Annotated in this window: 222 protein-coding genes, 2 tRNA genes, 1 riboswitch and 2 other annotated features (2 of these 227 cut by a window edge); of the genes, 42 read left to right on the top strand and 182 right to left on the bottom strand. The window is 37.1% G+C overall.

Going from position 1 to position 230,686, the window contains the following annotated elements:
* The 4 genes from IGJ76_RS07560 to obgE all read right to left on the bottom strand — a co-directional run.
* Nucleotides 1-368: the 5' portion of an SDR family NAD(P)-dependent oxidoreductase gene (locus IGJ76_RS07560; protein ID WP_071868984.1), read on the bottom strand. The gene continues 421 nt to the left of window position 1, outside the view; only the first 368 of its 789 coding nucleotides appear in the window; the start codon lies at nt 366-368; the stop codon falls past the left edge of the window.
* Nucleotides 365-1,309 (bottom strand): ribonuclease Z, encoded by a 945-nt coding sequence (gene rnz, locus IGJ76_RS07565; protein WP_075491705.1) that lies wholly within the window; start codon nt 1,307-1,309, stop codon nt 365-367. Before rnz ends, IGJ76_RS07560 begins: the two co-directional genes overlap by 4 nt.
* 155 nt (nt 1,310-1,464) lie before the next feature.
* Nucleotides 1,465-2,055: a DUF1269 domain-containing protein gene (locus tag IGJ76_RS07570; RefSeq protein WP_071868986.1), complete on the bottom strand. Its 591-nt coding sequence runs from the start codon at nt 2,053-2,055 to the stop codon at nt 1,465-1,467.
* Nucleotides 2,056-2,345: 290 nt separating this feature from the next.
* Nucleotides 2,346-3,659 (bottom strand): GTPase ObgE, encoded by a 1,314-nt coding sequence (gene obgE / locus IGJ76_RS07575; protein WP_067482346.1) that lies wholly within the window; start codon nt 3,657-3,659, stop codon nt 2,346-2,348.
* Nucleotides 3,660-3,957: 298 nt separating this feature from the next.
* On the opposite strand from obgE, the gene gap reads away from it, so the two are divergent.
* The gene (gap, locus tag IGJ76_RS07580) at nt 3,958-4,968 is read left to right on the top strand and encodes a type I glyceraldehyde-3-phosphate dehydrogenase (protein WP_067482348.1); all 1,011 of its coding nucleotides are present in this window, start codon (nt 3,958-3,960) and stop codon (nt 4,966-4,968) included.
* Between the two features lie 106 nt (nt 4,969-5,074).
* On the opposite strand, the gene IGJ76_RS07585 is transcribed toward gap, so the two are convergent.
* Nucleotides 5,075-6,007, bottom strand: a complete 933-nt coding sequence (locus tag IGJ76_RS07585) for an alpha/beta hydrolase (RefSeq protein WP_067482350.1) — start codon at nt 6,005-6,007, stop codon at nt 5,075-5,077.
* Nucleotides 6,008-6,362: 355 nt separating this feature from the next.
* Nucleotides 6,363-7,457, bottom strand: a complete 1,095-nt coding sequence (locus IGJ76_RS07590; RefSeq protein ID WP_067482352.1) for a DUF871 domain-containing protein — start codon at nt 7,455-7,457, stop codon at nt 6,363-6,365.
* A 188-nt stretch (nt 7,458-7,645) separates the two neighbouring features.
* Between IGJ76_RS07590 and IGJ76_RS07595 the strand changes: the two genes are divergently transcribed.
* Entirely contained in the window at nt 7,646-8,389 is a 744-nt protein-coding gene (locus IGJ76_RS07595) for a peptidylprolyl isomerase (protein ID WP_071868989.1), read from the top strand.
* Nucleotides 8,390-8,464: 75 nt separating this feature from the next.
* Here IGJ76_RS07595 and fabZ (IGJ76_RS07600) read toward each other — a convergent pair whose 3' ends face one another.
* Nucleotides 8,465-8,905, bottom strand: coding sequence for a 3-hydroxyacyl-ACP dehydratase FabZ (gene fabZ / locus IGJ76_RS07600; RefSeq protein WP_067482356.1), 441 nt, complete (start codon nt 8,903-8,905; stop codon nt 8,465-8,467).
* 240 nt (nt 8,906-9,145) lie between these two features.
* Between fabZ (IGJ76_RS07600) and fabI the strand changes: the two genes are divergently transcribed.
* Nucleotides 9,146-9,901, top strand: coding sequence for an enoyl-ACP reductase FabI (gene fabI / locus IGJ76_RS07605; RefSeq protein ID WP_067482358.1), 756 nt, complete (start codon nt 9,146-9,148; stop codon nt 9,899-9,901).
* Between the two features lie 145 nt (nt 9,902-10,046).
* Here fabI and IGJ76_RS07610 read toward each other — a convergent pair whose 3' ends face one another.
* Complete coding sequence (locus tag IGJ76_RS07610; RefSeq protein ID WP_430596533.1) at nt 10,047-11,099, bottom strand: branched-chain amino acid aminotransferase; 1,053 nt, start codon at nt 11,097-11,099, stop codon at nt 10,047-10,049.
* A 113-nt stretch (nt 11,100-11,212) separates the two neighbouring features.
* Here IGJ76_RS07610 and IGJ76_RS07615 point away from each other — a divergent pair, with 113 nt between their 5' ends.
* The gene (locus tag IGJ76_RS07615) at nt 11,213-12,130 is read left to right on the top strand and encodes a mechanosensitive ion channel family protein (RefSeq protein WP_071868991.1); all 918 of its coding nucleotides are present in this window, start codon (nt 11,213-11,215) and stop codon (nt 12,128-12,130) included.
* Between the two features lie 254 nt (nt 12,131-12,384).
* Here IGJ76_RS07615 and IGJ76_RS07620 read toward each other — a convergent pair whose 3' ends face one another.
* The 10 genes from IGJ76_RS07620 to IGJ76_RS07665 form a co-directional block, all read right to left on the bottom strand.
* Entirely contained in the window at nt 12,385-12,786 is a 402-nt protein-coding gene (locus IGJ76_RS07620) for a hypothetical protein (RefSeq protein WP_231885382.1), read from the bottom strand.
* Between the two features lie 365 nt (nt 12,787-13,151).
* A complete protein-coding gene (locus IGJ76_RS07625; RefSeq protein ID WP_067482364.1) occupies nt 13,152-13,730 on the bottom strand; it encodes a lytic polysaccharide monooxygenase in 579 nt (192 codons plus the stop codon).
* Nucleotides 13,731-13,920: 190 nt separating this feature from the next.
* Complete coding sequence (gene cbpB, locus IGJ76_RS07630) at nt 13,921-14,421, bottom strand: cyclic-di-AMP-binding protein CbpB (protein ID WP_067482366.1); 501 nt, start codon at nt 14,419-14,421, stop codon at nt 13,921-13,923.
* A 111-nt stretch (nt 14,422-14,532) separates the two neighbouring features.
* Entirely contained in the window at nt 14,533-15,045 is a 513-nt protein-coding gene (locus IGJ76_RS07635; protein ID WP_067482368.1) for a metallophosphoesterase, read from the bottom strand.
* Nucleotides 15,046-16,404, bottom strand: a complete 1,359-nt coding sequence (gene rph / locus IGJ76_RS07640) for a ribonuclease PH (protein WP_067482370.1) — start codon at nt 16,402-16,404, stop codon at nt 15,046-15,048. It abuts the gene before it with no gap.
* Nucleotides 16,405-16,407: 3 nt separating this feature from the next.
* The gene (racE, locus tag IGJ76_RS07645) at nt 16,408-17,247 is read right to left on the bottom strand and encodes a glutamate racemase (RefSeq protein WP_430596534.1); all 840 of its coding nucleotides are present in this window, start codon (nt 17,245-17,247) and stop codon (nt 16,408-16,410) included.
* A 138-nt stretch (nt 17,248-17,385) separates the two neighbouring features.
* Complete coding sequence (locus IGJ76_RS07650) at nt 17,386-18,042, bottom strand: amino acid ABC transporter permease (RefSeq protein WP_067482374.1); 657 nt, start codon at nt 18,040-18,042, stop codon at nt 17,386-17,388.
* Between the two features lie 14 nt (nt 18,043-18,056).
* Nucleotides 18,057-18,704 (bottom strand): amino acid ABC transporter permease, encoded by a 648-nt coding sequence (locus IGJ76_RS07655; RefSeq protein WP_067482375.1) that lies wholly within the window; start codon nt 18,702-18,704, stop codon nt 18,057-18,059.
* 11 nt (nt 18,705-18,715) lie between these two features.
* A complete protein-coding gene (locus IGJ76_RS07660; protein WP_067482377.1) occupies nt 18,716-19,531 on the bottom strand; it encodes a transporter substrate-binding domain-containing protein in 816 nt (271 codons plus the stop codon).
* Nucleotides 19,532-19,548: 17 nt separating this feature from the next.
* Complete coding sequence (locus IGJ76_RS07665; RefSeq protein WP_067482379.1) at nt 19,549-20,286, bottom strand: amino acid ABC transporter ATP-binding protein; 738 nt, start codon at nt 20,284-20,286, stop codon at nt 19,549-19,551.
* 254 nt (nt 20,287-20,540) lie between these two features.
* Here IGJ76_RS07665 and trpS point away from each other — a divergent pair, with 254 nt between their 5' ends.
* Nucleotides 20,541-21,551 carry a tryptophan--tRNA ligase gene (gene trpS, locus IGJ76_RS07670; protein ID WP_067482381.1) on the top strand — a complete coding sequence of 337 codons (1,011 nt, stop codon included), beginning with the start codon at nt 20,541-20,543 and terminating at the stop codon, nt 21,549-21,551.
* A 131-nt stretch (nt 21,552-21,682) separates the two neighbouring features.
* On the opposite strand, the gene pheT is transcribed toward trpS, so the two are convergent.
* The 6 genes from pheT to IGJ76_RS07700 all read right to left on the bottom strand — a co-directional run bounded on the left by pheT (nt 21,683) and on the right by IGJ76_RS07700 (nt 35,090).
* On the bottom strand, nt 21,683-24,100 hold the full coding sequence (gene pheT, locus IGJ76_RS07675; RefSeq protein WP_067482384.1) for a phenylalanine--tRNA ligase subunit beta: 2,418 nt from the start codon (nt 24,098-24,100) through the stop codon (nt 21,683-21,685).
* 6 nt (nt 24,101-24,106) lie between these two features.
* Nucleotides 24,107-25,150 carry a phenylalanine--tRNA ligase subunit alpha gene (gene pheS / locus IGJ76_RS07680; RefSeq protein WP_067482386.1) on the bottom strand — a complete coding sequence of 348 codons (1,044 nt, stop codon included), beginning with the start codon at nt 25,148-25,150 and terminating at the stop codon, nt 24,107-24,109.
* Nucleotides 25,151-25,200: 50 nt separating this feature from the next.
* Nucleotides 25,201-25,419 (bottom strand) — a binding site (T-box leader).
* Nucleotides 25,420-25,467: 48 nt separating this feature from the next.
* A complete protein-coding gene (locus tag IGJ76_RS07685; RefSeq protein ID WP_067482388.1) occupies nt 25,468-25,809 on the bottom strand; it encodes a winged helix-turn-helix transcriptional regulator in 342 nt (113 codons plus the stop codon).
* A 64-nt stretch (nt 25,810-25,873) separates the two neighbouring features.
* Nucleotides 25,874-29,587, bottom strand: a complete 3,714-nt coding sequence (addA, locus tag IGJ76_RS07690; RefSeq protein ID WP_067482390.1) for a helicase-exonuclease AddAB subunit AddA — start codon at nt 29,585-29,587, stop codon at nt 25,874-25,876.
* Nucleotides 29,584-33,117, bottom strand: a complete 3,534-nt coding sequence (locus tag IGJ76_RS07695) for a PD-(D/E)XK nuclease family protein (protein WP_368026784.1) — start codon at nt 33,115-33,117, stop codon at nt 29,584-29,586. Before IGJ76_RS07695 ends, addA begins: the two co-directional genes overlap by 4 nt.
* A gap of 506 nt (nt 33,118-33,623) precedes the next feature.
* Nucleotides 33,624-35,090 (bottom strand): peptide MFS transporter, encoded by a 1,467-nt coding sequence (locus tag IGJ76_RS07700; protein ID WP_270607528.1) that lies wholly within the window; start codon nt 35,088-35,090, stop codon nt 33,624-33,626.
* A gap of 377 nt (nt 35,091-35,467) precedes the next feature.
* Here IGJ76_RS07700 and IGJ76_RS07705 point away from each other — a divergent pair, with 377 nt between their 5' ends.
* Nucleotides 35,468-36,064: a nitroreductase family protein gene (locus tag IGJ76_RS07705; protein WP_067482395.1), complete on the top strand. Its 597-nt coding sequence runs from the start codon at nt 35,468-35,470 to the stop codon at nt 36,062-36,064.
* Nucleotides 36,065-36,315: 251 nt separating this feature from the next.
* Here the strand turns inward: IGJ76_RS07705 and IGJ76_RS07710 are convergent, their stop codons facing one another.
* Complete coding sequence (locus IGJ76_RS07710) at nt 36,316-36,798, bottom strand: hypothetical protein (RefSeq protein ID WP_067482396.1); 483 nt, start codon at nt 36,796-36,798, stop codon at nt 36,316-36,318.
* A gap of 137 nt (nt 36,799-36,935) precedes the next feature.
* A complete protein-coding gene (locus IGJ76_RS07715) occupies nt 36,936-37,133 on the bottom strand; it encodes a hypothetical protein (RefSeq protein ID WP_067482398.1) in 198 nt (65 codons plus the stop codon).
* A 388-nt stretch (nt 37,134-37,521) separates the two neighbouring features.
* Here IGJ76_RS07715 and IGJ76_RS07720 point away from each other — a divergent pair, with 388 nt between their 5' ends.
* From IGJ76_RS07720 to IGJ76_RS07730, 3 genes are all read left to right on the top strand, one after another.
* Complete coding sequence (locus tag IGJ76_RS07720) at nt 37,522-38,283, top strand: C39 family peptidase (protein ID WP_430596535.1); 762 nt, start codon at nt 37,522-37,524, stop codon at nt 38,281-38,283.
* A 66-nt stretch (nt 38,284-38,349) separates the two neighbouring features.
* Nucleotides 38,350-38,763, top strand: coding sequence for a hypothetical protein (locus IGJ76_RS07725; protein WP_067482402.1), 414 nt, complete (start codon nt 38,350-38,352; stop codon nt 38,761-38,763).
* 63 nt (nt 38,764-38,826) lie between these two features.
* Nucleotides 38,827-38,899 (top strand) — tRNA-Gln (locus IGJ76_RS07730).
* A gap of 83 nt (nt 38,900-38,982) precedes the next feature.
* On the opposite strand, the gene IGJ76_RS07735 is transcribed toward IGJ76_RS07730, so the two are convergent.
* Nucleotides 38,983-39,354: a YxeA family protein gene (locus IGJ76_RS07735; RefSeq protein ID WP_430596536.1), complete on the bottom strand. Its 372-nt coding sequence runs from the start codon at nt 39,352-39,354 to the stop codon at nt 38,983-38,985.
* 249 nt (nt 39,355-39,603) lie between these two features.
* Here IGJ76_RS07735 and IGJ76_RS07740 point away from each other — a divergent pair, with 249 nt between their 5' ends.
* On the top strand, nt 39,604-39,789 hold the full coding sequence (locus tag IGJ76_RS07740) for a hypothetical protein (RefSeq protein ID WP_071868999.1): 186 nt from the start codon (nt 39,604-39,606) through the stop codon (nt 39,787-39,789).
* 609 nt (nt 39,790-40,398) lie between these two features.
* Here IGJ76_RS07740 and IGJ76_RS07745 read toward each other — a convergent pair.
* Both IGJ76_RS07745 and IGJ76_RS07750 read right to left on the bottom strand, forming a co-directional pair.
* Nucleotides 40,399-40,587 (bottom strand): hypothetical protein, encoded by a 189-nt coding sequence (locus tag IGJ76_RS07745; protein WP_067482407.1) that lies wholly within the window; start codon nt 40,585-40,587, stop codon nt 40,399-40,401.
* A 17-nt stretch (nt 40,588-40,604) separates the two neighbouring features.
* Nucleotides 40,605-40,868, bottom strand: coding sequence for a hypothetical protein (locus IGJ76_RS07750; protein WP_067482409.1), 264 nt, complete (start codon nt 40,866-40,868; stop codon nt 40,605-40,607).
* Nucleotides 40,869-41,031: 163 nt separating this feature from the next.
* On the opposite strand from IGJ76_RS07750, the gene IGJ76_RS07755 reads away from it, so the two are divergent.
* Nucleotides 41,032-41,289: a glucose uptake protein gene (locus IGJ76_RS07755; protein ID WP_430596537.1), complete on the top strand. Its 258-nt coding sequence runs from the start codon at nt 41,032-41,034 to the stop codon at nt 41,287-41,289.
* A 159-nt stretch (nt 41,290-41,448) separates the two neighbouring features.
* On the opposite strand, the gene IGJ76_RS07760 is transcribed toward IGJ76_RS07755, so the two are convergent.
* Together IGJ76_RS07760 and IGJ76_RS07765 are read right to left on the bottom strand one after the other, a co-directional pair.
* Nucleotides 41,449-41,766 (bottom strand): hypothetical protein, encoded by a 318-nt coding sequence (locus IGJ76_RS07760; protein ID WP_067482413.1) that lies wholly within the window; start codon nt 41,764-41,766, stop codon nt 41,449-41,451.
* An 18-nt stretch (nt 41,767-41,784) separates the two neighbouring features.
* Nucleotides 41,785-42,219 carry a universal stress protein gene (locus tag IGJ76_RS07765; RefSeq protein ID WP_067482415.1) on the bottom strand — a complete coding sequence of 145 codons (435 nt, stop codon included), beginning with the start codon at nt 42,217-42,219 and terminating at the stop codon, nt 41,785-41,787.
* A 350-nt stretch (nt 42,220-42,569) separates the two neighbouring features.
* Between IGJ76_RS07765 and IGJ76_RS07770 the strand changes: the two genes are divergently transcribed.
* Nucleotides 42,570-43,181 (top strand): LysM peptidoglycan-binding domain-containing protein, encoded by a 612-nt coding sequence (locus IGJ76_RS07770; protein ID WP_071869456.1) that lies wholly within the window; start codon nt 42,570-42,572, stop codon nt 43,179-43,181.
* 90 nt (nt 43,182-43,271) lie between these two features.
* Here IGJ76_RS07770 and IGJ76_RS07775 read toward each other — a convergent pair whose 3' ends face one another.
* The 8 genes from IGJ76_RS07775 to IGJ76_RS07810 form a co-directional block, all read right to left on the bottom strand.
* Nucleotides 43,272-43,517 (bottom strand): GlsB/YeaQ/YmgE family stress response membrane protein, encoded by a 246-nt coding sequence (locus tag IGJ76_RS07775; RefSeq protein WP_067481318.1) that lies wholly within the window; start codon nt 43,515-43,517, stop codon nt 43,272-43,274.
* Nucleotides 43,518-43,560: 43 nt separating this feature from the next.
* Entirely contained in the window at nt 43,561-44,109 is a 549-nt protein-coding gene (locus IGJ76_RS07780; protein ID WP_082294077.1) for an Asp23/Gls24 family envelope stress response protein, read from the bottom strand.
* 12 nt (nt 44,110-44,121) lie between these two features.
* Entirely contained in the window at nt 44,122-44,310 is a 189-nt protein-coding gene (locus IGJ76_RS07785) for a DUF2273 domain-containing protein (protein ID WP_075492220.1), read from the bottom strand.
* 11 nt (nt 44,311-44,321) lie between these two features.
* Complete coding sequence (gene amaP, locus IGJ76_RS07790; protein WP_430596538.1) at nt 44,322-44,882, bottom strand: alkaline shock response membrane anchor protein AmaP; 561 nt, start codon at nt 44,880-44,882, stop codon at nt 44,322-44,324.
* 279 nt (nt 44,883-45,161) lie between these two features.
* Complete coding sequence (locus tag IGJ76_RS07795) at nt 45,162-45,923, bottom strand: formate/nitrite transporter family protein (RefSeq protein WP_067481312.1); 762 nt, start codon at nt 45,921-45,923, stop codon at nt 45,162-45,164.
* A gap of 212 nt (nt 45,924-46,135) precedes the next feature.
* Nucleotides 46,136-51,913, bottom strand: coding sequence for a hypothetical protein (locus tag IGJ76_RS07800; protein WP_430596539.1), 5,778 nt, complete (start codon nt 51,911-51,913; stop codon nt 46,136-46,138).
* A gap of 66 nt (nt 51,914-51,979) precedes the next feature.
* Nucleotides 51,980-52,495 carry a hypothetical protein gene (locus tag IGJ76_RS07805; protein ID WP_071869441.1) on the bottom strand — a complete coding sequence of 172 codons (516 nt, stop codon included), beginning with the start codon at nt 52,493-52,495 and terminating at the stop codon, nt 51,980-51,982.
* Between the two features lie 84 nt (nt 52,496-52,579).
* Nucleotides 52,580-53,200, bottom strand: a complete 621-nt coding sequence (locus tag IGJ76_RS07810) for a hypothetical protein (protein WP_086270882.1) — start codon at nt 53,198-53,200, stop codon at nt 52,580-52,582.
* A gap of 592 nt (nt 53,201-53,792) precedes the next feature.
* On the opposite strand from IGJ76_RS07810, the gene IGJ76_RS07815 reads away from it, so the two are divergent.
* Nucleotides 53,793-54,092, top strand: a complete 300-nt coding sequence (locus IGJ76_RS07815; RefSeq protein ID WP_075492224.1) for a bacteriocin immunity protein — start codon at nt 53,793-53,795, stop codon at nt 54,090-54,092.
* A gap of 511 nt (nt 54,093-54,603) precedes the next feature.
* Here the strand turns inward: IGJ76_RS07815 and IGJ76_RS07820 are convergent.
* Nucleotides 54,604-55,677 carry an LPXTG cell wall anchor domain-containing protein gene (locus tag IGJ76_RS07820; RefSeq protein WP_430596540.1) on the bottom strand — a complete coding sequence of 358 codons (1,074 nt, stop codon included), beginning with the start codon at nt 55,675-55,677 and terminating at the stop codon, nt 54,604-54,606.
* Nucleotides 55,678-56,037: 360 nt separating this feature from the next.
* Between IGJ76_RS07820 and IGJ76_RS07825 the strand changes: the two genes are divergently transcribed.
* Complete coding sequence (locus tag IGJ76_RS07825) at nt 56,038-56,517, top strand: DUF3955 domain-containing protein (RefSeq protein WP_075492250.1); 480 nt, start codon at nt 56,038-56,040, stop codon at nt 56,515-56,517.
* Nucleotides 56,518-56,724: 207 nt separating this feature from the next.
* Here the strand turns inward: IGJ76_RS07825 and IGJ76_RS07830 are convergent, their stop codons facing one another.
* The 3 genes from IGJ76_RS07830 to IGJ76_RS07840 all read right to left on the bottom strand — a co-directional run bounded on the left by IGJ76_RS07830 (nt 56,725) and on the right by IGJ76_RS07840 (nt 58,722).
* Nucleotides 56,725-57,159 carry a GNAT family N-acetyltransferase gene (locus tag IGJ76_RS07830; RefSeq protein ID WP_075492254.1) on the bottom strand — a complete coding sequence of 145 codons (435 nt, stop codon included), beginning with the start codon at nt 57,157-57,159 and terminating at the stop codon, nt 56,725-56,727.
* Between the two features lie 150 nt (nt 57,160-57,309).
* Complete coding sequence (locus IGJ76_RS07835; protein WP_067481306.1) at nt 57,310-57,654, bottom strand: metal-sulfur cluster assembly factor; 345 nt, start codon at nt 57,652-57,654, stop codon at nt 57,310-57,312.
* A 141-nt stretch (nt 57,655-57,795) separates the two neighbouring features.
* Nucleotides 57,796-58,722, bottom strand: a complete 927-nt coding sequence (locus tag IGJ76_RS07840; protein ID WP_067481354.1) for a YitT family protein — start codon at nt 58,720-58,722, stop codon at nt 57,796-57,798.
* 178 nt (nt 58,723-58,900) lie between these two features.
* On the opposite strand from IGJ76_RS07840, the gene IGJ76_RS07845 reads away from it, so the two are divergent.
* Entirely contained in the window at nt 58,901-59,392 is a 492-nt protein-coding gene (locus IGJ76_RS07845) for a YajQ family cyclic di-GMP-binding protein (RefSeq protein WP_067481304.1), read from the top strand.
* Nucleotides 59,393-59,921: 529 nt separating this feature from the next.
* Here the strand turns inward: IGJ76_RS07845 and IGJ76_RS07850 are convergent.
* Nucleotides 59,922-62,270 (bottom strand): helicase C-terminal domain-containing protein, encoded by a 2,349-nt coding sequence (locus tag IGJ76_RS07850; RefSeq protein ID WP_430596541.1) that lies wholly within the window; start codon nt 62,268-62,270, stop codon nt 59,922-59,924.
* A 339-nt stretch (nt 62,271-62,609) separates the two neighbouring features.
* Between IGJ76_RS07850 and IGJ76_RS07855 the strand changes: the two genes are divergently transcribed.
* The 5 genes from IGJ76_RS07855 (at nt 62,610) to IGJ76_RS07875 (ending at nt 67,741) form a co-directional block, all read left to right on the top strand.
* Nucleotides 62,610-63,236 (top strand): MBL fold metallo-hydrolase, encoded by a 627-nt coding sequence (locus IGJ76_RS07855; RefSeq protein ID WP_067481300.1) that lies wholly within the window; start codon nt 62,610-62,612, stop codon nt 63,234-63,236.
* A 23-nt stretch (nt 63,237-63,259) separates the two neighbouring features.
* Nucleotides 63,260-63,964 carry a histidine phosphatase family protein gene (locus IGJ76_RS07860; RefSeq protein ID WP_075492097.1) on the top strand — a complete coding sequence of 235 codons (705 nt, stop codon included), beginning with the start codon at nt 63,260-63,262 and terminating at the stop codon, nt 63,962-63,964.
* A gap of 164 nt (nt 63,965-64,128) precedes the next feature.
* Nucleotides 64,129-64,962 carry an undecaprenyl-diphosphate phosphatase gene (locus IGJ76_RS07865; protein ID WP_067481296.1) on the top strand — a complete coding sequence of 278 codons (834 nt, stop codon included), beginning with the start codon at nt 64,129-64,131 and terminating at the stop codon, nt 64,960-64,962.
* A gap of 195 nt (nt 64,963-65,157) precedes the next feature.
* The gene (locus tag IGJ76_RS07870; RefSeq protein ID WP_067481294.1) at nt 65,158-67,086 is read left to right on the top strand and encodes a heavy metal translocating P-type ATPase; all 1,929 of its coding nucleotides are present in this window, start codon (nt 65,158-65,160) and stop codon (nt 67,084-67,086) included.
* A gap of 199 nt (nt 67,087-67,285) precedes the next feature.
* Nucleotides 67,286-67,741 carry a DUF441 domain-containing protein gene (locus IGJ76_RS07875; RefSeq protein ID WP_067481293.1) on the top strand — a complete coding sequence of 152 codons (456 nt, stop codon included), beginning with the start codon at nt 67,286-67,288 and terminating at the stop codon, nt 67,739-67,741.
* Nucleotides 67,742-67,819: 78 nt separating this feature from the next.
* On the opposite strand, the gene IGJ76_RS07880 is transcribed toward IGJ76_RS07875, so the two are convergent.
* A complete protein-coding gene (locus IGJ76_RS07880) occupies nt 67,820-68,467 on the bottom strand; it encodes a DUF1361 domain-containing protein (protein ID WP_082904056.1) in 648 nt (215 codons plus the stop codon).
* A gap of 141 nt (nt 68,468-68,608) precedes the next feature.
* On the opposite strand from IGJ76_RS07880, the gene IGJ76_RS07885 reads away from it, so the two are divergent.
* The 3 genes from IGJ76_RS07885 to rpsT all read left to right on the top strand — a co-directional run bounded on the left by IGJ76_RS07885 (nt 68,609) and on the right by rpsT (nt 69,863).
* On the top strand, nt 68,609-68,737 hold the full coding sequence (locus tag IGJ76_RS07885; RefSeq protein WP_256869128.1) for a hypothetical protein: 129 nt from the start codon (nt 68,609-68,611) through the stop codon (nt 68,735-68,737).
* 179 nt (nt 68,738-68,916) lie between these two features.
* Nucleotides 68,917-69,186: a hypothetical protein gene (locus IGJ76_RS07890; protein ID WP_067481291.1), complete on the top strand. Its 270-nt coding sequence runs from the start codon at nt 68,917-68,919 to the stop codon at nt 69,184-69,186.
* A 422-nt stretch (nt 69,187-69,608) separates the two neighbouring features.
* Nucleotides 69,609-69,863 (top strand): 30S ribosomal protein S20, encoded by a 255-nt coding sequence (rpsT, locus tag IGJ76_RS07895; protein WP_067481289.1) that lies wholly within the window; start codon nt 69,609-69,611, stop codon nt 69,861-69,863.
* Between the two features lie 235 nt (nt 69,864-70,098).
* Here the strand turns inward: rpsT and holA are convergent, their stop codons facing one another.
* From holA to IGJ76_RS07985, 18 genes are all read right to left on the bottom strand, one after another.
* Complete coding sequence (gene holA, locus IGJ76_RS07900; RefSeq protein ID WP_067481287.1) at nt 70,099-71,142, bottom strand: DNA polymerase III subunit delta; 1,044 nt, start codon at nt 71,140-71,142, stop codon at nt 70,099-70,101.
* 34 nt (nt 71,143-71,176) lie between these two features.
* The gene (locus IGJ76_RS07905) at nt 71,177-73,477 is read right to left on the bottom strand and encodes a DNA internalization-related competence protein ComEC/Rec2 (RefSeq protein WP_430596542.1); all 2,301 of its coding nucleotides are present in this window, start codon (nt 73,475-73,477) and stop codon (nt 71,177-71,179) included.
* A complete protein-coding gene (locus IGJ76_RS07910) occupies nt 73,464-73,946 on the bottom strand; it encodes a ComE operon protein 2 (protein ID WP_067481282.1) in 483 nt (160 codons plus the stop codon). The genes IGJ76_RS07905 and IGJ76_RS07910 overlap by 14 nt, the downstream gene beginning before the upstream one ends.
* Nucleotides 73,947-73,964: 18 nt before the next feature.
* A complete protein-coding gene (locus tag IGJ76_RS07915) occupies nt 73,965-74,633 on the bottom strand; it encodes a helix-hairpin-helix domain-containing protein (RefSeq protein WP_067481280.1) in 669 nt (222 codons plus the stop codon).
* A 204-nt stretch (nt 74,634-74,837) separates the two neighbouring features.
* On the bottom strand, nt 74,838-75,881 hold the full coding sequence (locus IGJ76_RS07920) for a SepM family pheromone-processing serine protease (protein ID WP_067481278.1): 1,044 nt from the start codon (nt 75,879-75,881) through the stop codon (nt 74,838-74,840).
* Nucleotides 75,871-76,362, bottom strand: coding sequence for a pantetheine-phosphate adenylyltransferase (coaD, locus tag IGJ76_RS07925; protein WP_067481276.1), 492 nt, complete (start codon nt 76,360-76,362; stop codon nt 75,871-75,873). The genes IGJ76_RS07920 and coaD overlap by 11 nt, the downstream gene beginning before the upstream one ends.
* The gene (gene rsmD, locus IGJ76_RS07930; protein WP_067481274.1) at nt 76,359-76,919 is read right to left on the bottom strand and encodes a 16S rRNA (guanine(966)-N(2))-methyltransferase RsmD; all 561 of its coding nucleotides are present in this window, start codon (nt 76,917-76,919) and stop codon (nt 76,359-76,361) included. Before rsmD ends, coaD begins: the two co-directional genes overlap by 4 nt.
* A gap of 125 nt (nt 76,920-77,044) precedes the next feature.
* The gene (locus IGJ76_RS07935; RefSeq protein ID WP_067481272.1) at nt 77,045-77,383 is read right to left on the bottom strand and encodes a YlbG family protein; all 339 of its coding nucleotides are present in this window, start codon (nt 77,381-77,383) and stop codon (nt 77,045-77,047) included.
* Nucleotides 77,373-77,804 (bottom strand): YlbF family regulator, encoded by a 432-nt coding sequence (locus IGJ76_RS07940; protein ID WP_067481350.1) that lies wholly within the window; start codon nt 77,802-77,804, stop codon nt 77,373-77,375. Before IGJ76_RS07940 ends, IGJ76_RS07935 begins: the two co-directional genes overlap by 11 nt.
* Entirely contained in the window at nt 77,794-78,921 is a 1,128-nt protein-coding gene (locus IGJ76_RS07945) for a CAP-associated domain-containing protein (RefSeq protein WP_284590422.1), read from the bottom strand. Before IGJ76_RS07945 ends, IGJ76_RS07940 begins: the two co-directional genes overlap by 11 nt.
* Nucleotides 78,922-78,948: 27 nt before the next feature.
* The gene (locus IGJ76_RS07950) at nt 78,949-82,377 is read right to left on the bottom strand and encodes a pyruvate carboxylase (protein ID WP_430596543.1); all 3,429 of its coding nucleotides are present in this window, start codon (nt 82,375-82,377) and stop codon (nt 78,949-78,951) included.
* A gap of 21 nt (nt 82,378-82,398) precedes the next feature.
* Entirely contained in the window at nt 82,399-83,565 is a 1,167-nt protein-coding gene (locus tag IGJ76_RS07955; protein WP_067481268.1) for an FtsW/RodA/SpoVE family cell cycle protein, read from the bottom strand.
* Nucleotides 83,566-83,567: 2 nt separating this feature from the next.
* Nucleotides 83,568-83,870, bottom strand: coding sequence for a YlaN family protein (locus IGJ76_RS07960; RefSeq protein ID WP_086270880.1), 303 nt, complete (start codon nt 83,868-83,870; stop codon nt 83,568-83,570).
* Nucleotides 83,871-84,059: 189 nt separating this feature from the next.
* Nucleotides 84,060-85,808 (bottom strand): DNA helicase RecQ, encoded by a 1,749-nt coding sequence (recQ, locus tag IGJ76_RS07965; RefSeq protein WP_349702558.1) that lies wholly within the window; start codon nt 85,806-85,808, stop codon nt 84,060-84,062.
* Between the two features lie 247 nt (nt 85,809-86,055).
* Nucleotides 86,056-87,885, bottom strand: coding sequence for a translational GTPase TypA (gene typA, locus IGJ76_RS07970; RefSeq protein ID WP_067481262.1), 1,830 nt, complete (start codon nt 87,883-87,885; stop codon nt 86,056-86,058).
* 200 nt (nt 87,886-88,085) lie between these two features.
* The gene (locus IGJ76_RS07975) at nt 88,086-88,850 is read right to left on the bottom strand and encodes an inositol monophosphatase family protein (RefSeq protein WP_067481260.1); all 765 of its coding nucleotides are present in this window, start codon (nt 88,848-88,850) and stop codon (nt 88,086-88,088) included.
* A gap of 5 nt (nt 88,851-88,855) precedes the next feature.
* Nucleotides 88,856-89,131, bottom strand: a complete 276-nt coding sequence (locus IGJ76_RS07980) for a UPF0223 family protein (RefSeq protein ID WP_067481258.1) — start codon at nt 89,129-89,131, stop codon at nt 88,856-88,858.
* A 192-nt stretch (nt 89,132-89,323) separates the two neighbouring features.
* Entirely contained in the window at nt 89,324-89,935 is a 612-nt protein-coding gene (locus IGJ76_RS07985) for a CPBP family glutamic-type intramembrane protease (RefSeq protein WP_067481256.1), read from the bottom strand.
* A 173-nt stretch (nt 89,936-90,108) separates the two neighbouring features.
* On the opposite strand from IGJ76_RS07985, the gene IGJ76_RS07990 reads away from it, so the two are divergent.
* Both IGJ76_RS07990 and IGJ76_RS07995 read left to right on the top strand, forming a co-directional pair.
* A complete protein-coding gene (locus IGJ76_RS07990) occupies nt 90,109-90,282 on the top strand; it encodes a hypothetical protein (RefSeq protein WP_430596544.1) in 174 nt (57 codons plus the stop codon).
* A complete protein-coding gene (locus IGJ76_RS07995; protein WP_430596545.1) occupies nt 90,272-91,003 on the top strand; it encodes a hypothetical protein in 732 nt (243 codons plus the stop codon). Before IGJ76_RS07990 ends, IGJ76_RS07995 begins: the two co-directional genes overlap by 11 nt.
* 113 nt (nt 91,004-91,116) lie before the next feature.
* On the opposite strand, the gene IGJ76_RS08000 is transcribed toward IGJ76_RS07995, so the two are convergent.
* From IGJ76_RS08000 to IGJ76_RS08090, 19 genes are all read right to left on the bottom strand, one after another.
* Entirely contained in the window at nt 91,117-93,264 is a 2,148-nt protein-coding gene (locus tag IGJ76_RS08000; RefSeq protein WP_270344824.1) for a pectate lyase-like adhesive domain-containing protein, read from the bottom strand.
* A 314-nt stretch (nt 93,265-93,578) separates the two neighbouring features.
* Nucleotides 93,579-93,899 (bottom strand): hypothetical protein, encoded by a 321-nt coding sequence (locus IGJ76_RS08005; protein WP_067481249.1) that lies wholly within the window; start codon nt 93,897-93,899, stop codon nt 93,579-93,581.
* Nucleotides 93,900-93,908: 9 nt separating this feature from the next.
* Nucleotides 93,909-94,676: a class A sortase gene (locus tag IGJ76_RS08010; RefSeq protein ID WP_071869201.1), complete on the bottom strand. Its 768-nt coding sequence runs from the start codon at nt 94,674-94,676 to the stop codon at nt 93,909-93,911.
* Nucleotides 94,663-94,992: a hypothetical protein gene (locus IGJ76_RS08015; RefSeq protein WP_430596546.1), complete on the bottom strand. Its 330-nt coding sequence runs from the start codon at nt 94,990-94,992 to the stop codon at nt 94,663-94,665. The genes IGJ76_RS08010 and IGJ76_RS08015 overlap by 14 nt, the downstream gene beginning before the upstream one ends.
* The gene (locus IGJ76_RS08020) at nt 94,989-96,410 is read right to left on the bottom strand and encodes a hypothetical protein (RefSeq protein ID WP_071869199.1); all 1,422 of its coding nucleotides are present in this window, start codon (nt 96,408-96,410) and stop codon (nt 94,989-94,991) included. The genes IGJ76_RS08015 and IGJ76_RS08020 overlap by 4 nt, the downstream gene beginning before the upstream one ends.
* Before the next feature lie 27 nt (nt 96,411-96,437).
* On the bottom strand, nt 96,438-97,505 hold the full coding sequence (locus IGJ76_RS08025) for a DUF916 and DUF3324 domain-containing protein (protein WP_083571985.1): 1,068 nt from the start codon (nt 97,503-97,505) through the stop codon (nt 96,438-96,440).
* A 70-nt stretch (nt 97,506-97,575) separates the two neighbouring features.
* A complete protein-coding gene (locus tag IGJ76_RS08030) occupies nt 97,576-98,160 on the bottom strand; it encodes a WxL domain-containing protein (protein ID WP_430596547.1) in 585 nt (194 codons plus the stop codon).
* A gap of 1 nt (nt 98,161) precedes the next feature.
* Entirely contained in the window at nt 98,162-98,554 is a 393-nt protein-coding gene (locus IGJ76_RS08035) for an LPXTG cell wall anchor domain-containing protein (RefSeq protein WP_071869197.1), read from the bottom strand.
* A 14-nt stretch (nt 98,555-98,568) separates the two neighbouring features.
* Nucleotides 98,569-100,722: a MucBP domain-containing protein gene (locus tag IGJ76_RS08040; protein WP_284590418.1), complete on the bottom strand. Its 2,154-nt coding sequence runs from the start codon at nt 100,720-100,722 to the stop codon at nt 98,569-98,571.
* Between the two features lie 169 nt (nt 100,723-100,891).
* Nucleotides 100,892-101,038, bottom strand: a complete 147-nt coding sequence (locus tag IGJ76_RS08045) for a hypothetical protein (RefSeq protein ID WP_270344820.1) — start codon at nt 101,036-101,038, stop codon at nt 100,892-100,894.
* On the bottom strand, nt 101,022-102,350 hold the full coding sequence (locus IGJ76_RS08050) for a glycosyltransferase family 2 protein (RefSeq protein WP_270344819.1): 1,329 nt from the start codon (nt 102,348-102,350) through the stop codon (nt 101,022-101,024). Before IGJ76_RS08050 ends, IGJ76_RS08045 begins: the two co-directional genes overlap by 17 nt.
* Nucleotides 102,351-102,573: 223 nt before the next feature.
* A complete protein-coding gene (locus IGJ76_RS08055) occupies nt 102,574-104,040 on the bottom strand; it encodes a helix-turn-helix domain-containing protein (protein WP_270608541.1) in 1,467 nt (488 codons plus the stop codon).
* A 425-nt stretch (nt 104,041-104,465) separates the two neighbouring features.
* A complete protein-coding gene (locus tag IGJ76_RS08060) occupies nt 104,466-106,388 on the bottom strand; it encodes a BglG family transcription antiterminator (protein WP_430596548.1) in 1,923 nt (640 codons plus the stop codon).
* A gap of 87 nt (nt 106,389-106,475) precedes the next feature.
* Nucleotides 106,476-108,419, bottom strand: a complete 1,944-nt coding sequence (locus IGJ76_RS08065) for a PTS fructose transporter subunit IIABC (RefSeq protein ID WP_067481229.1) — start codon at nt 108,417-108,419, stop codon at nt 106,476-106,478.
* Nucleotides 108,420-108,626: 207 nt separating this feature from the next.
* Nucleotides 108,627-109,601 (bottom strand): tagatose-bisphosphate aldolase, encoded by a 975-nt coding sequence (gene lacD / locus IGJ76_RS08070; protein WP_176694878.1) that lies wholly within the window; start codon nt 109,599-109,601, stop codon nt 108,627-108,629.
* 73 nt (nt 109,602-109,674) lie between these two features.
* Complete coding sequence (gene lacC, locus IGJ76_RS08075; RefSeq protein ID WP_086270871.1) at nt 109,675-110,607, bottom strand: tagatose-6-phosphate kinase; 933 nt, start codon at nt 110,605-110,607, stop codon at nt 109,675-109,677.
* 15 nt (nt 110,608-110,622) lie between these two features.
* Entirely contained in the window at nt 110,623-111,138 is a 516-nt protein-coding gene (gene lacB, locus IGJ76_RS08080; protein ID WP_067481225.1) for a galactose-6-phosphate isomerase subunit LacB, read from the bottom strand.
* Nucleotides 111,139-111,161: 23 nt separating this feature from the next.
* Nucleotides 111,162-111,590, bottom strand: coding sequence for a galactose-6-phosphate isomerase subunit LacA (lacA, locus tag IGJ76_RS08085; protein ID WP_430596549.1), 429 nt, complete (start codon nt 111,588-111,590; stop codon nt 111,162-111,164).
* Between the two features lie 17 nt (nt 111,591-111,607).
* Entirely contained in the window at nt 111,608-112,393 is a 786-nt protein-coding gene (locus IGJ76_RS08090; protein WP_075491362.1) for a DeoR/GlpR family DNA-binding transcription regulator, read from the bottom strand.
* Nucleotides 112,394-112,564: 171 nt separating this feature from the next.
* On the opposite strand from IGJ76_RS08090, the gene IGJ76_RS08095 reads away from it, so the two are divergent.
* The 4 genes from IGJ76_RS08095 to IGJ76_RS08110 are packed head-to-tail and all read left to right on the top strand — an operon-like array spanning nt 112,565 to nt 115,137.
* Nucleotides 112,565-113,050 carry a PTS sugar transporter subunit IIA gene (locus tag IGJ76_RS08095; protein WP_067481219.1) on the top strand — a complete coding sequence of 162 codons (486 nt, stop codon included), beginning with the start codon at nt 112,565-112,567 and terminating at the stop codon, nt 113,048-113,050.
* Nucleotides 113,051-113,064: 14 nt separating this feature from the next.
* A complete protein-coding gene (locus IGJ76_RS08100; RefSeq protein ID WP_067481217.1) occupies nt 113,065-113,367 on the top strand; it encodes a PTS sugar transporter subunit IIB in 303 nt (100 codons plus the stop codon).
* Between the two features lie 17 nt (nt 113,368-113,384).
* Nucleotides 113,385-113,687 carry a PTS sugar transporter subunit IIB gene (locus IGJ76_RS08105; RefSeq protein ID WP_075491361.1) on the top strand — a complete coding sequence of 101 codons (303 nt, stop codon included), beginning with the start codon at nt 113,385-113,387 and terminating at the stop codon, nt 113,685-113,687.
* A 40-nt stretch (nt 113,688-113,727) separates the two neighbouring features.
* The gene (locus IGJ76_RS08110) at nt 113,728-115,137 is read left to right on the top strand and encodes a PTS galactitol transporter subunit IIC (protein ID WP_071869277.1); all 1,410 of its coding nucleotides are present in this window, start codon (nt 113,728-113,730) and stop codon (nt 115,135-115,137) included.
* Nucleotides 115,138-115,582: 445 nt separating this feature from the next.
* On the opposite strand, the gene IGJ76_RS08115 is transcribed toward IGJ76_RS08110, so the two are convergent.
* The 18 genes from IGJ76_RS08115 to purC form a co-directional block, all read right to left on the bottom strand.
* Nucleotides 115,583-116,335: a DeoR/GlpR family DNA-binding transcription regulator gene (locus tag IGJ76_RS08115; protein ID WP_086270870.1), complete on the bottom strand. Its 753-nt coding sequence runs from the start codon at nt 116,333-116,335 to the stop codon at nt 115,583-115,585.
* 149 nt (nt 116,336-116,484) lie between these two features.
* Nucleotides 116,485-117,891 carry a dihydrolipoyl dehydrogenase gene (lpdA, locus tag IGJ76_RS08120; RefSeq protein ID WP_067481212.1) on the bottom strand — a complete coding sequence of 469 codons (1,407 nt, stop codon included), beginning with the start codon at nt 117,889-117,891 and terminating at the stop codon, nt 116,485-116,487.
* 7 nt (nt 117,892-117,898) lie between these two features.
* Complete coding sequence (locus tag IGJ76_RS08125; protein WP_071869278.1) at nt 117,899-119,524, bottom strand: dihydrolipoyllysine-residue acetyltransferase; 1,626 nt, start codon at nt 119,522-119,524, stop codon at nt 117,899-117,901.
* A 19-nt stretch (nt 119,525-119,543) separates the two neighbouring features.
* A complete protein-coding gene (locus IGJ76_RS08130) occupies nt 119,544-120,521 on the bottom strand; it encodes an alpha-ketoacid dehydrogenase subunit beta (RefSeq protein ID WP_071869279.1) in 978 nt (325 codons plus the stop codon).
* A gap of 2 nt (nt 120,522-120,523) precedes the next feature.
* A complete protein-coding gene (gene pdhA / locus IGJ76_RS08135; protein ID WP_067481205.1) occupies nt 120,524-121,633 on the bottom strand; it encodes a pyruvate dehydrogenase (acetyl-transferring) E1 component subunit alpha in 1,110 nt (369 codons plus the stop codon).
* Between the two features lie 443 nt (nt 121,634-122,076).
* Nucleotides 122,077-123,501 carry a PLP-dependent aminotransferase family protein gene (locus IGJ76_RS08140; RefSeq protein WP_067481203.1) on the bottom strand — a complete coding sequence of 475 codons (1,425 nt, stop codon included), beginning with the start codon at nt 123,499-123,501 and terminating at the stop codon, nt 122,077-122,079.
* Between the two features lie 61 nt (nt 123,502-123,562).
* The gene (wecB, locus tag IGJ76_RS08145) at nt 123,563-124,699 is read right to left on the bottom strand and encodes a non-hydrolyzing UDP-N-acetylglucosamine 2-epimerase (protein WP_067481201.1); all 1,137 of its coding nucleotides are present in this window, start codon (nt 124,697-124,699) and stop codon (nt 123,563-123,565) included.
* Between the two features lie 177 nt (nt 124,700-124,876).
* Nucleotides 124,877-125,854, bottom strand: a complete 978-nt coding sequence (gene guaC, locus IGJ76_RS08150) for a GMP reductase (protein WP_067481199.1) — start codon at nt 125,852-125,854, stop codon at nt 124,877-124,879.
* Between the two features lie 285 nt (nt 125,855-126,139).
* Nucleotides 126,140-127,054 carry an aldo/keto reductase gene (locus IGJ76_RS08155; protein ID WP_071869280.1) on the bottom strand — a complete coding sequence of 305 codons (915 nt, stop codon included), beginning with the start codon at nt 127,052-127,054 and terminating at the stop codon, nt 126,140-126,142.
* A 77-nt stretch (nt 127,055-127,131) separates the two neighbouring features.
* On the bottom strand, nt 127,132-128,421 hold the full coding sequence (purD, locus tag IGJ76_RS08160; protein ID WP_067481195.1) for a phosphoribosylamine--glycine ligase: 1,290 nt from the start codon (nt 128,419-128,421) through the stop codon (nt 127,132-127,134).
* Between the two features lie 24 nt (nt 128,422-128,445).
* On the bottom strand, nt 128,446-129,981 hold the full coding sequence (purH, locus tag IGJ76_RS08165; protein WP_430596550.1) for a bifunctional phosphoribosylaminoimidazolecarboxamide formyltransferase/IMP cyclohydrolase: 1,536 nt from the start codon (nt 129,979-129,981) through the stop codon (nt 128,446-128,448).
* Entirely contained in the window at nt 129,978-130,556 is a 579-nt protein-coding gene (purN, locus tag IGJ76_RS08170; protein WP_218657859.1) for a phosphoribosylglycinamide formyltransferase, read from the bottom strand. The genes purH and purN overlap by 4 nt, the downstream gene beginning before the upstream one ends.
* Nucleotides 130,553-131,596, bottom strand: coding sequence for a phosphoribosylformylglycinamidine cyclo-ligase (gene purM, locus IGJ76_RS08175; RefSeq protein WP_067481188.1), 1,044 nt, complete (start codon nt 131,594-131,596; stop codon nt 130,553-130,555). Before purM ends, purN begins: the two co-directional genes overlap by 4 nt.
* Nucleotides 131,597-131,618: 22 nt before the next feature.
* A complete protein-coding gene (gene purF / locus IGJ76_RS08180) occupies nt 131,619-133,058 on the bottom strand; it encodes an amidophosphoribosyltransferase (RefSeq protein ID WP_071869283.1) in 1,440 nt (479 codons plus the stop codon).
* Nucleotides 133,043-135,265, bottom strand: coding sequence for a phosphoribosylformylglycinamidine synthase subunit PurL (purL, locus tag IGJ76_RS08185; RefSeq protein ID WP_430596551.1), 2,223 nt, complete (start codon nt 135,263-135,265; stop codon nt 133,043-133,045). Before purL ends, purF begins: the two co-directional genes overlap by 16 nt.
* Nucleotides 135,266-135,943: a phosphoribosylformylglycinamidine synthase subunit PurQ gene (gene purQ, locus IGJ76_RS08190; protein WP_430596552.1), complete on the bottom strand. Its 678-nt coding sequence runs from the start codon at nt 135,941-135,943 to the stop codon at nt 135,266-135,268.
* A gap of 1 nt (nt 135,944) precedes the next feature.
* A complete protein-coding gene (gene purS, locus IGJ76_RS08195) occupies nt 135,945-136,199 on the bottom strand; it encodes a phosphoribosylformylglycinamidine synthase subunit PurS (protein WP_067481176.1) in 255 nt (84 codons plus the stop codon).
* 44 nt (nt 136,200-136,243) lie between these two features.
* Entirely contained in the window at nt 136,244-136,960 is a 717-nt protein-coding gene (gene purC, locus IGJ76_RS08200) for a phosphoribosylaminoimidazolesuccinocarboxamide synthase (RefSeq protein ID WP_086270869.1), read from the bottom strand.
* Nucleotides 136,961-137,216: 256 nt separating this feature from the next.
* On the opposite strand from purC, the gene IGJ76_RS08205 reads away from it, so the two are divergent.
* Complete coding sequence (locus tag IGJ76_RS08205) at nt 137,217-137,588, top strand: hypothetical protein (RefSeq protein WP_067481170.1); 372 nt, start codon at nt 137,217-137,219, stop codon at nt 137,586-137,588.
* Between the two features lie 123 nt (nt 137,589-137,711).
* Here IGJ76_RS08205 and purB read toward each other — a convergent pair whose 3' ends face one another.
* From purB to IGJ76_RS08250, 9 genes are all read right to left on the bottom strand, one after another.
* Complete coding sequence (gene purB, locus IGJ76_RS08210) at nt 137,712-139,007, bottom strand: adenylosuccinate lyase (RefSeq protein WP_067481167.1); 1,296 nt, start codon at nt 139,005-139,007, stop codon at nt 137,712-137,714.
* Nucleotides 139,008-139,020: 13 nt separating this feature from the next.
* Complete coding sequence (purK, locus tag IGJ76_RS08215) at nt 139,021-140,142, bottom strand: 5-(carboxyamino)imidazole ribonucleotide synthase (protein ID WP_172843728.1); 1,122 nt, start codon at nt 140,140-140,142, stop codon at nt 139,021-139,023.
* Nucleotides 140,135-140,617: a 5-(carboxyamino)imidazole ribonucleotide mutase gene (purE, locus tag IGJ76_RS08220; RefSeq protein ID WP_256869131.1), complete on the bottom strand. Its 483-nt coding sequence runs from the start codon at nt 140,615-140,617 to the stop codon at nt 140,135-140,137. The genes purK and purE overlap by 8 nt, the downstream gene beginning before the upstream one ends.
* A 172-nt stretch (nt 140,618-140,789) precedes the next feature.
* A complete protein-coding gene (locus IGJ76_RS08225) occupies nt 140,790-142,097 on the bottom strand; it encodes a nucleobase:cation symporter-2 family protein (protein ID WP_071869287.1) in 1,308 nt (435 codons plus the stop codon).
* Between the two features lie 2 nt (nt 142,098-142,099).
* Nucleotides 142,100-142,681 carry a xanthine phosphoribosyltransferase gene (locus IGJ76_RS08230; protein ID WP_095803717.1) on the bottom strand — a complete coding sequence of 194 codons (582 nt, stop codon included), beginning with the start codon at nt 142,679-142,681 and terminating at the stop codon, nt 142,100-142,102.
* Nucleotides 142,682-142,801: 120 nt separating this feature from the next.
* A riboswitch (purine riboswitch) is annotated at nt 142,802-142,899 on the bottom strand.
* 309 nt (nt 142,900-143,208) lie between these two features.
* Nucleotides 143,209-143,892 (bottom strand): hydrolase, encoded by a 684-nt coding sequence (locus tag IGJ76_RS08235; protein ID WP_067481155.1) that lies wholly within the window; start codon nt 143,890-143,892, stop codon nt 143,209-143,211.
* A 20-nt stretch (nt 143,893-143,912) separates the two neighbouring features.
* On the bottom strand, nt 143,913-144,530 hold the full coding sequence (locus IGJ76_RS08240; RefSeq protein ID WP_067481152.1) for a glycoside hydrolase family 73 protein: 618 nt from the start codon (nt 144,528-144,530) through the stop codon (nt 143,913-143,915).
* Nucleotides 144,531-144,538: 8 nt separating this feature from the next.
* On the bottom strand, nt 144,539-145,375 hold the full coding sequence (locus tag IGJ76_RS08245; protein WP_067481149.1) for a M15 family metallopeptidase: 837 nt from the start codon (nt 145,373-145,375) through the stop codon (nt 144,539-144,541).
* A 22-nt stretch (nt 145,376-145,397) separates the two neighbouring features.
* Nucleotides 145,398-145,928, bottom strand: coding sequence for a hypothetical protein (locus tag IGJ76_RS08250; protein WP_067481146.1), 531 nt, complete (start codon nt 145,926-145,928; stop codon nt 145,398-145,400).
* A gap of 173 nt (nt 145,929-146,101) precedes the next feature.
* Between IGJ76_RS08250 and IGJ76_RS08255 the strand changes: the two genes are divergently transcribed.
* Nucleotides 146,102-147,058 (top strand): Gfo/Idh/MocA family protein, encoded by a 957-nt coding sequence (locus IGJ76_RS08255; RefSeq protein WP_071869289.1) that lies wholly within the window; start codon nt 146,102-146,104, stop codon nt 147,056-147,058.
* Nucleotides 147,059-147,245: 187 nt separating this feature from the next.
* On the opposite strand, the gene IGJ76_RS08260 is transcribed toward IGJ76_RS08255, so the two are convergent.
* Nucleotides 147,246-148,211, bottom strand: a complete 966-nt coding sequence (locus tag IGJ76_RS08260) for an aromatic acid exporter family protein (RefSeq protein ID WP_071869290.1) — start codon at nt 148,209-148,211, stop codon at nt 147,246-147,248.
* 108 nt (nt 148,212-148,319) lie between these two features.
* Here IGJ76_RS08260 and IGJ76_RS08265 point away from each other — a divergent pair, with 108 nt between their 5' ends.
* Nucleotides 148,320-148,910 carry an FUSC family protein gene (locus tag IGJ76_RS08265; RefSeq protein ID WP_071869291.1) on the top strand — a complete coding sequence of 197 codons (591 nt, stop codon included), beginning with the start codon at nt 148,320-148,322 and terminating at the stop codon, nt 148,908-148,910.
* Between the two features lie 67 nt (nt 148,911-148,977).
* On the opposite strand, the gene IGJ76_RS08270 is transcribed toward IGJ76_RS08265, so the two are convergent.
* Together IGJ76_RS08270 and IGJ76_RS08275 are read right to left on the bottom strand one after the other, a co-directional pair.
* Nucleotides 148,978-150,471 carry a flotillin family protein gene (locus IGJ76_RS08270; protein WP_071869292.1) on the bottom strand — a complete coding sequence of 498 codons (1,494 nt, stop codon included), beginning with the start codon at nt 150,469-150,471 and terminating at the stop codon, nt 148,978-148,980.
* Nucleotides 150,472-150,484: 13 nt separating this feature from the next.
* Entirely contained in the window at nt 150,485-151,009 is a 525-nt protein-coding gene (locus tag IGJ76_RS08275; RefSeq protein WP_067481131.1) for an NfeD family protein, read from the bottom strand.
* 183 nt (nt 151,010-151,192) lie between these two features.
* Here IGJ76_RS08275 and IGJ76_RS08280 point away from each other — a divergent pair, with 183 nt between their 5' ends.
* Both IGJ76_RS08280 and IGJ76_RS08285 read left to right on the top strand, forming a co-directional pair.
* Nucleotides 151,193-151,873, top strand: coding sequence for a DNA/RNA non-specific endonuclease (locus tag IGJ76_RS08280; protein WP_071869293.1), 681 nt, complete (start codon nt 151,193-151,195; stop codon nt 151,871-151,873).
* Nucleotides 151,874-151,881: 8 nt separating this feature from the next.
* The gene (locus IGJ76_RS08285; protein WP_075491350.1) at nt 151,882-152,244 is read left to right on the top strand and encodes a hypothetical protein; all 363 of its coding nucleotides are present in this window, start codon (nt 151,882-151,884) and stop codon (nt 152,242-152,244) included.
* Between the two features lie 90 nt (nt 152,245-152,334).
* On the opposite strand, the gene nagA is transcribed toward IGJ76_RS08285, so the two are convergent.
* The 4 genes from nagA to IGJ76_RS08305 all read right to left on the bottom strand — a co-directional run bounded on the left by nagA (nt 152,335) and on the right by IGJ76_RS08305 (nt 156,155).
* Entirely contained in the window at nt 152,335-153,483 is a 1,149-nt protein-coding gene (gene nagA / locus IGJ76_RS08290) for an N-acetylglucosamine-6-phosphate deacetylase (RefSeq protein ID WP_067481122.1), read from the bottom strand.
* Between the two features lie 75 nt (nt 153,484-153,558).
* The gene (locus IGJ76_RS08295) at nt 153,559-154,395 is read right to left on the bottom strand and encodes a helix-turn-helix domain-containing protein (protein WP_067481119.1); all 837 of its coding nucleotides are present in this window, start codon (nt 154,393-154,395) and stop codon (nt 153,559-153,561) included.
* Nucleotides 154,396-154,618: 223 nt separating this feature from the next.
* On the bottom strand, nt 154,619-155,836 hold the full coding sequence (locus IGJ76_RS08300; RefSeq protein ID WP_067481116.1) for a pyridoxal phosphate-dependent aminotransferase: 1,218 nt from the start codon (nt 155,834-155,836) through the stop codon (nt 154,619-154,621).
* A 142-nt stretch (nt 155,837-155,978) separates the two neighbouring features.
* A complete protein-coding gene (locus tag IGJ76_RS08305; protein ID WP_169819340.1) occupies nt 155,979-156,155 on the bottom strand; it encodes a hypothetical protein in 177 nt (58 codons plus the stop codon).
* A gap of 70 nt (nt 156,156-156,225) precedes the next feature.
* Between IGJ76_RS08305 and IGJ76_RS08310 the strand changes: the two genes are divergently transcribed.
* Nucleotides 156,226-156,308, top strand: a tRNA-Leu gene (locus IGJ76_RS08310).
* 133 nt (nt 156,309-156,441) lie between these two features.
* Here the strand turns inward: IGJ76_RS08310 and IGJ76_RS08315 are convergent.
* The 13 genes from IGJ76_RS08315 to IGJ76_RS08375 all read right to left on the bottom strand — a co-directional run bounded on the left by IGJ76_RS08315 (nt 156,442) and on the right by IGJ76_RS08375 (nt 172,219).
* On the bottom strand, nt 156,442-157,212 hold the full coding sequence (locus IGJ76_RS08315; protein WP_067480960.1) for an ABC transporter permease: 771 nt from the start codon (nt 157,210-157,212) through the stop codon (nt 156,442-156,444).
* Nucleotides 157,205-158,140 carry an ABC transporter ATP-binding protein gene (locus IGJ76_RS08320; RefSeq protein WP_430596553.1) on the bottom strand — a complete coding sequence of 312 codons (936 nt, stop codon included), beginning with the start codon at nt 158,138-158,140 and terminating at the stop codon, nt 157,205-157,207. The genes IGJ76_RS08315 and IGJ76_RS08320 overlap by 8 nt, the downstream gene beginning before the upstream one ends.
* A 146-nt stretch (nt 158,141-158,286) precedes the next feature.
* A complete protein-coding gene (locus tag IGJ76_RS08325; RefSeq protein ID WP_075491349.1) occupies nt 158,287-158,559 on the bottom strand; it encodes an ArsR/SmtB family transcription factor in 273 nt (90 codons plus the stop codon).
* Nucleotides 158,560-158,738: 179 nt separating this feature from the next.
* Nucleotides 158,739-158,903 (bottom strand): 50S ribosomal protein L33, encoded by a 165-nt coding sequence (gene rpmG, locus IGJ76_RS08330; RefSeq protein ID WP_002293909.1) that lies wholly within the window; start codon nt 158,901-158,903, stop codon nt 158,739-158,741.
* A gap of 225 nt (nt 158,904-159,128) precedes the next feature.
* A complete protein-coding gene (locus IGJ76_RS08335) occupies nt 159,129-161,282 on the bottom strand; it encodes a peptidoglycan D,D-transpeptidase FtsI family protein (RefSeq protein WP_430596844.1) in 2,154 nt (717 codons plus the stop codon).
* A gap of 301 nt (nt 161,283-161,583) precedes the next feature.
* Nucleotides 161,584-162,423, bottom strand: coding sequence for a MurR/RpiR family transcriptional regulator (locus IGJ76_RS08340; protein ID WP_067480948.1), 840 nt, complete (start codon nt 162,421-162,423; stop codon nt 161,584-161,586).
* Between the two features lie 156 nt (nt 162,424-162,579).
* A complete protein-coding gene (gene thrS / locus IGJ76_RS08345; protein ID WP_067480945.1) occupies nt 162,580-164,520 on the bottom strand; it encodes a threonine--tRNA ligase in 1,941 nt (646 codons plus the stop codon).
* A gap of 65 nt (nt 164,521-164,585) precedes the next feature.
* Nucleotides 164,586-164,789, bottom strand: a binding site (T-box leader).
* 51 nt (nt 164,790-164,840) lie between these two features.
* Nucleotides 164,841-165,020, bottom strand: coding sequence for a 2-hydroxymuconate tautomerase (locus IGJ76_RS08350; RefSeq protein WP_067480942.1), 180 nt, complete (start codon nt 165,018-165,020; stop codon nt 164,841-164,843).
* A 989-nt stretch (nt 165,021-166,009) separates the two neighbouring features.
* Nucleotides 166,010-167,020: an esterase/lipase family protein gene (locus tag IGJ76_RS08355; protein ID WP_075491347.1), complete on the bottom strand. Its 1,011-nt coding sequence runs from the start codon at nt 167,018-167,020 to the stop codon at nt 166,010-166,012.
* A gap of 1 nt (nt 167,021) precedes the next feature.
* Nucleotides 167,022-168,020 carry an alpha/beta hydrolase gene (locus IGJ76_RS08360; protein WP_413123932.1) on the bottom strand — a complete coding sequence of 333 codons (999 nt, stop codon included), beginning with the start codon at nt 168,018-168,020 and terminating at the stop codon, nt 167,022-167,024.
* Nucleotides 168,021-168,075: 55 nt separating this feature from the next.
* Nucleotides 168,076-169,191: an MFS transporter gene (locus tag IGJ76_RS08365; protein WP_430596554.1), complete on the bottom strand. Its 1,116-nt coding sequence runs from the start codon at nt 169,189-169,191 to the stop codon at nt 168,076-168,078.
* A 120-nt stretch (nt 169,192-169,311) separates the two neighbouring features.
* A complete protein-coding gene (locus IGJ76_RS08370) occupies nt 169,312-170,145 on the bottom strand; it encodes an AraC family transcriptional regulator (RefSeq protein ID WP_430596555.1) in 834 nt (277 codons plus the stop codon).
* Between the two features lie 295 nt (nt 170,146-170,440).
* Nucleotides 170,441-172,219, bottom strand: coding sequence for a heavy metal translocating P-type ATPase (locus IGJ76_RS08375; protein WP_271026795.1), 1,779 nt, complete (start codon nt 172,217-172,219; stop codon nt 170,441-170,443).
* A gap of 230 nt (nt 172,220-172,449) precedes the next feature.
* On the opposite strand from IGJ76_RS08375, the gene helD reads away from it, so the two are divergent.
* Nucleotides 172,450-174,729: an RNA polymerase recycling motor HelD gene (gene helD / locus IGJ76_RS08380; protein ID WP_095803721.1), complete on the top strand. Its 2,280-nt coding sequence runs from the start codon at nt 172,450-172,452 to the stop codon at nt 174,727-174,729.
* On the opposite strand, the gene IGJ76_RS08385 is transcribed toward helD, so the two are convergent.
* The 25 genes from IGJ76_RS08385 to fabT all read right to left on the bottom strand — a co-directional run bounded on the left by IGJ76_RS08385 (nt 174,726) and on the right by fabT (nt 193,850).
* Complete coding sequence (locus IGJ76_RS08385) at nt 174,726-174,911, bottom strand: hypothetical protein (RefSeq protein WP_140444147.1); 186 nt, start codon at nt 174,909-174,911, stop codon at nt 174,726-174,728. The genes helD and IGJ76_RS08385 overlap by 4 nt on opposite strands.
* A gap of 226 nt (nt 174,912-175,137) precedes the next feature.
* Nucleotides 175,138-175,782 carry a hypothetical protein gene (locus IGJ76_RS08390; protein ID WP_067480921.1) on the bottom strand — a complete coding sequence of 215 codons (645 nt, stop codon included), beginning with the start codon at nt 175,780-175,782 and terminating at the stop codon, nt 175,138-175,140.
* Between the two features lie 196 nt (nt 175,783-175,978).
* Entirely contained in the window at nt 175,979-176,698 is a 720-nt protein-coding gene (locus IGJ76_RS08395) for a YebC/PmpR family DNA-binding transcriptional regulator (RefSeq protein ID WP_067480918.1), read from the bottom strand.
* Nucleotides 176,699-176,832: 134 nt separating this feature from the next.
* Nucleotides 176,833-177,999, bottom strand: coding sequence for a nucleotidyltransferase (locus IGJ76_RS08400; protein ID WP_067480916.1), 1,167 nt, complete (start codon nt 177,997-177,999; stop codon nt 176,833-176,835).
* Nucleotides 178,000-178,077: 78 nt separating this feature from the next.
* On the bottom strand, nt 178,078-178,818 hold the full coding sequence (locus IGJ76_RS08405; RefSeq protein ID WP_067480913.1) for a class I SAM-dependent DNA methyltransferase: 741 nt from the start codon (nt 178,816-178,818) through the stop codon (nt 178,078-178,080).
* A gap of 1 nt (nt 178,819) precedes the next feature.
* On the bottom strand, nt 178,820-179,203 hold the full coding sequence (rsfS, locus tag IGJ76_RS08410) for a ribosome silencing factor (protein ID WP_231885363.1): 384 nt from the start codon (nt 179,201-179,203) through the stop codon (nt 178,820-178,822).
* A 2-nt stretch (nt 179,204-179,205) separates the two neighbouring features.
* Nucleotides 179,206-179,793 carry a bis(5'-nucleosyl)-tetraphosphatase (symmetrical) YqeK gene (gene yqeK / locus IGJ76_RS08415; protein WP_067480910.1) on the bottom strand — a complete coding sequence of 196 codons (588 nt, stop codon included), beginning with the start codon at nt 179,791-179,793 and terminating at the stop codon, nt 179,206-179,208.
* Entirely contained in the window at nt 179,783-180,430 is a 648-nt protein-coding gene (locus IGJ76_RS08420; protein WP_067480907.1) for a nicotinate-nucleotide adenylyltransferase, read from the bottom strand. Before IGJ76_RS08420 ends, yqeK begins: the two co-directional genes overlap by 11 nt.
* 13 nt (nt 180,431-180,443) lie before the next feature.
* Nucleotides 180,444-180,755, bottom strand: a complete 312-nt coding sequence (gene yhbY / locus IGJ76_RS08425; RefSeq protein WP_067480904.1) for a ribosome assembly RNA-binding protein YhbY — start codon at nt 180,753-180,755, stop codon at nt 180,444-180,446.
* Nucleotides 180,756-180,770: 15 nt separating this feature from the next.
* The gene (yqeH, locus tag IGJ76_RS08430) at nt 180,771-181,880 is read right to left on the bottom strand and encodes a ribosome biogenesis GTPase YqeH (protein WP_430596556.1); all 1,110 of its coding nucleotides are present in this window, start codon (nt 181,878-181,880) and stop codon (nt 180,771-180,773) included.
* Entirely contained in the window at nt 181,877-182,404 is a 528-nt protein-coding gene (locus IGJ76_RS08435) for a YqeG family HAD IIIA-type phosphatase (protein ID WP_067480898.1), read from the bottom strand. The genes yqeH and IGJ76_RS08435 overlap by 4 nt, the downstream gene beginning before the upstream one ends.
* Before the next feature lie 206 nt (nt 182,405-182,610).
* On the bottom strand, nt 182,611-183,342 hold the full coding sequence (locus tag IGJ76_RS08440) for an amino acid ABC transporter ATP-binding protein (protein ID WP_067480895.1): 732 nt from the start codon (nt 183,340-183,342) through the stop codon (nt 182,611-182,613).
* A 14-nt stretch (nt 183,343-183,356) separates the two neighbouring features.
* Nucleotides 183,357-184,043: an amino acid ABC transporter permease gene (locus IGJ76_RS08445; RefSeq protein ID WP_067480892.1), complete on the bottom strand. Its 687-nt coding sequence runs from the start codon at nt 184,041-184,043 to the stop codon at nt 183,357-183,359.
* A gap of 14 nt (nt 184,044-184,057) precedes the next feature.
* On the bottom strand, nt 184,058-184,882 hold the full coding sequence (locus tag IGJ76_RS08450; protein WP_393968538.1) for a transporter substrate-binding domain-containing protein: 825 nt from the start codon (nt 184,880-184,882) through the stop codon (nt 184,058-184,060).
* A 288-nt stretch (nt 184,883-185,170) separates the two neighbouring features.
* Entirely contained in the window at nt 185,171-185,956 is a 786-nt protein-coding gene (locus IGJ76_RS08455; RefSeq protein WP_270346093.1) for an acetyl-CoA carboxylase carboxyl transferase subunit alpha, read from the bottom strand.
* Nucleotides 185,949-186,818 (bottom strand): acetyl-CoA carboxylase, carboxyltransferase subunit beta, encoded by an 870-nt coding sequence (gene accD, locus IGJ76_RS08460; RefSeq protein ID WP_086270812.1) that lies wholly within the window; start codon nt 186,816-186,818, stop codon nt 185,949-185,951. Before accD ends, IGJ76_RS08455 begins: the two co-directional genes overlap by 8 nt.
* Nucleotides 186,819-188,198, bottom strand: coding sequence for an acetyl-CoA carboxylase biotin carboxylase subunit (locus IGJ76_RS08465; protein ID WP_430596557.1), 1,380 nt, complete (start codon nt 188,196-188,198; stop codon nt 186,819-186,821).
* A gap of 7 nt (nt 188,199-188,205) precedes the next feature.
* The gene (fabZ, locus tag IGJ76_RS08470) at nt 188,206-188,625 is read right to left on the bottom strand and encodes a 3-hydroxyacyl-ACP dehydratase FabZ (RefSeq protein ID WP_067480877.1); all 420 of its coding nucleotides are present in this window, start codon (nt 188,623-188,625) and stop codon (nt 188,206-188,208) included.
* 14 nt (nt 188,626-188,639) lie between these two features.
* On the bottom strand, nt 188,640-189,125 hold the full coding sequence (gene accB / locus IGJ76_RS08475; RefSeq protein ID WP_067480874.1) for an acetyl-CoA carboxylase biotin carboxyl carrier protein: 486 nt from the start codon (nt 189,123-189,125) through the stop codon (nt 188,640-188,642).
* Nucleotides 189,126-189,127: 2 nt separating this feature from the next.
* Nucleotides 189,128-190,363, bottom strand: coding sequence for a beta-ketoacyl-ACP synthase II (fabF, locus tag IGJ76_RS08480; protein WP_067480871.1), 1,236 nt, complete (start codon nt 190,361-190,363; stop codon nt 189,128-189,130).
* Nucleotides 190,364-190,381: 18 nt separating this feature from the next.
* Nucleotides 190,382-191,119, bottom strand: coding sequence for a 3-oxoacyl-[acyl-carrier-protein] reductase (fabG, locus tag IGJ76_RS08485; RefSeq protein ID WP_067480868.1), 738 nt, complete (start codon nt 191,117-191,119; stop codon nt 190,382-190,384).
* 2 nt (nt 191,120-191,121) lie between these two features.
* Nucleotides 191,122-192,048, bottom strand: a complete 927-nt coding sequence (gene fabD / locus IGJ76_RS08490) for an ACP S-malonyltransferase (RefSeq protein WP_270346095.1) — start codon at nt 192,046-192,048, stop codon at nt 191,122-191,124.
* A gap of 104 nt (nt 192,049-192,152) precedes the next feature.
* The gene (locus tag IGJ76_RS08495; protein ID WP_002287614.1) at nt 192,153-192,377 is read right to left on the bottom strand and encodes an acyl carrier protein; all 225 of its coding nucleotides are present in this window, start codon (nt 192,375-192,377) and stop codon (nt 192,153-192,155) included.
* 60 nt (nt 192,378-192,437) lie between these two features.
* Complete coding sequence (locus tag IGJ76_RS08500) at nt 192,438-193,400, bottom strand: beta-ketoacyl-ACP synthase III (RefSeq protein ID WP_067480860.1); 963 nt, start codon at nt 193,398-193,400, stop codon at nt 192,438-192,440.
* Nucleotides 193,401-193,409: 9 nt separating this feature from the next.
* Nucleotides 193,410-193,850: a fatty acid biosynthesis transcriptional regulator FabT gene (fabT, locus tag IGJ76_RS08505; protein ID WP_067480856.1), complete on the bottom strand. Its 441-nt coding sequence runs from the start codon at nt 193,848-193,850 to the stop codon at nt 193,410-193,412.
* 305 nt (nt 193,851-194,155) lie between these two features.
* On the opposite strand from fabT, the gene IGJ76_RS08510 reads away from it, so the two are divergent.
* Nucleotides 194,156-195,079, top strand: coding sequence for a GIY-YIG nuclease family protein (locus IGJ76_RS08510; protein WP_095803724.1), 924 nt, complete (start codon nt 194,156-194,158; stop codon nt 195,077-195,079).
* A 116-nt stretch (nt 195,080-195,195) separates the two neighbouring features.
* On the opposite strand, the gene IGJ76_RS08515 is transcribed toward IGJ76_RS08510, so the two are convergent.
* The 6 genes from IGJ76_RS08515 to IGJ76_RS08540 form a co-directional block, all read right to left on the bottom strand.
* Nucleotides 195,196-195,426, bottom strand: a complete 231-nt coding sequence (locus IGJ76_RS08515; protein ID WP_067480849.1) for a YkuJ family protein — start codon at nt 195,424-195,426, stop codon at nt 195,196-195,198.
* Nucleotides 195,427-195,511: 85 nt separating this feature from the next.
* Nucleotides 195,512-196,399 carry an NAD(P)-dependent oxidoreductase gene (locus IGJ76_RS08520; protein ID WP_067480846.1) on the bottom strand — a complete coding sequence of 296 codons (888 nt, stop codon included), beginning with the start codon at nt 196,397-196,399 and terminating at the stop codon, nt 195,512-195,514.
* A gap of 75 nt (nt 196,400-196,474) precedes the next feature.
* A complete protein-coding gene (locus IGJ76_RS08525; protein WP_067480843.1) occupies nt 196,475-197,698 on the bottom strand; it encodes a glycosyltransferase family 4 protein in 1,224 nt (407 codons plus the stop codon).
* Nucleotides 197,699-197,715: 17 nt separating this feature from the next.
* Nucleotides 197,716-198,765 (bottom strand): glycosyltransferase, encoded by a 1,050-nt coding sequence (locus IGJ76_RS08530; protein ID WP_211276007.1) that lies wholly within the window; start codon nt 198,763-198,765, stop codon nt 197,716-197,718.
* 188 nt (nt 198,766-198,953) lie between these two features.
* Nucleotides 198,954-200,681, bottom strand: coding sequence for a phosphoenolpyruvate--protein phosphotransferase (ptsP, locus tag IGJ76_RS08535; RefSeq protein WP_067480840.1), 1,728 nt, complete (start codon nt 200,679-200,681; stop codon nt 198,954-198,956).
* Nucleotides 200,681-200,947 (bottom strand): phosphocarrier protein HPr, encoded by a 267-nt coding sequence (locus IGJ76_RS08540; RefSeq protein ID WP_002287602.1) that lies wholly within the window; start codon nt 200,945-200,947, stop codon nt 200,681-200,683. Before IGJ76_RS08540 ends, ptsP begins: the two co-directional genes overlap by 1 nt.
* Nucleotides 200,948-201,523: 576 nt before the next feature.
* On the opposite strand from IGJ76_RS08540, the gene IGJ76_RS08545 reads away from it, so the two are divergent.
* Nucleotides 201,524-203,761: an ATP-dependent Clp protease ATP-binding subunit gene (locus IGJ76_RS08545; RefSeq protein WP_067480837.1), complete on the top strand. Its 2,238-nt coding sequence runs from the start codon at nt 201,524-201,526 to the stop codon at nt 203,759-203,761.
* Between the two features lie 220 nt (nt 203,762-203,981).
* Nucleotides 203,982-204,305 carry a DUF1827 family protein gene (locus tag IGJ76_RS08550; protein WP_067480834.1) on the top strand — a complete coding sequence of 108 codons (324 nt, stop codon included), beginning with the start codon at nt 203,982-203,984 and terminating at the stop codon, nt 204,303-204,305.
* Between the two features lie 161 nt (nt 204,306-204,466).
* Here the strand turns inward: IGJ76_RS08550 and IGJ76_RS08555 are convergent, their stop codons facing one another.
* From IGJ76_RS08555 to IGJ76_RS08605, 11 genes are all read right to left on the bottom strand, one after another.
* On the bottom strand, nt 204,467-204,727 hold the full coding sequence (locus IGJ76_RS08555) for a flagellar motor switch protein (RefSeq protein ID WP_430596558.1): 261 nt from the start codon (nt 204,725-204,727) through the stop codon (nt 204,467-204,469).
* 248 nt (nt 204,728-204,975) lie between these two features.
* Nucleotides 204,976-205,857 (bottom strand): AraC family transcriptional regulator, encoded by an 882-nt coding sequence (locus tag IGJ76_RS08560; RefSeq protein ID WP_430596559.1) that lies wholly within the window; start codon nt 205,855-205,857, stop codon nt 204,976-204,978.
* 130 nt (nt 205,858-205,987) lie between these two features.
* Entirely contained in the window at nt 205,988-206,530 is a 543-nt protein-coding gene (locus IGJ76_RS08565; RefSeq protein WP_095803725.1) for a ClbS/DfsB family four-helix bundle protein, read from the bottom strand.
* 181 nt (nt 206,531-206,711) lie between these two features.
* Entirely contained in the window at nt 206,712-207,089 is a 378-nt protein-coding gene (locus IGJ76_RS08570; protein ID WP_095803726.1) for an HsmA family protein, read from the bottom strand.
* Between the two features lie 18 nt (nt 207,090-207,107).
* On the bottom strand, nt 207,108-207,527 hold the full coding sequence (locus tag IGJ76_RS08575; RefSeq protein WP_071868238.1) for a DUF2871 domain-containing protein: 420 nt from the start codon (nt 207,525-207,527) through the stop codon (nt 207,108-207,110).
* A gap of 74 nt (nt 207,528-207,601) precedes the next feature.
* The gene (locus tag IGJ76_RS08580) at nt 207,602-207,946 is read right to left on the bottom strand and encodes a hypothetical protein (RefSeq protein ID WP_413126855.1); all 345 of its coding nucleotides are present in this window, start codon (nt 207,944-207,946) and stop codon (nt 207,602-207,604) included.
* Between the two features lie 45 nt (nt 207,947-207,991).
* Nucleotides 207,992-208,546, bottom strand: a complete 555-nt coding sequence (locus IGJ76_RS08585) for a TetR/AcrR family transcriptional regulator (RefSeq protein WP_095803728.1) — start codon at nt 208,544-208,546, stop codon at nt 207,992-207,994.
* 264 nt (nt 208,547-208,810) lie between these two features.
* A complete protein-coding gene (locus tag IGJ76_RS08590) occupies nt 208,811-209,185 on the bottom strand; it encodes a hypothetical protein (protein ID WP_270346101.1) in 375 nt (124 codons plus the stop codon).
* 205 nt (nt 209,186-209,390) lie between these two features.
* Complete coding sequence (locus IGJ76_RS08595; RefSeq protein WP_067480807.1) at nt 209,391-210,968, bottom strand: peptide chain release factor 3; 1,578 nt, start codon at nt 210,966-210,968, stop codon at nt 209,391-209,393.
* Between the two features lie 163 nt (nt 210,969-211,131).
* Nucleotides 211,132-212,508: a hemolysin family protein gene (locus IGJ76_RS08600; RefSeq protein ID WP_067480803.1), complete on the bottom strand. Its 1,377-nt coding sequence runs from the start codon at nt 212,506-212,508 to the stop codon at nt 211,132-211,134.
* A 126-nt stretch (nt 212,509-212,634) separates the two neighbouring features.
* Entirely contained in the window at nt 212,635-213,753 is a 1,119-nt protein-coding gene (locus IGJ76_RS08605) for an AI-2E family transporter (RefSeq protein ID WP_067480800.1), read from the bottom strand.
* A gap of 155 nt (nt 213,754-213,908) precedes the next feature.
* Here IGJ76_RS08605 and IGJ76_RS08610 point away from each other — a divergent pair, with 155 nt between their 5' ends.
* Nucleotides 213,909-214,352 (top strand): GNAT family N-acetyltransferase, encoded by a 444-nt coding sequence (locus IGJ76_RS08610; RefSeq protein ID WP_067480796.1) that lies wholly within the window; start codon nt 213,909-213,911, stop codon nt 214,350-214,352.
* Between the two features lie 53 nt (nt 214,353-214,405).
* Here the strand turns inward: IGJ76_RS08610 and ntdP are convergent, their stop codons facing one another.
* From ntdP to recX, 3 genes are all read right to left on the bottom strand, one after another.
* Complete coding sequence (gene ntdP / locus IGJ76_RS08615) at nt 214,406-214,939, bottom strand: nucleoside tri-diphosphate phosphatase (protein ID WP_067480792.1); 534 nt, start codon at nt 214,937-214,939, stop codon at nt 214,406-214,408.
* A gap of 93 nt (nt 214,940-215,032) precedes the next feature.
* Nucleotides 215,033-216,220, bottom strand: a complete 1,188-nt coding sequence (gene mutY / locus IGJ76_RS08620; protein WP_376021752.1) for an A/G-specific adenine glycosylase — start codon at nt 216,218-216,220, stop codon at nt 215,033-215,035.
* Nucleotides 216,213-217,013, bottom strand: a complete 801-nt coding sequence (recX, locus tag IGJ76_RS08625) for a recombination regulator RecX (RefSeq protein ID WP_086270805.1) — start codon at nt 217,011-217,013, stop codon at nt 216,213-216,215. Before recX ends, mutY begins: the two co-directional genes overlap by 8 nt.
* A gap of 107 nt (nt 217,014-217,120) precedes the next feature.
* Between recX and rlmD the strand changes: the two genes are divergently transcribed.
* Nucleotides 217,121-218,497: a 23S rRNA (uracil(1939)-C(5))-methyltransferase RlmD gene (gene rlmD, locus IGJ76_RS08630; RefSeq protein ID WP_071868233.1), complete on the top strand. Its 1,377-nt coding sequence runs from the start codon at nt 217,121-217,123 to the stop codon at nt 218,495-218,497.
* A gap of 94 nt (nt 218,498-218,591) precedes the next feature.
* On the opposite strand, the gene IGJ76_RS08635 is transcribed toward rlmD, so the two are convergent.
* The 8 genes from IGJ76_RS08635 to IGJ76_RS08670 form a co-directional block, all read right to left on the bottom strand.
* Nucleotides 218,592-219,839: an LCP family protein gene (locus IGJ76_RS08635; protein WP_270344794.1), complete on the bottom strand. Its 1,248-nt coding sequence runs from the start codon at nt 219,837-219,839 to the stop codon at nt 218,592-218,594.
* Between the two features lie 393 nt (nt 219,840-220,232).
* The gene (locus IGJ76_RS08640; RefSeq protein ID WP_244897420.1) at nt 220,233-221,237 is read right to left on the bottom strand and encodes a DUF916 and DUF3324 domain-containing protein; all 1,005 of its coding nucleotides are present in this window, start codon (nt 221,235-221,237) and stop codon (nt 220,233-220,235) included.
* Nucleotides 221,238-221,270: 33 nt separating this feature from the next.
* A complete protein-coding gene (locus tag IGJ76_RS08645; RefSeq protein ID WP_067480775.1) occupies nt 221,271-221,879 on the bottom strand; it encodes a WxL domain-containing protein in 609 nt (202 codons plus the stop codon).
* A gap of 24 nt (nt 221,880-221,903) precedes the next feature.
* The gene (locus IGJ76_RS08650; RefSeq protein WP_430596560.1) at nt 221,904-223,268 is read right to left on the bottom strand and encodes an adhesive domain-containing protein; all 1,365 of its coding nucleotides are present in this window, start codon (nt 223,266-223,268) and stop codon (nt 221,904-221,906) included.
* A gap of 33 nt (nt 223,269-223,301) precedes the next feature.
* Nucleotides 223,302-224,789 carry a Mur ligase family protein gene (locus IGJ76_RS08655; protein WP_075491218.1) on the bottom strand — a complete coding sequence of 496 codons (1,488 nt, stop codon included), beginning with the start codon at nt 224,787-224,789 and terminating at the stop codon, nt 223,302-223,304.
* A 29-nt stretch (nt 224,790-224,818) separates the two neighbouring features.
* Nucleotides 224,819-225,058 carry a hypothetical protein gene (locus IGJ76_RS08660; RefSeq protein WP_067480764.1) on the bottom strand — a complete coding sequence of 80 codons (240 nt, stop codon included), beginning with the start codon at nt 225,056-225,058 and terminating at the stop codon, nt 224,819-224,821.
* Nucleotides 225,058-226,743 carry a hypothetical protein gene (locus IGJ76_RS08665; RefSeq protein ID WP_430596561.1) on the bottom strand — a complete coding sequence of 562 codons (1,686 nt, stop codon included), beginning with the start codon at nt 226,741-226,743 and terminating at the stop codon, nt 225,058-225,060. Before IGJ76_RS08665 ends, IGJ76_RS08660 begins: the two co-directional genes overlap by 1 nt.
* A gap of 71 nt (nt 226,744-226,814) precedes the next feature.
* Nucleotides 226,815-229,040 carry an adhesive domain-containing protein gene (locus IGJ76_RS08670; protein WP_430596562.1) on the bottom strand — a complete coding sequence of 742 codons (2,226 nt, stop codon included), beginning with the start codon at nt 229,038-229,040 and terminating at the stop codon, nt 226,815-226,817.
* 482 nt (nt 229,041-229,522) lie between these two features.
* Here IGJ76_RS08670 and IGJ76_RS08675 point away from each other — a divergent pair, with 482 nt between their 5' ends.
* Nucleotides 229,523-230,686, top strand: the 5' portion of a protein-coding gene (locus IGJ76_RS08675; protein ID WP_082904049.1) for a helix-turn-helix domain-containing protein. The gene runs 285 nt beyond the window's last position; the window shows 1,164 of its 1,449 coding nt (coding positions 1-1,164); it begins with the start codon at nt 229,523-229,525; its stop codon lies beyond the right edge, outside the window.

Raw genomic sequence — 230,686 nt, forward strand, 5'->3', positions numbered from 1 at the left:
TGCGTCAAGACCATCATACCTAACACATTAACCTCAAACATATCATAAGCTTTTCCTAAATCAAATTGTAGGAAATCTTCGAAGATGCCAAAGCCAGCATTGTTAACCAATACGTCCACTCGACCAACTTCTGTCATCACTTTTTCATACAGGCTTTCAACGCTTTCTGGATTGCTAACGTCCACTTGAAAAGCATAGGCTTCTTTGCCACTCAACTCTTGACACTTTGCTTTTACTTCTCCAATCAACTGAATCCGTCGAGCACAAGTAATCACGATAGCTCCTTGTCTTGCTGCTTCATAACAGATTTCTGCACCTAATCCCGCAGATCCACCAGTCACCAATACCACTTTATTTGCTAATTTCATGACAGTACCTCCTCGTCTCTAAATGGAATATCAATCACATCGAAATCTTTCATAATCGTTGTGTTTGGAAAAATTTCTTGCGCTTCTTTTTCCAGCTCAAAAGCTGCTTTACCAACATAACGAGCGCTAATATGCGTTAACAACAAACGCGCTGTCTTCGCTTTTGTTGCAACTTCTGCTGCTTGATGAGAAGTTGAATGAAAATAATTATGTGCCATTTTCGCTTCATTTTTGTTAAAGGTACTTTCATGGACTAATACGTCACTATTTTTGGCAAGTTCAACGGCATTAGCCGTCTTTCTTGTATCGCCTAAAATCGTAACAATCCGCCCTTTTTTATCAGGACCCACGAATTCTTTGCCATTAATGGTTGTACCATCTTCTAGCTGAACTGTTTCTCCGCGCTTCAACTGACCATAAACTGGACCGGCAGGCACACCTAATTCTTTTAAGCGTTCTACTTGCAACTCGCCCTTATGATCCTTTTCGACTACGCGATACCCATAACTATCAATTCCGTGATCTAATTTCTTTGTATACACTGCAAACTGTTGATCTTTAAAGATTGGTTCATCTTCATGTACTTCAATAAATTTCAACGGATAACTTAAACGAGTTTGTGAAACAGATAGTGCTGTCTTAACAAATTGCTCTACCCCTTTTGGACCATAAATTTCTAATGGTGTGTCTCCACCTTGAAATGAACGACTACTAATTAATCCTGGTAAACCAAAAATATGGTCGCCATGTAAATGCGTAATAAAAATCTTTTCGATTTTTCTTGGACGAATATTTGTACGCAAAATTTGCATCTGTGTGCCTTCACCACAATCAAATAACCAAATTTCATTACGTTCATCTAATAGTTTTAATGCGATACTTGTTACATTTCGCTGCTTCGCAGGTACCCCTGCACCTGTCCCTAAAAATTGTAATTCCATAATCTACCTGACTTTCTATGAGTTCCCTCTAATTTTAGGGGAAAATGCACGGATAAGCAACCGAAAAAGACAGAGAAAAGTGCCTCAAGTACACTTTTTCTCTGCCAGAATTCACTTTTTTGTTGGAACTATTCAAAGTGAAAATAAAACAGAACTTATTCTTGTTCGTTTTCATCATCCCTTGATTGATTCTCAACTGGTGGATGTTTTTCACTCCATGTTTTTTGAGCTGCTTCTTTTGTGCTACGTTCAACTTCTTTCGCATCGGCAACATCTTTTTCGACATCATCATAGTCTAGACGGGTAATTTCTCCACCCAGTTCCATCATAACTAATTGGTTCAATGGACGATTATCTTCTTCTTCCGCAATCAAAATCAGACCAGTAGCACCTTCGCCAATTTTATCGCCAACAAAGTCAAAAACAGTTTGTGCATTTTGAATTTCTTTCGCGTCTTGAGTTGCTCCAATCATTCCGCCTGCAAACCAGCCAAGTAAAATACCAAGTGGTCCACCCAAGATACCAACGAGCATACCAATCATGCCACCCTTGGAAGACTTATTACTTCCAGTAAAGTCGATAAAATCTTCGACTTTAAATTGGTGTGTTCCATTGGGATCGTGACTGATTACAGCCATTTGTTCGCCCTTAATTTTTCGAGTAGCATGAAACTTTTTGATTTCTGAAAAGGCTTGATAAGCTTGACTCTCCACATCAAAATTTAAAATAATCACTCGTTTGTTCATTTGACTCACTCCTCACTTTTTGCGTTCATTTCATTTTACCTTTGATTTAGCCAGAAATAAAATAATAACCCCTAAAACAGAAGTGTTTACTTTAAAAAATTAAAAAAACAAAAAAGTGGTGTGTTAATAACAGCTTAAATAGAAAAAATGTATTTGTATTAAGAACAACTGGCATTTTGCTCCAGTTTATTTTTCCTAATGAACGTTGTTTCCAAAGCAACTCTCATTATAGCTTGCAATCACCGCAAAATGCTGAGCACTTCTTTCACAGCCTTTTTCACTTCTGTCCTTTATTCAACAAATTCAAACTCGAATTCACCAATCCGAACGATATCGCCGTCTTTAGCACCGCGGGCACGCAATGCTTCATCAACACCCATACCACGTAATTGACGTGCAAAACGCATAACTGTTTCATCGTGATCAAAATTCGTCATTTGGAATAATTTTTCGATTCGCTCACCAGTTAATACCCAAGTAGCATCTGGCTCACGATCAATCTTGAAGTCTGGCCCTTCAGGTGTGAATCCGTAATGAACCGTTTCTTCCTCAATTTCTTCATCGTAAAGAGGAAACTCTGGTGTGACTTCTAGTAAATCGGCAGTTGCATTCAATAACGCATCCAGCCCTTTACGTGTCACTCCAGAAATTGGAAATACTGGAATGTCATCTGCAAATTCATCTGCTTTTTCTTTATTCAATTGCTCTTTGAATTTCACCAAATTTTCTTCTGCATCTGGCATATCCATTTTATTCGCAACAATCAACTGTGGGCGTTCTAATAAGCGCAAATTATAAGTAGACAACTCATGGTTGATTGCTAAATAATCTTCGTAGGGATCTCGCCCTTCCATCCCGCTCATATCAATCACATGTAAAATAACACGAGTGCGTTCAATATGACGTAAGAATTGCGTACCTAGACCAACACCTTGTGAAGCTCCTTCAATTAAACCTGGTAAATCAGCTGCCGCAAAGCTTCGACCATCAGTCGTTGTGACCATTCCAAGATTAGGAACTAGCGTAGTAAAGTGATAGGCACCGATTTTTGGTCGTGCAGAAGAAATAACTGAAAGTAATGTTGATTTTCCGACTGAAGGGAAACCCACTAAACCAACATCTGCTAAGACTTTTAATTCCAATTCGATTTTACGTTCTTGTCCTGGTTCACCGTTTTCTGCGATTTCTGGTGCAGGATTACGTGGTGAAGCAAAACGAGTGTTTCCGCGACCACCGCGACCGCCTTTAGCAACTACTAAAGTTTGACCATTTTCAATCAAATCACCTAGTAAAGCACCTGTTTCTGCATCACGTACAGTTGTTCCTTGAGGGACTTTAACGTATGTGTCGTCTGAACCGCGACCATGCATTCCCTTGCTCATTCCATTTTCACCCGGTTGTGCTTTGAAATGACGATTGAAACGAAAGTCCATCAATGTGCGCAAGCCTTCATCGACAACTAAAATAACATCGCCACCGTGACCACCATCACCACCAGCTGGTCCGCCATCAGGAACATACTTTTCTCTACGAAAAGCAACCATTCCATCGCCGCCCTTACCAGCTTTCACATCGATTGTTACTTGATCTAAAAACATGGACATATTCTCGTCCTCCTATTGTATTTATTTATTTAAATTTCTCGACTACCTGAATTTCCACAATAAACAAAAGTCCTATTTATTTTAGCGATGAAATCACGTTTTGTCTATCTTTTCAGCCAAAACTTTGCTATCTCTTACCATTTTTTGCATTTTTAGCAAATCCAACTGAAATTTTCGGAAAAATCAAGTGAAAAGATAAATTTTTTGACAAATTTTAAATTTAGTAGCAAACTTAAATCGTATTAAGAGAGGTTGCGGCACGTTCACAGCCCTTAAATTAAAGGAGGAACTTTTGATTATGACAGTAAAAGTAGGTATTAATGGATTCGGACGTATTGGACGCTTAGCGTATCGTCGTATCAAAGAAGTATCTGATGACATCGAAGTAGTTGCAATCAACGACTTAACAAGTCCAACTATGTTAGCACAATTATTACAATTCGATTCAACACATGGTACTTATCCTGGAACAGTTACTGCTACAGAAGACTCAATCGTGGTTGATGGGGAAGCAACTCGTGTTTATGCTGAACCTGATGCAAGTAAAATCCCTTGGGTAAAAGAAAACGGAGTAGACATCGTACTAGAATGTACTGGTTTTTATACTTCAGAAGAAAAAGCACAAGCTCACTTGAACGCAGGCGTTAAACGCGTTGTGATCTCTGCCCCAGCTGGCGCAATGAAAACAATCGTTTATAACGTAAATGATGACACTTTAGACGCAAGTGATAAAATCATCTCTGCTGGATCATGTACAACTAACTGCTTGGCACCAATGGCTTATTTCTTAAATAACGAATTTGGTATCGAAGTTGGTACAATGACAACTGTCCATGCTTATACTTCAACACAAATGTTATTAGATGGACCAGTAAAAGGTGGAAACTTGCGTGCTGCTCGCTCTGCTGCTGACAACACAATTCCTCACTCAACTGGTGCTGCAAAAGCAATCGGTTTAGTTATTCCTGAATTGAACGGCAAATTACAAGGTCATGCTCAACGTGTCCCTGTTGTTGATGGTTCATTAACAGAATTAGTATCAATCTTAAAAACAAAAGTAACCGCTGATGAAGTCAATGAAGCAATTAAAAAACATACAATTGACAACCCATCATTTGGTTATGATGACCGCGAAATCGTTTCTGGTGATGTAATCGGAACAACTCAAGGTTCAATCTTCGACCCAACACAAACAGAAGTAACTTCAGCTGGTGATTACCAACTTGTTAAAACTGTTGCTTGGTACGATAACGAATATGGCTTCACTTGCCAAATGATTCGTTTATTAGAAAAATTTGCTAACTTATAAGAAATTTTCCAATCAAAATTTCTTACCATACTAAAAAGAGCTGAGACAGGTGTCTCGGCTCTTTTTATAGTTATTACACTGAACCACTTGATTCATCATCACATACTTAAAAATACTTCACTAGGAAATCTTTTACTACTTGCTGATATTTTTCTGGGTCAATAGCATATGCCTTAGCATGCTCCGCCCCTTTTACGATATATTTTTCTTTTGGAACATTGGTCGCTTCATAGACTTCATTTAACATTTCAAACGGAACAAACGTATCTTCATCACCGTGAATAAAGAGCATTGGCGTTTGGTTTTTCTTCAATTGTTTGACTGCACTTGCTTCATTAAAAGAATAACCTGCTCGAACTTTCGTCATTAAACTAGTCGCAGGCATCAATGGAAATGCCGGTAGATTAAACATGTCTGCTAGTTGGTATGAAAGTTCTTCATTTACAGAAGAATAGCCACAATCCTCAATGATTGCTTTCACATTTTTAGGAAGCTGCTCTCCACTGGTCATCATCACCGTTGCACCACCCATGCTGATTCCATAAAGAGCAATTTCTTCTTGTTTTCCATTTGTTTCAAGAACTTTGTTGATCCACTTTACATAGTCCTTTCTTTCTGGCCAGCCAAATCCAATATAATTTCCTTCACTTTTTCCATGTCCTCGTGCATCTGGGAGTAAGACATTGTAGCCTAAATCATGGAAAATTTTAGCATAGTTTGCCATCGTTTCAGCATCGCCCATATAGCCGTGCGCCGCAATCACTGTCTGGCTACTTGGTTTTGCTGCAGGCAGATAAATCGCAGAAAGTTTTAGTTGATCATCTGATTCGATCGTCCAATGCGTACGATTTTCTTTTGCTTTGAACCACGTTTGCGTTGCAGTTTCTTCTGCCGTTTTTGTAGTGCCAGGTGTATCTTCGCCAATAAAGTCTTTCGGCGCTGGAACGATTGCATAATTATAAAAATAATTTGCTGCAAAACCTAACCCAATCGTTACTACCAGGATCACGCCAATACTAATTTTCACCCAAAGTTTCATGTTCTCCACTTTTCTCCTATCACTTAAATTAAAAATAAATCACTGAACGAATAAATTTAATCCTAAGTATAATCAATGTTTTTGTTTGATGCAAATTGATTCGATAAATAAAAAGGACCAAGACATTTACGTGTCCTGATCCTTTTTGAAGTACTTGATGGTAAAAAGCTATTTTTGAAAGCTTACTTGCCTCTTTTAATTTATTGCTTGAAGTTGACCGCTTGGAACCACAACCTTATTCACGGTGTTCCCCAATCAACTCTTCGACATAGCTCACAATCACTTCAAAATATGAAATGCTATTTTGAGTGTCTGCTCGCTATCTTTTCGGAGCTAATCGCTTGGTGCCACAACCTTACTTCACATTTTCAATCAATTTAAAGCTTGACCAAGGTTTCAAGAAATCAAGCAAGAATAATTCATCTGCTGAAATTCGGCCGACTACATTTACACGACCGTCATTTTTCATTTCTTTCAAAGCAATTTGTGTTTCACCTTTGTACTGACCGTAGCCAACATTATCAATCAAAACATCTCCGTGAGCCATGTCACGAGTATTATGAGCTGGGAAAGGTTTATCTTTGTAATAAACACGAGTCATTGTCGAACGTAAAATATATTCTGAACGATCTCCTCGATAGCTGTGTAAGTTATCAAACAAGCAAATACGTTCGTCTTCGGTAATGCCTTCTTCTACATCGACTTTTAATGTTGGATAATCTGCATTGAAAGCTTCTGCCATTGCTTTTAATTCTTCCTCACTTGCATAAGCGTTCCCAACAGAAATATCATCAATCAAGCCAGTTAACATCAAATGTTTTACTTGCGTTGAAATTTCTAAATCACGATGGTCTTCTAATGAACACAACCCATCTTGTGTTGGCCATGGACCAAAAGTGGCAACTTGTGAATTCACAAATGCCATCGTATTCAAATTATATTTTCTGAATTTTTCTGAACAATAAACAAAGTGATCGTAACTCAAACCAGAATAGCGATGTGGGTAAAAGTTATGAGATCCCAATAAATTATTTGTGTTTGGTGAATAACTCATGATGTTATCCACGTAGTTTGTTCCAGAACTCATATTGATTTCAATTTTGATTCCATATGGGTTACGTGTCATCTTCGCTTCTTCTGCACCCGTAAAACCAATATCTAAACGTACGCCATAAGCGCCCATTTCATCAAAGAATGATAAATCATCATAAGAAATCTCAAGTTGTTCAAATAAGGCAGGATTGATATCTACCATTACTTCCATTCCTAAGCTATTCGCATAGTCGACTACTTTTGTAAATTCGGCTAATACTTGCTCTTTGTTATCATTCACTTGTAGCAAGCTTGTAAACACACGTTTAAATCCATATTTATGTGCTAAATCTAAATATGCTTTATCCTTTTCAAATGTTGAGCGTTCTGGGTAAATCGAAACTCCAAGTTTTCCCATAATCCTATTGCCTCCTAGCGGTTTGCTTTTTTGTATCCACTTACATTATAACAAACATGATACAAATGGTCTACACCTTTTACCAAGGCTTTCAAAAAGAAAAATTGCTTGCTAATTTTCATTAGGTTTTTGTTCAAGAGTTTGCTATCATAAATGTAGACTATTTTTAAAGAAGAAAGGATCCAGATATGAAAAAGAAAAAATTAATGTTAACTCTTGGACTGGCTGCAGCTCTACTCGTTGTTGCAGGCTGTTCAACCAATCAAACAACTACTTCAAGCACGAAAGCAAGTACTGCAGAAAGCACGACTGAAAGTAGCGTTGACCTCAACGCTTTGGAATTACCCCAATTAACGAACGAAGTTGCTGCAAATGAATCATTAGTCGAAATGACCACTAGTGAAGGAACAATCAAAATCAAATTGTTCCCTGAATTAGCACCAAAAGCAGTTGAAAATTTTATGACGCACGCCAAAGATGGTTACTATGATGGCTTAACTTTCCATCGAGTGATCAAAGACTTCATGATTCAAGGTGGCGATCCAAAAGGTGATGGCACTGGTGGTGAAAGTATTTGGGGAGAAGGATTTGAAACAGAAGTTTCGAATCAGTTGTACAATATTCGTGGTGCACTTTCAATGGCACGTTCACAAGATCCAAACAGTAATGGTAGCCAATTCTTTATCGTTCAAAATTCTGATGACGTACACGACGGCTTACTAAAAGAGGATTACCCTCGCGCAATTATCGATGCGTATAAAAATGGTGGTTATCCAAGTTTAGATGGCCAATATACCGTCTTCGGACAAGTAATCGAAGGAATGGACGTCGTTGATAAAATCGCGCAAGTTGAAACTGACAGCAATGACAAACCAACAACTGACGTAAAAATCGAAAGTATCAAAGTTTTACAAGAAGCTGAAACAAAATAAATCATTAAAAAGAGGAGAAGACTTTTCTGATAAGTCTTCTCCTCTTTTGCTTTGCCTAAATTAAAAAATTAAGTATTAAGCATCTTGGTTTACGATAAAAGTAAATTCACATTCGCAAACTTTTTTGTCATCAACGTATGCAGCTGAAAGTGCAGTACCCACAGCTCCCTTTAATTTTGTGATTTCAAAGTGACACTTCATTACATCACCTGGTACAACTTTTTGACGGAATTTTGCTTTATTGATTCCCCCAATGTAGGCACGTTTCCCTAGAAATTCTTCTGATTTCAAAATTAAAATTGAACCAGCTTGCGCCAAAGTTTCTAAAATCAAGGCTCCCGGCATCACTGGATTATCTGGAAAATGACCTTGGAAAAAATCTTCATTGATTGTGACATTTTTCGTCGCAACGATCTTCTTTCCTGGCTCTAATGTGTCCACGTAATCAATATAACAAATCGGGTAACGATTAGGAATCAAATCCATAACTTCTGTAGCAGATAAAACATAAGACATATATATGCTCCTTCTTTCATTTCAGGCAAATGCCAATTCATTTATTACTTTGATTATCAAAGTATCATATTCCTAATTATTTAGCAATCTTTTTTTTAATATCAAAAAAATAGTTTGACAATCAAAGCATTTTGCCTAATAATAAGAAATCAAGGAAGTTATTTTCTTTTAAGCACTTATCTTTTTATTTTATTTTTTTACTAGACAACGAAATTTTTCGCGAAACAAAGGAGAGTCAATATGTCATTTTTAAAAGGAAAAAAAATCGTCATTATGGGCGTCGCAAACAAAAAGAGTATTGCGTGGGGCTGTGCCGAAGCTATGCAAAAACAAGGAGCAGAAATCATCTATACTTATCAAAATGAACGCATGAAAAAATCTTTACTAAAATTAGTTGGTGAAGATGCTTTTACTGTCGAGTGTGATGTCGCTAGTGACGAGAGTATCGAGCAAGCAATGGACGCTATCGGCGCTTACGCTGGTGAGATTCACGGACTTGTTCACGCAATCGCTTATGCAAATAAAGAAGAATTATCAGGAAATGTTTCAGATATCTCCAGAGATGGTTATCAATTAGCACAAGATATCAGTAGCTATTCCCTAATCGCTGTCACAAAATATGCGCAAAAATATTTAGCACAAAACAGCGGAATCGTCAGCATGTCTTATCTTGGATCTGAACGTGCAATTCCAAACTACAACATGATGGGAATCGCTAAAGCATCACTTGAAGCAGCCATTCGTTACTTGGCTGCAGAACTTTCACCAAAAGGTATCCGTGTCAACGGAATTTCTGCTGGTGCAATTAAAACTTTAGCTGTGACAGGCGTCAAAGATTACCAAAAACTAATTCAACTATCTGAATCACGTACACCAGATCAACAAGGTGTCACAATTGAAGAAGTCGGCAATGCTTGCGCGTTCTTGATTAGTCCACTTTCAAGCGGTATGATTGGTGATATCGTTTATGTGGACAAAGGTGTTCACTTATCATAAAAATCGTTAGCATTATTTAGAAACAACTGATAAAAAAGCGGTTGGCGCTGATGCGTCACCCGCTTTTTTTCACCTACTATTTGATTGAGTAACAACAAAAGAAGCTGGAAAATAACTCTCCAGCTTCTTTGTATTTTTCTTTGTGCTAGTCCACTACTTGGATCCAACCCTCAGGTGCTTCTACGTCACCAAATTGAATGCCAGTTAATTCGTCATATAAACGTTTAGTTACAGGCCCCACTTCAGTTTCACTGTAGAAAACATGGAGTTGATTATCATGATAGATTCCGCCAATTGGTGAAATAACTGCCGCAGTCCCACACGCACCTGCTTCTGCAAATTCATCAAGCTTGTCAATGAAGACGTCTCCTTCGATGGCATCCATCCCTAAACGTTCTTCAGCAAGCTGCAGCAACGAATATTTGGTGATACTTGGTAAAATAGATGGTGATTGTGGTGTGATGAATTTTCCATCTTTTGTAATTCCAAAGAAATTCGCCGCGCCAACTTCTTCAATTTTTGTATGCGTCGCTGGATCTAAGTACACACAATCAGAATAGTCTAATTCATGTGCTTGTGTTCCAGGTAATAAGCTAGCTGCATAGTTCCCGCCCACTTTAGCTGCTCCTGTTCCTTTTGGTGCAGCACGATCGTAATCGGAAACGATAAAGTTCGTTGGTTTTAATCCACCTTTGAAATAAGCACCAACAGGCGTACAGAAGACAACAAATAAATATTCTGGTGCTGGGTGCACACCAATATTTTCTCCTACACCAATCAATAAAGGTCGCAGGTATAACGTTGCACCTGTCCCATAAGGTGGTACGAATTCCTCGTTCGCTTTGACAACTTCCTTGACTGCATCCACAAACATTTCTTCCGGAACCATTGGCATCAATAAACGACGTGCACTTTGGTTCATTCGGCGACTATTTTGTTCAGGACGAAATAGATTGATTTTTCCATCTTTTCGACGATACGCTTTTAATCCTTCAAAACATTGTTGCCCGTAATGTAACGCAGGTGATCCTTCGTGAATCGTTAAGTAATTATCTTCTGTTAACTCACCTTTGCTCCATTCTCCATCTTTCCATTTAGCAATGTAGCGCCAAGGTGTTTTGATATATGAAAACCCAAGATTATTCCAATCTATTTGCATATTCGTGTCCCCTTCATGTTTTTTTCCATATTTTACCATTCGCTTAGTTGTTTGTCATTTTTATTTTGAAAAACACTTTTTCTCTTCCATTTTCTTTTTTTCTACTTCTTGATACAATGTTACAAAGAACGAGTGAAAGAAAAGAGGATTCTATGTATTTAGCACAAATAACAGAAACAAAAACATCATCAAGTGAAACAATTACCGACCAAGCTGTCCAGCAAGTAAATGCTTTCCAACGATTTTGGAATGAGATTGATTGGGACGCGATCCTTGCAACGTTTATCGAAAAAACACTTTATCTGATTTTTCTAGTAATTCTTTTTAGTGTTTTGAGCAAAATTGGAAAATACTTACTTGATAAGTCATTTAGCCAATATTCCAAAAAAGCCAGTTTGAACGAGAGTCGTTTAAAAACTCTCCACAGTTTACTTCATACAATTTTCCATTATACACTTGGCTTCTTCTTTATCTATGCGTTGTTGTCCGTCATCGGTGTGCCGATTGGTTCCTTATTGGCGGGTGCCGGAATCGCCGGGGTTGCCATTGGTTTAGGTGCACAAGGCTTCATGAATGATATGATTACCGGTTTTTTTATCATCATGGAGCAGCAAATGGATGTTGGTGATTATATCCAGTTAGCAAATTTGTCCATTGAAGGCACTGTTGTTTCCGTGGGGATTCGTACGTTACAGTTAAAAGCAACAGATGGAACTGTTCACTATATTCCCAATCGAAATATCACCACGATTAGTAATTTATCACGGGCAAATATGTTAGTTCGTTTAGATATCCGAATCGTCCCTGAAGAAGGTTATGATAAAATTCAAGCTGTCATTCAACAAGTCAATCAACAGCTGGCAGAAAAATATCAAAATGAGTTGCAAACTGAACCAACGATTTTCGGACTTGTTGATTTAGGTAATAGTAACTTTGCGATTCGAACAATTTGTTACGCACTAAACGGCAAACAATATGTCTTAAAAGAGGAATTTCTTAGTGCATATGTTCAAGCATTGACGACAGCTGGATTTACGATTCCGAATACGCCAGTCGGAACGGTGGGTTAAACATTAACAAATGGGCTCCTGTCATCCATAAAAGAATGCCAAATTCATTTGTGTATTGAATAAAAAGCTCGTTTTATTTCATTTAGTTTTTAGAAAATGAATGCAAGAACTATTTGTTGCTACACGAGTAAATACTATCCGTGTAGCAACAGAAAAAAGGAGAAAAAGAGTAGCTACTCTTTTTCTCCTTTTTTCTATGATTTCTCCATACATCGAGTGTGACACATACTTCGTATAACAGCTTAATTCAACAATCAGTTTACATTTTTATTTATTTCGGCTCTTAGTTCAAATGCTGAAATATAATCCATAAAATAGCTGTCTTTTTTTTCAACATTTTTCGGTGAAATACCAGAAAGAATTTTAGCATCAAATCCTAGCAGAGAACTATTTGTTTCAACCATACCAACTGATTCATCAAGAAAAATATATATTCGCTTATCTTGTAGGAAAGGATCTGTCACACTTTGAATAAAGTATGGGTGCTGATAATAGTTTCTACTTTTTTCATTGTCTATTACAAAGAAAAGTTTGAGTGAAACGCCTTTTGATTTATCAAAGTGGATTGAATGAATGAGATTGTTTTCTAATAATTCAATCCGTTTTTGCGGAAGAAAATCAATTGGTTTTTCTTCCAGATCAACAAGTTGTTTCAAAATATCGCTTGTTTTTTTTCGATTATCAACATAGATAAACGAGTCTTGGTGCTTTATAAGTAAATCTGAAAAGTCTAACAACTATTTTTCCCTTCTCTAGCTAATAGTTAATATCTCTTGATTAACAATACTAGTAAAAATCATTTTTCTTCATTGATTGATTACTACAGTTAAAATTATTTTTTATAGTTAATAGCTTCATATTTTTTGATATCAACCAAATACAAGTATACCAAAAAAAGAGTCAAAAACAGAAAAGTTTCGGACTCTTAAATGATAAAAAGAAATTATAACTTATGTACCATCCCTCCAAAGCTAGACTTTGAAATCAGGCACAATTTGTAACCTCTTTTTGTATTCATTTTTTATTGAACATTTACGTCCATGACTTGATAGAAAGCATTTACTGTATCACTAATATTCCAAACGGCTAGAATAAGGTGATAACCATTGCGGTTTTGTGGAACAGAGATAGTATGATTAACCAATTTTGGTGGTACTGTTGCATTGTCATTTACTTGACCAATTTGTTCGAAATCGCTAAATTTTAATGGCTGATTAGGATTCCAACCTGGTTTAGTCATGTAATAATCCCAAGTACTTGTTCGATGCTGTGCAGTTAATGTCCAAGAAACATTTAATGAACCTGTATTGATTTGACTCTTATGCCAACGAGTCGCTGTTTGTTCATCTAAAGGCTCAAAACCTGTCACACCAGCACTTGCGATTTTTCCGTCGATAAATGTATTTTTCAATGCTTCAATACTTTGTGGTTCCCACTGTGCACGACCAACGTTTTGATTCAAGTTCCCCGCAGCTGCTGTTCCAAAATAGGCACGACTACCAGGTTGTGTCACATAGCCATGTGCAAACCCAGGAAGACTAAAACCGAATAATCCAATCCCGACCAAAACCAACAATAAAACTTTACCAAGCTTTTTCATAAATGAACCTCCTCTGATTTGATAGTTATATTGTAACCGCTTACTTTTGTTTTGGAAATAAATATGCTTGGCAGTTTGGTTATTAAGTTGCACAACAAAAAAACAGACAGTGACAAAAACCTTTGTCCTGTCTGCCTTCAATCAACCATTTCACATTTAAAATAACCAATAAAATAAAATGATTGTTTTTTTAATTTAACAGATTGATCGTTTCTTTTAGTCCTTCAGTTTTAGAAGTCAAAATATTTCGTCTCTCTAATTCATGGACCATGAAATTCACCGCTTTTAATAGTTCTTTTCGAGTGATGATTCCTTTAAAAACTTTTTCTTCTGTGACAACGGGTAGAAAAGGTGAATTAACTAACAAATGCAACACATCTTCTAGCTCCCAGTTTTCGTCAACTGTCGTAACGCCAACTTCCATCACATCTGCGACCGTCAAGCCCTCTAATGGTTCCATGCTGATATTTTGCAAATCCAACATTTTATTCACTACATCAGATAAACTAATCAATCCGACAAAGCGATCGTTTTTGTCCAAAACAGGAATTTTTGAATATCCGACTTTCGACAAAACAAGTAAGCCATGAGAAAGCGGGTGTTGATAAAGAACATTTGCTACGTTTTCTGCAGGAATCAAAAATGTGTCTTGATTTTCCAACAGCAGTTCTCTTACTACAGGTCCAATCATCGAGTGGCCTCCATTCTTATTTGTTCAACAACTTTATTTTACCGAAACCGGATGCAAAATCCATAAAGAAATGATGAATTTTTAGCAAAAATTAGAAATTAATCCATAAAATCAGCGAGAAAAGTGAAAAACTAATTCTTCTACTGGTTGATGTGCGCGATTATAATAGTGCACATTGATCTCATCGGCTAAACTTTCAATGATTGCATACGATGGAATTTGAATGGGTCCGCGTGGTTGTGAAATACTACCGGGATTTAAAAATAAAATGCCATTTTCCACCTCACAACCAATCTGATGTGTGTGACCAAAAAATGCCATATTGGCTTCTACTGATTGAGCTTCTAGAGCTAACTGAGTCAAATCAAAACGAACGTTCGACAGATGTCCATGGGTAAGATAAATGGTGTCACGACCAGTATTGATGACCTTCTTTGCTTCAAACCCTGGACCGTAATCACAGTTTCCTTGGACAACCTGAAAATTTTCCCACAATGAATCGTCTGCAGGTAATTCTGAATCTCCACAATGAAAGAAAAAGTCAACTTTTGAACGATAGCGTTTGACTAAATCCACCAAAATATCACGGTCACCATGATTATCACTTACAACTAAATAGCGCATTTATTTTGCTCCTTCCAACCACTGTTGCCATTTTTGGCTCAATTTTTTCATTGCTTGTCCGCGATGACTTACTTGATTTTTTTCCTCGCTAGACATTTCCGCAGCTGTTTGCGTTGAACCGTCTGGAATGAACAACGGATCATAACCAAATCCATTTTCTCCCTCAGGAATTCTAGCAATTTTCCCGGGCCACTCTGCTTCCACCACCAAACTATCTTTATCAGGTGCTGCAAAGACTAATGTGCAATGAAATTGTGCTGTTCGTTGTTCATTGGGGACATCTGTTAACTCATGCAATAATTTTGCATTGTTTCCTGCATCACTTTTTGGTTCTCCTGCAAAACGTGCGGAATAAACACCTGGCATCCCACCTAATGCATCGACTTTCAAACCAGAATCATCTGCTAATACAGGCTGCTTTAAAATCTGTGCAATTGTTTCAGCTTTTAAGCGAGCATTTTCTTCAAAGGTTTTCCCTGTTTCTTCTACATCTGGTATTTCAGGATAGTCAAACAAGGTTTTGACTGCATATCCTTCTTTGCCAAACATTTGGCGGAATTCTTCCGCTTTTCCGGGATTTTTTGTTGCAATGACGATTGTTTTTGCTACTTCTGGCGCTTGACTTGCTTCAGTTGAAAGTTCAGTCAACAACGCATGCTTTTGCTCTGCAATCAGCTGTTCGATTGCTGATTTCCCATAAAAAAGCATGTCATTTAATTGTTCACCATCAAAAGTTGCCTCTTCACCCGTTCCTTGAATTTCCACAAATTTGCCAGATTCAGTCATTACTAGATTCATATCAACCAACGCTGCAGAATCTTCTTCGTAATCTAAATCTGCTACGCATTGACCATCAGGCAAGATTCCCACACTAATGGCAGCCAAGTGTTCTTTCAAGGGATCTTCTGTCACTTCTTTTTCTCTGACCAGTTTCTCAACCGCTAATGTTAAAGCGACAAAAGCACCTGTAATACTTGCTGTGCGTGTTCCGCCGTCAGCTTGAACTACATCACAATCAACGATGATGCTTCTTTCACCTAATTTTTCCAAATCGACGACTGCGCGCAAAGAGCGGCCAATTAATCGTTGGATTTCCATCGTTCGACCAGTTAATTTTCCTTTACTGCTTTCACGACGATTTCTAGTATTTGTTGCTCGAGGAAGCATGCTGTATTCCGCAGTGACCCAACCTGTACCAGTTCCTCGCAAAAACGGCGGAACAGAAGCTTCAATTGTCGCAGAACAAATCACTTCTGTGTCACCAAAACTGATGACCACTGATCCTTCGGGGTGTTTGAATACATTGGTACGAATATCAATTTTTCTTAATTCTTGTGCTTTTCTTCCATCATGACGCATGCGCTATTTTCCTCCTAATTCGATATGTTCCACTTCTAACTCATCAAGCGGTAACCAGTCTTGGGCAATTTCTTTAAACAATTTAGGTGAACCTGTTGTGTAAAACTTGCTGATTGTTCGTCCTGGAACGGGCGCGTTACTGATTTCAAAATAATCGAGTAACATAGAAACTTCTCCAACAGTCTCTGCACCTGAGTCGATCAAAGTCACACTTTCTCCCATTACATTTTGAATGATTGGGCGTAACAATGGATAGTGAGTACAACCCAAAATAAGTGTATCTAACTTTTTGGTTAGCAGTGGTGCTAAAGTTTCTGCTACGATTTTCTTTGCAACAGAGGAATGATACTCATTACTTTCCACCACTGAAACAAACTTTGGACAAGGTAAGCTACTAACGGTCAATTCCGGTGCTTTTTCTTTGAGTGCTGATTCATAGGCACCACTTTTAACCGTACCTAATGTTGCAATCACTCCTACTTGTTGATTTTTCGTTGCTTTTAAAGCAGCACGCGTTCCCGGAAGGATAACTCCAATCACAGGAATAGGCAATGTCGCTTTGATTTCTTCTAGAGCCACTGAAGTTGCAGTGTTACAAGCGATCACAAGCATTTTGATTCCTTGATCGACCAAATAGTTAGTCATTTCCCAAGTAAATTGAATCACTTGTTCTGCAGGTCGCGGACCATATGGACAACGCGCAGTATCTCCTACATATAAAATATTTTCATTTGGCAATTGTTTCAGTGCTTCTTTGACAACTGTAAGGCCGCCAACACCTGAATCAATAAAACCTATTGGGCGATTATCTGACAATGGAACCCATCCTTTTTTTGATTTCATTCTATCTGTCTATTGTGGACTTTTTGGTACAATTTTTCAAGTCTTGAACTTCTTACAAAGCTTGCTTATCACTCTTCTTTTACAAAGAAAAAACCTCAACCCTTTGTTCATTTTTCAACAAAGAATTTGAGGTTTTTTTTAATAACTATATTTTCGTCGCTCCAAAAAGCCCGATAATAATGAGAGTGCGTAACAAATGACAAAGTACATCAACGTCATTGCTACAAACATCGGTAAAACATAATTCGTATTTTGCCCATAAATGATTCGCGCTTGGTGCGTCAACTCTGGTAAAGAAATAATTACGGCTAATGACGTATCTTTAATTAATGAAATCAATTGACTGACAATTGCGGGAATCATTGATTTAAATGCTTGAGGCATGACTATCGTCCGCATCGTTTCAACATAAGTCAATCCAGTTGATAGCCCTGCTTCCATTTGTCCTTTTGGCACGGCATTCAAACCTGCGCGGAATATTTCTGAGAGCATTGCTGATTCAAAAATCGTCAACGCAGCAACTGCTGACCAAAAGATATTCATTTGGATTCCCACTTGGGGTAAAGCAAAATACGTGAAGAAAATGATTAGTAACAATGGCAGATTTCGAATGACATCAATCACCAAACCAACAATTTTGGATAAATAAGGAATATTCGCAAAACGGATCACACCAGTTAAGCCACCAATCAAAAAACTAAAAATGATTGAGACCAATGAAACTTCGACGGTCACTTTCAATCCCTCTAGTAAAAAACGGATATTCATCCATGAAAAAGCACCACTAAAATCCATTCAACTTCCTCCTTCTATGAACGAACTGCCCATTTTTTCTCAAGATGAACCATCAAATAAGAAAGGGGCAACGTAATAATCAAATAAAATAGACCAACAATAATATAGGTATCAAATGTATTGAATGTTTCGCTGGCAATCAAGTCACCTTGATACATCAAATCTAATCCTGCAACCATTGCTAAAATAGATGAGTTTTTCACTAAATTGATAAACTGATTTCCTAACGGTGGAATAACTATTTTAAAAGCTTGAGGCAATACGATGTAGCGCATCGTTTCTGAATAAGTAAAACCTGAAGAAAGCCCCGCTTCCATTTGTCCACTAGGAACCGTTTGGATTCCTGAACGAACCGTTTCCGCAATAAACGCGGAAGTATAAATCGTTAAACCAATGGTTCCGGCTTGAAAACCGTTCAATTGTAGCCAATACATAGGTACAACTACATAGAAAAACATGACAATAATCAGTAATGGAATATTTCGGAAAAACTCAACGTAAGCTTTTGCCAGACCATTGACTAATTTATTTTTTGATAACTGAAAAATCGCCATCAATGTTCCAATAACTAAACTAGCTACGAGCGCCAAAACACTGGAAAAAATTGTAATTTTGAATCCTTCTGCAAAGGTCGCTCCATAAGTTTGTATCAATTCACTCATATTGCTCCTCCTTAATCAACTTTGCCATCTGTTTCATTTGGAAACCAGCGTTGATAAATTTCATCATACGTACCATCAGCAATCATTTCTGCTAATGCTTGATTGACCTTACCTAAAAATTCTTCTTGCCCTTTGTTGATTGCAATGCCATAAGGCTCATTAGTGAAGGTTCCCCCAACTAACGTATACGCTGGGTTTTCAGCCGCCATTCCTAAAAGGATCGCATTATCAGTCGTCATCGCATCACCTTGACCTGACTGAAGTGCCGTAAACGCCTCTGCATAATTTTCTAGTTCTAAAATCTTTGCATCTGGTGCATGTTCACGAATATTTGCTGCTGAGGTCGAACCTTTGACAGCCAAAACTGTTGTCGAATCATCCAAATCAGTCACGCTTTGGATACTGCTCCCTTTTTTGACTAGCAATGATTGTCCAGCATCAAAATAAACATCTGAAAAATCAACTTGTTTTTTTCGTTCATCCGTGATGGTCATCGTTGCGATGATTGCATCAATATTTCCATTTTTCAACAGCGGAATCCTAGTCTTCGATGTTACTTCGATAAAATCAGCTTGCCCATCTTCACCAAGTATTTTCTTGGTGATAGCTTTTGCAATATCGATATCAAAACCTTGAACTTCACCAGACTTGATGTCCATCATGCCAAATAAACGAGTATCATATTTGACACCCCAGGTAATCTTATTTGTTTCTTTGACTCTTTCTGCGATATTTTCGTCCGCTACGCTTGTGCTTTTACAGCCAACCAGTGCAAGTAGCACGATACTTAACAGAAAGAGTAAGTGAAAGCTTTTTTGCTTTTTCATACAATTCCTCCTAAATTTTAATGGTTGATTACTTTGCTAATAAATTGTTGTGCGCGTTCTTCCTGTGGATTGTCAAAGAATCCTTTTACGTCACGACTGTCTTCTAACACTTCACCTTCAGCCATGAAGATTACTCGATCTGCTACTTCTTTTGCAAATCCCATTTCATGTGTAACCACGATCATTGACATGCCCTCTCTCGCTAACTTTTTCATAACGTCTAGCACATCCCCAATCATTTCCGGATCCAGCGCTGAAGTTGGTTCATCAAATAATAGCATCTCTGGATTCATCGCTAAACCTCTAGCAATAGCAACACGTTGCTGTTGCCCACCAGACAGCATGGATGGATAAGAATCTTTTTTGTCTAACATATTGACCGTATCTAAAAACTTTTCAGCATTTTTGATTGCCGTTGCTTGATCTTGCTTCAATACTTTAATTGGTGCTAGTGTGATGTTTTCTAGTACAGTTTTATTAGGATATAAATTAAAATGTTGAAAAACCATCCCGATATTTTTACGTACTTCTGTTAATTTTGTCTGTTTATCTCTTAAATCTTTGTTATTTATCAGTAGTTGTCCTGAAGAAATAGTTTCTAAGCCATTGATGCAACGCAGCATTGTACTTTTCCCAGAACCTGAAGGCCCAATGACAACAACTACTTCCCCCTTCGCAAATTCGAGGTTAATATTCTTCAAAGCATGGAATTTCCCATAGTACTTTTCCACGTTCTTAAATTCAATCATTGCCATATCATTACACTCCCATTATTATTTAGTAAGATTTCTTTTAAAGATACCTAATGAAACATATTATATCTGATAATAAAGGGAAATGTAAAGTTTCTACGTTATTTTCTACAAATATCCTCTGTTTTTGAATGTTTGATGCTCTTCGTTTTTCCCTGCATCCTTTCCGCGTTTTTTCGTTTGAATAGTTGTTTCTTCTAAAAAAAAACGGTAAGATATAAAGTGCTAGTCTTACAAATCGTAAAGAGGTGTCTTTTTTGAAAAATATTATATTGACTGGAGACCGTCCAACGGGAAGATTACATCTTGGCCATTATGTCGGTTCTTTAAAAACGCGTGTGGAAATGCAAGCAGACGAAAACAATCAATTGTTTGTCATGATTGCTGACATGCAAGCTTTAACAGATAATGCAAAAAATCCTGAAAAAGTTTCATCTAATGTGCTACAAGTCGCATTGGATTACTTAGCTGTTGGTCTTGATCCGATCAAAACAACTTTATTTATCCAATCACAAATTCCTGAGCTATCTGAGCTAGCCATGTATTACATGAACTTAGTCAGCGTTGGTCGCGTGAAACGAAACCCCACAGTGAAATCAGAAATCGAACAAAAGAAATTCGGTGAAAGTATCCCAACTGGTTTTTTTGTTTATCCGATCTCACAAGCTGCTGACATCACAGCTTTCAAAGCAAATTTAGTTCCTGTTGGCGAAGATCAAAAACCAATGTTGGAACAAACACAAGAAATCGTCCAAAGTTTCAACAATACGTACGGTCAAGTTCTGGTTGAACCAAAAGGCGTCTTCCCACCAAAAGGCATGGGACGTTTACCTGGAATTGATGGCAATGGTAAAATGAGTAAGTCCTTGGGCAATGGTATTTATATTGCTGACCCAGCAGATGTTGTTCAGAAAAAAGTCATGAGCATGTACACCGATCCAAACCACATCCATGTGGAAGATCCTGGTCAAGTAGAAGGAAACATGGTGTTCACTTATCTAGATGTCTTTGGAACAGATAAAGAAGCAATTGAAGAAATGAAAGCTCATTATCGTCGTGGTGGACTTGGTGATGTGAAAATTAAACGTTACTTGATTGACGTTTTAGAAGCTGAATTTGCACCAATTCGTGCACGCCGTGAAACGTTTGAAAAAGATCCAGCAGCTGTCATGGAAATGTTACGTCAAGGCAGTTTAGCTGCAAAAGAAGTTGCGGCAGAAACTTTAGCAGAAGTAAAATCTGCGATGGGAATCAATTATTTTAACTAACTTTCAAAATCAAAAAAGCGAGAGCCAAAATTTTTTCTATTTTGGCTCTCACTTTTTACTAAATAAAACCCAGCCACGAGTTAGACTTTCCTGTCTGATTCGTGGCTGGGTTTTTCTGAATAAGAAAAGACTTAACGAATACTTGCGTGCAAGTTTTCTGTTAACGCATTGGTTACTTTATCCATAGCTTTATTGATTTCTTCATCAGTCAATGTTGCTTCAGGATTTACAAATGTCAAACTATACGCCATCGATTTGTTTCCTGCTTCGATGTTCTCACCTTGATAAACATCAAATAATTGGATTCCTGTTAAGAATTTACCAGCGGATGCTTTGATCACTGTTTCCAATTCTTGGTTTGTTACTTCTTCTTTCACTAGCAAAGCAATGTCTCGACTCACGGCTGGGAATTTTGTCACAGCGTGATAAGTAATGCCTGCTTGTGCTGCTTCAATTATTGAAACTAAATCTAATTCTGCAACATACGTTTCTGGAATGTCATACGCTTTGGCAATTGTTGGATGAACTTGACCAACAAACCCAAGGTATTGTTCACCAAGATAGATAGCAGCCGTACGCCCTGGATGCATTTCTGGCATTGTAGTTGCTTGATAGCTAATTTGTTCAGTGATAGCTAATTGAGCAAAAATGTTTTCTAACAATCCTTTAATTGTAAAGAAATCAACTGTTTCTGCTTTTGTTTGCCAATCTTTTTCTTGCCATGTACCAGAAATAGCTAACGCAAGATGTTTTACTTCTTGTGGTAAATGAGTCAAAGGATCATTTTCTTGATAGAATACACGTCCTACTTCATAGAAACCAACATCAGTATTTTTACGAGCAACGTTGTAGTTAACATTGTCCAGTAACCCACTAATCAAGTTCATCCGAAGAACCGAACGCTCTTCACTCATTGGCCAGTCTAAACGAGTAATATTCGTTTCTTTCATTGCGAATTGACGAGACTTTTCTTCAGTCGTCAAGGCATAACTAATCGCTTCATTCAACCCACTGCCTTCAAGCAATGTACGAATTGTTCGTGTGCCTGTCTGCTCTGCTGTCAAGCTTCCAGCAACTGTTTCTCCACTTGGCAACGTTGATGGCAAGCGATCATATCCATAGATACGCGCAACTTCTTCAATGATGTCTGCTTCAATTTGAATATCCCAACGTCTTGGTGGAACAACAACAGAATACGTTTCATTGGTTTCTTGATAATCAAAACCAAGTGCTTCAAAAATTTCGTTCACTTCTGCGCTAGTCAATTTTGTACCTAAATACTGGTTGATTCGTTGTAATGTGATTGGAACTGTTACATCTTCAACTGTTACTTCCGCACCAGCTACTGCACCTGTTAGAACTTCGCCTCCAGCAAGTGCAACGATCATAGCTGCCGCAACATCATTTGCTTCAGCAATCGTTGCATGATTGATTCCCTTTTCAAAACGAGCAGAAGATTCACTACGTAAATTGAATTGTTTGGCTGTTCGACGAATCGAAACTGGATCAAATAAAGCTGCTTCTAATGCTACTGTCGTCGTTGTTTCAGTGATTTCTGAATCCAATCCACCCATGACACCTGCTAAAGCAACAGGAACCTCGCCATTAGTAATCACTAAGTTTTCTGGTGTCAATTTACGTGTTTCACCATCAAGTGTCACTAATTCTTCTGCTTCTTTGGCATGACGAACAACGATTTCCTTTGAACCAAGTTTGTCGTAATCAAATGCATGTAATGGTTGCCCAAACAATAACAGGATATAATTTGTTACATCAACTACGTTGTTGATTGGACGAATTCCTTCGTTCATTAAAAGGTTTTGCAACCATTGTGGGCTTGGCTGAATTTTGACTCCTTCAATTACCCGAATTTGATATGCTGGAACAAGCTCTTTGTCCTCTACAGTCACAGTGATTTTTTCACTTGCCAAACGATCAACTTCAGTTAATTTTTCATCATCGAATGTTGGTGTTTGACGATAGATTGCGCCAACTTCATAGGCAACACCACGCATGGATAGTGCATCTGCACGGTTTGGTGTAATGGATAATTCAATAATTGAATCGTCCATGCCTAGATATGAAAATACTGGTTCACCATTCACAGCCTCTGCTGGAAGATAATAGATACCTTCTGCATATTCTTTTGGTACTACGCTATCAGAAAAACCAATTTCTTGTAATGCACAGATCATCCCGTTGGATACTTCTCCGCGCATTTTTCCTTTTTTAATCTTCACATTGCCAGCAATCCGTGAATTTGGTAAAGCCACAATGACTTTGATGCCCGCTTTAACATTTGGTGCACCACAAACGATTTGAGACAATTCATCTTCACCAATATCTACTTGGCAAATGGATAAGTGATCAGAATCAGGATGTGGTACACATTCCTTTACTTCACCAACGACGATTTTTTTCAAACCTTCTTCTGGTACTTCGATCCCTTCGACCTCAATACCAGTAACAGACATCTTATCTGCTAATTCTTGTGGTGTCACTGCCGATAAATCAACATATTGGTTTAACCATTTATATGAAACTAACATCCTTTTTTACTCCCCCTTGAACTGACTTAAGAAACGCAAGTCATTTTGATAGAAATTACGGATATCGTTGACGCCGTAACGTAACATTGCTACGCGATCTGGTCCAAGTCCAAAAGCAAATCCTGAATACTCATTTGGATCAATTCCTGACATCTCTAAAACATTAGGATGAACCATTCCAGCGCCTAAGATTTCAATCCAGCCAGTATATTTGCAGACATTACAACCCTTGCCTCCGCATTTGAAACAGCTAACATCTACTTCCACTGAAGGTTCAGTGAATGGGAAATAGCTTGGACGTAAACGAATTTTACGATCTTCCCCAAACATTTTCTTCATAACAACTTCCAGTGTCCCTTTCAAGTCACCCATTGTTACATTTTTATCAATCACAAGACCTTCAATTTGATGGAACTGATGGCTATGAGTAGCATCATCAGTATCACGACGGAAAACTTTCCCAGGTGAGATCATCCGTAATGCACCTTTTGAAAAATCATGTTTTTCCATTGTTCGCGCTTGAACAGGTGAAGTGTGTGTACGAATCAAAATATCTTCGGAAATATAAAACGTATCTTGCATATCTCGTGCTGGGTGATCTTTTGGTAAATTCATTCGTTCAAAGTTATAGTGGTCTGACTCCACTTCATAACCTTCAACGATTTGGTAACCCATTCCCACAAAAATATCTTCAATTTCTTCCATAATTTGCGTCAAGATATGGCGTGTTCCTTGTTTTACTTGACGACCAGGTAAAGTCACATCGAGTGTTTCTTTTGCTAAAGCAGCATTCAACGCTTCTTCTTCAAGAACTTCTTTTTTACGTTCAATTTCTGCCGTTAATAAGTCACGAATTTCATTAGCAAAACTACCTACTTTTGGTCTTTCTTCTGGACTAAGATCTTTCATTCCACGAAGAACTTCGGTAATCGGGCCTTTTTTCCCTAAAGTTTCCACGCGGATTTGATTTAATTCTTTCAAATCCTGTGCGGCAGTAATTTTAACAATCGTTGCTTCTTTCAAGCTTTCGAGTTGTGCTTGTAAAGACATTGCTTTTTTCCTCCTTCAAATTCAAATACAAAAAAAAGACCTCATTCCTATCAAGGAACGAGGTCTTCGCGATACCATCCTAATTTGTGAGTAAAGCTATCAGCTACTCACACACTTACTTGATTAACGACAATTGCCGGCCCAGTATCAAAAACTAGGCGAACTCAGAAAGTGAACTTCATTTTTCAAACACAGAATTTGCTTTCAGTCTATGACAAATCTCCCTGATCTGGTTTAGCCAAACTACTCTTTTTCGTCATGGTTCTTTTTTTATTTACAATTTACAAAATCAATTCTACAAGAATTTTGTCCTGAAATCAACTGCATTCTTCCTCAGTGACCCACTTTTCACTCCAAACTTGTAACTGTTTGATTGAATTTTGTAAGTCTGCTCCTTTTTCAGTCAAAAGATATTCAGAACGATTGGATTCATTACAGGAAATATTTCGAGTAACAATTCCTTCTTTTTCTAACTCTTTTAGACGTTCAACTAATACTCGATCGCTAACCATCGGAATCTTTGCAGCAAGATCAACAAAGCGTTGCGGACCATTTTCTAGTAGTACATCAATAATCAACCCGTTCCATTTTTTCCCCAAAATCGAGAAAGTTTTCTCAAACTTCGGACATAGAACAAAGTCTGTCTGTGTAAGCTCCATCTTACTCACCTCTTTTTGAAGAGTATAGCATAATACTTACAAAGTGTAAGCAACTTATGCTTATTCATAATCTTTTGTTAACATTTATGATTTTTTTGCCACGTAATAAAACTAAAAAGGTATTTGTTACAGGTTTTCCTAAAGAATCAGCCAATGCTTGTTGGTAAAGTCGGAGCTGTCCTAAATATTTTTGAACAACTTTATCAATCTCAGTTGGGTCATCTGGATTCATAAGGAAATCCGTTTTGAAATCATAAAGATAGATGTCATCTGCAAATTCGATATAGCCGTCAACGATTCCGTGAATCAGTAATTCATCAGTTTCATCCGGATAATTTTCAAACACTTCTTCCGCTGTCATCAGCATCGCAAATGGTTGCTCTCTTTTCACTTTTGTGGAGTGTTCCAGTAATAATTTTCCAAGATCTGTTTCAAAAAACCAAAGAATTGCAGAAATGTCGACTTTTTCTGCCACTTGTTGATCCACCAATCGCTTTTTGACTAGCTCTGCTAGTAAAGCTTGGATTGCTTCTTCTGTTGGTGGCTCCAATGGCAATAATTGCAACAACGTATGTGTGACTGTTCCAATTGCAGTTGCTGATACACCTTTTTGCAAAAATTTTGGTTCAGCTAGCTGTTCTTGTGTATAACGAAATTGTTGATTTTTTGCTTTTGTTTGATTGTCTTCCCAAGTTAGCTTCGTTGCCTGACTATCATCTGGGTCTTCAAATAATCGTTTGATTTCTGAAACAGATTGGTAACTCGTCGTTTGAGTGGCAGCCTGATAAGGATAAACATATGCTAAACGTTGACGCAGAGTCTCTGATAAACCAAATTGGTTTTCTTTCGGCGTAACTAAAGAAGGCTCCCGCTGTGCAAGTTGTCGACGCTTTTCCGCCAACTCTTGTTGGTTCATCCACAAAACGGTAAAGGAACCGTTCGCATCAGCTAAAGTCAATACTGACTCGTCCTCCAAATATTCAGACATTCGAGGATGACGAATCAAGCTGTAGCCAATCCAATTCATCAAGCTTCCTCGACCTTTCAAGCGTAACGCTGGATCCAGAACCAGTTCCGATGCATTTAGCGCTTCGCCCCACGTTTTAATTGTTTGTTCACGACTCTTGTAAGAGCCAACAATAAACAGTTTTTGTTCCGCCCGAGTCAATCCAACATACAATTTACGCATTTCTTCAGATAATAATTTGTTTTGTTTAGCTAATTTAATGGCTTGAAAAGGTAATGTATCAAATAATACGCGAGTTTGCGGGTCCATGTAGCGGATTCCTGCACCTAATTTTTCTTCAAATACGTAGCGTTTTCGCAAATCCTGTAAATTGAATTCTTTCGTCATGTCCAACAAAAAGACAACAGGGAATTCTAGTCCTTTACTGGCGTGAATCGTCATCACACGAACTGCATTGTCTTCCACCGCAATGACAGGTTCTGCCAAATCTTTATCCTTTTCTTGCATTTTTTCGATAAAACGAACAAACTGGTACAATCCTCGAAATGAACTTTGCTCATAAGCTTTCGCACGATCCACTAATGCATATAAATTCGCTTGTCTTTGTGCCCCAGCTGGTAACCCAACCACGTATTCTAAGTAACCCGTCTCGTAGTAAATAGCCCAAAGTAAGTCCGCAATTGAAGAACGTCGAGCAAGTTCACGCCATTTATCCAACAATTCTTTAAAATCAGAGAGCTTAGCACTCAAGTGATCTTGATTCATTTTTTCATAAGTTAAAAAGGCATCAAAGAACGTACGATTTCGATCCGCTAAGCGAATCTGCGCTAATTCAGGTTCAATCAAGCCAACGATTGGTGAACGTAAAATAGCTACTAAAGGAATGTCTTGGTAAGGATTATCAATGATTTGTAGTAATGAAATCACTGTCCGGATCTCTGTTGCTTGGAAATAATTTTGAGCATCGTTCATTTCCAGTGGAATATCTAAGGTCTTGAACACATCCAAAATCGTTAAATTATTTTTTTTCGTTGGTGTCAGTAGGACAATATCCCCATATTCGACTGGTCGATTAGCTTTCAATTTTTTATCGTAGATTTCCCACTTGTTATCAATTAATTCACGGATTTTCAACCCCGCCATCAATAATTCGCCCTCTGTTTTATCTTCAAGAAAATCATCCGAAGGCAACTCTTCCGTAGTTTCTTCCTGTTCTTTTTCATAAATCAAAATTTCTGGATCAAACTGCGTACTATTAGGAAAATCAGGAAATCCTAACGCCAGTTTTGCTGCTTCATCATAAGTAATCTGGCCAACTTGTTCATCCATAATTTGTTCAAAAATCAGGTTAGTAAATCGCAAGACTTCTTCTCGCGAACGAAAATTTTCTGCCAGAACGATTCTTCTACCACCTTCTGCTTTTGAAAATTCTTGATATTTTTTGATGAATAGACTTGGATCCGCTAATCGGAAAGAATAAATAGATTGCTTGACATCTCCAACCATGAAAAGATTTCCATTCGTTGGATCAGGTTCTCTTAACCAGTATAAAATTGCTTCTTGCAATTGATTGACATCCTGATACTCATCAACCATTACTTCTTTGAATTTCTCTCGGTAATAATTCGAGGCTTCACTTGATATCCAACCATCAGCGGTTTTCTTGGTCAAAATCATCAACGCCAAATGTTCTAGGTCATTAAAATCTAATACGCCTTTTTCGCGTTTTTTCTCACTAAATCCATCCATAAACGCTTGTGTTACTTGGCACATCTCTTCGACTAAAGGAAGTGCTTGTGTCATAATAGCTTCCATTTGTGCTGGCGAAACAGCGAAATAATTTTTACTGATTCCTTGAATCATTTTTTTCGAGCGATCACGAAGAGCTTTTACTTCTGCTGATCGTTCTTTCAATTCGGCTTTTCGACTGCTTTTAAATGTTGAAAAGGTTAAGTTTTCTAATCCTTGATAAGCCACCTCTAGTTGATCTTGTATAAATGCCTCATAAATGGCATTGATTCGTTCACGTTCCTCGGAAACTTGGTCGTACATTTTTTCCAAACCTTCCGTCTGAGCTAAGCTGACCATCTCTTCATATGCCTGTACACATTGAAAAACATCTGCCAAAATCAATGGACGTAATTGATTTTGATATAACGCCGATTCGCCAAGCGAGCCTTCTAAACGATAAGATTCACTTAATCCTTTAAGCCAATTAGTTGGATCTGGATTCGCACGCGCAAACTCATAAAGAGACAAGATTAAGTCAGTCAAGCCTTCATCTGATCGATCATTTGAAAAGTTTGTCGTTAGTTGGAAAAATCGCTCATTTTTTTCTCCGTAAAGACGTTCACGTAATTCGTCCCACACGTCTTCTTTCATTAACAAGGTTTCTGTTTCATCTGTCAGCATTCGAAAAACTGGATCGATATCGATCAGATAATAAAAACGACGAATGACAGTTAAACAAAACGCATGTAGTGTTGAAATATTAGCTGTGGGTAGCAACATTAATTGTTTCGTAAAATGTTGCTGACGTTGCGTATCTGTTTCGTCGTTGATTGCCGACTGCAAAGCTTCTTGGATTCTTTCTTTCATCTCACGTGCAGCAGCTTCCGTAAACGTAACAATCAAGAGTTCATCAATATTGACACCCATTTTAAGTTTTTCAATCACTCGACGAACAAGAACTGTGGTTTTTCCTGATCCTGCTGAAGCGGAGACAAGCAAATTGTCCCCACGATCAAAAATCGCTTGCCATTGTTCATCTGTAAAACGTTCATTTTGGGGCTTTAATGGAATCTGACTCACTCTTCTTCACCTCGTTTCAAAATTCTGCGTAATGCTTCGTCCTTATCCAGTTTTTCTAAGCGATGATAATTGTTTTCCTTTAACATCACATCGAAAGTGCAGACACTTCGAAATGGACAAAATTGACAAGCAATCCGCTGTTTATCTTTATAGGCTGGATTTAGTTTGATTTCTCCCGAAGTGATTGCTTCACCAGCTAAACGCATATTTTTACGATTGTGTTCCATAAACTGATGTAATTCTTCTTCTGTGAAGAATTTTTCTTTACTGTAACTGCCCTTTTGATACTCATCTTTCGCATTTTTTTTCACTGGATAAATCAAAGATTGCTCTTTCGCTTCTAACGAATGATCAAGAACTTCCAACAATCCCGGATCATCAACAAAGACGCCATCATAACTAAACTTTTTCAACGTATTCTTTTCAATTTCTTCGTTTTCGGTTAATACAGGGTTGTGGACATGTAAATAATAGGAACCAGCAGGCTTGACTGTGGCTTGTCCGGTTAAGCGTACTGCATCCATCAAGGCAACATCTAAGTAAGTCAATAGTTGCATGGCCATTCCATAGTAAGCTTCCGTAACATCAAACGTTCGCCCACTAGATTTATAGTCCACAACACTTAACCAGGTTTCGTCTTGTTCCGTGGCCGTGTCGATACGGTCGATTTTTCCGCGAACATGTAGTCTTCCACCATTTTGTAAAGGTAATTCCAAACCCGGGATTCCTTTTGCCCCAGCAATTTGTCCGAATAAAATCTCCGTTTGTAACGGATGGAGACCGGTATTTTTACTTTGTTTTTGTAACGCCCACGCTACTTTTTGGATTGTTTGGCTCAATTGATAACGGATGTAGTTCATCCGTGCAGAACTATCTAAAATTTCAAAACGCAGTTCACCAAAAACTTCTTGGAGAACTTTCTCAGTAAATGCTTGGCGTTCTTTTTCCGTCATGTTAACGAGTGAAAGTTCATTTGAAAATAATAATTTAAAGAAGCGATCCAGTGATTCATGATAAAAGTCCCCAGTTGCTGCTGGTGTCAGTCCATAAATCATCCGTTCTTTCAACTTCAAGCCAAATTGAACAAAATATTTATATTCACAGTTGTAAAAATTTTCCATACGAGAAATAGACGTATAGATTTCTTTTCCATATAACTGCTCTGCTAACTCTGTCGGTAATGAAACTGGAACATTCAAATGAGACTGACTTTCAAATACACGTAAAGCAAAGTTCCGCCAAGGAGAATGGAGAACGACTTCTCTCAATTCAGTCCATACTTTCGCTAATTGTTGTTTCTCATCTGCTGCCAAACGAAACATTCGGTTCAACGTATCAACGGCACTCCGATACGTCCCAATATAATCCGCTGGCTCACTGGTCACCGTCAATCGTGTCTTTTTCTCAATTGGAATTGCTAAATAACGATTGATTCGTTGTAAATAAGGAGAAATTTTCAAACTTCGATCCGTATCGTAACTTTGTGCATAGCTTAAATAAAGTCGCTTTGTTCCTGAAAGAAAGACCAAATATGCTTGAAAAGGTTCAGAAGACATACTTTCCGTTGCAGGATCAAACAAATACTGATCTTCAGCCAATGCTTGATTCAATTGTTCTCGTTCTTCACTAGATAGCAGACCTTTTGTTTCTTGACGAGCTGGGAAAGTTTGATCGTTCAGGCCCAAAGCAAAGGTAATTTTTGCTTGATTTGGACGAACTAATTCTAAGCGGTTTACTTGAACTTGATCAATTGCTGTAGGAATCTTCCCATAACTTAAATTTTCTAGTCCACTGCTAATAATGTCTTGGAATGTTTCCCATTCAAAGCTGGTTTCCCCATAAATCAATGCAAACTCGTCCAGTAAGTCGATCAACGCACCCCACGTTTGCTCATGATTTCTGGCTTGTGCTAAATTTCCGCGTGCAACTTCTTGATTCCGCCAAAATAACAGTTGTTGACGGACACCACTGGTCACTAAAAACTGATAAAAAACACTAGCAGCTTCTTGACCATTTTCACAATTTTTGATTTTTTTAAAGAAACCCGGAATATTACTCTGGAATAAACGACGAATCTCATTTGACTGCTCTTGCAGTTCTTGAACGTCTTCCAGCTCCTCTGTTTCAAAGTTGTAAGAAACAAACGTCCAATCCTTTGCGCGAGTCCAGTAGTTTCCTTGATAATTATAAGCTAAGGCAACATTTTCTGTGAGATCTAATTTTTTGCGGAAATCATCTCTGATCCATTGCCATTGTTCCTGCTCTAATTCTTGATTTTCTGGAGCAATCAATAACTCCGTTTTGAAAAATCGCATAATGTCACTCAAACGATAGGCGTAGCGATCCAAAGCAAACAGACTGTTGATCCACTCGATCAAAGGATGGTTCTCCATCAACTGCTCTTCATCGAGATAAAACGGAATCGCCATTTCTTGAAAAATCGGCTTTAATAAATTGCCATAAAGAAGCATATCTTTCGTCAATACTTGAATATCGCGATACCGACATTCCCCCTCGCTAACCAAGCGGCGAATTTCCACGGCCAACTGTTGGACTTCTTCCGTTGGTGTTTCCGCCTCCCACAAATGAATCGTCTTTTGTGCGCCAACTTTTCGAGAACGATTTTGTTTTTGACTACTTGTTTCTTCCCACATCTCTTGTAATGCGGCTAACGCTTCTGGCACTTCCTTCGCTGGTGCATATTGATCAATCAAAATCGGTGCACGATGTTCTTTTGCCCCGTTCAACAAGCGAAAATATAACTTGCCTGTTTCGTGAAACAGATTTAAGGGTTCAGGCACTTCATTAGGATAAGGTCGATCAAGTAATAAATCGACAACCAGGTTTCCTTTGACCATCATTGCGCTCAACAACTGATACTCCTGGGCATTGATCCGAGAAAAACCCGTCATCAAAAATTTTACATGGCGAAAATCTTGTTGATAAAGATACTCACTTAAAATAGCTAAAGCATCTTCTGCTTGCAGCATTCGCTCAAATAGTTCTTCTTCATACGCAGAAAAAATCAACTGTAAATCTTGCATTTTCAATTGTTGGTCTGCTGCTTTGGGACTTTCCCCAGTTACACTAGCTATTAAGTCACTTGGGTGAATGTTTCCTGTGCGCATTTCTTCATATAATTCTTGGAGTTGCTTGATGAATCCTTTTTTGTTGACTTCTCCACGAAAAATGGTCAACTTTTCGCGGTTTTTTTCTAATATCTGACGTAGAATCATTGCTGAGCCAGACTCGGTGATGCTATTACCTGAAAGCAAAGTTGTCTGTTGCAAAATGTACCATGCTAGTCGATAAAAACTAAAGACTTGCACCTTTGTCGTACTAAAGGTTTGTGTTCCTTTGCGCTGACGTAACATTGCTAATAACTCTTGTTCTTGTTCAAACTTATTGTAATTAGGTACAAGGAAAAAGACTTGATTTTGAGGAGCTGCTTCTAACCAAGTCGTTGCCTCATCAATCAGTGCTGTTCGATGATCTTTCTTACCTGAGCCGAGAATAAATTGTAAAGACATTTTACTCCTCCTTTACTTTTTGATGCTCTTCTATTATAACAAAAAAACTGAACATTCGTTCTACTTATCAAGGTTTTTGGTAAAAAGAAATAACTTTTTAAAAAAGGTTGTGACACAAAGCGGTTAGCTCCGATAAGATAGCGCGCAAGCACTCAAAATAGCTTTTCATATTTTGAAGTGAATGCAAGCTATCTTGAGGAGTTGCTTTGAGAACACCGTGGATAAGGTTGTGATTCAAAACGTTCCCCTTCAACAATATAATACGCAATCATAAAAAATAAATTTTTCTATTTTGAAGTGATTGAAAATTATATCGAGGGATTGCTTTGGGAACGTCACAAATAATCTTCCAACATAAAACATTCAGCTCCGAAAAAACAATCAAAAATATTTGTTTTGTTGGCAAACCTATTTCTCATAAACTTTCTTTACACTTAATCTCAAAGTTTTACCGTTTTCTCCACAAAAAAAGCCTAGGACATCAACTGCCCTAGGCTCTAACTTTTTTAATAAATTGAACCCATTAATTTCTTAATTGGTTCTTTGATTGTGAATAATAAAATCCCACCGATGATTGCAACGACTCCGATAATCCCAAAATATGCTGATTCAGTTGCCGGTGTATAAAAACGAGCGATTTGCGCGTTAATTGCTTGTGATGAAGCATCTGCTAAGAACCAGATAGCAATTGTTTGTGATTCAAACGCGCGTGGTGCTAGCTTAGTTGTTACAGATAGACCAACTGGTGATAAACATAATTCTGCAATTACAATGATGAAGAAGCTACCAACCAACCACATTGGACTTACTTTTCCAGCTGTTCCATATAATAAACCTGGTAACATCAATAACAAGTAAGAAAGCCCAGCAAATAACAACCCAAGTGCAAATTTTACAACAGTTGATGGTTGTTTTTGTCCAAGTTTCGTCCATAAAGTAACGAAGACAGGTGTTAGAACAAAAATAAAAATTGGATTTAATGATTGGAACCAGCTTGCTTGGATCGTTACACCAAATAAAGTTGATTGTGTTCGTTCGCTAGCAAATAACGCAAGAATCGATGAACCTTGCTCTTGTAATGACCAGAAAATAATTGCTGCTAAAAACAAGGGAATATATGCTAATACTCGTGGTTTTTCTTCTGCAGAAACATCTTTTGACGTTAACATTTTTACAAAATAGAACACAGGTAGAACAATTCCAAGTATGCTAATCGAATTAACAAAGAAATCAATAGAAAGATGACCAGTTAATTGTGCACCACCAAAAATAGCAATGATGACAACAATCGCAATAATAAAGTTACGAATAAAACCTTTACGTTCTTCTGGTGTTAATGGGTTTGGAGCTTTTGTTCCAACACCATCTAATGTTTTGCGGCCTTGGATGATGTATTGTAGTAGACCGAAGAACATCCCAAATGCTGCTAACGAGAAACCTAAATGATAGTTATATTCTTGACCTAAAGTCCCAACAATCAGTGGTGCTAATAATGCCCCCAAGTTAACACCCATATAAAAGATTGAGAAACCTGCATCACGACGTAAATCTGTTTTTGAATAAAGATGTCCCACCATTCCGGACACATTTGGTTTCAATAAAGCTGTCCCCATAATAATCAATGCCATTGAAATAAATAAAGCACCTACTCCAAATGGTGTCGCTAAAACAATGTGACCAAACATGATGAATACTCCACCAAAAAATACTGTTCGTTTTGCTCCAAGTAAACGGTCGGAAATCCAACCACCAACAATGCTTGACATAAATACAAGTGAACCATAAATCGACATGATTGCTAAGGCCGTTGTACGTGGTAATCCAAGACCACCATTGGAAACTGCGTCATACATATAATAAAGAAGTAATGCACGCATTCCATAATAACTGAATCGTTCCCACATCTCTGTGAAGAACAATGTTGATAACCCCTTCGGCTGACCAAAGAAGCCTTTATCTTGTTGATTTTCCATAATCTATACCCCAATTCTTTAAATTTTCAGAAAATAATAAACATATTACCTGAAAAATTTAACTGAAAAACTTATCTAAGAAATATATACTTCTTTTCTATAAAAATAAGTAAAATTCAATGACAAAATAATAAGAATAAAAAAACACACATTTAATAATTATATAGTTCCTCTCGATAAACTTACTAAAAAAAGTCGTTAAAGCAGTTAAGTAACCGCTATCACTCTTTTTGCTTTCTCATTTACTTTTTCCTAAAAAAAAATTTCCATTTTTTTGAGCTTTTCTATTTACTTACTTTTTGTAAGATGATATACTTCATTTTGTATTCAATTACAAAAAGTAAGTAAAAAAACAACATTCAAAGGGAGACTATACTATGACTACATTTACAAACACTTTAAAAAATCGCCGTTCTATCTATCACTTAGGACGTAACGTTTCATTATCAAACACAGAATTAGAAGCACTTATTAAAGAAGCTATCAAAGAAAGCCCAACTGCTTTCAACGCACAATCAACACGCGCTGTTATTCTTTTCGGTGACGCTCACGAAAAATTATGGGAAATCACAGAAGAAGCACTTCGCCCATTAACACCTGCTGAAGCTTTTCCTAATACACAACAAAAATTAGCTGGCTTCAAAAATGGTTACGGAACTGTTTTATTCTTCAAAGACACTGATATCGTTAAAGGATTGCAAGAACAATTTGAACTTTATGCAGACAACTTCCCAGATTGGTCAGAACAATCAAATGGTATTGCAACAGCAAATACTTGGGTTTCATTAGTCGAACAAGGACTTGGCGCAAACTTACAACATTACAATCCAGTAATTGATGAAGCAGTTGCAAAAGAATGGAATATTCCTGCAAACTGGAAACTACGTTCTCAATTAGTTTTTGGTTCTGTTGAATCACCTGCTGGCGAAAAAGAATACATGAACGATGAAGATCGTTTCCGCGTATTTAGCTAATTACAAGATTATAAAAAAGGAACACGTCTAGGATTAATCTAAACGTGTTCCTTTTTAGTTTAAAGTAAACATTTTGATAGAAAATAAAATCTGCTTCGTAATAAAAAATGGTTTCATTCATTCTTTTTGCTGCGATGTTTTCAAAAGAACTTCTCGAAATAACTCACACCTGGTCAAAAATATAAAAAGCTATTTTCGCCAGTTGCTCATTATTTTTTCGAAGCTAACCGCTTTGTGACACAACCTTGTCCTCACTCTTCATCAATCATAATATCAATCTGAGCATCATCATTTAATCGTTGCGCTAAAAATGGCACCAGCTCCTCTAAAGAAGCGGAAAATTTTAACATCGGTCCACGCCAGCCCTTACGGAAAAAGTTCATTTTCACTTCATTTGAGCCTTGGGGTTGATATAAAACGATTCGATTGATTTCAGAAAAAGGAACGCCCCGTTTATCAAAGCTATTTAAAACCAAGCCTTCTTCCGTTATCCCACGACTATCCATTAAAAAACTGATGAATATCATTGCGGATAAAACGGCTTTCGCCAAGTCATCCACCGTTGGCTGACTAATGATCGTAAACCAGATAACTAAGACCACAAGAAACGGAACCACCAAGTAAACCCAACGATTTCGTACTGCTTTATAAACAATTTCTCTACGAACGAACCATAGAAATAAAAACATGACAAAAACAAATGCAAACAATAACAAAGTAAAGGTTGTTATCATCGTACATCACCCCTCTTCTCTCATCTCAAGAAAACTTTTCTCTTTATTAAGTCAAGTATATAGAACTTTTTCAAAAACAGCAAAAAGGACACGCAGCAACACTTTTTCATGTTTGAACTACTTGTCCTTTTTATTTTTTATTCAAATGTATCATATTTTGCAACAACCATGCTGGACTTCTCTTCCAATAATTCTTGGTCTTCGTCAGCACATTGAGCAACTTTGACTACGGCACAATTCGTCATTTTTGATACAACTTCTCCAACAACTGGTTGTGTGAATCCAATTGGCTTACAAGAATACTTTTCTCCTAGATTTATCATTTCTTCCGTCATCAAAATCCTCCTACACTGCTGCCCCATTTTCTTTCCTGAAGTAATTTATTCAGGCAGAATGTTCGTTGTCATTACCAATTGATTCTTGTTAATAACTTTTTTGAACAAACCATATTGGCATTATAGCCTACTGGTTTCGTTTTCACAAATAAAACCTCTTTTAAACACGAAAGTTTCGTATAAAATTCATAAAAAAGAACGGAATTATTCATTTTTTCTTCCCCTCATTTTTTAAGTTGAAATAGTTGAAAAAATGATTACTAGCTGTTAATTTTTTTATGTAAACTTCTCCATCAGGAATTAACGTAAAAGTATTTCACATTCACAAAAAAAGCATTATAATAGCAAGAATGTAAGATGTTCCCTTTCGGAATAATTGGAGGTCCTTATGAAAAAGAAAGTTGCAAAAAAATTAAGTGGAATTGTTAGCGTTAGTCTGCTTGCTGCTGGCTCAATCTATTGGTTAACAACGCCCAACTCAAACGAAACTGCACAACAAAAACAAGAAGACCAAAAGCCTCCAGCTAAAAAGAAATCCAATGAAGCGAATGAAATGATTTTAGATGTTCCACTTGCTAACCAATTTGACGAACCAGCTCTAGAAAATGGCTGTGAAGTAACTGCCCTTTCTATGTTGTTAAATTACTATGGTTTTGAAACGACCAAAAACCTGTTAGCAAACGAACTTACTTATGTCCCTGTGTTTAATGAAGATGGTACACATGGTGATCCAAATGAAGGATTTGTTGGTGATATTTCTGGTGGAGACTGGGCAATGGGTGTCTATGTCGCACCAATCGCTGCACTCGCACAAAAAGTAGTACACACTAGCTACCATGCACAAGCAAAAAAAGAAGCCTCACTTGTTGATATCAAAGAAGCCTTGAATGAAGAAAAACCGGTTTGGACCATCGTCACCATTGAGTTTGAGGTCCCTGATGAAACTGACTTTATGACTTGGACTACCCAAAATGGTGAAGTTTCTGTCACTCCCCTAGTTCACGCTTGTGTCGTAACTGGCTATGACAAGGAAATGATTTACGTGAACGACCCTTATGGCGAAAAAAATCGAGCAGTTCCAATCGATAATTTCACTGAAATTTTTGAAGCAATGGGTGGACAAATGTTAACCTTGGAAAAAAGTAACTAGCGTTCTTTCAAAGAATGACATATACTTTAGACAAGAAGATTCTTATTTGAAGGAGGAGGCATCATCATGGAAAGATTCAATCAAAAAAAACCGAATCCAAATGAAATTCCAATCATTTTTGTACGTGATGATTCTGGCAATGTTCAGGGAAAAGTTTCCGTCAACGAATGGACAAACCGCCACCGTCCTTCCTCTTTAAACCAATTAGAAATCAAATTATATCGTCAAGCTTTAGCGTATTACGCCGAGCAAGATTTGGAAAAAGCGATTGATATCCTAAAATTTTTGATTTTACAAACCGAATATACTCACTTTGAATATGTTGAGCGTTTAGCAAATATCTATCACTTGAAAAATGAACTACAACTTGAATTAAAACTTCTCTCGTCAACTATTTCCGTTGCTGAAGTTACAGGTCTACCTTCTGGTCTGGTTAGAAAAATCGAACGTCGAATCGAGCGAATCAAAAAAAACAAATAACAGGCAAGATAAATTAGTTGCGTTTTTATAAATAAGTGCTAACATAAACTTGCATTGAGTCATTGGGATGTAGCCAAACTGGTAAGGCACTTGACTCTGAATCAAGCAATTGCAGGTTCGAACCCTACCATCCCAATTTGGGTTCACGTTTTCTTATCATTTCAAAAAGGAGTTGCGACAATCGTCACAACTCCTTTTTTTATTCTGCTTTTATCTTGATTATCCAATAAGTGCTAATGCCTTTTCAGGAACTTCGTTTTTGTCGACTTCTTCGTACGTTTCGACATGTGCGCCTTTATTCGTTAATTTCAAATAACGCTCTTCCTTTAATACACCAATCCCATTAAACTCAACTGTCCGTTTTTTTCCATTTTTGTCTACCGCTTCCTGGATATAAGTTGCTGTTCCGTAACTATTGACAGCTTCCGGCTTTTTCGTTTTTACATAAACTTCTCCTTCTGTTACCAAAGGATTTAGTTGGTCCATTATACCAGCAAATTCACTGTGTTGATTTGCTGTATACATTTTTAATCCAAACAAACTTAACCCGCCAATCAGAATAATTCCTACAAAAAATTTAACTACTTTCATTTTCCTACCTCCTATGATGTTGCACTTATTATAACTAGAAACAGAAGGTAGAAACCTCCGACCAGGGAATGAGTTTTCCCTCATACTTTAGCAATGCAATCAAATTTCATAACAACTATTATTCAAAAAACACTCGTTATCTGGTAAACTATGAATGTAAAAGTAATCTGAACATGAGCGTAATAGCATTTTATATTGTTATTCGTTACTTTTTAATAACTTTTAATAACTATAAAGGATGGGGTAAAAATGAATAAAGATGAACTAATCGCAAAAGTAAAAGAAATGGTTAATGAAGGAAACTTGGACGAAGCAAAACAATTTGTCGAAGATCATAAAGATGAGCTTGGTAGCTATGTTGAGCAAGCAAAACACCTTTTGAAAGATATTGATGTTGATGGAATCACTGATAAAATCAAGAGTCTGTTTAAATAAAGCTTGTGGCTCCAAGCGTTAAGCTTCAAGGAATAAGGAATCCTTTCTAAAAATAACTTCTCATATTGTTATGAAACAGAGACTTCTTACCGAGGAAACCACCATGGAAATAACACAAATAATGTTATCAAAAATTGTAACACATAACACTCAGCTACAACTAACTATCCGTAAACATGGGTTGAGACAAAAGTAGCCTAAATAGAAAAACGCCTAAAATTCGTTTTTGAAAACGTTGATTTTAGGCGTTTTTTAAATTGAAAATGTGTTAAGAACGACTGGTTTTTAGTTTTTGCCCAGTCTATTTATTATGCTAGTGTTTTTCTGAGTAACTTTCTTTTGTTGTTAAACTAATAACAGTTAAATAACCACATCAGGTTTTCTTACCCTCTTCTGGATCTTGCTTTTCTAAACAGTTATCTACAAGCTAGCTGGTTTAGCTATCCTAATGATGCTTATTTTGGGAAACGGTAATTTTTTCAAATTTTCCTGCAATAGGTTTATTTCTTCAAACAAGACGGCTAAATAATTTTTATTTTGCTATCACTTTTGATTCATTGGGCTTATTTTTCCCTAGTCAACGCTCTTAATCTAGCTTTTTGTCAAAAACTAATATAAACGTGTTGGATCATAGTGATAGGTAACGTTTCCGTTCAAGGATGCTTTTCCAACCACATATTTGCGGTCTTCCAACTTTAACCAAGCTTCCCGGAAGGTCATTACCTCATCATGCTTGACCTCGATTTTTTCGATTTTTCCAGCAATCAATGCTTGGATTTGTTCATCATATGGATTCATTTTTTCTTCCTCCATTGTTAATACGTAGTAAAAACTGGTTCATAGATTTTTTTCGTATCCAAATCTTTTCTAACTTTTACTGTTGTGTAGATGATTTTTTCAACCGGAATACTATAAAATTCTTCTTCGCCATTATTAAAACGGTGAACCTCTTTTTTGCTTAAAATACCATTGATTTTATTCGTCAACACCCGCTTTTCTACACTGTTGCTGACAACATAATAAATCACTCGAATATTGTTCACTAAATGTAAGTCAATCTCTAATATCACATGGTCCATGAAAATTTTCATCCTCTCTTTCAGGTCTGATTATATCAGGAATTTGTGAGACAATCAAAATCAATCAGCAGATTAATTGCGTACTTATCACAAATGTGCTTGCACCAATCAACTTAACATGTTATTTTGTAACATGGACTTATTTTAATATAGGAGGCGCCCCATGCTGATCTTGGGTCAATTATTCTTTTATATACCTTTTTTTATTATGGCTTTGATTACATTCTATTATATTCACTGGACGAGAAAAAAAGTTTCCGTTTTAATTGCTTCTCTCCCTAGTGCTTATTTCACTTATCAAATTTTTACTATTCGTCATTGGGAGACTTCCTCTTTGCTAACCAAGTATGTCTTTGGGCTTACGATTTCAGTTATTTTGCTGATTGTGTGGTTATTCATCTTATATAATAAACAAAACTAACGTTATCTCTTTCAAAACTCACATTTGTTATGCGTTCGTTTGAAACTCTTCAACCAGCTAATTCTTCTTAGCTGGTTTTTGTACACAAAAAACATGAGTTGCATTATTTCCTACAACCCATGTTTTCAACTTTCTTCTATACTATAGAAGAAAAAAGATTTACTCATTTAAATCTTCCCTTTTTTGTAAAAATTCTTCTAGATCATCCAGAGCTTGTTGTGTATGCACGAAATCTTGACTGTAAAGCGATGCTAGTCGCTCAGGCAAAATAAACCATGATGGATGATAGCCGTTTGTTGTCACAGGAAACCCTTTATCTAGCCGATTATCCCCATCCCATCGAACAGCAATCGTCTTCTTCTCTTTCCATTTTACAAATGCTGTCGAGTAGCCTTTCTTGGTCTTCGTGCCATCCTCAATAATTGACAACACTTTGATTTTTTCTTTAGGAGCCGATACATCTTGTGGTTGAACCATTTTATACACCAACTTTCCTTATTTTACTACTAAAACATTACATGGGGCATGTGTCACTATATATGAAGTTGTCGAACCGACTAATGCTTGCTGAATTGCTCCTTTACCCGTTGCCCCCATCACAATCAAATCAATTTGTTCCTTATTAGGAATATCGACTCCAATCAACTCACGCGGATCACCAGTCTCAACGACGGCATGGATCGAATCAATACCATATTCCTTTGCATCATTGATTTTTTTCAACATTTCCAATTCAATTGCTTCTTTTTCCTCTGCATAAATTTTTGAAAATGCGTAAGCACTATGGGTTAATTCAACTTCATTAATAATCGAAACAATATATAAACTTGCATGATTTTGTTTGGCAATTGCCATTGCTTCAGAAAAAGCTTTTTCTGATTGTTTTGATCCATCAACAGCAACCAAGATGTTTTGATAACTGATAGTCATTGAAACCGCCTCCCTTTTCTTTTATTGTATCATCACCTACTTAAATTCAAAAATATATGCACTATTTCTTCAAAAATTCCTTTAAATACGAAATTTTTTTTGCTTTTACGCGCAAAAAACAGAACATACTTTCTCATTTTTCACCCTTAAAAATCATTGATGTGATTACTTTATGTGCTTTTTTTCATTTTACCCACATTTTTTGATAATATTTTTGTTACAAAAAACCTGATTCTGTTACAAAGTGTCATCAATCTTTTACCTATGAAATCTTTTCACATGATAAAGTATGTCCATGTTGAAAAACACTTAACAAAAACTTTTATGATTCGAAGGAGAATATATATTATATGAAATCACTTAAAACTGTACTATTAGGAACAACTCTGGCTGCCGGCGCTGCATTATTTATGGGAACAACAACACACGCAGACGAAGCGTACACTGTTCAATCAGGCGATTCATTATCAACTATTTCACAAAAATATGTTGGCGATAACTCCTTGATTAACCATATTGCTCAATCTAATTCAATTTCAGATATCAATCTGATTTTTGCAGGTCAAACATTAACTATTCCAACCTCAGAGCAAGGCTCAACAACAGATGTTGCACCTCAAACAGAAGCAGTTCAAGCTGAACCTGTTCAACAAGAAACAACGCAAGAAGTTGCTCAAGCACCTGTTCAAGAAACAGTTCAAGCAACTCCAGCAGTTGAAACAACAGAAGCAGTAGCTACTACTTCTAACTCTGCAAAAGAATGGATCGCACAAAGAGAATCAAGCGGTTCTTATACAGCAACTAACGGTCGCTACATCGGTCGTTACCAATTAGATTCATCATACTTGAACGGTGACTACTCAGCTGCCAATCAAGAACGTGTAGCAGACGCTTATGTTTCTTCACGTTATGGTTCTTGGGAAGCTGCTCAATCATTCTGGTTAGCAAACGGTTGGTACTAAAATTCAATTTAATTAGTAATTAAAAAAGGTCTGGAAGAATTCTTCCAGACCTTTTTTCAATTCACTTTAGATAAACTATTTCAACCAAACTTAATCCATTTTACGGACAAAGAATGAAACGATTAGCACTAAGATCACTGCACCAACAATTGACGGAATGATTGCCATTCCTGCCAAACTTGGTCCCCAGCTTCCTAGTAGCCATTGTCCCAATGCAGAACCAACTAAACCTGCAGCAATATTTGCAATAATTCCCATTGAAGAACCTTTCTTCGTAATTGCACCTGCCACAGCTCCGATGATACCACCAACAATTAATGACCAAATAAAGCCCATGTCACTCACTCCTTTTCAAATTTTACAAGTTTAAATTATTTTATTATTCCACACGAGGTTCAGTGTTTTCTTTCACACGTTGCGTTCCTTTGTCGACAGCTTTTTTCGCTTTAGAGGTTTGTTTTGAAGCAAACTCACCAGTTGATTTTGCTGCGTCCGTTACTTTATCTTGAACTGTTTCACTTTCTTTTGCGTATTCTTCGCGTGTTTTGATGTCAACGACGTTCACATTAACTTCAATCACATCTAAGTGAGTCATATTTTTCACTTCACGACCAATTAACTCTTTCATTTGTTCGTAGATACCTTCAATGTCCTTGCCGTATTCAACAACAACATCCATATCAACAGCTACTTGTTTTTTACCAACTTCTGTGTCGATTCCTGCTGTTACATTATCTGTACTCACTAATTTTTCAGCAATATTGGAGAAAAATCCGCCATCCACAGTTAGCAAGCCATCCACATCTTCTAAAGCAATTCCAATAATTTTTTGAATCACTTTGTCTTCAAAAGTTAGTTCTCCATTCATTTGATCAATCCCCTTTGTATTTTTTTGTTCTGTTGCAGGTTTGAATTCGTTGTGTGCCATTATCCATTCCTCCTAAAATTTAAAATAATCATCTAAAAGATGTGTTTCTTTAAGATAAAAACCAATTGCGATACCGATTGCGGTTAAAATCAAAATGAGCAAGGTTTTAAAAAATCCTACAGTTAACCACAAAATCGCTAAAATGAGCCCAAGACCCCCAAAGATAATAGGGAGCTTGTATGTTGAAAAGAATTGATTCATTTTTTGCCCTCCTACTCTACTCGAGAGTGCTTGTTTTCTTTTGTTGCTTTTTGAAATTGCTGATAAGTGACTATCACTTGAACAGGTTCATTTACCCCTAACAATCGTTTGACTTCTGCTTCGATCTCCTTCATCAACTGGTCTGTTTGCCCAATTAGCGAAGAAGTTCGCTTCAATTCACCCTTCACTTTGATTTTGATTCGATTTTTTGTTGCACGAACCACAATTCTAGGGGAATGAATAAATTCTTCTGCCTGTAATTTCGTTCGAACTAATCCTTCAATCGCTTTTTTATCGACAGCTAAAGTTCCATGTTCTCGCTTCAAGACAAAGGTTGTCTTGGTTTTTGGATAAAAAAGGATGAATAGAATAAATATGGCAACAAGAATACTAAATACAATGGCAATCCAAAAGATATATTGTTGAAAGTAAAAATTAGTAACAATAAAGTATCGAACATTCTCTAAGAAAGTTGGCAACTGATACAGTGAATAAATCAATGCAACCGTCAACGAGATTGAAAGGATAACCAAACTTCCGATGATTCCAATCACTTTAACCCCTTTATTCATTTTCCACCTCCTAAAATTTTTTAAACAATGGCAATTTGCCAATTATTTACTAAATAAAATCTAGCCATTCAGCGAATATAACAACATTTTTATGGCAATTCACTCACAATCAAAGCGTTCTCTTTTTATGTTTTTCTAATTTATCTTAATTCCAGACTATTACTTTCGATTTTTTTTTGCAAAAGTTATGCTTACTTATTAAAAAACAAATAGACAAACTAAAAAAACCGTTCATTTCTAAAATGAACGGTTAGTTGAATCGTTTTTCAATCGTTTTTCTTAGTGACCTTTATAACTTAAATAATAAAATCCTGAAACAAAAACGCCACCACCAAGAATGTTTCCTACGTACACTAACAAGAAATTTCTAAAGAATTCTCCCCAACTTAATGAGCCTTCAAAAATGGCCGCAGGAATAACAAATGCATTTGCCACACTATGCTGAAAACCAATCGCAACGAAGATCATCACGGGAAACCAAATACCTAAAATTTTTCCAGCAGCATCTTTCGCACCATAGCATAACCATAAAGCAAGTCCAACAAACCAGTTACAACCAATACCAGAAATGACTGCTTGTTCCCACGAAACATTGACCTTATGTTCTGCTAATGATAGCACTTGATCTAAATACACGCCACTATGCGTTAAACCCAACACATGTCCGAAAGCATAAGCAACAAAAAAAGCACCCAATAAGTTTGCTAATGTAATCGTTAACCAGTTTAGTAAAAGTTCTTTAAAAGAAACTTTCTTTGCCATCCATGCTGTGCTCACAGCCATCATGTTCCCAGTAATCAATTCTCCCCCGGCCAACAAGATCACAATTAATCCAATTGGGAAAACAGATGCGCCAACTAACGCCTGAACACTGGCTAAATCTGCTGGAATCGAAGCCGATACTCGAATATATGCTAGATAACCTAAAGAAATCATCGCGCCTCCAATGAAGCCTAAAATCCATTTGGCTATCCATGTTTTTTCAATTTTTTTCTGACCATTCTCAATGCTGATTGCTAAAATTTCACTTGGTGAATACACAAAAATCGCTCCTTTAAACTTTTCTTCTCCTTTTTACTACTTTACAGTTAAATCAACCGTTTTCAATAGTTTTGTACATTTTTTCACTAATTCCTCATTTCTATAACTCTTCCATCATTTTTCAAAAAAAAACTGGGACTAAAAGCTGTCCCAGTTACCTAATTATCCATTTTAACAAGTAATTTGATTCTCCAAAATCTTTTCATTAGGATTTATTTAGTTGATTTAAATCTCAACCGCATGTTAGAAGATGATTTCGATACATCCGTTTGTTTATTAACAGAACCTTCAAATGAAACTTGTTTGATTTCTTGAGCATCTAAAGTTAGCAATAGATGTGCTCGGTTGATTTCTTGATTATTTTCGTAAAGAGTCACAGGTTGTCCATCAGCAACAATTTTCAGTAATAAATTCTTGTCTTTTAGTTCTGTATCTGGTGTAAATTGCTCAACAGATACTTCGACAGGTACAGTTGAATTGTTTTCCATTTTGTAAACAGGTGAGATGATTTTTTCTTCGTCTGAACCAAAATTCATTTTTGTTGGTATTGTTAGGTTGATTTCCGAAGTATCAATTTCGTTAACAATTCCCCCAGGAACCTCGATTGAAGCTTCTGGAATATCTTGCTCGACTGAACTTTCATTTGTTGCTTTTCCTGTTACTTTAACTACTGGATTTTGATTCAACGCAGCATCTGTCACTTTTACTTTTACTTGATAAGTAAACGTTTTACCAGGTGCTAGCTCATCAATACTCACATTTTGTTCACTTCGTGTCACGACTTCCAATCCATCTGGTAACTCAATTGAAAGATTTCCTGACTTAAGTGACGCAACGGAGCTATTATTCGTTAGCGTGTAAACATAAAGTAATTCATCGCCAACATTGGTTTCTTCCTCACTTCTTGACAGGTTTTCAACAGTTAGATCTGCAGCCAGCGTTAACTTCGGTGCTTTGACGATAAATGGTACCGTGTGGCTATATGCAAATGTTTTTCCGCTCTTCAACGTTTCGACAACGCTGATTACAGCCATACTTCCACCAAGTTTAGAGGTGTCTGGATACATTTCGAATTCTTTCACTGACAGTTCATTATAGTTTTCTGTCGAAAGAAATTCATTGATTCGTTGATCCAGCTCTGCTTCTGTCGTCCCTTGTTCAATTTCTTGCACTTGTGGTTTCAACCAATTAACGTGTAATAAAGAATAACCATTTGGTGTCAATTCATAGAAAGCCTCCGTCTGTCCTTCAGCTTCTTTCACTAACACTTCATTTCGACTCGTATATGTTTCTGAACCACTTAATTGCCAAGTTGGACTATCTTTCTTAGTACCCGATGCGGTTATCACATCCCCATACTCGATTGTTGCTGATTTAATCAAACCATTCCAAGTGGTTGCTAACTGATCCGGCGTTTGATAAACCGTACTTGTTTGTAGTGAAACGAGCACATTCGTCATTGAGCCACGATAAACATTCAATAGCGGACGCAATGTCAATTCATTTTTTGCCGTTCCTGGTGTTGCAACTAGCTTGGGCATTCCCTCATCGTCCAACAAGCTAAGTGTTACTAACGGATCAGTCCCCATTACGATACTATTGCTATACAATACTTTGTAATTAATCACGACATCAACTGATTGATTGAAGTTTTGGCTGGTTACGCGAACCGTTGCTTGATGCTGGCCAACAGTTGTCCCGCTAATTGGTTCACCAACCCATTCAAAAGTCAGCTTTTCTTCGGCTTCTGGCGTAGAATCAACTGTGACATACTCTTTGGCACTTGTTGATAAGGTCGTTCCTAACGGAATATCAGCGAGTTGTTTGGCAGAAACATTTAAGTCGCTTAGTACGTTAAAGGTCACTTCATATTCATAAGTATGAGTGATGCCTTCGATTGTTTCTTCTACCAACACTTTTCCTACTGCCTTCCCCGCTTTTGAACGATCTGGATACTGAGTCATTTTAGTTACTTTTAGTCCATTTCCAGTCATTCCAAGAAAATCAATCAGTTCATTCTTCTTCTGATCCAGCTCTTCATTCGTTGTGCTCATTAAAATCGTTGATTCTTTGGCTTCTAATTGATTTAAGCGATAAGGAACAAAGCCATTGGCGGTAACCAAGAAATAAACAATATCTTCATTTTTACCTGAATACTGAATCTCTTTTTCATCTTTCGTATAGAAGTTACGCCATTGTTCTTTATGCCAAATTTTGACGACATCACCTAGTTGAACAGATTGTTGCCCATTTGTTCCAAAATCGTTAACGATTTTATCTGTAGTTAAATTCCCAGTGTTTTCTTTATAGTAAGTCCCTGTCAAATCAGTAAGTTTACCATCCCCTCGTAGGAGCGTCATGGAGTAATAACTAGGGAATATACTGTGAATGCCGTCGACTCGATATTTTTTATCCATCCCAAAGCTCGATTGAATAGAGTAAGAGTTTCCTTTTTTGCGTAGTGTATAAGCTCCCGCCGTTTGGTCAGTCCGTCCGCGAATTTGAATCGTACTTCCCCAAGCTACTTTGATTGGAACATAAACGGTTGTTTCTGCCTTGTTACTTTTTCGTGTTACTTTAACTTCGATTTTTCCGGTTACTTTCATATTGTCAACATCCGGTGCACTCATCACTTGCGTCGTGTAATCTGATGCAGCTAAAACTGTTCCATCACTTAAACGAACATTAGTAACCATTTTTGAAGCGTCAGTTAGTTCATCTGCTTGTGTTCCTAATTCGACAGTTTGTTCAACCACATCTGCCCAGATTTGTCGATCATCTGTTACATTAAAGGTCACTTCATATTCGTAGTTTAGCTTGACTCCGCCAATGGTTTCCTCGACTAAAACTTTCCCTGTCGATTTTCCTGGCTTCGATCTGTCTGGGTATTGCGTAAGCTTCGTTACTTTCAGTCCATTTCCATTCATTCCAAGAAAATCAAGCAAATCGTCTTTTTTCTGATCCAGCTCTTGATTGGTTGTGCTCATTACAATCGTTGACTCTTTGACTTCTAATTGATTTAAGCGATAAGGAACAAAACCATCAGCCGTGATTGCGAAATACGTGCTGTCCTCATCTTTATTTGAATACTTTATTTCCGTTTCATCTTTCGTATAGAAGTTTCGCCATTGTTCTTTATGCCAAATCTGTACGATATCACCTAATTGAACAAATTGTTTACCATTCGTACCGAAAGTGTCGACCATCGTTTTCGCAGTAACATTTCCATTTGTCCCTTTGTAGTAGGTATTTGTCAATTGATCAATTCTTCCTGATCCTCTTAACAAATTAATCGAGTGATAAGGTGTGCCAATATAGTTACTATGCACACCGTTCCCACTGTAAGAATCACTTTGACCATAATTAGAGCGGATGTAGTAAGAACTACCTATTTGGTGTAAGGTATACGCTCCTGCAGTTTGGTCATTTTTCCCACGTAACTGAATCGTACTTCCCCAAGCTACTTTGATTGGAACATAAACGGTTGTTTCTGCCTTGTTACTTTTTCGTGTTACTTTAACTTCGATTTTTTCGGCTACTTTCATATTGTCAACATCTGGTGCACTCATCACTTGCGTCGTATAATCAGATGAATTTAAAACAGTCCCGTCATCCAAACGAACATTGGTAACCATTTTTGAAGCGTCAGCTAGTTCATCTGCTTGTGTTCCCAAAGTAACGGTTTGTTCAACCACATCTGCCCGGATTTGTCGGTCATCCGTAACTTTGAAAGGCACCTCGTATTCATAAGTATATGTGTGCCCGTCAATCGTTTCTTCTACCAATACTTTTCCTTTTGCCGTTCCCGCTTTGGACCGGTCAGGATACTCAGCGATCTTAGAAACTTTCAAGCCATTCCCATTCATTCCAAGAAAGTCAATCAAATCACCTGCTTGTTTATCTAACTCAGCATCGGTGGTCCCCATTGTGATTGTGGTTTCTTTTGGTTTCAACTGATTCAAACGATACGGGATAAAACCATCCGCAGTTACTGCAAAATAGACGCTTCCTTCATCCATATCAGAATACTTCACATTACTTCCATTTCTAGTATAGGAGTTTCGCCACTGTTCTTTATGCCATATTTGGACGACATCTCCCAGTTGAATATACTGCTGTGCGTTCGTTCCAAAGCTACTGACTACTTCATTCGTTGTGATTTCACCATTGAATCCTTTATAGTATGTGCTACTTAATTGATCGATTCTTCCGGTTCCTCTTAGTAACGTGATTGACTGATAGGTCATTCCTTTACGATACTCATGGATACCGTTACTTCTATAATTTTTGTTTTCTCCATAGCTGGAACGAATACGATACGTATTTCCTATTTTATGAAGGGTATATGCACCACTTGTCCCATTATCATACCCTCGAAGTTGAATGGTATTTCCCCAAGTCATTTTAACAGGTACCTGTACATAAGTAGTGACGCCACTTGATTTACGTGTAATTTTCACACCAATTTTGTCCGTGACCGTCATATTATCGAAGCTAGGAACTGAGTTGACTTCCGCTGTGTAGTCGGAAGCATTGATTGCTGTTCCGTCTTCTAAACGTACGTTAGTAATCATTTTTGAAACAGCGGGGATTTCACCTGACCAGGTTCCAAGTTCGATCGTTTGTTCCACCACGTCTGCCCAGATTTGTCGGTCATCATTGATGTTGAAACTTGCTGAAGCCGAATCTAATGGAATATTATCCATCGGGAGTGCCCAATAAAACAGACTTCCATCATAAATCGATATTGTACGCCCTTCAGCATCATGACGTGTATTGATTGTTACAGAACAGTCACCTGAAAAATTACCTGCTTTGACTCGCTTCATTCGATAATTTATCTTTGTGCCAGTTGAACCCGTCTTTTCAAGTTGAACATAGTTAGAAAAGTTACTGGATAAATTAACTTTAAATTGAGATAGGTCAGAGAAATAGTCTCCTATAAAATTGATCTGCCCTGTATATTGTTCACTCGCTTTACTTTCAACTGTAAAATTTACAGTATCATTCACGTTTTTTCCCAGCTTACTGTAATTGGATTTCAATGCGTCAGACAGGTTACTTGCTATTTTCCGGACAGATACTTTTCTCCACTCATCATAGAGCCAAGAATATTTACTAGGCATATCTACACTCTCAAGGTTACAAACCAATCCTGAAATACCTCGACTAACGGTACCTTTCTCAAAATAATTAACTTTGTTCCAAACATACCCCCCACCAGTCCAGTTTATATATTCATCCGCTCTTAGCTCTCCATGATATTTCAAGCTTATAGAAGGAACAGTAATATTTGAACCAGGTTTCGTTCGCTTTATCACAAGATAAAAATGATTGAAAGTTTGACCATTCGTTGTTGATGTGGCGGCTGATCCAGTGAAGGTAATACCGTCACCTCCGACAAATGACACACCGTCAAAATATATACTTGTCGCATAGTCCCATTTATATATACCACTAGTTGCAGATGTTACAGGTGCATTCTCAACTGGAAGATTAAATTCAATGGTTGATGTAGCTCCGACATAATTTCCAAGTTTGGGTGCTGTTTTCACTCTGGCGCTTATTTCTCCAATCCAATATGTAGCTGCTTTATCATAAGCTACCTTAGCACCAGGGTTATCATCAACATTTCCCGCCTGTGGTTGGATACTCGTTTTCGATGTCTGTGACGCAACTTCCTCTTTTGTTGAACTTTCAGCCACCGTTTGCTCAGTGGATGTTTGTGTTTTTGATGAAACTTCATTTTCTTCTTGTTGGGAACTATTTTGTGTTTGAGTTTGACTTGTTTCGGTTGTTTTTCCAGATTGTATTTGATTCACACTAGTTTCAGTTGATGTCGTCTTTTCTTGCTTTTCAGTTGATTGAAGCGTTTCACTTTCTTCTTGTGCCCATACAACCTGATTACTAATACTCACTAAATGAGTAATTTCTGAAAGTAGCAGTGCTACTAACATCAGCCAAATGATCATCTTTTGTCTATTTTTCATTTTTGTTTCATCCTTTTTTGTTCAGCCCTTCTCCACCGTCCTTCATACATAGCAGTGCCCCCTTTACTAGCTAACATATAGTACACCGTCGATCGTTGATTGATTGATTTCCTTTTCGTCATCATAGATCGTATAAACAATCGTTACTTCATGACTACCCTTTGACAAATCTTTTGCTAGCTTGGCTTCCATTAATTGGCGATTTGCAGGTATCAGTCCAGATTTGTAAACCTGTTCATTTCCTTCTTTCAGCAAATATGCCACTTGGATGCTGTAAGCATTCGTCGGTTTGTTCTTCACCGCGATCTGAGCAACATTCGTTTCTTTTGAAACTGCGATCTCATGTTTCAGGTTGATATTAAAATTGTCTTTGTCGACTTCTGTTTGCATGAACTTTAGCATTTCTTCATCTGTCATTTTTTCTAAATTTTGTTCAACGTCTGGCAACCCGCTGATAACTTTCGGCGTTTCTCTGAAAAAGTAAAATGAAAAAAATGATCCTAATGCAACAAGCAACAACAGTAATAAAATCAATAATCGTCTTGTTTTCTTCTTATTTTCTTTTGCTCTTTGTTCCACCATCTTTTGATATCCCCCTATGTCAAAACCCAGAAAAGGAGAAAGATTAGTCAATCTCCCTCCTTTACTTTAAAGCTCTTTATTTGCTTATTTTACTGCTGTAAAGTGTAGAGACATGTCATATGTAGGTCTCAATGCTGCATCAGTATCACCCGTTGGGAATGCACTTTGATCAATGTTTCCTGTGAATTCAAAATTTTTCGTTGATGTTTTAGGAACAGTTACCAACTTTGTTCTTGCATTAAGCATTTGACCTGCTTTGGTTTGTAAAGCAACTGCTGCTTCACCTGTCGCCACAACTGATAAATCTTGTTTCACATCAATTGCATTTTTTGAACTAAATTTTTCAACAGAAACTTTTACATCATTTGATGTTGAGTTATTTGTTAACTTATAGGTTGGTGAAATAATTGTTGATGTAGGTTTTCCAGCATCATCTACGCTATTCGCATATAAAACAGTTGTTGGAATTGTGACGTCAATGACTGTTGGATCTTCCGGATCAGTTGGATCTGGAGATTCTGGATTTGATGAATCCCATGCACCAATCCAACCATTAACAGCTACATTTCCAGATTCTTGACCTTTGATCGTTTGTCCACCAGCTTCATTGGGATCTGTTTCTCCTGCTTCCCAGGCACTTGCCGTAATTGGAGCCAAAACAACCCCACCTAAAATTAATGTACTAACTAGTAATTTCTTTACCATTTTTGTATCTCCCCTATTTTATATTTTTAAAACAAAGCTATTTCTTACTAAAACAGCCACTACAAAATCAATTTTAGATAAAGTAAAAAATAACAATTTTTATCTTTTACTTACACGAGGGTTACCTAAAACGGTTTATGCAATGTCCATTTCAGAAAAATAGCATCATTTTCAAACATAACGCTTTGTTCCAAATAAATTTTCGTTTTTTGCGTAGTACGCCTTGGAACATAAATTATATTAGCAAACGAACACAAACCATTTCCAATCAGATTTTACCTAGGTATCGGAACGATATGTCCTTTGCAGAATCTCTACCTCTTGCTTAATCACCAACACGTCATCTCAAACAAGGAACTCACCGCGCTTTCTATTTTCTAAATAAAAAACAACAATGCGCGGACAAATAATAACTTTTTTCTTCCATAAAATATACATTTACAAAACTAATAAAGCCCAATGAAGCTTTATTGAAAGCAAAAAAAATATATTCATTGAACAAGAAATAATCAGTCACTTTCCACTAAAGTCGTTGCTTGTCTTTTGATTTCATTAAATAAACGTGTTAAATTAAGCACAAGGAGATGTTTCTATGTCTGAAAGCAAGTTCGTAATCATGATGAACCAGTTGAGTGTAGCTTACTCAGATGAAAAAGTGGCGCAAATGCCTAAAATCAAAGAGATGATTTTTAATGCAGCGCAAGAGTTAGAAAAAACTGAAAATACAAAGTTAGTTGCTACAAAGCTTTGCCATGCAATCACGCTAAGTTATCTTGAAACTAAACAACCATTTCCAGAAGCAGTCATAAACTTGTATTATCAATTAAAACATGACGCAGAAATCTACCAAGGGATTGCCATGAGTACCATGCTCCTTCCTCTATGGTTTTAATCAAAAAGACTGCAACAAAATGAAGTGACCTCCAAAAGTCAGTTTTCTGATCGAACTTTTGGAGGTTTTTTTGTATGAGAAAATGCAGTTTTGAATTGAAATTTGAAATTGTTCATGACTATTTATCTAGTCAAAGAAACACCTGAAGCAAGCCATCCTATCAAAGAATTAGAAAACAAGTTTGTTTGCTTCAGATTGAGAATGCCTTTTAAAAGAATGAAAGAAGCTGTGAAAACTAGAAAGCCCAACACAGACGAAAGAATCAGTCATACGAATGATCATCGGCCTCCGAAAGTCATTCAAATTAGTTGAGCCTCTTGCATTCATAAACTTCACTAAGGTGACCTATCTGTACTGACAGAAAACTTTTGATCGTTCAATTCCAGCTCAAGCAGTTGATTCATCCTTATTTTACAGTATAAAAAAAGAGCGGATTTCTCCACTCTATAAAAGTTTAACTTTTTGAGTCACAACATTTATCTACGTCTTGTTGCTACCTATTTGAAATGAATCATTGTTGATTCGTTTTTTTATATTTACGATACCAGAAAGTACTTAATACAAGTACAATCGTAACAACTCCTGCCCACGCAATCACCGGTTTAGAATCATCATTCGTTTTAGGAAATTTATTTTTAGATTCTTTAAAACTACTATTTGATGTAGTAGATGCATAGTTTTTATTTATTTCTGAGTGAGTTGTTCCCACTACCGAGTTACTTGTGTCAGAAATACTATCCATAGGAACCGTTGTGCTACTTGAATCCATTGTACTGCTTAAATCTGTCGTACTACTCGAGTCTGTTGTACTGCTTGAGTCTGTCGTGCTACTTGAGTCTGTCGTACTGCTTGAATCTGTCGTACTACTCGAGTCTGTTGTACTGCTTGAATCTGTCGTACTACTTGAGTCTGTCGTGCTACTTGAATCTGTTGTACTGCTTGAATCTGTCGTACTACTCGAGTCTGTTGTACTGCTTGAATCTGTTGTACTGCTTGAGTCTGTCGTACTACTTGAATCCGTCGTACTACTTGAATCCGTCGTACTACTTGAATCCGTTGTACTGCTTGAGTCCGTCGTGCTACTTGAATCTGAATTTTCTCCAGCAATAATCATTTCGGTTTGAGAGTATGGAGTTAAATGATTGCTGTCTCCTGGTACACCGTCTTGAATTTTGATAGTAAATAAGCAAGGATTACTAGAATACGTGTTTAACGTAACGGAAAAACTAAACGTACCACTATTCCCAGTAATTTCTAAATCATTGTTATAGTTAATCGTCAAGTTAGGATTTACATTTTCAAACTCAACTATTGCTTGCTCAATCGCTTCCTTATCACCCGAAAAACTGATTGATGCGCTGATGTTAATTGTTTCGCCCACCGCTAATTTTTTTTCACCAGAATTATAGTCAGAAAAATCTCCTGTAAATTTGATGTTATTAACATTTCCGTATGTTGACTGCGCCCAGTTAGAAACATAACTACTTGCCGTCTCTGCTTGTGTCGGTTGATTAAAAACCGTTCCGAGACTTGCCAATGGACCAATTAGTAATGATGATGCAAACAATAAACTACTGATTTTCATATATAAACCCCTTTTCTGCTCTCAAGGGTACCATATGAATAAAATGTTTCAAGGTATAGTCCGATTTTCTAATTTATTCCTTATACAACTGTTATTTATGAAAATATATTTAATCTTATTTCTCATCTAAAAGAAAATAAGTGTCATGCTTTCATTCATTTGCATACTAAAAAATCTTCTTTTTCTTTATTATCTAGTTATCCTATAATACAATATAAAGACATTAAAAAGATGAAAAGCAACACAAAAATTACCGCAAGCATCTCTTTCCCTTGGTTTATCAGTTAGCAAGCCACGCTTTCTTGAATCTATCAAAGAATTTTCTTATGCTAAAAGCACATCAATGAAAGGAAATCACTCATGGAATTCGGACAAAAAATAAAAGAAATTCGTAAACAAAATGCATTAACACAAGAGCAGTTTGCCCAACAACTAAACGTGACAAGGCAAGCTGTTTCGAACTGGGAAAACGATCGAAATCTTCCTGATTTAGAACTGTTGATTATGATTGCAGATCTCTTTCACCTTTCACTTGATGAATTGATTTTAGGAGGAACAAACATGAACAATCTGACTGAAAAACTTATCAACGATGGCAGTGAAACAAAAAGAGCGAAGTTCAACTTATTTACTACTCTCATCGGAACTTTCTTATTACTCTTTGGTTTTGCTTGCTTTTTCATCAAGGGACACTCAGTCGAGTATATCGACTCATCCGGTATCTTACACGAAAATTTCTTTTTGATTCCAATTGGCTTTTTATTCTTGTTTGCAGGTCTCATGGTATTTTTAGCAACTGGAATAACTTATTTATTAACAATATTGAAAAAACGACACTAAAATAAGGGCTGAGACAAAACTAGCCTAACCAGAAAAAAAGCCTAAAATTCGTTTTTGAAAACGTTGATTTTAGGCTTTTTTTATTGAAAAATGGATTAAAAGCGACTAGATTTTTAGTGTTGCCCTACTCTCGTTTTTGAGGTTACAGTTATCGAAGTTTTACTAATGAAAAAGTTAACTAGAAAGAAAATCATCCAATCTTACTACTCAATTTGCTTCCCACACCATAACTAATTCTTTTTCAGCGGTTTCTTCATCGATGTTCCTGTGAGCCTTTTTAAAACCTAGCTTTAGATAAAAATCAATTGCGTGTTTATTTTTTTCATAAACATTTAAAGATAACCGATCATTCAATTCCATTGCTTTTTTTAAAAGTTTTTTCCCTATTTGTTGATTTCGATAGGCTTCTTCCACAAAAACACCTGCAATGTAGCCATCCATAATTCCTATAAAACCAACAATTTTGTCATCTATCTGATCGACAAAAATTTCTGCTTTAGGCAATTCTTTTTCGACCACAGGAAGATTTTTTTCCCAATAGCTTTTCTCAATATAGTGATGCGTTTGGATGTTACTCTCTAACCATATACTGATAATTTCTTGTAGCTCTTTTTCCGTTATCTTTTCTATTTTTTTGATCAATTTTTTAAATCCTTCCAATTCAGCTTTGTTTCTGATACTAACATTTTTTACCAATTTGGGTATAAATAACTCCTCTACTAGCTTTCTTATTGAGGCGAGTAGAGGAGTTCTATTTGCGAGTTTATTTACGAAAAAGCGCGTACTTTTTCTTTATCTGATTCCTAGTGCAATCCGCGCATAACGACTCATTTTATCGGTCGTCCAAGCGGGATACCAAACAAGTTTCACTTCGACTTTTTTCACTTCTTCGACTTCACGCAAAGCATCGTGAATGGAGTCTGTTAGGATATCTGCTAGCGGGCAGCCCATCGTTGTTAACGTCATTTTAATTACTGTGTCGCCATCTTCTGGGTTGAATTCAATATCATAAATTAAGCCTAGGTTCACGATGTCGATTCCCAATTCAGGGTCGATAACCGTTTCTAGTGCAGAAAGAATTCGTTCCTTGATTGCTTCTGTTTCTTGTGCAGACCAGTCTTGGTTTGCTTCTGTCATAGTCGACACTCCTTCATCTGATTTTCGTTTATCATACTCTCTTTTTAATTATTTGTAAATGAGAATTGTGATGCTATGTTCTCGTTTAGCTAAGAATTTTTTTAATTACCAAGTTATTATATTAAAGTTATTATTAACTACTTATCTTTTTTTACGATTTTGTTTCTTTTTAGGTTCCGGCAAGACACCGGTTGAACGATACGTCTTTTGTTCTTGCTCGTTTGCAAAACGACCAAAAACAGATTGTGTTGGCAAAATATTAATAAAGGCATCTTCATCGACCTCATGAACGATTTGATCTAAATCGTATAACTCATAACGTGTAATTACCATCATAATCATTTTGCCATCTTTTTTTGAATAACCGCCAACTGATGGTAATAAAGTGAGTCCGCGTACCATATTTTTCATTAACTCTTCGGTTACTTGGTCTGGTTTGACCGTTACAATCATCGCCGTTACTTTCTGGTGACTTGTGTGAATCGCGTCAACGACTTGTGTCAAAGCATAAATTGAAATAATTGTATATAACGCACTCTCCCAATTGAAAAAGAAGCCAGCAATGACAACAATGATACCATTTAAGATAAACATATAATTACCAACAGTCTTCCCCGTTGTTTGCGATAGAACTAAAGAAATGATATCCATTCCACCAGTCGTAAACCCCATTTTAAGAGAAAGTCCTGCGCCAACCCCAAGCAAAACGCCTCCAACTAAAGCATTCATCAAAATATTATCTGTTACGTGTCCCACTGGCATAATGGTTGTCATCAACGACACACCGAGAACATTGATAAAACTTAAAATCGTAGATCCTTTACCAACTTTTAAAAAACCTAAAATAAACACAGGAATATTTAGTATGAAGATAAAGATTCCGGTATCAGCTTGGATATGAAACCACTCATACAACAAAGAAGCGATGATTTGTGCAATCCCATTCATCCCCGCAGAAAAAACATTTGCTGGGATCAAAAAATAGTTCAAAGCAACAGCTGCTGTTACTCCGGTTATCAAAATCACCACTAATTTCTTCAGCATTTCATTTTTTTGATAGACAGTCATCACTTTGCTCACGAGCACCTCTCCTCTACACCTTATTTCAAATGTAAGAATAACAGTTTCTTAATTAAAATAAAACACCTGTTAGATAAATGAGAAGAATTTTAACAAAGGCTACTTTATAAATGTGGCACTATGCTACAATAAAGAAAACTAATTGTAGCAATAAGGAGGATTATCCATGGCAAAAGATGCAAGTTTCGATATCGTTTCCGAGGTCAATATGGAAGAAGTAAAAAATGCCATTCAACAAACAACCAAAGAATTAACTAATCGTTTTGATTTTAAAGGTTCAACCGTTGAAATCAAATTAGAGCAAAATCGTTTAGTTGTTTTAGGTGATGACGATTTTAAATTAGAACAGATCAAAGATGTTTTATTAAGTAAATTGATTAAGCGTGGTGTTCCAATTAAAAACATTCATTTTTCTGATTCTGAACACGCACTTGGTGGAAAAGCTAAGCAAAATGCTGATTTAGTTAGTGGAATTGACCGGGAAAGTGCTAAGAAAATTACTACCGCAATTAAAAATGCCAAGTTAAAAGTAAAAGCACAAATTCAAGAAGATCAAATTCGTGTGACGGGTAAAAGCCGTGATGATTTGCAAGAAGTAATTTCTTTATTAAGAAAACTTGATTTGCCGATTGAGTTGCAATTTACTAACTATCGTTAAAGGTTGTGGCTCCAAGCGGTCAACTCTGAAAAAATAATGAGCAACTAACAAAAATTGCTTTTCATATTTTTGGCCAGTTATGAATTATTTCGAGGAGTTGCTTGGGGAACACCGTAGATAAAGGTTGTGGCTCCAAGCGGTCAACTCCGAAAAAATAATAAGCAACTGACAAAAATTGCTGCTCAATTTTTTGAACAGTTATGAATTATTTTGAGGAGTTGCTTGGGGAACATCGCGTATCAGATTATGTCGTAAAGCGCCTAGCGTCAACAAACAAAAAAACAGCCCTTGCAAACACGTATTTTGAGTTGCTTGCAAGAGTTGCCACAGAAGCTTAGCTTCACTTCCTTTCGATGAACTAACGCAAAGATTGATTTTCTTCACTAACAAAAAAGAGGCTGGAACAAAAGTAGCCTAAATAAAGAAAAAGCCTAAAATTCGTTTTTGAAAACGTTGATTTTAGGCTTTTTTTAATTGAAAAATGTGTTAAGAACGACTGGCGTTTTGTCCTGAGATCCTTCTTTGATGTTTATTTTGTCGTTCGTTGCCAAAATTGGTTTACCGTTTCATCAAGCCCGCTTAAAGTTTGGACCTTTGCAGCATTTTGCCAATGTTTAGGAAACAGTTGACTATACTGTGGGCTAGCAAAACGCCGATCTGCTAATAAAATAATTCCTTGATCGGTCATCTCTCGAATCACTCGACCAGCAGCTTGCAATACTTTATTCATCCCTGGTAATTGATACGCGTAAGCAAATCCCAACTGCTCTTTTTCGTCATAGTATTCTTTAATCAATTCTTGTTCGTGATTCATTTGAGGTAACCCAACGCCAACAATCATACTACCAATCAGGCGCGTTCCTTTTAAATCAATGCCTTCTGAGAAAATACCACCCAATACACAAAATGCAATCAAGGTTTCCTGAGGATTTTCCTGAAAATTCAATAAAAATGTTTCGCGCTCGTTCTCATCCATCTTTGTTTCTTGAATTAGTACTTCCACCTCAGGATACTGTTCTTTAAAAACCGTTACTACTTGATCTAGATAGCTATAAGAAGGAAAGAAAACAAAATAGTTTCCTGTTTTTCCCTTCGTGAAATGTGCAATCGTTTCAACTAATGCCGGCAAGCTTGTTTCTCGTTTTCGATAAGTGGTTTCAAGATAACTTGCAACAATCACTTGCTGATTTTCTTCTGGAAATGGGCTTGGCAAACGATATGCCAAACTATCTTTTCCACCCAATGTTTCTTGATAGTAAGATAACGGAGAAAAACTAGCAGAAAACAACAAGCTACTTCGTCCTTTTGCTAATGACTGCTCAAGAAAATAACTTGGATCGATACAAAATTCTTTCACTACCAAATCATACAAACTCTTCTCAACTGTTGTTTCATAATGATCGTCATAAAACTCACTGATTTTCAAAAAATGCAACACCTCAAAATAATAGGATAATAACTGTTCTTGCACTGGATGCTCTGGATATTCAGCTAGCCATTCTTTGATATGTTCACTGACTTGATACAACGCATTGGTCAATGAATCTGCAGAAGCTTTTTGATGATGATATGTTTTGGTATCTAACGCTTGTTCAATTTGCTTGAATTCCTTTTCTACTTTTGTAAAACGTCGTCGTAACTTTGCGTATTCTTTTGGAATCTCTTTTTTTATTTTTTTTGTTTTTGCATAAGAGATTTCTGCTGAATACATTTCTCTTGAACGCCCCACCAGATTATGCGCTTCATCAATAAGAAAAAGGTTCTCTTCATTTTTTTCTTCTTCAAAAAATCGTCGCAAATAAACAGTTGGATCAAACAAATAATTGTAATCACCAATAATCACATCGCACCAAAGACTTGCATCCAAAGACAATTCAAACGGACACAGAGTATGTTTTTTTGCATATTTTTCAATCACTTCTCTGGTCAGCTGATTTTCGTGATTCAGTAGATCCCATAAACCTTCATTGATCCGATTATAGTAACCATTGGCATAAGGACACTGGTCTGGATTACACGTTGTTTCTGTTAGAAAACAAATTTTATCTTTTGCAGTAATCGTTACACTTTTTGCTTGTGCTCCAACATCTTTCAAGGCAACTAAAGCATCTTCCGCCACTTGCCGCGTGATTGTTTTGGCTGTTAAATAAAAAAGTCGTTCTCCTTCACCTTCGCCAATTGCTTTCAGACTCGGAAACAACGTTGAAATCGTTTTTCCTGTTCCTGTGGGCGCTTCGACAAAAAGTTTTTGTTTTGTCCGGATCGTTTTATAAGCCGCAACTGCAAGTTCACGTTGTCCTTTTCGGTACTGTTCATAAGGAAATTTCAATGCCATCAACGACGCATTCCGAACAGTCCGCCAATTCTCAGAAAAAATCAGCCATTCTTGATAATCCGCTACTAATTTTGTAAAAAAAGTATCTAACTCTTCAATCGTTTGATGCTCGATTTTCCGAGTAATAATTTCTTCCGTTGTTTGAAAATAAGTTAATTGTAAATTGATTTCTGTCAAGTCGTGCTCATGACTATAGATATAAGCATAGACTCGCGCTTGATGAAAGAACAATTCAACTTGTTCTTTCTCCAAATCTTCAAAGCGTGGTTCAGAAGTCTTGATTTCGTCGATATAATAAATACCTTCTTTTTGAAAAATTCCATCTGCTCTGCCTTCAATCGTTAATTGGTAACCGTCTAAATCCACCGTTTTCTTAAGAAATACTTCTTTTTCATAAGTATCTCCACCTTGCTTTTGCAACTTCCGGTGAATTTTTGCGCCTTCTAATGCGGTATGGTTACTCTTTTTGCGATTATCAATGCTTCCTCTTTTCAAAATAAATTCAACAAGATTTCGCACAGAGATTTTTGATTGTTTCACCACATCCGCCTCCTTCTTTCGTCTATAAGATTACCTGAAAAAAACTCATTCGCAAAGGATGAAATACAATAAACGAACATTTTTTCGTTTTTGAGCAAAAAAAAACACCCTGCTGGATGGGCAGGGATATAGGATATAGAATTTGGATTTTTGGATGAGTTAAATATAACAAGGACAAATTAAAATGTGATGAAAACTCACTATCCTTCCGTTTAAAATCTATAAATACTTTTCATATAGTCTGATAATTCAGATAAGTGAGCTTTTTTGTTTGATCAGGAGGAATACGTTATACTATAGTAAGTAATTCGACTTGCTTGAAAACATATTGGAGGAATTCTTATGCACATTGAACGTCTAAAAACTGGGCCTATCGAAGAAAATTGTTACTTAGTTTATAACGACGAGGCACTACTAATTATCGATCCCGGAGAAGACGCTGATTTGATTCGTCAGCAAATCGCTAAAACCACTCAGCAACCTGTAGCTATTCTGTTGACACACACGCATTATGATCATATCGGTGCCGTGGAAGAACTACGTCATTTTTATGACATCCCTGTTTATGTCAGCCCACTAGAACAATCTTGGTTAGGCGATCCGATCCTTAACCTTTCTGGGCTTGGTCGTCACGATGACATCAATAATATTATCGTTGCCCCTGCTGAATACGAATTTGAAATGAAAGAATATACACTCGGTGACATTCATTTTCGGGTCGTACCTACCCCCGGACATTCAATTGGAAGTGTCAGTTTTATTTTTGATGACTTTGTCGTCTCTGGTGATGCATTATTCCGGGGAAGTATTGGACGAACAGACTTGTATACTGGTAATCTAGAACAATTACTAGATAGTATCAAAACGCAATTATTTATTTTACCAAATGAATTCGCGGTCTATCCCGGGCATGGTGACGCGACTACCATCGAACATGAAAAACAAACAAATCCATTTTTCAATGCATAATCTATTTTAGGAGGAATGTTCAAATGACTGAAACAACTCTTTATATTGTCAGACATGGAAAGACCATGTTTAATACGATCGAGCGTGTCCAAGGTTGGTGTGATACGCCACTCACACGTGAAGGAAAAGAAGGTATACGTCATCTGGGACGTGGATTAAAAGAAATTGAATTCGCTTTTGCTCATTCAAGTGATAGCGGTCGCGCAATCGAAACTGCTCGTACAATTTTAGGGGAGCATTTAAAAGGAAAAGAAATTCCATATTCAATCGACCCAAGAATTCGCGAGTGGTGTTTTGGTTCACTTGAAGGTGGCTATGATAAAGAAATGTGGGGTGTCATCCCTCGTGTCTTGAATTTTCAAACACCTGATGAAATGTTTACCACTGATGTGACCTTTGAACAGATTGCAAATGCTGTCTATGATTTAGATACTGCAGGCTGGGCTGAAACTTATCAAACACTGAAAGAACGTGTCTGGAATGGCTTCGAAGATATCGCACATCACTGCGAGAAACACGGTGGCGGAAATGTTCTAGTCGTTTCACATGGTTTAACGATTGCCTTCTTACTAAATTTGATTGATGAAAAACAACCTGTACGTGCTGGTTTACAAAATGGTAGCGTGACAAAGGTTTCTTATCAAGATGGAAAATTTACTATTTTAGGGATCAATGATGTTAGCTATATTGAAAAAGGAAAAGAACTTACTCGTGATTCTTTTCTATAATCAAAAATACTCGAAAAAACAACTACGTTGACTTTCTTGACGTAGTTATTTTTTTCGTTGAAAGGAACTTTAGAAATTTTTTCTTAATATTTTAAAACAGTTTGGTTTTCAAAAAAAAGAACGGTATACTATAACATGTATTTTGTTTGGAAAGGAAGGAATTTATGTTTTTTGCAAATGTTATTAAAGCAGTTATTTTGGGAATCATCGAAGGCATTACCGAGTGGTTACCTATTAGTAGCACTGGCCATTTGATTTTAGCTGACGAATTCATCAAACTGGATGCTAGCACACAATTCATGTCAATGTTCAACGTGGTCATCCAATTAGGTGCGATTCTAGCCGTCGTAGTTCTTTATTTTCATAAGCTAAACCCGTTCTCACCTAGTAAAACAGCAATTGAGAAAAAAGATACTTGGTCTTTATGGTTCAAAGTGGTGGTTGCTTGTCTACCAGCTGTAATTATTGGATTACCACTTGATGATTGGTTGGAGGAACATTTTCATAACTTCTTGTCAGTCGCTATTGTTTTGATTATTTATGGGATTGCATTTATCATCGTTGAAAAAAGAAACAAAACAAGAAAACCACGTTGGGAATCATTAAACGATTTTACTTATCAAGCCGCTTTGATGGTTGGTTTATTCCAAGTGTTGGCACTTGTTCCTGGGACTTCTCGTTCAGGCGCAACAATTTTAGGTGCAATCATTATTGGTGCTTCACGTTTTGTTGCAACTGAATTTTCATTCTTTTTAGGCATTCCAGTGATGTTTGGAGCTAGCGGGTTGAAAATCGTGAAGTATTTGATGGAAGGAAATACTTTTGGAACTGAAGAAACCGTCGTTTTACTAGTCGGTACACTTGTTTCATTTATTGTTTCTATTTTAGCAATCAAATTCTTATTAAGTTACTTGAAGAAAAATGACTTTACTGCTTTTGGTTGGTATCGAATTATTCTAGGAATTATTTTAATTGGTTATTGGTTTATTAGTATGTAGGAAATAAGAAACGAAGTTGGGGTTTCTCTTGACCCCAGCTTCTTTTTTTATTGTTTTATTGATAATAATTATTATTTGAATAATAGATAGAATCTGCAAATACAACTGATAACCATTATCGTTCTCAATTAGCATATTTTATTATCAATTAGATTTTGACTATGCTATAGTAATTTTGAGAAGGAGGAATGCCCAATGGAACTTTTTAAAAGAAAAGCATTTATTTCTACGATTTTTTGTTTTGTATTCATGAGTTTAGGCTTCATCTTTACTAAACTTGCCCTCCCCTTTGCACCGTTCTTGTATCTCTTGGCAATTGGAATTGGTGGCTTTAAGCAGACAAAGGAAGGTTTGACTGAATTATTTTTCGACCATACATTAAATGTCGATTTGCTCATGGCTCTCGCCGCTATTGGTGCGTGTTTGATTGGAAATTATTTTGAAGGTGCCATGCTGACATTTATTTTTTGTTTAAGTGGCGCGTTAGAAGAATATACGACAAATAAAAGTCAAAAAGAAATTACCGCTTTGATGAATTTGCAACCACAACGTGCCTTAAAACTTTTTGAGAGTGGCGAAACAAAGGAAGTCGATGTAACTGAGTTAACAATCAACGATAAAGTCTTTGTTCCTAAAGGTGCAGCAATTCCAATCGATGGTCAATTAACGAGCCCAGTAGCAACAATTGATGAAGCAGCAATCAGCGGTGAATCCGTACCAGTGGAAAAACAACAGCAAGATCCAGTTTTCGCAGGAACGTTGAATCAAGGAAACCCCTTTACGATGACCGTGACGAAACTTAGTTCGGATACAGTTTTTGCTAAAATTATCCAACTTGTTGAGGAAGCTCAAAATACGCCAACAAAAACAGCTTCCTTCATCGAACGAATCGAAAACACTTATGTCAAACTCGTACTGCTTAGCGTTCCGCTGATGATTCTTCTCCCTCCCTTTTTGGCTGGATGGACATGGGAAGAAAGTTTTTACCGAGGAATGGTCTTACTTGTTGTCGCTTCACCTTGTGCCCTCGTCGCCTCTGCAACACCCGCAACCTTAGCTGCGTTATCAAACGCTGCTAAAAACGGGATTTTAATCAAAGGTGGGATTCACTTAGAACAGTTGGCTGAATTAAAGGCAGTTGCTTTTGACAAAACTGGAACACTGACTCGTGGAAAACCAATTGTAACGGATTCTTTCTTTTTAACAGATGATCCAGTCAGCAAAAACGTTTTAGTTGCTATGGAAAGCCAAACAACACACCCATTGGCTGAAGCAATTACAACTCATTTTGGAAGTCAATCAACTAAAGAATTTCAACAATTGACTGTTGAAGAAATCACTGGTTTTGGCCTTACCACCAACTATCAAGGAAGTCAGTGGCATGTCGGAAAGCATGCTTATTCACTAGCTGAGATTAAAAAAGATGAAAAATTGGCGAGTCTTGTTGAAGAACTAGAGAAGCAAGGCAAAACTGTTATTTTCTTCTCAAAAGAAAATGAACTATTAGCGATTCTTGGTCTGTTAGACGTTCCCAAAACAAATGCGGCAGCTGCTATTCATTATTTCAACGAATCTGCTATTCATACCAGTATGATTACTGGCGATAACCTTGGGACTGCCAAAGCAATTGCTACCCAAGTAGGTCTTTCCGCTTTTCATGCCGGGTGTACGCCTGAAGAAAAAACAGCGCTCATCAAACAAGAACAAATAAAGTATCAGACAAATGCAATGGTTGGTGATGGTGTGAATGATGCACCAGCTTTAGCTACCGCGACCCTTGGTATTGCTATGGGAAAAGGAACTGATATTGCGATTGACGTTGCCGACCTCGTTTTAATGAATAGTGACTTAGACAAATTAGTATACAGTCATCGTCTCTCCTTGAAATTAAAACGAATCATTAAGCAAAACATCGTCTTTTCTGTTGGTGTAATTGTTTTATTGATTCTTTCAAACTTCCTTCAATTTTTAAATTTACCTTTTGGTGTGATTGGTCATGAAGGCAGTACTATTTTAGTGATTCTCAACGGACTACGAATGTTACAACCATTAGCGCCTTTGAAAAACGATGATTCTAAACGATGCACACCTTGTCCATTGTACCAAGCGGCAATTACACATTAAAATTAAAAAGGTTGTGAACCCCCGTTTGCCTTTAAGAAATAATTTTTTTCTGATTATTTAAAGCACGAACGAGCCTCACAGCCTTTTTGTGTTTCAATCCACGAACTTTTTTCTATTCTCTCATTGCTTCACCACATCTCCACTTTTGTTTGGATAATTGAAATGGTATGATTAACTTCTAAATAAAGGAGGTCTCTTAATGGAAAGCTGGTTATTTCTTGGTCTTATTTTATTGATTGCATTTATTGCAAAAAACCAAAGCTTACTGATTGCGACAGGTTTTGTACTCTTACTTAAATTGATTCCCCTTTCAAAAAATATCTATCCTTGGCTTCAAGGAAAAGGGATCAATATCGGAGTTACCATCATTACTGCAACAATTTTGATTCCGATCGCTACGGGCGAAATTGGTTTAAAAGACTTGTTAGAAGCTTTTAAATCACCAATGGGCTGGGTTGCTATTTTTTGTGGTGGTTTGGTTGCGGTCCTTTCTTCAAAGGGAGTTGGTCTGATTGCTTCTGATCCTCAGATTACTGTAGCTTTAGTTTTTGGAACAATTCTTGGAGTTGTTTTCCTAAAAGGAATTGCTGCTGGGCCTGTTATTGCATCTGGCATCGCCTATTGTATCTTACAACTCATTTCAATCGGAAAATAAAAAAGCTTATCTTTGGTGTGCCCAAAACAAGTCGTAATCTCGACGATTGAGTCACACTAAGATAAGCTTTTTTTCTATTTATTTGACACCTTCTGCTTCCATGACAACTTTTTTTATAAGCCAAAACATAAAAAATAACCAAAGATGAAAAACAGTAAATAACAAAATAATCAATAATTTTTCAAAACTCCATTCAAAAAAGACAATTTGAATGACCCTCAAAGGTTCTTTGAACAAATAAATTGAATGAATCCTCGGTGGAAATCTTCCTACATACACTCCAAGCGAAGATAAAAATGAAAAAATCATCAATGAACAATTTTTCAATGCTCTCGTTTGCCCAAATAGCGGGAACGTTTCAATGATTTTTTCAGCTAAAGTAAATCCTAATAAAACATACGTAAAAACCAATAACGCTAAAATCACGAACAGCGTCCAGTGTCTAACATCTGGTATCCCAGCTAACTCGGCTGGCGCATAAATGTGCAATCTCTTTACGTGAACAAAGTCAGTTAATAAGTAAGGGATATTAGGAAAAAAGAGTAACCAGATTGGTAACAATACATAACTACTCTTTTTGGTCTTATTTCGCAAAATCTGGTAGGATAATTCTATAGGAAGATACGCAAGAAACGTGTTAACTGGTAAAAAAACTAATGGAGTATCTGGGATGAATGTGACAACCATGACAGCGGCTGTCAACAAACGAACAAACCAAATAAACATCAAACCACTCCTTTTCTCTCATATTGTAACGAATATTTTCGTGTAATGCACCTTAGTTTTCAACAAGAACATTGATATTTTGCTGTTTCTTAATAAATGATTATGCAAAATCCATGGTATACTGATAGGGAGGTGAATGCAATGTTAGAAAAAATAAAATATTTCTTTGGTACTATTGGCTGGTTTGTCTTGGCTATTCTATTGATTTTAGGCTTAGCATATGTTCTCTTTCCTGACTTGATCCAAAATGTTTTCCAATTTAAATTTTAAATCACAACGATTGATTTTTCTCAATCTTTTGTTCGTTTAAGAGTTGCTGCCTAGCCGAAAGACTTCTGGTGACAACTCTTTTCTTTTTTGGCTCAAATGCACTTTTTTTGCTATACTAAATGTTAAGAACATCAGAAAATGATGTCAGATTGTTACAATTAATAGAAAGGAAGACGCTCATGGAAACCTTTGAAGGTCTTTTAATAGATACTTATGTACTACAAGAACAACCTATGATGCTAACCGGCATCAATCTTCAGCTTGAAGATCGCGTAATTAACGGCTTGTTAAAAGATCGTTATTTAGCTAAATATATTTTACGCTTACCATTGAACAAGTATGTCCTAGAAGTTTCAGGAAAATGGAACCGTAGAAATCAATTAGTTATCAAAAAGATGATCATCAAAAATATTGATGAATATATCAAAATCGTCGGCACGCCTGAGTAACTGTTTTCATGATATTTTCAAAGTTATAAAATAACTAATGATTCCGATCATAAACATTTATTAAATCAAGAATGTAATCCCTTTTCAAAAAATACTTTGCAAACGGTAGCACTTGTTATATAATATCCATGTACCAAACATTCCCATTCAAATTTTGTTTTAAACTATAGATCTAATCTAGTTTGGTTAACGCTATTGTCTCCCACAATAGCGTTTTTTTGTTGCCTACTTCCCTAGCTCACTGTCAGGTGCTTTATTTTATTCATTTATTGATAAACAACCAAAAAAATTGCGTTCTTTTACTGTTAAGGAAAAAAACTTGTCATGTTCATATTGCAAAGATAGCTTCCTTTAGGTATAATAATGAATGTTGAATTATGCGGTAACTCGCGTAAGAACTTAAATTATCGGAGGTGAAACTAATGCCAAACATTGAATCTGCAATTAAACGCGTTCGCACAAGCGAAAACGCTAATGTAAAGAATTCATCTCAAACAAGCGCTATGCGTACTGCTGTCAAGAAATTTGAAGACGCTGTTGCTTCAGGTGCTGAAAACGTAGATGCGTTATATAAAGAAGCTGTTAAAGCAATCGACATGGCTGAGTCAAAAGGTCTAATCCACAAAAACAAAGCTAACCGCGACAAATCTCGTTTAAGCAAAAAAATTGCTAAATAATAAAAGAATCGGCTGATGCCGATTTTTTTATTTGCTGATTATCAAACAGGGGGTTAGGACAAAACCAATATGTTTTGTCCTAACCCCCTGTTTGATTGTTTTCTTTGACTTATTAAACACACATCTATAAATTTAAGCAAAATAAGCGCGCCAAACAAAAATGACTACGTATTGTTTCATACACTTTTTTTCTCGAATCCTATGTCACGAATTCTATGTTCAGTTATGTTTTTGTCTACTTCCTAACTAATTGTCCAGCTTGCAAAACAAATAGTTGGAAACTTAATTCTTTATCAATTTGCCCTGTTTTGATTTGGTAATCCAACTCCACCAATCGATCAAATAGTCGTATCAATAATCCTTCGTCAAAACGACGAACTTCTTGCATCGCTAACTTGACCCGGTAAGGATGGACCTTTAATGTTTCTGCAATATTTGCTTGCTGGTAGCCAATTTTAATTAAAAATTTTGTTTGTAGTAATAAGCGCAATTGTGCCAATAAAATGGCATTGATTTTGATTGTTTCTTCTCCTTGCAAGACTAAATCTTCATATAGTCGCAATGCCTGTTCTGTATTCCCAGTTAACACATATTGTGTCATATCGAAAAGATTATGCTCCAGCGTTTTAGGCACAAGCTGTTCCACTTCTTTGGTCGTGATTTTCTTTTGGTCTTGTGCAAAAAGCATTAATTTTTGCAGCTCTCGCATCAATTTTGATAAATCTAGATCCGTTAATCGTAAAAATAAATCGATTGCGTAACGATCCATCTCAATTTCTGAGTTATTTAGCGTGTTCATCAAATATTGACGGACTTCTTTTTCATTTAGTTGCTTAACATCAATTGTGATTGCTGTCTTTTTTAACTGCTTTGTTACTTTTTTTCGTTCATCTAGCTTCTCATACGGTGCAAAGAAAACCAACACGGTGGACTCTAATGGTGCTTTTAAATAATCGACTAATAAATCGGTATTTTGCTCAATCCCATTATTAACTTTCTCACCAGTTAAAAAATAAGGATTTTCTACGAATACTAATCGTTGCTCTCCAAAAAATGGAAGAGTTTCCGCCTCTGCGACTACTTCGTCCAAACTAGCATTTTCCATATCAAAACTCAAAAAGTTTAAGTCATCTTTACTATCAACTTGTATTTTTTTCAAAATTTCTTCTCGCACTTGATCTTGTAAAAATTTTTCAGTTCCTAAAACTAAGTAACAAGGTTGTAATTTTTCTTTGCGAATTTTTTGTAAGTCTGCTTGCACGCTCAAATTATTCACCACTTTCAAAACTTATCCTACCATTTCAAGAATTGAATTACCAGCCTTCCATCGTTTGAATTTCCTCTGCTACATCAAATGGTTTCCAAAGAAAACGAATCATTCCTTCCTCATCTGTTCTACGGTAGGCAATGTGTTGTTTCGTTAAACTAGTTAACACTTCTTGATGTGGGTGACCATATAAATTATTTGCTCCACAGGAAATAATTGCTAATTTTGCTTGAAGTTGTGACATCAATAAAGGGCTGGTTGAACTTCTGCTTCCATGGTGTCCTAACTTGACAATATCCGCTCTTAACAGAGGGTATCGCTTCGCTATTTTTTCCTCTGTTGTTTGGTCTAAATCTCCCAAAAATAAAAATTTTCGTTGGTTGACTTCTGCTAAAAGAACAACAGAGTCCTCATTTTCCCCCTTTCCTTGACTCAAAGGTGCCAATACGCGCAGTCCAAAATAACCAGTGATTTCTTGCCCCGCACCTATTTCTTGAACAATTGTCCCTTGTTTCTTTAGTTGATTCAGCTGGTTCTTGACCTCTTTCGTTTTCCCAGACCCTTTACCGATAAAAATAGTTTCAATGGTAAAATGTTTTGCTAAATTAGCAAGTTCACCTACATGATCTGTATCATCATGGGTCAAAATCAATCGATGAATTGTTCTGATTCCTTGTCCTTTTAAAAACGGAACGAGATTATAATCAGAGTATGCTCGTTTTGGACGTTCTCGCCACTTTTCTTTATTAAAGGATAACTTACCACCTGTATCGATCAAAACGTTTTCTCGTCCATTAGGTGCCTTTAAAAGAATGCTATCTCCTTGGCCAACATCAATAAAAGTCACTGAGGTTGTCAAATCAAACTTTGTTCCATGACACAAAATGAACGGAACAAAAAAAGAAAGGATCATCCGTTTAAACAAATCATTTTTTCGAAAAGAAATAGTGTGAAGAGATAACAGATATACCATAGTTAACAAAAAGAGTAAACTATCTGGGCGCCCAACGATCAAATTGCCAAATGTCAGTTGCTTCGTCAATTGCTCCAAATAACCTAATCCTTCATTTAAAGCAAATAAAAGACTACTTGGTAGATAATTATGTAAAAAGAAAATACTAACTACAAGCGGCAACAATAAGTATTCAAATAACGGTAAAAAGAGTAGTGTCAAGAACATCCCAAAAATTGGCCATTGAAAAAAATGCCAAATGATTAATGGCATCATGACTATGCTAAAGATAGCCAACTTCATAAAATATTGAAATATGCCTTGCCTTCTTTCAGATAACGGCAAAATAATAAACAAAAAACTAAACCAAAGACTTAATTGACCTCCAGTTTGATAAAGTGTCAAAGGTTCCAGCAACAACAATAGCCACATAACAACTGCGAAACGATCCATTGCAGACAATCGTAACTTAAAACACTTTCCTACTAGACGAAGTAAAAACAAGAAGCTCGCACGTAAAATAGACACAGATCCCCCGGATAGTACAACATAACATAGTGTGATAATCAGCAAGAAACCAGTATTTTCTTGCACTGTCCCTCCCAGTCGTCTAAAAACATAATAGATCCAACCTAAGTAGACCTGGATATGTAGTCCCGACAAACTGAATAAATGAAGCAAGCCCGTATCTTGGTACACTTCTTGGGAGTCAGTGAAAGTCGCATCTTTGTAACCAAATAGTAAAGCGTTAACATACACCCCTACTTTATCTGGTAGATGTTTTTTGACGTGCATGATTCCAGCAGCTCTTTTTCGTTGTAAAAAATTACGCCAAGTATGATGCTCTTGAATTTTTTTTACTTTTTGAATTGTAAATTTCCCCATTATTCGTTGGCTCTTAAAATAGGCGGTTTGGTCAAAATTATAAGGATTTCGCGCTCGTTCAGGCTCTTCGAACTCACCGCTTGCCCATAAAATAAAAGCTGTTCCTCGAAGATTTTTAATTTGAATCAGTTCCTCTTCAGACTGGACTCGATAACTCAACTGAATTTTTTGCTGTTTTTCATCTATCAGTGTTCCAATCAATGTAATAAAATCACCTGATTCACGCATTGTATCAGTGTTAATCATGAAGCTACTGGAAGTTGACACCTTTGGTTGAATCGCTGGTTTTTCTAAAAATAAACAAGATGAAAATACCAGAGCGCCACCAACTAAGCTTAAAAACAAAATCGAACGATCTTCTTTTAAACAAATCCAGAAAAAAAGGCTGGCAAAAATCAAACGATATTGCCAGCTTTCTGTATAATAACTTAAACTAATCAAGCCAGAAATCAACGCAGGAAAAATCAAGCGATTTTGGACAAGACGAAGTTTTAAACTAAACGTGTTCACCAGATAGCTCTCTTTGTAGTTTAGAGAAGTAGGCTGAATCTAGTGATACTTGATGGATTGATGCACCCATTTGATCAATCAACGAAAGTGCATACGCATCATTTCGATAATCATGTAGATAATTGATTTTAGTAATACCAGCTTGTAATAATGCTTTCGTACAAGCCAAACATGGGAAATGGGTCACGTAAATCTCTGAACCTTCTGTGGGGATTCCTAGCTTTGCACATTGAAGTAAAGCGTTCATCTCCGCATGAATTGTTCGCAGACAATGACCGTCGACAATGTAACATCCTTCATCAATACAGTGAACATCGCCACTTACAGCGCCATTGTATCCACCAGCAATGATGCGTTTTTCTCTAACCAAAGTCGCTCCGACTTCTAATCGTGTACACGTACTACGTAAAGATAATAATACAGATTGGGCCATAAAATACTGGTCCCAAGGAATTCGATCATTGCTCATTTTCTTCACCTCTGTGAGTTAGTCTATTGTTATTGTAACTAAGTTTTTTAGTTTTTCAACCGTCTTTTCCCCAATTCCCGATATTTCCTGTAGTTCTTCTACTGATTTAAAGTGCCCATTCTCTTCACGATAGTTGATAATGTCTTGCGCTTTCTTTGCCCCGATCCCTGATAATTCTTGCAATTCCGAAATATCTGCCGTATTGATATTGATTTTTGAATCTGTGGCTGGTGGTGTTTGGCTCTGTGGCGGATGTGAACGAATCTCTCCGATTTTCGGAACATAAATCAATTGTTGGTCAACCAGCTTCGCAGCAAAATTAAGTTGACTCGCATCTGCGTCTTCGGTCAATCCACCAGCTTTAGTTAGCAAATCTTTTATACGTTGGCTTTGCGTCACAGAATAAACACCAGGATACTTAACACTTCCTTTGATATCCACATATATTTCTTCGACTGCGCTACTCCTCTGCTCTTTGGCTGTCGTCTCAGTCGTTAAAATTGTTTGGTCTATCGTTGCCGCTGGAAGTTTTTTCATTGTATTTATTTGAAAAAAATAGATCCCTCCACCCAGACAAAGTAATATTAATCCTAAAAAAAGACTGACCACAAGTTTAGGTGATTCGACAAATTTATGATAGATCTGGGCTAATTGTGCTTTCAACGATGCAACTACTTTTGCCAACATTTGGAAATCGCTCCTCTCCACTTTTTTTGTTCCCATTTTGTTATTTGGTACTTCCCCATTCACAATTAATTACGTCGAAATGAGATTTTATTTTTTTATTTCGCAATTTTTTGACAATCTCATCGCTCTTAATGCATTTGTTTTTCAAAAAAATAAACGAAAAATCCGGAACAAGTTGTCCGAACTTTTCGTCTAGTGTTTAAATCAGCTCATCTTTTTTAGATAATCTAACGCATCTTGTACCGTTTTAACCGGAACGATTTTCATTTTACTGTCCAGTTTTTCGGCAGCAGCTTTTGCTTCTTCGTAATTTGATTTTAGTTCTGGGTATTTTTTCTTAATTGCAGGATCTAGCGTATCATCTGGTGCAAAGAAAATATCCATACCTGCTTGATTTGCACTTGCAACCTTTTTATCGATTCCGCCAATTCGACCAACTTCTCCCGAACTGTTAATCGTACCCGTTCCAGCAATCGCTTTTCCTTGTCGAAGATTACTTCCTGTTACTTGATCGTAAATTTCTAAGGTAAACATTAATCCTGCTGAAGGACCACCAATGGAACCAGCATTAATTTTTACGTTTGTATCAGATGAAATCTCTGTATGATCTGTCAAAGTAATCCCAATTCCTGGCTTTTTATCTGTAGATAACTTAATTAAGTCGCCAGTCGCTTCTTTTTCTTCTCCAGCATGTAAGAATGTCACTGTTACACTTTGCCCAACTTCTTGGCTTTTGATGTACTTCATAAATTCTTCAGAACTCTTAAATGTTTTGCCATCGACTTTTGTTACGGTATCTCCCACAGCCAGTTTGCCATAAAAATTTGAATTTTTTTCAACACTCATCACATACACGCCTTCGAACTTCATTGTGTACGATTGGTTTGCTAATTTAAGCGCTTGTTCGATAGCCGCATTTTGTGAAGATTCCATATAATACTTTTGCATCTGATTATATTCTTCACTCGTTGCTCCACCTGTCAATTCTTCTTTACTAATAATATCTTCAAAATCGGTGAACTTTGCTTTAACTGCTAATAAACCTGTTGCTTGACGAATACCTACAGAGGTCAAAGAAAACGAACCTGATGACTCATCTGCTTTTCCATCAACAGTAATCAGTTCTTTTAAATTGATTGTTGCCCCTGGTGCCTCAATATAAAATGGCAGTGGAACAATTACAAAGGCTGCCACCGCTAGCCCAATCAGTACGATAATAACACTTTTGATCCATGGTTTAAGCTTCATTTTGATCCTGCTTTCTAGCTAAAGCTTCATTGATTACTGGTGGTAAATAAATACTTACGTCACCATTAAAATAGAGTACTTCTTTTAACAAACTTGAACTAATATGGCTGTACTCAGGTTTTGCTAAAAGAAAAACTGTTTCTAATTCACTATTTAAGTGGTGATTCATTTGAGCAATACCTCGTTCATACTCAAAATCTTTCACATTTCTAATTCCACGAATCAACGCTTTAACACCTAATTCTTTTGCTGTTTCTACAGTTAGCTGATGCTCTTGGTGAATCACGCGAACATTTGGTAAATGTGCAACAGCTTTCGTAATCAGCACCACTCGTTCTTCTGCCGAAAACAAACTTTTCTTTGATGTGTTGACGAACACGCCAACGATGACTTCATCAAATAACTCTGCTCCTCGTTCAATTGTATCAAGATGCCCCATTGTTAAAGGATCAAAACTTCCAGGAAATAATGCACGTGTCATGCTTTCGCCTCATTTCGATAAATAGTTACAGCAGTAATCCCATAATTTTGCTGTCTGATTTGTGTCAAACTTTCAATCGTTTCAGGAAGCTCAACTGTTTTATCTGTTTCACACACAATAATCGCATCTGGTTTGAGCAAACGAAGTTCTAGCATTTTCTCAATTTGATCCACGATTTTTTGTTTTGCGTAGGGGGGATCTAAAAAAAGAAAATCAAATTGCTCCTTTTGGTTTGCTAATTGTTCGATTGCACGATCAGCATCTAATTTCAATGTAGTGAATTTTTCTGGTTCTTTGGTGATTGCAATATTTTCTTTGATGATTTTTAAAGCCTGATAATTTTTATCCACACAAACAGCGTGTGAACAGCCTCGTGAAATAGCTTCAATTGCTAATCCACCACTACCTGCAAACAAATCTAATACTCGCTCACCGTCAAAGTAAGGGCCAATCATGTTAAAAATCGATTCTTTGACTTTATCAGTTGTTGGTCTCGTATTTGCACCAGGCAAACTTTTTAATCGGCGTCCGCCGTATTCTCCGGAAATAACTCGCATATGCTCACTCCTTGTTTCTCGCTTTTACTAGTATACCAAAACCTGACAAAAAAAGGACTGCAAGTCACCAAACAATTTCTTAGTAACTTACAGTCCTCACTCTTTTTTATCTACGAAAGTATGACTTAAATATTTTCAGCTAAACGAATTTCTGTGCTTAGTTCTTCGATTTCAAAGCCATCATCTTTGATTGCATCTTTAGAACCAATTTTTTCTGCAAAATTCATTTCAATGTCAGGACGATAAGAAGGTTCTACTCGCCGAACGAAATGAAGCTTTTGGATTCTTTCTTGTGTTTGCTCAAATGTCTCTTCATTTAAGTAAAGAACAACATATTTCATTCTTCTTGAGACATAGTGGAGTAACCCAAATTTCTTTAGATTTTTTAATTGTTTTAAGCTGTATACCCAAACGATTATTCCACGACGTTTCGTTATTTCAAAGTTAGTTTTATCAACTTGCATGACAGTTCCCTCCGCATCCAGCATGTTTACTTGTTTCAAAAAACGGACTACCTGCATTAATTTTGATTTCACTGGAAATCCCGCTTGCAAGTTGTTGCCCTATCTCATCCAAAATCCCTTGTAATTGTGTTTCATTTACCCGAAACTCTGACACTTCATCCGTTAAGTCTAGTTTTCTTTTTGCAGCTCTGACTGCACGTTGTTTTTCTCGAAAATCAGGGGCATACTTCCCATAATCGGCAATTTGCTCAAAGCTAGCTTTTTTCGTTAAAAAATCTTTTTTTAGCTCTTCAACTTCATCAGAGTGATTCATGACTCTTTTACTTATCAGATATGCACGAAATGTTTCACTTTCACGAATACGCTGAACCACTTGTTGACATTGATCTTCTAAGCAAAATAATTCTTCATTAATGATCACTGCTATCACTACTTTCTTCCTGCTCTTCTTGCAATAAGACTAACACATTTTCTTTTGAAAAGGCAATTGCTAATGTATCAGCCGATTCACTCATAAAACGCTCGTGTGTATACGGATCACTATACCACTGTAAAAAAGAAAACGTTGGGTCAATCATCGGGTGCGTAAACAAGCCAGTTGTTTGCTTCAATTGATTTTTTTCAAGAATATCCGTCAACTCATCACCAGTCAGAGAGAAACGTTTCATTGTTTTAGAAGAAGTCACTGCTGCTTGCCATTCTTCTACTCGTTCTGGTGTTAAGTAATCTTCTGGTTTAGTCAAAAAGCTTGATAAAACATGTTTTGTTTTTTCTTCAAAAAGTAACATCTGTCGGTAAGCAGGTAAACTATCTTCTTCTCTCAGTTGATTAAGTAGTTCTGTTCCTTTTTGTTCTTTTACTCGATTGATTTTATCCCAGTCTGCTTCTTTATCTAGTTGATAGGTTGGCAGATTGTCACCAAAAACTTGATAAGGAAGCAATTTCAGCAAGCTTTCTTTATCCAAATATGTTACTGCAAATAGACCATTTGTTGTCTGATCAAAAAACATAATTGCAAAAGTATCGTTATCAAAAGCAATCAAGGGACGGTAGTTCATATCTTCTTCCATCAATTCGATTCCAATTTCTTCTTTTTGATAATCAAATGTGAAATTCGTATAAATCGTTGTAAAAGCTGTTAAATCTTGCATCGTCATGCCAAAAGAAAATGGTGCAATCTGATCATTCGCACTGTTTAGTACTTTAACGGCTTTCACCTTGTTCTCTTGAATATTTGCTTCTAAGAGAAGCTGTTTTTCGGCATCTTGGTAATATCTGATTTCAAATCCAAATCCACTGGCTAATCGATCATACGCACTACCAAAATCCGCTTCAAGCTTGCTAACGGGTTGGTCTATGTACGTGGAAAAACCAGTCGCTTGAAGCTCCTGATATTTCCACGTTGTCATTTGATTTTCTTCTATTTGCTGAGTTCGATCATTTTTGATTTCTGTCTTAGGTGGAAAGAAAACAGGTTCCATGTAAAATGCCACAACTACCAAAAAGAAGATGGCAGTAAACAATCCTACTCTTTTCACGTTTTTAATTCCACCCTTCATCAAATTTTATTGTTCGGTCACTTCGATTAACAAATCACCTGAATTGATGACTTCGCCAGCACTCACGTAGACATGTTCGACTTTTCCGTCAAAACGTGCTTCGATCGTTGTTTCCATCTTCATTGCTTCTGTAATCAATAACGTATCACCTTTTTTGACTACGTCACCTTTTTTCACTAATACTTCTAAAACAGACCCAGACATCGTTGCCCCGATTTGTTCTTTATTTGTTGGTTCAGCACGACGTTTCGTTTGAACTGAGCTGATAATTGAATTGTCTTTAACAAGAATCTCACGACGTTGTCCATTCAAATTAAAGAATAATACTCGGTTTCCATCAATATCAGGTTCCCCAATTTCATCTAAACGAATAATCAAGATTTTCCCACGCTCGATTTGAACATTCACTGTTTCGCCCAAACGAATTCCTTGGAAGAATGTCGGTGTATCCAGTAACGTAACATCTCCAAATTGGTTATAGGACGTTTGGTAATCTAAAAAGACTTGTGGATACATCAAATAGCTCAACACTTCATCTTTGCGAGGAGTATAACCAATTTTTTCTGCCAATTCTGCTTTTACTTTTTCAAAATCAATTGGTTCAGCTAATAATCCTGGACGTTTCGTAAATGCTGGACGATCTTTCAAGATGATTGCTTGCAGTTTCTCTGGAAATCCACCAACAGGCTGACCAAGTTCTCCTTGGAAAAATGTTACGACTGACTCAGGGAAACTCAAGTTATCTCCATTTTCATAAATAGCTTCTTCTGTTAAATCATTTTGAACCATAAATAATGCCATATCTCCTACTACTTTAGAAGAAGGTGTCACCTTTACGATATCCCCAAACATCAGGTTAACTGTATGATACATTTTCTTGATTTCATCCCAACGATGGCCAAGACCAACAGCTTTTGCTTGTTGTTGGAGATTCGAATATTGTCCACCAGGCATTTCATGCATATACACTTCTGTTTCAGGAGCATTCAGGCCATTTTCAAAAGGCTTATAATACATTCTGACATCTTCCCAATAATGATTCAGTTTTTGGGCATGTTCAATATTGATTTCTGGTAAACGTGGACCGTTTACCAAAGCATAATACAAACTACTCATGCTTGGTTGACTCGTATTTCCACTCATTGCACTCATTGCCACATCGACGATATCAACACCTGCTTTTGAAGCAGCAGAGTAAGTAATGATCCCGTTGCCACTAGTATCATGTGTATGCAAATGAATTGGTAAGTCTGTTGTTGCTTTTAATTCACTAATCAAGCGATAAGCTGCTTGTGGTTTTAATAAACCTGCCATATCTTTGATTGCAATGATATGGGCACCTAATTGCTCTAGCTCTTTTGCCATATCTTTATAATACTGCACATTATATTTTGCACGACTTGGGTCATTGATGTCACCAGTATAACAAATTGCTGCTTCAGCCACTTTTCCTGCATCACGAACTGCTTGAATACTTTTTTCCATTTGCGGTGTCCAGTTCAAACTATCAAAAATTCGGAAAACATCAATTCCTTGTGCCGCTGCTTCTTGTACGAACTCAACTAGAACATTATCTGGATAATTAGAATAACCAACAGCATTTGATCCTCTAAAGAGCATTTGTAGTAATGTATTAGGCATCAATGCACGGATTTTTCTAAGTCGTTGCCATGGGTCTTCATTTAGGAAACGATAAGCAACATCAAAGGTTGCGCCACCCCACATCTCACTTGAGAATAATTCAGGTAACGCCTCACCAGTTAAGCGAGCAATTTTCTTGAATTCTTGCGTTCTTACACGCGTAGCTAACAGACTTTGATGTGCATCTCTAAATGTCGTATCTGTTAACAGAAGGTTCTCTTGATTTGTAATCCAATCAACCAAACCTTCTGCACCTTGATCATCTAAAACATTTTTTGCTGTCACATAGTCTTGACGAAGTTCCAATGAAGTTGGAATTCTTGGTTCATCATAAAATGGTTTTTCCATTTTTTCGATTCCTGGGAAGCCATTCACCGTGATTTCGCCAATATATTTCATTGTTTTATTTCCTCTGTCACGTAAACGTGGAAATTCAAATAACTGAGGTGTATTATCAATAAACGTCGTTTTGGCATGGCCAGACTGAAATTCCGGGTGAGTAATCACATTTAGCATAAATGGAATATTCGTTTTGACCCCACGGATTCTAAATTCTTTCAGACAACGTTCCATTTTTTGGATTGCTGTATCAAAATCCGCCGCATGCGTACACACTTTTACTAACAATGAATCGAAATAAGGTGTCACGACATAACCAGCATAGGCGTTACCCACATCCAAACGAACACCAAATCCACCTGGTGAGCGATAAGTATCAATCTTCCCTGTGTCTGGCAAGAAGTGGTTCAATGGATCTTCCGTTGTAATTCGACACTGGATAGCTGAACCATTCAATTGAAGATCTTTTTGTTGTGGCAACCCAATCTCTTTATGGAGATCTTTTCCTTGGGCAATCAATAATTGGGTAGTTACAATATCTACGTCAGTGATCATTTCAGTGATCGTGTGTTCAACTTGGACACGTGGGTTGACTTCAATAAAGTAGAAGTTCTCCCCTTCCACTAAAAATTCAACAGTTCCTGCATTCACATAACCAACATGTTTCATTAACTGAACAGCTGCTTCACAAATTTTTTGGCGCTGTTCTTCACTTAAAGATACACATGGTGCAACTTCAACGACTTTTTGATGACGGCGTTGAACAGAGCAATCACGTTCAAAAAGATGAATCACATTTCCATGAGTATCACCTAAGATTTGGACTTCAATATGTTTGGGATTACCAATATATTTTTCTGCATAGACTTCATCACTACCAAAAGCAGCTTTTGCTTCACTTTTAGCACGTTCATACCCTTCACGAGAGCTCTTTTCATCATAAGCAACACGCATCCCACGGCCGCCACCGCCAAGGGCAGCTTTGATCATGATTGGATAACCGTAAGTATCAGCAAATTGTAATGCCTCTTCGACAGTTGCGATTGGTCCATCTGTCCCAGGAATGGAAGCAATTCCAGCTTCAATTGCAGCAGTTTTTGCTTTAATCTTATCACCAAAAATATCTAAATGGTGAAGTTTAGGTCCCACAAAAATAATGCCCTCTTCCTCACAACGACGAGCAAAGCTTAAATTTTCTGATAACAATCCATAACCAGGATGAATGGCATCCGCACCGCATTCTTTCGCAATTTCAATGATTCCTTCAATATCAAGATACGCATCAATTGGTTTTTTCCCTTTACCAACCAAATAAGCTTCATCCGCTTTAAAGCGATGGACAGAATATTCATCTTCTTGTGCGTAGATCCCAACAGTTTTAATTCCTAATTCTGTACAAGCACGAAATACTCGCACGGCAATCTCTCCACGGTTAGCAACTAAAACCTTTTTCATCGAACCACTCCTACATCTTTTTTAGTATAATCCTAAACTTTTCCGTTTTTCATCTGCACTAATATTAAGTACAAATCCGACACACACCGAGAGCATCAGTAAACTTGATCCTCCCTGACTTAAAAAGGGAAAGGTAATCCCAGTTAAAGGAATAACGCCAGTAATCCCACCCAAGTTGATAAACACTTGGATCAAAAACATTCCGCCAATTCCTATACATAACAACGAATTAAATGGATCACTTGAGCGAATTCCAACTAAGATAATGCGAGCAATCATGAAAAATAGCAAAGCTAAAATCAAGACTGCCATTATCAACCCAAGTTCTTCTACAACGATAGCGAAAATAAAGTCTGTTTGTGCCTCTTGCAGAAATCCTTTTTTCTGAATACTATTACCTAAACCGCGGCCAAACAAACCACCGTTGAAAATTGCATAATAACCATTGACCATTTGATGTCCTTTATCCAGCTCATCAGCAAATGGATTTTGAAAAATCGAAAAGCGGCTATAAATGTACTGCAAACGTGCAGGTAAAATTTTCCCATGCGTAACATTCATCAGCCAAATAACAAAAATACTTAAGCCAACTCCACCAATTCCGACAATCCAAGTGTAGTAGTAGTTTACACCACTTGCTAAAAGCATAACTAAAACGATCAAGAAGATTACTGTTGCGTTCCCAAAATCGGGTAAGATAGCCACGATAACTGTCAATCCGAGAACCAATGCTAAGGGTCGTTTAATCGAACCCACAAAATCTTTCTGCACACCATTTTGACGATTTGCCAACGTCAATGACAAATACCAGATGGCAATGATTTTTAAATACTCAGCTGGCTGAATGGAAAAACCTGCAATTGTTAGCCAACCTTTGGCTCCGTTTACTTCTTTCCCAAAAAATAGCACGATTATCAACAAGAGTCCCAAGACAACAAAAGCAATCATAATGAGTCGCTGATTTTTCAAAACATCTGTCTTCATCTTGTATAAAAGTGCGATTGCCACTAAGCTCAATACCCAAAAGACACTTTGATTGATCACCGATGACATGGGATTTTGACCATTTTCTAATAATAAATATGAAGTAGAACTATAGACCATAATCAAGCCTAGTGCACACAAAATCAAATAGGGAATTAAAATCGTATAGTCCATTAAATGCCGTTTTTTTACTTTTTTAGGCAAGTTTATTCCTCCTTGCCACTTTCATTTTTTTCATAGTTTTCCTGATAAACATCATTATATAACTGATTCAATTCACGCTCTAGTTCACTCAAAATTAGCTGTCCTTCGTCTTTTCCAATGATTCCCACACGAATAGCAAAGCTAACTTGTTGAGAAAAACCATACATTTGCGTATCAACAACTTCTTCAAATGCTTTGCACTGTGAAATACACAAACTGTTTTTTTGATTGCGAATCAATCGTTTGATCCGATTTGCATCTTCCTTTAATACATGAACGGCGAATTCTTTGGTTAGAGAATCCATCTATGTCTACCCCCTATTCTAATTTATTCATTATAACATACTTGATTTTTTAACGAACAGTAAAATCAAGGGATTCCTCGCTTTTTTTATCCTTTTTTTCTTACATAGACACAAATTTTTTTCAGGTTACAAACTTTTCTACAAAATAAAAAATCACTTTTGTAAAACAAGTAGTTATTTGTTATTTTTTTAAGTTGTTTCATTCAAAATTTTTAAAAATGCCTCGCCATATTTATCTAATTTACTTTGTCCTACACCTTTGATTTGTAACATTTCTAGTCGATTTGTTGGACGTACCTGACTCAATTCTTTCAATGTTGAATCAGAGAAAACCACATAAGGTGGCACACCTGCATCAGCAGCCAAGTCAGTTCGCAACTCACGAAGCTGTTCAAACAAAGTATCATCTTCTGCCAATTGCCGAACTTTTTTCGCTTCTTTTCGATAAACCTTCTGTTCATTTTTCAACACTTGGATTCCTTTATCAGTCACCTTGAGTACTGGAAACTCACCCGTCACAGATAACAGATAACCGCTTGAAATCAAATACTCAATGAGTTGTAAAATATCTTTTTGAGATTGCTTCTTCAATAGCCCGTAGGTCGATAATTGTTGAAATCCTAACGTTTTTACTTTCTGTTCTTTAGAACCCGCCAAAACTTTCATCAAAAGCTGTTTTCCGTAAGCTTCACCCATTCTTTTAAGGCATGACAAAACCATTTGCGCTTCAGTTGTTACTTCAATCAGCTCGCGATCGTCTAAACAGTTTCCGCATCGATTGCAAGGTAGACTCTTTTCACCAAAGTAATTTAAGATATATTGCTGCAAACAAGACTCAATATACGCATATTCAGTCATTGCTTTTAATTTTTCATATTCTTTTTGCTTTTGTCCTTCGTCACGCTGTGATTGTTGGATAAAAAACTTTTGAACTTGAATGTCTTGAGCAGCAAACAATAAAATTGCTTCACTTGGTAATCCATCTCGACCAGCCCGACCTGCTTCTTGATAGTAAGCTTCTAAGGATCCAGGAATTTGATAATGGATGACAAAGCGAACGTTACTTTTGTTGATTCCCATACCAAATGCGTTGGTTGCTACAATCAGCTGAACACGATCAAACAAAAATGCTTCTTGCATTTCGGTCCGCTCACGTTCATTTAGTCCACCATGATAGCGTCCAACTGAAAACCCAAACTTTTGTAGCAAATGATACACACGATCAACTTCTTTTCGGGTCGCCGCGTAAATAATTCCAGATTGATTTTTGTTGATTTTTAAATATTCAATTAAGTATTGTTCCTTTTTTTGATCTTTGATTACTTGAAAGGTCAAATTTTCCCGAGCAAAACCAGTTTGAATATGATTACTATCAGGGATTTTTAAAAGTCTTTTGATATCTGCAGCAACTTGAATGGTTGCCGTCGCTGTCAACGCTACAATTACTGGTCGACTTGGTAATTGAGTTAAAACTTCAGCCATTTGCAAATAGCTTGGACGAAAGTCATGTCCCCACTGTGAAATACAGTGTGCTTCATCGATTGCAATCAATTCAACTTTCCAATAGCTCATTGCCTGCTGAAAATCAGGCATAATAAAACGTTCTGGTGCAACATAAAGTAATTTACACTGATCGTGATTCAATAACTGAAATCTTTCGGCTGTTTCTTTTCCTGTTAGCGAACTGTTAATAAACGTAGCAGGGATGCCTAGTTGGTTGGCAGCGTCGACTTGATCTTTCATCAAGGAAATTAAGGGTGACACAACAATTGTTAGTCCATCCATCATAATTGCCGGGAGTTGATAACAGATTGATTTCCCACTACCAGTCGGCATGATTCCTAATACATCCTGTTGTTCAAAAATTTTTTGAATGATTTCTTGCTGTCCAGGACGAAATTGTTCATAGCCAAAATATTTTTTTAATATTTCATACATGTTGTGACTCCTTTCTTTTTTAGTTTACTTCGAGAGTTGGAGCAATACAAGTACTCGTTTTATTCGTGAAACAAACATAAAATATGAAACATTTTCACTGGCTTTTTAAAACTTTAAGAAAACTTTTAAAAGTTCTTATTTGTTTTTACGAGATTTTTCTTCCTTTTCTTTCTCACTTCTCCACAGGTAAAAAAAGACCAGCTCATTTTGAACGAGCTGGTCTTAAGATTATTCATTCATCAATGAATTATTTTTTCTTTTTAGATGCTTTTTCACGAGCATTTTTGTTTAAGATATGTTTTCTCAAACGAATTGATTCTGGAGTTACTTCACAGTACTCATCATCATTCAAGAATTCAAGAGATTCTTCAAGTGTTAATTGCTTAGGTTTTTTGATTACAGAAGTTTGATCCTTGTTAGCAGAACGAACATTAGTCATTTGTTTTGCTTTTGTAATGTTAACTGTTAAGTCATTATCACGGCTGTTTTCACCAATGATCATACCTTCATAAACATCTGTACCTGGTTCTACAAAGACTGTTCCACGTTCTTCAATACTCATGATTGAGTAAGTAGTTGCTTTACCAGTATCAATAGAAACTAATGCACCTTGGTGACGTCCACCAATTTGACCAGCTAACATTGGTAAATATTGGTCGAATGTGTGGTTCATGATACCATAACCACGAGTCATTGAAAGGAACTCTGTTGAGTAACCAATCAAGCCACGCGCCGGTGTTAAGAAAGTCAAACGAATTTGGCCATTTCCAGTATGAACCATATCTTGCATTTCACCTTTACGCAAGCTTAGTGATTCAATCACACTACCCATGTATTCTTCTGGTGTGTCGATTTGTACACGTTCAAAAGGTTCGCATTTTACACCATCAATTTCTTTTTCAATAACTTCTGGACGTGAAACTTGTAATTCATAACCTTCACGACGCATTGTTTCGATCAAAATTGATAAATGTAGTTCCCCACGGCCTGAAACAGTCCAAGCATCAGGTGAATTTGTTGGTTCAACACGTAAAGACACGTCAGTTTGTAATTCAGCCATTAGACGTTCTTCGATTTTTCTAGCTGTTACATATTTACCTTCGCGACCTGCGAATGGTGAATTATTAACTAAGAAAGTCATTTGTAAAGTTGGTTCATCAATGTGTAGGATTGGTAAAGCATCTTGATGATCGACTGGTGTAACAGTTTCTCCAACGAAGATATCTTCCATACCAGACACAGCAATCAAATCTCCAGCTTTTGCTTCTTCGATTTCTAAACGTTTCAAACCAAAGAAACCAAATAATTTTGTTACACGGAATTTTTTAACTGTTCCATCAAGTTTCATCAAAGCAACTTGATCGCCCACTTTGATTGTTCCGCGGAACACACGACCAATACCGATACGTCCAACGTAATCATTGTAATCAAGCAATGAAACTTGGAATTGTAAAGGTTCGTCACTGTTATCAACTGGCGCAGGAATTTTTTCAATAATTGTATCAAAAATTGGTGCCATTGTTGCTTCTTGATCTGCAGGATCATCAGATAAGCTTGAAGTTCCGTTCAATGCAGAAGCATAAATAACTGGGAAATCTAATTGGTCGTCATCTGCTCCTAATTCGATGAAAAGTTCAAGAACTTCATCAACAACGTGTTCAGGGCGAGCAGACGGTTTGTCAATTTTATTAACAACAACGATAGGTGTAATGTGTTGTTCTAAAGCTTTTTTCAAAACAAAACGTGTTTGAGGCATTGTACCTTCATAAGCATCAACAACTAAAACTACGCCATCAACCATTTTCATGATACGTTCAACTTCACCACCGAAGTCCGCATGTCCAGGTGTATCCATGATGTTTACGCGAATACCTTTATAATCAACAGCTGTATTCTTAGCTAAGATTGTGATTCCACGTTCTTTTTCTAATGCATTTGAGTCCATCGCACGTTCTTGTAATTGTGTATGTGCGTCTAATGTATCTGATTGTTTCAATAACTCATCAACTAATGTTGTTTTTCCGTGATCGACGTGGGCAATAATTGCTACGTTACGGATATCGTTTCTATAATTCAATGTAACTAACTCCTTCTTTTATCAGTTTATTTCTGACAGGGCAATTTACTCGACTGCTTATTATAGCAAACTTTTTTCATGAAATATAGTGAAATGTTTTCATTTTTTCGCGAAACTTAATAAACTATCAACTTTTTTTCATTTTCATCTCGAAAAATTCCGTTTCACAGCTTTTTTAAGTTTCATTTGTACCTGCCTACTCAGATTTCTAAGAATGAGTGGATTTGCTGGAACGCTTTCGGAGTTGCTGCTACAAATAATTCACGCCCATGAAATGCTAACTGCTCACCATTCATATTACTATAGAAGAAACCGAATTCTGTTAACAAAACACAACCAGCCGCATAATCCCATGGACTCAAGTTTGACAAATAGCCAATATGATTTCCTTTTAGCATTGCAATCATTTCTAAGCCGGCACACCCAGTGATTCTGACCCCCATACTTTTTTCACCAATTGTTCGGATATTAAACTTATTATGCGCAAATAAATAGCCATTCATTCCTAACAATCCAGCCTCTAACGTTTTGTTCACAGGTTGTGAAAGCTGCAAATCATTTTGATAGACGCCTATTCCACGTCCGCCCCAGTAAAGTTCTTCTTGCATCACATCATAAATAAACCCTAACTGTCCTACGCCGTTTTCATACATAGCCAGCATGATACAAAAATTTTCGCCTTCCATCACAAAATTGAGCGTTCCGTCGATGGGGTCAATAATAAATACTCGTCCAGTTAAGTCAGTTAACTCATTATAACCATCTTCTTCCGCTAGAATTCTTGCATCTGGATCGAATGCAGCAATCTTCTGAACTAAGAATTGTTGAACTGTTCGATCCATATTTGTGACTAAGTCTTTTCGATTTGTTTTTTCAAAGATAGTTAGTTGTTGCCTTTCACTTGCTTTGATTTGTTCTCCCGCTTCAAGCAGCCAACTTTTGATTTCGTGAATTATTGGTTCCATCTGGTTCACCCATTCATTTTCAAAGTTTTTTTCTGATTTTTTTTCGCCATTTGAACTGTTCGATACAGCGAATAGCCTGAAACTTTTTCAAATTCTCGACCTAAACGCTTTTCTTCTCCAATAGATTTCACCACTGTTTTAAACTGCTGATACGCAGCTAAAAATTTTTCATTATTAATGCCGGCTTCGTTTGCTTTTTCTAACGCTTCCCACATATTCATTACGGTCACCATTTCATCCGTTGTCCAATCTAAATCAATTGGATATTGGTAATCTTGCATGCATTCATTCCTCCATTTTCCTACTCCACCTTAGTTTATCACAGCTAAGACATTTGCAACAGAATCTCACAAGCTTTAAACTTTTCCCAGCAAACTTATAAGTAAGAGTCTAATTTTTAAAAACACAAAAAAAGTTTATGAAATAAACGGCTCCGCGTAATCTCATAAACTTTTTAACATTCGTATACTTGTTTACAGACTTAATGCAACTAAATCCACTAAAACATGTGTACACCAAGATCCCCAAATACTTCTTCCAGTAATAATATAGACATAATTAAAAATTAATCGTGCGGCACCTTGCAACAACAATACATGGATTACTGTTGAAATGATGGATCCGTCCCAATACACAAATACATGCATCAACCCAAAAACTAGTGCACTTATTAAATTACTAATCGTTAGGGAAAAGCCTTTATTATGTGCAACTTCCAGAACACCAATTCCTAATAATTCCTCCCCCATTAACATAAAAGGTAACTTAAAGATCAAAAGCATCAGATTACCTGTTGCTGGATTACTGGTCCAGTCAAATCCAATACTTTTTGTTAGCGCACTTATGACCCCGCCAAAAATCAAGTAAAAAAGTGCCGCACAAGGAATCACCCAAAATTTTCTTGGAAAAGTAAAAATCTCTTTGCTAGCAGGACCAAATACAACGACCCACGCAAGAATACTCGTAAAAAACAATGCCCACCAAGTCCATTCAAATAGTGATAATAAACCGAACCCCATAATCAAAAGTGCGCTACCAATTATTAATTGCTGCCATTTAATTTTCACGTTAACTAAGTAATCCATCTTAGTTCCTCCTATTCTTCTCATCCTTTCCACAACTACATTGTACTGATGAACAATATTTAGCCATTGCTAGCTATGGAATGGCATAATTATACTGCCAAAAAAAAGTTCAAGCTGAAAAGTACCTTATTTACTACCTAGATGCTAAAATCCATGTTAGGGAGGTAGCAATCATGAAAAATTATGGTGAAACAATTCGTACGATTCGCTTAAAAAAATATGCCTCAAAAAGTACTCTACCAAGATATTTTATCGAAATCATATGCCATTCGATTGGAACAAGGAAAACACGATATCTCTTTTTATTTATTGCTCAAAATTTTGGCACGCTTTCCAATGGAGATTGATGAGTTTCTCTATATTCATCAGAATTATCAAGAATCTGAAACAGAGTGGTTCTACGAAGAATTTAGCAAACGCGGCAACCAAACAGATAGCACAGCTTTATTCTCTTTAAAGGAACATTATTTAAAGACATATACAGAGCATTCAGCCGATCATCCTTGGAAACTCCAATTAGATGCTCGCTTAGATCAGTTAGTTTATTATCAAGAAACCAATAAACTAACAAAAGACAGCGTCAGCTTACAAACAACAACAAAAATAAAACAAACGTTAAGTAGTATCCAATCTTGGACAATCGAAGATTTTCGATTTTTTGCTAACACCTTGGATTTACTTGACTCAACTGATCGTGTACTTTATTTTCAGTCCATATTACCAGCAATGGATCGCTACAAAAATTTTGAAAAAGCACGGAATGTGATTTGTGTGCTCTTAGTTAACGCGATTCATGAGTTAATTGAAGATTTCCATATAGAAGGCATTCCAGCCTTGCTAACTACTTTATATGATTTTTCAGATAAAGCGCACCAGATGTTTTTTCGAAATTATTATCATTTTTATTTAGGACTTTGGCAGATTCTTACCAACCACCCAAACGGCGAAAAAAAAGCGCGAGCTGCAATCGAACTTTTGAAGCAAATGGACTATCACTACCACACAGAAATCTTAACCCTCACATTGACTCGAACACTACGTCAAAAAGAAACCAACTCTACAGATTAATTATAGCAAAAAAATTTTCTTTATCTGTGCAACGCTTAAAGCTGTCGTTACCTAAAAAAAAGAAGCATCTGGAACATTATCTGTTGTCCCAAATGCTTCTTTTGATTATTCCTTTATTTTACAACTAAATAACCAATTCCATCTTTGTCCAATGTTGAAATCGTATGACTACCAACTGTCGTTTCTTCAATGTCTGTAAACACATGCTGATAATCATCACGTACAGATCCTGTTACATTTAAATCTTGTGTTTCGTCAAAGTCGCCAACTTGCAACGTTACGCTAAGTTTATATTCTCCGGGTTCTAATCCACCTAGTAATGTGTTGTCAATAATGCCTTGATAGCCATTGAAAACACCATGATTATACCAATCTTGATTTGCACAGGCAATCGTACCAACCTCTGTTCCGTCTGCAGCTGTCAAATGAAGCGTTTTCTTCACAGCATCTTGATTTGTTAAATCTAAGTTCCCGTTATCCATTGATCCTTCTAAAATCAACCCATAACTTTGCCAATAACCTGTTTTGAAGAAGTTAACAGTCTGATCTAAGTGGCTAACAATTTGTGAAACAAACTCACTTTCATTTCCATCAATGACTTGATTCACGTCAATTTTTGTTCCTTCAGTTTGTGGTTCGATCGTGATTGTCCAACGACCATCCGCTTCTACGGTTCCCGTTCCAAGTAATACGCCATCTACATAAGCATTGATTGTTGCACCTGGTACGCCAAGTCCTGTTAACTGTTTGTCTTTATCATTGACAACATTAAAAACAGGCGCATCAACTTTTTCTTCATGAGTAACTACTTGTGAAACCATTTCACTTTCTTTTCCATCAACAACTTGATTCACATCAACTTTCGTTCCTTCTGCCTGTGGATCAATTGTGATTGTCCAGTTTCCTTCTGAATCCACTGTTCCTGTTCCAATCAAGTCACCATTCACATACGCATTAACTGTCGCCCCCGGCGTTCCTGTTCCAGTTAACTCTTTGTCTTGATCCGTTACTGCATTGAAAACTGGTTTCTCAATAACGATGCCATCATCAACAAATGACCCCCCTTGAATTTTTCCGTAATTTGTAAATGGTGTCGTTTCAAAATGTGAATCAGTTGATGAGAAATCCGTGGTCTTAATTCCTGTATGTGTATACCCCGAGATATTAAATGACGATTTTACCGGCCCCGCAATTACTTCTTCAGGCGTTGCTTCTTCTACACTGTCAATCCACCAAAGATTGTAGCCTGTTGGTGAATCCAAAGTTACATGCGCTGTTGTTGCATAGCCACCTAAAATAGGGCCCTCTGAGTGATGATTGGTAATTGAATAGTTTGACCCATTTTCGAAAACGATTTCTTTTCCTGCGATGATTGTACTGTGGTTACCATTTGAATCAGCTTCAACAGTCGCACCTTTTCGTACGAAGAAATTACCAGAAGTAACTAAAATACTTTCATAAACTGTATCGTCTGTGTGAATTTTCAAATGACTACCCTCTTTTAATTCTAAAGTACTGCTTGCTCCTAAATTGATTCCTCGATCATCAGCGGAAGTCGCAACGATATTCCCTTCATTCACAAAAGAAAAGTTTGTCCCACCTAAAACTGAGGTTGTATTTGATTTGATTGTTACTTGTGCATCTTTTCCAACCGATAAGATGCCTTTTGAATAAATCATATGAACAGCAGGAATGGTAGTTGATTCATTTTCAAAGTTAATTACGGCACCTGGTTTCACTTCTAATTCTTTTCCTTGATAAACTTCTTCTGTTGTAGAAACACTAGATACTTTACCATCTAAAGTTAGCTTTCCTTCTGGTAAATAAATCATTTGTCTTCCTGTATGTTCAACGTTTTTATATGTAATATTTGCTGTATGTGAACTCCAAAGTAGTCCATAAATATCTGTGTTGATAATTTTCACATTTTCCATCAAACCAACCGCATCGGCTTTCGTAAAATAAAGTTGATGTAAGTCGGCATCAATCGTATGTCCGTTACCATGAATATTTTTCGATAAGTTCGTAATTGATTCTGTCGTCGCCATTGCGATATCGGAAGACAAGCTGATATCTGTCACTGTGTCATCATTAATTGCTTCTTTAAACTCTTCCCACGTCGACACATCTACGTTATTTTCTACTTGTTTAACCTCAATAGCTGGCTGGCTTGTCTCGGCTTTAACTGATTGCGCTTGACCTAATAGCGCGACTGAAAAAAGAACTCCTGATAACGATAAAACAATTGATGATTTTTTCATAACAAAACACCTCTACACTTATTTTTATGTAATTACAGTTATAACGATAATATCAAAAAATAAACAAATTATGTAACAACCGCTTACAAGAACTAATATAACACCTATAAAAAGAAACATCAACATTAAAATATAACAAAAAATTAAAATATAAAAGTTATTTTATTTGAGTGAAAATATACTTTAAAAATAATTATTATAATTAAAATAACTAAAAACCATAGAAATCAATGATTTATATTAAAAAAACGCTTTGAAACAATAAAAAAAATACCTGATACAATTCATATCGGGTATTTCAACTTTTAAGTTATTTATGATTGTAAAATAATCGATTTTGCATCATTTAAAATCTTATTTTTGGCATTCGTCCATTGACCATCAATGCCAATGACAAAATCATCCTTTGTTTTTCTAATGATATTGGCATCATTTTGAACACTGATTCGCCAAGTTTTGATCCATTTCTTTTTTTGATAAAGTGAAATAGATGTAACTGGACAGTAGTTTTCTAAAAATATTGTTTCTATTTGATAATTGTAGGCACCCATTCGCGGAAGTTTTTGATTCAAGCTAGCAATTCTTTCCAAGTAATATCTTTGTTTATAACTTGATATTTTTCCATAATAATTCATTGTGACACCTCAAATCTTATTGCTAAATAAAACGACACCTGTTCCAACGATTGCAAACAAACCAAACAAGGCGATTTGTAAATAAACTTTATGCATTGCCTTTTTGTTCACCTGTTCAATCATTTGAAGTGGCTCTTTTGCTGAAAGTTGTTTTTTTGTTAATGCTGTTTGTGTATCCTCGATCATTTTTGCCTTAACTAAAATGCGCTTTGTTGTTGCTGCTGCCTTATCACACGTCAATAGCGTTACTGTCTTTTCTGGATTTTCTTCGATGTAATTGACTTCTTTTTCATCAATTATCTTTTTCTCGCTTATTACATAGTGATAGCTTTTGCCTAAATACGTCATATCAATATGCTGTCCTTTTTTCGCATCTACTAATTTTCCAAACAATAAACCTTTTTCGCTTAAATGATGTCCTAGAAAAATCATATTTTCTTTCAATGGATTCCGGCTCGGATACATAGACGCTGCACCGATAAGCATAGCACTTTGACTGATTCCAGGAAAAATCGGAACAGCTAATGTTAATTCAGGGATTGATAATGCACCGATTGCCGTTGACTCCTCATTTTTCAACGTAAACACATCATTCATCGTCGCAGACTGCACTTCTTCAAATGGAATCGTTGGTAAGTTTGCTACGTTGTCGCCCACCGTATACTCGGCAGTTACTATGTGCTGTGTAAAAATTGAATTTTCAATGTACCGATAAGCGACCAACGCTAAAGCAATGTAGAAAAACAGCAGAAAATAAACTTTTTTATTCTTTTTCATTCGATTTTCCTCCAAAGATAAGCGTACCGGACAGACTTTCGAAAACATTCCCCAATTTAGTTACCGGGATTGAGCTACTTCCAAAATTCGCGACTTTCTTCTTACTAATCCCATTACTTGGTGCAAAACCAACAACTGGTTGTGCTGATTTTTTATTCCTCAACTTTTTTTCATAGAAGCCAACACTTGTTTCACGGGTATGCTCTTCTTCGTGTACCACATCTTCTTCTGCATGATAAAGTTTAGGAACACTTGCTTTTTCACCATTCATCATCATAACCGAACTAAACAAAAAAACGATTAAATATTTTTTCATAAGCTATTTCTCATTCCATAAATTTTTGATACCAAATTCCCAAAGACTTTCCAATCCTTTGAACTTGGCGGACTATTCCAAATTAAGTATTCACTCTCAACTACTTCGGATAGAACATCTGATAGATAGATATCTGTTTGAGCCGAGTACTGATTATCGACTTTTAGGGTAACAAACGGCAAATGCACAATATTATTGGCAATGTACTTGTTGTATTCTTCTCCTAAAGTGAAATCAATCGTGATTGTGATTGCTTGTTTTTGATTTCGATAGGCTTGACTGTTGATGATAAGTAAAAGTGTTTCTAATAATAGTTGTTGGCTTTCCGCTTGATTACCAATCACCGCAATCGTTTCTTTATTACGCAAAAATTGTAAAATTCGCTCTGCTTCTTGACCAAAACCATCAAAAAAGAAATCTAAGATGACATAAAAATGACCGTCTAATAGACTATCTTTGTAATAAGAAAATTTAAACAACAATTCGTATAACTGGTTATTAAGCTTTTCATCTGGTTGTTCGATTCCTACTGTAGTTAACAAATTGCGTGTTAGTTGCATAAGATCATTTTCTTTTTTTAAGCTACTGTCTTTTTCCTGAAAAAGATAATGGTTGACTCTCAAATAGTTGATCAACGTGATGACGTCTTCAGTTTTGACTTCATCCCGATTTTCCGCAAATTTGCGATAACTTAAGATAATTGGTTCCATATAGCGTTCATCAGTTGATACAAGCAATACCTCATCGCCACTATTTTGCTTGTTTTCTACCCTAAAAAAAGAAACCAAACAATAATACAGAAGTTTTGTTTTTTTCAATTTTTCAATTGGCTCGATTACTTTTAATTCTTGTAATTCCTCAATAAAAGCTTGCGCAGTTGTCCACTCTTCCGCTGAAAAAGGATTTTCATAATTTTTAAAAATATAAAAATAAATCTGTGCTAAAAAAATGCGTAACTTGCTTTCACTTACATTTTCAACCAAAAAATTCATTTGGTGCATCTCCAAAAATGCTTCCAATTTATTTTTGATGACATAGGAATAAGAAACACTTACATAGTGGTAATAGCTATAGTTCTCCATTATTTCTTTGGTGTTCATACCATTTTTTAAGAAGTAATCTAAAAGACTAAATAAATAAGATTCTCTACCATATTTCCAAATCAAACGATTGATAGAATCCAAACAGTTTTTCTTATAAATATATTTACTTTTATTTTTGGAGATAAAGAAGTAATCATCCAGCTCCATCGTTTTAAAGTCTTCGATTAATAAACCTAAAAGTTTATTTGCCCGAAAATAAGTTAAGTCAAATTGTTTTTCAATATCTTTGACTGCAAAAGAGTCAGTGTCTAAATTATCAATATATGAGAATAACATCAGCTTTGCTAACGTCTCTTTTTCAAATAGTTCCTTCATACGATTCCTCTTTAAAATAGCTACTATTTAGCTGGCGCTATCTTCTTTCTGTAGTTCATTCATTAATTTTTTGATTTTCTGATTTTTCTTACGAATGTAGATAAAGATAATAATAAAAAGAAGTAATAAAATACCACATACTAGAAGAATCAGGTAAAGCATCGTGTGATCTTCTTCCTTAGTTATTGCCGTTTTATTTAAATCAGCTGCTGTTTTTTTCGAAATAGTGAAATTTTGTTTGAATTCCCATTTTTCTCCTTTTGATTCAGCAGTCAGAGTTGCCGTGTATTTACCCGGACTCAATTCTTTTCCATCGGTTCGAATATCAAAGTTATACACTGAGTTTGGCGCTTGTTGCCCGTTTTCGATTTTCGTGGTGTATAACACCTTTTCTTCATCGGCTTTGCGAATGTCCCCCTTCACATTTAACTTATTGATAAACATTGCACTGGTATTTTTTAGAGGGAATTTAATACTATTTCGGCCGTTAATTTGTTCCACCTTGATTTTGCCAGCTTCGACAATCGGCTTTGTGATTTCTTTTTCGCCATGTAAAATAAGTGCAATCGTGTATCCATATTGATTTTGGACTGCCATACTGCTCTTATTTGCAGCACTGTCTTGCGTTTCTTTAGAAATCTCTTCTATCAAATTGATTCCGCCTGCTACAACTCCATCAAACGTTTTTTCTGGCGCAGTAATTGTATAAGTTAATTCTTTTGTTTCATTGGCTTTTAGCGCAATTTTATCGACTTGGACTTTCACCAACTGTTTCATATCATTTGTTAAGTTTGCTACTTCAAACTGTTGACTATTCTTATATTCCACAACACCATTACTATTTGTTGATGCATGATCCACATTTGTATCGACTACAATTGGATGGTTGGCATTATTCGTCACTTGAACGACTAACTCTGTTGCTTCTTTCGGTTTCAGCTGTAAATCGTAATACGATAACGACTTATCTACCTGTTTCTCAGAAGGTAATGGATTTACTTGAAAATCAACCGCAGAAGCAGACACGTTTTGAAATGAGTAAAACGTACCTACTGAAATAGCACATAATAAAAAAGCCTTGACTTTGTTTTTCATCTTTTTTCTCCTTCAAAAAAATAGGAATAGATAGCCGGATGACTGTCTATTCCTACACGTTTACAAATGGTTAGTTGTTTGCAACTCCATCTGTCAATACCCAGTTAAGCGTAGTAGTATATTGACCAGCCACTTTAACTGTTGCACCAGGAACGCTTAAAGATGCAGCACCTTTAGCAAAATCTTCAATTGCTAAACCATTACCTTCACCTGTTTGAGCATCCATGATGACTGCTGCTTCATTGGTAGTTTTCAAAACAACACCTGCTTTTTCGTGAGCAACTGCTGTTGAACTTGTATCAATCGTTGGTGAAACTAATGTAATTTGTGCATTTGTTAATTCATGTGTGTTATTTTTAAATTGACCAGCTTCAGAAACTTGTAATGCCCAACCAGCTTCAGTACCACGTAAATCTTGAACTTTGCTGAAAGTATCTGATTCAGTTGTATAGTTTTGGTCAGTAGCTGAGATTTCATGCATACCAAAGTCTAGGTCAGCAGCCTCTACAAGTGTCAAAGCGCCAGTATCTGGTGCTTTAAACCCAACTTCACCAGTTGTATCTTTTTGATCAATGTCACCAGCATAAACAGTTGCCCCAGCTGTTGCAGATAATAAAGTTGCAGATAATACGATTCCCATAATTGCTTTTTTCATTTTAAAATTCCTCTTTTCGTTTTTTTAATAAATAAATGACCCCAATAATCATCATGGCAACTCCAAGAAGTGTAATCGGGTCTGAGTTAACAGTACCTGTTTTGGGCAGGATGCCAGAGCTTATTTTGTAAGAACCTGATTGTGTCGTATCAGGAACAAGTTGTCTTGTATCGTTGTTCACTGTATTATTTGTTGTTTGATCGTTATTATTGATGATCTGATTGTTTGAATCTTCTTGTGAATCACTTGTACTACTATCCTCTGTTTTGTAAAAACCAACGTTTGCTTTACTTCCACCAGAATCAGCGACTTGCTCTGCTTGAACCTGTGAAGCAAAACCAAAGAATAAGATCAAGGATAGTAATGCAGCGAATCGCTTGTTTCTTTTTTTCATAGCTTTCTATCCCCTTATTCATTTGCTACAACATCGTTTAGATCCCATTCGATCGTTGCATCGTACGTATCCGCAACAGCTTTTCCACCAGGAACGAATAATTGAAGAGTGTCGGGTTTTGACTGCCAGTCTTGAGACACATTCAGTTCATCATGGTTGCTTGTTGTTTGATTATGGATAACGACACTTTCGTCTGTTGTGATTGCTTGTTTACCTTGTGTCGGATTATTGTAATACAGTGTAGCACCTAATTTTTTGCTCGTTGTTGTGCCAATGAATTCTTGATTCAATTTTGCAGTTAAGCTCCAAGTAGATCCATTTTTACGTAAATCTTGGACGAGTAAGTTCTTATCCAAAGATTCTAAAGAGTAAGTTTCATCTCCTGCTGAAATGGTGTGCTCGCCAAATTGCAGTTGAGTTGGCGCATCAACAAAGAGAAGTTTGCCTTGATAAATATATGTGACTGTTTGAGGTTTATCTGTAAATTGCCCCTCTTTATTATCAGGTTCATCTAATAAAGTATAGTTATCGATTGTTGCTGCTTGAGAAGTGTAAGGATCGCCAACTTTTCCATTTAGAACCTTTGCTTCAGCAATTTCATTTTGATCTTCATCAACATACTTCACAGTAACTGGCGCACCATCTTGTTTTTCCAAAATCGTAACGGTTGCCGTCTTAGTTGAGAGATGTCCAGAAGAATTTGTCACAGAATAAGTGACTTGGTATTTACCTGGTGTATCTGCTTGGACTTGACTATCATCAACAACTACCTGATTACTGATATCACCATCATTGGTATCTTTAGCCACAATGTTTGCCAACAATTTTTCTTGACGATTCGCGTCTGTTAACTCACCAACGTAAAATGTTTTGTCTTCCACACTTAAATTCGCAAAGACTGTACTATCACCTGTGGTTAAGAAACGATTGTTCAAATTAAATACCTCTGATTTTTCCGTTGCACCGCCTTGATATTTAACATAGACAAAAGACTGCGTTGGATAAGTGATACTATCATTGGTAACATGTACTTTCACACTGACTTCATATCGACCTTGTGGTTTAATGTACCCACCAGAATCATCTTCAGATTGTAAGACAATCCAAATTTCTTGCGTTGGCCGTGCCGCATCTAAATGAACTGTGTAATATTGAGCTGGAATCACTTCTTGCGAAATCGTTTCTCGTACAACGATGTCTTGTGGATCGATGGTCGTTTGACCGTTACCGTTTGCTCCGATATACCAAGCAAATTCGTAATGTTGATATGAAGGCATTGTATTGTTACCTGTTGGGTTTGCTTGAATAAAGTTTTGAATTTCATCCGTTGTTCGATTAAAGTTTCCAGTTGGTAAGTTATCAATGTCTGAGCCATTTTTTCCGAAGAAGTTTCCGACATCTAGTGGTGAAATCCCCCAATAGGCGTTGACCAATCCATAAACAGGTGGTGTCTGATCATCGACGATCAATTCAGGCGCACTATTATTTGTTGGAATTTCTACGGCATTTGAAACAGTTGTAACTGTTACATCATAAGTTGTTCCAGGGTTACCTTTCACTGTGGCGTGGAAATCAATTGAAATATCCGAATTACCAAGAATATCTTTTTTCACCGTAAAGGTAATTATGCCATTTGTATCATCAACAGCAACATCAAAATATTGTGCAATATTCGGATCGTTCAAATCAAGACTCGCATAATCAATTGCTTCAGGAGAAATCGCCACTGTGATCACAGTTCCAGCAGAAATCGTATCACTATCACTATTTATTAGACTAACTGTTCCATTATAGACTTGACCAATTGCATATTCAGTTGCATCTGCTGAGTAAGACACCGAATTATCCGCAATTTTTGGAGTTATTCCGGGGAGAACATCTTTTTTGATTGCATCATCTGCTGTTGTTTCTTTTTCTGTTGCACTCGTTTCAGTTTCCGTTATAATGGAACTTGAAATATTTTTTTCACTGGACTCTTTTTCGGAAGTATTTGTTGTCTCACTTAAATTTTCAGAGGTTTGAGTGCTTGTCATTTCAGTTGCTTCCGATGAGAGAGTTGTTTGGTCAGCTGTTTCTGCATAAACAATTGTTACAAGATCATTTGTTACTGATAAAGTTAGAAACACGCTACTTAATAAAACAAACTTCTTATATGCTGAACTTTTCACTTCTTTCACCTCCCTTCAAATGTATTGCACCTAAATAACATTTCGCTGTTATTTACTTACAAACCCATTGTACTAATCAAAAAAAGCCTTTTCCTCTTTAATATTTAAAAAAATTTTTCAATTTCAAAGAATGAATAAACTTTCACAAGCTAATTACGCTAGTTAAGACTTATGCACTGATAAAGAAAAATGCTAAAATTCCTGCAATTACCACTAAATAAACCAAATTTTTTCCGAAATAACCTGCGCGATGTTCTTTCTCCGTCTGATGACGACTTGTTTTTTGATCTAACTTCAAATTATTTTGTATTTGCATATTGTTCACCTTCCAAATCTTTGTATTGTACGGAATGTACTGTTTTGTTCCATTTGTTTTGTGGCTTGAACCACGTAAAGAAGCCTACGATTTGCGCAATCATATACGTTAACGAATTATAAATAAAGCAGTAAACCAAGCGAATGAAAAACAGGATTTTTTTCCACCAAGTGTTTTTCAATTGGAAATAGTCCTTCCCTTCTTCAATAAAGTAAACGGTCGGTATAATCAAAAAGTTGAATGCTTCCATTGTTAACCAGAATGTGATAACAGAAAACAAATTAGGCAAGTATTTCAACAAACGAATATCAATAATTCCTAATGCTAAAATAATTAAGTAAGCTACCGGACGAACCATTGAATAAGAATAAAATAAGGTTTCAATCTTACTCATTAGTTCATTGAAGTGTTTTGATTTAAATAACGACTTAATTTGTTTAAAAGTTGTTGAAAATGCTACATACCAGTGTCCTTGCGCCCAACGTGTTCGTTGATGATGGCTTGCTAAAAAGCTATTTGGTTTTTCATCATGGACAACTGCAAACTGATTCCAACCACTTCTTAACCCATTCATTGACAACTCCACTTGCAACTCGAAATCTTCGGTATAACTTCTTGGATTCCAGCCACGTTCCATTAAATATTTTGTGTCTAAAATAAATCCTGTGCCACCAATCGCTGCATTCCAGCCTAAAACATAATTGGCAAATTGAACCGCACGATTAGTAATAAAGTACACAGCAGAATAACCAGATGCTGTAATCGATGTAAACACATTTTTCATACCCAAATATCCTTGGATGACTACAAATTCCGGATGAGCAATACTTTGTGAATTCATTTCTGCTAAGTAGTTAGGTTCCACAATATTATCCGCATCAATAAATGCAATATAATCATACTCTTGCCAACTTTCATTATTGATGAAGCTTGCAATTGCATGTGGTTTCCCTCTTGGTTCATCAGGCTTCGATGTGTTTTCAAACACTTTTGCTTTGCCAATACTCCGTACAATCTCTGCTGTATTATCAGTGCAGTTATCAGCAATCACCACAATGTCAAATAAGTTAGGATCGTAATCCTGATGAACTAACGCTTCGACAGTTTCTTTGATTACTGCCGCTTCGTTATGCGCAGGAATCAAAAATAAAAATTTCTTTTTCGGAGCAACTATTTCATAATCTCTTTTTGGCGTGATGAGACCAAAAACAGATAATGCTGTAAAAAATAATAGATTTGCAAAAACAAGTACAATCAACGCTGTACAAATCCAAGATAGCGGTTCAAATAAATAATTTGGTAACGTAAACAATTAAAATTCCTCCTGTCCTTCTATTAAATAGTAGCACCCTCTTGGATAGTCAACTTCCCATTATTTAAAAAAATTTTTTTCAGATATTGAGAAGTCAGCCAACGAAAATTAGTATAACAAGCATAATTTATGCTTTCCTCTTCAAAATTCAAAAAATAAATGACGCTTTTTCAAATTTCATGGAATCAGTCTCTACTTATCTTTTAAAAAAACTACTGAAAACTCAATGATTTTCAGTAGTTCTTCTATTTTTTTCTTCAAAAATTTTTCTTTCAAGTGCGGTGTAATTTTCTGGAAAATTACTTTGATCCCAATAATAATATCGTTGTTTTTTTGGCACCTTTTGTTTCATGAGCGAATAATTGATTAAAAGTAAATCACAGGAGTTAGTTGAAATATCCTCAAGAATAATGACTTTGACAAAGCCAAAGCTTCCCAAAAATGATTGCAAATCCTTGATACATATGATTCCCAATTCTTTAGGTAAACCAACGGTCACTGATGGCACGCGATACTTACGGTAGTGAAGTGTCAACAATACACAGAGCACCAATAAAGGTCTGCTTTTTGTTGCGACTTGTAGTTCCTCCTGTTCAATCACTTTTCCTTTCAATGCGACTAACGTTTTTTGATAGCTAGCTGGTAACAATTGTTGAATAAGCTGGATAATTTCTTTGGCTTCTTCCCCAATCAAGTTGTTGACCATTCCTGAAAAAAGCAAGACATCATACACAAACTCACTGTCACTGATGATTTCAAATTGATTTTTTTCAAGTAATCTCAGATACGTTTTGACAAACTCGGCTAATTGTTTGTTTTGTTTTAATTGTTGTCTGGCAAATACTCTCTTTTGTTCCGTGGCGATCCGCTCATTCAAGATAAACAAATTGATAAACGTGCTCAAGAATTTTTTCTCTGCACTTCTGACCTTTTTCGGTGTGTGATGCCATAATTCAGCATAAGGAGCTCCATAATCGTAAAAGAGGGTATGTAATCCGTCCTGTAACTCAAAATTCGTTAAATATTTTTTTAATAAATAGCGACTTTCCAACACATTTAATAGCAAAACCAGCTGCTGTTTTGTGATAAATGAGCTATCTTGATTCGCAATCACCTGATATTTCTTTTCATTACCTAGACAAGTAAATAAATTTTCTTGCCCGCGATATCCCCACCACAATGAAAAGTAAAGAAAGATCCGATAAGCCGTTTCTTGAAGATCGTTTGTCGTTTTAAGTGTTAGATTCATTTGATAAACTGCTAGAAGATTTTTTAGCAATTGAATTTTTCGATGAAAAGTTGAGATACTAATCAAGTGTTTTTGCGCATAACTGAGTTCATTTTTATTAGGATGACGCACTTTATAAACTAAATAGGTAAACGTAACACTTTCTTTTTTTAGCAAAAATAAACGATAACTGTCAATCGTAAATAATTGTACTTCTTGCTCCCGAAGAACCTTTCCCGTTTTTAAGATAAATTGCGATTGACCATGTTCTTGTAACTCATCTTGAATAATTTCTTTCGTCAATGTTTGTATTCCTTGATAGGAAAGATTAAACTGTTTTGCTACACTTTTTAACGAAACTTTTTGTTCTTGCACAATCAAATATTTAAATAAATGAAGTTTGTTTCGACTGTTTGACTCAAAAAATAAGGTTTCAAACATCCCGTCAACTAAATGATTCATTTTGCTCACCTATATTCCCTAACTTTTCCAATTTTATCTCCTATTATTATGTACGCAATAACGTTCAGTCCTACCCAAACTTAATTAACATATTACTTTCATCAAAATGATTGCCATAATTAACAAAAGAACTCTTTACTAAAAAAACATAATGTTTTTCTTATAATAACATTTTAACTAATTTTATTTCATAAATAAACAAAAAAAGTAACACTGCCTGAAACTTCACTAACGGGCAGTGTTACCTTAAGAAAATCTAATAATTTGAACTAACTTAATGATACCATACTTTTTTTATAATACAAATATTTCGCTAATAAAGTAGCAAAATGGATTTGAAAATCATATACGGAATAATGTCAGATATAAAAAAACATTTATTATCCAAAAAAATATGTTCAACTATTCTTAACTTTGGATATCTTTTACTCATAGCTAGACAACAAAGTTAAAATTTCTAACGGATGATCTGTTTGCAACAATTCGTTCATACGTTCAGGCTGCTTCTCTAAATAATGAATGACGGAGAATAATTTTTTGAATTCTGGATGTTTCAAATCATTTTTCTTGACCGCCAGCAACAAAACAACACAGATTTGCTCACCGTGCCAAGTAATTGGTTGCTTCATCGTCGCAATCGAAATCGTTGAATGCTTCACATAAAATGGATTGCCATGGGGAAGCGTGATTAGTGATGCGACCCGCGTACTCGAATGGCGATCTCGCTCTAAAACAGATTCAATGAATTCCGGATGAACATATTGATTTTCAACTAAGACATTTCCCATGAAAGACAAGATTTCTGTAGGGTCTGTTAAGTCTAAATGTGGGAAAATCAAGAATGGATTCGTGAAATTTGCCAAATCAAACGTTTTTGTTCGTTTATTTGGCACATGCTCTAGCATGTATTTCGCCAACCTCGATAAATCGGTTTCCGTAATCATCGGTGAAATTTCGATTACAGGAATGCTTTCATGTTGAAAAGGGAGCGTCGTCAAAATAAAATCAACCGGTGGAAATTCTTCAGCATTCAGCTCAGAACTATGCTCAACTAAATCCAAAATTGTCAATTCAGGAAGTTCTCGATTAAGTCTCGCTTCAAGAAAAGTTGCCATTGCCTTTGAGTATTCGCTAACTAAAATCGTTTGGTATCTCCGACTTTTTTGATGCTGGTGGCGCTCGATTGCCGCTTGGAAATGGATCGTCAAATAAGCAATCTCATCTTGCGGCACATAAAAGGGTTCTTTATCAAAATAATCCTCCAAAATCAATTGCAGAACTAAAAATAATTGCGTATACGTGCTAAAAACATTTTTCGTTAACGGATTTGAAATCGTTAATCCATAATTCAAACGAAAATAAGTGGAAGATAAATGAGAACTTAAATTTTGTGCCAAAAGCTGGTCTTCTTTCAATGAATAACCTAAGAATTGCTCAACTTGATCAATCAAATGAAGGGCTAATTCATCTGCTTCACCTTGAAAGCGTGCAGCAGACTGAGATTTAGAAAATAAGTTAGCAATTCTTAACGCTAAATAGTTGATTTCATCCGGTGAAAATTCAATTGGATACACGTTTGCTAACTTGGCTAAGACTTGGCTACTGATTTTTTGCGCTTGCGTATGATTGACTGCTTCATTTTCATCTTCACTCAATTTGACTTTTTGCAATTGCTTCATGCGTTCTAACATAAAATAAATATGAATCTCAACAGTAGACAAGCCTGCTGGTTCCTCTAGCTGATTCTCGTAGAAGACATCGCGCAACGTATGTTGGATTACTTTTAGTGTATCTTTCGCAAAAAATTCCTTCAAGGATGGACTTTGTGGATCTGCCTTTTGCATATTACGCAATGTTTTCACCAGCAGTCGCCTTTTTTCTTGCTCGTCACCGGTGATAAATGTGCCCAGTTTTGTTTTTGACACTAACGCTAAATGATGTTGTTGGAAAAAACTTTGCAAATCTGTTAATTCTTTTCTGACTGTTCGGCGACCAACAAATAATTTCTCTGCTAATTCTTCAAGACTGAGACCGTCTTTTGCAACTAACAAATGAAAAATCAACAATTGCCTTAACTGGCTTTTCTCCAGCTCCGTTTCAGTCTTTTCATTCAGCAGACGTTTGACCTGATCTTTTTCATGAGGTAAGCCAACTAGTAAAATACCTGTTCCTTTTTTTCTTTCAATAATTAAAGGTAATTGGTGCGCATTCAACCAGTCTTCGATTTTGTTTAAGTCACTATGGATAGTGCGCTCAGAAACTTGGAAGCACGTTGCTAATTCTTTGGTAGTTAAATAACTATTATTTTTTATTAATTGATAAATTAAAGATTGCTGGCGTTGATTCATTAAGAAAAGAAGCTCCCTTCTGAATAAAAAAATCGACTATGATAACACATCTATTATGTCTCATCACAGTCGATTTTTCATCTTATGTTACATTTCGCTTAATAATTGATTAACAGCCGCTTTATTTGGGGCTTCCATCAATGCTTGACGGAAGTCATCATCCATTAATTTGCGTGAAAGACGTTGGAGAATTTTTAAGTGCATATCTCCTTGGCTATTTTCTGGAACAGCAATCATAAAAATCAAATGCGCCGGTTCACCATCGAGTGATTGCCAATCAATTCCTTGTTGACTTCTCGCAAAAGCAAGTGTTGGCTTGGTAACATGGGCTGATTTACCATGAGGGATTGCGATACCCATCCCAATTCCAGTTGTACTTTCATTTTCACGAGTATAGATTGCTTTTTTAAACCCTGCTGTATCTGTAATGTGACCTGTTTTCCCTAAACGTTGTACTAAATCTTCAACAACGGTATCTTTTGTTGTTTCAGTTGTGTCTAAAACAATCGTATCATCTGTCATGATTTCTGTGATTGAATCAAAATTTTCTGGAGCAATCGTTGGTTCAGTTTCTGCGTCTTCTACTTCGTCTAGGTGCATTGCTCCGTTTGGTGTCGCAACAACTGGTGTAACTTGTAAAGTTGGTTTCAAGATTCTTAACATTAAAACAGTTACTGCGATTCCAGCAATCACTGCTGCAAAGAACATTGCCACATGATCAACTGCACCTAACACCGCTACAATTGGTCCACCATGTGCAACGTGGTCAGTTACACCTGAAAGCATCGCAATTACACTACCAGTCATCGCACCAACTACAATACTTGGAATAACACGTAATGGGTCAGTTGAGGCAAATGGAATCGCACCTTCTGTAATCCCAAACAAGCCCATCGCTAACGAAGCTTTTCCTGCTTCTCGCTCAGTTTTTGTAAATTTCGTTTTCAAGATCAATGAAGCTAAACCTAACGCTAAAGGAGGAATACAAATTGCAACTGCAATTGGCCCCATAATTGAGTAATTTCCTTCAGCAATCAATCCTGATCCAAATAAAAAGGCAACTTTATTAAATGGTCCACCCATATCAAAAGCAATCATCGCACCAAGAATCATCGCTAAAACAACTTCACTTCCACCTTGCATACCTGCTAAGAATTGTGTCAATGAATTAAACAAAAGTGCAACAGGTTCACCAATAACATAGATAAAGACAAAGCCAACTGCCAGTGAACCTAAAATCGGAATGACGATAATCGGCATAATGGATTGCAAAGCTTTCGGTACAGGAATTTTTTTGATTCCCAAAGCAATAAATCCAGCCAGGAACCCTGTGATGATCCCACCTAGGAAACCAGCGTTTGCATCACTTCCATATAAAGCACCGTTAGCTGCCAACATGCCACCGACAAACCCTGGAACTAAGCCCGGACGATCCGCAATACTTTGCGCAATAAACGCTGACAAAATAGGAACCATCAAGCCCATAGCAATTCCGCCAATACTGTTCATCGTTGCCCAGATCGTGCCTTCAGGAATTTTGATTCCTTCTGGCGTCGCTGTCCCACCTAAAGTCAATGAAATTGCAATCAACAACCCACCGGTAACAACAAACGGCACCATATAAGAAACACCATTCATCAAACTTTTATAAACTTTTTTCCCTAGTCCTTCTGTTTCGCCCTTGTTCTCAGCAGAAACATCTGTCAGAGCGCTTTCAAAAACAGGCGCTTTTCCTGTTAAGATATCTTCAACTAATGTATTCGCATGATGAATGCCATCTTGAACACCCACATTGATTAGTGGTTTACCACCAAAGCGTGATTTATCAACTTTCGTATCAGCCGCGATAATGACACCTGCTGCTTCTTTGATGTCGCTGGCTGTTAACTCGTTCTCTACACCAATCGAACCATGTGTTTCGACCTTCACTTCGACACCAAGTTCTTTCCCAGCTTTTTCTAAATTTTCAGCAGCCATGTATGTATGGGCAATTCCAACTGGACAAGAGGTGATTGCAACAATTTTTTTCATCTTTCTTCCACCTTTCTTTCTACTCACTTAGTATATAAAAACGGTTTCTTTTTATTAAGGACAATTTGATTCCGAAATAACGGAAATTTTTGTCATAAAGCTTTTACTTCAAAAAATCAAAACAAAAAACTGTAGCCGATCACTTATTCGTCATCGCTACAGTTTTTTTGCTAAAAATGCTCAGTTACGTTATTAGCTAAATGTTATCTATAAGGAAACTGGCGTTGCTGTTTCCTTTAATACAGTGTTCAATGCCTCGATATTTTCTCGACCAGTTTGGTTTAACCATTTGCGTGCAGCTACTTCCCCTTCAACAATGAATGGTTCCACACCATTTGCCCATGTTGCTCGTCCACACAAGACACCATTAAATGTTGACCCTGCCGCTTTAGCAAAGCGCAATGTTTCTTGGAACAACTCGGCAGACACTCCTGCACTCAAAAAGATAAAAGGCAATGAAGTTGCTTCTGTCTGCTCTTTGAAATAAGCCGCAGCTTCAGCTTGTGTATAAACAACTTCATCAGTTGCATACCCTTCAACATAATTCATATTGACTGGGACTTCTACTTTCAATACATCAACATGATAGCGTTCGCGAGAAAATTCTTTCATCATCTCAATCACCTTATGTGGTTTAACTTTGGCATATGCTGAAGATGCGCTATCCGCATTCTCAGCGTCATAAGAAACTAGCTCTAAGAAGAATGGCAATTCTTCTGCTTCACATTCTGATCCAATTCGTTCAATAAACGCTTGTTTTCGTTGATTGATTTCGGTAGCTTCATCCACATCGTAGTACAATAAAAATTTACAGGCATCCGCACCTTGTTCTTTTAACCGTTTCACTGACCAATCCGCTAAAAGGTCGGGTAATCGTCCCGGTGTCGAAGCGTCATAACCTGTTTTTTCATAAGCTAAAAGTAACCCAGCACTCTCTGCACGCGCTTGAGCTGCCGGCAAGCCATATTCAGGATCCAACAAAATAGCTGAAGCATACGGGGTTAATTCTTCTGAAACGATTTTTTTGAAGTTTTCAATTTGTTCATCTGTTGCGGGGGTTGCTTGATGTTTCGCAATCATTTTTTTCAATGCGCCCCGTTGGTCAATGGCTAATGCACTGATAATTTTATTTTCATCCGTTAATTGCTCAATATATGCTTGTTTTCCTTTAGTTCCGATCATTGATTTTGCACCGTCCTTATTGAGTTTCATCATCAATCACTTCAATGTTTGATGTATTTTGTCAAATAATTAGTTAAACTTTCGCAACCTTGATTTGGTTATATAAATGAGGGAAATTCATTAAGTTTACTTGACCAGTTACTGCTTCTTGCGCATTTAACATTCCTAAAACATTGGCTATTTTCAATAATTCTTCTGCACTTTTCCCTTGTTCCAACGCATAGGTGATACCGGCAACTGTCGCATCCCCTGAACCAACTGGATTCACCACGTCGATTTTAGGAATGTTTACTTGATAAAAAGTATTTCCATGCTTTGCAAAAGCGCCTTGCGCTCCCAGTGAAACAACGATCCATTCAATCCCAGCGAAACGTTCATTTCTTAATGCTTCTTTTAAAACTGGCAACTCATTGGTCACTTCAAACGCTAATAGTTCTGATAACTCTTCCAGATTCGGTTTGATTACTGTTGGTTTTTCCTGACTTTCCAAAACGGCTTGCAAAGCTTTCCCTGAGCAATCTAGTACGACTGGTTTCTTCTTTTGCTGACAAATCGCCAACATTTCACTATAAAAATCAACAGGTAATCCTGCCGGCAAACTCCCAGAGAAACTTAGAATCGTTGCATCTTCTGCCAACTGTTCAAAATGAACTAAAAAGTCTTCCGCTTCTGAAGCTGAAATGACCGGCCCTTGTTCTAAAATTTCTGTTTGTTTCCCTTCATGCAAAATGGCAATGCAATTTCGCGTCTTACCACTAATAGGTGAAAACGCATGTTTAATCCCTGCACTTGTCAATTCATGTTGGATGGCATCGCCCAGTTCACCACCCAATAAGCCACTTGCTAAGACATCGGCACCCAACTGTTCTAAGACTCGTGTGACATTTAATCCTTTACCGCCAGCAGTTTTCCTCACTTTCGAAACACGATTGACCGTATCCAGTTGAAAATGTTCCAGCGGATAAGAGATGTCAACTGAAGGATTCATTGTGATCGTGACAATCATTTTTTCACCTCCATTTTAATCGTGATACTCGCCACGGTCCCATTTTTCTAAAAATTCATCAAAGAAATGTTCATCTGCTTGCTCTGGATGATTTTTTTCAACGTGATCGATTTTCGCAATCAAACGTTTGTTTTCAGGTGTTTCTTGGTATTTCGCTTGAATAAAGGCCTCGATAATATCACAAATCAAAAATTCTCCGGTTATTTTCCCACCAAAACCAATCACGTTCGCATTCAATTCTTCTTTCGCATAAATCGCACTTGTCATATCGCGAACTAAAGCAGAACGGACACCAGGAACTTTATTGACTGCATTATTAATTCCTACACCAGTTCCACATATACATACGCCTAAATCTGCTTCATGGCTGACAACTGCTTCACCTACTTTTTTGCCATAAATAGGATAATGTGTTCGTGTAAAGTCATATGTCCCCATATCAATAACTTCATATCCTTTGCCTTTCAAAAAATCTGAAACAGCAATTTTTACATCTGTCACAATATGGTCACAACCAATAGCTATTTTCATGAATATTTACCATCCTTTTCTTTTTACGCCATTTTATTTAACATATCTACGCGAATTTGGTGACGCCCGCCATCATAATCAGCTGCTAAAAATTCTTTGACGATATTTTTGGCTAGTCCTTCACCAACGATTTTTGAGCCAATCGTAATCATTCGCGCATTATTATGTTCTCGAGTCATATAAGCTGAACGCTCATCAGATACTTCCGCCGCTACCATACCTTTCACTTTTGTTGCTGTCATGAAACTTCCTGCACCATATCCGTCAAATGCAATTCCAAGACTTCCTTCTTCAGCTAAAACGTCTGTTGCTACAGCTAATGTTGATTCGATAAAATCAGTCGAAGCGGTTTCACTTTTGTCAACCACTTCAAAACCCTTTTTAAGTAAATATTCTTTGATCGGTTCTTTCAATTTCATTCCTTGTTCATCTGATCCAATGACGATTTTCATCTGTACTCCTCCTCTAATCAATTAAAAATTTGAGTATATTGTTCGTATTGAGTTTTCATTTCCTCTGAGATTGTGTAATCCGTAAAAAAACCATCGATTTCAGTAAGTGAATAAAAATTGTAAAAATCGCTATGGCCAAATTTATGCGCATCACCTACTAAATATTTTTTGTGTGCTTTTTCCAAGACTAATTGCTGGAACTTTCCTTCCTCAATGCTGAAGGTGAAGACGTGCTCGTCCAAAATACCATTCACGCCGACAAATGCTTTTTCGATACTTAGTTTTTGAATCGTCTCATTTGCCATAGAACCAACAAATGCACCGGTCTTCTTACGAAAAGAACCACCTACTAAATACAGCTCGAGATCTTCCTTTTTTTCTAGCAAATTAAAAACTGGCAAACTGTTCGTCACGATCCGTAACGGCCCTTCTTGAATAAATTGAGTCATTAATTCGATGGTTGTTCCAGATCCTAAAAAAATCGTATCTCCTGCTGAAATTTTTTTAGCAGCGTTTTTTGCAATATACTTTTTTTCTTCTATACTGATGGCTTTTTTCTCAGTATGAGATAACTCAACCCCTGTCAGTGGCTGTTCTCTTATCGTTATCGCAGATTCGGCATATCCCTTACTCTGTGCACCACCATGCACACGCTCGATTTTACCTTGCTGAGCCAGTTCATCTAAATCTCGACGAATCGTCATATCTGACACTGGTAAATTTTTTTGAATCATTTTCACCGTAATAACGCCAAACTGCTCACACAATTCTAAAATGGAACGTTGCCGTTCACTTTTCAACATAGGCACCACCTTTCCAACGACATAATAAAACATTTACAAACAAATATCAACACCAAAAAGCAAAAATATGTTTATTTTCTTTTGAAAAGATGCTTGACTTTCTTATGTAAGCGGTTATACTGTAGGTGTAATTGAGATATACAAACATTTTCAAACAAAGGAGGAGGAAATATGTCAACAACTACTACGTTCTTTTTCCCCGAAACAGTCTATGTTTCAAATAAACAAACCCAAACAGAGGTGTTTGAGGAAGTTTATTTAGATTTAGTAGAAAAAGAATTAGTCACTGAAGACTTTTTCGATCATTTATTAGAAAGAGAGGCCAATTATCCAACTGGGTTAGACTTATCGCCCATCGATTCATCTTTGCCAGATATTGCGATTCCCCATACTGAAAGCGAGTTCGTCAAAACGACTCGAATCGTTCCAATCAAATTAACGCACCCAATTTTATTTCATCACATGATTCGGCCATCAGACACTTTGGATGCTTCCTTTTTATTTATGATTTTAAATGAAAATGGTGCAGAACAAGCGGGTATGTTGGCAGACATCATGGACTTTATCAATTCTGTTGACAAAAAGGAGTTACAAAGATTTTTCTCATATGAAGACCCAAAGGAAATTTATACATTTTTAGAAAAGAATTTTAATTAGAGGAGTGTTCTGAAATGATCAAAATTTTAGCTGCTTGTGGTGCGGGTGTTAACTCAAGCCACCAAATCAAATCTGCATTAGAAAATGAACTAGGTAAACGCGGGTATCAAGTTTCTTGTGACGCGGTCATGATTAAAGACATCAATCAAGAAATGCTTTCTCACTACGATATTTTTGCACAAATCGCAAATACCGATCTTGGTTTCCCAGTCAACATTCCAATCGTTGATGCTGGTGCGATCTTATACCGCATCCCTGCAATGGCTGAACCTGTGTATTCTCAAATGGAACAAGCAATTCAATCAATTCAAAAATAAGAAAAGAGGAATTTCGAATGATTAACATTTTAGCTGCTTGTGGTGCGGGCGTTAACTCAAGCCACCAAATCAAATCTGCATTAGAAAATGAACTAGGTAAACGTGGGTATCAAGTTTCTTGTGACGCGGTCATGATTAAAGACATCAATCAAGAAATGCTTTCTCACTACGATATTTTTGCACAAATCGCAAATACCGATCTTGGTTTCCCAGTCAACATTCCAATCGTTGATGCTGGTGCGATCTTATACCGCATCCCTGCAATGGCTGAACCTGTGTATTCTCAAATGGAACAAGCAATCCAATCGATTCAAAAATAAGAAAAAATGATTTTCAACTTGATATAAAGGAGAAAAGAGCATGAATGCAATTATTGATATCGCAAATACGATTTTCCAGCCTCTAATCAACTTAGGGGCTGCACCTTTGATGACTATTGTTTTAACACTGATCGCACTTTGTTTTAAAGTCAAACCCACTCGCGCACTGGAAGGCGGGTTGAAATTGGGGATTGCCTTAACAGGGATTGGTGCAATTATTGGTATTCTAACGACTGCATTTTCGGGCGCAATGACCGATTTTGTTGAACGTACCGGCATTTCATTAAATATCACCGATGTTGGCTGGGCTCCTCTAGCAACAATCACTTGGGGCTCCCCTTATACGTTGTATTTCTTATTGATTATGGTTATCGTCAACGTTGTTATGTTGTTCTTAAATAAAACAAACACATTAGATGTTGATATTTTTGACATTTGGCATTTATCAATTGTCGGTCTATTCGCCATTTTCTGCGGAGCAAATCTATTGATTGCTACACTATTGGTTATTTTTATCGGTGTCTTAAAAATCATCAATTCTGACTTGATGAAGCCAACTTTCAACGATTTGTTAAATGCACCTGATTCAAACCCAATGACTACCACACATATGAACTATATGATGAATCCAATTATCATGGTTTTCGATAAAATTTTTGATAAAATTTTCCCATGGTTAGATAAATATGACTTCGACGCTGCCAAATTAAATAGCAAAATTGGTTTTTGGGGATCAAAATTTGCTATCGGGATTTACTTAGGTATCTTTGTTGGCCTACTAGCTGGTCAAACACCAACCGAAATCTTCTCACTCGCATTCACTGCCGCTGTCTGTTTAGAGCTATTTTCTTTGATTGGCGCATGGTTCATTGCTGCTGTTGAGCCTTTATCACAAGGAATTACAGATTTTGCCTCAAACAAATTAAAAGGTCGGACCATCAATATCGGTTTAGACTGGCCCTTCATTGCTGGTCGTGCAGAAATTTGGGCTGCTGCCAATGTGTTAGCACCGATCATGCTTCTTGAAGCGATTGTTTTACCAGGAAATAAATTATTACCTTTAGGTGGTATCATCGCTATGGGTGTTACACCCGCCCTATTAGTTGTGACTCGCGGTAAATTGATTCGTATGATTGTCATTGGTGCAATCGAATTACCGTTATTCTTATGGTCAGGTACCTTGATTGCTCCATTCGTTACAGAAACTGCAAAAAAAGTTGGTGCATTCCCAGCAGGACTAAATGCTGACTCCTTGATTTCTCACACTACAATGGAAGGTCCAGTCGAAAAATTCTTGGGCTATTTAGTTGGTCATGCTTCTCAAGGGCAAATTGAATTTATTCTGTATGCGATTTTAGCACTTGTCGCTTACCTATTGATTTTTGTTTGGTATGCTCGTCAAATGAAAAAAAGAAATGCTGCTTACGCTGCGGAAAAAGCTACTATGTAAAAAAGGTTGTGGTGCAAAGCGGTCAGCTCTGACAAAATAATGAGCAACTGACAAAAATATCTTTTCATATTTTGAGACAGTTACGAATTATTTCGAGGAGTTGCTTTGGGAACACCGTGTATAAGGTTGTGGCGCAAAGTTTTTAGCTCAAACTATTCATCTCTGACTAGATAGTTAGCAGATACTTCAAAAATAGCTCCACGTCTTTTGAAGCAAGCGTAAGCTATAACAAAATTTTGGTTTGAGAACACCATTTATTCGAAAAACGAGACCGGAACAGAAGTAACCTAACTCGAAAAAAACGCCTAAAATCCGTTTTTGAAAACGTTGATTTTAGGCGTTTTTTAAATTGTAAAATGTGTTAAGAACGACTGGGGTTTTGTCCCAGTCTCTTTTTTTACCAGCGTCTTGGTCTTTTCTTTTATAAAAAACTTTATAAAGAAAGCTAAACGATCACCTGAACTTCTTTTTCCAGTTTTTGGTAAGTATCATAATCGTCCTTATTCATCACAACTGCTGTAATATCTTTTAATCGATAATAAGAATAAAAATCTTGCTTCCCCACCTTGGATGAATCAATCAATAAATAGCGCTCGATTGAATTATCTAGAGCAATTGCTTGTGTTTGTCCTTCTTCGATCGTCGCAGTCATCACTTCATCATCCTTCACTGCATTGCTGCTGAAGAATGCCTTATGAAAATGCATATCTTGTAATACTTTGTTGGAAATTTCGCCAAAAAATGATTTTGTCAGCTCACGCATTTCACCACCAACTAAGTACACTTTTAAATTTCCTTGTTTTTTACTCAATGTTTTGAATACTGGCAAACAATTAGTTACTACGCGCAAACGTTCAAATTCCATAATTTCTGCCAATAACTCAATGGTCGTCCCAGGTCCCAGAAAAATTGTTTCATCTTCTTTGATTAGTTGCACAGCCTTTTGCGCAATTTCCTTTTTCTCTTCGCTATTAATAATTTGTTTGTCACGATGAGAAAGCTCGGCATGTTGATAAATATTTAGACTTCGCGCGCCGCCATGAACCCGTTTCAGGCGTCCTGCTTCTTCCAACTCTGTTAAATCTCGGCGAACAGTCATGTCAGAAACCGATAGACGTTCAACAATTTCACTCACTTTAATCGTTCCTTTTTGATCTACTAAAGCTACAATCGCATTCCAACGTTCTTCTTTCAACATTTCAATCGCTCCGTTTACTATAATCTTTCTTCATTCTACGATAAAAAAAGTGTTATGTATAACAAAACTCCCTGATTTCCTTCTCTAGCTAACAAAAAAAGATGTACGACATCAACTGTCGCACATCTTAAAATTCATAAACTGATTTTTTAGATATGAATTGGTAGCCCTAAAGCTAATTCAGCTGTATCCATTGTAATTTCACCAAGAGATGGATGTGGATGAATTGTTAAAGCAATATCCTCAGCATTCATGCCTGATTCAATTGCCAAAGCAAGTTCAGAAACCATGTCACTTGCTCCAACACCACCAATTTGCGCACCAATAATCACGTGATCTTCAATTGTTGTTACTAGACGCAAGAATCCTTCTGTTTTTCCTAATGAAATAGCACGTCCATTACCTGCAAATGGGAATTTGAACGATTTTGCTTCAATCCCAGCCTCTTTCGCTTCTGCAATCGTCATCCCAACACTTGCTAGTTCAGGATCAGTAAATGCAACAGCTGGCATTGCTTTGTAATCAACAGCAACTTTTTTACCAGAAATAGCTTCAGCAGCAATTTTTGCTTCATAACTTGCTTTGTGAGCAAGCGCCGCACCAGGAACAATATCACCGATTGCAAAAATATTAGCCACATTTGTTCGGCCTTGTTTGTCAACGGGGATCAATCCACGCTCGCCGATTTCAACACCAGCTTGTTCCAAACCAAGATCATCCGTATTTGGACGACGACCAACTGTAACCATAACAAAGTCAGCTTCAACTGATTGTTCTTTGCCGTCTACTTCATATTTCACTGTTACGCTATCACCATTGTCAATTGCTTCTTTCGCCATTGCTGAAGTGACCACTGTAACATTTTTCTTTTTGAAATCATCAGTAACTAGTTTAACCATGTCTTTTTCATACGTTGGTAAAATTGAAGGTGAGCCTTCTAAAATTGTAACTTCTGATCCAAGGTTTGCATAAGCACCACCTAATTCAGCACCGATAACACCGCCACCGATAATCACAAATTTCTTAGGAACTTCTTTCAAGTTTAAACCACCAGTTGAATCTAACACGCGTCCACCAAATTTAAATCCTGGAATTTCGATTGGACGAGAACCAGTTGCAACAATTGCGTTGTTAAATGAGTACGTTTGAGCAGAATCAGGATGAATAACACGTAATGTGTGGTCATCTACAAAGAAAGCTTCTCCTTCGATGATTTCTACTTTATGTTTTTTAAGCAACATTCCAACACCACTTGTCAAACTTTTAACAACTTGATTGTCTTTCCAATCTTGTGTTTTAGTAAAGTCTAACTCAACACCTTTACTTGTTACACCAAATAAAGTTGAATCTAATGATTCTTGGTAATGATGACCGGCAGAAATCAAAGCTTTAGAAGGAATACATCCTACATTCAAACAAACTCCACCGATATACTCACGTTCAATAATGGCAACTTTTTGTCCCATTTCTGCGGCACGGATGGCAGCTACATAGCCGCCAGGTCCAGCACCGATTACAACTGTATCTAACTCAATGGCAAAATCTCCTACTACCATTTTCCACTCATCCTTCCATCAATAATAATTCTGGATCTGCTAATAAACGTTTGATGTTATTCATTGCTTTCTGTGCAGTTGCACCGTCAACGATTCGATGATCAAAGCTTAATGATAATTTCATCACGCGACCAACAACGATTTCACCCTCGCTATTCACGACTGGTTGTTGTGCAATTGTACCCACACCTAAAATAGCAACTTCAGGGTAGTTGATAACTGGTGTAAACCAACCACCACCAACAGAACCAATATTACTGATTGTAATTGAGCCATCACGCATATCTTGGGCAGAAAGTTTACCATCGTGCGCTAATGCTGCTTTTTCATTGATTTCATCAGCAATCGCAAACATACTCTTCATGTTTGCATCTTTGATATTTGGTACATACAACCCGTGGTCCGTATCAGTTGCAATACCAATATTGTAGTAATGTTTGTACACAATTTCTTGTGTTTTGTCATCAATTGACGCATTCAACACTGGGAATTTCTTCGCAGTTGCTGTCAATGCTTTAACAACATATGGTAAGAAAGTTAATTTTGTGCCATTTTCAGCAGCAACATCTTTAAATTTCTTACGGTGATCCCAAAGTTTTGAAACCTCAACATCATCATGTAAAGTTACATGTGGTGCTGTGTGTTTGCTATTAACCATCGCTTTAGCAATTGCTTTACGTGTTGGTGTTAAAGCTTCACGAGTTTCACGCTCTGCTTGACCAGACTTGAATGCAGCTGGTTCTGCTTTTGGTGCAGCAGCCGGTGCTTCTGGCGTTGCTTTTGCAGCTGTTGGTGCTGCTTCTGGTGCAGTCGCTTGAACAGGTGCGCCACCTGAAGCAAATTGATCGATATCTTCTTTTGTGATACGGCCACCTTTTCCAGTAGCAGTTACTTGTGAGATATCTACATCTTTTTCGCGAGCATATTGACGAACAGAAGGCATTGCAAGAATGCGTTTTGATTCGTCAGCTGTAGCAACAACTGTTGATGGCGCAGCTTTTGTTTCTTGAGGAGCTGCCGCAGCTGGTGCTTGGGTACTTGGTGCTGAAGATTGACTTGTGTTATGTCCTGGTGCATCGATTTCTACCAAAACATCACCCACATTTGCCACAGTACCTTCTGGAACTAATACGTTTTTGACTGTTCCAGTAACAGGTGATGGAATTTCTTCAACTGATTTGTCATTTTGGACTTCTAATAATGTATCATCTTCGTTGATTGTGTCGCCTGCTTTAACAAACCATTTTACGATTTCGCCTTCTGCAATTCCTTCACCGATATCCGGTAATTTAAATTCAAAGACGCCTTCACTAGAACCTTCAGCTGTTGGTGTTGCAGCAGGAGATTCAGGTGTTTGTTCTTGAGCGGGAGCAGCTGGTTCGCTATCTTCATAACCAGGTGCATCGATTTCTACTAAAACATCACCCACATTTGCCACAGTGCCTTCTGGAACTAATACGTTTTTAACCGTTCCTGTAATAGGAGATGGAATTTCTTCAACTGATTTGTCGTTTTGAACTTCTAACAATGTATCGTCTTCATTGATCGTGTCGCCTGCTTTAACGAACCATTTTACGATTTCGCCTTCTGCAATCCCTTCACCGATATCCGGTAATTTAAATTGATAAGCCATGAATTTTCCCCTTCTTTTCTTAGAATTCTGCGATTTCTTTGACTTTTGCTTCAATATCAGAAGCGTTTGGTAACCAAGCATTTTCCGCTTGTCCAAATGGGAAGACAGTATCAGGTGCAGAAACACGTCCGATTGGTGCTTCTAAAGAAAGAATCGCGCGTTCTGAAATTTCAGAAACCACTTGTGCGGCAACGCCTGCTTGTCTTTGTGCTTCTTGAACAACAACTACACGGCCTGTTTTTTCAACAGATTGAATGATTGTTTCAATATCAAGAGGAGCAACTGTTCGTAAATCAATAATTTCAACCGAAATATTTTCTTGCGCTAATTTATCCGCAGCCTTGATTGCTTCACGAACCATTGCACCGTAAGTAATGATTGAAACGTCTGATCCTTCACGAGTTACTGCTGCTTTATCCAAAGGCACTTCATACGCTTCATCTGGCACTTCCTCACGGAAAGAACGATACAGTTTCATGTGTTCTAGGAAAACAACTGGATCATTACTTCTGATTGAAGAAATTAATAAACCTTTTGCATCATAAGGATTTGATGGAATCACCACACGAATACCAGGTGACTGTGCAATCAATCCTTCTAAATTATCTGAGTGCAATTCTGGTGTATGCACACCACCACCAAACGGTGAACGAATCGTGATTGGTAAGTTTCTTGTTCCACCCATGCGATAACGCGTACGCGCCATTTGCGCAACAACTTCATCCATTGCTTCAAAAATAAAGCCAAAGAATTGAATTTCAGGAACTGGACGGAATCCTTCTAAAGCTAAACCAAACCCAAGACCTGCAATCCCTGATTCTGCTAAAGGTGTATCGAACACACGATCTTCACCAAATTTTTCTTGCAATCCTTCTGTTGCACGGAAAACCCCTCCGTTTTTACCAACATCTTCACCAAAAATGACGACATTTTCATCATGTTCTAGTTCAAGTGCTAAAGCATCAGTGATTGCTTGAATCATTGTTTTTTGTGCCATGATTATTTCGACTCCTTCGCTTCATAGATTGCAATTTGTTCTTTAATTGTTTGTGGTGATTCTTCAAACATATTCTTCAAGAAATCCGAAACTTTTTGTTTTGGTACTTTATCAGCTTCTGCAATTGCTTCTTTAATTTCTTCTTTTGTTTGTTCAATTACTTGTTCTTCTTTTTCTTCAGACCATAATCCTTTTTCAACTAGATAGTTACGGAAACGAATCAATGGATCTTTCTTTTGCCACTCGCCATCCATCTCTTTTGAACGGTAACGTGTTGGATCATCACCTGATAAAGTATGTGGACCATAACGATAAGTCAATGTTTCAATCAACACAGGACCTTTTCCGCTAATTGCCCAATCACGAGCCATTTTTGAAACAGTATAAACAGCTAGTGGATCCATTCCATCAACTTGGATACCAGGAATTCCAGCTGCAACAGCTTTTTGTGCTAATGTTTTAGCAGCTGTTTGTTTTTCACGAGGTGTTGAAATTGCAAAACCGTTATTTTGAATATAGAAAACAGCATTTGCATGGTAAGCACCCGCAAAGTTAATTGCTTCGTAGAAATCTCCTTGTGAAGAACCGCCATCACCAGTATAAGTGAAGACAACGTTTTTCTTGTTACGTTTTTTCAAGCCTAGTGCTACACCAGCAGCTTGAACGTACTGTGCACCAATAATAATTTGCGGTGGTAGAGCTTTCAATTCTTCCGGATATAAATTACCAGCAACATGTCCACGAGACCATAAAAACGCTTGCGTTAATGGTAAGCCGTGTTGAACAAGTTGGGGAACATCACGATAACCAGGTAATAAAACGTCTTCTTTGTCAAAAGCAAATGCACTCGCAAGTTGGCTTGCTTCTTGGCCTGCTGTAGGCGCAAAAAATCCAAGACGTCCTTGACGGTTCAATGCTGTTGAACGTTGATCCAAGACACGTGACCAAACCATTTTTGTCATTAACTCAACTAATTCATCATCTGATAAATCAGGGATCAAATCTTCATTTACAACTTTTCCATCTTGATCAAGTGCTTGATAAACTGGAAAATCTGAATTGACTTCATCAAGTAAAGCCTGGAAGTCGATTGGTGCTTTTTTGTTTGCCATTTGTCACACATTCCTCTCTCGTCTATAAGAAATTCTCTTCTAGCTACGATTGAAACAGTAATAGAATCTGTATCACTATTTAACCGGCTTCATACATAAATTATCATGTATCATGGAGAAATACAAGTTATAAGCCCATAAATTCACGATAATTTTTTATAAAAATAATCCTTGCTACATCAGCGATAGTGAATTGAATCACAAACAAGAAAGCGGTTTACATTTTACTTAAAAAAATCCTCCGTATTTTAATAGCAAAACATCGAACTGTTTCTATTTACAAACCTTGTTGTTACAACTTTTATAAAAGTTTATTCTCGACGCATTCTAGGATCGTGCATAACTTTACAAACAACTAATGAAGCTGTTATACCGAACTTCTGTAAAAAAATTCATCAACAAAAAAACAGCATAGAAAAATCACTATGCTGTTACAGTTTTCTTTATTTTTTTAGCATTTCTGCTGCTTGGTTCATTAATTCACTAAATTTTGGTAACTCTTCTTCTGATAGCCGACTGAAGTTCAATCGCAACCCGTTCACTTCTTCTCCAAATAATTGCGCTGGAGCAATCCCTAACCCTTGCGCAATTAATTCATCCGCAATCTCCGTTGATAATTGCTTACCTTCCCACGTCAGCCAAGCATAGTAACCACCTTTTATTGGATGTAACTCAAAAAAAGTTTGCTCCTTCGACCAATCAATCAATCGTTGACTTCGCTTAACTAATTGTTGCCGCACTAATGACATTTTCGAGAGAAAAGCTTCATCAAAAACACTCGTTGCTAACATTTGTGAAACGATACTTAGTGAAAACTCCATCATTTCTTGTGCATTTGCTAAGCGAGCGATTAATGTTTCAGGACCTAATACCCAACCGATTTTTGTCGTTCGACCTAAAACGCGTGACAAAGAACCAATATATAAGACATTATCTGGATCAAGTAACCGTAGCGGTTGGACCTCATTCATCTCCGAAAAAGAAAAATCAGTAAAAACATCATCTTCAATAATAGGCAATTGGTATCGACGACATAATTGCACAAGCGCTTCGCGTCTTTTCTGACTCATGACTTTTCCCGTAGGATTTTGAAAATTAGGATTGACTAAGACAGCTTTTACCTGATTTTTTAAAATTGATGTTTCTAACTGCTTCAAATCAATTCCTTCTTCATCCATCGCTACACCAAAAAGGCGAATCCCCGCTGCTTTAAACAAAGGAAGACGATAGAAAAAGGACGGTGATTCTACCGCGATTGCATCTCCTGACGACAAAATGGTTTGCAAAATCAAAAAAATAGCTTGCTGACCGCCACCCGTGACCAAAAGTTGGTCCGCAGCAAATGTCAATTGAAGTTCTTCTTTTAAATATCCCGTGATTTTTTCTTTCAAAGGCAAGTAGCCATAGCGATTCATTCTCTTTTCTTCCATTAATATATCTGCTAATGAATAAGAGGGAAATTGAAAATCAGGCAATAACTCATTCGGCATTTCACTAGAATACAAATCAAGAAACGCACTGGTTTGCTTTTTTCCACGATTGATTTTTTCTTCATAATGATTAATTGACTGCTCATATCGATGAGCAATCAGTTGACGCCAGTCAATTCTCGGAATGGAAAACTTGCCCCATTCCGTTTGATTGACGTAACGTCCACTACCTTGTTTACTTGTCAAAATTCCAAGCGCACGTAACTCTTCCAATGCATGAACCACGGTGGAACGATTCACCCCGAAAGCCTCTGCTAACTTCCGTTCCGAAGCAAGTCGCTCTCCTGGATTTAATTCGCCTTGTTCGATTTTCCGCATGATTTGATCCATCATTTGTCGATATGCAGGTCCTTGTGCCTTATCAATTTTTTGCCACATGAGATCTCCTCACTTACTTTTTATCTCTAAAAAAAGAATAAAACTTACGAAAAAATAACCATTATTCAAAATCAGTTGGTCGGTTTTCTTCTATATTAAAGTAATACGCCATTGCATCTAAAATACGTTGACTTGCTTGGCCATCCCCATATGGATTGGAGGCATGCGCCATTTCTTGATGTGCTTCTTTGTTTTCAAGCAAACGAGTTGTTTCGTCATAGACAGTTTCTTCATCTGTTCCAACCATTTTCAAAGTACCTGCCTCAACACCTTCTGGGCGCTCTGTGGTATCACGCAAGACAAGTACCGGTACGCCAAGTGATGGTGCTTCTTCTTGAACACCACCAGAATCCGTCAAAATCAAATAACTTCGTGCTGCAAAATTATGGAAATCGACAACGTCTAAAGGCTCAATCAATGATACATTAGCTAAATCCCCCAGAATGCCAATTGCTTCTTCACGTACTTTTGGATTGCGATGCATCGGAAAAATAAATTTCACTTCTGGATGTTCATTGGCAACACGCGCAATTGCTTGGAATACTTGACGCATTGGTTGACCGATATTTTCGCGACGATGCATTGTCACCAAGACCATTTTATCCTCTTTTGATGCTGGTAGATGTTCACTTTGATATTCATCATCAACAGTGTAGCCCATTGCATCAATTGCAGTATTCCCAGTTACAAAAATAGCGTCTGTTGGATGATTTTCTTTTTCTAAGTTTTCTTTGCTTTGACTTGTTGGTGCAAAATAAATATCACTTAAGACATCTGTCAATTGACGATTCATTTCTTCAGGGAATGGCGACCACTTATTCCAAGTTCGCAAACCCGCTTCCACGTGGCCAACTTTGATTTGTTGATAGAACGCTGCTGTCGCACTCGCATAAGTCGTTGTTGTATCTCCATGAACTAAAACGATGTCTGGTTGTTCTTCTAATAACACAGGTGTCAAATCATCAAGAATTCTTGAAGTAATTCCTGCTAAAGTTTGTCCACCTTTCATCAAATTCAAATCATAATCAGGAGTAATTTCAAATACTTCTAACACTTGATCAAGCATTTCCCGATGCTGCGCCGTAACGGCAACTTTTCCAATAAAGCGTTCATCTTTTGCAAGAGCTTTAACTAAAGGCGCCATCTTAATCGCTTCTGGTCTTGTACCAAAAACAGATAATACTTTTACTTTTTTCATAACTTCCATTCTCCTTTTCTTTCCATCTTCTATTGTAGCTGAATTTTCGAAAAAAAAGAAATAAAAATAACAAATTTTTGCGTAACCTATTTTCTCAATCCAAAAAAAAAGAGCATCAGACAAAGATTCATCTGACACTCTACTTACTACTATTTAAGATTGAAAAATTTTTCTATTTTAAATTGTATCTCCATTAAAAATAGAATTCTTCACGATTACATAATCCACTTTGCGAATCGCTTCTAAGTCACGTCCACCTGCATAAGAAATTGAAGATTGTAAATCTTGTTGCATTTCAACTAACGTATCTTTTAGTGAACCTTTGTGTTGAATCCAAATTTTCTTACCTTCAACGTTTTTCTTTTCGCCTTTTTGAAATTCAGAAGCGGAGCCAAAATACTCTTTATAAACAACTCCATTTTCAACTTTTGTTTCGCCCGGAGATTCTTCGTGTCCAGCAAATAGTGAACCGATCATAACCATCGTTGCACCAAAACGAACTGATTTCGCCACATCTCCATGTGTCCGAATCCCGCCATCTGCAATAATTGGTTTACGAGCAGCTTTTGCACACCATCTTAACGCAGCTAACTGCCAGCCACCTGTTCCAAAACCTGTTTTGATTTTCGTGATGCAAACTTTTCCTGGTCCAATGCCAACCTTTGTTGCATCAGCGCCAGCATTTTCTAATTCACGAACTGCTTCAGGTGTCCCAACATTTCCCGCAATCACAAATGTTTCAGGAAGATGTTTTTTTATATGTTGAATCATGTTAATTACTGAATTGGAATGCCCGTGAGCAATGTCAATTGTGATGTAATCTGGTACTAGATTTTTTTGTGCTAATTCTTCAACGAAAGCATATTCGTTTTCTTTTACACCGACACTAATTGATGAGATATATCCTTCTTGTTTCATTTTTTTTATAAATGGGATACGCGCTTCTTCATCAAAACGGTGCATAATATAAAAATAGCCGTTTTTTGCTAAAAATTCTGCAATTGACTCATCAATAATTGTTTGCATGTTTGCAGGTACTACTGGCATTTTAAATGAGTGCTTACCTAAAGTCACTGTTGTGTCACACTCTGATCGGCTATTTACGATACATTTATTCGGAATTAGTTGGATATCTTCGTAATCAAATACTTTCATCAAATTGTCCTCCTAATGTTCAGTTCAGTAAAACACGAACATTCTTCGTTTTATTCAGGCGTTTTTTAGCGCCCTATGTAATTTAACTCAACTAAATAAAAAAATCAAGCGAAAACCATGAACATTTTACGAATAATGCGTTTTCTTAGACTTTTTTCAATAATCTGTTCCTTTAAACAGGGTAATGTTCGGAAAAAAGGTAAAAAGACAAAAACAGGACTTGCTACAAAAAATAGCAAGTCCTGTTTTTTTAGTTATCGGATAACCAATACTACACACCAAGTTCTATGGCAAAATATTTCCTGCAGCCATGTATAGATCATACCAATCTTCTCTTGTTAACATAATTTCAGAAGCTTTTGCAATTTCTTCAATTCGGCTAAGATTCATCGTCCCAGCAATCACTTGCATGTTTGCTGGATGACGCAAGATCCAGGCTGAAGCTAAACCAGTTGGTGTTGTGTTGTATTTTTCAGCCATTTCGTTTAATTTTTGATTTAATTCTGGGAATTTTTCATTACCGATAAAGACACCTTCAAAAAAACCATATTGATAAGGAGACCATGCTTGAATTGTCATATCATGCAACCTTGAATAATCTAGTACACTGCCATCATGATCGATACTTGCAGCGTCCGTCATGTTCACATGAATTCCTTGATCAACCATTTCTGAATGCTTTAAACCAAACTGTAATTGGTTAGCTACTAAAGGTTGACGTACTGATTTTTTCAATAGCTCGATTTGCATTGGTTTTTGATTACTTACACCAAAATAGCGAACTTTACCCGCTTTTTCTAATTCATCAAAAGCTGCAGCGACTTCATCAGGTTCGACTAATGTATCTGGTCGATGCAACAACAAAGCGTCTACATAATCCATTTTTAAGCGTTGTAAACTGCCTTCGACAGAGGCAATAATATGTTCTTTTGAAAAATCAAACATAACTCCTGGAACGATTCCACATTTTGTTTGGATAAATAAATCTTCACGCTTCAACGAAGTTTTTGCCAATGCGTCTGCAAAAATTGATTCACATTCACCATTTCCATAGATATCTGCATGATCAAAGAAATTGATTCCATTATCATAAGCAGTCTCGATTGCCTTAGCTGGATCTTTCGCACTATTGATACGCATACAACCAAGAATTACTGCTGAAACTGCGTGATTTACTGTTCCAAATTGAACCTGTTTCATAAAAAATTCCTCCTTTTTTACACAATAAAAGTGTAGCACAACTTCTATGAAAAGGCTTTATCAAATCAAAAATATTTTTATCTTTTAGCCGATGATTTCTCTTTGACTAATTTTAATGCCTTGTTTCCAATGTCATGCCGATAAAATGTTTTGGTCGTTTCTTTTCTTCGAAGTGCTTCATAAATAAATTTTTGTGCTTGCTCTAACGTTTCAGCTTTGGCTTCGACTAAATAGATTCTTCCACCCTTTCCAACTAAACGTCCTTCTTTTTCTGCCACACCTGCATAATATACCTGAACATGCGGTTCATCAGAAAAATCTGGCAACACCATCTCTGTTTCATACGTTGCCGGGTAACCTTCAGCAGCGACAACAACACCCACATGAAAATCACCTTGCGACCATTCTAATTCGATTGAACGATTTTCTAGTAGATCATCAATCACTTGAGCAAAATCATTCACTAGTCTTGGTAAAACAACTTGTGTTTCTGGATCACCAAATCGAGCATTGAATTCAATCACTTTCGGTCCATCAACGGTTGCAATCAAACCAGCGTACAAGATACCCGTGAAAGAACGACCTTGTTCAACCATGCCCTGCGCCGCTGGTTTCAAAATCGTTTCAATAGCTTCATTAATCATCTCTTCCGGAATTTGTGGGACTGGCGAATAAGCACCCATTCCCCCAGTATTTGGTCCTTTGTCTAAGTCATACGCTCGTTTATGGTCTTGTGAAATTACCATTGGATAAACTTCTGTGCCACGAACAAACGCTAAAAGCGAGAACTCTTCCCCTTCCAGAAACTCTTCAACCACAATTTGACTCCCGCTTTCACCAAATCGATGACTCTTCAACATGTCCTTTGCGGCTTGTACAGCTTCTTCCATCGTCATCGCGACAACGACACCTTTACCAGCAGCTAAACCATCTGCTTTTACAACAATCGGTACGCCTTTTTCTTTGATATAAGCTATAGCCAGCTCATAATCATTAAACGTTTGGGATTCAGCTGTCGGAATCTGACACTCTTTCATTAGTTGTTTAGCAAAACTTTTAGATCCCTCAATCAACGCTGCACGTTTTGTTGGTCCAAAAATTTTCAAATCTGCCGCCATAAAGTCATCGACAATTCCATTTAACAAAGGAACTTCTGGCCCAACAAATGTCCAAGAAATGTGCTTTTCTTTTGCAAATGAGATGAGCGCATCATGATCTGTTTCTGCAATTGTGACTGGTTGTATCCCATCCTTTTTCATTCCAGGATTTCCCGGGGCGCAGTAGACTGTTTCAACTAACGGACTATCCGCCATTTTTTTCCCAATCGCATGCTCGCGACCGCCTGCACCTATAATCAAAATTTTCATGAGTTACTCCTTTTCCACTAAAGTTTAATGTCTAAAATGACGTACATTAGTAAAGACCATCGCAATGTCATAATGATTAGCCATATCAATTGAAGCCTGATCTTTGATACTTCCACCCGGCTGAATGATTGCCTTAATTCCATGTGTTGCAGCATATTCAACAGAATCATCCATTGGGAAAAACGCATCACTAGCCAATACTGCACCTTCTAGTTTTTCACCTGCTTGTTCAATCGCTATCTTGACAGAACCCACACGATTCATTTGTCCTGCACCTATCCCCACAGTTTGGTGTTCATTTGCAACAACGATAGCATTGGATTTAACATGCTTCACCGCTTTCCAAGCAAATGCTAATGCCTCAATTTGTTCTACTGTGGGTTTCTTTTCTGTCACTACAGTCCAGTCTTCTTCATGTTCCATTGCTAAATCTTGATTTTGAACTAATAAACCACCTAAAACAGAAACTGTTTCATCAACTATGTTGGCTGTTCTTTGTTCAAAACTGATTGTTAAAATACGCAGATTTTTCTTTTTCTTCAAAACTTTTAGTGCAGCATCAGTGAATCCCGGGGCAATAATAATTTCTAAAAATAGTTCATGCATTTTTTCCGCAATAGCTACATCCACCTCACGATTCAAAACAATAATTCCGCCAAAAATCGAGACTGGGTCTGCTTCAAACGCGTAATTCCAAGCTTCAAAAATCGTTGGTGCCGTTCCAATGCCACACGGATTCATATGTTTCAACGCAACAACTGTTGGTTCATCATACTCCCGGGCAATTCTTAGCGCTGCATCTGCATCACGAATATTGTTGAATGAGAGTTCCTTGCCATGTACTTGTTTTGCTGCAGCAATCGAATATTCTTCTGGTAAAGCAGATTGATAAAAAGCTGCTTCTTGATGACTATTTTCGCCGTAACGCAAATCTTGTTTTCGCTCATACGTCAACGTTAATTTTTCTGGTTCTTTTTCATCCACCATCTCTGTCAAATATTGAGCAATTAACGCATCGTAAGCAGCCGTATGGCGAAAGACTTTCGCTGCTAGACGTTTTCGAGTGGCTAACTGAGTTTCCCCGTGGGCTTCTAATTCTTGGAGTACCAATGAATAATCTGCCGGATCAACGATTACTGTGACAAATTCGTGATTTTTAGCACCACTTCGCAACATACTTGGGCCACCAATATCAATATTTTCAATCGCCTCTTGTTCAGTTACTTCTGGTTTTAAAATGGTTTCCTTAAATGGATAAAGATTCACACAAACAAAATCGATTGGCAGGATTTCACCGCGCGCCATGTCTTCCATATGTTCAACGACATCTCGGCGCCCTAAAAGTCCACCGTGAATCTTCGGATGCAAGGTTTTCACTCTGCCATCCATCATTTCTGGAAAACCAGTGACCTCATCAATAGAAATTGTTTTGACACCTGCTTGATCTAATGCTTTTTTCGTTCCACCGGTTGAGATAATTTCGATATTATTAGCAATCAAGCCTTTTGCAAAGTCAACAATCCCTGTTTTGTCTGATACACTAATCAACGCTCTTGTCATTTTAAATAGCCCCCATTTTTGATCATTTCTTCGACGATTTCTGGATAAATTCGATGCTCGACTGCATGGATTTTTTGTTCAAGAATTTTCAAGGTATCTGTTGGCTCAATCTCGACTCTTTCTTGGCGAATGATTGGGCCTGTATCGACACCTGCATCAATTAAATGAACAGTCACACCCGTGGTTGCCACTCCTGCTTCATATGCATCACGAATCCCGTGCAATCCGGGAAAATTCGGCAATAACGAGGGGTGAATATTCACAATTTTATTTTCAAATGCTGTCAGTAAAGTAGGCCCCACAATTCGCATGTAGCCAGCCAAAATAACCAAATCAATTTTTCGTTCACGCAACTGCCGTAGTATCTCCTGTTCATACGCTACTTTATTTGCAAAATCTTTTGGCGAAAACTGACTAGCAGGAACTCCCAATTCTTCTGCCCTTTGTAGCACATACGCCTCTGGCTGGTCACAAAATAACCAGTCAAACGTGACAGCTAGCTTTTTTTCTCTTAGATTCGTTACCAAAGCTTGAAAGTTACTTCCATTACCCGAAGCAAAAATGGCTAACTTCATGCCGTTTCTCCAGTGAAAATAATTTTCTGTGTGTCTTCTGGGACAATTTCACCGATTTGGTAAAAAGTCTCTCCTTGCTCTGCAAAAGCAGCCGTGACCTCAGCTACTTTTTCTGGTGAAACAGCAACGACCATTCCAATCCCCATATTAAAAATTTCATACATTTCCGAAGAGGACAGCTTTCCATAGCTTTGTAAACAATCAAAAATTGGTAAAATCGGCCAGCTTCCTAGTTGAATATTTGCGCTGACTCCAGCTGGCAACATTCGGGGAATGTTCTCTACAAAACCACCACCGGTAATGTGCGCACAGCCTTTCAATAGATTTTTTTTGATCAATGGTAAAAGACTTGCAACATAAATTCTTGTTGGAACTAATAAACTATCAGCTAATGTTTCATTTAATTCCGGCAAAATACTAGCAGTTGTGAGTTGATGTTCTTCAAAGAAAATTTTCCGTACTAACGAATACCCATTTGAATGAATCCCACTTGAAGGTAATCCTAATAAAATATCTCCAGGTTCAATCAACGCTCCAGTAATCAGTTGTGATTTTTCAGCAATCCCAACGGCAAAACCGGCTAAATCATAGTCGTCTCCTTGATACATTCCTGGCATCTCAGCCGTTTCTCCGCCAATCAGCGCCATATTTGCTTGAACGCAACCATTTGCTACACCTGCAACCACTTGCTCTAATTTTTCTGGTTGGTTCTTTCCAGTAGCTAAGTAATCTAAGAAATAAAGAGGCTCTGCCCCTTGGGCTAAAATATCATTCACACACATTGCGACACAATCAATGCCAATCGTATCATGTTGACCAGCTTCAATTGCTACTGCTAATTTTGTTCCAACGCCATCCGTTCCCGAAACTAAAACAGGTTCTTTGACATCAAACAACGAAAGATCAAAACAACCACCAAAACCGCCTAGCGCGCCCATTACACCAAGACGTTCCGTTTTTTTGACATGTTTTTTGATTCGTTCAACAACTTCATAACCAGCTTCGACATCCACGCCAGCTTTTGCATATGCATTTTTCATGCGATGATTCACTCCTTTATTATTAGAAAAACGAAACTTTTTCTTTCAGAGATGCTTGGTATTTCTCCTCATAATCATACAAAGGAGTTGGATAGTCACCATTAAAATAAGCCATACATAATCCTGAATAAGGCGCTTCTTCTTTTAACCCAATGGCAGTAATCAAGCCTTCCTCACTAAGGAATTCTAAAGAATCTGCACCAATGCATTGCCGAATTTCTTCGATACTATGATTAGCAGCAATCAATTCTTTCCTCGTTTGAATATCGATTCCGTAAAAACAAGGATATTTTAGAGGTGGAGAAGCAATTCGAACATGGACCTCTTTCGCCCCAGCTTCTTTTAATAGCCGGACGATTCGTCGACTTGTCGTACCACGTACAATTGAGTCGTCTACCATCACGATTTTTTTACCTTCTACTACTCCTCGAACAGCTGATAGTTTCATACGTACACCTTGTTCGCGTAACTCTGGTGTAGGTTGAATGAAGGTTCGCGCAATATATTGGTTTTTTACTAAACCAATTTCATAAGGAATTCCACTAGCTTCAGCATACCCACTGGCAGCTGACAAAGAAGAATTGGGGACACCTACTACCATATCTGCCTCGATTGGTGCTTCTTCCGCTAGATTTTTACCCATATTTTTTCGAGCAGTATGGACATTGACCCCATTGATATTCGAATCTGGTCGTGCAAAATAGATATACTCCATTGAACAGATTGCTAGCTGTGTATCTTGTGTGTACGTTTCAATTCTTAGTCCTTCATCGTTGATTATCACTACTTCTCCGGGATGCACATCACGGAGAAATTCTGCACCAACTACTTCTAAAGCACAGGTTTCAGAGGCAACGACATAAGCACCATTTTTCATCTGTCCAATTGCTAATGGACGGAACCCATTAGGATCAAGCGCCGCAATCATTGCGTCTTCTGTCATTAGTAAATACGCAAAGCCGCCTTTTACTTTGTTCAAAGATGCTTTTAATTTTGCTAAAAATGTTTCTTCGTCACTTCGACGTATCAAATGCATTAAAATTTCTGTATCCGAATTTGAATGAAAAATGGCTCCATCTTGCTCTAATTCTTTTCGCAAAGAGCGAGCATTGGTCAAATTACCATTGTGGGCTAAGCCAACCGAAACATCATAAAACTTGAATAAAAATGGTTGGATATTATCGACACTTCCATTTCCCGCAGTCGCGTAGCGCACATGACCAATTGCTGCATTTCCTGTTAATTGAGTTAATTTTCGTTGATCTTTGAATACTTCTGATAATAAACCAAGATCGCGATGCCCATGGAGTTTGCCTTCATCATTCGAAACAATCCCCGCACCTTCTTGGCCACGATGTTGTAGGCTATGCAAGCCAAAATAAGTAACACTTGCTGCATCCTGATGTCCCCAGACACCAAAAATCCCACATTCCTCATTCAAACTTTTTACTTCATAAGACATGGAATAGCTTCCTCCCAGCTTGCTTTAGCCATTTGAGTTGTTAGATTGATTTCGCCATCAACTGCTTGCATTCGCAATTGAGAATCAGCTGTTACTTCACCAAGATGGTAAGCCTGTTCTCCTGCTAATTGTTCAAAAGCTGTCTGATTTTTCGAATTGATTGACACCACAAATCGTGATTGTGTTTCCGAGAAAAGTTCCGCAACAGTCAACTCGACTTGTACTTTAACACCTAATCCATTCGCAAAAGCAGCTTCTGCAATGGCAACCGCCAGGCCACCTTCAGAACAATCATGAGAACTAGCTACCAAGCCTTGTTGAATAGCAGCTAACATTAAGTCTTGATTTTTCTTTTCAACTGCTAAATCAAAGTTAGTTAATTGACCTTGAATCGTTCCTGTCAAAAGCTTTTGAATCTCACTCCCATTAAAATCATTGCCTGTTTGGCCAATAACATAAATTTGATCTCCTGCTTGCTTAAATTCCTGCGTAGTAATCTGCTCATGCGATTCAATCAAACCTACCATACCAATCATCGGAGTTGGATAGATTGCCTTGCCATCTGTTTCATTGTAAAGTGACACGTTTCCAGAAATAACTGGTGTTTCAAAGGTACGACAAGCTTCTGCTATTCCATCTGCCGAGTGCCAAAGCTCCCAAAAAACTTCAGGCTTATCCGGTGAACCATAGTTCAAACAATCTGTAATTGCTAAAGGTTTTCCACCGCTAGCAACAATATTTCGCGCTGCTTCAGCAACTGCAATCTGACCACCGATTTCTGGATTTAAATAAAGGTATCTTGCATTACAATCAGTTGTCATTGCTAAAGCTTTTTTCGTTCCGCGGATTCGTAAAACAGCTGCATCACTTCCCGGACGAACAACGGTATTTGTTTGAACTTGAGAGTCGTACGTTTCGTAAATTGACTTCTTTGAAGCAATTGTTGGTTGCGCTAATAACGATAAGAGTGTTTCGTTTGGGTCGCCAATGACAGGCACATATGCTGGCATTGTTCGAAACTCCGCCATTCTCGCTGGTTCTTTTCTTGGCTTATCGTAAACTGGCGCATCTTCTGCCAAAGCATCAACTGGTAAGTTAGCCACTTCATTTCCATGATGATATAAACGATATTGGCCATCATCTGTTACCTTTCCAATTGTTACAGCATCTAAATCATATTTTTTGAATAACGCTTTTACTTCTTCCTCTGCACCAGCTTTGACGCAAATTAACATACGTTCTTGAGATTCAGATAACATCATTTCATAAGGAGACATACCTGTTTCTCGTTGGGGCACATCATCTAGCGTTAAAATCAAACCTGATCCTGCTTTGGAAGCCATTTCTGAACTGGATGATACCAATCCCGCAGCACCCATATCTTGGATACCTACTAAAATTTCTGCATGTTTCAGAATCAACTCAAGGCAGGCTTCCAACAACAATTTTTCCATGAAAGGATCACCAACTTGAACAGCAGAGCGTTGCTGTTCTTCTTCTTGACTAAACTCCTCTGAAGCAAATGTTGCACCATGGATACCGTCACGACCTGTTTTAGCTCCGACATACATAATAGAATTTCCGACACCTGATGCCTGACCTTTTTGAATATCTTTATGGTCAATCAACCCAACACACATCGCATTGACTAATGGATTCCCTTCATAACAAGCATCAAAAGCAATCTCGCCACCAACTGTTGGGATACCAATACAATTACCATAGCCACCAATTCCCGCAACTACTTCATCAAATAAATATTTTGTGCGTGAATTATTCAGCTCACCAAAACGTAAAGAGTCAAGCAACGCAATTGGTCGTGCACCCATGCTGAAAATATCACGAATAATCCCGCCAACTCCAGTTGCTGCACCTTCATAAGGTTCTACAGCAGAAGGATGATTATGACTTTCTGCCTTAAAAACGACTGCTTGCCCATCACCGATATCCACAATCCCAGCTCCTTCACCAGGTCCTTGCAAAACGTTCGGTCCAGTAACCGGGAATTTTCGTAGAACAGGTTTGGAATTCTTATAAGAACAATGTTCACTCCACATAACAGAAAACAGACCTGTTTCAGTATAATTAGGCATTCTACCCAATATATCTTCTTCAATCATGCGGTATTCTTCATCAGACAAACCCCATTCAGTGTAGATTTTCTGCTCTTTGATTTCTTGTGCTGTTGGCTCCATCATTGTTTTCATCTAAACAGTCACCTTCCCGAAGTTTTTGATCATTGATTGAAAGAAACGTTTTCCGTCTTCTGAACCTAATAACTGCTCCATCGCACGTTCAGGATGAGGCATCATTCCCAGAACATTTCCAGCTTGGTTCGTAATTCCTGCGATACGTTCCACACTGCCATTGATATTTTCTTCTTCATACGTAAAAACGATTTGATTATTTTCCTTTAGTTCACGTAACGTTTCTTCGTCACAAAAATAATTTCCTTCACCATGAGCGACTGGCAATTGAATCACTTCACCCTCACGATATTCTGAGGTAAACGCCGTTTGATTATTTACAACTCTTAACGGAACTGTCTTGCAAATAAATTGTAACGACTCATTTCTGCGTAAAACACCAGGGAGTAATCCTGCTTCAGTTAAAATTTGGAACCCATTACATGTTCCAAATACTGGTTTGCCTTCTTCAGCAAAACGAATCACTTCTTGCATAATTGTCGAAAAGCGAGCAATTGCTCCACAACGAAGATAATCACCGTAAGAAAAACCACCAGGAAGTAATACACCGTCAAATCCAGAAAGTGAATCTTCATCGTAACGAACATAGGCTGCTTCCACACCCATAATTTCTTGCACAGCCCACAGCATATCTGCATCACAGTTTGAGCCAGGAAAAACAATCACTGCAAACTTCATGCTAAACTTCCTCCATTTCCTCAATTTCGTAACGATATGTTTCCATGTTGACATTCGCTAATAATTTGTCACAAATTTGTTCAATCGTTTCTTCAACCGATGCTTGTGATGGTGCAACTTGAATTTCAAAGTATTTTCCCATACGAATTTCTGTAATCTCTTCATAACCCATTCGATGCACTGCATGTTTTACCGCTTCTCCTTGTGGATCTAATACAGAATCTTTATACGTCACATAAACTTTTACAAAATACATTTGTTTTTCTCCTTTAAAAGTAAGTTTTTAAGTAGCAATGATTATTAGAATGAATAATTGTTCAACCGAGTCAACACTTCTTGATAAACTGGAACCAAATTACCGATTTTTCGACGATACACATCTTTATCCATATGCTCATGAGAGTCACTATCCCATAAACGGCAAGTATCAGGAGAAATCTCATCAGCAAGTAAGATTTTTCCATCTGCTAAACGACCAAACTCTAATTTAAAATCAATCAACTGTAAGTCGATACCCGCAAATAATTCCTGTAAAGCTTCGTTGACTTGTAAGGCGATCAACTTGATTTCTTGAATTTCAGCTGGTGTTGCAAGTTCTAAGAATGCAATGTGTGCTTCATTGATAAACGGATCATCTAACGAATCATCTTTATAATAAAATTCGATGATTGGTTCAGGTAACAAGGTTCCTTCTGGTACCGCTAATCGTTTGGAGAAGCTTCCCGCTGCAAAATTTCTGACAACTACCTCCAAAGGAATCACTTCGACTTTTTTTACTAATTGTTCGGTTTTTGACAAAATATCAATGAAATGATTGTCAATTCCTTTTTTTGTTAAGTATTGGAAAATTCGGCTAGTGATCTGATTATTTAATTCACCTTTTCCTTGAATTTGGTCTTTCATGACCCCATTCAATGCAGTTGCTTGATCAAGATATTCAACCCAAATCACTTGTTTGTCCTCTGTTGCAAACATTTTTTTTGCTTTTCCTTCGTATAACAATTCCGCTTTCTCCACAAGTCTCTCTCCTTATAAACTTACATTTAATTGATAAACAGTTGTTTTTGTTCGTTTTTTCACTTTTGATTTTAACAACACTTTTTAGGTAAATCAACCAACTACTGTACATTATTAGCATTAGAATCATCTAATGTTCGCTTTTAGACAATCAATGTGTAAAAACACCCTTAACCGAAGCGTTTACATCAGAAAAACTTAATGGTATAGTAAACGTGTGATTACCATGTATGTTTATTCAAGGAGGCACTAGCATATGGAAGATTCAACTTATACTGCACAACAATTCCTTTCTGAACTAACACCAGAAGAACGTGCTCGCTTATACAACGATTTATTGGGTATCAAAGATGTTTATCTGTGCAATAAAGATACAAGCTTTTATACTTTCCGAAAAATTCGCCGTGCAACGAAACGTCATGCTGAATGCCGGAAAAAAACTGCACACTATCAAACGAATTCCAATCATGAGTTGTTAATCAATCAAATTCATGAACAAAAAGTATTCAAAAATCAATATCGTATCCAAATCGTGTTTAACACTCAAGAATACAATTATGATTTCATTGATTATTTACTCAATCTGCTTCACTCGCTTCATTTTACAAATACGCAAGCACTTGCGTAAGTAATCAGCGAATGTTCTACTAACTGAAAAAAAACAAAAGAGGTCTGCCAGATCAGTGGCAAACCTCTTTATTTATTTACACAAAAAACGCTACAGCATTTTTTGCTGTAGCGTTTCATCGACTTATGCCAAGCCAACACGTTCAAAAATTGCGTCGACATTTTTTAAATGGTAGTGATAGTCAAATGCATCTTCAATATCTTCTGCTGATAACACAGAAGTGATTTTAGTATCGTTTTCCAATAAAGGACGGAAAGCTGTTTGCTCATCCCACGCTTGCGCAGTTTTTGGTTGAACTAAATCATACGCTTCTTCACGAGTCATGCCTTTATCAATTAATTTTAACAATACTCTTTGACTATAAATCAAGCCAAATGTAGCATCCATATTACGTTTCATATTTTCTGGGAAGACCGTCAGATTCTTCACGATATTTCCAAAACGATTCAACATATAATCCAAAAGGATCGTTGTATCAGGTAAAATAATTCGTTCAGCAGATGAATGAGAAATATCTCTTTCATGCCATAAAGAAACATTTTCGTACGCAGTAACCATATGTCCACGAATCACTCTCGCCAAACCAGACATGTTCTCCGACCCAATTGGATTGCGTTTATGTGGCATTGCAGAAGATCCCTTTTGCCCTTTAGCAAAAAATTCTTCGACTTCACGCGTTTCTGATTTTTGCAACCCACGAATTTCCGTTGCAAATCGTTCAATACTCGTTGCAATCAATGCCATTGTTGCAAAGTATTCAGCGTGTAAATCGCGCGGTAAAACTTGGGTTGAGATTTCTTGTGGTCGAATGCCTAAATTTTCACAAACATATTCTTCAATGAATGGTGGAATATTCGCAAATGTTCCTACTGCACCAGAAATTTTTCCAGCTTCTACACCTTTAGCTGCATGTTCAAACCGTTCAATATTCCGTTTCATTTCAGAGTACCAAGTAGCTAATTTCAAACCAAATGTCGTTGGTTCAGCATGAACACCGTGTGTCCGCCCCATCATGACTGTATATTTATGTTCTTTTGCTTTTTCACCAATAATTTCTGTGAATCGTTTTAAGTCTTCACGCAAAATATCATTCGCTTGTTTGATTAAATAACCATAGGCAGTATCAACAACATCTGTACTTGTTAACCCATAATGTACCCACTTACGTTCTTCGCCAAGTGTTTCAGATACTGCACGCGTGAAAGCTACAACATCGTGGCGTGTTGATTTTTCAATCTCTAAAATTCGATTGATATCAAATGAAGCATTTTCCCGGATTTTTTTCACATCTTCTTTAGGAATATCGCCAAGTTCAGCCCAAGCTTCATCTGCTAAAATCTCAACCTCCAACCAAGCTTGATATTTATTTGTTTCTGTCCAGATATTTCCCATCTCAGGTCGTGTATAACGTTCTAACATTTAACTTTCTCCTTTAGTCCCAAATGTTGGTTTGATAGATTTCTTCTAGCGTTTCATGCGTATCTTCAGTCAAAATAGTGATATGTCCCATTTTACGCCCTTTTTGCGCTTGACTCTTACCGTAGAAATGGAATTGCCAATCTGGTTTTTTCTCAATTAAACGATAGCTTTCTAACAGCTGTTCACCTAACACATTGACCATGACAGCATCACTTAGCAACCGAATCTTACTTAAAGGCCAACCACAAATACCACGAATGTGTGCATCGAATTGACTCATTGAACAAGCTTCAATTGAATAGTGTCCAGAATTATGTGGTCTTGGTGCTAACTCATTGACATATAAACCACCTGTCTTAGTCAAAAACATTTCGACACCTAAAACACCAGAGAGGTTCACTGCTTTTGCTACTACTTTTGCGATTCGCTCAGCTTCCTCGACTACTTCAGCAGGTACACGAGCTGGTGCAATTGTTTCATGCAAAATATTATTTCGGTGAACATTTTCTACCACAGGAAATGTTGTGTACTCTCCTTGACCGTTGCCAGCCACCATGACAGAAATTTCTTTTTCAAAAGGAATCCAAGCTTCCAACACACAAGTTCCTTTACGTAATAAGTCCATTGCTGGTGCTAAGTCAGCTCGGCCATACAATACGCATTGGCCTTTGCCATCATACCCACCGCGTGTCGTTTTTAAAACACAAGGGTAACCAATTCCGTCGATTGCATCTTGAATATCTGTTGGACTAACAATTGTTGCATAAGGTGCAATCACAATATTATTTGTTTCTAAAAATGATTTTTCTAGTAGGCGGTCTTGCGTAATTGCCAACAAGTCCGTACCTTGTGGAATAAATGATTTTGGTAAAATAGCATTAAGTGCTTCCACACTTACATTTTCAAATTCATAGGTAATGACATCTGTTCGTCTAGCAAGTTCTTCTAACGCAAAAGTATCATCATAGGAACTTTCGATATGCCAATCAGCCACTTGAGCTGCTGGGCAACCACTAACAGGATCTAATACACCTACTTTAAAGCCCATTTCTTTTGCACTAATTGTCATCATCCGACCTAATTGACCGCCGCCGACAATACCAATCGTTGATCCAGGCAGTAATGGTTTAACCAAGTTGATCACTACTTTCTATAACAGTTTCAGCCATCATTGAACGTCTTTCAGCCAATTTAGCTTCCAATTCTAAATCATACATTGAAAGCATCTGTACCGCAAGTAGTCCGGCGTTAATTGCGCCAGCTTTTCCAATTGCTGTTGTTGCTACTGGCACACCACCTGGCATTTGAACAATCGATAATAACGAGTCTAAACCATTTAATGTTCGTGATTGAACAGGAACACCAATCACTGGTAGTGTTGTCTGTGCAGCAACCATTCCGGGTAAATGGGCTGCACCACCTGCGCCTGCAATAATTACTTTAATTCCTCTTTCTCTTGCTTCTTTCGCAAATTGAAACATTAAATCTGGTGTGCGATGCGCTGACACAACTTTTTTTTCATAGGCAACACCAAATTCATCTAACATGTCACAAGCAAATTTCATAGTTTCCCAATCCGAAATACTTCCCATAATGACTGCAACTTCCACGATCTTTTTCCCCTCTCTGCTACAATACACTCATATTTTAACAAGTGAATTTTCCAACGTCAAACAAAAATCGAATATTAATTATCGATACGACAATAACGTTCGTGTTTATTTTTTTGAACAAAAAAATAAAAGTAACAAAAAATATTTTCTGCTACTTTTATTTTCACTTTTATTTTTCGAATGCCTCTTCAATAATTGCTTCATCCTCTTTGATTCCATTAAAAACCAAATTCAAGACAATAGCTGTAATACTGCTCATAACAATTCCGTTACCAGTGAACATTTGAATTGTTTCAGGAAGCTGTCCAAATAAAGACGGCATGATGTTGAAACCTAATCCAAAACCAATTGAAACAGCAACAATCAATAAATTTTTATCATTATCAAAATCAACATCTAACAACATACGAATTCCTTGAACAGCCACCATTCCAAACATCACTAACATTCCGCCACCAAGTACGGGTTCAGGAATGATTTGGGCAATAGCACCAATTTTTGGAAACAGACCTAAGATAATCAAGAATGCAGCCGAAAAGTAAATTGGTTTTCTTGTTTTGATTCCGGATAACTGAACTAGCCCAACATTTTGAGAAAAACCAGTATAAGGGAATGTGTTGAAAATACCACCAAGAATAACTGCCAGCCCTTCCGCACGATAACCTTTTTTCAGCTCTTCTTCGCCAACTTTTTTACCAGTAATATCGCCAAGTGCAAAGTAAACACCTGTTGATTCAACCATACTAACAATCGAAATAATAATCATTAGCAAAATAGACCAGATATCAAATGTTGGTTTTCCAAAATAAAATGGTTGTGGTACATGGAACAATGGCGCTTGACCAATTGCCTCTAGGTTAATCATTCCCATCAAGCCAGCTAATACGCTCCCGCCAACTAAACCAATCAATACAGCAATTGAACGAATAAATCCTTTGCCAAGCATTTGGACACCAACAATCAATCCAATCGTTACAAAAGCCAACAATAGATTAGTTTTGTCACCAAAATTTGTTGCAGCAGCACTACCGCCACCCATTTTTTCAATTGCCACAGGGATTAAGGTCAAGCCAATGACTGTAATAACAGTTCCTGTTACAAGCGGTGGAAATAACTTTTTGATTTTAGAAAAGAAGCCTGCGGCTAACACCACAAAAATCCCAGATGCGATGATTGAACCATAGATTGCACCAACACCCTTATCTGTACCAATCAAAATCAACGGAGCTACTGCTTGGATTGCACAACCCAAAACAACAGGCAAACCAATTCCAAAGAAACGATTGACAGTCAGTTGTAGTAAAGTAGCTAAACCACACATAAAAATATCAATTGAAATCAAGTAAGTCATTTGTTCTTGATTAAAACCAAGACCTGTTCCTATTAGTAATGGCACTGCAACTGCACCTGCATACATTGCTAATAGATGTTGTAACCCTAAGACTGCTGCTTTTCCATTTTGCGTTTCTTTTTCCAATGTTATGCGTCCTCCTCAAGAAACTCAACTTGACCATTTGATAAGGAAGCGATACGCGCTAAAGAAACAACACGTAGTCCCATTTGTTCAAGTAATTCTCGTCCATCTTGGAAAGATTTTTCAATGACAATTCCGATTCCTTCAACTTCTGCCCCAGCTTGTTGACACAACTCAATCAATCCTTTAGCAGCTTGACCATTTGCCAAGAAATCATCAATAATCAAAACTTTATCATTTTCTGATAAAAATTTTCGTGAAATTGAAATCGTGCTTGTTACTTGTTTGGTGAAAGAATAGACAGAAGCTGTTAAAAGTTCTTCGTCCATCGTTAAACTTTTTGCTTTTCTAGCAAAAATCATTGGCACACCCAATTCTTTTGCAGCATATAAAGCGGGCGCAATCCCAGAAGCTTCAATCGTTACCACCTTGGTAATTCCTTGATCTTTAAATACTTCTGCAAAACGTTGACCCATTTGTTCCATCAAAACTGGATCTACTTGGTGAGTCACAAAGCTATCAACTTTTAGCACACCTTCACCCAATACACGCCCATCTTTTTTGATGCGTTCAACTAATTCTTTCACTTTTTTTGCCCCTTTTCCTTGATTTTTTGTTCAATTAATAGCTTTTTCATCCACACTCTATCGTAAAATTTCTGATAAAGAAAAACACCCTTCTACTTTAAAATAAGCAAAAAAGGGTGTGTTGTCCACTCTTTTACTTATAGTCCAATCTTTACGGCATTGGCTAGAAACTGTCATCCATATTATGACGATATATAAGTAGGTATGTAGAACTGACAAGTCAGTAATATACAATAACTCGATAAGATGTTTAAAGCCAGAGGAGTTGTTTTTTTAACAGAATCCTCAGGTAAATCAATCGTTTTTCATTAAAAATTTTTCCTTCTAAACAAAATTCGATTGATTAAAGATTGAAAATAGTCTAACACTACTTACTGAAACTGACAATGTACTTTCAATAAAAATTTTCTAAAATCTAATCTTTTTTCATTATTTTCATGTTTTGTTCGTTTTTTCAGCTATTTTTACTTGAAAAACAAGAAAAATGCGAAGCAATTTAAATTGCTTCGCGTTTAAAAAGGTCTCTTTTAATTTTGATGATTCTCTTTTTCAAGTTGACGATACTTATCCATCTTCGCACTGAACAATTCACCATTTGTTGGCGGTGTATAGGTGATAGCATTGGCTCCAGCTTCAATTGTTTCCAAGATGCTTTCCTCTGTTGGACCACCAGTTGCAATAATTGGTAGTTCTGGATACTTTTCTCGGAAATAACGAACAGTTTCTGCAGTTTCTTTACCAGCACTAATGTTGATGATTGAAATACCTGCTTCTAGCTTTTCATCAAGCTCTGTATATTTAGAGGTCACCGTGCTGACTACAGGGATGTCAACGATCCGACAAACTTCTCGAACCGTTTCTAACGGCGTTGGTCCATTTAAGACAACGCCTAAGGAACCTTGTGCTTCAGCAAACATACTCATATAAGCAGAACGAGCGCCCTGAGTTAAACCGCCTCCCACACCAGAAAATACCGGAATGTCCGCAGCTTCAATTATACTTTTGGTAATTGCTGGGTGCGGTGTAAAAGGATAAACTGCGATTACTGCATTCGCATTCGTGTTTCTAATAATCGCAATATCCGTTGTAAAAATAATTGATCGAATTTTTTTACCAAAAACTTTAATTCCACTTGCTTGCGAAATAACTTCTGGTACACGAACAATATCTTTTCTTAATTCTGTCATGATTTCAGGAACAAACTCTGCCATCCTGCCACTTCCTCTCCGCGTTATCTACGATCGTATTGATCAAGGTGATAGGTTTCAATTACTTGAATAATTTTTTGTGCATATGTGGGATCTGTTGCATACCCTGCATCTTGTAGTGCTTGCGAAGCTTCTTGATAATTACTTGCTGTGATTACTCTTTCGTACAAAGCCGGATTCCAGTCAACGCCTTGAATAAATAGTTGAGTATGGTCATCCATGGATTCTTCCCATGAATGGTATACGCGAAACTCACCTTGAATCGTAATCCATGCTTCGTTGACATATTCTTTGGTTTCGAGACTTACTTTTTCTTGATCACCATAAGCTTTGATTCCAAATAAATTTTTATATTCACTCGCTAACGTGCTTTTCCCCCAGTTTGATTCAAGAATTGCTTGTCCCAGAATAATGCTCGGCAAGATACCATAAGCATTTTGTAATTCTTGTGCATGCGGAACAAGTTGTTGGATAAATTCTTGATGAGATTGTGCTTCTTGCTCTGCCGAATGATCGGTAAGTGGTGTCATCAATCCTCTTAAAGAAGCAAAAAAAGCAAATAGGATGAGTAAGCTTCCTGCGCATAAAACGATGAAACGCATTTTTTTCCGTCGACGACTTTTGAATTTTTTAATTGCCATCTATGTTCCTACTTTTCCTTTAATTCATTCAAATACTCTTCTAACGTCAACTGATTTTTTGTGATATATTCAGCACTTTCTTTTCCCACGTAGCGAAGGTGCCAAGGTTCATAAGTGATTTTGGTAATATCTTCACGATTTTTTGGATAGCGAACAATAAAACCATATTTAGCACAATTTTCTGCAATCCATTTTGCACCTGGTTGATCGCCATAGCTAGCTTCCAAAACAGTTGAAGGATAGTTGTTGTACCAATCTTCATCAACTACATCGACGGCTAAACCCGTATGATGCTCACTATAGCCTGGCTCGGTAATCGTTTGTTTCGTGATTTTCGTTGCTGCTTCTTCAGTAATTCCCTGTTGTGCCATTACTTCTTGGACATGTTGTGCGAATACTTGCTCTTGTGACGTGACTGAACGAAACGCTGAAACCATGACAAGTGGATAACCAGCCTCTTGTGCTGCTTGGGCAAATTCTTGATAATCAGGTTCAATTCTCTTATCAATCAAATAACCATTTGATAAAGCCGTCAATTGACTTGACTCATCTACTTCAGTTTCCAACTTATTTTCTGGTCCAACTAATACTAGCTTCCAGTCATCTGTACTAACATCAGGTAATTCTGACGTCGTTTTTGTTTTTTGTTTACTTTTCTTATTTGTTGATGAACTTTCAGTCGTATCGGTAATACTAGCAAGCCCCTTTTTAGGACTTTTTGCAGCTTTTTTTACTTCTGTTTGTCTTGTCGCCTCGACTTCGCCAGCATTATGGTCTGACATAAAAATGTAGCCCATCGCGCCAATCATAATAATGACTGAAGCAAAACCTAAAATTTTCTTCACTTAAAAAATCCTTTCATTCCCTTTAATGCTCGGCGTTTACTTCATGGACATAGGTTTCCTCAAGGTTTTCATTCACCCAGTCTAAAAGTTCCACTTTTTCGCCTTCGATTTGTTGCTGAATATCCGCTGGCAATCGGAAATTCAAAATATCGTCATAGCCCCATTCATCATAGTGAATACTCACTTTCAAGTCAAGGTATCTGCTAGGATGTTGTTCATTTTTTAACGGAATCAATTCAACCTCTGCGACGCCACTGTGCAACCATTTTTGGGCAATTCGTGTCTTGATTTGTTTGTATTCAGCAACAGCAATCGTTCTCTTTTCTGGAAAAATAATTGTCTGTCTTAGAATTTTTTGGGTCAACATCCATTCATAATCAGTAAAAAGATTTTTTACTTTCTGCATAGCTTCAGATGGTAAATTTTTTTCACCCTTTTTCCATGCGTCCCATTCTTCTTTATTGATTAGTAGGTACTCGTCTAAGAAAAATTGCTCTGATTCAAATTGTTCTAATAATACACTTATAATAAGATCAATATATACTTGATGCATCCGAATCCCCTCCTCTTTTCATTTTACTTAAATTCAGAAAAAAAATCATCTTTTTCATTGCGCCTTCAAGTTTTTTTATCGTTTAGGCACTTTTTCTTAAAATCAAGTCAAACTTTGCTATACTTAATAGGTAAACTGCATCTATTTTAAAGATTAAAAAGGAGCTATCTCTCATGAAAAAATATCAATGGGGAATTATCGGTTTAGGAACAATTGCGAAAGAATTCGCTGAAAATTTCAATCAAAATTCAAGTACACTATCCGCAGTTGCTTCTCGTTCGCTAGCCAAAGCACAGGCATTTGCAACAGATTATGGTATTGAAAAAGCTTATGGAAGTTATCAAGACCTTTTGGCAGATGACGAGATTGATATCATTTATATAGCTGTACCAAATCGCCAACATCTTTCACACATTTTGGCAGCATTAGAAGCAGGAAAACACGTCTTATGCGAAAAAGCAATCACAATGAATACTGCTGAGTTAGCGGAGGCAATGAAACTAGCGGAGGAAAAAGGGTTGATTCTTGCTGAAGCAATGACCATCTTTAACATGCCACTTTATCAACGACTTCATTCACTAGTTGACAGCAAGAAATTAGGTAAATTAAAAATGATTCAGGCTCCTTTTGGTAGTGCAAAGGAACCAGATCCTACTAATCGTTTTTTCAATCCAGATTTAGCTGGCGGTGCTCTACTTGATATTGGTACCTACGCAGTTTCGTTTGCGCGTTTCTTTTTAACTGCTCAACCAGAAGTAGTTGCTTCGACGATGATTCCGTTTGAAACAGGCGTTGATGAACAATCGGTTACGATTTTACGAAATGATCAGGACGAATTAGCAACTGTTAGCCTAACCTTCCGAGCAAAAATGCCTAAAGTTGGTATCGTTGCTTATGAAAATGGCTACATTACAATTACTGATTATCCACGTGCAGATCGTGCTGAGATTACTTATGTCGATGGTACAAAAGAATTCATCGAAAGTGGTAGCACTTCACAAGCTTTAAATTATGAAATTGCGAACATGGTACAGATGATTGAAGGTGAATTACCTAATCGCTCACTTTATTTAACCAAAGATGTCATTGACATTCTGGACCAAATGCACATATATTGGCAAAAAGCGTAACAATTAGACAAACAGAAATCAAAAAATAATTAGCTTCAAAAGTAAGAAGGACAATTTAAAAATCGCTTCATCTATTTTTTAAAAATTATTCAGCTTCTTTTTCCGAGAGAGCTACTTTTGAGAAAACATTTAATCATGAAAAAGTGTCTGGGACATAATCATTTTGATTCCTGTCCCAGACACTTTTCTATGAATTACTCTGTTGTTTTTGCTGTGCAAATTCTGCTTTGATTTCAATAAAACTTTTAAATGATTGTAAAAACTGAAACAGTTCTGCACGATTCTCAAACTCAGACCGCTTTTGTGGCAACGGCATTTGCCGATATTCAGCATAAACTTCATGGATTCGTTCCATAATACGTGTACCGTCATTTTCTTCAGCAAACGTTTCTGCTGTATAGATCAGTAAGCCGTAAATCTGCTCACTATATGGATTGGGCGACTCAATTCGCTCTAAATTTTGAATCATATTATTTAACACATTTAGTTGTGCCCGTCTCATTGAAAAGTAAGTTTCATAGTAGCCTTCCTGTCTGACCCAATCATTTTCATGATGATTTCGAGCTTCTAACTGACTTGCTCGAATAAACGCTAATAGTTGTTGGCAATCTTCTTCGATAAGCCGCTCGTTTCCTTCTTTTAACAATGAATCAGCCATTTCTTGTAACAACTGACGAAATTCAACCTCAATCACTAATTGATTTTCTTGTAGCCGCTTTTCGGTATTAGGCATGTAAATATTTGCTACTAAAGCTAATCCTACGCCAATAACCATCAATCCTAATGCATTTAAAATTAGTGACACAGCCATGCTTTGCTCAACTAAATACTGTGTAACCAAAACAGAGTTCACAACGATTCCTTCTGTTAACTTAAATTGAACTGCTAACGGAATAAAAAGAAGTAAAAAGAATCCAAACCCAATCGGAGAAAAACCAAGGAGCTTAAAGCTAAGGAAAGCAACGACTGTCGCCAAAATGAAAGCAATAAAACGATCGACACCCGTCCTTATTGTCGACCTCCTCGTATTACCAACACTCAAAACGGCAATAATCCCAGCTGAAGGCCAATAAAGTAAAGGCAAGCTGTTCGCGATCAGCATCGCAAATGTTGCACTAATTACTGTTTTTATCGTTCGCATACCAATCCGCATACATTTCCCCCTTTTTTCATCCAATTATACTAAACCTCTACGCTAAAAACTAGCAAACATGCCGAAGATTCGTTATGATTAAAAAAAGGGATTAAAGGAGAAAAAGTTATGCAAATCGGTCGTTTCCGCCTCGGTATGCGGACTATAAAAAGTGCACTAGCTGTTTTTATCTGTATGTTAGTCTTTCACTTCTTTCAGCGAGGCAATCCATTGATTGCTGCGCTGTCAGCCGTTTTTTCTTTACGCCAAGATTTAACATCGACTGTTTCCTTTGGTCGCTCTCGAATCATCGGAAATTCAATTGGCGGTGTTCTAGCCATTATCTTTTTCTTCATCAAGCACTACTTCCACAATGATTTTTTAGTTGAACTATTTTTATTACCTGTTTTGGTTATCATAACCATCGTAGTTTCAGATGGCATCGACAACAATTCTGGAATCATTTCAGCCATTTCTACTTTGCTAATGATTTCTTTGAGTATTCCTCAAGGTGAGTCTACTCTTTACGCATTACAGCGGGTTTTCGATACCTTCATTGGAACATTCATTGCTCTAGGAATTAATTTTGTGTTACGACCACCAGAAGATGAGAAGAAAAAAGAATTGGCTGAAGATTTAGTCGAGTTACAAAAGAAAGAACGTACTTTGCGTAAAAGTTTAGTAGAAATTGAAAAACAAATCGAAAAACAAAAAAAATAAACATTGTCCCACAAAAAGACCACTGTAAAATGATTAAACATTTTACAGTGGTCTTTTTGATTTTTAACTATACCTCGTCATTATTTGCTGGTTTTGAGTCGCCTTCGTACAAATTCACTTGACTTGAAGTCCCTTTGGTTGAAAGATTCTCAATAATTTCTTTTAAATCCAGACCCGTTGTTGCTTTTAAAGTTTCTTGTGTGGATGCTAATAAGTTGGTTGCATATCCGGTTACTCGATTCGCTCCACCATTTTCACCAGATCCATTTCCAGTATCAACAACAGAAATTTTTTCAATGTTTCCTAATGGTTGTGCTGCTTCACGCATCAATTGTGGTAACATTTCAATCACCATGCTTAACACAGCCGCCTCACCATATTCTTTAAAGGCATCAGCAATTTTTTGTTTTGCTTCGGCTTCGGCTTTCCCTTTTGCTAAAATGGCTTCGGCTTCCGCTTGACCAGCCAAACGAGTTTGGCTTGCTTGTGCCTCAGCTAAAGCTTCTACTCTAAAACGTTCTGCCTCGGCTTCAGTTACTTCTTTTACTTTCTGTGCTTGTGCTTCTTGTTCTTTCGCGTAACGGTCAGCATCTGCTTTTTTCTTCACTTCAGAATCATATTGCTTTTCTCGACGGATGATTTCTTTTTCTTCTAATTCAATTTGCTTTTGTCTTTCAACGACCTTCATTTGCATTTCTTGCTCAATAACTTGTTGTTGTGCACGGGCACTTTCTAAGTTATACGCTTGGTCTGCCTTCGCTTTAGCAACATCTTGTTCTTGTTTATAAGTTGCTAACTTCAATTCTTTTTCTTTTACTGATTCAGCGATTTCTGTTTGTCGTTGTAATTCTGCAGCTTGTGATTCTTTTTCAGCTTGTGCTTTTTTGATTCGCGTTTCTTTCAATGCTTCGGCTTCCGCAATTTCTGCATCTCGCTTCACTTGAGCAATTCTTGGTTTCCCTAATGAATCAAGATAGCCGTTTTTATCACGAACTTCTTTGATCGTAAATGAAACAATAATCAGCCCCATCTTCGCTAAATCAACAGAAGCAACTTCTTGAACACTTTGGCTGAATTTATCACGATTTTGATAAATTTCTTCCACTGTCATCGAGCCCAAGATTGAACGTAAATGTCCTTCAAGAACTTCTCTCGCTTCGTTTTCTAATTCATCGGTTGTTTTTCCTAAAAATTGTTCTGCCGCTGTTGCAATTTCTTCCACAGATGAACCGATTTTAATGATCGATGTTCCATCACACATAACTGGTACACCTTGCTCTGTGTAAACTTCTGGCGTAGAAACATCTAACTTACTAGAAAGTAAACTGATTCGGTTAGAACGTTGGAAAACGGGTAAAACAAATGCACCGCCACCGCGGACGATTTTGATTTTATTATTACTTTCGTCTGTGTGGACATTTTTCTTTCCTAAATAACTACCACTGATAATTAACGCTTCATCGGGTTTTGCTGTTTGATACTTTGATACGAAAACAATTAAAAGCATCAATAAAATAAAGATAACAATTGCAACTGATAAAAAAGCTCCTGATATAACCATTCAACACACTCCCTTAAGATTTTAGCATTCCGTCATATGGGATGACGTAACATACTCTGTCTTTTACTTCGATAATCAACACTTTTGTCCCTCTTTGAGCCATTGTTTCCTGTTCCGCATAAAAACAAGCAGGTCGATTGATCGATCCCGTTACACTTTGAAGTTGTATTTCTCCCATTCCTTTGATTGGAATTGGTGTAACGACTTGCGCTACTTGTCCCTCTAATGTTTTTTCAGACGAAGATAGTGTTGCTTCTGCATTCTTCATTGGCATCAAAATATAAAAATTGAGCAAGAATACCAATACACTTGAAATTGCAGCACTAATCACAAAAATCAAAACTGACGACCATTCAGTCAAACTTTCTCCTAAGTAGCCAAACAGACTTGTAAATGCTAACCAAGGTACTAACAACATTGGATCTAGCGGCCCGTCAAAATCAAATACATCGCCAAAAATAACCAAAAGAACTGCGATTCCAGCACAAATAAGTAACGTATACCAATAAATCGTTTCTAATGCGATCCCCCCAAACATAAAGCGCCTCCTTTTATCTTCTATCATACCAATTATCAATAAGCGTGTACACCACATTTTATGAGTGAAAATCAGTATTTTATGACTTCAAGACAACACTTTATGAGTTTTTGTTGTCGTTATTAATAAATTTTACTATTATAAATAATCTATTTCACCTATACTGGATAACGAGGTGAAAAAATGAAAAACATGAACAAACTTTTAGGCACGCTACTTACCTTATTGATTGTGGGAGCTGCTAGCTGGCTGGGGTTGGATTTAAATTCTTCAAATGACAAATCAACACCTTCTTCTACTACTCATGAACAGGTGACCCAACAGCATACACAAAACGGATTACCAACTAAAGAAGATCTAGCCCCTACTGGAAATAATTCTGGGCCAAAGGAAGTAGGTCTCGCGACTTTTTCAGCAGATGAGTTAAAAGACAATCAGAATGGTTGGATTACCTACCACTCTCTTGATCAATTGAAACGTCCGACAGGTGCAGAAGCACTAATCAAGAAAAAAATGATCAACACTGGTACTAGTGCCAATCGAGAAATTCGTCCACCAGGTTTTGTTTCTGGACCAAAATATGATCATTCCAGAGGTCACTTGATTGCCAAACAATTTGGTGGCAGTGGTGATGAAAGAAAAAACTTGGTCACGCTTTATCAATTCCCAGTTAATGATCCGTACATGAATTATTACGAACTAGCAATTCGACAAGCACTCAACAAAGGCGAAACTGTTCGCTATCGTGTTACACCAAACTACACAAAAAATGAATTGATCCCAGAAAGTGTAACCCTCGAAGCACAAGGACTGAATGCAAACACAACGATCAACTTCAAAGTTGAAATTCCAAATAAGAAATAGGTGGTTCTATGTTTGAAATCCTGTATAACCAAACATTAACTGAAACGATCACATGGCTTCAAGAAGAAAAAGTCGAAATAATTGGTGAATTAGTGCTTTTCCCATCGACAGACTATCTGCAAAAAAGTCTAGCCGCAACGCCGTCTGAGCTAACAATAACAGTCACTGAGTATCTGCAGATGTTCGATCATTACGAATTAGTTGCTCGCACAATTGATGGGGATTATCTCTTAGCAAATGAACATGAAGTGGTTATGCTTCCTCATTCTCATATCAAGGAAGATTTCTTGTATTATTACAACACGTTTTCTTCCCTCATAATAAAGTATGCGAATTCTAAAAATTCAATCGAAACTTTTTTCAAAAAATGATTTTTTTAAATAAAAAACTAAAAATAAAAAAGGTGAAACAAAACATAAATACGTTTTGTTTCACCTTTTGATTTTTTCTTAAAAAGATTTCTATGCGTGGTAACGTTCCACACCATCTAAATAAGTTGCTTCAAGTGACATATCAGGATTCAATACGATAAAGTCTGCATCGCGTCCTTGAGCGATCTTACCACAAGAATCATCAATCTTACAGCTGATTGCTGGTACTAAACTTGCCATCATAACTGCTTGTTCTGGTGTTGCGATACCCCAGTCAACAACGTTTTTGATTGCTTCTTTTAGTCGTAAGATACTACCTGCTAAGTTACCTGATTCTAAACGAGCTGTTCCTTCTGCTACAACTACTGGGAATTCACCTAAATTATAATTTCCGTCTGGCATCCCACCTGCCATCATACAGTCGGTAATCAAAGCAACATGGTCATGGCCTGCTTTTTCCATCAAAATTTCAGCAGCATTTGGATGAACATGGTGTCCGTCACAAATCAATTCTGAGAAAACATGTTCTAATGATAATAATGCACCAACCATACCTGGTTCACGGTGATTCAATCCACGCATTCCGTTGTAGGCATGAACAAAGACACTAGCTCCTGCTTCAACAGCTTTTTGAGCTTCATCAATTGTTGCGTTACTGTGACCAAGAGCCACGACAACGCCTTCATCTGTTACTTGTTTAACGAAATCTTCTACACCATGACGTTCAGGTGCTAAAGCAATTTTTTTAATTAATCCACCTGAAGCTTCTTGCCATTCATGGAAAGTATCCAAGTCTGGATCACCAAAATAGCTAGGGTTTTGAGCGCCTTTATGTTCTTCTGTGAAGAAAGGTCCTTCAAAGTAAATTCCTTTGATTTTTGCCCCTGGAGCTTCTTGATACATTTTTCCGATTGTTTCTGCTACATCTTTCAAGCGTTCTTTACTTGAAGTCAATGTTGTTGGTAAGAAAGAAGTTACCCCGCAAGATAATAACCCTTCAGACATAACTTTGATACCTTCAGCATCATTATCCATTACGTCGTGATTCATGTAACCATGAATGTGTGTATCAACTAAACCAGGTGCAATCCATTTACCACTTTGATCAATCACTTTTGCTTCTCCATCTGGTAATTCTTGTGAATACACACCAAATAGTCCATCGGTAATTTCTAGGTAACCGGCATTTTTTACACCTGACGATAAAAAGAATTTGTCAGCATAAATAAAAGTTCTCATTCTAACTCGCTCCTTTGATTTTCTACCCTTAAGGTACTCTTATTTCTATCAAAAGTCAATAATGGTCTACACCATTTATGAGTTTTTTGAAATCTTTCGAACAGCTTGCGCCAATTCTTCATAAAAAGCTGCTTTTTGCGGTTCATTTTTCTTTTTATAAATCAAACTTTTCAATGCAAACAAGTCATTTAAAAAGTAATAACTATTTTTTTCTTGCGTCCAACGAATCCCTCGATTGACATGCTCAAGTGCCGTATCGATTTCTCCTTGCTGAAATAAGAATGTTCCATAGTTATAAAAGATTTGTGACAACTCACTTTTGACACGTGTTTCAATCGATTGTTGAAAAAGTTGAATACTTTTACTCAAATAATAGCGTGCTTCCGTTGGTCTTCCTGCAACTCCATAAATCTTACCAATTGCACTAATCAACTGAACTTCCGTATCAGAAACATGCACATGCTCACTATGACTCGAATAAGTCAGCGCTTCTTTTAAATAACAAACAGCTTGAGAAATGTTTTTTGCTAGATAAAATTCACATACACCTAAATAGTAATAGTAACGTTGGTAATCTGCATCTGAGTACAGGCTACTTTTGACTTCATCATTTTTCAAAAGCTGTGCTAATTTGCGATAGTCGCGCCTTTGAAAATAAAAATCTAGCAAGTCTAACTGTTGCAGATTTTTACGAATATCCCCATTGGATAAGGTCATCACATGATCAATGGTCACACCTAGCCGTTGACAAATTTGTGCCATTACCAGAACATTTGGCAATTCTTCATTATTTTCAATTCTGCTTAAAACACTTTGAGAACAAATACCTTGAGAAAGCATTTTTTGTGTCATGTTTCGTTCTTTTCGTATTGTCTTGATAATTGTCCCAAAGGAATCGACAAACGTTTCCATTATGTATCCTCCCCAAAATATGCGTACTCGCATGATAACAGTATTTTACTTTACGGATGAGTAAACTTCAAGAAAAGGGCTGTTTCACTTTTTCTTGGGAAAGAAAATTACTCACTTACTTTTTGCTAACTTTTTTAACAACAAAGAAAAAGCTGTGACATTTTTAATGCCACAGACATTTCTAAACTGTTTGGCTAGCAAAACAATTCCTTAAGAATCGTCGTTATTTTTGTTGATAAGTCGTCAAAAATTCTCGCATTTTTCCAGCCATGACCTTCAAATCATCTAATTTTGGTAAATAAACGATTCGGAAATGGTCTGGCTGATGCCAATTGAATCCGCCACCGTGAACAAGTAAAATATGGTGTTCATGCAAGAAATCAAGTACAAACTTTTCATCATCAAAAATATTAAAACGTTTTGTATCAATTTTTGGAAAAATATAAAATGCTGCTTTAGGTTTCACTGCTGATAAACCTGGAATATCATTAATCGCATTATAAACATACTCTCTTTGTTCGTAAATTCGGCCACCAGGTAGCAATAACTCATCTACGCTTTGATAACCACCTAAAGCGGTTTGTACGATTTGCTGGGATAAAACATTAGAGCACAAACGCATCGAAGATAACATATTTAAGCCCTCAATATATCCTTGCACTCGTGACTTATCTCCACTAAGTACCATCCATCCTACGCGGAAACCTGCTACTCGATGGGATTTTGAAAGACCATTTAGAGTCACGACAAACAAATCTGGTGCCAAAGTTGCGATTGGGATATGCTCTAAGCCATCCATTACTAGGCGATCATAAATTTCATCTGAATAAATGATTAAATCATTTTGACGAGCAACCTCAACAATTTCTTCTAATAACTCTTTAGGATAAAGAGCCCCTGTTGGATTATTTGGATTAATAATCACGATTGCTTTCGTGCGACTAGTGATTTTAGCCTTGATGTCTGCAATATCCGGATACCACTCCGCTTCTTCATCACAAATATAGTGAACGGGGTTTCCTCCTGCAAGTGCAATGGAGGCTGTCCATAACGGATAATCTGGCATTGGGACTAAAACTTCATCACCATTGTCTAACAACCCTTGCATACACATTGAAATTAATTCACTGACACCATTACCTGTATAAATGTCGTTGATTGTAACATTAGGAAATTTTTTTAATTGACAGTATTGCTGAATCGCTTTTCTTGCAGAAAAAATCCCTTTTGAATCAGAATAACCTTCTGACTCACGCACATTCATAATCAAATCACGAATAACTTCATTAGGTGCTTCAAAGCCAAACGGGGCAGGATTCCCCGTATTCAATTTCATGATGCTAATTCCTTCTTCTTGCATGCGGTCTGCTTCTTCAAGAACCGGACCACGTACATCATAACTAACACCTTCTAATTTGTTGGACTTTTCAAATTCTCTCATATTCTCCGATCCCTCATTTCAAAAAGTTAGAAACTTCTGACTATATTATCGATAGTTATTTACTAAGTTATCCAATATCATACTCTATCCCGTATAAATATACCAGTATATTTCGTTAAATCCAGTCCTTCAACCTTATTTTTTAACTATCATCGTTTCTATTTTGCTGATAGTCATTCCATAAATTAGCGCCCCAATCCATTGCCACACCACAAACAACACCAAGCATCAAGCCAAACAAAATATTTCCTTTTGCTAAACCAATTAAAAGCCCAGCAATCATTCCTAATCCAGAAAATTCACCATCATATTTTTTCATCGTTCTTTTCACTACTTTCTATCTTGACATCTGAAGCAATCATCGCTATGATTATTTTGTTATTTATTTTGCAGACGTGATGGAACGGCAGACATGCAAGATTGAGGGTCTTGTGAGCGTTAGCTCGTGTGGGTTCAAATCCCATCGTCTGCATCACTGAGAGATAGCTCTTTACAGATCTGTCTCTTTTATTATAGAGTAAAACCAATAAAAAAGGTCGCGCCAACATCTTGGCGCGACCTTTTATTTTTTGAAGAGAACTGTCAAGTTTTGTTAATTATTTTCTTTAACTCCGTAGTCCTCGACCCTTTTCGATCAAATACCAGCAAACACTATAAAGGACAAGAATGAAGACAACTAAAATAAAAATCGAGAAGAAAATAGGAACATCAATCGTTCCAAGAAATCCATAGCGAAAGCCCGATATCATATACACAATTGGATTGATTTTTGAAACAGCTTGCCAAATAGGTGGTAACATTGAAATCGAATAAAAGACACCGCCAAGATAAGTCAAAGGTTGTAACACAAACGTCGGTACGATTGAAACATCATCATAAGACTTCGCAAAGATACCATTAAGTAACCCAGCCAATGAAAACAAAATGGCTGTCATCAATAACGTGAGGACGACCATTGACCATGAATAAACGTGTAATGGAACAAAAAAGAGCGAAATAATTGTTACCAGTGTCCCAACTAAAACACTTCGACCCAAACCACCAATGACAAATCCCCAGATAATCACATGTGTGGGTACAGGTGCTACTAATAATTCTTCAATATTTTTTTGGAATTTTTGTGAAAAGAATGAGGAAGAAACATTTGCATAAGAACTAGTGATCGCTGACATCATGATTAAACCTGGAACAATGAATTCCATGTAAGAAAATCCACCCATCTCACCAATTCGTCCACCAATCATTTTCCCAAAAATAATAAAATATAAAGAAGTCGTGATAACTGGTGGTACTAATGTCTGAACCCAGATTCGCAAATAGCGATTTGTTTCTTTGACTGCTAAACTTTTAAGCGCCGTTACATATAAATTAAACATTTCTTTCCTCCACATGACCATTTTCTTCTGTAATTTTCAAGAACAATTCTTCTAAACGATTGGATTTATTACGCATTGAGAGTACCTTGATTCCTTTTTCCGTCAATTGTTCAAAAATGCCATTCACACCTTGATTACGCTCGACTTCAACTGCAAGTGTTTGTTCATCTTCCCAAAGATGGTTGTAACCCAGTAAATCAAATGATTTAGTATGTGGTTCTAAATCGAAAATAAATGTTTCATATTTTAATTTTGACAGTAAACTCTTCATGCTAGTATTTTCAATCAATTCACCCGCTTGAATGATTCCAATATTTCGACAAAGCATTTCTGCTTCTTCCAGATAATGAGTCGTCAAGATGATTGTTGTTCCATGTTCATTTAATTCTCGCAAAAATGTCCACATTTCTCTTCTTAGTTCAATATCAACGCCAGCTGTTGGCTCATCAAGTATCAGTAAACGCGGTTCATGCATCAAAGCACGAGCAATCATCAATCGTCGTTTCATTCCTCCAGAAAGCATTCGTGCGCGAACATTTCGTTTTTCCCATAAGTTCGATTGCTTTAAATATTTTTCACTTCGTCTTAAGGCTTCCTGACGTGAAACGCCATAGTAGCCCGCTTGATTGACAACAATTTGTTGCACTGTTTCAAACGGGTTGAAATTAAATTCTTGAGGAACCAACCCGATTTGCTGTTTGGCACGCACCAAGTCAGTATCAAGGTCATAACCAAAAACGCTCACTTTTCCAGATGTTTTATTGACCAATGAAGTAATAATACCAATTGTTGTGGACTTTCCAGCACCATTTGGTCCAAGCAGTGCATAAAAGTCTCCTTCTTCTACAGCTAAATCGATACCTCTTAAGGCCTCAACACCAGTTGCATATACTTTTTTTAGTTCGTTTATTTCTAACGCGTAAGTCATGAATTTTTCTCCTTGTAAATTAAATTTTTCTTATCTCCAAAGCAGTTCATATGATTCGTTGGTTGTTTAGATCCATTGAATCACATAGGCACAATTAGGTAACAAAATAATTTTTATCCTGACATGATCGCGCCTGTATTTGTGCGTTAGTTAGGAAAAAGATCTAACATTGCTTTTAATAATTCTGAGGCCTCTTCTTTTTTCAAAAAATAATAATGCCACTTACGATCCTTCTCAACTGAAACGATTCCTACAGACTCTAGAACTTTCATATGGTGGGAAAGAGTTGGCTGTGTAAAATCAAAATGATCTAGGACTTCACAGGCACACATTGGTCTCATCGAAAGTAGTTCAATAATTTTAATACGATTGGGCTCAGCTAATGCTTTAAACATTTTTGCCATTTGCTCATGATCCATTCTTTCCTCTCCTTTGCTAACAAGCCTCACATTTAAATACTACTCAATTACATATTGATAACTATCTATGTATTATCAATGATTTTTCACCTTTCGTCAATACCAGTGTTTCCAAAAAAAGTGCATAAAAAAAGTTACAAAAAACATCGAAATGTTTCTTGCAACTTCTTTAATCAAACTTATTTTGTTTCGCGGTGCAAAGTAACTTTGCGTTCGCGTGGGCAATATTTTTGTTTTTCCAAACGATCTGGATTGTTACGTTTGTTTTTGCTTGTTAGGTAGTTACGTTCTTTACAAGAAGTACATTCTAATGTGATGTTTACGCGCATGATTTTCCCTCCCATACTACTAGAATCCTCTAAGATGACTCTCAGACTTGATAATTTTACCATGATTGTTGAGAGAAATCTACCCTTTTCCGACAATTCGTTAAGTAGTTTTACTTGACGTTTTTTTATTTCAACCATCATTCATTGATAAAATCCAGTTCATTTCGTTTATTTTTTTATTTTGACAAGTAATTTCACTTGAAAAAAGTTTTACGCTGTAAAAGGAAAAGCCAAATCAAACTAGTTTGCTAAATACATATCATAATAAGCATCTGTGATTTCTTTGGCAATTGTTAAATTCATATGGTCTTTTTCATCCGTTAAGTTCGGTAAAACGACACTGATTGCAATTTCCGGATTATCCGTTGGCCCATAAGCAACCACGTTACTATTCACTGTCGTGATGTCAGGATGACCCTCTGCAACCGTTTCAGCTGTACCAGTTTTTGCTGATAGATCCATTTTTGCACCAGCTAAGGGTTTACCTGTTGTATACCCTTCTGTTCCATGGACTACTTGATAGAATCCTTCTCGAAGAATAGCCATATTTTCAGGCGAAATATTTACTTCATTTTGAACAGTTGTTTCGATTTTTTTCTTTTGTTCACCTAAGTTACCATTTTCATCATTTCCATAAATTCCAGAAACGATATGTGGTTGAATTCTCTTTCCTCCATTGGCAACAGTTGAAGCGTATTGAGCCAATTGGATTGGTGTATACGTATCAAACTGACCAAATGCTAAGTCGGTAAAGTTACCAGATGTATACCATTCACCGTCATTGTCCGCGTTAAATTTCTTCATAAAGTCAACTGAACGAGAAATTCCAGCTGATTCATTAGGTAAATCAATTCCTGTAGTCGTTCCCAACCCAAATTCTTTAAAAGAGGTTCGTAGTTCATCGTAAGCTTTTGTTTCTTCATCAAGGCCAGGAAGTCCCATGTTAGGTGTATATTCTAATCCTAACATTTTTAATGCTACTTTGATCATATACGTATTCGAAGATAATTCGAGTGCTTTCACTGCATTTAGTGCTATTTGACCACTTCTGTTAAAGACAGAACTTTTTTCAGCAGAACCTTGTAATTGAATGGGTTCGTCAATCAAGACCTGGTTTCCACTAATAACACCAGTTTTCCAACCAGCTGCCAAAGTACCAGCTTTGACCACTGACCCTGGCGTGAATGCGTTGGTGATTGTTCCAAGAGCATTCTCCGTGATTTCTCCTGAACTTTCTTCATGGCTAAAGCCAGCTAATGCTAATACTTCCCCAGTTTGTGGATTCATCGCAACTGCGTATGCACCTGGTGAATATTTGGCTTTGCCGCTATCAACTAAAGCTTGGAAGTTCCGTTTTAAAATTTCATCCACTTTATTTTGAAATTCTGCATCAATCGATAATTTTAAATTTGAACCTTTTTCGCCAGCAAAAATTTCTTTTTGACTTGAAACATTTCCTTCGTTATCTAATTTCACTTCATATTGTGTTTTTGTTCCTTGTAGCACATCTTCATATTGTTTTTCCAAATAACTTTGACCAACACGATCATTTCGTGAGTATCCTTTTGCTAAATAAGCATCAATATCATCGGCAGGCAATCCTTGTTTTTCGGTTGTTACACTACCTAGAATACTTTTCATCGAATCGGCAGCTAAATACTCACGGGTCCAATCAACACCAGTTGAAACCCCTGGTAACTCTGAAGCATTTTCAGCAACAACTGCTAATTCACGATCTGTTACACCAGAATTTTTGATATAAACCGTATTTAATTCATACGCGCTGTTCATTCGTTTGAAAATGGTTGCCATCTTTAATTGTTCTTCATCGAAATTGATTTCTTCGTCCGTTACTTTCTCCACTGTTGCTGCGTATTGTTGACTATTATCTAGTTGTTTTTCAGTAGAAGAAAGACGTTTTGTTGCTTCCGCTAAATGATCCGCATCTGCTAACCAAAAATCCTTTTTATCACGAGCTGTTAATGAGTCATCAGCTGGCACATCAATTAGTTCGTTCAATTTTTTTGTTAATTTCAATAGGTCCGTTGACGTCATCTGTGAGCCTCTTGTAAAAGTGATTGCCTGATTTGCTTGATTTTTTACTAAAGCTTTTCCAGTTGCATCGTAAATCATCCCACGAGGTGAACTTTCTTGAACGGTAATTGTTGAAGATGATTTAACTTTGGCTTCCATCGTCTCACCATCAACGATTTGTAAATAACCTAACCTAGCAATCAATGCTACGAATAACGTAAATATAATAAAGAAGAGAACATTTAAACGAAAAGGAACGTGGGAACGCCGATAGGGTTTATTCCTCGGTTCTTGTGTTCCCTTTTTTAACTTGTCAAACCAAGAATTATTCTTTATTTTTTTCATAAAATCTTTCATTATTTCCTATCCTTCCCGCATACTTACATTCACGAAAAATTATACCCAAAAAAGTATGAATAACAAAGAAAAAATCATCAGATGATGAAATTCTTTAACGAAATTCAAGATACCAGAGTTTTTTGTTTCACACTAGGTGGAACACAGTCAAGGAATCTTGACTGAAAACTCATAATTTTAAGTGTTTTTTTGAAAGCAACGTTTCCCATTCCTGTGAAACATCTACAAAAAACTTAACCTTGTGGAAAACTTTCTCCACACAAGTTTTCTTTTTCACGAATCAAATCCAGCTTTTTTACGCTCATTATTTAAAATATTGCTGAATTGCTTCACGTGTTTGAGCCACTTTCTCGCTTAAGTACTCATTTTTTGCCATATAGAAATAAAAAATGATATCAACTGTCGCAAATTGTGCCAATAGTGAGTTTGTGGCCGCACTTCGATTCGTAATTTCTTTAGGGCGAGAAGTTTGTACAGTTACATCTGCTAATTTACTTAATGGATTGTTTCCAAATTGAGTTAACACGATTACTTCGATATTCAATGATTTTGCTAACTCTCCTAAAGCAACGACATCTGCACTCTTTCCCGAATTCGAAACGAGCCAAAGGACTTTTTTTTGTTCGTTGCTGACTAATTGAGGCAGTAACACATGGATATCTTTTTCAAAAATAATCGGTTTGCCCACTCGCGACCACTTTTGCAAAATATCTTCAACAACTAAAGACGAGGCGCCCACACCATAAAGAAAAACCGTTTCTGCTTCTTCTAAACTTTGAACAACAGTCCGGATGGTTTCTTCCTCCAAAATATCAACGGTTTCTTTGATTGCCACTTGTGCATTATTTCCAAGTTTATTTTTGATTGAATAAAACGATTCATTTGGTTCAATATCACTAAACCCTTCAACTAATCCTGTTTGTAATTCCGTTGAAACGGTAATTTTGAAATCCGTTAGACTTTGAAAGCCAATTTTTTTGGAAAAACGAACAACTGTCGGTGCACTTGACCCAGCTGCTTCGGCTAAATCATTCGCAGTCATTGTCGGAATTTTTTCTACATGATTGATAATATAATTGGCAAGTTTTCTTTCCGCAGAAGAATATTCTTCCATCATACTTTCGATACGACTAATTACGCTCATAAGTCACCATCCATTTAATTAGAGTCACTTTAGTATAACATACGAAAAATTTTTTCATTTGATTCCACCAAGAAAAAATTGGTTAATTTGTTCGAAAAATCCAAAATAAAAAAAGGCTAGGACACTTACGCATCCTAACCTTGGCAAAAAAATCGTTTACCCTTCACGACTGTAGTTTTTCACTTCAGCAACCATTGCATCAACAAAAATATTTAAGTCTTCAACAGAAGTTTCTTTACTTCCATAACGACGAACGTTGACAGTTGCATCATCCATTTCTTTGTCCCCAACAACTAATTGATAAGGAATTTTTTGTGTTTGTGAAGCACGAATCTTGTAACCCATTTTTTCATTACGATCATCAACTTCCACACGCAAGCCCTTCATTTGAAGACGTTCTTTGATTTCATAAGCGTAATCACCATGTGCTTCGACAGAAACAGGGATAATTGTTGCTTGGATTGGTGCTAACCAAGTTGGGAATGCACCTTTGTATACTTCTGTTAAATAAGCAACAAAACGTTCCATCGTTGAAACGATTCCACGGTGAATAACTACTGGACGATGTGTATTTTCGCCATCTTCGCCTACATATGTTAAGTCAAAACGTTCTGGTAACAAGAAGTCTAATTGAATAGTTGACAATGTTTCTTCTGTTCCTAAAGCTGTTTTTACTTGAACGTCTAATTTTGGTCCGTAGAATGCAGCTTCACCTTCTGCTTCAAAATAGTCAAGTTCTAATTCATCCATTGCAGCTTTTAACATTGTTTGGGCTTTTTCCCACATTGCATCGTCATCAAAATATTTCTCTGTATTGTTTGGATCGCGATAGCTTAGACGGAAACGATAGTCTGTGACGTTAAAGTCTGCATAGACAGCAACCATCAATTCAAGTGTGCGTTTGAATTCGTCTTTGATTTGATCTGGTCGTACAAAAGTGTGTCCATCATTCAAAGTCATTTCACGTACGCGTTGTAAACCTGAAAGTGCCCCAGATTTTTCATAGCGGTGCATCATTCCTAATTCAGCAATACGAATTGGTAATTCACGATAAGAATGGATATTGTTTTTATAAACCATCATGTGGTGAGGGCAATTCATTGGGCGCAATACTAACATTTCGCCATCGCCCATATCCATTGGTGGAAACATATCTTCTTGATAGTGGTCCCAGTGTCCAGATGTTTTGTACAGTTCAACATCACCCATAATTGGAGTGTATACATGTTGATAACCTAAGCTAACTTCTTTATCTACAATATAACGCTCAATTGTGCGTCGGATTGTTGCACCTTTTGGTAACCAGAATGGTAATCCTGAACCAACTTCAGGTGAAACCATGAATAAACCAAGTTCTTTTCCTAGTTTACGGTGATCTCTTTCTTTTGCTTCTTCACGTAAGCGAATAAATTCTTTCAACTCTTTTTTGTCGAAGAATGCTGTTCCATAGACACGTTGCATCATATGGTTATCTGAATTTCCGCGCCAGTAAGCACCTGCCACTGATAATAGTTTGAATACTTGGATGCGTCCAGTTGACGGAACGTGTGGGCCACGGCATAAATCAATGAATTCACCTTGTTGGTAAGCAGTAATTACTTCATTTTCTGGCAATTCAGTAATTAATTCTACTTTATAAGGATCGCTTGCAAAAACTTCTAGTGCTTCTTGTTTTGATAACACACGACGTTCAATTGGCAAGTTTTCTTTAACGATTTTCATCATTTCAGCTTCAATGGCTGGCAAATCTTCCGCTGTAACAGGATTTTCGCCATTGTCAGTATCATAGTAAAACCCAGATTCAATCGCTGGGCCTACACCAAAATGAATACCAGGATATAAACGACGCATTGCTTGAGCCATCAAATGGGCGGCAGAATGACGAACTAATCCAAGTGCGTCTTCGTGATCTGGTGTCACAATTTCAATTGTTGCATCTTCTTCAATTGGACGATCCAAATCAACTAATTGGCCATTCACTTTACCTGCTAGTGCTTTTTTAGCTAAACTTTTTGAGATGCTTTCAGCAATTGCTAAGGTTGTGATGCCAACCTCAAACTCTTTGACTGCGCCATCTGGAAAAGTAATTTTTAACATAGAAATTCCTCCTTTGAATTTTGATTGACTCGATTCGACAAAAAAAGCCCTAGTATCTAAACAGATACTAGGACGAAAATTTCGTGGTTCCACCTAATTTTGAACACAAAAGATGTGTTCCTCGAGCGTGTTAACGGTCCGACCGCCTTTGTTTCAACAAAGGTTTCGAAAGTGGTCATCCTTTGGTTTTCTTCTGGAAAAGTTTCAGCCTAGCTTTTCCTCTCTAATAGAAGACTCTCAAATTCAGTTGTCTTTCTCATCAATCAATTATGTGTTTATTTAACCACTAATATTTAGAAAAAGCAAGTATGAAATCAGACTTATTTTTTCCATTCTCCATTTACACCATAAGTACCTTTTTTCATTTCATTGATAATGACATGGATATGCTCTTTTGGTGCGTCCGTATTTTTATGAACAGCCTCAGTGATATCTTTCATCATATTTTCTAATTGTTCTGGGCTACGTCCTTCGACTAATTCTACATGAACAAACGGCATTTCCTTCACCCCCTTTCGCGATAGTTTTCTTTCTTAAGACAAAAATAAAAATGGATGACATACAGCATATAAATCATCTACGTTTTAATTTGAATTCAAGTACTAGTTTTTCAACTAATTAACCTTGTTCTTCCGTACTTTATATTAGCACAAAAATAGGGATCGATTTTACTTGTTTTGAGACATTTTTATGGAACAGAAAAAAACTTTCTAAAATAAAAAAACAGTCAAAGTAAATTTATTTTGCGTTTCACTTTTCGGAATAATCACATACAAAAAATAAAAATTAAGGAGTATTTTTCCTTAACGCCTGTTTGTCTTTTGAAAAAAATAAAACAGACTGGATATCATACCAAAATTGCATGTAAGAAAATAGTGCTCTATCCATAAGCAAACTAGCATCAATAAAACAAAAATGAGTTGAACTACATAGAGCCTTTTCTTGGAATTTCTTTCAGATGTCGTCGAATAGATCGTTTTTCTCATTTATTTTTATTCCTTTTATTTTGTTCCGTTCTAGCTTAATACTACTCGTTCTGGATTGTTCTCCTGCAAAACCTTTTGTTTTTCATTTTCAGCAAAAAACTCCAAGCTTAGCTATCCCATTATGTCATACCTCCTTTTGCCGAATAAGCGATGTTCCCAACGCAACTCCTCTCCACATCATTCACAACTGTCCAAAAATATGAAAAGTTATTTTTGTCAGTTTCTCGCTATCTGTTCAGAGCTAAGCAGTTTGCGCCACAACCTTATTCACGGTGTTCCCAAACTAACTCCTCGAGATAGCTTACATTCACTGCAAAATATAAAGAGCTATTTTGCGTGCTTGCTCGTTATCTGTTCGGAGCTAAGCAGTTTGCGCCACAACCTTATTCACGGTGTTCCCAAATTAACTCCTCGAGATAGCTTACATTCACTGCAAAATATAAAGAGCTATTTTGCGTGCTTGCTCGCTATCTGTTCGGAGCTAAGCAGTTTGCGCCACAACCTTATTTTACAACGTCTTGACTATCGTCCGGCTCATTTGCTTCTATTTTTGCATCACCAGCATGAGCAGGTTTTGTTCCATATTTTTCAGTTAACTCTAAACCCTGAACTTCTAACGCAGGATAGTACTCTTTATTTGCAGCATTCAGATCTACATTATTCGTTGTTCCATCACGTAAAAATGTTTTGACCAATTCATAAATACCATTATCTGCCATCTCACCGACATGTGAAATCACCTGATCAGGTTTATGATAAAATTCTTGAGGAACAATTGTTTCCCCAATTGTTCCATTAGGAAATGAGGCAAGATGCTTCACATCAGCTGGTGTTGTTAGTTCATCATTTTTTGAAATAATTGATAGATAATTTATACCATCAGGAAAAGCGGAAGAATTAATTCGAGTTAAGAAATCTGATTTCCGTGTTGCTTGTCTAATTGCTGGAACAAAAGGAATAAAATCTGGAATTTCTGGCAACCCTTGGAATGGTGCTCCTAAAGCTACATACGTTTCGACATTTTGAGCCATGAATGTAGGACGATAATGTAATGCCCATGCTGTTGCTAAGTTTCCCATACTATGAGCAACAATCGAGAGTTTATGATCTGGGTATTTTTCTTTCAACAACCAAACAGCAGCTGCAACGAATTTCCCAGAGTATTGTAAGTCTGTCGTATTCCTCTTTGGTAAAGTAATTGTCGCTGGAATAAATTCATCTTCTGGTAACTGGGCACCATACGACCACGACCACGCACCAAAACCAGTATTGTCTTTACCATTGACTAGCAAAACAATTTCTTTCTTTTGGCTAATCAAGTTTTCGTCTGGATACACCCATAAACTGTTTTCAACAATGTCCTGATTTAGCTCTTTAAATTCAAGATCACTTTCATACGATTTAGAACTAGCATACACGGGATGTTTAACATGTTTAATGCCTGTGGCAATACCAGCTACACCTATTAGAGTAATGACAAAACAAACAAGTCCATTTCTTTTATTCCATTTCATCCTAATTATCCCCTTTCAAAAAAGTAATTCCTTCCAAAATCCCCTCTTCTGCTTCATCATAAATACCGATTTTATCCATAAATGCATGAATGACTCCTGGATATACGGTCATTGAACCTTCTGTCTTTGCAGCTAGCAACTTTTCAGCAAATGATTCTACTTGCTGTCTTAACGGATCAAATTCACCGACGATGATTTTTAACGGTGGTAATTGGGACAAGATCTTATCCGAAGCGAATAGTGGTGAAATCAACTCATTTGAACGATTGATTGAAGCCCCACAATACCAATCTTCAACCTGTGCCTCCAAAGACGAGAACCCATTAATATACTCCGTAACCAGTTCTTTTTCTTCTTCGCTTTGCGTTTTGATCGCACGCGTATCCCAAAATTCACCTTTTCCTTTTGATGTCAGGTCAACAACAGGATAGTAAGAAACTATTTTTTTTACATAACCAGTGGTCATAATTGACGCATCTAAAATAGCTACGCTGATTGCTAAATTCCCGCCTGCTGAATCACCAGCAACAAAAATTTTGTCTGATGAAATATGGAATAAATGACCTTCCGTTGCCAAAACTTCAACCACTTTATAACAATCCATCAATCCAGCTGGAAACGGATTCTCTGGACTTAAGCGATAGCCAACAGAGACTACTGCCAAATCTGCTCTATCAGCAAATGTTCTACAAATTTGCTCTACATTTTGGATTGAGCCCCCAAAGAAGCCTCCACCATGATAATAAACTAAAACGGGTAATACTTTCCCTTTAAGTTTTTCCTTGCGATACACTCTTACGGGGATATGCCCCTTAAGTACCGTGTCCTCAATTAGCAGGCTATGCGTTGTGATGTCTTTAGCTGACCACCCCATACCATCTCTCATTTGAACAATCGTTTGTGGTGTGCTTTCTGTATTCGATTGTCCTGACGATGGCATTAGCTCCTCTCTACTCCCAGAAGTTAATTTTCCAACTAAGTTTTTTCTTTCAATGTTCATTGTTCCATTACCTTCTTTACTTTTTTATTTTGTGCTTGAATAAATAGCTGATAGATTACTGCACTAATAAGCAACAAGCACCTGACAACAAAAAGGTTGTTGATGTCGTAGTGATTCCAGCCAATTTACTGAAACCTGATATAATTGTAGGATTTAAAAACACGCCCAGATTAATTCCAACTAACAGACAGGTGGAAGCAATATTTTGAGAAGCAGCGTTGCTGACTTCTGCCACTTCACTAAAGACCGTTGGGTTAATTAATCCTTGGAAAAATCCAATAGCAATCACTAACAAAGTAACTAGCACCAAGTGATTCACTAAACTGAGACTTCCAAGTGCAACACCAAGACATGCAACAGCAACCGGACCAGTAAATGACTTAAATCCTTGTTTTACTTTTCCAAAAACAATTCCACTAAAAAATCCACATGCAGTTAAAATGGCTAAATTCAAGCTGGCTTGTGCTGGTGTCCCAATCCCCATTTCGATGAATAAAGAAGCCAGTTTGAAAATTGCAGTCATAAAGAAAGCATAAACAAAAAATAGATAAACTGAATAAAAAATAACTGCTCTTTCTATTGTTACTTTTTCATCTGATGCATTTTCTTCTAAGTCTTGTTGGCCATTCGGTACGACAAATCCAAATAAAATGATTGGAATAATCGCAATGAAATACACAAGATAGCTTAAATGCCAGTTGAATTGTAATAACCATCCTGCAATCAGGCTAAAAATGGTACTACCTAAAGCTGTTAACGCTCCTTGGTATCCCAATAAGCGATTCCTTTCCTCACCACTGTAGTATTTGGTAATTAAAGAATATGCTAATGCATTGAATAAACCTATTCCGCAACCAAGCAAGAATCGTGAAACCAATAAAAGAGTATAGTTTGTTGTAAAAACTGGTGTGACTCCTGCTAAGAGGGCAATCGTTAGCCCCAGCAATACAGTCGGTTTGTCACCAATTTTCCGAGTAATCATTGGAGCAATAAAAACAAATAGAAAAATACCAAAATTGGGGACTGACATTAATAGTTCAATTGAACCAGCACTTCTGTTTGGAAACACTGATAAGATATCTGGCACAGTCGCCGATACAGCTGGCGCGACCATACAGATTAGGGATATCGACAAAATAGCAAATTTGAATAATGGGTTATTCTTACTCATACTAAAAAACCTCCAATTTATTTAGATAGCGCTTTCTATACTTGAATATTAGCTTACGCGATTAAATAAAATAAGAGGCTTTCCTGCTTACTATTAGGGCATATCCTGACCTTTGGATGCTTAGCGAAAGAATTTTGCCGTCTGATTATAATATTTTTTTAGTGTTTTATTTAAAGACTTTGTACTGGCAAACCCTGTTTCTAAAGCAACTTCTTCAATCGTTCGATCTGTTTCGCGAATCAACTGTATCGCCTGATAGCTCCTAATCAATTCTAAATAGCTAATGATTGAAACACCAACTTTACTGTTAAAGTAGCGAGAAAGGTACCCTTCTGATAAATAAAATTCATCAGCAATCATTGAAATTTTCAAGCGTTGATCAGAATTTTTTTGTATATAGTCTAATATTTTGTAAATTTTTTCATCCAACAGATGGCTTGAATTTTCTGCTTGTTCAATAGCAAATTCTTTGACATACATTCCCAATAGTTTCAATAAACTGGCAGTAATCATGACATTGTTTATTCTATCAACTGGTTTCTTGACTAACTCAAACAGCGAATCAAGCTCTGAAATAAACATGGCATACTGTTTCTTGGTAACACTCTCTTGAGAAATTTTTGATTGATTTATCCTAAATTTTGCTATATCCGGAAAATATTTTTCAATCCACGGTGTTGGAAAAATAATTGTAAGTACACTATCCGGATAAGAAGTTTCCTTGATATTTCGTATACCATGTATTTCAAATGGATTGACAAATACTGCTTCACCTTCATTAACTGTATAATTTTTTCCTTCGATAAAGTAACTATCAACCTTTCCTTTAGCGACATAAGTTATCTCAATCTCTTTATGCCAATGACGCAAAATTTGTGTTTCCTCGGCCTTTTGGATAATAAAGATAGCTGGAAATTCACTGTTCTCAATAAACTGTTCCAACTTATACTGCATCAACTGTAGCCTCCTCACCATTCATTTCTACAAACAGAACCACTTTTTCGTTTGATATGTTGGTTTCTCTTTTTCACTAATTATAACACCCCTTATTCTCTACACTTGCTAAATAAAAGAAAAAAGGATTAGTTGGCTATCACCTAACTAATCCTCATTTATTTTCTTATCTTGTTCCTACCCATTTTCAAAGTTGACAATCCCTAAAAATGAAACCCTTACTCACTTAAAAAATAGCCTGAATCATCAATAATCACTTCTCACAACCAGGTTTACTGCCTTCATTTGAGTGCAACTATTTTTTTGCACGTAACGCACTTAAAATCGAGACTGTATCAACTACTTCTTGTAACATAGCTCCCAAGAGTGCAGGGATTATTCCAAAACTTGCGATCAACATGAGTGCAATACAAATAAAAATGCCAATTAAGACTGATTGGCGTGCAATACGCATCGTTTCTTTGGCAATCAAAACAGCTTCAGGAACTCGTGTCAAATCATCTTTTAAAATGACTACGTCTGCACTTTCGCTAGCGGCTGTTGCACCATGTGCCCCCATTGCAATACCAACATCTGCTGCACTTAGCGCAGGTGCGTCGTTCACGCCATCACCTACCATCGTTACTGGTCGTTGTTTCTCAGGGACATCCGCTAAAATCTGCCATTTATCTTGTGGTAAACATTGCGCATGAACCGTCGTGATTCCGACTTTTTTGGCGATTGTTTGCGCCACAGTTTGATTGTCCCCAGTTAGCATCATCACCTGTTTCAAGTGGAAATCTTTCAGTTGCTTGATGGCATTTGTTGCCTCAGGACGAATCACATCTGCAAAGTGGATTGTGCCAACAAATTCTCGATCAAAAGCAACATAAATAATGGTTTCTTCCGAAGCAATTTCGGGTACGCCCAGCCATTTGGCTCTGCCAACTTGAAGAAAGTGATTATCAATTCTTGCTTCTATTCCTTGACCAACAATTTCTTTTAATTCTGAAGTTGGCAACAGTTTTTGATTTTTTGCGTAACTAACTAATGAACGAGCTAAAATATGGCTTGATTCTTGTTCTGCACTAGCTGCATACATTAGTAATTCTTCTTTTGACAATTTACCAGCTGGTTGAACTGCTGTCACCTCCAATTGTCCCTTGGTGATTGTCCCGGTTTTATCAAAAGCAATCGTTTTAGTCACTGCTAGCTTTTCAAGCGTGGTGCCATTTTTAACAACGATTCCATTTTTACTCGAACGACTCATTCCGGCAACAAGTGCGACGGGCGCTGCCAAAATTAAGGGGCAAGGTGAAGCAACAACTAAGACTTCGACAAAACGATGTGGATCACCTGAAAGCCACCAAGCGATTCCGCCAATGAAATAAGCTACCAATGTAAATGGGACTGCATAGCGATCTGCCATTCGGACAAACTTTGCAGGTTTTTCTTTCGATTCTTGAACCAGATTAAGAATCAATTGATATTGGCTATCTGCAGCACGTTTTTCGACCCGCATTTCTAATGAACGATCACCATTGATTGAACCAGACAATAACATATCACCGATATTCTTAGTAATGGGTTGTGATTCACCTGTTAGTGAAGACTCATCTATTTCCGAGCTTCCTTTGATTACTCGCCCATCAACAGGGACTGTTTCACCCGGTTTAACAACTAGTTTATCGTTGACTTCGATTTGCTCGACGGGTAATTCTTGCCAATTTCCATCAATCCACTTATGTGCTGTTTGAGGTGTATTATCAAGCAGTGCTTGTAACTCTTTACTAGCTTTTTGATTCGCATAATCTTCTAGACTATCGCCACCCGTTAACATAATCAAAATCATCAAGCTCGCCCAATATTCTTTCACTATTAACGTTGCTACAATCGCTGTAATTGCTAAAATATCGACGCCATATTTTCCTGAGCGTAATGTTTTGATCATTTCGAGGAACATCAAAAAGGCAAGAATACCACCAGTAACTGCAATCAAGAAAAATGCCAGTTGAGACTGATGAAAAATAAATTCACTGATTAACGCTATCCCACCAATCAATACTGTTAAAAGAAATTTTTTTAAATGTGTCATCTTTCTCAACCTTCTTTCACTTTCAAGCATAGGCGTTCTTTTCTCGTTTTTAAACTAATACGTGCTAAATGAAAACAACTATCATTCTTGTTTATTCTTTCCTTTTTCACATATTACTTTGACTAAGCTGTTACCAAACTTTTTTTCACTAACTTTTAAAAAATACCTTTTTTCCCATAATTGTGCTATACTTTTAGTTCGTTATTTAAGGCGGAAGGAGCAAATAAGCCATGAATGAAAGACAAATGGAACAAGCACATGTGGACGAAACCGTTCAATTAATCCAGCTTGAACAAAAATTATTAAACAGTAAGCAACAAGAATTGACCCAAGAAATGAATACCTCAACAAAGGAAACAGCTAATCACCGTATCCGTGCTGGTTCTAATGAGTCATTTTACGAGTCTGCTGTTGAATACCGCCAACATGAACAAGAACTACTGTTAAAATATCATACTCTCGATGCACAACAGCATCGTTTACAGACTTTAGATGTCATGCAAGGGAATCCCTATTTTGCCCGCATTGATTTTAAAGAAGAAAATGAAGCAGAAACCCTTTATTTAGGGATTGCTTCTTTACGTGATTTGACCGAAGAAACAATTGTCATCGACTGGCGCGCACCAATTGCCAATCTTTATTATGAAGGTGAAATCGGACCTGCTTACTATGAAACAGATGTCGAACGTATGACCGTGGAGTTGTTACTTAAACGCCAATTCAAAATCCAAGACGGCGAGATTCTCTCAATGGTAGACACTTCTGAAGTAATCAACGATGATTTTTTACTAGAGATTTTAGATGAAGCTTCAAGTACCCATATGAAAAATATCGTTTCGACAATCCAAAAAGCACAAAATGCAATCATCCGCGATACAACTAGCAAAGTAATGCTGATTGAAGGAATCGCAGGAAGTGGAAAAACTTCTGCTTTGCTTCAACGAATTGCTTTTTTACTGTACCATAATCGGAAATGGTTAGATGCGGAACACGTATTGTTATTTTCACCCAACCATTTATTCTCAGACTATATTTCAACTGTCTTACCTTCTCTTGGTGAAAGTGGTGTCCCAACCAAGACATTTAGAAGCTATATAGAAGAACTGCTACAAGATTATTCGCTAGTTGAAGAAGATCAACAAGAACATGGTTTTTTATTTGGAAAGAATGATCCAATCCACGACTTAAAAAATGGCTTAACACTAGTTGACCATATCAATAATTATGTGAAGGCAATTACGAATTATGGACCTTTATTCCGTGACATGAAAATCAATGGACGAACCATTCTCGCAAAAGATTCTATACGAAAATGGTACCAAGAAACAAATACTTTGTTACCATTGCATCAACGTCTTTCTCTGCTGCAAACAAAGCTACTTAAAAAATTAGGTGGCTTACAAAAAGATGAAACGCGTCAACAATGGGTGAAAGATTTAGCTGAAGAACAATTGCAAGAATTATACGCAACTGATCCAAACCTTGAGTACACAGAGCAAAAAGAAAAATCTTTACGCAAAAAACTGGCAAATCAAATCGTACGTAAAAAATTTCGTCGTGTTCATCGTGGTATTACCAGCTATCAATTTGTGAATATGCCTAAACAATATCTCCACTTTTTACAAAGTGTTCCAGAAAAAGCACTAGTTTCCCATGGGATTTCCAAAGAACAATGGACAAAACAAATTGCTGAGATTCGTCTAAATTTTCGTCAAAAACAAATGAAACAAGAAGATGCTGTTTTATTCTTCTTGCTAATGCGTCGCACATTTCCAGTAACAATCACTCAGAAAGCTCGTTATGTTTTTATTGATGAAATGCAAGATTTCGCACCTTCACAGGTTGCCCTGCTTCAAGCACTTTATCCAAAAGCAAACTTAACTTTCTGTGGCGATCTCAATCAAAATGTCTTTGGTAATGAAACCATCGTTGGTTCTCTTCCACAGCTTTTTGACAATCAAGAGGTCACACGTTTCCAATTAACAACCAGTTACCGTTCAACTAAAGAAATCACTGACTTCGCAAATCATTTCTTATCCAAAGAAGATCGTGTCGAAACAACTGCTCGAAAAGGTGATAAACCAGTCATCATCGAAGCTTCAACTGCTGAAAAACAACTTCATTGGTTTGAAGAAACACTTGAACAAACGCAAGCCAAAGCAAAACACTGGCGGACAGCAATCATTGCTAAAACACAAGAGGAATGTGAACAGTTATATGAACAATTCCCTGAAAATTTGAAACAACAAGTTCAATTGATTCTTGATGAGGAAGACTTTATGAAACGTTCAATTATTCTGTTACCTGCCTTCTTGGCAAAAGGACTTGAATTCGATCGCGTCTTCTTATGGAATATTAACGATGAGCAGTTCCACACAGAACAAGACAAGCTAATTTTGTATACTATGTGTACACGCGCAATGCACGAATTAACACTGTTTACGTCCTTCAATAAGAGTCCATTATTGAAGGCAATTGATTCTTTGACTTATAACAAAGAAGTGATTTAAAGCATTTTACCAAAAAAAGGGGTACGACAAAAAGCTTGTCGTACCCCTTTTTGAATATACGAATAAAGGTTATTCAAAAACAACTCCTCGGCATAGTTTGCATCCACTTCAAACTTATGGAAAGCTATTTTAAATAAAGCATCCTTATTGCTTGGAGCTGCAACCTCATTCACCGTATTCAATAAGTAACTTCTTTCAAATAAGTCTAAATTTGACAAAAATTTGAAAAATCATTTCTGAAAATTTCTCCTTATTTCTCGAAACTGACTATTTCTGTCACAACCTTACAATAATCTAAAGTAAAAAAAGAGAGAAGCATCAGCGTCAGCCGATGTTCCCCTCCCCTCTTAATATGTTTATGCTGTACCGATTACCAAAAAATTAGTATCTGCACCGAAAATTTTTATATTATTCAGGTATCTGCAAATCTGTTTCCGGATATTTCAAACTAACTAAAGTCACGATCATTCGTAATTCTTCAATGTTTTCTGGAAATTCGGGATCAAATATTTTACTATGACGCCCCACTCCACCATTGTCGATCAAACGATAAATTCGATTCCAGTCAATAAATTGTTCAATTGTTTGAAAATGACTGATTGGATATCCTCCGCTGTCCAAAATTTCGGTCAAGCGAAACACGAGATAGGCACTGTCGATGATTTTCTCTTTGGATGAAGTAACAGTTGGATCTTGTTCAATCAAAATCTTCTCTGGTTGATGTTTCAGACTCCATTCTAACAACAAAAAGAAAGCTTCCATTCGATACCCCTCGTTAAACAGCTGGAAAGAGGTTTCAGCATTTTTAAACAAGAGTGGAATCAAATAATTCTTTTGATAAATGAGCATGGGTACTCGATCAATTGCACATTCCAAATAACGATTCAAATAACCTATCCCAGTATAATTTCCTAAACGATAGCCTTCTACACCAAATCTTGCATACTTATGTGCGATACTTGAGCAATCAGCAATATTTACCGCTAATTCTTCTACTTTTTCGTAACCGCTTAATATTCTATCGAAAGGTTCCAAAATTATTTTTGCTTCCATCATTATTCCTCGCCCAAATTCCAATATACTCTGTATCATTTCAAAATAATACCTGTAACCTTATGATACCACAGGTGAAATGGAATAAAAAACAAAAATCAACTAGTAAAATCTTTCCTTCATCAAAAAAGAAGCATGGCATCAACCTGCCATACTTCTTTGATTTGAAAAAAGTTTGAACAAACTAAGCAAACGCCTAATCGTCCAATTCAACGTTATGGAAAATATTTTGAACATCTTCAAGTTCATCTAACGCATCGATCATTTTTTCAAATTGTACTAAATCATCACCAGTTAAAGTGATTTCAGTTTGTGGTAACATTTGAATTTCTGCAATCGAAAATTCTGTAATGCCTTTTTCTTTCAATGCTTCTTGGATAGCGTGGAAATCAGGAACTTCACCATAAACGATGATTTGTCCTTCTTCTTCGATGACATCACGAACATCGATATCTTTTTCCATTAAATATTCAAGAATTTCATCCGCATCGTCGCCAGCAAAACCAAAAATAGCTGTGTTATCAAACATATAAGAAACGGCACCAGAGACACCCATGTTTCCGCCGTTCTTACCAAAAGCTGCACGAACATCTGCTGCAGTTCGGTTCACATTGTTTGTCAATGTATCAACAATCACCATCGAGCCATTTGGTCCAAATCCTTCATAGCGCAATTCAGAATATGTTTCGTCTCCTGAACCTTTTGCTTTTTCAATGGCGCGGTCAATAATATGTTTAGGCACATTATAGGTTTTCGCACGATCAATAACGAAATGTAACTTTTGGTTAGCGTGTGGGTCAGGTTCACCTGATTTCGCTGCCGCATAAATTTCAATCCCGAATTTTGCATAAATTCGACTGTTGTTTGCATCTTTAGCAGTTTTCTTTGCCACAATATTAGCCCATTTACGACCCATATTTTCACTTCGCTTTCTCTTTTTCTAGTTCCGTAACGCAAAAACGTCCTGTTTCATTATACTTGTGAATCCTAATTCTGTGAAGCTTTTTTTCATTATTCCCATTTTATCAAAAAATCAGCAATTTATTTTCTCTATCCCTTGATTAGAATTGGCATTCGGCCAAAATTTTGTTCAATCAACTGACTGTTCGCTAAACAATAAATTTGATCGCTACGAATTAATAACTGTGCTTCTGTGGCTTCTTTTTTCCCTATTCGTGAATAGACATGACTAATGTCTTGTTTTTTTTCTTTCAGAAACTGTCTCCCCGCTTCAGTAAATCCTAATATGTGAAGATAATTTTTTTCTTGCTGCGCGAAAATTTCAGATTCCGTTATATTTAATAACACGTAGCACGCCAATCGTTGGATTCTTGTCCAAGTATAACGTTTCGTCTTAACCAAAGATACGAAAGAATGAAAGTCTGTAGATTGCTTCGCAGCTTCTTGTAAGCGAACTTCTAAGCCTTCCGTCATTTGATAAATTTCCTTCAATTGTGTTACATGCGTCGATAATAATTTATAACGCAGATATGGCCATAATTCATCCCAAGTTTGAGTTGGTTTCGTTAGTAAATCGTGAGCTGTTACTTCTGGAACAACGTGTTGAATCTCAGCTTGCCTAGCAACAGCTTCTCGAATGGCAGTGGCACTTGCGATCGTCTCATCAGCAATTTCTTTTTCGTGATAACCAGCACTTTTTCTTTCAATCGGATGCAGTGCCATCGGTCGTTCATACCTTGCATTTTCTTTGGCATAACTCAAGCCCAAAATATGGTTAGGTGAAGCAAAATCAAGCTGTTCATCTTGCAGTAGTGTGCGAAAAACTTCTGTCATTTTTTGTGGATAGCTGATTTTTTGATCGGCTAAATTTTGAAATGCCTGATCAATTTCACGTTGGTTGTCCCAAACAAATTTTCCAAATGACTCGTAGTCAAAATGAGTCGTATTTTCTGTTCCAAAACATAATGAGTCACAGCCTAAATCTTGCAACAACCTCACTGCACCTTTTGCAAAATAATCGGCAGATTGAACTGCCCATTCAACCGGTAATTCGATAACTAGATCAACGCCATTTTGTAATGCTTCATTTGCACGCTGCCATTTATCAAGAATGGCCGGCTCACCTCGTTGCAAAAAATTACCACTCATCACAGCAATGACGACTTCCGCATCTGTCTGTTTCCTTGCCATTTCTGCGTGGTAGCGATGACCATTATGAAATGGATTATATTCTACAATTAAGCCACAACTTTTCATCAGATCCCTCCCCATTACTCTTTTTCTAAGGAAAACAAGAAAAAAGAGCAGCGACATTTGTCACGGCTCTTTTTAAATTCATTCTTTATAGGCTACAAAGAACCAGCGTTTCGTTTCTTCAGTTGGTGTTTCATCTGTAAAATCACCATAAGCTTCTACTTTTGAAAAACCACTATTTTCTAACATGCGCAAATAGCTTTCCATTGAATACGTGCGTTCTTGATGAAGCTCGTCTTCACGGATGAATTTTTCAGGCTGATCCAAATCCTCTACAAAAAAGGTTAAGAAATGTTCAATACTATGTGGTTCTTTTCCTGGATAACTGTCCCATAAAAAAGCAAACTTTTCACTTTGATAGTGATAGCTATATTCTGGAAAAACCGTATCTACTTGATAAACAGAATGTACATCAAATAAAAAACGTCCATTTTCTTCCAAAGCTTGATATACTTCATCAAAAACTTGTTGAACTTCTTGCCCATTTTCCATGTAACATAATGAATCTGAATAACAAGTAATTGCTTCGTATTGTCCTACTTCTGAAAGATCTAACATGTTTCCTTCAACAAATTGGATTGCTGTTTCTTGCTCAAAAGCGCGCTGACTTGCCATCATTAACATATCTTCCGACAAATCAAGTCCAGTCACATTATAACCTGCTTTTGCAAATTCAACAGCTAATGCACCCGTACCACAAGCAAGCTCTAAAATGTTCTTTGTTTGCTCAGGTAAGTGTCTCTTTGAAAATGCTAACCATTGCTGATATAGCGCTTCATCCATTACTTCATCATAAATAAAAGCGAATGTTTCGTAAGCCATATTAATCCAACCATTCAGAAATGTTTACAAGTGGTGCATCTGACCATAATTTTTCTAAATTATAAAATTCTCTTTCAGGTGCGTGGAAGACATGGACAATCAAGTCACCAAGGTCAATCAAGATCCATTTTCCGCCTTCTTTTCCTTCAATGCGTTTCACTTCGTAGTTATTTTCTTCTTCTTTGTCAATAATTTCTTCTGTAATTGCGTTCATTTGACGTTCACTGTTCGCTGAACAAATCATAAAATAATCTGCCAATAACGAAACTTCTCTCACGTCAAGTGCTAAAATATCTTCTGCACGTTTTGAATCTGCTGCTTTTACCGCAATTTGTAATTGTTCTTTGCTATCTATGATAATTTCCTCCTTAACATTTGGTGACAAATTTATTTTTTCGCCACCCAATGATTGTATGTTTCGATTGTTTTTGGATAAATTTGTTGTTCTTGTTCAATTAAGTGAGCTAATGTGTGCTTTGTTTCAAAAGCAACTGCTTCATCTAAGTCGACTAATGCAATTTCGCGCGCGTCTTCTACCCCAGGGAAATTTCTGCCTGGTTCAATGTAGTCAGCAACATAAATGATTTTATCCAGTAAAGTCATTTTTGCTGCCCCAGTTGTATGCACTCGAATAGCATTTAAAATCTCGGGATCAGTAATGCCCAATTCACGTTCAACAAATGAAGCACCCACAAGTCCATGCCAAATCGCATTGCCATAATTCAACAAATCAGAATCAAATCCATCACGTTTGATGACTAGTATAAACTCATCATCCGGACGTTCTTTTGCATAATCATGGGTCAACGCTGCAATACTAGCTTTTTCTGGTGAACAACCATATTTCTCAGCTAATGCTACCGCCATTTTTTCCACGCCTAAGACATGTTGAAAACGACGTTCACTCATTCGCATTTGGACTTTTTGCATCAGTGTTTCGCGAGTATCTGCAGTATAATGACTACTATAATCCATGTTGATACAAGCCTTCTTTCTGAATATAATCAACTACTTTGTCAGGAACTAAGTAGCGGATAGAGCAACCTTGGCGAACTTTTTGACGAATCTTGGTCGAACTAATGTCAATTTCAGGTACATCGACCCAAATGACCGGATACGGTGTTTCGACTCCATAACCAGCACGCTTGATACCTACAAAATGAACAAGATGAACTAATTCATCAATTTTGTACCATTTTGGAAGATACTCAACCATGTCACCGCCGATGATGAAATAATAATCTGTATCTGGATTGTTCTGCGTCAAGGCTTTCATCGTGTCATAAGTATAACTTTTCCCACCACGGCTCAATTCAACTGTTTCAATTGCCAAAAATGGATTGTCTTCGATTGCAAGCTCGAGCATATTCAAACGATGCGCTGCCGGAATCGTTTTTTTCTCATCAATATGTGGTGGTTCATAGGATGGCATTAAAAATACGCGATCCAGTCCTAAATTTTGTCCAACTTGTTCAGCCATAACCAGATGTGCCAGATGGACAGGGTTAAATGTTCCTCCCAAGATTCCAACTTGTCGTTTTTTTTCAAAAACTTGTGGCATTTCTTTCGGAAAAACTTGTGAACGAACAAATAGATTAGCCTGCGTACTCATTAACGACCACTCCTTAGATTGCTTTTACTTCTCGTGAAATGCGTTGGTATTTTTCTTTACTTGATGGTTTATATAATACCAATACACGTCCAATGATTTGAACAATCTCACATTGAACTTCTTCTTCTAAAATTCGTGCAACATCTTCCGCGATTTCATCTGTATTTTGTAGCAAAGTAACTTTGATCAACTCACGTTTTTCTAATGCTTCATTGATTTGAACAAGCATTGCTGAGTTGATTCCACCTTTTCCAATTTGAAAAATAGGTTGTAGGTGATGTGCTTGACTACGTAAAAAACGTTTTTGTTTTCCTCTTAATTCCATTTTCGTCCTTCTTCCTTAAATTAAAGCTTTACGCTTGATTACATCAACACCCTTAGGCGCCCACCCAGCAACAACTGCTGGCTGTGATACAGTGATCCATCCAAGACCGGCAAAAACAATATCTGTTTTTTCTTTCACTGAAAATTCAAAGCGAACTAATTCAGGGAACTCTTCTACCTCGTCAGGACGTGGTGGCTGTAAAAGTCCACCCACATGTTTTGCGTAAAATTCATCTGCTTTTTCGAGTTTTGTTCGATGGATATTCACATCATTTGAAACATAAGCAATAAATGAGCCACGTTCACCACTTACAAAATCAAAGCGAGCCAATCCGCCTAAGAAAAGCGTTTGATCGTCATTCAATTGATAAACTTTTGGTTTGATTTCTTTTGTTGGTGCAATGATCCGCAAATCTTTTTTACCTAAGTAATGTGCCATTTGATGACGATGAATAATTCCCGGTGTGTCAATTAAAGCTTGACCATCATATAAAGGAATTTCAATTTTATCTAAAGTCGTTCCGGGAAATTGTGAGGTAGTAATCACATCTTGAACACCCGCAGTATTCTTAATGATCTGGTTAATCAATGTTGATTTACCGACATTCGTTACGCCAACGACATAGACATCTCTACCTTCGCGATATTCTTCGATTTTAGCTAGTAGATCTTCCATTTCATGTGCTTTTTTAGCACTTGTTAATAACACTTCGACAGGTCTTAGCCCTGCTTCATGCGCACGTTCAGTCATCCATTGGATCATTTTAGGTTTCTTCAGTGATTTCGGTAAGATATCGACTTTATTACCTACTAATAATACCGGATTATCACCGACAAAACGATGTAGTCCCGGAATCAATGAACCGTTGAAATCAAAGATATCGACAACATTAACAATCAACGCGTCTTTTTGACCTAATTCATTTAACAAACGTAAAAAATCATCATCTGTTAAAGAAACATCTTGGATCTCATTGTAATGACGTAGTCTGAAACAGCGTTGGCAATAGACCTCACCTGATTCTAAACCTTTTTCTAAGGCAGATTGCGGTGTATACCCTAGTTCTCCTGGTCTATCTGTTTGAATAATCGAGCCGCACCCGATACAGTGTAATTCTTCACTCATTCAATTCCACCTCGCCAGCCCATATCAGGATTATTTACTAATAAATGGGCCATGATTCTTTTTTCAAAAAAACGATTAATTTGTGTTTTCCAGCTATCCGTCTCAATAATTGGTTTCACCAAAATACTTCGGATTCCTGCGCGATTTGCACCACGAATATCCGTCATGATTTGATCGCCAATCATTACAAGTTCTTCATCAGCAAGGTTCAACTTTTTCTTTGCTTGATTGATTCCCACAGCAAATGGTTTCATCGCACGAGCAATATAAAGTAAATCAAATTTTTCGATTGCTCGCTCAATTCGCTTCGAGTTATTATTCGAAACAACTACAACAGGAATACCAGCATTTTTCATTTCTAAAATCCAATTTAACAATTCTTCTGTTCCATCTGGGTTATTCCAAGCAATCAAAGTGTTATCCAAATCAGTTAACACGGCTTTGATGCCTAAATTTTTCAACTGTGCAGGGGTAATTTGATAGATGGCTTCTACCATCCATGTTGGTTTATAATTTGAAAACATCTTGTCTCCTCATTTGCAAAAAATGAAGGAGCACACCAGGTACTCCTCAGCCCCTAATTATACTGCATAATCTAAAAAAAAACTACCTTTACCATTCAATCCATCCCACACATTTTTGTATCCGTTCACAATTGTTTATTTACTTTCTTTTGTCTTGCTCTTTTGCAAAAAGAAAAACGATCACCACTTTGGCAATCGTTTTTCTTTTATAAAACTTTTTCCAGAAACTGTCGTGTTCGTTCTTTCTTCGTTTCTTCAAAAAGTTCTTTTGGCGCTCCCTCTTCAATTATCTTTCCATCATCCATGAATAAAACACGATCACCAACTTCTCGCGCAAAACCCATTTCATGGGTCACAATTACCATTGTCATACCTTCTTTTGCTAACTCCTGCATAACAGATAGAACTTCTCCGACCATTTCTGGATCTAACGCAGACGTTGGTTCATCAAATAACATGACTTTGGGTTCCATTGCAAGAGCTCTAGCAATTGCGATTCTTTGTTGTTGTCCACCTGACAATGATTGAGGATATTCATCTGCTTTTGTTACCAAGCCAACTTTATCAAGTAATACTAACGCTTTTTCTTCTGCTTCTGCGCGACTGATCTTTTTTACTTTCGTCGGTGCCAACAAAATATTTTCTAAAACAGTTAGATTTGGAAATAAATTGAACTGTTGAAAAACCATGCCCATTTGTTCTCTCATTTCATAAATATCTGTTTTTTTGTTGGTGATTTCTTGACCATCAAATAGGATCGTCCCACTGGTCGGCTCTTCTAGCAAATTCAAGCAACGTAAAAATGTACTTTTCCCAGAGCCAGACGGGCCAATCACTACCATGACCTCTCCTTGAGTAATCTCTAATGTGATGCCTTTTAAAATTTCTTTTTGTCCAAACGTTTTGGTTAAGTGATTCACTTGAATAAGTGCTTCCATTGACAGCCTTCCTTTCATCGGTATCCTTTACCTAATTTTATTTCCCAAACATGTAGCAATCTCGACATCAAAAATGTTAGAACAAAATAAATAATTGCAGCTACATAGAGGGGCTCTAAAGGGAGATACGAATTCGAGATAACGATTTGTGCACTATTTAATAACTCATAGATCCCAATCGTTGAAAGTAGGGAAGAATCCTTGATCAACGTGATAAATTCATTACCCATTGGAGGTAAGATATTTCTTAATGCTTGCGGTAAAATCACATATCGCATCGTCTGCATTGGTCTGAGTCCCAACGAGCTAGCCGCCTCTTCTTGACCAAAATTGACAGCCATGATTCCACCACGGACGATTTCAGCGACATAGGCACCTGAATTCATTGATAAAACAATCATCCCCGGTATCAGCCGGCTAAAGTCAACATCTAATACACCCAGAGTTAATGTAGGCGCATGAACCACGCCTTGTAACAAGCCAAAACCGATCAAAATTTGGATTAGCATCGGTGTCCCACGTAAGACTTCAATATAAGCATTGGCAAACCACCGTAATGGTCGAATTTTTGAAAGTTTCAACAGTGCCATAATGACGCCAATTATTGTTCCAAAAACAATCGTGATAACGGAAATAATTAATGTAATTAATGCACCCGACAGGAAATAGGGATAGTATACCGATAGAAATGAAAAATTCACGTAATCAAACTCCTTTATTCTTCTGCTTTTTTAGCTAGCTCTGTATTTTTTTTGATGAATTCATCCATTTTTCCTGAGCTTTGTAATTCTTTGATGACTTGATTGACTTTCTTTTGTAAATCTTCTTCGCCTTTTGGTAACGCAATTGCGTAGGCTTCTTCATCGCTTGAGACTAAGTCAACATCTGCTAACATTAACTCTGGATTATTTTCAATATAAGAGTTTGCAACGGTTTCTTCTAAAACTAATCCATCAATTGATCCTTGCTTTAACTCAATAATCAAATTAGGTACTTTAGCTATAGAAACTAATTGTGCATCTGGAACTTGTTCTTTCACAACGTCTTCTTGAACTGATCCTTTTTGCGCTCCTACTTTTTTCTTTGCAAAACTTTTGAGACTGGTTAATTCATTTGCGTTTTCTTTGTTAATGACCATTTTTTGTGGTGGAGCAAAATAATTATCTGAGAAATCAAATGTTTGTTGACGCTCTTCTGTTGCCGAAATACCAGAAATTGCTAAATTAACTTTTCCTTGTTGTAAGGCTGCTAACACTGCGTTGAATTCCATATCCATCACTTCGACTTTGACACCTAGTTCTTTTGCAATTTCATTCGCCAAATCAATATCCACGCCAACAATCTGGTCTTTCCCATCAATCATCGTATGAAATTCAAACGGAGCAAAATCTGCAGAAGTTCCCACTACTAATTTTCCAGAATCCTGGATGCTTTGAATCCCCTCTTTTTTTGAATCGTTACTTGTTTCTTTTCCACCAGAGCTACACGCCCCTAAAAGAACCACCATTGAAACCATCGTAAGCCAAATTATTTTCTTCATCGTTACTCTCCTCTAATATTTATACACCCAACATAAACTTAATGAGTTATTATACATAATATCAGATTTTTTATTCATTTCAAGAGTGTTTTTTGAAAAAATATGCGCAAATTTCATTTATTGTGTGTTTTTCTTCTTTTCCAACTAAAAAATCATCCCCATTCACCCACATATCAAACGATTCCAAGCCGTTGTAAAATCCAATCGAACGAAAGAGACGCAAGCTGTTTTGTTTTTTCAATACAAAAAAAGGTCGGGATTTATCCCGACCTCTCATCATCAAATCGCTTAATACTTACGGAATCTTTCATAACGCTTTTCAAGTAAAGATGTTACATCCGTTTGCGATAATTCAGTTAATTTTTCAATCATTGATTTTTTCATCATGTATGCTATTTTAGCCCAGGGAATTGGTTCCCCATTAAAAGTTTCTGGAATCACCTTGTCCACAATCCCTAGCTCATGTAATTCAGGCGCGGTAATTTTCATCAGCTCCGCCGCTTCCGCCGCTCGGCTACCATCTTTCCATAAAATAGATGCAAAACCTTCTGGCGAAAGAATCGCATAAATTGTTTGTTCAAGCATCCAAACTTCATCTGCAACGCCAAGTGCAAGTGCACCACCGCTGCCGCCTTCGCCAATGATGATTGCTAAAATTGGCACGTTTAGATCAGACATTTCTAAAAGATTCTTAGCAATTGCTTCTCCTTCGCCGCGTTCTTCCGCTCCCACACCACAATAAGCCCCAGCAGTATTGATCAACGTGATGACTGGGCGTTTAAATTTTTCTGCCTGTTTCATCAATCGTAATGCTTTACGATACCCTTCCGGATGCGGTGAACCAAAGTTTCGTTGGATATTTTCCTGTAGATCTCGACCTTTTTGGATTCCAATCACCGTGACTGGTTTACCAGCTAAGCTAGCAACACCACCAACGATTGCTTCGTCGTCACCAAATAAACGATCCCCATGAAACTCCTGAAACCCATCAAAAATTTCTTCAAAAAAATCTAAACTCGTCCAACGTTCTTTTGCTCTAGCCAGTTGAACAACCTCATGAGCAGTTTTATTCATGATCCAACCAACCTTTCTGTGTATGCAATTCGAGCAAATGATGAATCGTTTTCTTCAATTCTGTTCGCGGAACAATCTGATCAACAAAACCATGAGCTAACAAAAATTCTGCCTTTTGAAAGTCTTCTGGTAATTCTTGCTTAATCGTTTGTTCGATTACCCGACGTCCAGCAAAACCAATCAAACTTTGCGGCTCAGCTAAAATCACGTCACCTTCCATCGCAAAACTGGCGGTTACACCACCAGTTGTAGGGTCAGTCAAAACGGTTAAGTAAAAAAGCCCTGCGTTGCTGTGACGTTTCACCGCCGCGGAAATTTTCGCCATTTGCATTAAAGAAAAAATGCCTTCTTGCATTCTGGCACCACCAGAGGCAGTGAACAAGACCACAGGTAATTTAGCAGTTAATGCTCGTTCAAATAATCTAGTTATTTTTTCACCAACAATCGTCCCCATGCTTCCCATAATAAAATTTGAATCCATAACACCAATCGCTAAAGGAATATCATTGATTGTTGCTTTACCAGTCAAAACTGCTTCATGCAAACCAGTTTTTTCTTGCATCACTTCAATTTTTTCTTGGTACCCTGGGAAATTCAAAGGATCTTCTGTCGTTAATTCGGTATCCCACTCTTCAAAACTTTTTTCATCAATCGTTAACGCTAATCGTTGCCAAGCACTGATACGAAACGTGTAACCACAATTAGGACAAACGCGTTCTTCACCAATATCTTTCGTATAAATGATATGTTTACAATTCGGACATTTTGCCCACATATTGTCAGGAACAGTTGGTGGACTTGTAGGTTGAGCTCCTCGATTTGGGTTAATGCGAATATATTTTTTCTTTTTAAACAGAGCCATCTACTCGCCTCCAATCTCCGTTTCAGGTGTCCAATTTGGTAAAAATTCTTCTTGTAAAAATGCCGTTGTATAATCACCAGCAATCACTGCTGGGTGACTAATCAAGTCCATTTGAAATTCGGCATTTGTCACAACACCATCTGTCACGATTTCGCTCAAGGCACGTTGCATTTTCATCAACGCTTCAAAACGCGTATCACCATGAACGATGACTTTGGCAATCATTGAATCATAATATGGCGGTATTTTATAGCCTGAATAAACTGCGCTATCAACACGTAAACCCATGCCCCCAGCGGGAAGTAATAAGTTTTCAATGGTTCCGGGTGATGGAGCAAAATGAAAAGCTGGGTTTTCTGCATTGATTCGACATTCAATCGCATGGCCTTGAAACTTGATGTTATTTTGTTCTAAGCCCAATGGTTCACCCGCTGCAATTTCAATTTGTTTTTTCACTAAGTCAACACCTGTTACCATTTCTGTTACAGGATGTTCCACTTGAATTCGCGTATTCATTTCCATAAAGTAAAAGGCACCAGATTCATCCATTAGAAATTCAATGGTTCCAGCATTCTCGTAATTTACAGCTTTCGCTGCACGAACAGCCGCAGCGCCTAAATCTGCACGTTTTGCAGCAGAAATCACAACCGATGGTGATTCTTCAAGAACTTTTTGATTATTTCTTTGCAACGAACAATCACGCTCACCTAAATGAATGACATTTCCATAATGATCGCCCAATATTTGAACTTCAATATGTCTTGCTGGATAAATAATTTTCTCCAAATACATTTCGTCATTTCCAAACGCTGCAGCAGCTTCTTGTTGCGCTGAAGCAAAGTGTTGTGGTAGTTCTTCTTTGGTCATTACTTTTCGAATTCCTTTACCACCACCACCCGCAGCAGCTTTTAACATAACTGGGTAGCCAATCTTATCCGCAACTGACAAAGCTTCTTCCACAGTCGAAAGTACACCTTCACTTCCCGGAATTACCGGAACTTTGGCTTCTTGCATCAAGCGGCGGGCATTGATTTTATTCCCCATCGCATCAATGGTTTCACTTTTAGGTCCAATAAAAACAATATTGCATTCTTCACACATTGATGCAAAACGACTATTTTCAGATAAAAAACCAAAACCTGGGTGAATCGCTTCTGCCTTGGTAACAATTGCCGCACTTAAAACTTGTTGCACATTCAAATAAGAATCAACAGCTTTAGCTGGTCCAATACAGATCGCTTCATCTGCTAATTGAGTATGCAATGCATCAGCATCTGCTTCTGAATATACAGCAACTGTTTGAATACCTAATTCACGACAGGCACGAATAATCCGCACGGCAATTTCACCGCGGTTAGCTATCAAAACTTTTGAAAACATATTTCACCTATCCAATCATAAAGGTTAATTCAGCTTCGGCAACTTTTTTGCCATCCACTTTTGCGACACCCTTCCCGATTCCAGCGGAAGATTTTACTTTGATAATTTCAACTTCCAAATACAAAGTATCTCCTGGTGTCACTTTGCGACGGAATTTTGCTTTATCCAATCCGCCAAAATAAGCTGTCTTTCCTTTAAATTGTTCTAAAGACAATAAGGCAACGGCTCCAGCTTGTGCCATTGCTTCAACAATCAGCACACCGGGCATAACCGGTTCTTCTGGAAAATGACCTTGAAAAAAGGGTTCATTGATTGTGACATTTTTCTTAGCGATAACACTTTCGCCTGCAACCATTTCTTCCACTCGATCAATCAGCAGCATTGGGTAACGATGTGGAATGATTTCTTTGATTTCTTGAATATTCATCTTCTACCTCTTTCTTATTTTGGCTGAATTTTAACGAGTGGTTGACCAAATTCAACAACTTCTTCATTTTCAACCAGAATTTCAACAATTTCTCCGTCAAAGTCACTGGTGATCTCATTCATTAGCTTCATTGCTTCAATAATGCAGATGATTTCACCTTTTGCTACTTGGTCACCAACTTTTTTGTAAGCTGGTTTATCCGGTGAAGGTTGCAAGTACACAACACCAACAATTGGTGATTTTACTTCAATGCCTTCAATTTCTTGCTTTGTGTCTGCTACTACAGTCTGTTCTTTAACAGGTTCATCTGCTTTGATTTCTGGTTTCGCTGATACAGGTTGAACTGCAGGTGCTTCCATCGTTTGAGGTGCTGTTACTGCTCCACGACTGGTATTATTTTTATTCATATAAAGTTCAAATTGACCTTCACGCAAATCAAATTCAGTCAAAGAAGATTGATCGAATTGCGTTACTAGTTCTTTAATTTCACTGATGTTCAAGCTTATTCCTCCCAGCGTTTCATGCAAAGGACCGCATTGTGTCCGCCAAAGCCTAGTGAGTTACTCATGGCATAAGTAAGTTCAGCAGGTTTGCTTTCATTTTTTACGACTGTTAAATCAATTTCTGGATCTTGATTTACTACGTTGATAGTTGGTGGTACAAATTGGTGCTCTAACGCTAATAATGTTGCTAAAGCCTCGATTCCCCCAGCAGCACCTAGTAAATGTCCTGTCATTGATTTTGTACTGCTAACATAAGTGTCTCGGAAGTTTTCACCAAGTGCTAGCTGAATTGCTTTTGCTTCTGCTTGGTCATTTGCAGGTGTGCTTGTTCCATGCGCATTGATATAGCCCACTTCTTCTGGTTGGATGCCTGCTTCGTCCATCGCCAATTTCATTGCTTTTGAAGCCCCTGATCCGTCTGGCGTTGGTGCTGTCATATGATATGCATCACAATTTGATCCATAACCTACGATTTCACCATAGATTTTCGCACCGCGTGCTTTTGCATGTTCTAAGGACTCGATCACTAAGATTCCAGCGCCTTCTCCCATAACAAAACCATTACGTTCTTCATCGAATGGAATAGAACCACGGTCTGGATCTGTAGCAGTTGATAAAGCTGTCAACGCAGCAAAACCTGCGATTCCCATTTCACAAATCGTTGCTTCTGTTCCGCCAGCTAGGATAACATCTGAATAACCATGTTTAATGTTACGGTAAGCTTCACCAATGGAGTTCGTTCCACTAGCACAAGCTGTAACGATTGATGTACAAATGCCTTTAGCACCTACTCGTAAAGCAATATTCCCAGCAGCCATGTTGGCAATCGACATAGGAACAAACATTGGTGATACTCGTTTAGCGCCTTTTTCATGCAAGCGAATTACTTGATTCTCAATTGTTGGTAAACCACCAATTCCTGAACCAACGATAACACCGAAACGATCTTGATCAATTTTTTCTTTTTCTAATCCACTCATTTCAATTGCTTCAAGAGCAGCATAGATTCCATAAATTGAAAACATATCCATACGTTTGCTATCTTTTTTAATAAAATATTTATCATAAGGGAAATCTTTTACTTCACCAGCTAGCGTAATCCCTGTTTCAGTTGCATCAAATTTCGTAATTGGTGCAATTCCATTCGTTCCGTTTTTTAAACTATCTAAAAAGCTATCTCCATCGTTTCCGATTGGCGAAGTAACACCATAGCCTGTAATTACTACTCGATTCATCAATCATCTTCCTTTCTATTATCCGTGCATGACCAAACCGCCATCAACATTGATCACTTGACCTGTGATGTACGCATTTTCTGCTAAGAAAACTGCAGTCTTGGCAATATCTTCCACGTTACCAAAGCGCTGCAATGGAATTTGTTTTGTGACTTGTTCTTTTACTTTTTCTGATAGAACATCCGTCATGTCTGTTGCAATAAAGCCCGGCGCAATGGCGTTACATGTAATTCCACGCGTCGCTACTTCTCTGGCAACTGATTTGGTTAAGCCAACAACTCCGGCTTTACTGGCTGCATAGTTTGCTTGTCCGACATTCCCGATTAAACCAGAAACACTTGCCAAATTGATGATTGCACCTTCACGTTTTTTCATCATTTGTTTTAGAACATGTTGGGTCATGTTGAATGTACCAGTCAAATTGATATCCAAACATTTTTTGAAGTCTTCAGCGTCCATCCGAAGTAATAATTTGTCATTTGTGATTCCAGCGTTATTGACTAAAATATCAACAGAACCTAGCTGCTCTTGCGCTTCCTTGATCATTTCACCTGCTTTAGTAAAATCTGCGATATCACCAGATACCCCAATGCAGGTAACACCTAAAGCTGAAATTTCAGCCAATTTTTCTGAAGAAATCGCGCTGCGACCATTTAAGACAACATTGGCACCCGCTTTAGCAAACGCAATTGCAATTGCTTCCCCGATACCTCTCGTACTTCCTGTGACAAAAACGTTTTTTCCTCTAACGTCCATAATTACCTCCCCGATAATCGTTGATAAGTTTCTTCAAATGTTTGTTGATTCTCAACACGGTAAACAGGAATCGTTTTATCGATTTTTTTCATGAAACCACTCAAGACTTTCCCTGGTCCGACTTCAATCATTTGGTCAATTCCCAATGATTTTAATTTTTCAATACTTTCATAAAAACGAACAGGAGACATCACTTGACGCTCTAATAAGTTTGGAATTGCTTCTTTTGTCATAACCTCAGTGGTTGTATTGCTAATCACTGGGATCCTTGGTTCGTTAAATGAGATTGTTTTTAATTCCTTCGCTAGCTTTTGCGCTGCTGGCGCTAGGATGGCTGTATGAAATGGTCCACTAACATTTAATGGAATCATTCGTTTGGCGCCTTGTTCTTGTAACAAAGTCATCGCCGCATCAACAGCTGTCACTTCCCCACCAATAACGATTTGCTGTGGTGTATTGTAATTTGCAGGTGAAACAATGCCAAACTGACTTGCTTTCTGACAACAAGCTTCAATCAATTCAATCGGTGTATTCATCACAGCGACCATTTTGCCACTTCCGGTTGGCGCAGCCTCAGTCATATAAGCACCGCGTTTAGCCACTAATGCTACTGCTTCTTCAAACGATAGCGCTTCGCTCGCAACCAATGCTGAATATTCTCCTAAGCTAAGCCCTAATGCTGCGTCCGGAGTAATTCCTTGTTCTTGTAATAAGCGATGATAGGCAACACTTACCGTTAAAATCGCCGGTTGTGTGTAAGTGGTCTGATCTAGTTGCTGATTTTCAGTAAAACACAATTCTGCCATGTCATAACCAAGAATTTGGCTTGCTTCATCAAATGTTTGTTTTACTACGGGTTCATGGTATAAATCTTGACCCATGCCTTGGTATTGAGCGCCTTGCCCACTAAATAAAAATGCTGTTTTCATGATATTCTCCAATAGTTTAGGATAGACGATTAAGTATCCATTTATTCAAAAAGGCTAAGACATTTCACATCGGAAATGTCCCAGCCCCCAACCTTATTACATGATTATGCAGTTTGTTTTTCAACGTAAGTAACTAAATCTTGTACAGTTTTAATGCCATCTTCTGTTTCAATTTTCACATCGAATTCATCTTCGATTTCGTTGATGATTTGGAATAAGTCCAAGCTATCAGCTTCTAAATCTTCTTGAATATCTGTTGTTAATTTAATTTCTTCTGTTTCTTTACCTAATTCTTCTGCAATAATTTCTTGAATTTTTTCGAATACCATACGATATATTCCTCCGATATTGTTTACAATTTTATAGTTTTATTTTTATCATTTATCAGTTTATAGCTCCATGAGGATACTTCCCCATGTTAAACCTCCGCCATAACCTGTAAATACCACTTTTTGATTACTGCCTAATTGAAGCGTTCCAGCGGAAACCGCCTCGTCTAATAAAATAGGAATACTTGCAGCAGAAGTATTACCATACTTATCCATGTTTGCTAGAAACTGCTCTTGTGGAATTTTGACCTTCCGAGCAATTTTTTCAATAATTCGTTGATTTGCTTGATGCAAAAGTAGATAATCAACTGAATTTTCTTGCGTTATTTCTTTTAGATTTTTCGCGACATCTCGGACTGCAAAGTCAAAAATATCACGTCCAACCATTTGCAAATAGTAAGAACCTTCTGACTTTTCAGAATAAAATGGACTTTTATTTTCATGATATCCTGCTGTTAACGAAGAACCTCGTGTACCATCCGTTGCTAAATGCTCCACTAATAATTTTTGTGTTGCGCCAGCTTCTAATAACACACCACCTGCTCCATCACCGAATAAAACAGCTGTAGAGCGGTCTGTCCAGTCAAGTAACTTAGACAACGTTTCTCCACCAATGACAAGCCCTTTTTTCGAGCCACAGCGAATCAGTTTTTCAGCAATACTTAGTGCATACACAAAACCAGTACAAGCAGCACTCAAATCAAAAGCAATTGCTTTGGTTGCGCCCAATCGACCTTGGACTTGCGCAGCCACTGACGGCATTGCATAATCCGGAGAAATCGTAGCAACTACGATGAAATCCAGTTCTTCGGGTTGGATTTTTTGCTTTTCTAGTAATTTTTGCGCAACTAGGAAACAAAGATCTGATGTTGTTTGATTCGTTACACAACGTCTTTCTCTAATCCCAGTTCGTGAACGAATCCATTCATCTGATGTTTCCATCATTTGTGAAAGCTCATCGTTAGTCACGATTCTTTCAGGAAGTACACTTGCAGTTGCCGTAATTGTTCCAAATTGTTCCATTAACGTTCCTCACTTATACTCTCGCAAGAAATCATGCAAGTTTTTCAGTGCATTTAGCAAAGCATGTTGTTCTTGGTCGCCCATTCCATCCAGAATGTTTTTGACCATTTCTCGATGAAAATGTTGATGTACGCGATACAATAGCTTTCCTTTTTTCGTCAAGCCCAGTTTCACCACACGCCGATCATCTTCACTGCGAATACGCTCAACATACCCTTTTTTCACTAATTTGTTGATGGCAGTGGTCAAGGTCCCAACAGTGATCGATAACTCCTTTGCTACTTCTGAAGTTGTTTTTTTCTTATACATCCCGATTGCCTCGATCGTATGCATCTCAGTAATTGATAGATCGTTGAATTGTGATTTTTTCAACTCAGACTCTTCGATCGTCAAAATATCATTGAACACACTTACGAGATAATCATTAACTGTTTTCAAATCTGGTTCCATGTTCCACCATCCACTAATTAGTTTGATTATCAAATCTTTTGATGTTCAAACTATATCTTAACTTTTTTCAAAAATCAACCATAATCAACAACTTTTTTCGATTCTCAGTTTATTTTAAGAAAAAATTCATTTATAAATGCTGATAAAACAAATATTTAACAAAGATAGATTAAAAATTCATTTCAAAAAAATATTTTGATTATCAAAGCTTTTTTGTCCAGTAGTTTTCTAAAAAAACAAGTTTTCTTGTTTGTTTTTTTCAAATTTGATATAGTTTTTTTGATTGAAAGATAAAAGGAGTAATTATGCTTAAAGAAAAAGTGAAACATTTGCCTCTTCTTCCCGGGGTTTATTTAATGAAAGATAAACATGGCTCAGTGATTTATGTTGGTAAAGCCAAGCAATTAAAAAATCGTGTGAGTAGTTACTTTCAGCAAAACAAACAACATTCAACTAAAGTGCTACGAATGGTACATACAATTGTCGATTTTGATTTTGTGGTGGTAGATACCGAATTAGATGCATTGCTTTTAGAATGTGAATTGATTCAACACTATCATCCATTCTATAATCGACAGATGAACTATTTTACCAATTACAATTATCTTCAATTAACTGATACTGGTTTTATCCTGTCAGATGAGCCGACTGCTCAAAGCTTCGGTCCTTTTCGTTCCTACAAAAAAATACCTACTATCTTACGTATTTTAGAAGAGACTTACCAAATGCCTTGGCTGAAAGAAATTAGTTTATTAGCTTTGCGAACACAACTTCCAACAATCGCTCAGTTGTCCTTTCAACAAAAGAAAAAAGAAATTGAAGGTCTTTTAAAAGGTCGAAATAAAAAAATTTTAACTTATCTTAAACAACGACAAGAACACTTTATTGAACTTCTCAATTTCGAACGTGCAAGTAGTATTCAAAGTGAAATTGAGTTAATGACTTACTTCATCCAGCAAATCCAAAACCAAAAGACCTTTTTGCAAACACCTCGTCTCATTTTGTCTTTACCCGTTGCAGCAGATCAAGAATTGACAAAATATTATTTGATTTGCTACGGTCAATTAGTAGCGACAACTAAAATAGCTGGTAACACCCCACCTAATTTTCATTTTGCTGTTGGAAATGATACTTTAGCAAAAAAACAACAGCTAACAAAGGCTGAAGTTGATCCTGTTCAAATTTTACTCAGCTATCAACGCAAGCTTAGCAAAGAACAGTCACAATAAATAACCTACGAGCGTCTCTTAATAGCCACTCAAACAGAACAACATAAAAAGACCAAGACGAATAATCATCTCGGTCTTTTTATGTTGTTTACAAGCTTACGCTAAATGAGCAAAACTTATTGGATTAAGTCGTAGATTTCCATCGCAACGATATCAATATTATCAAACTCGTATTGTTGGTGTGTATCTGTTTCAGTTAATTCAAATGTAGTAGTTGCTTTATCATAAGTTACTGTACATTTTTCAACGCCTTCTTTTTCAAAGCGACGAACTTGCAACTCGTTGTCTGCTGATTCGACCATAGCCTCCAGTCGTTTAATAATTGCGACTAATTGTGAATGTGTCATAGGAGGTCCTCCTTTTCTTATTTCTGTTATATTGTATCAAAGTCATGGCTGTCTTGCATTGATTTTCGCGAAAAAAACCAGTTTTTTATGATTTTTTTTCTGGAACATTTCCATTCGGCCACCAAAGTTTAATCAACGCTTGTGTCCCATCATTTTCAAACCCTTTACCAGCCAACTGTTCGTACAAGATAAGTGCTTGTTTTGTAGCTGGTAGTTCAAGTGATTGGTTTTCAGCTTCATCTAAAGCAATTTTTAAATCTTTGATAAAATGTTTAACAAAAAATCCGGGAGAGTAGTCTTCGCGTAAAATACGTGGCGCATAATTGCTCAAAGACCAGTTTGCTGCACTACCACCAGAAAGCGTTTCAATCACCTTTTTCAAATCAAGTTGATTTTTTTGTGCGTAAGCTAACATTTCGGTCATCCCTGTCATTGTACCAGCAATCATGATTTGGTTGGCCATTTTTGTATGCTGACCTTTTCCTGCATCACCATGTAATGTAAAAGTTGAGCCAAACTCTCTAAAAATTGGTAAAACTTTTTCGTAGACATCTGATTGTCCACCAACCATAATGGTTAATGTCGCGTTCTTTGCTCCTAAGTCGCCACCAGAAACTGGCGCATCCAACGCAGCTGCTCCCTTTTCAGAAGCTGTCTGAGCAATTTTTTCTGCCAAAGTTGGCGTACTGGTTGTTAAGTCAACTACAATTTTCCCCGAAACATCTGCTGAAAAAATCCCATTTTGCCCATAATAGATTTCTTCAACGTCTGTTGGGTATCCAACCATTGTAAAAATCACTTCGCTTTGTCTAGCAACTAGTTGTGGTGTCTTTGCCCAAACAGCTCCCTTAGCAACTAAAGGATCTGCTTTTGCTTTTGTTCGATTATAAACGACCACTTCGTATCCTGCTCGTAATAAGTGTTCAACAATTGAGCTACCCATTACTCCTGTTCCAATAAATCCGAGTTTCATCCTTCAACCTCCTAAAAAAAACCTTGACTCTAGTATACGCTAGAATCAAGGTTTTTTAAGAATAAATTGCTTTATTTATCGTTTAAATGAATTTAATTTAATTTTAATTCGCTCGATGGAAGCTTCTTCTTCTTTTCTGCGCGTTTCCTCTTCATGATAAACAATCATGTCTTGATAAAATTCAATCATTGCTTCACCAAAATGAGTAGACGAAATTTCATAAAGCTTCGCAGCTAAAACTGCTTCATCACGAGGAATCTCATCTGTTATATATTGAATAAGTGCTTGTGCAAAATCTTGATCTGTTTCAAATGTTTTTCCTAATGATGCGTGATCAAATAGGCGATTTAAATAAGCGTTACCTTCAACCACACACGGTGTACCAGCAGCCATAGCTTCTGTATATGTTAACCCTTGTGTTTCGGAAGTGGACGCACTGACAAAATAATCTGCTGCTTTGTAATACAGAGCAACTGCATTGTTATCAACTTCACCAGTAAACTGAACGACTTCTTGTAAGTCTAATTCTTCTATTAACTCTTGTAATTCTTCCATATAAGGTCCTTTTCCAACAATCACTAAGCGCGCATTTGGATAAGATGCAATGACTTCTGGAAAACCTTGAATAATTGCTTGAATGTTTTTCTCATAAGAGAGCCGACTAAGCGAAAGCACCATCAATTGGTCATCAGTCATTCCTAATGACGTACGTAAGGCGCTGATTTCCTGAGTGGTAATATCTGATCGCTTAAACTTCTCGATATCAATCCCCGTTGGAATCACTCGCAACGGTGCAACTACACCATACCCACGTAACGTGTCAATCACTCGTTCACTTGGACAAACCACTCCTGTCGTATGGTTAGCAAAAATACGCGAAAAATATTTGACGTGTGACTGTCTGATCACCTTACCATTTGCAATATAATGAAGATAATCCTCATACATTGTATGGTAAGTATGAATAACTGGAATTTTCAATTTCTTGGCTACCATTTTCCCCAGAATCCCCGCTCCAAATTCGGTATGTGTATGAATCAAATCTAGCTCCAGCTCTTTGGCAACTAAATAAGCATACCACATGCCTCTTACAACGATTCGCCGATCTTTGAAAGAAACAAACGGAACACTTGGCATCCTAATAACATCTTTTTCTAATTTATCCGCATTCGGATCTGTTGTAGTGAAAATATAGACTTCATGACCATTTTTTTCAAGTTCATCTTTTAATGTCTTGATTGATGTAGAAACCCCGCTAACTTGCGGAAAATAGGTATCGGTAAAAAAGCCAACTTTCATGTTTTTTTGCCTCCAAACTACCTTTTCATTGATTTACTTTTTCTTACCTCTAAAGGTGCTTCTTGTTCCTCTAACACCATTTCATAAACTCCTTGAAGTTCTCGCCCAATTCGTTCGATGCTACGTTCTTCGGCTGTTTGATAACCAGCTTGCACCAAACTTGGAACCTCTTTTTCAGTTATTTGTCTGATTTTTTCAATAAATTCTTGATTCGTTCGTCCCATATAACAGTTTTCGCCATCTTTTAACCAGCCTTCATACACTGGAATATCTCTAACTAAGACATTTTGTCGACTTGCTAGCGCCTCTAAAACAACGATTCCTTCAGTTTCTTCGTATGAAGGAAAGAAAAACAAATCTGCGCCTGAATAAGCACCCTCAATGACATCTCCACGAATGTAACCAGGGAATATGACATTTTCCGGATGGTCTTCTTTAACGATTTTTCGAATATTTTTAGGAATCGAGTACATCGGTACATGACCAAACCAAACAAATGTGTACTCAGGCATTTCTCTAGCAATTTCAACGAAGTCAATGATTCCCTTTCGTTCAAAAAACAAGCCAACACAAATCACTACTTTTTGATCTGAAGACAAATTGAAATATTCTCTAAATCTTTGTTCTTTCGTAAGATCAGGTTGGTATTTATCTAAATCAATTCCATTGGAAATTGCACGAATAGGTACTTCGATTCCGTAGCTTTCTAATAACTTTTTAGAATATGGTGTAGGCGTAATCAAATAATCTGCCTTTTGATACAAACTCACTAGATATTTTTTGACGACAGGAGATAATTGGTTAGAGCCAATAAACGAATTGCGAAAGTCTTCTTCTGTCGAATGTGCATGATAAACAACTTTCTTGCCATCTCTTCGCGCTTTGTTAACCATATTATGACTATTGATACCATAAGTATTAATGTGCAAAATATCATAGTCGTCGTTGGTATCTAATGTATAAGGAATCCCCACATCTGACAAAGCACGCTTTTGATGATCAAGCGCACGCCCAATCCCAGATTTTGCAAGTATTTTTTCACTTTCAAAATATAATAATACTTTCACCTTACGTCCCCCTTCTCCTATATAGTATAACATAGCCAAGAAACTGTCACTCAAACTTAAGCCCTATTTTTCAACAACTTAAAAAGTAAGCGATTCAATTGAAAAAACTAAACATGTTACGAGAAAATAAAAAAAGTGTTAGAAATCTCGCTAAAGCTAGCAAAATTTCTAACACTCAATAGTCAAGCTTATTTTACGTATTCATTTACAAGTTCAACGACTTCTTCCATTGTATCGCAATCTTTCAATGCGCGATCTGCAAGTTCAGCCATTTTCGTTGTATCTAAACGTTTCATCAAGCTACGTGTTTTAAGAATAGATGTTGCGCTCATTGAGAACTCATCTAAGCCCATACCAACTAATAGAGGCACAGCTGTTTGATCCCCAGCCATTTCTCCACACATTCCAGCCCATTTGCCTTCAGCATGTGCTGCGTCAATCACGTTTTTAATTAGACGTAAGATTGATGGATTGTAAGGTTGATATAGATATGAAACACGTTCATTCATACGGTCAGCAGCCATAGTATATTGGATCAAGTCGTTTGTACCTACTGAGAAGAAGTCAACTTCCTTAGCAAACTTGTCAGCAATGACAGCTGCGGCAGGAATTTCAATCATAATTCCGACTTGGATTGTATCAGATACTTCCACGCCTTCATTAATTAATTTTTGTTTTTCATCTTCAAAGATTCCTTTTGCTGCACGGAATTCTTTCAAAGTAGCTACCATTGGGAACATGATACGCAAGTTACCATGAACAGAGGCACGTAACAATGCACGCATTTGTGTGCGGAACATGTCATCACCTTGTTCAGACAAGCTGATACGTAGTGCACGGTAACCCAAGAATGGGTTCATTTCGTGTGGTAATTGTAAGTAAGGCAATTCTTTGTCCCCACCGATGTCCATTGTACGAACAACAACAGGTTTACCTTCCATACCTTCTAGGACAGCTTTGTAAGCTTTATATTGGTCATCTTCTGTAGGGAAGTCCGGAGAATCCATGTATAAAAATTCTGTACGATAAAGACCAACAGCTTCTCCGCCGTTGTTATGAACACCAACTAAATCTTTTGGTGTTCCAATATTTGCGGCTAATTCAAAATGCTTGCCATCAGCCGTAACTGTTTCAGCATTTTTTAATTTTTCCCATTCTGCTTTTTGTGCAGCGTAAGATTCTCCTGCTTTAATAAATTCAGCCTTTTGTTCTTCTGTTGGTTCGATGATTACATCACCTTCAATACCATTAACAGCTAACATTTGACCTTCTTTTACTTTAGCAGTGATTTCTTTTGTTCCAACGATTGCTGGAATTTCTAAAGAACGAGCCATAATTGCAGAGTGAGAAGTGCGTCCGCCAATATCTGTCACAAAAGCTTTAACAAATGTACGATCTAATTGAGCTGTGTCACTTGGTGTCAAATCATGAGCAACAACGACAACTTCTTCGTTAATCATTGAAGGATTTGGCAAGTTCACACCTAATAGATGCGCTAAAATACGTTTTGCAACGTCACGAATGTCAGCAGCACGTTCTTGCATATAAGCGTTGTCATCCATAGCTTCAAACATGCCAATATACATATCAGTTACTTCTTTAAGAGCTGATTCAGCATTCACACTGTTATCTTTAATATTTTGCTTGATTTGACCAATCATTTCTGGGTCTGATAGAACCATCAAATGAGCATCAAATACTTGCGCTTCTGCTTCACCTAAGCTTTGCGCTGCTTTTTCACGAATTTGTTGCAATTCTTCAGTAGATTTTAATAATGCAGCATCTAAACGAGTTTCTTCAGCAGCTGTATCTTCTACTGTTGTCTTACTGAATGATAAATCCGGTTGAACTAGCAGGTAAGCTTTTGCAACGGCTACACCGTCACTAGCGGCAATCCCTTTTAGCATTTCAACCATTATTCAGATAAGCCTTCTTTCTTCATTGTTTCTACGATAGCTGCCATAGCGTCTGCTTCGTCAGCACCTTCAGCTGTAATTGTAACGTCAGAACCTTGACCTACACCTAAAGACATAACGCCCATGATAGATTTCAAGTTTACTGATTTACCTTTATACTCTAAGTTTACATCAGAGTTAAATTTGCTTGCTGTTTGTACTAATAATGTAGCTGGACGTGCGTGGATCCCAGTTTCTGCTACTACGTGAAATTCTTTCTTTTCCATATTGATCGGTCTCCTTTAAGTGAGTGTTGTTTTTATGTGAGGGTTTTCTTTTTTAGCAATCCAGAAGATTTCTAATAAAGCTTTACCCTTTCATTTGTAAAGATTACCATTTTTTGTCGACAGATACAACAGTTTTCATTCAAATTCAATGAAAAGTATTTTATTTAAACTCCTTTTCTTTTCGTTATTGGATTTATCCTTTCGCATTCATTCGTTGATTCCGTTTTCAATAAACTTCTATTATTTTATCTTCTTTTTTGGACAAATCACACGAATTTTTTCTTCTCTCTTCCTTAAGAAAAAGGACAAGGCTTTGTTATGTAGTCTAAGACATTCTTTCTATTAGATGCGCCTTTATTACGCTATTTTAAAATCAAAATTGATTCGAGTTAAAATAGTTGATTCTCTTCTTTTTTTTAGTATAATAAGTTCAAAGGTCAGAAATGGTCAATAGACTTTTTTTACCTTCTCAACTAACGAATGATGGAAGAAAGATAAGGGTTTTCTTTTTACCTCTTGAAATATGCGTTGTAAAATAAAGATGCAACCCATTTTGTGAAAGGACGTGAACTACACATGCTTTGTCAAAATTGTGGCAAAAATGAAGCAACGATTCATTTATACGCAACAGTTAACGGACATCGAGCGCAATTAGATTATTGCCAGAGCTGTTATCAAAAAATGAAAAATCAAAAAAATGGAGGTCTGACAAATATGGCCCAAAATGATCCATTTGGATTTGGTAGTCTTGACGATCTATTCCGTTCAATGTCTAATCAAATGCAACAACAAGGAAATGGTTATGAACAAACACCACCTACTCAATTCGGTGGCGGTAATAACTTTAACGGTGGACAACCACCACAAGGAAATACTGAAGGTTTGCTTGGTGAGTATGGCATTAATATCACTGAACAAGCGCGTCAAGGTGATATCGACCCAGTTATCGGTCGTGATGAAGAAATCAAACGTGTGGTTGAGATCCTCAACCGCCGAACAAAAAACAATCCTGTTTTAATTGGTGAACCTGGTGTTGGTAAAACAGCAGTCGTTGAGGGTTTGGCACAAAAAATCGTTGATGGCGATGTTCCACAAAAATTGATGGATAAAGAAGTCATTCGTCTAGATGTTGTTTCTTTAGTTCAAGGAACTGGGATTCGTGGTCAGTTTGAAGAACGGATGCAAAAACTGATTGAAGAAATCACACAAGCAGAAAATGTCATCTTATTCATTGATGAAGTTCATGAAATCGTTGGTGCAGGTGCTGCGGGTGATGGAAACATGGACGCCGGAAATATCTTAAAACCAGCTTTAGCTCGTGGTGAACTTCAAATGGTTGGTGCTACTACTTTGAACGAATACCGAATTATTGAAAAAGATGCTGCTCTTGAACGTCGGATGCAGCCAGTCCGTGTCGATGAGCCAACTGTCGATGAAACAATTAGTATTTTAAAAGGTCTACAAAAACGTTATGAGGACTACCATCATGTGAAATATACAGATGAAGCAATCAAAGCTGCAGCTGTCCTGTCTAACCGTTACATCCAAGACCGCTTTTTACCTGATAAAGCAATTGATTTATTAGATGAAACTGGTTCAAAGAAAAATTTGACGATCCAAATCGTTGATCCAAAAACGATTGATAAAAAACTGCAAGAAGCTGAAACACAAAAAACGCAAGCTTCTAACGAAGAAGACTTTGAAAAAGCAGCCTATTATCGTGACCAAATCAATAAACTTCAAAAAATGAAGGAAAAACAAATCACCGATGAAGAAACACCAGTCATCACAGAAAAAGATATGGAACAAATTGTTGAACAACGCACAGGTATTCCTGTTGGTGAATTGAAAGAAAAAGAACAAACACAGCTTAAAAATCTTGCAACTGATTTGAAAGCGCACGTAATTGGTCAAGACAACGCCGTGGAACGCGTTGCCAAAGCCATCCGCCGTAACCGCGTTGGATTAAGCAAAAAAGATCGCCCAATTGGTTCATTCTTATTTGTTGGACCTACTGGCGTCGGGAAAACAGAACTTGCTAAACAATTAGCTTTCGAGTTATTTGGTTCCGAAGACTCAATGATTCGTTTCGACATGTCTGAATACATGGAAAAACACAGCGTGTCAAAATTGATTGGTTCCCCTCCTGGCTATGTTGGTTATGAAGAAGCTGGTCAATTAACTGAAAAAGTACGACGTAATCCGTATAGCCTAATCTTGCTTGATGAAGTTGAAAAGGCACATCCAGATGTCTTGCACATGTTCTTGCAAATTTTGGATGATGGTCGTTTAACAGATGCGCAAGGTCGGACAGTCAGCTTCAAAGATACGATCATCATTATGACAAGTAATGCTGGTACAGGTAAAGTTGAAGCAAATGTTGGTTTCGGTGCAGCGAGAGAAGGCGTTACTCGCTCTGTTTTGAATCAATTAAACAACTATTTCACACCAGAATTCTTGAACCGTTTTGATGGCATCATTGAATTCAGTGCTTTGTCAAAAGAAGATTTAATGTCCATCGTTACTTTAATGTTGAATGACGTGAATGAAATGTTGGCACCTCAACAACTTCATATTGAAGTACCTGAAAATGTCAAAGAAAAATTAGTTGATTTAGGATATGATCCATCAATGGGCGCACGTCCACTTCGTCGAACAATCCAAGAACAAATTGAAGACGGGATTGCGGAATTCTATCTAGATCATCCAACAATCCATGATTTGAAAGCAAAACTAGATAAAGAAAACAGAATCGTTATTACATCAAAACCTGAACGTTTGGCAAAAGAATCAAAATCTGAAGCTGTGGAATAATTGACAACTAACAACTGTTCGCAGTGTGAATCAAAAAGATAAGTCGTGCTTTCTTCAATTTGTTTTACAAATTTTATAGAAAGTTCGGCTTTTCTTTCTCTCCTTAGTTTTTTTTTAAAAGACAATGCAAATTACTGTTCATTTTATGAGAAAAAAATTATAATTAGGTAAATAATTCTGTTACTTATGTACTTATGCGTAAAGAAGAGAGGTGAGCGCCATGAAATTAGTAAACGTGACGAATAGCCATTCACGCCTTGTATTAAATCAATTAGAAAATACTGACGCACATATGGTCAAAGTTTATAGCATGGGAAATACCACAGTTGTCTATACTGAAGCACCTGAACACAATGAGATTTTGCTAGTGAATCATAAGCGAAATATCCGCCAAAATGAAATTCAAGAAGTGCAAAAATACTTCTTGAAGAAACTCCATGACGCAGACTATCGTAAAGAAGATATCACAGTTATTGAACTTGAAGGTATGGTTGAAATTTCTATTCCAAAACAACCACTAGGACAAGAATTAGCATATAATTAAAAATAAGCCTAATCAACAAGAATTGTTCATCAATTCTTGTTGGTCAGGCTTATTTTATTTTTGTCTTTCTTAATATTGAGATAATCATGTTTTTTCTATACTACACTGCATACAGCCATACGTACCTGTACATATATACAGTAGCTAGTAAACTATTTTAGTTAGTTGTTCTCATTGCTTCTTGCGACACTTAGTTCGTTGCTTAATTTTTTTATTTCTCTGATTCTTTGTTCTTTTTGGGTATTCATGACATTTTTATTGTTAACTTCTGGTTTTCGAGTCACTCCGCTAACTATTTTTTTGATTTCACTACTGATTGCTTGATTTTGATCCCAGTCTTCAATATCCAATAGTCGGCACAGTCTTAGCATCTCCGCTTTTTTTCTCAATTTTCGTTCTCGTTTTTGCCATTCTGTCTCCATCGTTTCCCACCTCGCTTTCCTTTTTTAAGTTTATATACGCAAAAAAGAATATTTTTTTTATTTAAAAATTTATTTTTCGCAAGTAACGTAAAAATACTCGTAGCGGGAAAACTTAAGAAACTTTTGTATGTACTTTTTCATCCGTTTAGCACCAATCACAAAAAAGCTGGGAGTTAAATTCCTCCCAGCCTCGTAGAACAAAACACAATTATCTCGTCCTTGTAATCTATCGACTTTCTAAAATCAGTTTAACCTTCATCAGTTATTCCTTCTTTTTTAGTAACAGCTAACCAGATTTCACTAGCCAAATTTTCTTGATCTTTTGTCCAACTAGTAAAAGAAATTTCCGGTGCCTCTACTAATTGGTATTCTGATGAAGGTAACCATTCAGAGAAAATCAGTGCCATTGTTTCTTGTAACACTTCAGGAAACTTTCCACGGTTAGGAAAAATAGCCCATGTATGTTCTGGAACAGTTATCTGTTCCAAATCACTAAAAATATTTTCTTTACTAGTTAAAAAACCAATCATATGGGTTAAGCTTCCTGTTTCTGCTAATCTTCCCTCATCAAAATGATAAGAAGCATTTACTACTTGGTGAGGATATAAGTCACCTAATTGATGCATTTCTTCCCGCTGTTTTTCGGTAATGGATTGTGCCAGTTCAACAATTCTTTGATTTTCTCCCTCAAATTGGATTGGTACACGCTTCGACACACCTACTAGTCGAAATGGCGCTTTTTTTTCAATTTTGAATTCCATTGAAATTCCTCCTCTTACTTCAATATAAAATGAAAGTTTAAGAAAAGATTTTTGAATTCCTATTTTTCTAATCTCTGAAGGTAGGTATCCACTCCACTCTCGAAAAGCTCTTGAAAAACCTTCAACTGTCTGATATCCATAGCTAAATGCGACTTCGGTAACTTTTTTTCCTGAAATCAAGTCTTGATTTGCTAATGCCAGTCTTCGATTTTTAACATATTCCGTTAAAGTCATACCAGCAACAAATGAAAAAGTTCGCTTTAGATGATAGTCAGAAATGCCCATTTGTTGAGCAATTTCAGTCAATGAAAGTTCACCTGTTAAGTTTTCTTCGATATAATCGATTAGTTTGTTTAAGTTTTGAATCATCTTTTTCTCCTAACTTCATTAACAGGTTATCCTTTTGTCCGTGACTATACTTGATTTTAGCTAGACATCTTTAGTCAATTTTTCATAACATGAATGGAGTAAAACAGTTTAGTTTCTTTGTATAGCAAGTTTATTTTTTGCTTTTGATTTGTTGCTTGATTTTTTTTATTGCCCACTCATAGTGACTGGAAGTCGAAGATACACAATAACTGCCTAACGTCGAATGCCCCGTCCAGCTTAGTTGATTTTTTTCAAATAGTTCTTCATTTGTAAAAGAATTGATCACAGTCATTACTTCGTGATGGCTCTGCTCCAACAATTTTTTTGCTTGCTCCAGAGAAGTAGTTTGGTGCTTTTCAACAAATACTTCATTCATTTCTCCATATGTTCGCCAGTTATAAGGTGAGGGCAGAAATGAAATTTCTTGACCAGCTTGATTTTCTTTCACCCAAGTTAAAAGTAATTGATGCCATTCATATAAATGAATGAAAACATCTCGGACATTTTTATCTCGACGCCAGTGTTTTTCTTTTTTCTTGGTCAAAAACGCCTCATCAAAGGTAAATGGTGCCTTCTGTTCCTCATCAGTCAACGTATTTACCAACTCCATCAACGCAACAAATTTTTCCTCTGCAAGGAACATCAGATCAGTCTTCGTCTTCGGTCTTGCCATTGTCACTCACTCCCTGAAATTTATTCTTGATAAAATCATAACAAAAAACGGTTCTATTTGTCGCCTGCTAACTTAAAATGTGGACTATACTCTCAGAATGAGATGAAAAAGAGGATGAGATTTTGTTTTATCTCACCCTCTAAAACTGTTTTTTATTTTTAAACTTTTTAGACAAAAATTCCTACTGATTCATGCCAATGAAAATCCCTAGAACGAAAGGAACTAGCCATGCAATCCAGACAAATAAACTAAATTGATGAAATGTCTGTTTGGCTTTGTCGTCTTTTTTAATCAAAATAATTGTTGCCCAAATTGCATGAAAAGCCATTAATAGTAACGCAACTAATCCCGTTACGCTGTGCAAATTAAATGTAAAACCACGACCAGAAATTTTACTCATGATCGTTGTTCCAGCAGTATCAAAGACAAAACCACACCAGAAAACCAATGCATGCCAGTTCAACAATAAACCTTTTTTTCTTTCGGCAAATACTCCAATTGTATAAAACGTTAAAGCTAAAACCATGCAAATAATTGCCGCAATCAATAAAGTTGACATCTACACTTCTCCTTCTTCCTACATTTCATTAAGCATTTCTTTTTTTATTGCTAATAATACCATCAACAATGCCACTGTGACTCCAATATGCGATAAACCCGCAATCCCAGAAATCATGGCATCCACACCAGTAGAAATCGTTTGTTGTTGGATTTGGATTAGCCCTCTAACAACCATCATTACAATCATCAAAGGAAAAGATAAGTTATACAGTATATAAAACTTTTTATATCGTTTATTTTCTTCTAAGCGTGTCACCTTAAAAAGAACTGCTATCAATAAAAAGAGTCCTGTTCCTAAAGCAAATAAATGAGTATGGACAACTGCCAAAACCGTCTGCCCCGTAAAATCATTTAACTTGGTGGCTTCTCGATAAAAAACGCCACTAATCATTGCCAGAACAAAATAAACAATAGCTGTATTCATCACTTTTTTCATATTTTCCGCTCACTTTCTATTTGAATTAAAGTAGTTATACCCAAAAACGATGCCTGCTAAAAACAATGCAGACCCTAGACCACTGTAAAAATGGCGATAAATTGTTCAGGTAATAGTTGAAACTTTCGAATACTAAAACCGCCAAGAATCATGATTGCCATGATACTAAATGATTTGCCATCAAAAAACTTTAAAAAGAACTGTTTTTCTTCGTTAAGTTCACTGATTCTTTGTGTATGTTTTTTTGTCAAAGGTCCAAATACCATGAACCAAAAGAGTAAAAAAATGAAAATGGATAGAAATATGTTCAATATTCCAACATAATTTTGATATGCATCTATTCCAATCTTTATGACATTAAAACCTGCAAACAGCCAAACCAAACTTGCAATTAATAATAACTGGATTTTTTTTACCATAAGCACTCCTTGTGAACAATGTTCATTTTACTTTAAAATTTTTTACTAATAGATTGAGTTACGGACGAGTTGCAATAAATTTTCATGTTTTTTTTCGCTAATTATTGTGTACAAGAATAGCTCAAATATATAATCGACATATTCTTCCATTGATAATTGTTGATTAAACACACTTTCTCGAACTTGTGGATCTTTTTGTAACGCCTTGAGCATTCCTTGCTTGATGTGGTTCCAATAAGTTTCCATCAATTCTGAACCCATTGCTTGATCTTCCGCAGGCATAACTAACGCATGCGCCGTAAAAAAATTAGGATATAGTTCTTTTCCTTTTTCGATGCTTCTTAGCAAAGCTGCTAAGCAGTCAAGAAAGTTGTTAAAGTCGAAAGATGTTTCAGACAAATGAAAGATTTCTGCCCAAATACTTCCAATTGTTGCAGATAGCAAATGACTTTTTGAAGGAAAATAATTATAAACAGCCCCAACAGAGATACCGCTTTTTTTTGCTAAAGAACGGATATTAACCGCCTGAATCCCTTGCTCTTTCACAATTTCTTTACAATAGCTAATCAGTTCTTCTTTTGAGCTAACAGCATTATTCATTACTCTTCCTCCTCTAACATGAACAATGTTCATATTGATGATACTAAAATTTCATTTAGTCGTCAACAAAAAAAGTTGAAGCATGAGATATACTTGTTTTTTACCTGTTCAGTTTTCTTACTATTTTTAGAAAAATATTCCTTTTGACTTTTTTAATTACATAAAAAAAGCCCATCAAAAATAGGCTCTTCTGTGCTATTGTTTTATCTTTTAGCTAGTTATTTCTTTCTATTAATTCATCAAGTGTTTTCTCAAGCATTTGTATTAATGATACCCTCGCCTTTGGATTTCCACCGCACCGATTGTTACAATTGTTGCAACCAACAGAGTGACTCCACCAACAACAATAAAGGAAGTGTAGTCAACATAACTATGATCAAGAAACATTTCAACGCTAGCAATAGTAAAAAAAATTAAATAAACCAAGATGAATAGTAACCACTTAGGCAAAGACAGCTTTGAAAGAAGCAACATTGCCCCATAGAGAAATAGAAACGTATAGGTCGTTTGCATGTTACTAAATAGGAAGCGATGATTGAAGAGATTTAAAAAGCTTTCGCCTATTGCAACTAAACTAACCACTGCAATCATCCTATAAAATGGTGATTTCTTAAGAATTTGATCTATTTTTCGAAACATGTCTGGGCCCTCCTCACATCATTTTTTCTTCTATGTAATCAATCAAAATCCATTTCTTTTATACTTAATCCTGTACTTTATTATAGCATAGGAATGTTTCGATCATTCCTAACAAAAAAAGCCCTTTTCCATCAAATTTTGACAAAAAAGAGCTTTTGTAAGTGTACGATTTTTATTTTTTACAGCTGATTCACGAGCAATCTTTTTAGAGCAAACTTTTCAATTCAACATCCGGATACTTGTCGCTAAACCAGCGCATGGCGAATTGATTTTCAAACAAGAAGAGTGGTTGATCGAAACGGTCACGAGCTAAGATATTTCGACTTGAACTCATCTTTTCGTCTAGGTCTTCTGGATTGATCCAACGCGCGATTTTATTCCCCATTGGCGTCATAATAACTTCTGAATTGTATTCATTCATCATTCGGTATTGGAAAACTTCAAATTGGAGTTGTCCTACAGCACCAATAATGTATTCTTCAGTCAAATAAGTTTTATACAACTGAATTGCACCTTCTTGAACCAATTGTTGGATTCCTTTATGGAAAGATTTTTGTTTCATCACATTTTTTGCTGTGACTTTCATAAACAATTCTGGTGTAAATGAAGGCAATTCTTCATAAGCAACTTTTAATTTTCCTTCATATAAAGTATCACCAATTTGGTAATTTCCGGTATCATAGACCCCAATAATATCACCTGCAACTGCATTTTCGACATTTTCACGAGCATCTGCCATAAATTGAGTCACATTACTTAATTTCAATTTTTTGCTTGTACGTTCCAAAGAAACGTCCATTCCGCGCTCAAATGTTCCTGAACAGATTCGCACAAAGGCAATTCTGTCACGATGTGCAGGATTCATATTTGCTTGAATTTTAAAGACAAAGCCTGAAAATTCTTCTTCGTAAGGACTAATGACTTGCTCATCCCGAGTTTTATGTCCATGTGGTGATGGCGCTAAGTCTACAAAAGTTTCCAAGAAAGTTTGCACCCCAAAATTCGTTAACGCTGAACCAAAGAAGACAGGTGTTTGCTCACCTCGTGCAATTTTTTCCGCATTAAAAGCATCGCCAGCTTCTTTGACTAACTCAACCTCTTCCAATACTTGTGAGTAAATTGAATTTTGAGTTAATGGATGATTGTCAGGCAACAAGCCATCTTCATCTAGTTCAACTAAACGTTCATCGTTATAGTTTTCAGGACGGTAAAATTCCACACGATTATGGTAAATATCATATAAGCCTTCCAACCCTTTTCCCATACCAATTGGCCAGTTCATTGGGTAAGACTCGATATCCAATAATTCTTCGAGTTCTTCAAGTAATTCAAGTGGTTCGCGACCATCACGATCTAGTTTATTGATGAAAGTAAAAATCGGGATACCGCGTTTTTTGACAACTTTAAATAATTTTTTCGTTTGTGCTTCGATCCCCTTCGCGCTATCAATCACCATCACTGCACTGTCGACAGCCATCAATGTTCGATAAGTATCTTCAGAGAAGTCTTCGTGTCCAGGTGTGTCCAAAATATTGACGCGTTTTCCTTTGTAATCCAATTGCATCACTGAACTGGTAACTGAGATCCCACGTTGTTTTTCGATTTCCATCCAGTCAGATTTAGCAAAATTCCCTGTTTTTTTTCCTTTAACCGTACCGGCTTGGCGAATTGCACCACCAAACAAAAGTAATTGTTCAGTAATCGTTGTTTTCCCCGCATCCGGATGGGAAATAATCGCAAATGTGCGGCGATTATCAACTTGTTGTTTTAATTCCTTGTTCATAGATTAACTCCGTTTCTTCATCATTTATTTACTGTTTCCGCGAATACCTAATAGTCTCGTCTTACAACTAGATTAGTATATCATGTATTTCTTGAATGAAACAGTCAGTGAGTGGATAAATTCAAAAAAGAAGCTATGATTTTCATCACAGCTTCTCTTCGTTTTATCTTCTAAGTTCGTCGTCTTCGAACTCTTTTCTAAAATAACGACGTTCCTCTTCTGGCTCGACTTCGACTTCTTCTGGATCATGGAATTGGACACGAATTTTTAAAATTCTTGATCCTTCCATTTCTTCTGAAATCAATGTCACGTTATCAACATCAAACGAAAGCTTTTCGCCTTCATCAGGAATCAATCCTAATGCTGTAATCAAGTAACCAGCCATCGTGTCGACATCGCTCATATGAAGATCTGTGTCAAACGCTTCATTGAATTCGTCGATCAGCATCCGTCCTTGAATGATATATTCATGTTCTGCTACTTTTTCATAAAGGCTTTCAACTTCATCAGATTCATCGTCGATTTCACCAACGATTTCTTCTAGCAAATCTTCTAAAGTTGCTAAACCTACTACACCACCATACTCGTCAAGCAAAATGGCCATTTGATTTTGTGTTTTCTTCAATTCATACAACAAATCATCAATAAAAATTGTTTCAGGAACAAACAATGGTTCTTGCATGATTTTACGAATTTCTAAATTAGCAAAGCCAAATTTGTGAGCAGCTTTTAATAAGTTTTTCGTATGAAGAATCCCGATTACTTTATCCTTATCTTCGTTATAGACAGGTATTCGAGAATAGTTTTCGGATAAAACTTCATTGATATTATCTTCAACGGAATCATTGATGTCGATCATAAAAGCATCCGTTCGAGGTACCATCACTTCTCGCGCAACTTTCGTATCTAAAGAAAAAACACCTTGCAACATTTCTAGTTCTTCATTATCCAAGACACCTTCTGTTTCCAACATGTAACGCATTTCGTCTCGAGTCATCTTTGAGTCCTCATCGTCAAATGTCATCGGAGTGATTCGGGCTAACAAACTAGTTGAGGCAGACAACAACCACACGAAAGGTTTTGCTACCACACCAATTGCTCGGATAAAACCAGAAGTTAATTGTGCAACTTCTTCAGATTTATTCAAAGCGATTCGTTTTGGATAAAGCTCACCAAAAACAATCGATACATAAGTTAAAATCGCTAAAACAATCACACTAGCAAGATTTTTTGCTGCCGCACTACCACCTAGCACTGGAGCAAGTTTCTCAGACAACGTATTGGCCAAAGAAGCACCAGATAAAATGTTGACCAACGTAATCCCAACTTGAATCGTAGATAAAAAGTTGGTAGGGTCTTGCAATATTTTCAAAAGTTTTTGTGATTTTGTATCTCCTTCTTCAGCTTTTTGTTCAACCCGGTTTTTATTGATAGACACAACCGCAATCTCTGAAGCAGCTAAAAAAGCATTGATCAATGTCAAAACGATCAATAATAAAATCTGCGCTAACAGCGACTGACTCTCAGGGTCAGCATTCATAATCGCATTCTCTCCTTGTTAAGTTAAATTTTTTTAGTTTACGATAGAAAAAAACGTGGCTAGGTAGCCACGTTAAAATGGTATCACAAAGCGATTTTCTTTGCAATAAAAATAGCGGTGCACGTCTTATGGTGTCGTCGCGATTTTCTTCGTACTTTCGTTTCGCTGATCTTCCTTAACGATTTTGATAACATAAGAAACAATTGTTTTACAAATCGCATAAAAAGGTACACCTAAGAAGATTCCTAATAGTCCAGCAATATTTCCAGCAACTAATAAGACGATAATAATTGTTAATGGATGGATTTTCAATGATTTCCCAATAACATTTGGATAAATGATATTTCCATCTAGTTGTTGAACGACTAATACAACGACACAGCAAAGCAATGCTTTAAATGGCTCATTGAAAACCGTCACTAAAAAGGCTGGAGCTAACCCTAAATAAGGACCTAAGTAGGGAATCAAATTGGTCAATCCTGCAATCACGCCGAATAAAAAGGCATAATCAACCCCTAGAAGAAAATATCCTAGGAAGGTAAATGTACCGACAAATAAACATTCGATTGCTTGCCCACTAATATAGTTAGCTAATGTTTGATTCAGTTGGCCAAGTAATTCGACAATTTGACTTCTTCTTTTTTCTGGGAAAAAGCGCTCAATATTCGGTACTAACTTTTCACCATCTTTTAGCATATAGAACAAAATAAATGGTGCCGTCACAATCACGATTGTCGCAGAAGCAATCGTTCCAACAATCGAACCTAAACTAGAAGAGATTCCGCTTAAAAATTGTTGAATGATTCGCCCATAAGAAATATCTAGCTGGTCTAAATATTTGCTGATATTCACTTCTTTAAAAATCGGCAATTCTGCCATTTCTCTTAACCAGCGTTCGACCTGTTTGATGAAGTCAGGCATGTTTGAAGCCAATGAAGAAATTTGTTGTACCAGATTTGGGATTACGCTTAGTAAAATCCAAATAATTGCCGTTAATAACATCAGCAATACAAGAACCACTGCCCAAGTTCGTTTGATTTTTGTTCGCATCAGCAACTTAACAATCGGATTCAAAATATAATACAAGAATCCAGCAATTAAAACTGGTGCAAATAAGGTTGAAAAAAATGTCCCAATGGGTTCAAATATAAAATTGATTTTTGAAGAAACCAAAATCAATGTGGCTAAGATCAATAATTCAAAAGACCAAAACATTAATTTGGAATTTCTCAGTTTTTCAAACAATCGATTTCCTCCTTTTCTCTTTTTTATAGTATAGCGCATCTAGTTTAAAAATTCTTCTCTAACTTCTCTTTTTTTATCTAACGACTAGGATTGCCACGGCTTTTCATTTCACAAACTTTCCAGTATACTAAAAAATAATGAGAGGTGATTGTAGAATGAAAATCGTACAAACAAGAGATACGTTAAGTGGGATTTATTTAGATGCTATTCGCATTCGACATCAAGTATTTGTCGTTGAGCAAGGCGTTCCATTAGAACGAGAAATTGATAAAGACGAAGCTAGATGTATTCATTTTGTCCTTTATTCAGAAAAAAAAGAACCCTGCGGAACTGTTCGTTTACTACCATTAGATAATGGCAAAATGAAATTGCAGCGAATGGCAATTCTTCAAAATTTCCGTCAACAAGGTTTAGGAAATCATTTAGTGAAAGAAGCGGAAGAATTCACCAAAAATCAAGGCTACAATACCATTCTTTTAGGTGCTCAAGAAACTGCTGTGAATTTTTATTCCAAACTAGGTTATGAAATTTATGGCGAACCATTTGAAGATGCGGGAATGCCTCATCTACATATGCGAAAAAAAATGTCACAACCATAAAAAAGAACAGCGAGTTTAAGAAAAATTTCTTAAGCTCGCTGTTCTTTTTTGTTTTACTTTCGCGACAATTGCTTATAACGATCATACCAAACATCAATATAGCCTTCAGAAAAAGGTCCTTGTTCATTATTGATCCAGTCAACTAAAATCTTCACATTCTCTTTTAAAATGAAGTCGATGTCATTAGGATAATGCATGATTTTACTATGCATTTCATATTCATCAACATCCAACAATCGTTTCTCTCCATCAGGAAACACCTTGATATCTAAATCATAATCGATATACTTCAAGGCTTCATCGTCTAATAAAAAAGGTGAAGCTAGATTACAATAATAGGAAACCCCCTTTTCACGAATCATTGCTATTACATTAAACCAGTATTTTTTGTGGAAATACACAATCGCTGGTTCTCGCGTTACCCAGCGGCGACCGTCAGACTCGGTAACTAAAGTGTGATCGTTCACGCCAATCATTGAGTGTTCGCTTGTTTTTAATACCATGGTATCACGCCACGTTCGATGCAATTTGCCGTCGTGTTTGTAACTTTGGATCGTGACAAACTCTCCTTCTTTTGGAACTCCCATAGCAACCCTTCCTTAAGCAGCATCTTGTGCTTTGTGTTTGGGTGTTCATTACACCGACATCGTAATTATTATATCAATAAACTTTCTCTTTGCCTAGGAAGGATTACTATTGTTTCTATTTTTCTCAAGTTGTTCCACCAATTTCATTTGAACTTTCGGAAAAACAAATTGAGCAAACTTTGCTTCATCAGTCCACAAAGCAGCTTCTGTTTCCGGTAACAGCTGATTAGTCCTGCTTGTTGCTCGCCCGTAAAACAAAAGAACATGCCATTTTAAATGACTGAACACATGGACTACCTCGCCCAAATGACGCTTTTGCCAAACGACTGTCTCTTGGTGTGCAAAGGGTAAATCTATCTGTTTTTCTGCGACCAGTAACTCATCAAACAAATTCGGTTGATTGTCAACAACTGATGCCCATTCTTGCTGAAGTTCCTGATACCGTTCAAGTGTGACTTCAACTAACGGAAACGTCCACATGTCTGCCAATAACTTTTGACTGGTTCGTTTTTCCAAATAAAAGCTTCCTGCTTGATCTTGAATTGCTGCTGCCACATAATAAACATCTTTTGGCTTTGCTTTTTTTGTTTTAACAGGAAAGTTGGTTTGTATTCCACGTTTATTTGCTAAACAAAAAGATTGAATGGGACAAATCTCACATTTGGGTGACGTCGGTGTACAAATAGCCGAACCTAAATCCATGAATGCCTGATTGAATTCTCCCGGATGTTCTTCGTCAATAATGCTTCGAACTGCTTCATCAAAAACTTTCCTACTAGACGCTTTCGCAATGTCTTCTTCAATGCAAAACAAACGACTCACAACTCGCATCACATTTCCATCAATTGCGGGTTCAGGCAAATCAAAGGCAATGCTAGCAATCGCTCCCGTCGTATAAGGACCGATTCCTTTCAACGAACTAATTTCAGCAACTGTTTGGGGCATTTCCCCACCAAATTCACTCATGATTTGTTTCGCTGCTGCTTGAATATTTCGAGCGCGGGAGTAATAACCTAACCCTTCCCAAGCCTTCAATAATTTTTCTTCTGGTGCATTGGCTAACTCCTCAATCGTTGGAAACCACTCCATAAACCGATAAAAATAGTCGATAACTGTATCGACGCGCGTTTGTTGTAGCATAATTTCTGAGATCCAGATGCGGTATGGGTCGTGATTATAGCGCCAAGGTAAATTCCTTTTTTCTCTTTCATACCACTCAACAAATTCTTCCTGAAATTCTTTTGTCTGCTCTGTTGACCAGTTTTTCCATTCTTTATTCACTGATTTCTGCTTCCTTTTCTGAAATAAATCGTTGAATCAAATCCAGATTGAATCCTTTTTGATACAGACTTTGTTTGACTTTCATTCTGCGTTTTGTTAAATCAAAACGTGCATTCTTTCGCCATAATTTTTCGCCTTGGCTTACCAACAACTCATACTCAGCTTCCTCATCAACTTCTTGTGGTAATTGGGCAATCGCCTGCTGGATGACCTCCGAGTGAAAGCCTTTAGTCATTAAATTTTGTTGGATTTTTCGTAAAAGTTCTTTCTGACTTTTTCCATGATTTTTTTTATATGCTTTTTGTGCCGCGATACTGGCAACCTCCACTTGGTCTTCAAAAAGATATTGGCTCAATGCTTGCTCGATGATTTCTGGTTTTAGCCCTTTTTGCTGTAATTGCTGGCTCAACTTTCTGGGACCTTTGTCACTCAATCGCATCTGAGTTCGGACGTAGCTTTCTCCGTAAACAAGATCATTAATCAAATCTAATTCTTTCAATCGTGCAACGATTTTATTTCGATCTTCTTGAACAATTTCTTTTTCTTTTAAATAGGTACGAATTTCTTTTTCTGAACGTAATTGATAACTCAAATAATTCAATGCTTGTTGAAAACCAAAGTCTTCTCCACTGCTTTTTTTGATTTCTTTGATTAATTCTTCATCTAACTCTCGTCCCTTTAATAAACGATAACGAATTAAAACATCTTCTGACACGCGCAGTGGCTCGCCAACAGATAAATCGACTTGGTAAAAAGGGCCTTTGCCTTTACTGATCCTCGTCACTGTTATCATGAAACTCCTCCTCGAACATATATTCTCTATCATATCATAGAAACTCCCCGCCGACAGCGATTTTGTGATAGAATAGACCCACATCAAACGAAAAAAAGGAGATACCTATGGCAGAAACAATTGTCAAAACCGGACAAACAGTTCCTTTAAAAATTAAACGACTTGGTATCAATGGTGAAGGCATTGGCTACTTCAAACGATTGATTATTTTTGTTCCCTATGCTTTACCAAAGGAAGAAGTACTGGTAAAAATCACCAAAGCGACACCTCGCTACGCTGAAGCAGAACTTGTGAAAGTGAAAAAGCCGAGTAGTCAACGTGTTGTCGCTCCCTGTCCTGTTTATTACGAGTGTGGTGGTTGTCAATTACAACATTTAGCCTACCATGCACAACTCGATTTCAAAAAAGATTTGCTTTTACAAGCACTTGAAAAATTCAAACCAGCTGGCTTTCGTCATTTTTCTTTATTACCAACGATTGGCATGGAAGACCCTTGGCGTTATCGTAACAAAGCCCAATTTCAGCTAAGAAAAAACAAAAAAACAAACCAAATCGAGGCTGGTTTGTATCAAGCGAATTCACATAACTTAGTTCCGCTGACTGATTGCTTAGTCCAAGAACCTCGAACACAAAAAGTGATGAATACGGTCGTTCGCTTGTTAAATAAATATGATCTACCCATTTATGACGAACGAACAAATAGCGGTATCTTTCGAACAATCATGGTTCGTGTGGGAATCCAAACGGGGGAACTACAAGTCGTCTTCATTACTCGTAGCCAAAAGTTCCCACAAAAAAATGCACTGATTCGTGAAATCAACGAGCGATTACCCGAAGTAGTTTCCATTATGCAAAATGTTCAACCGCAAAAAACTTCTTTAGTAATGGGTGACGAAACAATTCATCTTTGGGGAAAAGAAGCAATCGAAGAACGAATCAATGAAGTCACTTTTGATCTATCGCCACGCGCCTTTTTCCAACTGAATCCAGAACAAACAAAAGTTCTTTATCAAGAAGGAATCAAAGCACTGGCAATCGAAAAAGATGACACAGTTGTGGATGCGTATTGTGGTGTTGGAACAATCGGGTTAAGTGTTGCAAAATATGCCAAAGAAGTTCGCGGAATGGACATTGTTCCTCAAGCAATTGATGATGCAAAAAAAAATGCCACTCGTTTAGGCTACGACAACACTCGCTATGAAGTCGGAACGGCAGAAGAACTTTTACCTAAGTGGCTCGAAGAAGGGTTCCAACCAGATGGAATTATCGTTGATCCACCTCGAACTGGTTTGGATGCGAAATTAGTTCAAGCTTTGTTGAAACATCCAGCCAAAAAATTGGTTTATATCTCTTGTAATGTTTCAACCTTGGCGCGCGACTTAGTTGAATTAACAAACTGTTATCAAGTCGACTACTTGCAATCTGTCGACATGTTTCCACAAACTGCTCGCTGTGAAGTCGTTGTAAAGCTAACAAAAAAATAAACGGATAAAAAGAAGTTTTCATTTCCGATCGATCAACCAAAATCGCCCTATTAAAAGTTACTCAACGACTTTTAATAGGGCGATTCATTTTTAGTTAATAATTTCCATTGTAATTATATTGATTCGTATCTTCTGGTGTATATTGCTCATATGTTTCTTGATTGTTGTTTTGATCGTAGTTATTTTCAGTACCATACCCATTGTCTTGATTGTTATAGTCTTGGTTATAATTACCGTTACCATCTGAGTAGGTTGATGAATAATCGTCTGAATAACTGTTGGAATAGTCATTTGAATAATTATTTGAGTAGCCATTTCCATCGGTGACAGTGCTACCCGAAGTTAGACCCGTACCATCTTCTGAATCATCATAAAACATTTGATACGCATTGTCATTTTCTAAATTAGGCAAAGTACTACTTGTTTTCAACTCTAATTGTTTTTTCAATTTGTTTTGAACTTTCAATAACTCATTTTGACCAAGAATTTGGTAATAAATTTCGTTAATTGTCGTGCTTTCTCCTTGCAGTTGTCCTTGATCGATTTTGCTGAATGCTGCAGTGTAATTCGTTGCAACATCTAACATGTCGTCCCACTCCAAGTCTGTCTTCACGTTGTTTTCAACTGCTTTTAAAATCTTTTGATAATTGCTCACACCATCTAGACTTAGTACTTTGTTGACGATTTTTGTTACAACTTCACGTTGACGACGTTGACGACCAATGTCCCCTTCTGGATCTTCGTGGCGCATTCTGGCATAAGCTAATCCTGTTTCACCATCCAGCTTTTGTTTGCCAACTGGCACGTGAACACCATCTAGGGTAAAGTCGATTTTATTATTGACTTCAATCCCACCAACTGCATCAATCAAATCTTTCATTCCATCCAAATTGATCGTCACATAGTGATCAAGTGGTATGTCCAACAACTGTTCAATCGAATCCATTGCCATTTCAACTCCGCCAAATGCGTAGGCATGATTTAATTTGTCCACTGTTCCATAGCCAACGATGTTCGTATAAATATCACGATCCAAGCTGACAATTGTTGAAGTTTTCTTTTCTGGATTAACTGTTACAACCATCATGGTGTCTGAACGTCCTTGTTCTGTTCGTCCCAATCCACCAGTGTCTAGTCCGAGTAATAAAACGGAAAATGGTTCTCGATCGTCAATACTAACTTTGTCCGATCGTTTAGTTGAAACTCGATTTAAATTCTTTGAAATTTTGTTGACTGTTTGATTTGCTTCACCCATAAATTTGATTCCATATGCCGAAAGTCCGACAATCAAAAGAACAAAAACTCCGAGAAAAGCTAAAACTACTTTTTGCCACCGCTTCATAGTACACCTCTGTTTCACATTTTCTAAAATATTTTCTCATACAACAATTTATTCAGCAATTCCCCACTTTAATCATAATAAAACTTTAAAAAACAGGAACAAAAATGCGAGGAAATTATGTAAATTTTCAAAATTCTTCATTATCATACCATAGCACTTCTTTTGAGAAAAGTCAGAATTGTGCATAAATGAGCGATAAATTGACAGAAAATGAAAATTTATGCTGGAAGTTTTGGCACCAAGTGGTTATCTCCAAGCAATGAGAACACTTTTCTAAAAAAATACGTTCTCTTTTTACCTATCCTATTCAAGAACACTTTTATGATAAAAAATTTCTAAATACCACACAAAAAAGCTGGAACACCACGCTGTCCCAGCTTTCCGATTCAAACTTTATTCATTTTGGTTATTTTTTCGTAATTTGTTTAGTAACCAGACAATGACTAAAACCAGTCCCACAATTATCCCAATCCCTAGCCATATCAACCATGGAAACGGCTTTTCAGGTTCTTCGATTGAAGCATCTTTTCTATTGTAAGAGTCAGATGTCTTCTTACTCACCTTGAATAACGTTTCATCACTCCAATGAAAGTTTTCTTTACTAACTGTTATCTTTAAACGATACGTTCCCTCCTCAAACTTTTGTCCTTCTAAAAAAATCAAGTATGCCATCCCGCTATTCGGAGCAAATCCGATTGCTTGATTCCCACTTAATTGAGGAGTTTCTTCATCTCCGTTAAATAACTCATACTGAATATCAGCTGTCGATAAATACGTTGCCTTTGTATTTTGTAAACCTACCTTCACAGCATTTCTGCCATTAACTTGAGTTGGGGAAGCTTCCTTCATTTCAAGAACAGGTTCAATTTTTTCTCGTTCATTTTGTAGCAAGACAGCTATTTCTCGAGAAAAGACATTTTGAATGTTACCTTGTGCTTTTTCTCGTGGCTTTTCTTGAAGATAAATTCCGCCAGCAAGCACACCTTCAAATGGTTTATTTGGCATTGTGACAGTTAACTCAAGAATTTTTTGTTCATTTTCTTTTAAAGTAAATTCTTTTTGTGACAATTGAACTACTTTCTCAATATCGGCTGGTAATGCTTGTGTTGTATCCTGGTTTTTCCCTGAATACTCGACGACACCAAGTTGGTTCGTTCTTGCGCGATTAAAAGAAGGAATAATCGTGACTGGCGACTCTTTTAAATTAGTCACGGTTACTTTTAACTGAACCTCTTGTTCAGGTGCTAATTGCAAATCAAAATAGGCATCATTTTGGGAAGGTATTTCCTGATTCGACTGAATTTGCGCATCAAAGCTTTGAAGTGATTCTCCCTGAACCGGTACTATAAATCCCAAACTCAATCCTACTATTCCGAGTATTCCAATCAACCATTTCACAATTATCCCTCCTCTTTTCATCTACTCAAGTTTTTATGGTTCGGGTGTTGAAGAAAATGTCCAATTCAAGGTTGTCGTATACTCTGCTGCTACTTTATTCGTATTAGCTGGTACCGCTAAAGAAAACTGGTCAATTGCCAAAGAAGTATCCCCAGAATTCTCCCCAGCAGTTGCACTTAATACCGTAAATTCTTGGTTAAATACCTGAATAGCTAATTCATCATTTTCATAAGTGCTTGTTGGGCTTAAAGATAAGTTATTTGTAACTGAACCAAACGATAAACTTAACACTGCATCTGTCAATTCCACTTCGTCACTCGTTTGAAATTGTTCGACTTGTGCTACTTTCACCAGCCAAGTTCCTGTAAGATCTCCTCGGTTATCTCGAACGTCAACTGCCCCAGTTGTTGCAGGCGCTGTCTGTTCACCAGTCGTAGTAGCAATCCAGTTTTCCGGTGTGACGGTTTGAATTGGATGTTCACCAAAATTTAAATCAGTCGGAATCTCACTAGTGTAATCGAATTCCAATGCTCCAGGGATATAATTCACTTCACCTTGTGTCTGTGAGTCTGCCAAAACAAATTGACCAGAGAATAAGCACAGCCCTAACATCGCTAAGCTTGTAAAAATTTTCTTTTTCATAACAATTCCTCCTCCTTTAGCAATCTAACTAGGTGTATCTGACAACACCCACTCCAAAACGGTTTGGTAAGTTCCCGTCGACTTCACAGCTTCTTTTGGAACAAACAGTTGAAATTCACTCAGATTTAATAGAACATTACCTGGTTGCGTCGTTCCATTTAACTGGACAAGAGTTTGTTGAACGCCAACATTTAAGCCAACTGTCTGATTGGCAGTGCTACTAACTGAACCTGCAGGAAAAGTTGAAATCAGATCAGCATTTTTAATTTGTAATTGTGCCAAAAGTTCATTCGTACCTTGGTTCCATGAAGTTAGCTGCTCCACTTTTAACTGCCAAAATTTTTCTACCAATCGCGTATCACTAATTTGAACAACCCCTGTCGTTACTTGTTGATTTTCTTTAGCAATCAGTAACTCATCTATTTGCGTTTGAATGGTATGTTCACCAAAATCCAAATCACTTGGAAGCAATGCCGTTTCCATATCTAATGATCCTGCAGAAAAATAAATGGCTGTCTGCGCAACAGATTCTTCTAGTTGGATCAACGTTTCATCTGTCTGGATAAACATTCCTGAAAAATTTGCAACATAATCACTTGTAATCGCAGGCGAAGAAATTAAAAAAGGGAATGATGCTTGCGTATTTCCCAAAATTGAGCCTGCTACCAACGCACGACTATCCGCAGAAGTCGGTGAATTCAAGTTATTAATCAATTGATTCAACGCCGTTGTAAACGGTGTTAATAACACTCCTAAAACCGTTCCAATTAGAGGAATTGCCGTGACAACAGTCAATAGATTTTGAACACGATTTTTTAACGTGGTAGCTAAAATCGGTAATAACCCTTGACTAATAGCTACTCCAAATTGTGTGCTAGTTCTTGGGGTAATCGCAAGAGACAAATTTTGACTACCAAAATTTTCCGAGGTTAATTCCGTTAATGCTTGGTTCACAGCCGTTTTATTTGCTGCAGAGACCAGTGGCGAATTAACGATCAGAGAAATTACTGAACTGATTGTCGGCATCAATACTTGTAAAGGGGATTGGCTCAAAGGAACAGTCACCGTCGTCTGTACAGTTGCAGGCCCGTTAACTTGAACATAACCAATCATCTCCGTTGGAATTTCAAGTATTCCGTATTTTTCACTCGTTGTAATCGCTCCAATACCTACGCCATCTTCTCCCGTAAGCACAAAAGTAACTGGCGTATTTTCCACATGCAAAAATGGTTCTTCTACCGTGGTTTGGCTGTTATTTGAAAGTGTCGTTGTCCCAAATAGTTCTAAAGAAAGTGCATGAACGACATAAGTCTGACTTAAAATAATCCAAACCAAACAGAAAGTCATTCCAAGTATTTGCCAAACTTTTTTTCTTTGAAAAAAGCACATCTAACCCCCTCCCTCGCATCAATTTGAACTCAATCAATGAACCTTTTGACTATTGAAATTTCTCCCTAAACTACGGATATACTGATCAATTTGCTGAAAATCGCTTCCTGTTACTGAGCCTTTAGCTAAAATCAAACTATCATCACTCAGTAGCGCTTCCAATTGATTGGATAATTCTTTTAACGTAGCAAACCAGTGAAACTTCGGATCGTTTTGTTGCTCCAAAGCAAAGATTTCTTTGAACTGTTCCCCATAGCCAAAGATATAATCAGCGTCGGCATCTTCCATATCTTTTTTGATTGCAAGATGAACAGATTTCGCTGCATCTCCTAAATCAGCAATTTGTCCTAAAATCAGAAAACTTTTTCCTAAATAATAAGGACGTACATCATTAAAATAACCAATCGCATTTCTCATAGCCGGTAATGAAGCGTTGTGGGTGTCATCAATAAACGTAACTTTTTTTTGTGGTGCAATCGTTATTGATGATTTTTCTAAAATTTTGTGTAGTGGTCTAAATGTCTCAAATTTTCTAAGGTACGGCTTGATCGTCCCTTCCACCTCGTGAACCACTAGTAACGTTGCTAAGGCATTGGAAATCATCCCAGCAGAAGAAACTGTTAAATTGACAGCCATTTCTTCGCCTAAAAAAGAAATCACTAACTCACAGTATTCTCTTTTTTGTTGCCAGTGTTTGACATAGACATCAGCTAGTGAATCTTGTAATGAATAAGTGTAGATTTTCGCCTCTCTTTTTCTGGCGCCATCAACTAAAATAGTGAACTCTTCTCGTCCCATATCTTTATTGATAATTGCCGTTCCACCTTTTTTTAACCCTTCAAAAATCTTGGCTTTGTGAATTGCTACACCTTTTGTATCCTTCAACGAGCTAAGATGTGCTTCACCAATTGAGGTCACCAACGCAATATCTGGTTCAATCAACTTTGACATAGAACCAGTATCATAGGAATTCAATGCATTTACTGAAACTTCTAAATTAAAAACTTCTGGATCAGTTAATAACTTGCTCATATACAGCGGGACCGCAAAACGTACATTGTGATTTCCTCGGTTTTCTAATACTTTCTTTTCTTTAAATAAATGAGAAATCATCATTCGCGTCGATGTTTTTCCCGCAGAGCCGGTAATGGCAATCACTGGTTTAGTAAAACCTGCTCGCAGCTTAGCTGACAAGTTCAATAGAAATTCCCAACTATTCGGAACGATAAACTGTGGAACCTGAACTGTCTCATCTGTGATTGGATGTTCCGTTACAATCAAGCCAAACTCATTTTCTCTTCCAGCAATTTGTTCATTGCCATCTAGCCATTTAACTGGTTTTCGATTAATATAATTTCTTCTTTCAGGCGTGATACAAACAAAAATCGTTGAAGAATAATCATGGTGTTTCTTTAAGTGTCCTGAGAAATATTCTAAATCTGTTATTTCTTGATCCAAATTTTCATACTCTCTGAAATAATTTCCTTCGATTTCCGTTAGCAATGTTCGAATGGTCGTCATTTTTTCACCCCACCTTCTTCATTTATCGGTTACCAGCGACCACGTCTTGGACGTGCCTGGTTCACATATCTGGTTGCTGTTTTTTTAATTCTTTCAGGTGAATCATTCTGGTCGTTTTCCCAAGGATACAAGCCATTTTCATCTTTCTCATACCCAGTTAGATCTGCTGGAGGCTGCTGACCTTTCCGCTCTTTTTTCCGGCGTACCTTAAAAATAAAATAAGATAACCCAATCAAAGATAACGCAATAAAACGAATCGTTCCAACCATTAGAATCCCTCCTCTTTATTGGTATGCATTCGATAATTGATCAAGCCTGACAGAAAGTGCTCCGCATCGTCAATTCGCATTCGAAAACGGTCATGTCGGGCAAAAAAACCATAACAAACAACAGCCGGCTGTTTAAAAAATTGCGCAAATTCTGGGAACATCACACCTGTTGTTATTTCATGTAAAGCTCTCTTTTCCATCACCTGATTAATTCTAGATTTTGCTTGAAAAAAATCTTCATCTAATGGAAAGATTTCTTTTCTAAATGGACTCACTTCTAATTTAGTCATCATTTTTGATGCTGCGACTAACAATTCCAACATGGTTGGATAAGCAGTATCACGTTTATCAATGAAATTGATATTTTCCAGAGCGTTTTTTAGCCCAAATTGATAATATTCCTTTTTCTGTTGATATTTCAGTAATTCATTTGTCGCATAGCTTAACCAATGGTCGTGATATTTTTGATAATTATTAGCAACGAACTGTGCCATTAGACCTTCGCAGATTGCCAAAATTTCTTGCTGTTTCAAAACCTCATAAGCACGTAACAACGCAAACAAAATTTCACCGTCATAGTAAACGATTCGGAATTGCTCTTTCACTTGCAATTGACCATCCAGCACATGAATTGTTTTCTTTTCTGCTGTTAAAAACTTATCTTCAACTACTCGAATCAGCTCTTGTAAAAAGGAATGAAACTGTTCGTCTTGAGTTAGCTCAACATACTTGGAAACAGCGAGTATCGCCGTTGCTTGTGCGCCTAGCTTATACTCCACATCTTTTGTTAGTTGCTCTTTAATGAAGAGATAATCATCGAGTTCAACTGTTAAGTGTTCCATCCCCCAGAGCAATCCATCTTTTACTGATGCCAGCATCTTTTGATCGGAAAAGTATTCGGCTGCTTCTGCCAACGCATATAAGGAAGAAAAATGTCGAACTGAATTATAGCCTTTAATTGGTTGATCATAGCAGGGATAATAGCCATAAATAAATTTTCCAGTAGAAGTTAACTGATTTTCTAAATAACTACTCCCTTTAGCAATAGCCAAGTCTGTCATTTGTGCTAAATTTTCTCGAGAAATTTCCCGTATTCGATTCCCATTTCCATAGTCCTTAATCGGTAAAAGTTGCCCCTCCTCAAAGTAATAGGACTTCGTTTCAAACAAATAAAAGTCCGAGCGCTGTAAGTAACTTAGATCTTGTTCATTTCTCCCGTATTTTCGTTTGACATAACCACGGTAGTTTTGTTCATCAATTTGTAAATCTGGAAGATTTCTTCCTACTTTATGTGCTTTACTTGGTTTCAAAATTGCATTAGCAACAAGTTCTTCCATTAAGAAGCTTCGTTTTCGTAAACCATCGATCCTGACATTAAAATCAACGTAGTTATTTCGGCGAACTTTTTTTAAACCTGCTAAAAACTGGGTAAAATCGATTTTTGTTTCTTTTGTCAAAATATCAATTCTTAAATAAGGAGCTTGATTGAATTGATTGATTTTATATGCGGATAAAAAGTTGTTCCAGATTGTCTTGAAATTGTTGCCATAAAATTCAATGACTCGTCCGCGTTCACTAAAATCACCGGTGCTAACAATCAGCAGTTTATTAGTCGCACTCGTTTCAACTTGATCAATGATTTCTTTGATTGAAGCCAAACTATTTTCGGTCGTCTGAACAAACATATCCTCACCTCATGAAAGATTGATGAAGAGAATGCTCCCTTCATCAATCTATTTTATTTTCCTACTTAGCTTTATTTATTCTTTTTTCCTTTGCGAAGTTTCCAAATCCCTAGTCCAGAAATAAACGCTGTTAATGCTCCTAGTAATGAGGTTGAAGCACTTGTTTGATCAGATGTTTTCGGATAAGTTTTTGGACTCGTCTTCGGTGTCGCTCCAATTCCAGTCCCACCTTTACCACTTGGTGGATAACGGTCATTACCAAGTTGAAGCGGTAATTTTGGTGTCGGTCCTGTTTGCTTAACTGGAGTAGGATCATCATCGTCGGCATCGGCATCCGCATCTGCGTCAGCATCTGCATCAGCGTCAGCATCAGCGTCGGCATCCGCATCTGCATCAGCATCAGCATCAGCATCAGCGTCGGCGTCGGCGTCGGCATCTGCATCCGCGTCGGCGTCCGCATCGGCATCTGCGTCGGCATCCGCGTCCGCATCGGCATCCGCATCTGCGTCGGCATCCGCATCGGCATCGGCGTCGGCATCGGCGTCGGCGTCGGCATCGGCGTCGGCATCCGCATCTGCGTCGGCATCCGCATCTGCGTCCGCATCCGCATCCGCATCGGCGTCCGCATCGGCATCTGCGTCCGCATCGGCATCGGCGTCAGCATCGGCGTCGGCATCCGCATCGGCATCGGCGTCGGCATCCGCGTCCGCATCGGCATCCGCATCGGCGTCGGCATCCGCATCGGCGTCGGCATCGGCGTCGGCGTCGGCATCGGCGTCGGCATCTGCATCGGCATCCGCATCTGCGTCGGCGTCAGCATCTGCATCTGCATCGGCGTCGGCGTCCGCATCGGCATCTGCGTCGGCATCCGCGTCCGCGTCAGCATCAGCATCGGCGTCGGCATCTGCATCTGCGTCGGCATCCGCATCAGCGTCGGCATCCGCATCAGCGTCAGCATCATCGTCGTCTTCATCCGGAATAAATGCTTGCGTTGGTAAACTTGGAATCTCATTCTCATCGTAAGCAATCAACTGAATTTCATCTAATGGATCAACGTCCTCTGAAGAAATTGGAATAGTAAAGCTTCCTGTTACTTCATCCGCTGGTCCTTCACCAATCAATACTCCATCTTTATAAATTCTTACTGTAGCACCAGGATCAGCCATACCCGTGACTTCATAGCCATCAGCTACATTTCCAGTCACCTCAACATTGTAAGGAGCAGTTACATCACTTGCCTCATAGAAAACCGGTGTGTACCCGTCATAATTTGAAGCAATGTCAATCGCCAATAGACTTGATTTAATCATCGTTGCTAAAAAACCTGCTTCATAGGGATTCGAGATGTCTACTCCCGCTGTCAATAAGTCTTGATAAGTTGGATCTTGGATTAGAGTTGGAATGGTCACGGTTGTTTCACCAAGCACACTGCCATCTACTAAATTACCAATCAATGCAGAACCTACGTTAACTAAAGCTAAAGCCGTATTGTAAGTGAGTGTAAAAGCTGGTTTAAGTGTGGCATTTAACGTTCCATTAACTGCCGCTGCTGCTATCGGGCCACCAACACCCGAACCCGTTGCTTGGAGTGCTTGCACAGCATTATTTAAGTCTGTTAAAATGTCCGTTAGTGATTCACGAATGATTACTTCAAGAACGCCTTCGAGTTCGGCATAGATGTATTCATCACCTTGAGCTTCGAGTTGCAAAGCAACATCAGCAGCCGTTAAATTACTTAGGTTATTCAATAAGTCTAACTGTGTATAAACTTGTGATAAATCTACTGTTGCTAACGGGTTAAGTGCTAGTGCGGCGTTTATTCCATTCACTAAGGTAGTCACCGCACCATTTACAACTGTTAGTAACGGATCTAAGGCATTCGTAGGAAGCAGAATTTCGGTTGAGAATGTTCCATCACCATTTGGCGTTACTAGTCCTTGCATTTCTTCTGGAATTGCTAGAACTGCTAGACGATTTCCTGGTAAAACACTTAAATCAATTCCACTATCTGCTGATATGATAAAATCAACAGCACGACTAGTATTTTCTAAAGGATAAGGGGCAGAGCTGGTGGTTCCACTTGTGTTAGACGAAGTTAAATTACTGAATAGCTGTCCGCTAATCAAATCTGCGTAAACTTCGTTCGTTTCAAGGGTAAAAAGTGGCGTAGCAATTGAAATTGGGGCTAACCCTAACAACATACCTGTTGCTAACGACGTTCCTACAAGCAAGTACTTTCTTGAGCGGCGCTTAGCACTTGCTTTTTGGTCCATTAATTTTCGGTAGTCCTTTTTCATGTTTATCCTCCTTTTTGAAACACATCTCCTAACTGTCCTGTCCTCCGACAAAAGAATAAATATGTGAAGTAGCTAACGACCTCCCCTTTATATTCGATTTTTATACCTAAAAGGTGCCTTTTTAGGTATTTTCATTCACTAGCAACTTAAGTTATTCGGAGTTTATCAAGGGTATATTATAAAATCTATTATTTTGCTCGTTAGTCAATAAAATAACCACCATTAAACGAAATTGTTACTTTAAGATTAAAAAATAATAAAAAATGTATTATAATATTCACCATAAATAGATAAAAACTCTTATAAAACAAATAAATCTATAACACGCAAAAAAGATAAAATATCATACGATATTTTATCTTTTTGTAGTTTTACGTTATTTTTTCTTATTTTTTGCGTTTGTCAAGTTACAAAAAACGAGAATTTTTAACGAAGTTTACTAATATTATCTATTTTAAATAATTTTTGGAGGAATAACTTATATGAATCAATTTTTTAGTTTAGAACGTCCGATACAAATGCAGTTGACCATTCTTGAAACACTTTACTTTTCAGAAAAGTCTTATTCTTTAGAGAAACTTGCTCACTCAATCTCATCTGACAAACGATCAGCTGCTCAATATTGTCAAAAAATCCAAGAATTACCAAATGCGATTCATTTTTCCAAAACTTCATCCTATTATCGTTTCTCAGGTGATGCAAAAGAGTATCAGCTCCTACGTTCAGATATCTTAGCTCTATCACCGATCTTCCAACTAGTTTACCAGTTAATTTTACTTTCTAAAATTCAAATAAACGAGTTCTTGGATTCACTTGAGATCAGTGAATTTATTTTGCGTAGACATATGACACAATTAAATAAAAAACTTGATCCTTATCAAATCCAAATCAAAACTAAAAAAGGAGACATTTACCTAACTGGAAAAGAAACGCAAATTCGCTATTTTAGTTACTTAGTTCTATGGGAGACTTATCAGGGCGTAACCTGGCCTTTTTCAACCATTGACTTTGAACAAACATTATCTGATGTAGAAGGTCTTTTTGAAGCTGTAGGTCAGCAACCAAATAAAATAAAAGCTCTGCAATGGTGCTATATTTCTGCCATTAATCTCTTACGATCCTCTCAAGGACATTTAATCGATAACAAGACATTACCTTCATTTACCACACAAATCTGGAAAGAATTTTCGGAAGAAGTGGAAAGCTTTCAGCAAGCAATTGGAGATAAACTTTCGGAAACAGAATTACGTTTTTCTTTTCTCTGGATGCAGTCAAAAACAAATTTTTATTTAGCAGAAAATTTTTTGGAAAGAGCGCTAAAGCTTCATTTGGCAAAACAAACTTCAGCAAGATTATTTTTGATTAAGTTTTTTTCCTATTTAAATACATTGAAACGAAATCAGCTTAACCATATCAAAAAACGTAAGCTGTTAAACGCAACCTTACTAGCTAACTCGATGCACGCCATTTTATTTCCGAACTTTTTAACATTAAATAAAGAATTTATTTTTGATATAGAAGAAAAACATCCAAAACTCTTAGAGGAAATGACGCGTGTCTGTACCGAGTTCAAGGATCAAGACCAAGCGCTCTATTGGTTACAACCTTGGATTTTGACGGAAGCATTCCTGATTATTGCTCCACCA

This window comes from Enterococcus sp. DIV0175, from assembly GCF_050529075.1.
Taxonomy (GTDB): domain Bacteria; phylum Bacillota; class Bacilli; order Lactobacillales; family Enterococcaceae; genus Enterococcus_B; species Enterococcus_B thailandicus.

Excerpts from the sequence above, each read along its gene's own strand:
- rnz (WP_075491705.1), bottom strand. The coding sequence starts at position 1,309 with ATGGAATTACAATTTTTAGGGACAGGTGCAGGGGTACCTGCGAAGCAG.
- IGJ76_RS07570 (WP_071868986.1), bottom strand. The coding sequence starts at position 2,055 with ATGAACAAACGAGTGATTATTTTAAATTTTGATGTGGAGAGTCAAGCT.
- obgE (WP_067482346.1), bottom strand. The coding sequence starts at position 3,659 with ATGTCCATGTTTTTAGATCAAGTAACAATCGATGTGAAAGCTGGTAAG.
- gap (WP_067482348.1), top strand. The coding sequence starts at position 3,958 with ATGACAGTAAAAGTAGGTATTAATGGATTCGGACGTATTGGACGCTTA.
- IGJ76_RS07585 (WP_067482350.1), bottom strand. The coding sequence starts at position 6,007 with ATGAAACTTTGGGTGAAAATTAGTATTGGCGTGATCCTGGTAGTAACG.
- IGJ76_RS07590 (WP_067482352.1), bottom strand. The coding sequence starts at position 7,457 with ATGGGAAAACTTGGAGTTTCGATTTACCCAGAACGCTCAACATTTGAA.
- IGJ76_RS07595 (WP_071868989.1), top strand. The coding sequence starts at position 7,646 with ATGAAAAAGAAAAAATTAATGTTAACTCTTGGACTGGCTGCAGCTCTA.
- fabZ (WP_067482356.1), bottom strand. The coding sequence starts at position 8,905 with ATGTCTTATGTTTTATCTGCTACAGAAGTTATGGATTTGATTCCTAAT.
- fabI (WP_067482358.1), top strand. The coding sequence starts at position 9,146 with ATGTCATTTTTAAAAGGAAAAAAAATCGTCATTATGGGCGTCGCAAAC.
- IGJ76_RS07610 (WP_430596533.1), bottom strand. The coding sequence starts at position 11,099 with ATGGTAAAATATGGAAAAAAACATGAAGGGGACACGAATATGCAAATA.
- IGJ76_RS07615 (WP_071868991.1), top strand. The coding sequence starts at position 11,213 with ATGTATTTAGCACAAATAACAGAAACAAAAACATCATCAAGTGAAACA.
- IGJ76_RS07625 (WP_067482364.1), bottom strand. The coding sequence starts at position 13,730 with ATGAAAAAGCTTGGTAAAGTTTTATTGTTGGTTTTGGTCGGGATTGGA.
- cbpB (WP_067482366.1), bottom strand. The coding sequence starts at position 14,421 with ATGATTGGACCTGTAGTAAGAGAACTGCTGTTGGAAAATCAAGACACA.
- IGJ76_RS07635 (WP_067482368.1), bottom strand. The coding sequence starts at position 15,045 with ATGCGCTATTTAGTTGTAAGTGATAATCATGGTGACCGTGATATTTTG.
- rph (WP_067482370.1), bottom strand. The coding sequence starts at position 16,404 with ATGCGTCATGATGGAAGAAAAGCACAAGAATTAAGAAAAATTGATATT.
- racE (WP_430596534.1), bottom strand. The coding sequence starts at position 17,247 with ATGAAATCAAAAAAAGGATGGGTTCCATTGTCAGATAATCGCCCAATA.
- IGJ76_RS07650 (WP_067482374.1), bottom strand. The coding sequence starts at position 18,042 with ATGGATTTTAGTGGTGCTTTTTCATGGATGAATATCCGTTTTTTACTA.
- IGJ76_RS07655 (WP_067482375.1), bottom strand. The coding sequence starts at position 18,704 with ATGAGTGAATTGATACAAACTTATGGAGCGACCTTTGCAGAAGGATTC.
- IGJ76_RS07660 (WP_067482377.1), bottom strand. The coding sequence starts at position 19,531 with ATGAAAAAGCAAAAAAGCTTTCACTTACTCTTTCTGTTAAGTATCGTG.
- IGJ76_RS07665 (WP_067482379.1), bottom strand. The coding sequence starts at position 20,286 with ATGGCAATGATTGAATTTAAGAACGTGGAAAAGTACTATGGGAAATTC.
- pheT (WP_067482384.1), bottom strand. The coding sequence starts at position 24,100 with ATGTTAGTTTCATATAAATGGTTAAACCAATATGTTGATTTATCGGCA.
- pheS (WP_067482386.1), bottom strand. The coding sequence starts at position 25,150 with ATGTCTTTACAAGCACAACTCGAAAGCTTGAAAGAAGCAACGATTGTT.
- IGJ76_RS07685 (WP_067482388.1), bottom strand. The coding sequence starts at position 25,809 with ATGGAGCTTACACAGACAGACTTTGTTCTATGTCCGAAGTTTGAGAAA.
- IGJ76_RS07695 (WP_368026784.1), bottom strand. The coding sequence starts at position 33,117 with ATGTCTTTACAATTTATTCTCGGCTCAGGTAAGAAAGATCATCGAACA.
- IGJ76_RS07700 (WP_270607528.1), bottom strand. The coding sequence starts at position 35,090 with ATGGAAAATCAACAAGATAAAGGCTTCTTTGGTCAGCCGAAGGGGTTA.
- IGJ76_RS07705 (WP_067482395.1), top strand. The coding sequence starts at position 35,468 with ATGACTACATTTACAAACACTTTAAAAAATCGCCGTTCTATCTATCAC.
- IGJ76_RS07710 (WP_067482396.1), bottom strand. The coding sequence starts at position 36,798 with ATGATAACAACCTTTACTTTGTTATTGTTTGCATTTGTTTTTGTCATG.
- IGJ76_RS07715 (WP_067482398.1), bottom strand. The coding sequence starts at position 37,133 with ATGACGGAAGAAATGATAAATCTAGGAGAAAAGTATTCTTGTAAGCCA.
- IGJ76_RS07720 (WP_430596535.1), top strand. The coding sequence starts at position 37,522 with ATGAAAAAGAAAGTTGCAAAAAAATTAAGTGGAATTGTTAGCGTTAGT.
- IGJ76_RS07725 (WP_067482402.1), top strand. The coding sequence starts at position 38,350 with ATGGAAAGATTCAATCAAAAAAAACCGAATCCAAATGAAATTCCAATC.
- IGJ76_RS07735 (WP_430596536.1), bottom strand. The coding sequence starts at position 39,354 with ATGAAAGTAGTTAAATTTTTTGTAGGAATTATTCTGATTGGCGGGTTA.
- IGJ76_RS07740 (WP_071868999.1), top strand. The coding sequence starts at position 39,604 with ATGAATAAAGATGAACTAATCGCAAAAGTAAAAGAAATGGTTAATGAA.
- IGJ76_RS07745 (WP_067482407.1), bottom strand. The coding sequence starts at position 40,587 with ATGAATCCATATGATGAACAAATCCAAGCATTGATTGCTGGAAAAATC.
- IGJ76_RS07750 (WP_067482409.1), bottom strand. The coding sequence starts at position 40,868 with ATGGACCATGTGATATTAGAGATTGACTTACATTTAGTGAACAATATT.
- IGJ76_RS07755 (WP_430596537.1), top strand. The coding sequence starts at position 41,032 with ATGCTGATCTTGGGTCAATTATTCTTTTATATACCTTTTTTTATTATG.
- IGJ76_RS07760 (WP_067482413.1), bottom strand. The coding sequence starts at position 41,766 with ATGGTTCAACCACAAGATGTATCGGCTCCTAAAGAAAAAATCAAAGTG.
- IGJ76_RS07765 (WP_067482415.1), bottom strand. The coding sequence starts at position 42,219 with ATGACTATCAGTTATCAAAACATCTTGGTTGCTGTTGATGGATCAAAA.
- IGJ76_RS07770 (WP_071869456.1), top strand. The coding sequence starts at position 42,570 with ATGAAATCACTTAAAACTGTACTATTAGGAACAACTCTGGCTGCCGGC.
- IGJ76_RS07775 (WP_067481318.1), bottom strand. The coding sequence starts at position 43,517 with ATGGGCTTTATTTGGTCATTAATTGTTGGTGGTATCATCGGAGCTGTG.
- IGJ76_RS07780 (WP_082294077.1), bottom strand. The coding sequence starts at position 44,109 with ATGGCACACAACGAATTCAAACCTGCAACAGAACAAAAAAATACAAAG.
- IGJ76_RS07785 (WP_075492220.1), bottom strand. The coding sequence starts at position 44,310 with ATGAATCAATTCTTTTCAACATACAAGCTCCCTATTATCTTTGGGGGT.
- amaP (WP_430596538.1), bottom strand. The coding sequence starts at position 44,882 with ATGAATAAAGGGGTTAAAGTGATTGGAATCATCGGAAGTTTGGTTATC.
- IGJ76_RS07800 (WP_430596539.1), bottom strand. The coding sequence starts at position 51,913 with ATGAAAAATAGACAAAAGATGATCATTTGGCTGATGTTAGTAGCACTG.
- IGJ76_RS07805 (WP_071869441.1), bottom strand. The coding sequence starts at position 52,495 with ATGGTGGAACAAAGAGCAAAAGAAAATAAGAAGAAAACAAGACGATTA.
- IGJ76_RS07810 (WP_086270882.1), bottom strand. The coding sequence starts at position 53,200 with ATGGTAAAGAAATTACTAGTTAGTACATTAATTTTAGGTGGGGTTGTT.
- IGJ76_RS07815 (WP_075492224.1), top strand. The coding sequence starts at position 53,793 with ATGTCTGAAAGCAAGTTCGTAATCATGATGAACCAGTTGAGTGTAGCT.
- IGJ76_RS07820 (WP_430596540.1), bottom strand. The coding sequence starts at position 55,677 with ATGAAAATCAGTAGTTTATTGTTTGCATCATCATTACTAATTGGTCCA.
- IGJ76_RS07825 (WP_075492250.1), top strand. The coding sequence starts at position 56,038 with ATGGAATTCGGACAAAAAATAAAAGAAATTCGTAAACAAAATGCATTA.
- IGJ76_RS07835 (WP_067481306.1), bottom strand. The coding sequence starts at position 57,654 with ATGACAGAAGCAAACCAAGACTGGTCTGCACAAGAAACAGAAGCAATC.
- IGJ76_RS07840 (WP_067481354.1), bottom strand. The coding sequence starts at position 58,722 with ATGACTGTCTATCAAAAAAATGAAATGCTGAAGAAATTAGTGGTGATT.
- IGJ76_RS07845 (WP_067481304.1), top strand. The coding sequence starts at position 58,901 with ATGGCAAAAGATGCAAGTTTCGATATCGTTTCCGAGGTCAATATGGAA.
- IGJ76_RS07855 (WP_067481300.1), top strand. The coding sequence starts at position 62,610 with ATGCACATTGAACGTCTAAAAACTGGGCCTATCGAAGAAAATTGTTAC.
- IGJ76_RS07860 (WP_075492097.1), top strand. The coding sequence starts at position 63,260 with ATGACTGAAACAACTCTTTATATTGTCAGACATGGAAAGACCATGTTT.
- IGJ76_RS07865 (WP_067481296.1), top strand. The coding sequence starts at position 64,129 with ATGTTTTTTGCAAATGTTATTAAAGCAGTTATTTTGGGAATCATCGAA.
- IGJ76_RS07870 (WP_067481294.1), top strand. The coding sequence starts at position 65,158 with ATGGAACTTTTTAAAAGAAAAGCATTTATTTCTACGATTTTTTGTTTT.
- IGJ76_RS07875 (WP_067481293.1), top strand. The coding sequence starts at position 67,286 with ATGGAAAGCTGGTTATTTCTTGGTCTTATTTTATTGATTGCATTTATT.
- IGJ76_RS07880 (WP_082904056.1), bottom strand. The coding sequence starts at position 68,467 with ATGTTTATTTGGTTTGTTCGTTTGTTGACAGCCGCTGTCATGGTTGTC.
- IGJ76_RS07885 (WP_256869128.1), top strand. The coding sequence starts at position 68,609 with ATGTTAGAAAAAATAAAATATTTCTTTGGTACTATTGGCTGGTTTGTC.
- IGJ76_RS07890 (WP_067481291.1), top strand. The coding sequence starts at position 68,917 with ATGGAAACCTTTGAAGGTCTTTTAATAGATACTTATGTACTACAAGAA.
- rpsT (WP_067481289.1), top strand. The coding sequence starts at position 69,609 with ATGCCAAACATTGAATCTGCAATTAAACGCGTTCGCACAAGCGAAAAC.
- IGJ76_RS07910 (WP_067481282.1), bottom strand. The coding sequence starts at position 73,946 with ATGAGCAATGATCGAATTCCTTGGGACCAGTATTTTATGGCCCAATCT.
- IGJ76_RS07915 (WP_067481280.1), bottom strand. The coding sequence starts at position 74,633 with ATGTTGGCAAAAGTAGTTGCATCGTTGAAAGCACAATTAGCCCAGATC.
- IGJ76_RS07920 (WP_067481278.1), bottom strand. The coding sequence starts at position 75,881 with ATGAAGCTTAAACCATGGATCAAAAGTGTTATTATCGTACTGATTGGG.
- coaD (WP_067481276.1), bottom strand. The coding sequence starts at position 76,362 with ATGACACGTGCATTATTTCCTGGAAGTTTTGATCCTTTAACAATGGGG.
- rsmD (WP_067481274.1), bottom strand. The coding sequence starts at position 76,919 with ATGCGAGTTATTTCCGGAGAATACGGCGGACGCCGATTAAAAAGTTTG.
- IGJ76_RS07935 (WP_067481272.1), bottom strand. The coding sequence starts at position 77,383 with ATGCAAGTTGATAAAACTAACTTTGAAATAACGAAACGTCGTGGAATA.
- IGJ76_RS07950 (WP_430596543.1), bottom strand. The coding sequence starts at position 82,377 with ATGAAAAAGGTTTTAGTTGCTAACCGTGGAGAGATTGCCGTGCGAGTA.
- IGJ76_RS07960 (WP_086270880.1), bottom strand. The coding sequence starts at position 83,870 with ATGGATTCTCTAACCAAAGAATTCGCCGTTCATGTATTAAAGGAAGAT.
- recQ (WP_349702558.1), bottom strand. The coding sequence starts at position 85,808 with ATGTATGAAATATTAAAAAAATATTTTGGCTATGAACAATTTCGTCCT.
- IGJ76_RS07975 (WP_067481260.1), bottom strand. The coding sequence starts at position 88,850 with ATGGAACCAATAATTCACGAAATCAAAAGTTGGCTGCTTGAAGCGGGA.
- IGJ76_RS07980 (WP_067481258.1), bottom strand. The coding sequence starts at position 89,131 with ATGCAAGATTACCAATATCCAATTGATTTAGATTGGACAACGGATGAA.
- IGJ76_RS07985 (WP_067481256.1), bottom strand. The coding sequence starts at position 89,935 with ATGGATTACTTAGTTAACGTGAAAATTAAATGGCAGCAATTAATAATT.
- IGJ76_RS07990 (WP_430596544.1), top strand. The coding sequence starts at position 90,109 with ATGAAAAATTATGGTGAAACAATTCGTACGATTCGCTTAAAAAAATAT.
- IGJ76_RS07995 (WP_430596545.1), top strand. The coding sequence starts at position 90,272 with ATGGAGATTGATGAGTTTCTCTATATTCATCAGAATTATCAAGAATCT.
- IGJ76_RS08000 (WP_270344824.1), bottom strand. The coding sequence starts at position 93,264 with ATGAAAAAATCATCAATTGTTTTATCGTTATCAGGAGTTCTTTTTTCA.
- IGJ76_RS08005 (WP_067481249.1), bottom strand. The coding sequence starts at position 93,899 with ATGAATTATTATGGAAAAATATCAAGTTATAAACAAAGATATTACTTG.
- IGJ76_RS08010 (WP_071869201.1), bottom strand. The coding sequence starts at position 94,676 with ATGAAAAAGAATAAAAAAGTTTATTTTCTGCTGTTTTTCTACATTGCT.
- IGJ76_RS08015 (WP_430596546.1), bottom strand. The coding sequence starts at position 94,992 with ATGAAAAAATATTTAATCGTTTTTTTGTTTAGTTCGGTTATGATGATG.
- IGJ76_RS08020 (WP_071869199.1), bottom strand. The coding sequence starts at position 96,410 with ATGAAGGAACTATTTGAAAAAGAGACGTTAGCAAAGCTGATGTTATTC.
- IGJ76_RS08025 (WP_083571985.1), bottom strand. The coding sequence starts at position 97,505 with ATGAAAAACAAAGTCAAGGCTTTTTTATTATGTGCTATTTCAGTAGGT.
- IGJ76_RS08030 (WP_430596547.1), bottom strand. The coding sequence starts at position 98,160 with ATGAAAAAAGCAATTATGGGAATCGTATTATCTGCAACTTTATTATCT.
- IGJ76_RS08035 (WP_071869197.1), bottom strand. The coding sequence starts at position 98,554 with ATGAAAAAAAGAAACAAGCGATTCGCTGCATTACTATCCTTGATCTTA.
- IGJ76_RS08045 (WP_270344820.1), bottom strand. The coding sequence starts at position 101,038 with ATGCAAATACAAAATAATTTGAAGTTAGATCAAAAAACAAGTCGTCAT.
- IGJ76_RS08055 (WP_270608541.1), bottom strand. The coding sequence starts at position 104,040 with ATGAATCATTTAGTTGACGGGATGTTTGAAACCTTATTTTTTGAGTCA.
- IGJ76_RS08060 (WP_430596548.1), bottom strand. The coding sequence starts at position 106,388 with ATGAATCAACGCCAGCAATCTTTAATTTATCAATTAATAAAAAATAAT.
- IGJ76_RS08065 (WP_067481229.1), bottom strand. The coding sequence starts at position 108,419 with ATGAAAAAAATTGTTGCAATCACCTCTTGTCCAGTTGGAATTGCCCAT.
- lacD (WP_176694878.1), bottom strand. The coding sequence starts at position 109,601 with ATGATCGGAACTAAAGGAAAACAAGCATATATTGAGCAATTAACGGAT.
- lacC (WP_086270871.1), bottom strand. The coding sequence starts at position 110,607 with ATGATTGTCACGATCACAATGAATCCTTCAGTTGACATCTCTTATCCG.
- lacB (WP_067481225.1), bottom strand. The coding sequence starts at position 111,138 with ATGAAAATAGCTATTGGTTGTGACCATATTGTGACAGATGTAAAAATT.
- lacA (WP_430596549.1), bottom strand. The coding sequence starts at position 111,590 with ATGAAAATCGTCATTGGATCAGATGAACAAGGAATGAAATTGAAAGAA.
- IGJ76_RS08090 (WP_075491362.1), bottom strand. The coding sequence starts at position 112,393 with ATGTTGAAAAGTGAACGGCAACGTTCCATTTTAGAATTGTGTGAGCAG.
- IGJ76_RS08095 (WP_067481219.1), top strand. The coding sequence starts at position 112,565 with ATGTCAACAACTACTACGTTCTTTTTCCCCGAAACAGTCTATGTTTCA.
- IGJ76_RS08100 (WP_067481217.1), top strand. The coding sequence starts at position 113,065 with ATGATCAAAATTTTAGCTGCTTGTGGTGCGGGTGTTAACTCAAGCCAC.
- IGJ76_RS08105 (WP_075491361.1), top strand. The coding sequence starts at position 113,385 with ATGATTAACATTTTAGCTGCTTGTGGTGCGGGCGTTAACTCAAGCCAC.
- IGJ76_RS08110 (WP_071869277.1), top strand. The coding sequence starts at position 113,728 with ATGAATGCAATTATTGATATCGCAAATACGATTTTCCAGCCTCTAATC.
- IGJ76_RS08115 (WP_086270870.1), bottom strand. The coding sequence starts at position 116,335 with ATGTTGAAAGAAGAACGTTGGAATGCGATTGTAGCTTTAGTAGATCAA.
- lpdA (WP_067481212.1), bottom strand. The coding sequence starts at position 117,891 with ATGGTAGTAGGAGATTTTGCCATTGAGTTAGATACAGTTGTAATCGGT.
- IGJ76_RS08125 (WP_071869278.1), bottom strand. The coding sequence starts at position 119,524 with ATGGCTTATCAATTTAAATTACCGGATATCGGTGAAGGGATTGCAGAA.
- IGJ76_RS08130 (WP_071869279.1), bottom strand. The coding sequence starts at position 120,521 with ATGGCACAAAAAACAATGATTCAAGCAATCACTGATGCTTTAGCACTT.
- pdhA (WP_067481205.1), bottom strand. The coding sequence starts at position 121,633 with ATGGCAAACAAAAAAGCACCAATCGACTTCCAGGCTTTACTTGATGAA.
- IGJ76_RS08140 (WP_067481203.1), bottom strand. The coding sequence starts at position 123,501 with ATGTGGCAAAAAATTGATAAGGCACAAGGACCTGCATATCGACAAATG.
- wecB (WP_067481201.1), bottom strand. The coding sequence starts at position 124,699 with ATGAAAAAAGTAAAAGTATTATCTGTTTTTGGTACAAGACCAGAAGCG.
- guaC (WP_067481199.1), bottom strand. The coding sequence starts at position 125,854 with ATGAAAGTATTTGATTACGAAGATATCCAACTAATTCCGAATAAATGT.
- IGJ76_RS08155 (WP_071869280.1), bottom strand. The coding sequence starts at position 127,054 with ATGAAACAGGTTCAATTTGGAACAGTAAATCACGCAGTTTCAGCAGTA.
- purD (WP_067481195.1), bottom strand. The coding sequence starts at position 128,421 with ATGAAAATTTTGATTATAGGTGCAGGCGGTCGCGAGCATGCGATTGGG.
- purH (WP_430596550.1), bottom strand. The coding sequence starts at position 129,981 with ATGACAAGAGCGTTGATTAGTGTATCAGACAAAACAGGGATTGTTGAC.
- purN (WP_218657859.1), bottom strand. The coding sequence starts at position 130,556 with ATGAAGTTAGCCATTTTTGCTTCGGGTAATGGAAGTAACTTTCAAGCT.
- purM (WP_067481188.1), bottom strand. The coding sequence starts at position 131,596 with ATGAAAAATGCATATGCAAAAGCTGGCGTGGATGTCGAAGCTGGTTAT.
- purF (WP_071869283.1), bottom strand. The coding sequence starts at position 133,058 with ATGTCTTATGAAGTAAAAAGTTTGAATGAGGAATGTGGGATTTTTGGT.
- purL (WP_430596551.1), bottom strand. The coding sequence starts at position 135,265 with ATGAAAACAATGATGGAGCCAACAGCACAAGAAATCAAAGAGCAGAAA.
- purQ (WP_430596552.1), bottom strand. The coding sequence starts at position 135,943 with ATGAAGTTTGCAGTGATTGTTTTTCCTGGCTCAAACTGTGATGCAGAT.
- purS (WP_067481176.1), bottom strand. The coding sequence starts at position 136,199 with ATGTATTTTGTAAAAGTTTATGTGACGTATAAAGATTCTGTATTAGAT.
- IGJ76_RS08205 (WP_067481170.1), top strand. The coding sequence starts at position 137,217 with ATGGAAGATTCAACTTATACTGCACAACAATTCCTTTCTGAACTAACA.
- purB (WP_067481167.1), bottom strand. The coding sequence starts at position 139,007 with ATGTTAGAACGTTATACACGACCTGAGATGGGAAATATCTGGACAGAA.
- IGJ76_RS08235 (WP_067481155.1), bottom strand. The coding sequence starts at position 143,892 with ATGGCAGAGTTTGTTCCTGAAATCATGACAGAATTAAGAAAAGATATT.
- IGJ76_RS08240 (WP_067481152.1), bottom strand. The coding sequence starts at position 144,530 with ATGGCAATTAAAAAATTCAAAAGTCGTCGACGGAAAAAAATGCGTTTC.
- IGJ76_RS08250 (WP_067481146.1), bottom strand. The coding sequence starts at position 145,928 with ATGCATCAAGTATATATTGATCTTATTATAAGTGTATTATTAGAACAA.
- IGJ76_RS08255 (WP_071869289.1), top strand. The coding sequence starts at position 146,102 with ATGAAAAAATATCAATGGGGAATTATCGGTTTAGGAACAATTGCGAAA.
- IGJ76_RS08260 (WP_071869290.1), bottom strand. The coding sequence starts at position 148,211 with ATGCGGATTGGTATGCGAACGATAAAAACAGTAATTAGTGCAACATTT.
- IGJ76_RS08265 (WP_071869291.1), top strand. The coding sequence starts at position 148,320 with ATGCAAATCGGTCGTTTCCGCCTCGGTATGCGGACTATAAAAAGTGCA.
- IGJ76_RS08270 (WP_071869292.1), bottom strand. The coding sequence starts at position 150,471 with ATGGTTATATCAGGAGCTTTTTTATCAGTTGCAATTGTTATCTTTATT.
- IGJ76_RS08275 (WP_067481131.1), bottom strand. The coding sequence starts at position 151,009 with ATGTTTGGGGGGATCGCATTAGAAACGATTTATTGGTATACGTTACTT.
- IGJ76_RS08280 (WP_071869293.1), top strand. The coding sequence starts at position 151,193 with ATGAAAAACATGAACAAACTTTTAGGCACGCTACTTACCTTATTGATT.
- IGJ76_RS08285 (WP_075491350.1), top strand. The coding sequence starts at position 151,882 with ATGTTTGAAATCCTGTATAACCAAACATTAACTGAAACGATCACATGG.
- nagA (WP_067481122.1), bottom strand. The coding sequence starts at position 153,483 with ATGAGAACTTTTATTTATGCTGACAAATTCTTTTTATCGTCAGGTGTA.
- IGJ76_RS08295 (WP_067481119.1), bottom strand. The coding sequence starts at position 154,395 with ATGGAAACGTTTGTCGATTCCTTTGGGACAATTATCAAGACAATACGA.
- IGJ76_RS08300 (WP_067481116.1), bottom strand. The coding sequence starts at position 155,836 with ATGAGAGAATTTGAAAAGTCCAACAAATTAGAAGGTGTTAGTTATGAT.
- IGJ76_RS08305 (WP_169819340.1), bottom strand. The coding sequence starts at position 156,155 with ATGAAAAAATATGATGGTGAATTTTCTGGATTAGGAATGATTGCTGGG.
- IGJ76_RS08315 (WP_067480960.1), bottom strand. The coding sequence starts at position 157,212 with ATGTTTAATTTATATGTAACGGCGCTTAAAAGTTTAGCAGTCAAAGAA.
- IGJ76_RS08320 (WP_430596553.1), bottom strand. The coding sequence starts at position 158,140 with ATGACTTACGCGTTAGAAATAAACGAACTAAAAAAAGTATATGCAACT.
- IGJ76_RS08325 (WP_075491349.1), bottom strand. The coding sequence starts at position 158,559 with ATGGATCATGAGCAAATGGCAAAAATGTTTAAAGCATTAGCTGAGCCC.
- rpmG (WP_002293909.1), bottom strand. The coding sequence starts at position 158,903 with ATGGGAGGGAAAATCATGCGCGTAAACATCACATTAGAATGTACTTCT.
- IGJ76_RS08340 (WP_067480948.1), bottom strand. The coding sequence starts at position 162,423 with ATGAGCGTAATTAGTCGTATCGAAAGTATGATGGAAGAATATTCTTCT.
- thrS (WP_067480945.1), bottom strand. The coding sequence starts at position 164,520 with ATGTTAAAAATTACTTTTCCAGATGGCGCAGTCAAAGAGTTTGAGGTT.
- IGJ76_RS08350 (WP_067480942.1), bottom strand. The coding sequence starts at position 165,020 with ATGCCGTTTGTTCATGTAGAATTAGTCGAAGGACGTAGCCCAGAACAA.
- IGJ76_RS08355 (WP_075491347.1), bottom strand. The coding sequence starts at position 167,020 with ATGAAATGGAATAAAAGAAATGGACTTGTTTGTTTTGTCATTACTCTA.
- IGJ76_RS08360 (WP_413123932.1), bottom strand. The coding sequence starts at position 168,020 with ATGAACATTGAAAGAAAAAACTTAGTTGGAAAATTAACTTCTGGGAGT.
- IGJ76_RS08365 (WP_430596554.1), bottom strand. The coding sequence starts at position 169,191 with ATGAGTAAGAATAACCCATTATTCAAATTTGCTATTTTGTCGATATCC.
- IGJ76_RS08370 (WP_430596555.1), bottom strand. The coding sequence starts at position 170,145 with ATGCAGTATAAGTTGGAACAGTTTATTGAGAACAGTGAATTTCCAGCT.
- IGJ76_RS08375 (WP_271026795.1), bottom strand. The coding sequence starts at position 172,219 with ATGACACATTTAAAAAAATTTCTTTTAACAGTATTGATTGGTGGGATA.
- helD (WP_095803721.1), top strand. The coding sequence starts at position 172,450 with ATGAATGAAAGACAAATGGAACAAGCACATGTGGACGAAACCGTTCAA.
- IGJ76_RS08390 (WP_067480921.1), bottom strand. The coding sequence starts at position 175,782 with ATGGAAGCAAAAATAATTTTGGAACCTTTCGATAGAATATTAAGCGGT.
- IGJ76_RS08395 (WP_067480918.1), bottom strand. The coding sequence starts at position 176,698 with ATGGGTCGTAAATGGGCTAATATTGTGGCAAAGAAAACTGCTAAAGAT.
- IGJ76_RS08400 (WP_067480916.1), bottom strand. The coding sequence starts at position 177,999 with ATGAAAAGTTGTGGCTTAATTGTAGAATATAATCCATTTCATAATGGT.
- IGJ76_RS08405 (WP_067480913.1), bottom strand. The coding sequence starts at position 178,818 with ATGGCTTACGAAACATTCGCTTTTATTTATGATGAAGTAATGGATGAA.
- yqeK (WP_067480910.1), bottom strand. The coding sequence starts at position 179,793 with ATGGATTATAGTAGTCATTATACTGCAGATACTCGCGAAACACTGATG.
- IGJ76_RS08420 (WP_067480907.1), bottom strand. The coding sequence starts at position 180,430 with ATGAGTACGCAGGCTAATCTATTTGTTCGTTCACAAGTTTTTCCGAAA.
- yhbY (WP_067480904.1), bottom strand. The coding sequence starts at position 180,755 with ATGGAATTAAGAGGAAAACAAAAACGTTTTTTACGTAGTCAAGCACAT.
- yqeH (WP_430596556.1), bottom strand. The coding sequence starts at position 181,880 with ATGAGTGAAGAATTACACTGTATCGGGTGCGGCTCGATTATTCAAACA.
- IGJ76_RS08435 (WP_067480898.1), bottom strand. The coding sequence starts at position 182,404 with ATGTTTTCAAATTATAAACCAACATGGATGGTAGAAGCCATCTATCAA.
- IGJ76_RS08440 (WP_067480895.1), bottom strand. The coding sequence starts at position 183,342 with ATGGAAGCACTTATTCAAGTGAATCACTTAACCAAAACGTTTGGACAA.
- IGJ76_RS08450 (WP_393968538.1), bottom strand. The coding sequence starts at position 184,882 with ATGAAGAAAATAATTTGGCTTACGATGGTTTCAATGGTGGTTCTTTTA.
- IGJ76_RS08455 (WP_270346093.1), bottom strand. The coding sequence starts at position 185,956 with ATGAATAAAACTGCTCATGAGGTTGTTCAACTGGCTAGAGCAAAAGAA.
- accD (WP_086270812.1), bottom strand. The coding sequence starts at position 186,818 with ATGGCTCTGTTTAAAAAGAAAAAATATATTCGCATTAACCCAAATCGA.
- IGJ76_RS08465 (WP_430596557.1), bottom strand. The coding sequence starts at position 188,198 with ATGTTTTCAAAAGTTTTGATAGCTAACCGCGGTGAAATTGCCGTGCGG.
- fabZ (WP_067480877.1), bottom strand. The coding sequence starts at position 188,625 with ATGAATATTCAAGAAATCAAAGAAATCATTCCACATCGTTACCCAATG.
- fabF (WP_067480871.1), bottom strand. The coding sequence starts at position 190,363 with ATGAATCGAGTAGTAATTACAGGCTATGGTGTTACTTCGCCAATCGGA.
- fabG (WP_067480868.1), bottom strand. The coding sequence starts at position 191,119 with ATGGACGTTAGAGGAAAAAACGTTTTTGTCACAGGAAGTACGAGAGGT.
- fabD (WP_270346095.1), bottom strand. The coding sequence starts at position 192,048 with ATGAAAACAGCATTTTTATTTAGTGGGCAAGGCGCTCAATACCAAGGC.
- IGJ76_RS08495 (WP_002287614.1), bottom strand. The coding sequence starts at position 192,377 with ATGGTATTCGAAAAAATTCAAGAAATTATTGCAGAAGAATTAGGTAAA.
- IGJ76_RS08500 (WP_067480860.1), bottom strand. The coding sequence starts at position 193,400 with ATGGAACAATTTGGAACAATTACGGCAACTGCAAGTGTACTTCCTGAA.
- fabT (WP_067480856.1), bottom strand. The coding sequence starts at position 193,850 with ATGGAACCAGATTTGAAAACAGTTAATGATTATCTCGTAAGTGTGTTC.
- IGJ76_RS08510 (WP_095803724.1), top strand. The coding sequence starts at position 194,156 with ATGCTTAAAGAAAAAGTGAAACATTTGCCTCTTCTTCCCGGGGTTTAT.
- IGJ76_RS08515 (WP_067480849.1), bottom strand. The coding sequence starts at position 195,426 with ATGACACATTCACAATTAGTCGCAATTATTAAACGACTGGAGGCTATG.
- IGJ76_RS08520 (WP_067480846.1), bottom strand. The coding sequence starts at position 196,399 with ATGAAACTCGGATTTATTGGAACAGGAGTAATGGGTAGCTCAATTGTT.
- IGJ76_RS08525 (WP_067480843.1), bottom strand. The coding sequence starts at position 197,698 with ATGAAAGTTGGCTTTTTTACCGATACCTATTTTCCGCAAGTTAGCGGG.
- ptsP (WP_067480840.1), bottom strand. The coding sequence starts at position 200,681 with ATGGTTGAAATGCTAAAAGGGATTGCCGCTAGTGACGGTGTAGCCGTT.
- IGJ76_RS08540 (WP_002287602.1), bottom strand. The coding sequence starts at position 200,947 with ATGGAAAAGAAAGAATTTCACGTAGTAGCAGAAACTGGGATCCACGCA.
- IGJ76_RS08545 (WP_067480837.1), top strand. The coding sequence starts at position 201,524 with ATGCTTTGTCAAAATTGTGGCAAAAATGAAGCAACGATTCATTTATAC.
- IGJ76_RS08550 (WP_067480834.1), top strand. The coding sequence starts at position 203,982 with ATGAAATTAGTAAACGTGACGAATAGCCATTCACGCCTTGTATTAAAT.
- IGJ76_RS08555 (WP_430596558.1), bottom strand. The coding sequence starts at position 204,727 with ATGGAGACAGAATGGCAAAAACGAGAACGAAAATTGAGAAAAAAAGCG.
- IGJ76_RS08560 (WP_430596559.1), bottom strand. The coding sequence starts at position 205,857 with ATGATTCAAAACTTAAACAAACTAATCGATTATATCGAAGAAAACTTA.
- IGJ76_RS08565 (WP_095803725.1), bottom strand. The coding sequence starts at position 206,530 with ATGGCAAGACCGAAGACGAAGACTGATCTGATGTTCCTTGCAGAGGAA.
- IGJ76_RS08570 (WP_095803726.1), bottom strand. The coding sequence starts at position 207,089 with ATGTCAACTTTATTGATTGCGGCAATTATTTGCATGGTTTTAGCTTTA.
- IGJ76_RS08575 (WP_071868238.1), bottom strand. The coding sequence starts at position 207,527 with ATGAAAAAAGTGATGAATACAGCTATTGTTTATTTTGTTCTGGCAATG.
- IGJ76_RS08580 (WP_413126855.1), bottom strand. The coding sequence starts at position 207,946 with ATGGTAAAAAAAATCCAGTTATTATTAATTGCAAGTTTGGTTTGGCTG.
- IGJ76_RS08585 (WP_095803728.1), bottom strand. The coding sequence starts at position 208,546 with ATGAATAATGCTGTTAGCTCAAAAGAAGAACTGATTAGCTATTGTAAA.
- IGJ76_RS08590 (WP_270346101.1), bottom strand. The coding sequence starts at position 209,185 with ATGTTTCGAAAAATAGATCAAATTCTTAAGAAATCACCATTTTATAGG.
- IGJ76_RS08595 (WP_067480807.1), bottom strand. The coding sequence starts at position 210,968 with ATGAACAAGGAATTAAAACAACAAGTTGATAATCGCCGCACATTTGCG.
- IGJ76_RS08600 (WP_067480803.1), bottom strand. The coding sequence starts at position 212,508 with ATGAATGCTGACCCTGAGAGTCAGTCGCTGTTAGCGCAGATTTTATTA.
- IGJ76_RS08610 (WP_067480796.1), top strand. The coding sequence starts at position 213,909 with ATGAAAATCGTACAAACAAGAGATACGTTAAGTGGGATTTATTTAGAT.
- ntdP (WP_067480792.1), bottom strand. The coding sequence starts at position 214,939 with ATGGGAGTTCCAAAAGAAGGAGAGTTTGTCACGATCCAAAGTTACAAA.
- recX (WP_086270805.1), bottom strand. The coding sequence starts at position 217,013 with ATGATAACAGTGACGAGGATCAGTAAAGGCAAAGGCCCTTTTTACCAA.
- rlmD (WP_071868233.1), top strand. The coding sequence starts at position 217,121 with ATGGCAGAAACAATTGTCAAAACCGGACAAACAGTTCCTTTAAAAATT.
- IGJ76_RS08635 (WP_270344794.1), bottom strand. The coding sequence starts at position 219,839 with ATGAAGCGGTGGCAAAAAGTAGTTTTAGCTTTTCTCGGAGTTTTTGTT.
- IGJ76_RS08645 (WP_067480775.1), bottom strand. The coding sequence starts at position 221,879 with ATGAAAAAGAAAATTTTTACAAGCTTAGCGATGTTAGGGCTGTGCTTA.
- IGJ76_RS08650 (WP_430596560.1), bottom strand. The coding sequence starts at position 223,268 with ATGTGCTTTTTTCAAAGAAAAAAAGTTTGGCAAATACTTGGAATGACT.
- IGJ76_RS08655 (WP_075491218.1), bottom strand. The coding sequence starts at position 224,789 with ATGACGACCATTCGAACATTGCTAACGGAAATCGAAGGAAATTATTTC.
- IGJ76_RS08660 (WP_067480764.1), bottom strand. The coding sequence starts at position 225,058 with ATGGTTGGAACGATTCGTTTTATTGCGTTATCTTTGATTGGGTTATCT.
- IGJ76_RS08665 (WP_430596561.1), bottom strand. The coding sequence starts at position 226,743 with ATGTTTGTTCAGACGACCGAAAATAGTTTGGCTTCAATCAAAGAAATC.
- IGJ76_RS08670 (WP_430596562.1), bottom strand. The coding sequence starts at position 229,040 with ATGAAAAAGGACTACCGAAAATTAATGGACCAAAAAGCAAGTGCTAAG.